The 230,686-nt window shown below is 72.1% G+C and carries 180 protein-coding genes, 2 tRNA genes and 3 pseudogenes (2 of these 185 only partly in view); 78 read left to right on the top strand and 107 right to left on the bottom strand.

Annotation, left to right across the window (positions count from 1 at the left end):
- Positions 1–275: the end of an AI-2E family transporter gene (locus NOSIN_RS05265; RefSeq protein WP_236743306.1), read on the top strand. The gene continues 889 nt to the left of window position 1, outside the view; 275 of the gene's 1,164 nt are visible here — the last part of the coding sequence; its start codon lies off the left edge, out of view; it ends in the stop codon at positions 273–275.
- Positions 276–289: 14 nt separating this feature from the next.
- Here NOSIN_RS05265 and NOSIN_RS05260 read toward each other — a convergent pair whose 3' ends face one another.
- Entirely contained in the window at positions 290–1,252 is a 963-nt protein-coding gene (locus tag NOSIN_RS05260) for a helix-turn-helix transcriptional regulator (RefSeq protein WP_077689649.1), read from the bottom strand.
- A 63-nt stretch (positions 1,253–1,315) separates the two neighbouring features.
- Here NOSIN_RS05260 and NOSIN_RS05255 point away from each other — a divergent pair, with 63 nt between their 5' ends.
- The gene (locus NOSIN_RS05255; RefSeq protein WP_077689648.1) at positions 1,316–2,458 is read left to right on the top strand and encodes an epoxide hydrolase family protein; all 1,143 of its coding nucleotides are present in this window, start codon (positions 1,316–1,318) and stop codon (positions 2,456–2,458) included.
- Positions 2,459–2,833: 375 nt separating this feature from the next.
- On the opposite strand, the gene NOSIN_RS05250 is transcribed toward NOSIN_RS05255, so the two are convergent.
- Both NOSIN_RS05250 and NOSIN_RS05245 read right to left on the bottom strand, forming a co-directional pair.
- On the bottom strand, positions 2,834–4,132 hold the full coding sequence (locus NOSIN_RS05250; RefSeq protein WP_077693423.1) for a PP2C family protein-serine/threonine phosphatase: 1,299 nt from the start codon (positions 4,130–4,132) through the stop codon (positions 2,834–2,836).
- The gene (locus NOSIN_RS05245) at positions 4,129–4,941 is read right to left on the bottom strand and encodes an alpha/beta fold hydrolase (protein ID WP_077693422.1); all 813 of its coding nucleotides are present in this window, start codon (positions 4,939–4,941) and stop codon (positions 4,129–4,131) included. Before NOSIN_RS05245 ends, NOSIN_RS05250 begins: the two co-directional genes overlap by 4 nt.
- 211 nt (positions 4,942–5,152) lie before the next feature.
- On the opposite strand from NOSIN_RS05245, the gene NOSIN_RS27640 reads away from it, so the two are divergent.
- On the top strand, positions 5,153–5,620 hold the full coding sequence (locus NOSIN_RS27640; protein WP_077689647.1) for a hemerythrin domain-containing protein: 468 nt from the start codon (positions 5,153–5,155) through the stop codon (positions 5,618–5,620).
- 125 nt (positions 5,621–5,745) lie between these two features.
- Here NOSIN_RS27640 and NOSIN_RS05235 read toward each other — a convergent pair whose 3' ends face one another.
- Both NOSIN_RS05235 and NOSIN_RS05230 read right to left on the bottom strand, forming a co-directional pair.
- Positions 5,746–6,771: an arabinan endo-1,5-alpha-L-arabinosidase gene (locus NOSIN_RS05235; protein ID WP_236743305.1), complete on the bottom strand. Its 1,026-nt coding sequence runs from the start codon at positions 6,769–6,771 to the stop codon at positions 5,746–5,748.
- A 491-nt stretch (positions 6,772–7,262) separates the two neighbouring features.
- The gene (locus NOSIN_RS05230; protein WP_077689646.1) at positions 7,263–7,952 is read right to left on the bottom strand and encodes a TetR/AcrR family transcriptional regulator; all 690 of its coding nucleotides are present in this window, start codon (positions 7,950–7,952) and stop codon (positions 7,263–7,265) included.
- Positions 7,953–8,279: 327 nt separating this feature from the next.
- Here NOSIN_RS05230 and NOSIN_RS05225 point away from each other — a divergent pair, with 327 nt between their 5' ends.
- Positions 8,280–9,704: an MFS transporter gene (locus tag NOSIN_RS05225; protein WP_143833017.1), complete on the top strand. Its 1,425-nt coding sequence runs from the start codon at positions 8,280–8,282 to the stop codon at positions 9,702–9,704.
- 175 nt (positions 9,705–9,879) lie between these two features.
- Here the strand turns inward: NOSIN_RS05225 and NOSIN_RS05220 are convergent.
- The 6 genes from NOSIN_RS05220 to NOSIN_RS05195 all read right to left on the bottom strand — a co-directional run bounded on the left by NOSIN_RS05220 (position 9,880) and on the right by NOSIN_RS05195 (position 15,393).
- Positions 9,880–9,953: transfer RNA gene (locus tag NOSIN_RS05220), tRNA-Pro, on the bottom strand.
- Positions 9,954–10,065: 112 nt separating this feature from the next.
- Positions 10,066–11,946, bottom strand: coding sequence for a hypothetical protein (locus NOSIN_RS05215; RefSeq protein ID WP_143832854.1), 1,881 nt, complete (start codon positions 11,944–11,946; stop codon positions 10,066–10,068).
- Positions 11,947–12,096: 150 nt separating this feature from the next.
- Positions 12,097–13,401: an erythromycin esterase family protein gene (locus NOSIN_RS05210; protein WP_077689643.1), complete on the bottom strand. Its 1,305-nt coding sequence runs from the start codon at positions 13,399–13,401 to the stop codon at positions 12,097–12,099.
- A 108-nt stretch (positions 13,402–13,509) separates the two neighbouring features.
- The gene (locus NOSIN_RS05205) at positions 13,510–14,169 is read right to left on the bottom strand and encodes a dienelactone hydrolase family protein (RefSeq protein ID WP_077689642.1); all 660 of its coding nucleotides are present in this window, start codon (positions 14,167–14,169) and stop codon (positions 13,510–13,512) included.
- Positions 14,166–14,774: a phosphoribosyltransferase gene (locus NOSIN_RS05200; protein ID WP_236743304.1), complete on the bottom strand. Its 609-nt coding sequence runs from the start codon at positions 14,772–14,774 to the stop codon at positions 14,166–14,168. The genes NOSIN_RS05205 and NOSIN_RS05200 overlap by 4 nt, the downstream gene beginning before the upstream one ends.
- Positions 14,775–15,027: 253 nt before the next feature.
- Positions 15,028–15,393 (bottom strand): VOC family protein, encoded by a 366-nt coding sequence (locus NOSIN_RS05195; protein WP_077693419.1) that lies wholly within the window; start codon positions 15,391–15,393, stop codon positions 15,028–15,030.
- Between the two features lie 725 nt (positions 15,394–16,118).
- Here NOSIN_RS05195 and NOSIN_RS05190 point away from each other — a divergent pair.
- The 3 genes from NOSIN_RS05190 to NOSIN_RS05180 all read left to right on the top strand — a co-directional run bounded on the left by NOSIN_RS05190 (position 16,119) and on the right by NOSIN_RS05180 (position 17,507).
- The gene (locus NOSIN_RS05190) at positions 16,119–16,517 is read left to right on the top strand and encodes a DUF2267 domain-containing protein (protein ID WP_077693418.1); all 399 of its coding nucleotides are present in this window, start codon (positions 16,119–16,121) and stop codon (positions 16,515–16,517) included.
- A gap of 184 nt (positions 16,518–16,701) precedes the next feature.
- Complete coding sequence (locus NOSIN_RS05185; protein WP_077689641.1) at positions 16,702–17,031, top strand: ArsR/SmtB family transcription factor; 330 nt, start codon at positions 16,702–16,704, stop codon at positions 17,029–17,031.
- Complete coding sequence (locus tag NOSIN_RS05180; RefSeq protein ID WP_077689640.1) at positions 17,028–17,507, top strand: SRPBCC family protein; 480 nt, start codon at positions 17,028–17,030, stop codon at positions 17,505–17,507. The genes NOSIN_RS05185 and NOSIN_RS05180 overlap by 4 nt, the downstream gene beginning before the upstream one ends.
- An 87-nt stretch (positions 17,508–17,594) precedes the next feature.
- Here the strand turns inward: NOSIN_RS05180 and NOSIN_RS05175 are convergent, their stop codons facing one another.
- The 14 genes from NOSIN_RS05175 to NOSIN_RS05115 all read right to left on the bottom strand — a co-directional run bounded on the left by NOSIN_RS05175 (position 17,595) and on the right by NOSIN_RS05115 (position 30,363).
- Positions 17,595–19,271 (bottom strand): DEAD/DEAH box helicase, encoded by a 1,677-nt coding sequence (locus tag NOSIN_RS05175; RefSeq protein WP_077689639.1) that lies wholly within the window; start codon positions 19,269–19,271, stop codon positions 17,595–17,597.
- Positions 19,272–19,455: 184 nt separating this feature from the next.
- Positions 19,456–21,849, bottom strand: coding sequence for an OmpA family protein (locus NOSIN_RS05170; protein WP_077689638.1), 2,394 nt, complete (start codon positions 21,847–21,849; stop codon positions 19,456–19,458).
- 16 nt (positions 21,850–21,865) lie between these two features.
- Positions 21,866–22,267, bottom strand: a complete 402-nt coding sequence (locus NOSIN_RS05165; RefSeq protein ID WP_077689637.1) for a TadE/TadG family type IV pilus assembly protein — start codon at positions 22,265–22,267, stop codon at positions 21,866–21,868.
- Complete coding sequence (locus tag NOSIN_RS05160; RefSeq protein ID WP_171986647.1) at positions 22,264–22,680, bottom strand: TadE/TadG family type IV pilus assembly protein; 417 nt, start codon at positions 22,678–22,680, stop codon at positions 22,264–22,266. The genes NOSIN_RS05165 and NOSIN_RS05160 overlap by 4 nt, the downstream gene beginning before the upstream one ends.
- Before the next feature lie 14 nt (positions 22,681–22,694).
- On the bottom strand, positions 22,695–23,057 hold the full coding sequence (locus NOSIN_RS05155) for a TadE/TadG family type IV pilus assembly protein (RefSeq protein ID WP_236743303.1): 363 nt from the start codon (positions 23,055–23,057) through the stop codon (positions 22,695–22,697).
- Between the two features lie 2 nt (positions 23,058–23,059).
- The gene (locus NOSIN_RS27120) at positions 23,060–23,230 is read right to left on the bottom strand and encodes a hypothetical protein (protein ID WP_170293675.1); all 171 of its coding nucleotides are present in this window, start codon (positions 23,228–23,230) and stop codon (positions 23,060–23,062) included.
- 27 nt (positions 23,231–23,257) lie between these two features.
- Positions 23,258–24,151 carry a type II secretion system F family protein gene (locus tag NOSIN_RS05150; RefSeq protein WP_227014541.1) on the bottom strand — a complete coding sequence of 298 codons (894 nt, stop codon included), beginning with the start codon at positions 24,149–24,151 and terminating at the stop codon, positions 23,258–23,260.
- A complete protein-coding gene (locus NOSIN_RS05145; protein WP_077689635.1) occupies positions 24,148–25,032 on the bottom strand; it encodes a type II secretion system F family protein in 885 nt (294 codons plus the stop codon). The genes NOSIN_RS05150 and NOSIN_RS05145 overlap by 4 nt, the downstream gene beginning before the upstream one ends.
- Complete coding sequence (locus NOSIN_RS05140; protein ID WP_077689634.1) at positions 25,020–26,378, bottom strand: CpaF family protein; 1,359 nt, start codon at positions 26,376–26,378, stop codon at positions 25,020–25,022. Before NOSIN_RS05140 ends, NOSIN_RS05145 begins: the two co-directional genes overlap by 13 nt.
- Positions 26,375–27,145 carry a P-loop NTPase family protein gene (locus NOSIN_RS05135; RefSeq protein WP_077689633.1) on the bottom strand — a complete coding sequence of 257 codons (771 nt, stop codon included), beginning with the start codon at positions 27,143–27,145 and terminating at the stop codon, positions 26,375–26,377. The genes NOSIN_RS05140 and NOSIN_RS05135 overlap by 4 nt, the downstream gene beginning before the upstream one ends.
- The gene (locus NOSIN_RS05130) at positions 27,145–27,816 is read right to left on the bottom strand and encodes an SAF domain-containing protein (protein WP_077689632.1); all 672 of its coding nucleotides are present in this window, start codon (positions 27,814–27,816) and stop codon (positions 27,145–27,147) included. Before NOSIN_RS05130 ends, NOSIN_RS05135 begins: the two co-directional genes overlap by 1 nt.
- A 32-nt stretch (positions 27,817–27,848) precedes the next feature.
- Complete coding sequence (locus tag NOSIN_RS05125; RefSeq protein WP_077689631.1) at positions 27,849–28,691, bottom strand: hypothetical protein; 843 nt, start codon at positions 28,689–28,691, stop codon at positions 27,849–27,851.
- On the bottom strand, positions 28,685–29,218 hold the full coding sequence (locus NOSIN_RS05120; RefSeq protein ID WP_077689630.1) for a hypothetical protein: 534 nt from the start codon (positions 29,216–29,218) through the stop codon (positions 28,685–28,687). The genes NOSIN_RS05125 and NOSIN_RS05120 overlap by 7 nt, the downstream gene beginning before the upstream one ends.
- 443 nt (positions 29,219–29,661) lie before the next feature.
- Positions 29,662–30,363: a DeoR/GlpR family DNA-binding transcription regulator gene (locus NOSIN_RS05115; RefSeq protein ID WP_077689629.1), complete on the bottom strand. Its 702-nt coding sequence runs from the start codon at positions 30,361–30,363 to the stop codon at positions 29,662–29,664.
- 298 nt (positions 30,364–30,661) lie between these two features.
- On the opposite strand from NOSIN_RS05115, the gene NOSIN_RS05110 reads away from it, so the two are divergent.
- The 3 genes from NOSIN_RS05110 to NOSIN_RS05100 all read left to right on the top strand — a co-directional run bounded on the left by NOSIN_RS05110 (position 30,662) and on the right by NOSIN_RS05100 (position 55,977).
- On the top strand, positions 30,662–42,373 hold the full coding sequence (locus NOSIN_RS05110; RefSeq protein WP_077689628.1) for a hypothetical protein: 11,712 nt from the start codon (positions 30,662–30,664) through the stop codon (positions 42,371–42,373).
- Positions 42,374–43,190: 817 nt separating this feature from the next.
- Positions 43,191–55,121, top strand: a complete 11,931-nt coding sequence (locus NOSIN_RS05105; protein WP_077689627.1) for a hypothetical protein — start codon at positions 43,191–43,193, stop codon at positions 55,119–55,121.
- Positions 55,108–55,977: a toxin-antitoxin system YwqK family antitoxin gene (locus NOSIN_RS05100; protein WP_227015416.1), complete on the top strand. Its 870-nt coding sequence runs from the start codon at positions 55,108–55,110 to the stop codon at positions 55,975–55,977. The genes NOSIN_RS05105 and NOSIN_RS05100 overlap by 14 nt, the downstream gene beginning before the upstream one ends.
- A 290-nt stretch (positions 55,978–56,267) precedes the next feature.
- On the opposite strand, the gene NOSIN_RS05095 is transcribed toward NOSIN_RS05100, so the two are convergent.
- The gene (locus NOSIN_RS05095; protein ID WP_077689626.1) at positions 56,268–57,440 is read right to left on the bottom strand and encodes an epoxide hydrolase family protein; all 1,173 of its coding nucleotides are present in this window, start codon (positions 57,438–57,440) and stop codon (positions 56,268–56,270) included.
- A gap of 103 nt (positions 57,441–57,543) precedes the next feature.
- Between NOSIN_RS05095 and NOSIN_RS05090 the strand changes: the two genes are divergently transcribed.
- Together NOSIN_RS05090 and NOSIN_RS05085 are read left to right on the top strand one after the other, a co-directional pair.
- Complete coding sequence (locus tag NOSIN_RS05090) at positions 57,544–58,119, top strand: CGNR zinc finger domain-containing protein (RefSeq protein WP_077689625.1); 576 nt, start codon at positions 57,544–57,546, stop codon at positions 58,117–58,119.
- Between the two features lie 414 nt (positions 58,120–58,533).
- Complete coding sequence (locus NOSIN_RS05085; protein ID WP_077689624.1) at positions 58,534–59,769, top strand: S8 family serine peptidase; 1,236 nt, start codon at positions 58,534–58,536, stop codon at positions 59,767–59,769.
- Positions 59,770–59,837: 68 nt separating this feature from the next.
- On the opposite strand, the gene eccCa is transcribed toward NOSIN_RS05085, so the two are convergent.
- Entirely contained in the window at positions 59,838–63,806 is a 3,969-nt protein-coding gene (gene eccCa, locus NOSIN_RS05080; protein ID WP_077689623.1) for a type VII secretion protein EccCa, read from the bottom strand.
- Between the two features lie 217 nt (positions 63,807–64,023).
- Here eccCa and eccD point away from each other — a divergent pair, with 217 nt between their 5' ends.
- The 16 genes from eccD (at position 64,024) to NOSIN_RS05000 (ending at position 86,473) form a co-directional block, all read left to right on the top strand.
- Positions 64,024–65,424, top strand: a complete 1,401-nt coding sequence (gene eccD / locus NOSIN_RS05075; RefSeq protein WP_077689622.1) for a type VII secretion integral membrane protein EccD — start codon at positions 64,024–64,026, stop codon at positions 65,422–65,424.
- 1 nt (position 65,425) lies between these two features.
- Positions 65,426–66,871, top strand: coding sequence for a type VII secretion protein EccB (gene eccB / locus NOSIN_RS05070; protein ID WP_077689621.1), 1,446 nt, complete (start codon positions 65,426–65,428; stop codon positions 66,869–66,871).
- 22 nt (positions 66,872–66,893) lie between these two features.
- Positions 66,894–67,220, top strand: a complete 327-nt coding sequence (locus NOSIN_RS05065; RefSeq protein WP_236743302.1) for a WXG100 family type VII secretion target — start codon at positions 66,894–66,896, stop codon at positions 67,218–67,220.
- A gap of 50 nt (positions 67,221–67,270) precedes the next feature.
- The gene (locus NOSIN_RS05060) at positions 67,271–67,573 is read left to right on the top strand and encodes a WXG100 family type VII secretion target (RefSeq protein WP_077689620.1); all 303 of its coding nucleotides are present in this window, start codon (positions 67,271–67,273) and stop codon (positions 67,571–67,573) included.
- A gap of 109 nt (positions 67,574–67,682) precedes the next feature.
- A complete protein-coding gene (locus NOSIN_RS05055) occupies positions 67,683–70,337 on the top strand; it encodes an ICP22 family protein (RefSeq protein WP_077689619.1) in 2,655 nt (884 codons plus the stop codon).
- A gap of 26 nt (positions 70,338–70,363) precedes the next feature.
- A complete protein-coding gene (locus NOSIN_RS27970; RefSeq protein ID WP_143832853.1) occupies positions 70,364–73,156 on the top strand; it encodes a hypothetical protein in 2,793 nt (930 codons plus the stop codon).
- The gene (locus tag NOSIN_RS05045; RefSeq protein ID WP_077689617.1) at positions 73,047–73,385 is read left to right on the top strand and encodes a YbaB/EbfC family nucleoid-associated protein; all 339 of its coding nucleotides are present in this window, start codon (positions 73,047–73,049) and stop codon (positions 73,383–73,385) included. Before NOSIN_RS27970 ends, NOSIN_RS05045 begins: the two co-directional genes overlap by 110 nt.
- 41 nt (positions 73,386–73,426) lie before the next feature.
- On the top strand, positions 73,427–73,789 hold the full coding sequence (locus tag NOSIN_RS05040; RefSeq protein WP_077689616.1) for a hypothetical protein: 363 nt from the start codon (positions 73,427–73,429) through the stop codon (positions 73,787–73,789).
- Positions 73,790–73,855: 66 nt separating this feature from the next.
- On the top strand, positions 73,856–75,526 hold the full coding sequence (locus NOSIN_RS05035) for a serine/threonine-protein kinase (RefSeq protein WP_077689615.1): 1,671 nt from the start codon (positions 73,856–73,858) through the stop codon (positions 75,524–75,526).
- A gap of 66 nt (positions 75,527–75,592) precedes the next feature.
- A complete protein-coding gene (locus NOSIN_RS05030; RefSeq protein ID WP_077689614.1) occupies positions 75,593–78,898 on the top strand; it encodes a right-handed parallel beta-helix repeat-containing protein in 3,306 nt (1,101 codons plus the stop codon).
- Between the two features lie 133 nt (positions 78,899–79,031).
- Positions 79,032–80,237 carry a low temperature requirement protein A gene (locus NOSIN_RS05025; RefSeq protein WP_077689613.1) on the top strand — a complete coding sequence of 402 codons (1,206 nt, stop codon included), beginning with the start codon at positions 79,032–79,034 and terminating at the stop codon, positions 80,235–80,237.
- A 293-nt stretch (positions 80,238–80,530) separates the two neighbouring features.
- Positions 80,531–81,778 carry a sugar ABC transporter substrate-binding protein gene (locus NOSIN_RS05020; RefSeq protein ID WP_077689612.1) on the top strand — a complete coding sequence of 416 codons (1,248 nt, stop codon included), beginning with the start codon at positions 80,531–80,533 and terminating at the stop codon, positions 81,776–81,778.
- Positions 81,775–82,677, top strand: coding sequence for a carbohydrate ABC transporter permease (locus tag NOSIN_RS05015; protein WP_077689611.1), 903 nt, complete (start codon positions 81,775–81,777; stop codon positions 82,675–82,677). The genes NOSIN_RS05020 and NOSIN_RS05015 overlap by 4 nt, the downstream gene beginning before the upstream one ends.
- Entirely contained in the window at positions 82,674–83,594 is a 921-nt protein-coding gene (locus NOSIN_RS05010; RefSeq protein WP_077689610.1) for a carbohydrate ABC transporter permease, read from the top strand. Before NOSIN_RS05015 ends, NOSIN_RS05010 begins: the two co-directional genes overlap by 4 nt.
- Before the next feature lie 55 nt (positions 83,595–83,649).
- The gene (yicI, locus tag NOSIN_RS05005; protein ID WP_077689609.1) at positions 83,650–86,001 is read left to right on the top strand and encodes an alpha-xylosidase; all 2,352 of its coding nucleotides are present in this window, start codon (positions 83,650–83,652) and stop codon (positions 85,999–86,001) included.
- Between the two features lie 268 nt (positions 86,002–86,269).
- A complete protein-coding gene (locus tag NOSIN_RS05000) occupies positions 86,270–86,473 on the top strand; it encodes a cold-shock protein (RefSeq protein WP_077689608.1) in 204 nt (67 codons plus the stop codon).
- 162 nt (positions 86,474–86,635) lie between these two features.
- Here NOSIN_RS05000 and NOSIN_RS04995 read toward each other — a convergent pair whose 3' ends face one another.
- Entirely contained in the window at positions 86,636–87,124 is a 489-nt protein-coding gene (locus tag NOSIN_RS04995) for a hypothetical protein (RefSeq protein ID WP_077689607.1), read from the bottom strand.
- 143 nt (positions 87,125–87,267) lie between these two features.
- Between NOSIN_RS04995 and NOSIN_RS04990 the strand changes: the two genes are divergently transcribed.
- Positions 87,268–87,552, top strand: coding sequence for a hypothetical protein (locus NOSIN_RS04990; RefSeq protein ID WP_143832852.1), 285 nt, complete (start codon positions 87,268–87,270; stop codon positions 87,550–87,552).
- Between the two features lie 295 nt (positions 87,553–87,847).
- Here the strand turns inward: NOSIN_RS04990 and NOSIN_RS04985 are convergent, their stop codons facing one another.
- A complete protein-coding gene (locus NOSIN_RS04985) occupies positions 87,848–88,576 on the bottom strand; it encodes a ZIP family metal transporter (protein WP_077689605.1) in 729 nt (242 codons plus the stop codon).
- A 240-nt stretch (positions 88,577–88,816) separates the two neighbouring features.
- The gene (locus NOSIN_RS04980; RefSeq protein ID WP_077689604.1) at positions 88,817–89,707 is read right to left on the bottom strand and encodes a manganese catalase family protein; all 891 of its coding nucleotides are present in this window, start codon (positions 89,705–89,707) and stop codon (positions 88,817–88,819) included.
- 533 nt (positions 89,708–90,240) lie between these two features.
- Between NOSIN_RS04980 and NOSIN_RS04975 the strand changes: the two genes are divergently transcribed.
- The 5 genes from NOSIN_RS04975 to NOSIN_RS04955 all read left to right on the top strand — a co-directional run bounded on the left by NOSIN_RS04975 (position 90,241) and on the right by NOSIN_RS04955 (position 98,322).
- Positions 90,241–93,891 (top strand): nitrate reductase subunit alpha, encoded by a 3,651-nt coding sequence (locus NOSIN_RS04975; RefSeq protein WP_269087584.1) that lies wholly within the window; start codon positions 90,241–90,243, stop codon positions 93,889–93,891.
- Complete coding sequence (gene narH / locus NOSIN_RS04970) at positions 93,891–95,609, top strand: nitrate reductase subunit beta (protein ID WP_077689603.1); 1,719 nt, start codon at positions 93,891–93,893, stop codon at positions 95,607–95,609. Before NOSIN_RS04975 ends, narH begins: the two co-directional genes overlap by 1 nt.
- Positions 95,606–96,265, top strand: a complete 660-nt coding sequence (gene narJ / locus NOSIN_RS04965) for a nitrate reductase molybdenum cofactor assembly chaperone (RefSeq protein WP_077689602.1) — start codon at positions 95,606–95,608, stop codon at positions 96,263–96,265. Before narH ends, narJ begins: the two co-directional genes overlap by 4 nt.
- A complete protein-coding gene (gene narI / locus NOSIN_RS04960; RefSeq protein WP_077689601.1) occupies positions 96,262–97,005 on the top strand; it encodes a respiratory nitrate reductase subunit gamma in 744 nt (247 codons plus the stop codon). The genes narJ and narI overlap by 4 nt, the downstream gene beginning before the upstream one ends.
- A 117-nt stretch (positions 97,006–97,122) precedes the next feature.
- Positions 97,123–98,322 (top strand): nitrate/nitrite transporter, encoded by a 1,200-nt coding sequence (locus NOSIN_RS04955; RefSeq protein WP_077689600.1) that lies wholly within the window; start codon positions 97,123–97,125, stop codon positions 98,320–98,322.
- Positions 98,323–98,407: 85 nt separating this feature from the next.
- On the opposite strand, the gene NOSIN_RS04950 is transcribed toward NOSIN_RS04955, so the two are convergent.
- The gene (locus NOSIN_RS04950; RefSeq protein WP_077689599.1) at positions 98,408–99,073 is read right to left on the bottom strand and encodes a helix-turn-helix domain-containing protein; all 666 of its coding nucleotides are present in this window, start codon (positions 99,071–99,073) and stop codon (positions 98,408–98,410) included.
- 269 nt (positions 99,074–99,342) lie between these two features.
- Here NOSIN_RS04950 and NOSIN_RS04945 point away from each other — a divergent pair, with 269 nt between their 5' ends.
- Positions 99,343–100,329, top strand: a complete 987-nt coding sequence (locus tag NOSIN_RS04945) for a universal stress protein (protein WP_077689598.1) — start codon at positions 99,343–99,345, stop codon at positions 100,327–100,329.
- Between the two features lie 21 nt (positions 100,330–100,350).
- Here NOSIN_RS04945 and NOSIN_RS04940 read toward each other — a convergent pair whose 3' ends face one another.
- From NOSIN_RS04940 to NOSIN_RS04930, 3 genes are all read right to left on the bottom strand, one after another.
- Positions 100,351–102,045, bottom strand: coding sequence for a GAF domain-containing sensor histidine kinase (locus NOSIN_RS04940; RefSeq protein ID WP_077693412.1), 1,695 nt, complete (start codon positions 102,043–102,045; stop codon positions 100,351–100,353).
- A 140-nt stretch (positions 102,046–102,185) separates the two neighbouring features.
- Complete coding sequence (locus NOSIN_RS04935) at positions 102,186–102,857, bottom strand: response regulator (protein WP_077689597.1); 672 nt, start codon at positions 102,855–102,857, stop codon at positions 102,186–102,188.
- Between the two features lie 244 nt (positions 102,858–103,101).
- Positions 103,102–103,175: transfer RNA gene (locus NOSIN_RS04930), tRNA-Pro, on the bottom strand.
- Between the two features lie 192 nt (positions 103,176–103,367).
- Here NOSIN_RS04930 and NOSIN_RS04925 point away from each other — a divergent pair.
- From NOSIN_RS04925 to NOSIN_RS04910, 5 genes and pseudogenes are all read left to right on the top strand, one after another.
- Positions 103,368–103,964 carry a TetR/AcrR family transcriptional regulator gene (locus NOSIN_RS04925; RefSeq protein ID WP_077689596.1) on the top strand — a complete coding sequence of 199 codons (597 nt, stop codon included), beginning with the start codon at positions 103,368–103,370 and terminating at the stop codon, positions 103,962–103,964.
- Between the two features lie 137 nt (positions 103,965–104,101).
- Complete coding sequence (locus NOSIN_RS04920; RefSeq protein WP_227015309.1) at positions 104,102–105,391, top strand: MFS transporter; 1,290 nt, start codon at positions 104,102–104,104, stop codon at positions 105,389–105,391.
- Positions 105,388–105,498, top strand: a pseudogene (locus NOSIN_RS28090) (hypothetical protein); the annotation flags it as partial. The gene NOSIN_RS04920 and the pseudogene NOSIN_RS28090, both read left to right, overlap by 4 nt.
- Positions 105,499–105,669: 171 nt before the next feature.
- Entirely contained in the window at positions 105,670–106,602 is a 933-nt protein-coding gene (locus tag NOSIN_RS04915) for a helix-turn-helix domain-containing protein (protein WP_077693411.1), read from the top strand.
- Entirely contained in the window at positions 106,599–107,138 is a 540-nt protein-coding gene (locus NOSIN_RS04910) for a dihydrofolate reductase family protein (RefSeq protein WP_077689595.1), read from the top strand. The genes NOSIN_RS04915 and NOSIN_RS04910 overlap by 4 nt, the downstream gene beginning before the upstream one ends.
- Before the next feature lie 95 nt (positions 107,139–107,233).
- Here NOSIN_RS04910 and NOSIN_RS04905 read toward each other — a convergent pair whose 3' ends face one another.
- The 17 genes and pseudogenes from NOSIN_RS04905 to uvrB all read right to left on the bottom strand — a co-directional run bounded on the left by NOSIN_RS04905 (position 107,234) and on the right by uvrB (position 126,009).
- Positions 107,234–107,731 carry a DUF523 domain-containing protein gene (locus NOSIN_RS04905; protein WP_077689594.1) on the bottom strand — a complete coding sequence of 166 codons (498 nt, stop codon included), beginning with the start codon at positions 107,729–107,731 and terminating at the stop codon, positions 107,234–107,236.
- 245 nt (positions 107,732–107,976) lie between these two features.
- Positions 107,977–109,422: pseudogene (gene der / locus NOSIN_RS04900) on the bottom strand (ribosome biogenesis GTPase Der); the annotation flags it as partial.
- A gap of 193 nt (positions 109,423–109,615) precedes the next feature.
- A complete protein-coding gene (gene cmk / locus NOSIN_RS04895) occupies positions 109,616–110,311 on the bottom strand; it encodes a (d)CMP kinase (protein WP_077689592.1) in 696 nt (231 codons plus the stop codon).
- A gap of 95 nt (positions 110,312–110,406) precedes the next feature.
- Positions 110,407–111,567, bottom strand: coding sequence for a prephenate dehydrogenase (locus NOSIN_RS04890; protein WP_077689591.1), 1,161 nt, complete (start codon positions 111,565–111,567; stop codon positions 110,407–110,409).
- 66 nt (positions 111,568–111,633) lie between these two features.
- Positions 111,634–111,996 (bottom strand): chorismate mutase, encoded by a 363-nt coding sequence (gene aroH, locus NOSIN_RS04885; protein ID WP_077693410.1) that lies wholly within the window; start codon positions 111,994–111,996, stop codon positions 111,634–111,636.
- Positions 111,997–112,089: 93 nt separating this feature from the next.
- Positions 112,090–113,943, bottom strand: a complete 1,854-nt coding sequence (locus NOSIN_RS04880; protein WP_077689590.1) for a pseudouridine synthase — start codon at positions 113,941–113,943, stop codon at positions 112,090–112,092.
- A complete protein-coding gene (scpB, locus tag NOSIN_RS04875) occupies positions 113,930–114,577 on the bottom strand; it encodes an SMC-Scp complex subunit ScpB (RefSeq protein ID WP_227015308.1) in 648 nt (215 codons plus the stop codon). Before scpB ends, NOSIN_RS04880 begins: the two co-directional genes overlap by 14 nt.
- Entirely contained in the window at positions 114,574–115,455 is an 882-nt protein-coding gene (locus NOSIN_RS04870) for a segregation and condensation protein A (protein WP_077689589.1), read from the bottom strand. The genes scpB and NOSIN_RS04870 overlap by 4 nt, the downstream gene beginning before the upstream one ends.
- A gap of 120 nt (positions 115,456–115,575) precedes the next feature.
- Positions 115,576–115,971, bottom strand: coding sequence for a hypothetical protein (locus NOSIN_RS04865; RefSeq protein ID WP_077693408.1), 396 nt, complete (start codon positions 115,969–115,971; stop codon positions 115,576–115,578).
- Complete coding sequence (locus NOSIN_RS04860) at positions 115,968–116,924, bottom strand: ParA family protein (RefSeq protein ID WP_077689588.1); 957 nt, start codon at positions 116,922–116,924, stop codon at positions 115,968–115,970. Before NOSIN_RS04860 ends, NOSIN_RS04865 begins: the two co-directional genes overlap by 4 nt.
- Positions 116,925–117,177: 253 nt before the next feature.
- On the bottom strand, positions 117,178–118,179 hold the full coding sequence (locus tag NOSIN_RS04855) for a site-specific tyrosine recombinase XerD (protein ID WP_077689587.1): 1,002 nt from the start codon (positions 118,177–118,179) through the stop codon (positions 117,178–117,180).
- A 2-nt stretch (positions 118,180–118,181) separates the two neighbouring features.
- Positions 118,182–118,844: an NUDIX domain-containing protein gene (locus tag NOSIN_RS04850; RefSeq protein WP_077689586.1), complete on the bottom strand. Its 663-nt coding sequence runs from the start codon at positions 118,842–118,844 to the stop codon at positions 118,182–118,184.
- 45 nt (positions 118,845–118,889) lie between these two features.
- On the bottom strand, positions 118,890–120,530 hold the full coding sequence (locus tag NOSIN_RS04845) for a CTP synthase (RefSeq protein ID WP_077689585.1): 1,641 nt from the start codon (positions 120,528–120,530) through the stop codon (positions 118,890–118,892).
- Between the two features lie 413 nt (positions 120,531–120,943).
- Positions 120,944–121,867 (bottom strand): hydroxymethylglutaryl-CoA lyase, encoded by a 924-nt coding sequence (locus tag NOSIN_RS04840; RefSeq protein ID WP_077689584.1) that lies wholly within the window; start codon positions 121,865–121,867, stop codon positions 120,944–120,946.
- 79 nt (positions 121,868–121,946) lie between these two features.
- Positions 121,947–122,942, bottom strand: coding sequence for a GNAT family N-acetyltransferase (locus NOSIN_RS04835; protein ID WP_077689583.1), 996 nt, complete (start codon positions 122,940–122,942; stop codon positions 121,947–121,949).
- Positions 122,943–123,285: 343 nt separating this feature from the next.
- Positions 123,286–123,732, bottom strand: coding sequence for a DUF3060 domain-containing protein (locus NOSIN_RS04830; protein WP_077689582.1), 447 nt, complete (start codon positions 123,730–123,732; stop codon positions 123,286–123,288).
- 180 nt (positions 123,733–123,912) lie between these two features.
- Positions 123,913–126,009, bottom strand: coding sequence for an excinuclease ABC subunit UvrB (gene uvrB, locus NOSIN_RS04825; RefSeq protein ID WP_077689581.1), 2,097 nt, complete (start codon positions 126,007–126,009; stop codon positions 123,913–123,915).
- 152 nt (positions 126,010–126,161) lie between these two features.
- On the opposite strand from uvrB, the gene NOSIN_RS04820 reads away from it, so the two are divergent.
- Positions 126,162–127,280, top strand: coding sequence for a hypothetical protein (locus NOSIN_RS04820; RefSeq protein ID WP_236743301.1), 1,119 nt, complete (start codon positions 126,162–126,164; stop codon positions 127,278–127,280).
- Here NOSIN_RS04820 and NOSIN_RS04815 read toward each other — a convergent pair.
- Positions 127,277–128,467: an epoxide hydrolase family protein gene (locus NOSIN_RS04815; RefSeq protein WP_077689580.1), complete on the bottom strand. Its 1,191-nt coding sequence runs from the start codon at positions 128,465–128,467 to the stop codon at positions 127,277–127,279. The two genes, NOSIN_RS04820 and NOSIN_RS04815, sit on opposite strands and share 4 nt — an antisense overlap.
- Positions 128,468–128,530: 63 nt before the next feature.
- Here NOSIN_RS04815 and NOSIN_RS04810 point away from each other — a divergent pair, with 63 nt between their 5' ends.
- Positions 128,531–129,493 carry a helix-turn-helix transcriptional regulator gene (locus tag NOSIN_RS04810; protein ID WP_077689579.1) on the top strand — a complete coding sequence of 321 codons (963 nt, stop codon included), beginning with the start codon at positions 128,531–128,533 and terminating at the stop codon, positions 129,491–129,493.
- Between the two features lie 94 nt (positions 129,494–129,587).
- Here NOSIN_RS04810 and coaE read toward each other — a convergent pair whose 3' ends face one another.
- The 5 genes from coaE to polA all read right to left on the bottom strand — a co-directional run bounded on the left by coaE (position 129,588) and on the right by polA (position 136,124).
- Entirely contained in the window at positions 129,588–130,187 is a 600-nt protein-coding gene (gene coaE / locus NOSIN_RS04805) for a dephospho-CoA kinase (RefSeq protein WP_077689578.1), read from the bottom strand.
- A gap of 10 nt (positions 130,188–130,197) precedes the next feature.
- A complete protein-coding gene (locus NOSIN_RS04800; RefSeq protein WP_077689577.1) occupies positions 130,198–130,722 on the bottom strand; it encodes a GNAT family N-acetyltransferase in 525 nt (174 codons plus the stop codon).
- A gap of 153 nt (positions 130,723–130,875) precedes the next feature.
- Positions 130,876–132,378 carry a 30S ribosomal protein S1 gene (gene rpsA / locus NOSIN_RS04795; protein ID WP_077689576.1) on the bottom strand — a complete coding sequence of 501 codons (1,503 nt, stop codon included), beginning with the start codon at positions 132,376–132,378 and terminating at the stop codon, positions 130,876–130,878.
- A gap of 442 nt (positions 132,379–132,820) precedes the next feature.
- Positions 132,821–133,264, bottom strand: a complete 444-nt coding sequence (arfB, locus tag NOSIN_RS04790) for an alternative ribosome rescue aminoacyl-tRNA hydrolase ArfB (protein ID WP_236743300.1) — start codon at positions 133,262–133,264, stop codon at positions 132,821–132,823.
- A gap of 46 nt (positions 133,265–133,310) precedes the next feature.
- On the bottom strand, positions 133,311–136,124 hold the full coding sequence (polA, locus tag NOSIN_RS04785; protein WP_077689574.1) for a DNA polymerase I: 2,814 nt from the start codon (positions 136,122–136,124) through the stop codon (positions 133,311–133,313).
- A 132-nt stretch (positions 136,125–136,256) separates the two neighbouring features.
- Here polA and NOSIN_RS04780 point away from each other — a divergent pair, with 132 nt between their 5' ends.
- Both NOSIN_RS04780 and NOSIN_RS04775 read left to right on the top strand, forming a co-directional pair.
- Positions 136,257–136,685, top strand: coding sequence for a PaaI family thioesterase (locus NOSIN_RS04780; protein ID WP_077689573.1), 429 nt, complete (start codon positions 136,257–136,259; stop codon positions 136,683–136,685).
- Positions 136,686–137,144: 459 nt separating this feature from the next.
- The gene (locus NOSIN_RS04775) at positions 137,145–138,392 is read left to right on the top strand and encodes an ABC transporter substrate-binding protein (RefSeq protein ID WP_077693406.1); all 1,248 of its coding nucleotides are present in this window, start codon (positions 137,145–137,147) and stop codon (positions 138,390–138,392) included.
- 160 nt (positions 138,393–138,552) lie between these two features.
- Here the strand turns inward: NOSIN_RS04775 and NOSIN_RS04770 are convergent, their stop codons facing one another.
- The 5 genes from NOSIN_RS04770 to NOSIN_RS04750 form a co-directional block, all read right to left on the bottom strand.
- Positions 138,553–139,656: a glycerate kinase family protein gene (locus tag NOSIN_RS04770; protein WP_077689572.1), complete on the bottom strand. Its 1,104-nt coding sequence runs from the start codon at positions 139,654–139,656 to the stop codon at positions 138,553–138,555.
- Between the two features lie 70 nt (positions 139,657–139,726).
- Positions 139,727–140,332 carry a PspA-associated protein PspAB gene (pspAB, locus tag NOSIN_RS04765; protein WP_077689571.1) on the bottom strand — a complete coding sequence of 202 codons (606 nt, stop codon included), beginning with the start codon at positions 140,330–140,332 and terminating at the stop codon, positions 139,727–139,729.
- 88 nt (positions 140,333–140,420) lie between these two features.
- Positions 140,421–141,344, bottom strand: a complete 924-nt coding sequence (htpX, locus tag NOSIN_RS04760) for a zinc metalloprotease HtpX (RefSeq protein WP_077689570.1) — start codon at positions 141,342–141,344, stop codon at positions 140,421–140,423.
- A 270-nt stretch (positions 141,345–141,614) separates the two neighbouring features.
- Complete coding sequence (gene pspAA / locus NOSIN_RS04755) at positions 141,615–141,893, bottom strand: PspA-associated protein PspAA (RefSeq protein WP_077689569.1); 279 nt, start codon at positions 141,891–141,893, stop codon at positions 141,615–141,617.
- Positions 141,890–142,663, bottom strand: a complete 774-nt coding sequence (locus NOSIN_RS04750; RefSeq protein WP_077689568.1) for a PspA/IM30 family protein — start codon at positions 142,661–142,663, stop codon at positions 141,890–141,892. The genes pspAA and NOSIN_RS04750 overlap by 4 nt, the downstream gene beginning before the upstream one ends.
- Before the next feature lie 117 nt (positions 142,664–142,780).
- Between NOSIN_RS04750 and NOSIN_RS04745 the strand changes: the two genes are divergently transcribed.
- The 3 genes from NOSIN_RS04745 to NOSIN_RS04735 all read left to right on the top strand — a co-directional run bounded on the left by NOSIN_RS04745 (position 142,781) and on the right by NOSIN_RS04735 (position 145,600).
- Positions 142,781–143,434, top strand: a complete 654-nt coding sequence (locus NOSIN_RS04745) for a DUF3043 domain-containing protein (RefSeq protein WP_077693405.1) — start codon at positions 142,781–142,783, stop codon at positions 143,432–143,434.
- Between the two features lie 341 nt (positions 143,435–143,775).
- Entirely contained in the window at positions 143,776–144,780 is a 1,005-nt protein-coding gene (locus tag NOSIN_RS04740) for an aldo/keto reductase family protein (protein ID WP_171986557.1), read from the top strand.
- A gap of 454 nt (positions 144,781–145,234) precedes the next feature.
- Entirely contained in the window at positions 145,235–145,600 is a 366-nt protein-coding gene (locus NOSIN_RS04735) for a DUF1622 domain-containing protein (protein ID WP_077689566.1), read from the top strand.
- 29 nt (positions 145,601–145,629) lie between these two features.
- Here NOSIN_RS04735 and NOSIN_RS04730 read toward each other — a convergent pair whose 3' ends face one another.
- A complete protein-coding gene (locus NOSIN_RS04730) occupies positions 145,630–146,094 on the bottom strand; it encodes a hypothetical protein (protein WP_236743298.1) in 465 nt (154 codons plus the stop codon).
- 254 nt (positions 146,095–146,348) lie between these two features.
- On the bottom strand, positions 146,349–146,555 hold the full coding sequence (locus NOSIN_RS04725) for a hypothetical protein (RefSeq protein WP_077689565.1): 207 nt from the start codon (positions 146,553–146,555) through the stop codon (positions 146,349–146,351).
- 273 nt (positions 146,556–146,828) lie between these two features.
- Between NOSIN_RS04725 and NOSIN_RS04720 the strand changes: the two genes are divergently transcribed.
- From NOSIN_RS04720 to NOSIN_RS04675, 10 genes are all read left to right on the top strand, one after another.
- Complete coding sequence (locus tag NOSIN_RS04720) at positions 146,829–147,824, top strand: bifunctional adenosylcobinamide kinase/adenosylcobinamide-phosphate guanylyltransferase (protein WP_077689564.1); 996 nt, start codon at positions 146,829–146,831, stop codon at positions 147,822–147,824.
- 86 nt (positions 147,825–147,910) lie between these two features.
- The gene (locus NOSIN_RS04715; RefSeq protein ID WP_077693403.1) at positions 147,911–148,669 is read left to right on the top strand and encodes an adenosylcobinamide-GDP ribazoletransferase; all 759 of its coding nucleotides are present in this window, start codon (positions 147,911–147,913) and stop codon (positions 148,667–148,669) included.
- Between the two features lie 354 nt (positions 148,670–149,023).
- Positions 149,024–150,520, top strand: coding sequence for a leucyl aminopeptidase (locus tag NOSIN_RS04710; protein WP_077689563.1), 1,497 nt, complete (start codon positions 149,024–149,026; stop codon positions 150,518–150,520).
- A gap of 145 nt (positions 150,521–150,665) precedes the next feature.
- The gene (lpdA, locus tag NOSIN_RS04705; protein WP_077689562.1) at positions 150,666–152,042 is read left to right on the top strand and encodes a dihydrolipoyl dehydrogenase; all 1,377 of its coding nucleotides are present in this window, start codon (positions 150,666–150,668) and stop codon (positions 152,040–152,042) included.
- 122 nt (positions 152,043–152,164) lie between these two features.
- Positions 152,165–153,970: a 2-oxoglutarate dehydrogenase, E2 component, dihydrolipoamide succinyltransferase gene (sucB, locus tag NOSIN_RS04700; RefSeq protein WP_236743452.1), complete on the top strand. Its 1,806-nt coding sequence runs from the start codon at positions 152,165–152,167 to the stop codon at positions 153,968–153,970.
- A 291-nt stretch (positions 153,971–154,261) separates the two neighbouring features.
- On the top strand, positions 154,262–154,828 hold the full coding sequence (locus NOSIN_RS04695; protein ID WP_077689560.1) for an NADPH-dependent FMN reductase: 567 nt from the start codon (positions 154,262–154,264) through the stop codon (positions 154,826–154,828).
- 430 nt (positions 154,829–155,258) lie between these two features.
- Positions 155,259–156,191 (top strand): TIGR01777 family oxidoreductase, encoded by a 933-nt coding sequence (locus NOSIN_RS04690; protein WP_171986556.1) that lies wholly within the window; start codon positions 155,259–155,261, stop codon positions 156,189–156,191.
- A gap of 9 nt (positions 156,192–156,200) precedes the next feature.
- Positions 156,201–156,905: a lipoyl(octanoyl) transferase LipB gene (gene lipB, locus NOSIN_RS04685; RefSeq protein ID WP_077689558.1), complete on the top strand. Its 705-nt coding sequence runs from the start codon at positions 156,201–156,203 to the stop codon at positions 156,903–156,905.
- Positions 156,906–157,001: 96 nt separating this feature from the next.
- The gene (lipA, locus tag NOSIN_RS04680; RefSeq protein WP_077689557.1) at positions 157,002–157,955 is read left to right on the top strand and encodes a lipoyl synthase; all 954 of its coding nucleotides are present in this window, start codon (positions 157,002–157,004) and stop codon (positions 157,953–157,955) included.
- A gap of 216 nt (positions 157,956–158,171) precedes the next feature.
- A complete protein-coding gene (locus NOSIN_RS04675; protein ID WP_077689556.1) occupies positions 158,172–158,891 on the top strand; it encodes a DUF4191 domain-containing protein in 720 nt (239 codons plus the stop codon).
- A 275-nt stretch (positions 158,892–159,166) separates the two neighbouring features.
- Here the strand turns inward: NOSIN_RS04675 and NOSIN_RS04670 are convergent, their stop codons facing one another.
- From NOSIN_RS04670 to NOSIN_RS04650, 5 genes are all read right to left on the bottom strand, one after another.
- Entirely contained in the window at positions 159,167–159,421 is a 255-nt protein-coding gene (locus tag NOSIN_RS04670) for a helix-turn-helix domain-containing protein (protein ID WP_077689555.1), read from the bottom strand.
- Complete coding sequence (locus tag NOSIN_RS04665; protein WP_077689554.1) at positions 159,421–160,065, bottom strand: DUF2975 domain-containing protein; 645 nt, start codon at positions 160,063–160,065, stop codon at positions 159,421–159,423. Before NOSIN_RS04665 ends, NOSIN_RS04670 begins: the two co-directional genes overlap by 1 nt.
- Positions 160,066–160,234: 169 nt before the next feature.
- On the bottom strand, positions 160,235–161,593 hold the full coding sequence (locus NOSIN_RS04660; RefSeq protein ID WP_077689553.1) for an LCP family protein: 1,359 nt from the start codon (positions 161,591–161,593) through the stop codon (positions 160,235–160,237).
- 186 nt (positions 161,594–161,779) lie between these two features.
- Positions 161,780–163,222 carry an LCP family protein gene (locus tag NOSIN_RS04655; RefSeq protein ID WP_077689552.1) on the bottom strand — a complete coding sequence of 481 codons (1,443 nt, stop codon included), beginning with the start codon at positions 163,220–163,222 and terminating at the stop codon, positions 161,780–161,782.
- Positions 163,223–163,499: 277 nt separating this feature from the next.
- The gene (locus NOSIN_RS04650) at positions 163,500–163,979 is read right to left on the bottom strand and encodes an RDD family protein (RefSeq protein WP_077689551.1); all 480 of its coding nucleotides are present in this window, start codon (positions 163,977–163,979) and stop codon (positions 163,500–163,502) included.
- Positions 163,980–164,305: 326 nt separating this feature from the next.
- Here NOSIN_RS04650 and glnA point away from each other — a divergent pair, with 326 nt between their 5' ends.
- The gene (gene glnA / locus NOSIN_RS04645; RefSeq protein WP_077689550.1) at positions 164,306–165,730 is read left to right on the top strand and encodes a type I glutamate--ammonia ligase; all 1,425 of its coding nucleotides are present in this window, start codon (positions 164,306–164,308) and stop codon (positions 165,728–165,730) included.
- Positions 165,731–165,916: 186 nt separating this feature from the next.
- Positions 165,917–168,967, top strand: coding sequence for a bifunctional [glutamine synthetase] adenylyltransferase/[glutamine synthetase]-adenylyl-L-tyrosine phosphorylase (locus NOSIN_RS04640; protein WP_077689549.1), 3,051 nt, complete (start codon positions 165,917–165,919; stop codon positions 168,965–168,967).
- 484 nt (positions 168,968–169,451) lie between these two features.
- On the opposite strand, the gene NOSIN_RS04635 is transcribed toward NOSIN_RS04640, so the two are convergent.
- The 3 genes from NOSIN_RS04635 to NOSIN_RS04625 all read right to left on the bottom strand — a co-directional run bounded on the left by NOSIN_RS04635 (position 169,452) and on the right by NOSIN_RS04625 (position 172,764).
- Positions 169,452–171,278 carry a carbohydrate-binding module family 20 domain-containing protein gene (locus NOSIN_RS04635; RefSeq protein WP_077689548.1) on the bottom strand — a complete coding sequence of 609 codons (1,827 nt, stop codon included), beginning with the start codon at positions 171,276–171,278 and terminating at the stop codon, positions 169,452–169,454.
- A 410-nt stretch (positions 171,279–171,688) separates the two neighbouring features.
- Positions 171,689–172,027: a hypothetical protein gene (locus tag NOSIN_RS04630; RefSeq protein WP_077689547.1), complete on the bottom strand. Its 339-nt coding sequence runs from the start codon at positions 172,025–172,027 to the stop codon at positions 171,689–171,691.
- 122 nt (positions 172,028–172,149) lie between these two features.
- Positions 172,150–172,764, bottom strand: a complete 615-nt coding sequence (locus tag NOSIN_RS04625; RefSeq protein ID WP_143832850.1) for a hypothetical protein — start codon at positions 172,762–172,764, stop codon at positions 172,150–172,152.
- A gap of 252 nt (positions 172,765–173,016) precedes the next feature.
- Here NOSIN_RS04625 and NOSIN_RS04620 point away from each other — a divergent pair, with 252 nt between their 5' ends.
- From NOSIN_RS04620 to NOSIN_RS04610, 5 genes are all read left to right on the top strand, one after another.
- Positions 173,017–173,220 carry a hypothetical protein gene (locus NOSIN_RS04620; protein ID WP_077689545.1) on the top strand — a complete coding sequence of 68 codons (204 nt, stop codon included), beginning with the start codon at positions 173,017–173,019 and terminating at the stop codon, positions 173,218–173,220.
- A gap of 202 nt (positions 173,221–173,422) precedes the next feature.
- Complete coding sequence (locus tag NOSIN_RS27630; RefSeq protein WP_236743297.1) at positions 173,423–174,115, top strand: hypothetical protein; 693 nt, start codon at positions 173,423–173,425, stop codon at positions 174,113–174,115.
- On the top strand, positions 174,052–174,198 hold the full coding sequence (locus tag NOSIN_RS27625; RefSeq protein WP_236743296.1) for a LuxR C-terminal-related transcriptional regulator: 147 nt from the start codon (positions 174,052–174,054) through the stop codon (positions 174,196–174,198). The genes NOSIN_RS27630 and NOSIN_RS27625 overlap by 64 nt, the downstream gene beginning before the upstream one ends.
- Before the next feature lie 344 nt (positions 174,199–174,542).
- Positions 174,543–174,698 carry a hypothetical protein gene (locus NOSIN_RS27110; protein ID WP_170293614.1) on the top strand — a complete coding sequence of 52 codons (156 nt, stop codon included), beginning with the start codon at positions 174,543–174,545 and terminating at the stop codon, positions 174,696–174,698.
- 62 nt (positions 174,699–174,760) lie between these two features.
- On the top strand, positions 174,761–177,760 hold the full coding sequence (locus NOSIN_RS04610; protein WP_077689543.1) for an ATP-binding protein: 3,000 nt from the start codon (positions 174,761–174,763) through the stop codon (positions 177,758–177,760).
- Positions 177,761–177,835: 75 nt separating this feature from the next.
- Here the strand turns inward: NOSIN_RS04610 and NOSIN_RS04605 are convergent, their stop codons facing one another.
- Positions 177,836–178,480 carry a VOC family protein gene (locus NOSIN_RS04605; RefSeq protein WP_077689542.1) on the bottom strand — a complete coding sequence of 215 codons (645 nt, stop codon included), beginning with the start codon at positions 178,478–178,480 and terminating at the stop codon, positions 177,836–177,838.
- A gap of 197 nt (positions 178,481–178,677) precedes the next feature.
- Here NOSIN_RS04605 and NOSIN_RS04600 point away from each other — a divergent pair, with 197 nt between their 5' ends.
- Positions 178,678–179,313 carry a maleylpyruvate isomerase family mycothiol-dependent enzyme gene (locus NOSIN_RS04600; protein ID WP_077689541.1) on the top strand — a complete coding sequence of 212 codons (636 nt, stop codon included), beginning with the start codon at positions 178,678–178,680 and terminating at the stop codon, positions 179,311–179,313.
- 148 nt (positions 179,314–179,461) lie between these two features.
- Here the strand turns inward: NOSIN_RS04600 and NOSIN_RS04595 are convergent, their stop codons facing one another.
- Both NOSIN_RS04595 and NOSIN_RS04590 read right to left on the bottom strand, forming a co-directional pair.
- On the bottom strand, positions 179,462–180,502 hold the full coding sequence (locus NOSIN_RS04595) for a hypothetical protein (protein ID WP_077689540.1): 1,041 nt from the start codon (positions 180,500–180,502) through the stop codon (positions 179,462–179,464).
- Entirely contained in the window at positions 180,499–181,107 is a 609-nt protein-coding gene (locus NOSIN_RS04590) for an RNA polymerase sigma factor (protein ID WP_227015000.1), read from the bottom strand. The genes NOSIN_RS04595 and NOSIN_RS04590 overlap by 4 nt, the downstream gene beginning before the upstream one ends.
- Positions 181,108–181,580: 473 nt before the next feature.
- On the opposite strand from NOSIN_RS04590, the gene NOSIN_RS04585 reads away from it, so the two are divergent.
- A complete protein-coding gene (locus NOSIN_RS04585; RefSeq protein WP_171986555.1) occupies positions 181,581–182,942 on the top strand; it encodes a glutamine synthetase family protein in 1,362 nt (453 codons plus the stop codon).
- A 93-nt stretch (positions 182,943–183,035) separates the two neighbouring features.
- Here NOSIN_RS04585 and NOSIN_RS04580 read toward each other — a convergent pair whose 3' ends face one another.
- The 3 genes from NOSIN_RS04580 to NOSIN_RS04570 are packed head-to-tail and all read right to left on the bottom strand — an operon-like array spanning position 183,036 to position 184,232.
- On the bottom strand, positions 183,036–183,227 hold the full coding sequence (locus tag NOSIN_RS04580; protein WP_143833015.1) for a DUF397 domain-containing protein: 192 nt from the start codon (positions 183,225–183,227) through the stop codon (positions 183,036–183,038).
- A 2-nt stretch (positions 183,228–183,229) separates the two neighbouring features.
- On the bottom strand, positions 183,230–183,424 hold the full coding sequence (locus NOSIN_RS04575) for a DUF397 domain-containing protein (RefSeq protein ID WP_375539669.1): 195 nt from the start codon (positions 183,422–183,424) through the stop codon (positions 183,230–183,232).
- Complete coding sequence (locus NOSIN_RS04570; RefSeq protein WP_077689535.1) at positions 183,399–184,232, bottom strand: helix-turn-helix domain-containing protein; 834 nt, start codon at positions 184,230–184,232, stop codon at positions 183,399–183,401. The genes NOSIN_RS04575 and NOSIN_RS04570 overlap by 26 nt, the downstream gene beginning before the upstream one ends.
- Positions 184,233–184,408: 176 nt before the next feature.
- Here NOSIN_RS04570 and NOSIN_RS04565 point away from each other — a divergent pair, with 176 nt between their 5' ends.
- Both NOSIN_RS04565 and NOSIN_RS04560 read left to right on the top strand, forming a co-directional pair.
- On the top strand, positions 184,409–184,726 hold the full coding sequence (locus NOSIN_RS04565) for a hypothetical protein (RefSeq protein WP_077689534.1): 318 nt from the start codon (positions 184,409–184,411) through the stop codon (positions 184,724–184,726).
- Positions 184,723–184,977 carry a hypothetical protein gene (locus NOSIN_RS04560; protein WP_077689533.1) on the top strand — a complete coding sequence of 85 codons (255 nt, stop codon included), beginning with the start codon at positions 184,723–184,725 and terminating at the stop codon, positions 184,975–184,977. The genes NOSIN_RS04565 and NOSIN_RS04560 overlap by 4 nt, the downstream gene beginning before the upstream one ends.
- A 169-nt stretch (positions 184,978–185,146) precedes the next feature.
- On the opposite strand, the gene NOSIN_RS04555 is transcribed toward NOSIN_RS04560, so the two are convergent.
- Positions 185,147–187,387 carry a rhamnogalacturonan lyase family protein gene (locus NOSIN_RS04555; RefSeq protein WP_077689532.1) on the bottom strand — a complete coding sequence of 747 codons (2,241 nt, stop codon included), beginning with the start codon at positions 187,385–187,387 and terminating at the stop codon, positions 185,147–185,149.
- 467 nt (positions 187,388–187,854) lie between these two features.
- On the opposite strand from NOSIN_RS04555, the gene NOSIN_RS04550 reads away from it, so the two are divergent.
- Entirely contained in the window at positions 187,855–189,129 is a 1,275-nt protein-coding gene (locus NOSIN_RS04550) for an endonuclease/exonuclease/phosphatase family protein (protein WP_077689531.1), read from the top strand.
- 66 nt (positions 189,130–189,195) lie between these two features.
- Here the strand turns inward: NOSIN_RS04550 and NOSIN_RS04545 are convergent, their stop codons facing one another.
- The 3 genes from NOSIN_RS04545 to NOSIN_RS04535 form a co-directional block, all read right to left on the bottom strand.
- Positions 189,196–189,525, bottom strand: coding sequence for a chorismate mutase (locus tag NOSIN_RS04545; RefSeq protein WP_077689530.1), 330 nt, complete (start codon positions 189,523–189,525; stop codon positions 189,196–189,198).
- A 339-nt stretch (positions 189,526–189,864) separates the two neighbouring features.
- A complete protein-coding gene (locus NOSIN_RS04540; protein ID WP_077689529.1) occupies positions 189,865–190,536 on the bottom strand; it encodes a PaaI family thioesterase in 672 nt (223 codons plus the stop codon).
- Positions 190,537–190,682: 146 nt separating this feature from the next.
- On the bottom strand, positions 190,683–191,120 hold the full coding sequence (locus tag NOSIN_RS04535; RefSeq protein WP_077689528.1) for a GNAT family N-acetyltransferase: 438 nt from the start codon (positions 191,118–191,120) through the stop codon (positions 190,683–190,685).
- 327 nt (positions 191,121–191,447) lie between these two features.
- On the opposite strand from NOSIN_RS04535, the gene NOSIN_RS04530 reads away from it, so the two are divergent.
- The 4 genes from NOSIN_RS04530 (at position 191,448) to NOSIN_RS04515 (ending at position 195,573) form a co-directional block, all read left to right on the top strand.
- Entirely contained in the window at positions 191,448–192,305 is an 858-nt protein-coding gene (locus tag NOSIN_RS04530; RefSeq protein WP_171986554.1) for an AraC family transcriptional regulator, read from the top strand.
- A gap of 191 nt (positions 192,306–192,496) precedes the next feature.
- Entirely contained in the window at positions 192,497–193,222 is a 726-nt protein-coding gene (locus tag NOSIN_RS04525; protein ID WP_236743295.1) for an AzlC family ABC transporter permease, read from the top strand.
- Positions 193,219–193,536: an AzlD domain-containing protein gene (locus NOSIN_RS04520; protein ID WP_077689526.1), complete on the top strand. Its 318-nt coding sequence runs from the start codon at positions 193,219–193,221 to the stop codon at positions 193,534–193,536. The genes NOSIN_RS04525 and NOSIN_RS04520 overlap by 4 nt, the downstream gene beginning before the upstream one ends.
- A 357-nt stretch (positions 193,537–193,893) precedes the next feature.
- Complete coding sequence (locus NOSIN_RS04515) at positions 193,894–195,573, top strand: thiamine pyrophosphate-dependent enzyme (RefSeq protein ID WP_077689525.1); 1,680 nt, start codon at positions 193,894–193,896, stop codon at positions 195,571–195,573.
- Between the two features lie 120 nt (positions 195,574–195,693).
- Here NOSIN_RS04515 and NOSIN_RS04510 read toward each other — a convergent pair whose 3' ends face one another.
- Positions 195,694–196,599 carry a LysR family transcriptional regulator gene (locus NOSIN_RS04510; protein WP_077689524.1) on the bottom strand — a complete coding sequence of 302 codons (906 nt, stop codon included), beginning with the start codon at positions 196,597–196,599 and terminating at the stop codon, positions 195,694–195,696.
- Positions 196,600–196,672: 73 nt separating this feature from the next.
- Between NOSIN_RS04510 and NOSIN_RS04505 the strand changes: the two genes are divergently transcribed.
- Entirely contained in the window at positions 196,673–197,647 is a 975-nt protein-coding gene (locus NOSIN_RS04505) for a DMT family transporter (protein WP_077689523.1), read from the top strand.
- Positions 197,648–197,933: 286 nt separating this feature from the next.
- Here NOSIN_RS04505 and NOSIN_RS04500 read toward each other — a convergent pair whose 3' ends face one another.
- The 5 genes and pseudogenes from NOSIN_RS04500 to NOSIN_RS04480 all read right to left on the bottom strand — a co-directional run bounded on the left by NOSIN_RS04500 (position 197,934) and on the right by NOSIN_RS04480 (position 200,720).
- Positions 197,934–198,860, bottom strand: a complete 927-nt coding sequence (locus NOSIN_RS04500; RefSeq protein WP_077689522.1) for an RluA family pseudouridine synthase — start codon at positions 198,858–198,860, stop codon at positions 197,934–197,936.
- On the bottom strand, positions 198,857–199,519 hold the full coding sequence (lspA, locus tag NOSIN_RS04495) for a signal peptidase II (protein WP_227015005.1): 663 nt from the start codon (positions 199,517–199,519) through the stop codon (positions 198,857–198,859). The genes NOSIN_RS04500 and lspA overlap by 4 nt, the downstream gene beginning before the upstream one ends.
- Positions 199,516–199,720: pseudogene (locus NOSIN_RS27620) on the bottom strand (TraR/DksA family transcriptional regulator); the annotation flags it as partial. The gene lspA and the pseudogene NOSIN_RS27620, both read right to left, overlap by 4 nt.
- Before the next feature lie 114 nt (positions 199,721–199,834).
- On the bottom strand, positions 199,835–200,365 hold the full coding sequence (locus NOSIN_RS04485) for a GNAT family N-acetyltransferase (RefSeq protein ID WP_077689520.1): 531 nt from the start codon (positions 200,363–200,365) through the stop codon (positions 199,835–199,837).
- A gap of 94 nt (positions 200,366–200,459) precedes the next feature.
- Positions 200,460–200,720 (bottom strand): divalent-cation tolerance protein CutA, encoded by a 261-nt coding sequence (locus NOSIN_RS04480; protein ID WP_077693401.1) that lies wholly within the window; start codon positions 200,718–200,720, stop codon positions 200,460–200,462.
- Positions 200,721–201,082: 362 nt separating this feature from the next.
- On the opposite strand from NOSIN_RS04480, the gene ileS reads away from it, so the two are divergent.
- Positions 201,083–204,283, top strand: coding sequence for an isoleucine--tRNA ligase (gene ileS, locus NOSIN_RS04475; RefSeq protein WP_077689519.1), 3,201 nt, complete (start codon positions 201,083–201,085; stop codon positions 204,281–204,283).
- A 64-nt stretch (positions 204,284–204,347) separates the two neighbouring features.
- Here the strand turns inward: ileS and NOSIN_RS04470 are convergent, their stop codons facing one another.
- The 15 genes from NOSIN_RS04470 to NOSIN_RS04400 form a co-directional block, all read right to left on the bottom strand.
- The gene (locus NOSIN_RS04470; protein ID WP_143832849.1) at positions 204,348–205,643 is read right to left on the bottom strand and encodes a hypothetical protein; all 1,296 of its coding nucleotides are present in this window, start codon (positions 205,641–205,643) and stop codon (positions 204,348–204,350) included.
- 70 nt (positions 205,644–205,713) lie between these two features.
- On the bottom strand, positions 205,714–206,586 hold the full coding sequence (locus NOSIN_RS04465) for a DivIVA domain-containing protein (RefSeq protein WP_077689517.1): 873 nt from the start codon (positions 206,584–206,586) through the stop codon (positions 205,714–205,716).
- Between the two features lie 130 nt (positions 206,587–206,716).
- Positions 206,717–207,007, bottom strand: a complete 291-nt coding sequence (locus tag NOSIN_RS04460) for a YggT family protein (RefSeq protein WP_077689516.1) — start codon at positions 207,005–207,007, stop codon at positions 206,717–206,719.
- A 39-nt stretch (positions 207,008–207,046) separates the two neighbouring features.
- Positions 207,047–207,574, bottom strand: a complete 528-nt coding sequence (locus tag NOSIN_RS04455; RefSeq protein WP_077689515.1) for a cell division protein SepF — start codon at positions 207,572–207,574, stop codon at positions 207,047–207,049.
- 134 nt (positions 207,575–207,708) lie between these two features.
- Positions 207,709–208,437, bottom strand: a complete 729-nt coding sequence (locus tag NOSIN_RS04450) for a YggS family pyridoxal phosphate-dependent enzyme (protein WP_077689514.1) — start codon at positions 208,435–208,437, stop codon at positions 207,709–207,711.
- A 236-nt stretch (positions 208,438–208,673) separates the two neighbouring features.
- The gene (gene pgeF / locus NOSIN_RS04445; protein WP_077689513.1) at positions 208,674–209,393 is read right to left on the bottom strand and encodes a peptidoglycan editing factor PgeF; all 720 of its coding nucleotides are present in this window, start codon (positions 209,391–209,393) and stop codon (positions 208,674–208,676) included.
- Between the two features lie 370 nt (positions 209,394–209,763).
- Complete coding sequence (gene ftsZ, locus NOSIN_RS04440; protein ID WP_077689512.1) at positions 209,764–211,326, bottom strand: cell division protein FtsZ; 1,563 nt, start codon at positions 211,324–211,326, stop codon at positions 209,764–209,766.
- Positions 211,327–211,828: 502 nt separating this feature from the next.
- Entirely contained in the window at positions 211,829–212,557 is a 729-nt protein-coding gene (locus NOSIN_RS04435; RefSeq protein ID WP_077689511.1) for a cell division protein FtsQ/DivIB, read from the bottom strand.
- A 126-nt stretch (positions 212,558–212,683) separates the two neighbouring features.
- The gene (murC, locus tag NOSIN_RS04430) at positions 212,684–214,153 is read right to left on the bottom strand and encodes a UDP-N-acetylmuramate--L-alanine ligase (RefSeq protein WP_077689510.1); all 1,470 of its coding nucleotides are present in this window, start codon (positions 214,151–214,153) and stop codon (positions 212,684–212,686) included.
- Complete coding sequence (murG, locus tag NOSIN_RS04425; protein WP_077689509.1) at positions 214,150–215,310, bottom strand: undecaprenyldiphospho-muramoylpentapeptide beta-N-acetylglucosaminyltransferase; 1,161 nt, start codon at positions 215,308–215,310, stop codon at positions 214,150–214,152. The genes murC and murG overlap by 4 nt, the downstream gene beginning before the upstream one ends.
- Positions 215,307–216,749 carry a putative lipid II flippase FtsW gene (gene ftsW / locus NOSIN_RS04420; RefSeq protein ID WP_077693400.1) on the bottom strand — a complete coding sequence of 481 codons (1,443 nt, stop codon included), beginning with the start codon at positions 216,747–216,749 and terminating at the stop codon, positions 215,307–215,309. Before ftsW ends, murG begins: the two co-directional genes overlap by 4 nt.
- A gap of 164 nt (positions 216,750–216,913) precedes the next feature.
- The gene (gene murD / locus NOSIN_RS04415) at positions 216,914–218,374 is read right to left on the bottom strand and encodes a UDP-N-acetylmuramoyl-L-alanine--D-glutamate ligase (protein ID WP_077689508.1); all 1,461 of its coding nucleotides are present in this window, start codon (positions 218,372–218,374) and stop codon (positions 216,914–216,916) included.
- Positions 218,375–218,376: 2 nt separating this feature from the next.
- Positions 218,377–219,405, bottom strand: a complete 1,029-nt coding sequence (mraY, locus tag NOSIN_RS04410) for a phospho-N-acetylmuramoyl-pentapeptide-transferase (protein WP_218909564.1) — start codon at positions 219,403–219,405, stop codon at positions 218,377–218,379.
- 41 nt (positions 219,406–219,446) lie between these two features.
- Positions 219,447–220,895 carry a UDP-N-acetylmuramoyl-tripeptide--D-alanyl-D-alanine ligase gene (locus NOSIN_RS04405; protein ID WP_077689506.1) on the bottom strand — a complete coding sequence of 483 codons (1,449 nt, stop codon included), beginning with the start codon at positions 220,893–220,895 and terminating at the stop codon, positions 219,447–219,449.
- A 373-nt stretch (positions 220,896–221,268) separates the two neighbouring features.
- Complete coding sequence (locus NOSIN_RS04400) at positions 221,269–222,936, bottom strand: UDP-N-acetylmuramoyl-L-alanyl-D-glutamate--2,6-diaminopimelate ligase (RefSeq protein WP_077689505.1); 1,668 nt, start codon at positions 222,934–222,936, stop codon at positions 221,269–221,271.
- A 293-nt stretch (positions 222,937–223,229) separates the two neighbouring features.
- On the opposite strand from NOSIN_RS04400, the gene mmuM reads away from it, so the two are divergent.
- Entirely contained in the window at positions 223,230–224,141 is a 912-nt protein-coding gene (gene mmuM, locus NOSIN_RS04395) for a homocysteine S-methyltransferase (protein ID WP_077689504.1), read from the top strand.
- 351 nt (positions 224,142–224,492) lie between these two features.
- Here mmuM and NOSIN_RS04390 read toward each other — a convergent pair whose 3' ends face one another.
- The 4 genes from NOSIN_RS04390 to mraZ form a co-directional block, all read right to left on the bottom strand.
- Complete coding sequence (locus NOSIN_RS04390) at positions 224,493–226,466, bottom strand: peptidoglycan D,D-transpeptidase FtsI family protein (protein WP_077689503.1); 1,974 nt, start codon at positions 226,464–226,466, stop codon at positions 224,493–224,495.
- Positions 226,463–226,912 (bottom strand): hypothetical protein, encoded by a 450-nt coding sequence (locus tag NOSIN_RS04385; protein WP_077689502.1) that lies wholly within the window; start codon positions 226,910–226,912, stop codon positions 226,463–226,465. Before NOSIN_RS04385 ends, NOSIN_RS04390 begins: the two co-directional genes overlap by 4 nt.
- Positions 226,913–226,921: 9 nt before the next feature.
- Positions 226,922–227,980: a 16S rRNA (cytosine(1402)-N(4))-methyltransferase RsmH gene (rsmH, locus tag NOSIN_RS04380; protein WP_077689501.1), complete on the bottom strand. Its 1,059-nt coding sequence runs from the start codon at positions 227,978–227,980 to the stop codon at positions 226,922–226,924.
- A gap of 276 nt (positions 227,981–228,256) precedes the next feature.
- Entirely contained in the window at positions 228,257–228,688 is a 432-nt protein-coding gene (gene mraZ, locus NOSIN_RS04375; protein ID WP_077689500.1) for a division/cell wall cluster transcriptional repressor MraZ, read from the bottom strand.
- 480 nt (positions 228,689–229,168) lie between these two features.
- On the opposite strand from mraZ, the gene NOSIN_RS04370 reads away from it, so the two are divergent.
- Together NOSIN_RS04370 and NOSIN_RS04365 are read left to right on the top strand one after the other, a co-directional pair.
- Positions 229,169–230,161, top strand: a complete 993-nt coding sequence (locus NOSIN_RS04370; protein ID WP_077689499.1) for an AAA family ATPase — start codon at positions 229,169–229,171, stop codon at positions 230,159–230,161.
- Positions 230,162–230,228: 67 nt separating this feature from the next.
- Positions 230,229–230,686, top strand: the 5' end (the start) of a protein-coding gene (locus NOSIN_RS04365) for a DUF58 domain-containing protein (protein ID WP_077689498.1). The gene runs 805 nt beyond the window's last position; the window shows 458 of its 1,263 coding nt (coding positions 1–458); it begins with the start codon at positions 230,229–230,231; the stop codon falls past the right edge of the window.

The raw sequence follows: 230,686 nt of genomic DNA, 5'->3' as shown, positions 1-230,686 counted from the left end.
ACATGCACCCGGCGGTGGCGTTCGGGTCGGTCATCGCGGGCATGGCGATCATGGGCGCTCCGGGCGCGCTGCTCGCCCTCCCCATCAGCGCGAGCCTGCAGACCTTCCTCGGTATCTACATCAGGCGCTACGAGGTCGAGGAGCACCCCCTGCTGGACGGCGGCGGCAGCGGCGAGCGGGCCAGGGACGGATCCGGGGAGGAGGACGGCCCCGTACCGAACGGAGACGACGACGTGGACGGGGCCGACCCCGATGACGACGACATCATCGGGTGACCGACGGCCGAGGTTCACGTCGTGCATGCGTCACCCGCCGCGCGGCGGAACCTCGCCGCGAGGCGATCGAACGCCGCCGCGAGCTCGTCTCCGTCGACCACCTCGATGTCGACGTCGAGCCGTGTCATCCACAGCGCGAGCCGGTCCGGGTCGTCGGCACCCAGCTCGACATGGCACGTGGACTCGTCGACCGCCTCGATATCGACCGGGACGGGGATCTTCGCGGCGACCTTGGCGGCGGAAGCATGCACGAGTACCCGGGCGCGGTACTTCCAGGCCGCCTTGCTGACGCGTCCGACGACGTACTCGACGGCGTCGTCCTCCGAGATCACGTGCGGCTGGAACCGCACACCCGTCGGTGCGTGCGGTTCCATGCGGTCGACACGGAAGATCCGCCAGTCGTCACGGTCGAGATCCCACGCGAGCAGGTACCAGAGCGGTCCCCAGCTCACCAGCCGTTGCGGTTCGGTGTGGCGGGCCCCTTCGCCGCCCCCGGGCTTCGTGTATCCGAACCGGAGCCGTTCGTGGCCGCGGATCGCGGCAGCGACCGCGCCGAGGACCGAGAGGTCGAGCGGCGGTTCAGCCCCTGGAACGACGCTCGTCGCCTCGCGTACCGCCTCGACGCGCCGACGCAGGCGCGAGGGCAGCACTTGCTCCAGTTTCGCGAGCGCGGTGAGCGATGTCTCTTCGACGCCGAGCTTTTGTGTCGCGACCGCACCCAGTCCGACCGCGACGGCGACGGCCTCGTCGTCGTCGAGCAGCAGTGGGGGCATCGCCGTCCCGGCGGCCAGCCGGTACCCGCCCGCGACGCCGGGGCGCGCGTCCACGGGATAGCCGAGCGACCGCAGCCTGCCGATGTCGGCGCGCACAGTCCTCGTGCTCACGTCGAGCCGGCCGGCGAGCTCGGAGCTCGTCCAGTCGCGCTTGAGCTGGAGCAGTGACAGCAGTTCGAGCAGGCGGGCCGAGGTCTCCAACATATTCTCCATCGTTTCAGCGATCGCGGAAGCCAACCTTCCGCATTGCCTGGAAACGTCGGTGTCATGAACGAGGACAACGCACTCACACCGTTTCGCATCGACATCCCGCAGGCCGACATCGACGACCTGCGTGACCGTCTGGCACGCACGCGCTGGCCGGTCCCCGTGCCGGGCCGAGACGATCGCACCGACTTCGGCCGCGGCATCCCGCTGGTGTACCTGAAGGAGCTCGCCGAGTACTGGCGCGACGGGTTCGACTGGCGTGCGCAGGAGGAGAAGCTCAACGAGTACGGACAGCTCACGACGGTCGTCAACGGCCAGACGTTCCACGTCGTCCACGCGCGATCGACGAACCCGGAGGCCACCCCGCTGATCCTGAACCACGGCTGGCCGGGTTCGTTCGTCGAGTACCAGCGGCTCATCCCCTTGCTGACCGACGAGTTCCACGTGGTCATCCCGTCGCTGCCCGGCTTCGGGTTCTCCACCCCGCTCTCAGGGACCGGCTGGGAGCTGGCGCGGACGACGGAGGCCTACGCCGAGATCATGACGCGTCTCGGCTACGAGAGGTTCGCGGCCCACGGCACCGACATCGGTGCGGGCACCACCGGCCGCCTCGCGGCCCTCCACCCGGAGCGCGTCATCGGCACGCACATCGGCGGCGACCCCCGGTGGCTCGGGTTGGTCGGCGACAAGTTCCCCTACCCCGACGGCCTGTCCGAGGACGAGACCGCCCAGATCGAGGCGGTGCGCTCCGAGGACGCGGCCGAGCGCGGGTATCTGGAGATGCAGAACCACCGTCCCGACACGATCGGCGCGGCGCTCACCGACTCGCCGGCCGGTCAGCTCGCGTGGATCGCCGAGAAGTTCAAGACCGGGACCAGCGGCGCCTACCGGACGCCGGACGAGTCGGTCGACCGCGACCAGCTCCTCACGAACATCAGCCTGTACTGGTTCACCCGCAGCGGCGCGTCGAGCGCGCAGTTCTACTACGAGTCCGAGCACTCCGGAATCGACTTGGTCATGGCCTCCGACGTGCCGTCCGGATGGGCCGTGTTCGACACCCACCCGCTCATACGCCGCGCGATGGACCCGTGGAAGGCGATCGGCCACTGGAGCGAGTTCACCGAGGGCGGCCACTTCCCCGCGATGGAGGAGACGGAGCTGCTCGCGAACGACATCCACACCTTCTTCCGCGGCATTTCCTGACTCCGCGTCAGGGCCCGCGGGCCGCGAAGACCCATTCGAGGTCCGGCCGGCCCTCGGGGCTCGAACAGGAACGAGCCGCCGGGCCGGAGCGCTCCGCCTGACCGCCGCGAGCGCCTCCGCCCATTCGGCGTCGGCGCGGAACACCTGCGCGACTCCGCCACCGGCGTCCTGAACCGGACCACACAGCGCTGACCGCTTCCGAAACACTCCCCAGCCCCTCGGCCCACGCCCGGAGAGGCACCGGCGGCGCACGCCTGTTGCGGCTCCGCTACGCGCCGAGGACCTGGGAGACCGGCGGGCCGCCCGGCTGCGCGAAACCGTGAACGCCTTCGGGCGGCCGGGCTCCGGGAGAGCCGCCACCCGGCGGGTGGGGCCTCAGCGCCTCCCCGGCGGGGTGTCCGTCGCCGGACGGGATGCGGGGACGCCGAACGCGAGGAGGGCGGTGTCGTCGCCGAGGCCGTCGCCGAATCCCCGCAGCAGTTCTGTCAGGGCGTCGACCATGCCGCGGGGTGTGGAGGGGGCGTGGTCGGCGGCGAAGGAGAGCAGGGCGTCCTCGCCGTACAGGGAGTCGCTCCCGGGCCCCGTGCGGGCCTCGGTCAGGCCGTCGGTGTAGAGCACGAGGGTGTCGCCGGGGGCGAGGGTGGTCCCGGTGGTGGCGAAGTGGGCGTCGGGCAGTACGCCGACGAGCATCCCTCCGGGTGTGGGCAGGAAGTCGGCCCGTCCGTCGGCGCGCATGACCAGGGCCGGGGGGTGGCCGCCGGAGGCGAGGCGGACACGGGCGCGGCCGGTGTCGCCGTCGGGTTCGAGGACGCCGAAGACGGCGGTGCAGTAGCGGGGGTCGCCGTTGTCGGCGTAGCGGTCCAGGAGGACGGTGTTCAGCGTGGCCAGGGCGTCGGCGGGCTCGGGCGAGTGGAGTGCGGCGGCGCGCAGGGCGTAGCGGCTCTGGGAGGTCAGGGTCGCGGCCTCGGGGCCCTTGCCGGACACGTCGCCGAGGAAGAACACCCAGCGCGTGTCACCGAGGGGAAGGAGGTCGTAGAAGTCGCCGCCCAACTGGTCGGGAGAGGCGGTGTGGTAGTAGGCGGCCGTCTCCATGCCCGGTACGTCGGGCAGGGTGTCGGGCAGGAAGGACTTCCGCAGGATGGTGAGCGCCTCCGTCAGGCGGGCCCGGTCGGCCTCGGCCCGCAGGCGCTCACGTTCCGCCTCGGCGCGGGCCTGGTCGGCCTCCCTGCGGCGGCGCAGCAGCTCCTCCTCGTAGGAGCGGCGGTCGGTGGCGTCGAAGACGGTGGCGCGGACCAGCGAGGGCCTACCCTCCGCGCCCTGCCTGACGACGGAGGAGACCAGTACCGGAAGGCGGCCGCCGGCGGTGGTGCGCATCTCCAGGGCGACACCGCTGACCTCCCCCCGCATGTGCAGCAGGGGCGCGAAGTGCGTCTCGTGGTAGAGCCTGCCGCCCACGGTGAGCAGGTCGGCGAAACGCATGCGTCCCACCACGGTTTCGCGTTCCAGGCCGAGCCACTCCAGCAGCGTGCCGTTGATCCTGACGATCGTGCCGTCCATGAGAGTCGACAGGTAACCGCAGGGGGCCGACTCGTAGAGTTCCTCGGCGCTGTCCTCCGACAGCGCGGCGAGGGCCGCCGTCGTGCCGGCCCCGAGCGGCTCGGGTCCCTCGCTCACCCGACGGGCCACAGGTCCTCCAGGAAGTCCAGCACCGCCGCCGCGGTGGCCCGCGGCGCGCTCAGGTGCGGGCAGTGGCCGGTGGCGTCCAGGGTGACCAGCCGGGAGGAGGGGATCGCGCTGTGGACGAAGGCGCCGACCTCGCGCGGGGCGATGAGGTCCCGGGCGGACTCAAGGACCAGCGTCGGGACCTCCACGTCCCCCAGGTCCGCGCGGTTGTCGGACAGGAAGGTGGTGCGGGCGAAGACCCGGGCCATGTCGGGGTCGGTGGCGCAGAAGCTGTCGGTCAGTTCCTGTTCCAGCTCCGGCCGCTCGGGAGTGCCCATGATCATGGGTGCCACGGCCGATGACCAGCCCAGGTAGTTCGACTCCAGCGAGTCCAGCAGTTCGTCGATGTCCCCCGCGGTGAAGCCGCCGCGGTAGCCCTCGTCGTCGATGTAGCGGGGCGAGGGGGCCACCATCACCAGCGCCCGGATCCGCTCGGGCACCGCACGCGCGGCCAGAACGCCGACCATGGCGCTGACCGAGTGCCCCACGAACACCACCCGGTCCAGGTCCAGTTCCCGGCAGACCTCCACCACGTCCTGGGCGTAGCCCTCCAGGGTGGAGTACCTCTCCTCGCTCCAGGAGGACGGGTCCGACCCTCCGGAACCGACGTAGTCGAACAGCACCACCCGGTACCGCTCGGCCAGGGCCGGTACGACGAGGCGCCACATGTTCTGGTCGCAGCCGAATCCGTGGGCCAGCACGACCACCGGCCCGTCGGCGACACCGGTGACCGTGACGTTGTTCCTGCGCAGGACGTCCATACCGATCATTCTTTCCCCTACCCAGCCCGTCCGAAAAGGGGTATCAGGTCACATACCACCACGTTCGGGAGTCAGGCCCGGTGCGTCCGGCATCCGCCGGCCGACGCGGGTCCGCGCGGCCTCCTCGTACTACGGTGACGGTGCCGGGGGGCGGGCGGCGCCGCGAACGCCGCGGACCGAGGCCGTCCCGACCGCCGAGGGGAGAGCAGACGTGACCGAGCAGAGGATCCGTGCTTGGGGAGGCGAACTGCGGGCCGTGCACCACCGCCTGCGCCAGGCGCTGGAGCTGGCGCGCGAGTCGGTCGAGAGCGGCGCCCGGGCCGAGGCCGTGTCCCGGGACCTCCGGCTCTTCTGCCTCGGCTTCTGCACCGCTCTGGCGGGCCACCACACGAGCGAGGACGCCTCCCTCTTCCCCCTCGTCGTGGAGCGCCGTCCCGATCTCGCACCCGTCGTCGCCAAGCTCAAGCAGGACCACAGCATGATCGAGTACCTGATCGGCGGGCTGGAGAGGGCCCTGGACGCCGGGGAGAGCGACGAGGAGAAGCTGCGCCACCTCGACGGCATCGGGGCGGTCATGGAGAGCCACTTCCGGTACGAGGAGAGTCAGTTGGTCGGCGTCCTCGACGCCCTGGACGGCGAGGACCTCGACAGGACCGCCCTGTTCGGCCCCATCGCCTGACGGAGCCGGCCGGCCATGTCCCGGCGTTGCACACGGACCTTCGCCGACAGGCCGGGAAGGCACCCGCGAAGCTCCTCTCCGGCACGGGACCGGGCGGACGGGCCCGTGCCGGATCGGGACCGGTGTCAGTGCACGTAGGGCCAGCCGGAGGAGTCCCAGCCGAGCCAGTTCACGCCCAGCAGCGCCGTGCCGTCGTCGGCGTAGTAGTGGTAGGCGAGGATGTCGCTGTCGGTGTCGGCGAAGACGTCCTGGTGTCCGGGACCGTGGACGCCGCCGTGGCCGGCCAGGACCTCGGTACCGCCGCCCGAGGTCATGGCGGTGCCGGCACGGTCGTGGTAGGGGCCGGTGATGCTCCTGGACCGGCCGACCATGACGCGGTAGGTGCTGTCGGCCCCGCGGCAGCACAGGTCGAAGGAGACGAACAGGTAGTACCAGCCGCCGCGGTGGAAGAGGGTCGGAGCCTCGATGGCGCCGCCGCCTCGGCCGGCGATCGCGTGCAGGGCGCCGTCGTAGCGCTTACCGGTCGCCGGGTCGATGCGCACCATCTTGATCCCCGACCAGAACGAGCCGAACGCCAGCCACCAGCGGCCCTGGCCGTCCACCTGCAGGTGGGGGTCGATGGCGTTGAAGTCGTCGGAGGTGAACGACTCGACGACCAGGCCCTCGTCACGCCAGGTTCCGGAGTCTCCACTGGTGCTGGTCGCCAGGAAGATCGCCGAACGGTTGGATCCGAAGGTGGAGGCGGAGTAGTAGAGGTGGTACCGCCCGTTGTGGTGGGACAGGTGCGGCGCCCACAGGTTGCGCGCACCGCCGGTGTAGGGACTGGTCCACGGGGCGCCGCCGGGAAAGGCCACGCCGGCGTTGCTGAAGGCGGTCCGGTCGGCCGAGGTCTTCAGGGCCAGGTCGTTGCCGGTGTGGGCGACCAGGTAGCCGCCGTCGGGCCGTTTGACGAAGGACGGGTCGTGCATCCGGACGTCCCCGGTCACGTGGCCGGGACCGGGGTAGGCGGCGGCCGCGGCGTGCCGGGGCGCGGCCGCGTCGGCGGCGGCCGGGGTCGCGGCCAGCGCTCCCGTCGCCAGGGCGGCGCCCAGCAGCCTGCGGCGCGAGAGGGGGGCGGGGGGCACGGAGGGGGTGCTCGGGTCTTCGGTCACGGGAAAGCCTCCTCGGGCTCGGTCGGGGGGTGTGAGGAGTGTCGGGGGAACGGGTCGGGGAATCGGGCCGGTGGACCACGGGGGCGGAATCGGTACCGGGAAGGCGTCCGAAAGCGCCGGGGCCACGGGGCCGGACGCGGTGGAACCATCGGAAAACGTGGATTGTTAGCGCTAACATTCCGCCACGCAAGAGACCGTCGGCGCCAACGGTCAGCGCCTCGGGAAACACGTGCACGAGGACTGCGCAAGGGGGGTGCGGACACCGGCCGCACAGGGCGCCGGCGGTCGTCGTTGAATAGTATGAACACGCTTAGTAAATGTTCATGCATCGTAAAGTAGCGGTTTTCCGGCGTCAACCCTCCTATGCGCACCTTTCGGATCCGATCCGTCACTCCGGGTTCACGCCAGGGCGCCCAGGAGAGCCGAAGGGGCCGGGAGGCACGGTCACGCCGTCGGGCGACAGGGCGCCACGGACGCGACCACCCGGGAACCTAGGAGTTCCCGGAGTGCGCGGCTCCCCGCCCGGCCCGCGCCGGGAGTTCGGTTACCGGGGCGAGCCAGAGGCCGGTGAGGGCGTCGGTCAGTCCGGCGGCGGCCCGATGCCAGGAGTCCCGGGGAGTACGGCCCCCCTCGGCCAGGGCGCGCTCCCGCTCGGCGATCACGTACACGATGAGCCGGCTGGCCATGTCCTGGCGCTCCGCGCGGACCTCCGCCGGCAGGTCGGGAAGGCACCGACGAAGCTCCTCTCCGGCGCGGGCCAGGGAGGGGGAGCCGAGGGACTCCTCGACCACGATCTCCCGATAGGCGGAGTCGCTCATGACCTGCGCGCTGAACCTCCCGAACCAACTGGGTATGCCCAGGTCGGCGAGGTGCTGGGCGAAGGGCTCCACCGTGCAGGCGACCCAGTCCCGCACCTCGGTGGAACCGTCGGCGCGCAGCACCATGTGCAGGCGTATCCCCTCGATCTGCTCGGTGTGCCTGCGCACGATCGCGCGGACCAGGTTGGCCTTGGACCCGAAGTGGTAGCTGACCGCCGTGTTGTTGCCCTGACCCGCCTCCTGACTGATCTGGCGGTTGGAGACCCCGGCCACTCCGTGCTCGGCGAAGAGCCTCTCCGCCGCGGACAGGATCGTCTCCCGCGTCGCGGCGACCTGGTCCGACCTCGTCACCCTGCCACTCATGGGGACCACCGTACCGATCCCCGCCCGCCTCGGCCCGTCGGCGCCGCCCGGCCCGGGGCCCGCTCCCGGCTCCGGCGTCGTGCGCGGCCCACGCGGCCTCGTCCGACGGGAGCGCGGACACCGTCGGCCGGCGGCCCTCCCGACACTGTGACCTCTCCCTCCCACCCGGCCCGGACCTGGAACCGGCCGGGCGCGTCCTGTTAATGTAAGTCAAGCGCCTGACTTAAAAGTAGGGCGCTTTCGCACGTATGGAGACGGGGGCCACTCTCAATGACTCATGCCCGCACCAGAGCGGCCGGCGACGCGCGACCACCCGTGAGGCCGAACGTGGTCGTCTCCGTCCTGGCCTTCGGCGGCATCATCGTCTCGCTCATGCAGACCCTGGTCATCCCGCTCGTTCCCGTGCTGCCCGGCCTGCTGGGAGCCACCCCCGGGGACACCGCCTGGGCGATCACCGCCACCCTGTTGACCGCCGCGGTCGCCACGCCGACGGTCGGCCGCCTGGGTGACATGTACGGCAAGCGCCGCATGCTGCTGTTCAGCCTCGCCGTCCTCGTCGTCGGCTCGGTCTTCTGCGCCCTGGCCACCAGCCTGGTACCGATGGTCATCGGCCGGGCCCTCCAGGGCCTGGCGGCCGGGGTCATCCCCCTGGGCATCAGCATCATGCGCGACGTCCTGCCTCCCGAGCGGCTCGGCGGGGCGACCGCGCTGATGAGCGCCTCACTCGGGGTGGGCGGCGCGCTCGGCCTGCCCTCCTCCGCGTTCATCGCGCAGAAGGCGGACTGGCACACCCTCTTCTGGGTCGCCGCCGCGCTGGCGGCCACGGCCGCCGTGCTGGTCCGCACCCTGATCCCGGACTCCGGGTTCCGTACCGGCGGCAGGTTCGACCTGCTGGGATCGGTGGGCCTGTCCATCGCCCTGTTCCTGCTGCTGCTGGCGATCTCCAAGGGCTCCGAATGGGGATGGGGCAGCGGTGTTCCCGGCGCCATGCTCGCCGCCGCGGCGGTGGTGCTCCTGGTGTGGGGCTGGTGGGAGCTGCGGACACCGCGGCCCCTGGTCGACCTGCGCGTCAGCGCACGGCGCCAGGTCCTGCTCACCAACGCCGCGTCCCTGGCGTTCGGCTTCTCCATGTTCGCCATGTCCCTGGTCATCCCGCAGCTGCTCCAGATGCCGGAGGCCACCGGTTACGGCTTCGGGCGGACGATCCTGGTCGCGGGTCTGGTGATGGCGCCGAACGGGCTGGTGATGATGGCGATGTCACCGGTCTCGGCACGCCTCTCCCGCGCCATGGGCCCCAAGACGACCATGATGGTCGGCGCCCTGCTGGTCGCGCTCGGCTACGGCCTGAGCCTGCTGCTCATGTCGGCCGTCTGGCAGCTCATGATCGCCTCCACCGTGATCGGCGCGGGTGTGGGCCTGGCCTACGGCGCCATGCCCTCCCTGGTCATGGCCGCCGTTCCCCGGTCGGAGACCGCGGCGGCCAACAGCCTCAACACCCTGATGCGCTCCATCGGCACCTCCACCGCCAGCGCGGTCGCGGGCATGTTCCTCGCCGGCATGACCATGTCCGTGGGCGGAGAGGTCCTCCCCGCACGGAGTGCCTTCACCCTGGTCCTGGGCATGGGCGGACTCGCCGCGCTCGCCGCCTTCGCCATCGCCGCCTTCCTCCCCACGCGCCGGGTGGCCCCGACCGACCCGGCCGGGGGCGAGCGGGCCGCGCCCACCGGTGCCGCGACCGCCCGCAGCACCTGACCGCCCGAGCACCCGCACGGGAGGGAGGTCCGAGAGCTGCGGGCACGGGCCCCTCGGCCCGCTCCGGCGGGCCGGGGACCGAGGCCATCACGCGTGCCGCGTCCTGACACCCCACCGAAGACGCAGAAAGGGGCCCGCCACACGGCGGACCCCTCCACGACCTGCTGCTTCTCTGTCGGGACGGCGGGATTTGAACCCACGACCCCTTGACCCCCAGTCAAGTGCGCTACCAAACTGCGCTACGTCCCGTCCGTCGCGCGAACGCCGTCTCCGGCGCCGCCAACAGGTGAAACTGTATCGCATTCGGCGGCGCCCTCGAACCGCCCGCCCTCCGGCGGCGGGCTCCGGCGCACGGCCGCGGTCAGGGCACCAGGCCCTCCACGAGGGGCCCCTCACCGCTGCGGTAGTCCCCGTAGTCACCGTCCGTGTGCAGGACGACCGCACCGGGGACCGCGAGCATGTCGGTCAGGAGCCTCCCGCCGGGATCGATCCACCGCGCCGTCTCCCAGGTCACCGACCCACCGAAGGGCGCGACCGCCAGTTCGACCTGTTGGTCGTCCCTGTTGAGGGGGCCCCGCATGCGCGGGACGAGCGCCATGTCCTCCAGCGCGACGACGTCGTCCACCGCGGTCCCCACGTTGATGTCACCCAGGTCCGCCGTAGCGGTGATCTCGCCGGAGGCGTCGGCACGGTGGATCAGCGCACCGCCCCTGGGGGCCTCGTGCACCACGCTGCCCTCGGTGTCGATCCGGACCACGCCCCCGTAGGTCTCGGATCCGGTCCCGTCCCCGTCCAGCACGAAGCCGGGCAGGTGGTCGAGCCGCTCCCCGGTGGCGGCGTCGAGCAGGAGCAGTTCCGGGTCGCCCCCGGGCCGTTCCAGCACGATCACCGGGGTGCCGTCCCCCGCCGGGGAACGGCCCTCGACCAGGTCGGGCGACCTCTCGTCCGGCTCGGTCTCCCATCCGTACCGCCAGGCCTCCTCCCCGGTGGCGACGTCCACGGCGGTGACCGTGACCTCCACGCGGACTTCCCGGGACATGAAGAGGTTCTGGAAGTCCTCGTATCCCGCCCCGTCCGGTGGCTCGGTCGCGCACCCGTACAGGACGACCAGGAGGTCCGCGTACCGCCGGAGGGCGCCGTGCCGGCACATCCGTCCCTCGCCGGGTGCGGCCAAGGTGCGCGACCACAGCTCCTCTTCGCCCTCCAGGGAGGTCGCCCCCAGCACGAACTCACCGTTGGAGTCCGCCCGGAACCGCTCGATCCGGGCCTCGGGCGTCATCGCGACGAGCTTCCCCTCCCCCGGTTCGAGGGCGGTGGACTCACCGACGACCTCCCCGGTCGCGATGTCGAGCACCACCGTCGTGCGCTCGACGGGCTCCCCCGACACGTCGGCCGGGGTCTCCTCCTCCGGCGGGGCGCCGTGGGCGTAGCGCACGTACACGTGCTCGTCGTCGGCCCACGCGCTCCCGCCCCAGTCGCGCGGGCGACGGAAGGACCACAGCTCCTCACCGGTGGTCCCGTCCAGGGAGACGGCCCCGTCGTCGAGCAGGACGAGGGGCCCGTGGGTACCGGCGCGGACCTCCTCGATCCTCACTCCCATCGGGGGCGCCCAGCTCCAGCCCACACGGCCGACCGCTTCCGGTACCGGCGCCGGATCGCCGTTCCCCTCGGCGACGGTGTGCGGTTCGCGGGGGAACACGACCGCCTCCACGAGGCCGCCGGCCAGCACGACCGCGAAGACGCCCGCCGCGGCGAAGGGAAGGGAGCGCCGCAGGGGAAGGAGCCTCGGCGGGCGCGCGGACGAGAGCATGAGCAGGCACCCCAGGGCGACCATGCACACGACGAGCCACATGCCGGCCGCCGCGGGAGAGGGGTCGTACTGCCAGGCTCCCTCCGCCGTCGCCTGGAAGGCGTCCGCGGGAAAGCCCGCGAAGGCCAGGTATCCGACGCCCAGCGCGCACAGGGAGAGCCAGAACACGCGGCCCCGGCCCCGGGGATCGTCGTCGAGGACCCGGGGATGCCTCACCTGCCACCGGACCCCGAAGGACAGGACCACCAGGGCGACCACGGCCGAGACGAGCCACCAGCCGCCGGTCTCCTCCAGCAGGCCGTCCTCGTACCTCCCCCGGTTCAGCGCCGCCGTGACGGCCGCCAGGGCGAGGGCGCCGACGAGCAGTCCCACACCGGTCCACGCCAGGGCCTTCCGTGCCTGTCGGCGCCACGGCCGCGCTGCTCCGTCCACTTCCGTCCCGCCTCCGGTCCGCGCTCCGGACACGGCCGTGTCGCGTCCACACGGCCGCATCGCCCGTTATGTCCGCGGACAACCTAGCAGCGGGCGAGACCACGCTCACACGGGACGTCCGGACCGGCTTCCGGGGCGGGCGGCACGGCCTCACAGCCCGGTGGGCCAGGTCTCCTCCTCGCCCGAGTCCGCCTCGACCGAGTGCAGCGGGGTGAGCGCCCGGGTGTGGTCGACGAACACGAAGGCGTCGTAGCGCTCCCCCAGGACGGTCGGGACGTAGTTCCCGTACCGGTCGCGTCCGGGGTGGTAGACGACCCCGATGGCGCGGTGCGGGAGTATCTCGTCGGCGAACGGATCGTTGGCCTCCTCACCGGTGAGGACCAGCAGACCCGCGTCCCCGTCGAGCGAGCCGTGCAACAGGGCCTCGACGCTGCCGTCGCGCGCCGCGGGAACCGGCATCGGCTCCGGGGTCGCACCCCACGACCTGCCCGCGACCACCCGGCCCTCGTAGGTACCGAAGCCGATGAGGACGACCCCGTCGTCACCGTGGCGTTCGCGCACCAGCTGGCCGACGTTGACCATGCCCGCGGCGGACATGTCGGTCGCCCGTGCGTCGCCGACGTGGGTGTTGTGCTCCCACACGACCGCTCTGGCCCCCGGGCCGTGGTGCTCCATGAGCCGGTCGAGCGTGTCGGTCATGTGGTGGTCGCGGACGTTCCACGACTCGGGGCCTCCGCGCACCATCGACCGGTAGTACTGCTCGGCACCCGCGAGCACCTCGGCGTTCTGGCGCGCGGCGAAGTCGGCCAGGCCCTCGTCGGTGGGTCCCCCCACCTGGCGGCGCAGCCCGGCCAGCAGGTCGACGACCTCCCGCTCGCAGCTCTCCGGGACCAGCCGCGTCGCCTGGGCGTAGGACCGGGGATCCTCTCCGTAGGGCTCGAAGCAGCGGTAGGCCCTCAGCGCCGGCTCCACCTGTTCGGGCATGTTCTCGCGCAGCCACCCCAGCACCGCGTACAGCGACTCCCACAGGCTGTAGACGTCCAGGCCGAAGAACCCCGCGCGCTGCTGCTCCGGGAGCCGGAGGTTGCGCTCCCTCAGCCACCGCGCGAACTCCAGCACATCGGTGTTGGCCCACATCCACCGCGGCCACCTGCGGAAGCCCTCCAGTGCCTCCCGCGGGTCCTCGGGTGCTCCCGGGGCGCCCACGACGGAGCAGTGCAGCGCCTGGCAGTCCGGCCAGTCGCCCTCCACCGCGACGAAGGAGAAGCCCTCCTCGTCGATCAGGCGCCGGGTCAGCTCCGCCCTCCAGCGGTAGAACTCGGATGTGCCGTGCGATGCCTCGCCCAGCAGCACGTACCGCGCGTCGCCGATCCGCTCGACGAGCGGGTCCAGCGACCTCGGCCCGGTCAGCGGCAGAACCGCGTCCCGGTCGACTGACCGTCCGTCCGTCACCATCTCAGTCCTCCCAGTGCGGGAACAATCCGGTCGGGTGCCCCTCCGGAACCCGGCGCGGGCCCCGGAGGGGCCCCGGAACGGCGGATCCCGGAGCGGGATCGGCGCGGTTCACCTCTCCCGCTCGCCGAGGACGCCCGCGAACCAGCCGGAGGCGGCGTCGGCCACCTCCTCCAGCGCGCCCTCCTCCTCGAACAGGTGGGTGGCGCGGGGAACGACGTGGATCCGGCTCGGACCGCCGAGCCAGTCGGCCGCGTCCTCGTTGAGCCGGAGGACGTCGGTGTCCGCCCCGCCGACGATGAGCAGCGTCGGGGCCCGCACCAGTTGTAGCGCCTCCGTGCCCGCGAGGTCGGGACGGCCGCCGCGCGAGACGACCGTCGCGACCAGGTCCGGGCGCTCGGCGGCGGTCCGCAGCGCCGCGGCGGCACCGGTGCTGGCGCCGAACAGGCCGATGGGCACCCCCTTGGTGCTCTCCTGGGCGGCCAGCCAGTCCACCGCCCCGGTCAGGCGCCGGGTGAGCAGGTCGATGTCGAAGCGCTGCTCCCTGGTCACGTTGTCGGTGCACTCCTCCTCCGGGGTCAGCAGGTCGAACAGGAGCGTGGCCACGCCCGTCCGGCGGAGCTCCTCGGCCACGGCCTGGTTGCGCGGGCTGTGCCGTGAGCTTCCGCTGCCGTGTGCGAAGGCCACGACCGCGGTCGCCCCGGGGAACATGTCCAGCTGCCCGTCGAGCCGCGCGTCCGGGGTCCGTACCGTCACGTCCACGGCGGTCATGGTGCTCTCCCTTCGTCGGGACCGGCGCGGCCCAGCAGGGCCAGCACCTCCTCATCGCTGACCTGGGGGAACTCCTCGTACCACAGGCTGACCGCGCCGAAGTCCGACGGCGTCTCCAGACAGACGACCTGGTCGCACACGTCGGCGAGCGCCCGTACCGCGCTCGGCGCTCCCACGGGGACGGCCAGCACGAGGGACGCGGGGTCCTGTTCGCGCAGCGCGGTCAGTGCCGCCCGCGCGCTCATGCCGGTCGCCAGTCCGTCGTCGACCACGAAGACGTCGCGTTCGGCGACGTCCAGTTGGGGTGCGCCTCCGCGGTAGGCCCGGACCCGTCGCCGCGCCTCCGCCTGCTCCGCCTCGACCGTGTCGGCCAGGCGCTCCTCGGAGAGCCCCAGCAGGTTCAGCGCCCTCCCGTCGAACAGCGGAGGCCCCTCGGCCGTGGTCGCCCCGATCGCCGTCTCCGGGCTTCCGGGCACGGGGATCTTGCGCACGACCACGATGTCCAGCGGTACCCCGAGGACCCCGGCGACGCGCTCCGCCACGGGGACACCGCCGCGCGGCAGCGCCAGCACGAGCGGATGCGGCTTGTTCTGCCCTTCCAGCACGCGGGCCAGTCGCTCACCCGCGTCTCGCCGGTCTCGGAACACGTTCCTCACCCCAGTCGCGTCGTCGCGGTGCACGGCGCCCACGCCGCGGACCGCGTACCGCGGGCCGCACACGTTTGCGCAGTTCACCGGCATGCACGAACCTTGTGGTGAGCGCTACCCCCGTGCCCTGTACGCACACATGGCGAGGCGGCGCGTGCCGGGCCCCGGCGCCGGGAGCGCCGCGGCCCGAAGCGGTCCGCCCCGGCTTGGGCTACTCCCCCGGGGTTCCGTCGAGCCGCTGGACCACGCAGAACTCGTTGCCCTCGGGGTCGGCCATGACCGCCAGCAGGTGCCCGTCCTCCTCGACGGTCGGGCGCAGCACCTCGGCGCCCAGTCCGCGCACCCGGTCGATCTCCGCCGCCACGTCGGGAACGACCACGTCCAGGTGCATCCGGTTCTTGCCCGCCTTGGCCTCGGGCACCTTCTGGAGCAGCAGGTCGGGCCAGCGCCCGCCCGGGTCCCTGAGCGCGAGATAGGTCTGGTGCTCCCCCTCCTCGCGCTCGAAGCCGAGCACCGCACACCAGAAGTCGGCCTCCGCTCGAAGGTCGTTCGTGTCGAGGACGTAGACCAGGCGCACGTGAATCCCCTCGGATCGCCGGGCGGGGCCGCGGCGGAGTTCCGCGGCCATGCGGCACACCCTACGCGGATGTGCCGCCCGTCACACCGTGTACCGGAAACCGCCTCTCGGTACGCGGTGTCCGAAGAGCGCCCGGGTCCTACGACGCCCCGGCCACGGCGGCTTCCCTCCGCACGGCGGGGTCGGTGCCCCCGGCCTCGGACAGGCCCTGCCGGTACTCCACGGCCTCAGGGACCTCCTCGATCTGCTCCTGGAGCCGCTGTCCCCGTCCTCGTCACCCTTGGAACGCAACGCGGCCAGGGCGTTCTCGTAGGGGTACCGTTCCTCGTCCAGGCGTGCCCTCTCCCGGTCCGGCTCCGCCTGGGCCCGGCGCCCCCTCGTGCAGGCGGGCCCTCCCAAGGCCGTGGTGGCCCGGACGGCGCCCCGTCCTCGCGGTTCGTCGCCCGGGCCCTGCCCCTGACGCCGACCAGGGCGGTCTTGTAGGCCACCGATTCACCCGGCGGGTGGGAGCGGGAGTGGACGCCGGCCTCCTGGGGGCGAGGAGGTCCTCGGTGACGACGACGTGTGTGCACAGTCCGGACAGGCGTGCCTCCAGCACGGTCCTCCCCCGGGCTCACCGGCCCCTGACCTGGCCGAACCCCGGCCGGGCCCTGGAGGTTCGCTTTCCCGAGGAGCGGGCAGGGGATCTGGACAGTGACCAGCCGACACGCGGTGAGGAGGTCGACATGAGCACGAGCTACGACGAGTTCCTGAACGAGGTCCGCGAGCTGGGTGAGTACGCCGACCGCGAGGAAGCCGACCAGGTGAGCCGGGCGGTGCTCGGCGTACTGGCGCCCCGGCTTCCGGCCAACGGGGCCGAGCACCTGGTCGCGCAGCTCCCCGACGAGCTCAGCGACGCGGTGCGGCAGGGAGAGCTCCTCGACGCGGAGTCCTTCGGGGTCGAGGAGTTCCTGACCCGGGTGGCGGCGGCCACCGGCGCGCGTCCCAAGACCGCGGAGTGGGACGCCAGCGCGGTACTCACCACCGTCGCCCGCAGGATCACCGGGGGCCAGTTCAACCACATCCTGAGCCAGCTCCCCTCCGGCTTCGCCGTGCTGTTCGGCAAACCGGAACTGAGCGACTGACCGGCCGCGTGCCCCACCGGAGGAGCGCCGGAGCGTGCCCGGTGGGGCACCCGTGCCCTTCCCCTGGAATCCGCCGCGCCGGGACGCCCGACCAGGCGCCCATGGGCGGCGCAAGGCATCCGGACTCGCCTCACATCCTCTTTATGCCTTGACGGTTATATAACCATCGAGGCATACTGAATGTATGCCCGATCTGTTCACCGTCCTCGCCGACCCCAGCAGGCGCCGCATCCTGGACACGCTGCGCGGGAGCGAGGGACTGCTCGTCAAGGAGCTGGTCGCCGCACTGGGACTGACCCAGCCGAACGTGTCCAAGCACCTGCGCGTGCTGCGCACCGCCGGACTGGTCGCCGAGACCGCCGAGAGGCAGGGGCGGCGCTACCGGCTGCGGCCCGAGGCACTGCGCGAGATGGACGACTGGCTGCGCCCCTACCGGGTGTTCTGGACGAGCAGGCTGGACGATCTGGGCGACTACCTCGACTCGACCCGCCCACATGAGAGGCCGCAGCCATGACCACCCGAGTCCGCGTCGACACGAGCACTCCCGGCACGCCCGTCCTGCACTTCACCCGCCGCTACGAGCACCCGCGGTCAGCGGTCTGGGCGGCCCTGACCACCGGGGAGGCGCTGAGCAGGTGGTTCCCCTGCCAGGTGGAGATCGACGCCCGCCGGGGCGGCGCCCTCACGCTGACCTTCCCCGACGAGGCCCCGGAGACCGCGCCCATCACCGAGTTCGACCCTCCGCGCACGCTGGCGTTCCGGTGGGCCGGGGAGGATCTGCGCTGGACCCTGGAGGAGGACGGCGAAGGGTGTGTGCTCAGGCTCTCCAACACCGTCGTCGACCCTGCGTGGACGGCGAACACGGCGGCCGGGTGGGACGTGTGCCTGGACGCGCTCGCCGCGGCCCTCGACGGGCGCCCCCGGCGGGCCGGGGCCGGCCCGGACGAGGAGCTCATCGCCCGCTACCGGACCGTGCTCGGCACCGAGTGACCCGGGAGGCCTCCCGGGCACACGGATGCCGGCCGAGGGTCGCCGAGGTACCACGCGGTCGGCGCCCGCACCGCTCGCGCCGACCGGTTACCGCGCGTCCCGGCGGACGACCGCCTTCTTCCCCTTGATGGTGCTGCCCTTCAGAGCGGCGATGACCTCGTCGGCCGCGGACTCGGGGACCTCCACCAGCGAGAAGCGGTCGGCGATCTCGATCGCACCGATATCGCGCCCCCGCAGGGCCGACTCACCGGCGATCGCGCCGACCAGGTCCTGCGGCCGGATCCTGGCGCTGCGCCCGGCGCCGACGAAGAGGCGCGTCATCCCGCCCGACGACGGGCGGCCGCGCCCTCCCGAGCGTCCGGGCGCCTCGCGGCGGCCGCGCTGCTCCCGCTCGGGCCTGACCGTGATCTCGGGGATCTCCTCCTCGTCGGCCGCGGGCCCGCCGGCCTCGTGCGCCAGCTTGACCGCGGCGAGCGCCACGTCCATGACGTCGAACTCGTCGGCGAGCGTCTCGACCACGACGCGGACGTGCTCCAGGGAGCCCTCGTCCTCCAGGAGGCTCTCGTGCAGCGCGGCGCGTGTCAGCTCCAGGCGCCGGCTCTGCATGTCGGCGATGGTCGGTACCTTCTCGATCGGGATCCGACTCTTGGTCGCCCGGGCGATGGTCTTGAGCATCCGGTGCTCACGCGGCTCCACCAGGGTGATGGCCACGCCCTCGCGGCCGGCCCGGCCGATCCGGCCGATCCGGTGCACGTAGGTGTCGGAGGCGGAGGGCACGTTGTAGTTGACCACGTGGGTGAGCTGTTCGACGTCGAGTCCGCGCGCGGCCACGTCGGTCGCGATGAGCAGCTCCGCCGTCCCGCTCCGCAGGCGTCCCATCACGCGGTCGCGCTGCTCCTGGCTCATGCCGCCGTGCAGTGCCTCGGCCCGGTAGCCCCGCCCGTTCATCGTCTCCGTGAGGACGTCGACCTCCTCACGCGTACGGCAGAAGACGATCGCGGCCTTGGGCGCCTCCACGTCCAGTACACGCCCCAGCGCCGCCGGCTTGTGCGCCCGCGGAACCATGTAGGCGCTCTGCCGCACCAGCGGAGCCTCGCCCGGGGCGGTCGTCTCCTCCTTGACCTGGGTCCGGACCGGGTCGGTCAGGTGGCGCTGGGCGATCGTGTTGATGCGCCTGGGCAGGGTCGCGGAGAAGAGCACCGTCTGGCGGTCCTCCGGCGTCTCCTGGAGGATCGCCTCGATGTCCTCGGCGAATCCCATGTCGAGCATCTCGTCCGCCTCGTCGAGGACGACCATCTGCAGGGATCCCAGGGAGATCGTGCCCCGGCTCATGTGGTCAAGCGCACGTCCGGGTGTGGCGACCACGACGTCGACCCCGCGCTCCAGGGCGCGGATCTGCCGTCCGATCGGCTGCCCGCCGTAGATCGGCAGGACGCGCGCGCCCAGGACCCGGCCGTAGCGGTGGACCGCCTCCGACACCTGGATGGCCAGCTCGCGCGTCGGCGCGAGGACCAGTGCCGTCGGTTCCGGTCCCCTGTTGCCCTGGGGCAGCCGCTGGAGGATGGGAAGCGCGAAGGCGGCGGTCTTTCCCGTCCCTGTCGCGGCCTGTCCGAGCAGGTCGTACCCCTCCAGCAGCGGCGGGATGGCCTCGCGCTGGATGGGGGTGGGCTCCTCGTAGCCGAGGGCGGCGAGCGCGTCCAAAAGCTCGGTCCGTAGTGCCAGACCGGAGAAACCCGTCGGGTCATCGGTTGGGGTCGGGGTCATGGGTTGAGCTCCTTGTACCAAGATTCCACACGGGTCCACGCTGGTGCCTCGTCCCACCTGCGGGACGTCAACACTCTGCGGCTACCCAGGGTCCCACTCCTACCGACTCCGACGCCAACGGAGCGGGCGCCGCCGGTGCTCGTGTCGGCCCGTACGGCACGGCCACATGGACCGGCCGGGTCCCTCACCCGCTCTCCCTGGGCCTCCAGCTCCTGCCCCGGCCCGCCTTCTTGGGCTTGCGGACCAGGGGCCGGGAGGGCTCCCCGTCCTTCTCGGTGGCGACGGGGAGCCCGGCGCCGCCCTCCTCCCGGAGGGGCTGCCGTTTCCTTCCCTCCAGCCTCTCCAGACGCTCCATCCGTCCGGTGAGCGCGGGTCGGCCCGGCTCGGCGGGTTCGGCGGACCCGGCGGAGGTGCCGTGGGCATCCAGGTCGCCGACCCGGGCGGCACGGTCGGGACGTGCGGGCTCACGGGCAGGCCGTGCGGGCTCACGGGCGGGTCCGCCGGTCGCGGCCCTGCCCGGTTTCCCCGAGCGGGGACGGCTTCGCTGGGCGCGCGCGGGAGCCTCGGCGGGCTCCGGAGGTGCCACGGGCTCCACGGGCTCCACGGGTTTCACGGGCTTCGCGAGTTCCGTGGGTTTCACGGGCTTCGCGGGTTCCGTGGGTTTCACGGGCTTCGCGGGTTCCGTGGGTTTCACGGGCTTCGCGGGTTCCGTGGGTTCCGCCCGTTCCACGGGCGCCGCGGGAGCCTCGGCGGCCTTCGCCCGTTCCACGGACTCCGCGGGCGCCATGGGAGACACGGACGCCACGGGCTCCGGAGCCGTCGCGGGTTCCGAGGGCTCTGCTTGTTCCACGGGCTCCGCGGACGCCACAGGAGACGCGGACGCCACGGTGGAGACAGGGATCACGGGCGCCGGCGCGGCCTGCGCTCGCGGTGCCGCGCCCGGGGCCTCCACCGGTTCCGCCTCCGCGGGCGAGGAGTGCCGGTAGGCGCGGACCGCGTTCATGACCTGGTCAGCGGTGGAACCGGGCCAGGAGTGGTGGAAGACGAGGTTGAGCGGAGGACTGGTCTCGGTGATGAGGCCGTCCTCCTCGATGACGCAACTGCCGCCGAGCGGCCAGCGTCCCAGGACCACGGCCGTGATGCCGCGGTGCTGCCCGTGCAGCAGCAGGCCGGAGAGCGCGGTCTCGTGCCGGGGGCTGGGCGCGGCCACCAGGGCCAGGGGCGGGCGCGGTTCCTCGGTGCCCCGGTGCAGTTCGCGCTGGAGGACCGTGAGCGCCTCCTCCATGGTGCCGACCATCCGCACGGGCTCGCAGGGATGCGCGCGCAGCAGGTCGCGCCCCCGCTCTCCCAGCAGGCGGGCGGCGTCGGCCTCGGTGAGCAGTACGCGCACGGCGTCGCGGTCGAGGCGGTCGAGCGCGTTGGCGATCAGGCGCCGGGCGGCTCCGGCGGCCCCCGGGCCGGTGATCCCGAGCCCGGGCACGTGGTCGAGCTCCACCGTCACCCGCTCGTCGATGTCCTCCCCCGGGACGGGCCGGGGCGGCGGGGCCGGAAGGGCGAGGCGCCGCTGCCGGGGCACCGTGGGCACACGCGGAAGGCTCAGGCGGACGCGTGGCACGCGGACGCCGCCCCGTCCCAGGACGTATCCCCCGGCCAGGCCGGCGAAGGCCATCGCGCCGGTGAGCGCGCCGCCGGGGACCTCCACGACCAGCACTCCTTCGCCGCCCGGGTCCGCTGCGGTGTCGGCCGCGGCCTCCACGGGGCCGGTGTCGGCGTCCGCGTTCCGGGGCTGGGCGGGCGCCGGCTGCTGGGGGACGACGGTGTAGGCGACCTCCGCCCTGCGCTGGGCGGCGGCTCCCCCGTCGCGGGGTTCGCCGGACCCCGCGCCCTCCACCGTGATCTCGGGTGCGTCCTCGCCCAGGAACCCGCCGAGGTGGTCGGCGACCGCCTGGGCCCGGCGCTCGGACAACTCCATGTTGGCCGACGCGCTTCCGGTGGGGTCGGTGTGGCCGGTGACCCGTACGACCGTGCCGGAGTCCCCGTAGGAGGCGATCATCTCCGCCACCGGCGCCAGGTCCTCGCGCATCTGCTCGGTGAGGTCGGCCGACCCCACAGCGAAACCGGCGACGGTGCGCACCCGTTCGGTGGGCTGCGCGGTGAGGGACTCCTCGGGCGTGAAGGACTCCGCGTCGTCCTCCGCGCCGCCCTCCTCCTGCCGGTCCTCGGAGACGACCGTGTCGGCGAACGCGGAGGCGGGTGCGAGGGCCACCGTGCCCACCGCGGCCGCCGCGACGGCCTGGAGGGGCCCAAGGGGGCGCAGCCGCCGGGGGACACCGCGCAGGCGGGCGAGGGCCTCCACGGCCAGACCGGCCGCGTACAGTCCCCACAGCGCCCACAGCACGGTGATGAGCAGGGCGGTGGGCACACCCGGCGGCAGCCGCCATCCCCGCAGGTGGGCGGCGGCCAGGGCCCACGAATCCGGCGGCTCCGGCCAGGGCAGGTGCCACAGGAGCAGGTAGGGAACACCGGTCAGGACCGCTGCGGCGAGCAGGACCGCGCTCAGCCGTCGGATGTGGGACATGTCCGCCTCACGGGAGCTAGGGGGTCGGCTGGGTGTGGGGACGTGCGGTGGCCGTGGCGTCGACGGTGGTCGAGCCCATCGGCAGGAGGGTGAAGGAGTAGGGGACCGAGCAGGTCACGGTCACGGTGTCGCCGCTGACCGCGACCGTCCCGGTGGCACCGGCGGCGCCGAGGAAGGAGTGCGCGGCGGCGGAGGCCGCCGAGGGGTCGAGGGCGACCTCGTCCGTGCCCTCGCGGTAGGCGGCCCAGTCGAGCTGCTGGGCGCCCGCGCGGGCCGCCTCCTGGGCCAGGGTGGCGGCCTCGTTGCGGGCGCGCAGCACGCCTCCGCCGTCGGTGACCAGGCCCAGGCACAGCAGGAGGGCCGACGCCATGACGGCGACGAACGCCGTGGTCTGGCCCTTGTCGTCAGGTCTTGTCACGGCCGCCCCCTGAAGGTGTCCACGACGACCGTCGCGTCCCCGGTGACCGTGTAGGTCCCCGGAACGCCCAGGCCGGTCAGGTCGCCCAGTCCGACGCGGCACTCGACCACGGCGGTGACCGCCCCTCCGGGGGCCAGTCCGCCGTGGTCGAGGGCGACGGTGTGGTCGCCGCACGCCAGGCCGTTCTCGGCCAGGGAACTCGCCGCGGTGCCCGACGCTGCCGTCTCCGCGGCGGCCACCGTGCGCTCCAGCGAGGCCGCGCGCGCGGCGGCGTGCGCCACCTCCTCGGCGGTGGCGCGGGCGTCCACCACCCTCCCCGCGAGCACCATGAGCAGTGCGAACGCCAGGAGGGCGGGGGTGAGGAGCACCAGCTCCACCGAGGCCGACCCGCGGTCGCCGCGCCCGGGGTCCATGGAGTGCGCGGGACTCACGGGGCGGCCTCCGCGGGGACGAAGCGCTCCACGGGCGCGGTGATCTCGTGGCCCACCGGCCAGCTGAAGCCGGGAACGATGCTGGGCACCTCGGCGTCCACCACCACGCGCACCTCCTCAGCGCCTCGGTCGACGGACACGTCGAGCCCGGAGAGGAAGGAGCCTCCGCCTCCCTCGGCCACCGACGCGGCGCCGCCCGCGGTGCGCGACTGCTCGGCGGTCCTGCGCGCGATGTCGGCGGCGACGTGGTCACCGTGCATCCACAGGGCGGTCTGGACGACCAGCAGCACCAGGAGCAGCAGCACGGGCGCGGCCACGGCCAGCTCGGCACTGCCGCGATCGTCCCGGGGAGCGGGCACGCTCAGCCCACGGAGATTTCGTCGACCTTGGCCTCCACAACTGCCTTGATGGCCGCGGCAACCCCAGCGGCGGCGGCCACCAGGATCGCGGTGATGATGACCGTCTCGGTCGAGTAGCCGTCGTCCCTCCGGGTGAACAGCAGGGAGCTGAGGTAGGCGGTGATGCGCTGCATCGGGGGTCTCCAGGAGGTGTCGGGGATTCATGAGCTGAACAGGATGTGGCTCATCGCCGGATAGCCCAGTAGGGCCAGGAAGCCGGCGAAGAGCAGGACCACCGGGAGGCTCATCCGCTCGGTGGCGGACTGTGCCTCGGCGTCCATCTCGGACAGGAACTGGGTGCGCAGTGTCTTGGCCTTGGAGGCCAGGGAACTGCGGATACGGGCGCCGTCGGCACCGGCGAGCTGGAGGCTCGCCGCGAGTTCGGCGAATTCGAGGGTGTCGTAGCGCTCACCGAGGTCGCGCAGCGCGGTCCAGGGCGGCTGGCGCATGAGCGCCGCTTCGCGCAGGCCCTCCCGGATACGGGCCATGGCCCATCCGTTGCCCGCCGCCCCGGCGTCGGCCAAAGCGCCGTTGACACCCGCTCCCCCGGCCAGGGACACCACGACCAGGTCGGCGAAGCCGGCCAGAGTGCGACGCATGCGCTCCCGACGCTTGTCCGCCTCGTCACGCAAGGAGAGGTCAGGAGCGAACCAAGCGACCACGGCGAAAGCCACCCACATGCCCCCGGCGACCGCGCCAGAAGGCAGGACACCGGCGAGGGAGAGCATGCCGCCCAACAGCGGGGGGAAGGCCAGTCCCAGCACCAAGGCGGTGAACTTCTCAGCGAGGTAGGAGGCCGGTTCGCGCTCGCACACCCGCAGGTTGCGCCGTGTACGGGGCCCCGGCATGCCGAAGCCCTCCAAGGCCGGAACGCCGACCTTTCCCAGACGCGTCAGTACCCCGGTCTTCGGGCCCGAGACCATCACCGGTCGGGGAGGAGGCGGAGCGGCCAGGCGCTCAGCGAGCGTGGGCCGAGCCCAGCGTGCGGCGAAGAGCGCCCACAGCGCCAGTCCGACGGCGGCTCCGGCCGCGGCGGCGGCCAGGACGGGGGTCATCGTGCGGCCTCCGGAGTACGGGCGGGTTCGGGCGCGAGTACCCGCGGCCCCAGGTCGAAGCGAGACATGCGGGACAGCCAGACGAGCGCGGCCGCCCACAGGCCGCCGATACCGGCGAGCACCACCTGGCCCAGGAAGCCGTCGAAGGGCTCCATGTACTCGCCGTTGAACACCAGCAGGAACGCGGCCATGCCCACGGTCGTGCCGACGATGATCCGGGTGGAGGTCCGCAGCCGTGCGCGGCTCGCCGCCACCCTCACTAGCATCGCGGCCTGTTCGCGGGTGGCCTCGGACAAGGTCCCCAGTAGCGTGCCCAGGTCGGTGGCGTGCCGGGTGGCCGCGGTGGCCAGAGCGGCGGCCACCAGGTCGGCGGTGGGATTGTCCACCTCGTCGGCGAAGGAGCGCAGCGCTTCCTGCGTGGGCCGGCCCGCGCGCAGCCTCTCCGTCAGACGGGCGACGGCGTCCCGCACGGGCTCGGGCGCGATGGGCGCCGTGGCCGCGACGGCCTGGTGCAGTCCGGAGGCGCCGGCCATGAGGTCGCGCAGCATCTCGGTCCAGGCCGCGACGGCCTCGACCCCGGCCACCTGTCGCTCATGGCGGCGGTCGGGTCCCAACACGGCGGGGCCCCACCAGCAGCCCGCGGCGGCGAGCACGCCGGCCACCGGCCAGCCGGTGAGGAACCAGACGAGCAGGCCGCCGGCGACCGCCGCGACCAGCCGGAGCGGTCGCCGGCGGCCGAGCAGGGCCGCGCGCCACCGGGGGATCCGTGACGGGCCCGAACCGCCGGACGCGGCCAGCGAGGCCAGGGCCAGCCACAGCCCCGCGCCGAGCAGGGCGCCGGCGGCGGCGACGAGCAGGACAGGGGTCGTCACCGTGCCCACCCCACCGTCTCCGGGCTGAGCATCGCGGGGTCGAACCCGGCCTCGGCCAGGGCGTCGAGCGTGTTGGGGCTGGGTGGCGCCGAGGGCAGGAACCCGTCGCGGTCGCGCCGATAGATCTCGTTGGACACCACGCTCTGCCCCTCCGCGCCCACCACCTCGCGCACGCTGGTGACCATGCGCCCGCCCGTGGGCAGGGCCGACACGTGGATGACCAGGTGCACGGCGGCGGCCACCAGGGAGGCGGTGGCCTCCAGGGGCAGGCGCTCCGCGGACTGGGCGGCGTAGGCGCCCAGCTTGGTGAAGGCGCCCGCGGAGTCCGCGGCGTGCAGGGTGGTGAGGCTGCCGTCGTTGCCCTGGCTCATGGCGTTGAGCAGCGGGACGGTCTCGTGGCCGCGCGTCTCGCCGACGATGACCCGGTCGGGGGACATGCGCAGGGCCGTGCGCACCAGGTCGGCGATGGTGATCTCGCCGACGCCCTCGACGTTGGCCGGCCGGGCTTGGAGGGCGACGCAGTCGGGATGGGCCGCGCGGTCCCGGTCCAGTCCGAGTTCGAAGACGTCCTCGATGGTGACGAGGCGCTCGTCGACGGGGATCTCGGCGGCCAGGGCGCGCAGCAGGGTGGTCTTGCCCGCGCCGGTGCCGCCGGTGATGACCATGTTGCGGCGGGAGCGCACCCCCGCGCGCAGCAGGGCGACCAGGGTGTCGTCGACCGTGCCCAGTTCGCGGAGCTGGTCGAGGGTGGTGCGGCTGTGGCGGTGGCGGCGGATGGAGACCGAGGGCTGCCGGGAGACCTCCATGACCGCGTTGAGGCGCTCGCCGCCGGGGAGCTGCATGTCGAGGATGGGCGCGCCCGGGTCGAAGCGGCGCTCCCCCGTCTCGGACTCGGAGGCCAGGCGCCGGACCAGGGCGACGACCTCCTCGGGGTCGTCGAAGAGCGAGTCGTGCCGCTCGCGGCTGCCGTCGGCACGGCGCACCCACACGTGCACGCCGTTGATGTTGATGTTCTCGATCCCGGTGTCGTCCAGGAAGGGCTGGAGGGGGCCGAGCCCGCACACCCGGGCCAGGGCGCCCGCGGCGACGGAGGCCTCCGTCGCGGCGTCGAGCACCTGCCTGCCCTCGGCCAGGGCGCGTCCCGCGTCCTCGTCGAGGATCTGGGCGATGACGCGTTCGGCGCGGGCGCGGTACTCCTCGGGCGTGTCCTCGGGGGCTCCGCGGGTCTCCTCGCTCAGCCGCCGGGTGGCCTCGGTGACGGTCCGCTCGACCCGGTCCGCCACGGTGCGGGCGTGGTCGGTGTCCAGGAAGTAGCTGTCGGCGATGTCGTATCCGGCGTCGTGTCCGCTGCTCACGTGTGGACCCCCGTCGGCTCCGGCGCGGGAGGCGGGGTTCCCGGAACGGGTGCGGGAGCACGGTCGGCGCCGTCGGCGAGGTCGCCCGCCAGACGCGCCGCCGCCTTCAGCAGCGGCCTGTGGTGCGGTTTGCGCGGGTTGGTCTCCCCGCGCAGGAAGGCCGCGGAGCGCTCGTCGGCGGGGAGCCGTCCCCACACGCCCGGGCCCAGCGCGCCCTCGATCTCGCGGACGCTCCCGCTGCCGCCGACGACGACGGTGCGCAGGCTCGGCAGGCTCCGGACCAGGGCCTCGGAGGCCTCCTTGGCGCGGCGCAGCTGGGCCAGGGAGTCGGAGACGAGCAGAAGGGCCTCGTCGGCCCGGGCGGCCAGCGCGGAGGCGGGCGCGCCGGGGGTCAGGCGGCCCAGGTCCAGGACGACCGCGGCCCCATCGGCGGAGGCGAGCACGCCGGGGTTCTGGGCGACCAGGCGCACCGCGCCCTCGGCGCGGTCGGCGGTGACGGGCGCGTGGCACACCGCCAGCCCTCCGGGGAGGGTCTGAGTGTGCGCGGCCAGGTCGGCGGAGGCTCCACCGTGCCGGGCGGCGGCGGCCAGGCCGGTCAGGCCGGGGGCGGGCTGGAGGCGTCGCCACGTGGCGACGTCGCCGCCGGAGGCGTCGGCCTCCACGAGGACGGCCCCGGCCCCGCCGGGCCAGACCGCGGCCAGCGCCATGGCCGCGCAGGTGACGCCGGGTGCTCCGCCCAGGGAGAAGAGCGCCACGGTCCTGTGCATCACGCGCCTCCCCTGGGGTTGACCTGGACGACGCTGACCCGCTCGGCGGCGGCCGCCGAGGCGACGGCGGCGGCGTCGGTGGAGGCCGCGACGAGTTCGAGTTCGACCGAGCCGTCGTCGACGGCGGAGGGCTGGACGCTGCGCACGAGGGCGCGGTAGGCCTCCACGCCGGTCGTGGCGCCCTCCTCGGGGTGGACCACCACGGAGACCGCGGTGCCCGGAACCAGGGAGGAGGGGAAGCGGCCGGGGCGCAGGGCCACGCCGAGCACGGCGCGGTCGGGCTCGGGGAAGGCCGCCTCGGTGCCCAGAGCGGCCTCGGGCAGGACGCCGCCCTCGGTGACGGGCACGGTGAGGGTCTGGCCGACCGTCTCCTCCAGGTGCTCGGAGCCGACGAAGGAGACCCCGTCGGCGACGGCGATCCGCGCGACCCGAAGGTCCTCCGCGGTCACCACGTGGCCCGCGGGCAGGTCGGTGTCGGCGACGAGCACCCCCTGCCGGTCATCCATCCGTTCGAGGGCCAAGGCGCCGCTCAGACCGCCCGCGGTCATCATGCCCAGGGCCAGGACCAGCCACCGCCATCGGCGGGGACCGGTGCCCAGGAGCCGCACCGGCGGGGCCTCCCGCTGCCGCGGGGAGGCCGCGGGCGCCGGTGCCGTCTTCGTGTCCACCACGTCTGTCGTCTTCTTTCGCTGTCAGCGGTTGTCTAGTCGGTGACCAGGCCGTGGGACTCGGCCACCCGGAGTTCGACCTGCGAGGTCGTGGTGACGGGGTCGAACGCGCCCGCCTCACCGTCGGAGAACTCCCAGCCCACGTCCCAGCCGACCTGGACGGAGACGGGGTAGACGCCGCCCTCCTGGGAGTCGGAGGGCAGGGTGTAGACGTGCCCGCAGTCGGGAGAGGCCGAGGCGGGGTCGTGCACGGCCGGGTCGAAGGGAGTTCCGGGGCCCTCACAGCGGACCTGCGTGCCGTCACCCAGGTTCCAGACGGTGGAGGTGGGGTCGGCGGTGACCGTGAGGGACCAGTCCTGCACCTCGGCGGAGGTCTCGGCGGTGTCCCAGTCCTGGGAGTCCACCCACAGCCACACGGGGGTGTTGACCAGGACCAGGGAGTCACTGCCCGGGGAGGTCCCGATCCTGGGCGGAGGCAGCTCGAAGGCCGCCATGGCCTCCTGGATGAGGGTGACCGGGTCGGTGGGGGCCTCCCCCTCGCCCTCTCCCCCGTAGTCGATGGACTCCCAGTCGATGGCGTCCCAGTCCACCTGGGACCAGTCGATCGCGTCCCAGTCCACCTGGGACCAGTCGACGCCGTCGCCGGAACCGGCCGGGACGCCCGGGACGCCGGAACCGCCGCCCGAGCCGCCGGAGCCCTGCTGGCCCGCGTGGGTCTTCCACCAGCGCAGCAGGATCGAACAGCCGACGCCGCCGGAGCTGCCGCACTCGACCTGGCCGAGAAAGGAGCCGTCGTCGGCGTGCGCCGGAGTGGCCGCTCCCGCCGCCAGCAGGGTCAGTACCGCGGCCGCGGCCGCGGGTCGTACGGGTCTCAGCATGATCCCGCCTCCCAGATCCGCAGGTCGGACACGCGCCAGGCGAGTCCGTCGTGAATGAGTGTGGCCTCGACGAGTCGCGGGCCCCGCCCGGAGGAGGAGCCCACGCCGAGGTTCCAGCCGGAGTCGTCGAGGCAGTCGTCGACCGTCGCGAGGTCGGGTCCCTCGACCGCCACGCTGGGGTCGAGGACGGGTTCACCGGTGACCTGGGCCCCGGCCGTACGGGCGCCCTCCAGGGCGGTGCTCATGAGTGCGAGCGCGCCGCCCACGGCGTGGTCCTCCAGCTCGGAGGGGACCCCGCCGCCCTCGTGGGAGGCGGCCACGACCACGTCCCACATGCCGGTGTAGGCGGCGAGCGCGGCGGCCTCCTCATCGCTTGGCGAGGGACTCGAAGGCAGCGCCGTCGCCGCCTCCTCGGAGGTTCCCTCTCCGGGAGCGGCGCAGCCCGCCGACAGGGCGAGGGCCGCACAGCACCCCGCGGCCGCGGCCCGGTGCCGGGCGGAGCCTGCTCTTCTCGCGACGGTCGTCATTCGTGTGTTCTCCACTGCCGTGGAAGGAGAGGACGGTGCATGGCGGAGCCGGCCCGGACGCGCGGGCCCTCTCCCTTCCGACGAGGGGGCGGGGCGGCCCCCGCCCGGGAGGTCACGGGACCGGGCGGGGAAACCGGTGAACGAACGGACGGGGGACCGCTTCTCCCGTCCGGGTTCCGGTCGGCCGGGATCCGACGCGACCGGGAGTCGCGCGGGCCGGAGCTCTCGGCCTGACCGAAACCATGTGGCATTAGGTGTGTTTTTACCTGTCTTTGCGTGAGCTTATAGAGGATTTGCCTGTCATAACAACCCCCCAGGCCCCCTCTTCGACTGTGATCCGGTTGACTTTCCGGCCATCAGCCCCAAAAGGGACACGCACTCGGAGCGATCCGACGAACACATGTGAAACCACACATGAACGGACACCGCCGACAGGGCCAGGGTCAGACCGCGAGCACACGCGGGCCGCGCCCGCGCAGCCTCCGGAGGTCGTCGGGTTCCGTCCCGGTGTCGGTGATGAGGCAGTCAGTCTCGTTCAGCCGCGCGAACCGGGAGATGCGGTCGTTGCCGATCCTGGTGTGGTCGGCCAGCAGCACGATCCGGTCCGAGGCGCGCACCATGGCGCGCCTGGCCATCACCTGAGCGGGATCCGCACAGGTCAGACCGCGCCCGGGGGACACACCGTCGGCGACAATGAAGGCCACGTCGACACGAACCTGGTCCAGCAGGTGCACGAAGGTGGGGGTGGTCCCGGCCTCCTCGCTCACGCGCCCTCCCAGCAGGTGCACGGAGAGGTCTCGGCGCGAGGCCAGCCCCAGCGCGGCGGGGATCGAGTTGGTCAGGACGTTCAGCCCGCACCCGGCGGGCATCAGCCACGCGATCCGCTCCGCCATCGGCCCGGCGTCGAGCAGGACCGACCCGTCACGCGGCAGTTCCGCCAGAGCGGCCCTGGCGATCCTGTCCTCGGCGGACGAAAGCCGCCCCGGTCGGAGCGGGCTCGTCACGGCGGCTCCCGCTCCGCGCCTGGCGGCGGCGTCACCGCTGAGACCGCCCGCGAGGTCCTCCGGTACGTCCACGTGCACGTCCACGTCCCCTGGTGCGAGGGCCGTACGCCCCGTCCCACCACGTGGATTCGATCGGTTCATCTGCTTCTTCACAAGGAGAACATCTCGCGTGCAGGGGAACGGCATGCGAATGCCTCCACCTCGAAGGGAGAACCGTTGCGAAATGACAGCGCCGACGGTCCGCCCGCGGCTCCTCAGGGAAGCTGTGCGAGGCGCCGGGGAGGAGATGCGCGCCCGTGCGGTCCTACCGCAAGCGAGAGACACGCAAGGCAATACACAAGGACGAGAACACAAACATAAGCACAACTACTTCCACATCCGGACCTGCCGGTGCTACCTTCATGCCTTTCGCGCTACGGCCGGGGAGGTGGAATCGCGTATGCCGTTGGACCACAACATGCCCGACTCCTCACGCACCGCGATCAAAGCCCTCACCGGCATCGACGTCCCCCGCGCCAACCCCGCCAAGCTCTTCCACGCCGCCGAGGTCTACACCACCCTCATCCACCGCCTCAACACCCTCGACGAACTCATCCAACTCAGCCGCACCCACGTACGCCGCAACTTCAACGGCCGCACCGCCCGCTACTACGAACACTCCCTGAACCAGTTCACCCAAGGCGAGAACAACTACGTCGGCTCAGCCAAGGACAACTCGGCCACCATGACCACCGAGCTGCGCAAAGCCGGCGCCAACGTCGAGTACATGCACATGATGGTCATCGGCCAGTTCATCCAACTCCTCGCCGAGATCGCCTGGGCCATCGCCACCGCCAAGTTCACCTTCGGCGCCACCCTGAAGTTCATCCCCGTCTTCAAAGCCATCCGCAGCCTGGCCATGCGCCGCATCCTGGCCTGGCTCGTGATCACCGTGCCCAGCCACCAGATCATCAGCCAGATCTTCGCCAGCATGGACAGCATCATCCAACGCATCCAAATCGGACGCGGCACCCGCACCCACACCGACAGCACACTCACCAAAAGCGCCCACATCGGCGGCGCCATCGAAGGAGCACTCTCCGCCGTCCTCTCCGCCGGCATGGACGGCCTCTTCAGCAAAAACCTCCACCACCTCCTCAAGAACAGCCTCAACGACCTCGACCAACTCCCCGACCCACCACCCCTGACCCGCACTCCTCCACCCGGACCTGATGGCCCACCCCTTCGCGACACCCCGAACGGCCCCCCACCCGGAGGCGGACCCGACGGACCCCCACCACCGGCCAGGGAGACCCCGCCGCCGAGCAGCGGACCCGACACCGACACACCGCCCCCGGGAAGCGGGCCCGACCGCGGCACCGACACGCCACCGCCCGGAGGCGGGCCCGACCGCGGCACCCCTCCTCCGAGAGAGGATCCCGATCAGAGCCCGGGTACGTCCTCGCCCAAGGACGAACCCCCCTCCGACCTGCCGGCCCCGTCCCTGAACAAGGACCTGGCCTCCCTGTTCGGGCGCCACACCGACGAACTCCTCACCCCCTACAACCCCGCCAGCCCCATCGGCGCAGGCGCCTTCGACAACGCCGCCAAAGCCAACGCAGCACACAACGACTTCGCCGACCTCTTCGCCCGCCACTTCGGCCACCACCTCGGCGAAACCACAGCACGCGACCTCGGACGCGACTACGCCCACACCCTCACCCGCAACTGGAACAACCCCCACCTCGAACAACACCTACGCGACACCATCGGCGACCGACTGCCCCCGCACCTGCGCGACCACCTCGCCAACGTGCCCGCCACCCTCCAAAAACCCCTCACCGACTACTTCTCCACCGCCGGCGCCTACGCCCAACAAACCAGCGGCAGCATCGGCAGCGGAGCCACCGAGGGCTACCTCGGCGAAGGCCTGGGCAGCCTCGCCGACGGACGCGGCTGGGACGCCTCCGCCTGGTCCGCCACCGCAGGCGCCACCCAAGCAGGCATCCAACAAAGCACCACCGACACCACCCTGGCCGCCACCGACCTGTTCCAAGACAAGGACAAACCCCACCTCACCCCACCCCCACCACCACAAACCGAGAGCAACGGCACCGACAACCGCGTCGGCCCCGACAGCACCAGCCCGTGGGGGCACGGAAACGACGACCCCGGCCAGGGTGGTGATCGGGCCCCCGAGCGCGACGGCGACAGCTCCCCGGCCGCCGCGTCCGGCGGCCGAGCCCCCGAACGCGGCGGAGACGGACCCCAGCGGGGAGACGACCGCGACGACGGCCCCGCCCCGTACCGTCAGGACGACGGGTCGTCCCTGTACGGCCGTGACGGTGTTCCCGACGTCGACGACGTTCCCGACCTGGTCAGCGACACCGGGAGCGACAACGGCTCCGAGTTCGGCGACCCCGACGACCCCGACCGGCCCTCGGACGACACCGTGCGCGTGCACGACGACGAGGACACGCGTACCCCGTTCTCCGACCCCCTCAAGACCCCCGAAAACGGCAAGGCCCCCTTCTGGGCAGGGGGCACCACATACCCCGGCCTCAACGACGGCCTCCTCCCCCCGGGGACGAACGACGACCCTCTCATCGTCAACTTCCTCAACGCGATCGTCCCCGACGGTCCGGAGACGAACGCACTCCCCGGCGCCGAGCAGACCACACCCACTCCGGGGAACGACGGAGGCAACGGCGACCCGAACCCGGCCGACCGCTCCGTTCCCCAACCGGAACAGCACACCCCCGCGCCCGTCGCCGTGGCGCCTCCGGTCGGCCAGGCCGCTCCGCCGCCCGCGACCGCTCCGCAGAACCCGGCCTCCGACAGCGGCCAGCGCTCCGCGTCCTCGGAGCGGGACGGCGGTGGGCGTCCTCCCCAGCGCACCGGCGACACCCGCGCACCGGCCTCCTCCACCGACCGGCCGGTCGGCGACGATGTGCGCACCGCCACCGGGAGCGCACCTCCCGCTCCGGAGACCGCGACCACCGGCGACACCACCGGACGGGACGAACCGGGCGGTTCGACGGACGAACAGCAGACGGACCCCGGCACCGTACGCACCTCCGAGCAGCGGACGGAGTCGGAGGACGCTCCTCCGTCCCCGCCGCCCGCCGCCGCCAGCGGGCAGGGGGACCCCGTCCCCCGGGCCGCGTCGAACAGGATCACCACCGCCATCCGGCTCGGGGAGCTGGCCTCAGCCAGCATCAAGGACGCGATCAGCGGCTACCAGCGCGCCCAGGACCTGGTCGACCAGACCAGGGAGGCCGAGAGCCGGGGCCGCCCCGACGCCGCCGACCTGCGCGCCCGCGCCCACGAGGCGCAGCGCGAGGCCAACGAGGCCTACCGGAGCTACGACGACCTCGCCCGGATGCAGGCCGACCTGCTGCGCCCCGACGGCCCGACCACCGTCATGGCCGTCACGGAGACCCCCGCGGGCCCGGGCGGCGACACCGGCCCCGTCCCCCTCGGCGGGACCGGCAGGGACGTCCCGCTCGGCCCCCTCAGCACCGACTCCCCCGCTCCCCAGGGCGAGAGCCTGACCGGAAACACCCCCGACCCCGCCGGCCGCGGACCGGACGACGACCGGAACGACACCGGTACCGAGAGCGGCGGGGACCCGGACCGGAGCACCCAGGAGGGAGCCCCGCCGGAGGGCTCATCGCCCCGGCCGCTCCCGGCCCTCACCTACGACGGCGGCCTCGTGCCGGACCGGAGCGGTCAGGGCTACGACCTGGGCTACCTGGCCACGTCCAACCTCCTCGGGCCGCACATGCTCTTCGCAGAGCACCTGCCCGGGTTCGTCGACGACGTCCTGACCAGCACTCCGGGCATGCCCGGCCCCGCACGGCGGGGAATCGTGGACGGCGTGGTCGACGTCCTCACGAGGGAGGGGCCGCGGCCCTTCCTGCGCGAGGGCGGACACCCCGTCAGCACCACACACGACGGGCAGACGTGGAGCGTCGGCATCGATCTGCGCCCCAGCGACGGCGACTTCTACCACGTCGAGGCCAAGGTCCTGAGCGGCGGCGGGGACTCCAGGTTCCTGAAGCTCCACGACACCGGCCCCGGGGTGGACTCCGGCGACGGCGGGTCACGCGGCGCGGGCAAGACCCTCGGCGCCAAGTTCACGATGAGCCCCTTCTACATGACCGGCGTCAACGGCAACGACGCCGGGCCGATCGCCGCTGTGGGCGGACGCGGCGGCGCGAAGGTCCGGGGCACCTCCGGGTCGGCCTCGACCAGCGCCAACTCCGCCAGCGGCCTCGAACTGCTCGGCGCCCCGAACCTCTACGTCGGCGACCTGCGCATGGGGGCGTCCGTCACCGGCCCCGGCCTCACCGCACCGCGCGTCCAGGAGGGGACCGCGTACAACGGCATCGTCATGAACCTGCCGGGCGAAGTGCTCTCCTCCTCGGACGCCCCTTTGCGCATCGTTCCCGACAACGGACCGGCGGACGCGAACGGGCACCACCTGCCGGTGAACCGGCCGTTCATGGGTACCAGCCACCCGATCGAGATCACCCGTCTCTCCCCGGTCCCCCCGCCTCCCGCCACGGCTTCGGGCGCTGGGAACACCCCGGGGAGCACGATTGGCGACACCACCGGCGACACGGGCGGGAACACCACGTCCGGCGACGGTGGGCCCGGCCGCAGCGGCGGCGGCCGACCGGGAAGGAGCACCCTCGGCACCTGGCTCGCCGACCACTTCCTGGGCCCCCGCCCCGAGGGGGGCCGGGGCAGCGGCCGCACCCCCTCCAGGCGGCAGCGGCGCGACGACGAGTACCGCGAGCGGATCGAGACCACCTTCGACAACGACCGGGTGCAGCAGTACCTGCCGCAGATGGCCAACGGTTCCGCGCACATCCGGATCGAGATGCCCGACAGCCGCCCCCGCATCATGCGGATGTGGTCGGTGTCGACCGAGTACGGCCGCAAGGACTTCGTCCCCGGCCTGGCCGACTTCGTGCACAGCAACACCGCGGTCAAGAGCGACTCCTCCAGCGTGAAGCACTCCACCGTGGCGTCCGGTTCGGTCGGCGGCGGCTTCGGCATCTGGCTCGACCTGCCCAACGGCAAGAGCGTCCGGCTCGACGTGCCCTTCGTGGAGTACTCGGCGACGTTCGAGAAGAGTGCAGGGGTCGCCCTGAACAGCTCGGGGACGAACAGCCATGTCGTGCACGCCCCCTCCGGCCACGCGGCCTACGACGTGAAGCGCGACTACTACGTCCACATCCAGGGCGAGCCGGAAGCGCACCGCTTCGAGGGGAACTCCGTCGAGCTGCTCACGATCGAGGACGCCCGCCGGCTCAACGGTGAACCGTCCAAGGCGCCGGACCCGACCGGCGAACCGACCGCACCGCCCCGGCCCCCGTTCCCGAACCTCGCGGTGGACCGCCCCACGGACCTGAGCGGGGCCACCGTACGCGGATTCGGCCACGCTCCCCCGGCCGCTCCCGCGGACAACGGCGGGACGGCGGGAACCACGGGCAACAGCAACACGGGGACCACGAACACGACGGGCACCACCGGGAACAGCAGTGCCGACGGCGATACCCAGCCGCCTCCCCCACCACAGCGCCCGTTCTACGACGACCTGGCGTACCGCGTGCTCAGCGGCATCTCCGAGAAGCGCCCCGGACTGGTCATCCCGGACCTGGCACGGACCGGCAAGGACTACGCCGTCCGCCCCAGCCACATGGACCCGGACGGACCGATGCGCAGCTTCCGCGAGCGCTGGGGCCTGCGCCGCAACGTGGACGTGGCGCGGGAGAACACCCTGAAGGTCATCAACGCGCTCTCCGAGTCCGGGCTCAAGAGCGGTGCGTCCGACCTGACCGGCAACGGCGTTCCGGTCCGCCTCAAGGAACCCGCCCTGATCGACCCGACGATGATCCGCGAGGACGGGGGCGGCCGTCCCGAGACCGTGACCGTGCGCGTCTACGGCGACTTCGATCGCCTGGTGCACCAGTTCGACACGACCGCCAGCGGCGGCGGCCGGTTCGCGGGCTCGGCCGGCATCACCACCACGAAGGGGTGGAGCGTCAACCACGCGCTCAGCCTCACCACGGGCGCCAGCGTGCGCACCGACGCCGGCGCCGACGCACGCGGCGTCCCCCGGGTCCTGGGAAACCCCTCGATCTCGTTGAGCGCGTCCCTGAACAAGGGCAAGGGATCCAGCCAGGGCCTCTCCCACAGCTCCGAGGAGACGGTGCTGTTCAGCGGGGACTCCGACGTGTGGACGTCCCGCACCCGCTTCACCGCACGGCTGTTCGAGCACGACGACATCGGGATGGCGCGCGACGACCGTCCCCAGCGCGAACACGGCGTCCCGCTCCTGGCGGACGGGATGGACGCACAGACCGTCCTCCTCACGCCCAAGATGCCGCCGATGGCCTCCGACTCCCCGAACACCGTGTCCGACCCGACGGGCACGGCCCGCGACGGCGAGACCGCCACCTCCTCCGACGGGCGGGAGACGCGGAACGCCCCCGAGGCCACCGTCACCACCGGCACACGGGGAGGAGACTCCACTCGGACGAACACCCCTGGGAACACGGCGCCCGCCACGCCCGGCGGCCGGCAACCGCTCACGCCCGAGCAGGCACGGGACATGATCGTCCGGAACTTCGTCCCGCGGACCACCCCCGGCGGCACGGCGGTCGATGGCCGGGGAGGCCGGTGGACCGTCGTCCGGGACGGGGTCGTGCACACCTGGGGACGCCTGTTCGGCGGGGGCGCCGAGATCGTCACCCCTCCCCAGAACACCACCGCGGACACCGCCACCGGCACCGACGGCGACCAGGCCGTCGTCCCCACCCCGCCGCCTCCTCCCGGCGGCACCGCGGACACCACCACCGGGACGGCGCCGGAGGCCGCTGCGCCGGTAGGCGACCGGAGCGCCGACGGCGCACCGGACAACCGGCCCCCACAGGGCCCGCCGGCCCTGAACCAGGCCCGCGCCCAGGCGATCCGCCGCATCGGCGGCACCTTCGAGCGCGTGAACACCCACTTCGACACCGGGAGCCGGGGCATGCGCGGGCTGCTGGAGGAGACGTACCGAACCTTCTCCGAGCCGCGCAGCGGCCTCCACGACGGATACCGGCGCAAGCTCGAGTCGTTCCTCTCCCAGTCGTCCGGGGGCGGTCGGCAGTTCGAGAACCACCTGTCGGCGGAGGAGCTCGCCACGAGCAAGAGCGTGACCACGCCGTCGGGCTCGCGCGTCCGCCAGGAGATGAGCGGCGGTCTCTGGTCACCGCACGACGTCCGCGCCACCGTCGCCACCAAGGTCGAGATCGACACCGTCACCGACTTCCGCCCCGTCGACGCCCAGATGCGGTGGAACGGCGGCAGCGAGGTGACCCTGTCCACCAGCTCCTCCCTGACCGGCGGCCTCGGCCTCAAGCTCGGAGGGAGCGGGGGCCGCAACCCGAACCCGCACCCCTCCGACGGCTCCCTGCCCTCCGAGGCCGTCAGACCGATCCCGCTGCTCGGGCCCTCCATCTCCCGCACGTTCTTCTCCCGCGGCACGTCGCACACCCAGTCGACCTCGTTCACATCGTCGGTGCTGTTCATCCCGGACAACACCAAGGTGTACGCCTTCCGCGCCTCCGGCCACCTCACCCAGGCGGTCGAGTTCCTGAAGAACTGGAGCATCGGTCCGCCGCTGAACTGGAAAACCCTGTTCCACGGGTGGACCGCTCCCGTCCAGAACCTGCTCACGGGCTACGTGCACTCCCGCGACGCCCAGCAGGAGGGGCTGGTGATGGACCGGGCGATCCGCGACGAGAGCGGGACGGGGGTGAACCTGAGCCCGCAGCCCAACCCGAAGACGCCCGACACCGCGCACGTGCGACCCGGGTTCGAGGACAACGGCAGGCAGATCCAGCCCGCCGACCCCGAGGCCGCCATCCAGGAGTTGGTGAACGACCTCGCCGGGAACGGACTGGAGCTGACGAGCGGCGGCCGGGAGCTCCTGTTGCAGAAGCTGACCACGCACCTGGGACAGAACCCGGACTCCACCGTCCCGGTGCCGGTCAAGGTCCGCGCGCTGGGGCCGGAGCCCACCCCGGACTCGCGTCCGCACCCCATGCGCTCGGCCTCCCCGGGGAAGGTCTACGTGAACCTGACCAGGGACCCGGGCCGCACCGACGTCTCGTACGTCGGCCGGTCCGGCTACTACATCGAGTCGCACACGTGGAAGGCGACCGACGCGGACTCGCGGAACAGGGGGACCGGGACGACGGTGGGCGCGGACGGCGTGCTGCTGCAACCCCTCCCCTACGCCCAGGACGACCAGGGGCCGGACGGACAGCCGGAGCACCGCCCGCTGTTCGCCTCCCCCGCCGGGGCGGTGTCCTCCTCCACCGGCGACGGGCGCTCCTTCGGGGAGTCCCAGGACGACGCCCGCACCGTCGAGCTGCACCTGAACACCCCGTACGCGAAGGTCGGCGCGGACACGACGCTGACCCTCACCCTCGAACTCGGCGAACCCAGGAGCGGGGAGAACGGTGGCCCGCCGCGATCGACGTACACGGGCACCGCCGGCAGCGGGCGGATCGAGACGATGTACCCGTTCGCGTACATGACCTTCGATCCCCCGGCGGCGACCACCACGGGAGACGGCGCACAGAGCACCGGCAACGAACCGCCGGCGCCTCCCCCCGCCATCGCCACGTCCACGGACGGCACCGGCTCCACGGGGACCGCTCCCGCCGACCAGAACACCCCTTCGGCCCCGGAGGGCGGCAACACCACCGGCGACCGGACGGGAACCGACACGGCCGGGGACGAACGCGCCCCCGCCCCACCGGAGGACGGCGGCACGGCGCAGCGCCCCGGAGCCCTCGTCTACGCGTCCGTGTCCGACGCGTTGCGCACCTGGACGGGCGACGCCGGCCCCCGGCCCGGCAACGACACCGCCATCACCAAGCCGGCCATGGTGCAGGACGGCGGACAGGCGCTGCGCGACAAGGCCAACGTCGTCATCGCGCAGTCCCTCGGCTGGCGGCCGCCCGCCGACACCCCCGAAGGGGGGCAGCCCACCCGCGCCACGGCGGACGCGGCGCGTGCCTACCTCGCCGACGCCTACGGCCAGGACCCGGTGTACAACGAGATCGACCACAGCCTCAGCGACAAGGCCGTCAAGGCCGTGTACCCGTCGGCCTCACGCGACTCCGCTGGGGTGCGGTTCACGGACGTCAACCGCACCGAGTGGGGCGCCAAGGCCGTGCCGAGCAGCCGCGGAGCGAAGATCCTGGACGCACTGCCGGGCAGCCAGCTCAGCGACTCCCGTGCCCGGCCACGGACGAACAGCGCCGGCGACTCCCACGGCGGGGGCCGGGGCCGCGGTGGGGACCTCCGCCCCGCCGGGCTGACCACCGGCGGCATCTCCTACGACGGACACGAGGGCATCCACACCGGCGCGCCGGGTGTGAACACCAGCTCGTCCCATGGGGCCGAAAGGGGCTCCAACCAGGCCGTCAAGGGCTACCAGGAGTCCGACCAGCTCCGCCAGGGGCCCGTCTACCTCGTGGAGTACGACGCCACCTGGGCGTTCGCCGCGGGCAGCAAGCTCAAGGCGCCCGCCGCCTTCCACCCGAACGACCCGAGCCTTGCGCCGACCCCCTTCTACTCCCGGCCCACCCGCTGGGGCGTGGACGACGTCACGGTCAGGATGGCCGGCTGGTTCTCGGAGTCCGACGCGGTCGCGATGGGCTTCCTCACGCCGGACCAGGCCAAGGACCTGGCCCCCGTCATGGACCGGGTCGACCAGGCGCGGGAGGAGTTCGGCCGGGCGGAGGCCGAGTACGCCGACACCCGGGCCCCGCTGGAGGGCCTGGCCGAGCGGTACGCCGCCGACCCGGGCGACCGGAGCGCCGAGAGCGCCTACAACGCGCAGGAGGAGAAGTACACCAAGGCTCTGTCCGACTTCGACGACCAGATCGACGCCCTGATCGAGACCGTGAACAGCACGCGCACCACGCTGGGGAGCGCCGGGCAGGGGACGGACGGCGGCACCGCTCCCCCCGTGCGCACGGTGAGCGGCGACGGAAGCGGAGGGACGACCCGCGCACCGGCCACCGCGAACACCGGGGGCGCCGGGAACACCAGCAACACGACCACCACGAGCACGGGGAACACGAGTGCGCCCCCCGCCCCCGGTGGAGCGCCCCCGGTCGGCACCACGACCACCGGCGACACCGGTGGCGCCACCACGGCCACCGGAGACACGGCCGCCGGCGGGCCCCAGCAGGCCGCCACCGTGGCCCCGCCGGACCCGGCGCCCGCGCCCACGGGACCGCGCCAGGAGCTGGTCGACCGCTTCCGGGCGGAGCTGAACCTCCGTCCGCCGGAGGCCGACGTCCCCGACCGGGATCCCGGCGCGCTGGACTCGGGCGGCTCCGGGAACCCCCGGGGCGGCCAGGAGCAGGACACGGACGCCGTGGACGCGCGGGTCGAGCGCGCCTCCGACGCCGCCGGCACCGCTGCCCGGAAGGCCCGTGACGCACGCGATGACGCGAACGGCCTCTCCACCCTCCTGGACCGAGGCAGGGCCGACCTTCGAAACGGCATCCGCGTCCTCACGGGTTCCGGCGGCGGAGCACCCGCCGCCGGGGCCGGAGGACCCGCGCCCGGGACCGACGGCGCCCCCTCGCCGGGGGCGGTACGGCAGGCACGTGACGCGCGGGAGGCGGCGGACACCGCGCACGACGGTGCCACCGCCGTCCGCGACGGCTTCGACACCGCCCGCGACGAAGCACTCACGAGGATGCCCGAACCCGATCGCGGCGCCTTCAACGAACGGGGCGAGGCGGCCGCCACGGCGTCCGAGAGCGCGGCCACCGCCGCGGCCGACGCCTGGAACACCGCGGACAGGCACGAGGACACCGTCGCGGAGCTCGGGAACGACCTCGACGAGACCCCGCCGCGGTACGGGGAACTCAGCACCGCCGTGGACGGCCTGACCGGGCAGGACCGGCCCGTCGGCGGGGACCGGGCCGCGCAGGACGCACGCGACCAGGCCAACAGCCTGATCTTCGACCTGGAGGGGATCGCCGAGCGCGCCGACACCGCGCGGGAGGCGGCGGAGACGGCCGCGACGCAGGCCGGGACGGCGAAGACGGACGCCGACACCGCGCGGGAGGCGGCCGACCGGACGGCCGCGGACGCCGAGACCTTGCGGACATGGGCCGAGGAGCTCAGCACCAGCGCGTCCGGCCACCGGGACGGCGCGGACCGGGCCGCCCAGAACGCGCGGGACGCCGGTGAGGCGGCCCAGCGGGCCGCCGACGCGGCCGAGGACGCCCGCACCGCCGCGGACGCGGCGGCGGACAGGGCCGCCGAGGTGCGCATCGGCGCCGCGGACGCCACCAGGGACGCCGCGCGGGCCGAGGCCGACGCCCGCGCGGCCCGCACCGCCGCGGACCTCGCGGCCCAGGCGGCGGCGAACGCCTCCCGGCCCTCCCCCGGCGGGCGGGCGGAGTGGGACGGCACCGGACCCCGGGGGACGGCGAACCCGCCGGACAGGACCCCCGGCGACACGGGGGCGCGGACCGCGCCGGACACGGCCGACGGCCGCGGGAGGACGACGGACACCCGGGGGGACGCCGCGCGCCGGGACGCGGAGGACGCGCGGGCGAGGGCCCAGGAGGCCCGGCAGATCGCCCGCGAGGCGGCGGAGCGCGCGGCCCGGGCCGCCGAGGACGCGAGGCAGCTGGCCGAGCGGGCCCGGAACCTGCGCACCAGGGCGGACACCACCGCGCGGGAGGCCGAGAGGGCCGCCGCTCGCGCGGACGAGGCACGAAAGATCGCCGAGGAGGCCCGGAGTGCCGCCGACATGACCGTGCAGGCCGCCGACGAAGCCGCCGCCGTCGCCCGTCGCGCACATGAGTCGGCGCAGCGGGCCGCACAGAGGGCGGCGGCCGCGGCCGAGCGTGCCGCGGAGGCCGTGGAAACCGCTCAGGAGGCCCGCGACGACGCCGAGAGAATCGCCGACAGAGCACGGAAGCGCGCCGAAAGCGTACGGAAGCTGCTGGAGAGGATCATGGCGGCCATGAGGCCGGGAAGGAGGTCGTCCGAGGGCGGCCCTCCACCCGGGCAGAACCCCCCGGGGCGGCCGTCCGGCGGATCGGGTTCCACGGTTCCCGGCCGGAGCTGAGCCCGGGGGCGGGAGGGCGCGGCACCGGTTCCGAGAGGGGCTCTCCAGTCCGCCGCCCGCCTCGCCCGTGACCCGGAGACCCGCGGGGAGCGCCCCGCCCCCTGGCTCCGGGGAGCGGGAATGCGCGCCGTGCCGCGCGGTGCCGGGCCGGGCCGCACACGCGGCACCGGGCGCACGGGATTCTCCCCGTTCCCTCACTCGGCGGAGGAAGGGAACGGGGAATGCGCTTCTCCTGACGAACGCGCATCTCCTGTTTACCCGCGAGCCGTTCGACCTTTGCCATCCAGCAACACAGAGTCATACCACCTGAAACACGGAAATGGATTTCCGTGGAACAGGAAATGAACGACCTCCTTGCTACGAACCGCCCCGACAAGGGCGCCGCCGCGAAAGCAGACCCGCCGACGACCGCCTCCCCCGGAACCGGGGTCGACTCCCCCCACGGACGCGGCGACCGGTGTCGGCTGACACGGGTTCATCCGCGCCCCCGCCCGGCTTCCGACCCGCCGCCACCAGGCTCCCGCCCGGACTCCGGACCAGTCCTCCTCCGCGAGCGCGACCCGCCGCAAGGGGAACAGGAAGAGAATAACCGGTCGGCTCCAGGAGAACCGTTATCGAAATACGCGGCACGCCGATCGGGTGAAACGCGTTCCAAAAATTCCCCGCCGCTCCCGGAGCACGCCCATGAGCTTTGGGAACTGACCGCGAGGACGCCACCGAGGGTTCCGGTCCGGCGAATGGGCCACCGATCATCGCGACTTCCCCGGTGCTACTTTCGTGCCCGCGTAGCGGCCCGGCCGGGGAGGTGGAATCGCGTATGCCGTTGGACCACAACATGCCCGACTCCTCACGCACCGCGATCAAAGCCCTCACCGGCATCGACGTCCCCCGCGCCAACCCCGCCAAGCTCTTCCACGCCGCCGAGGTCTACACCACCCTCATCCACCGCCTCAACACCCTCGACGAACTCATCCAACTCAGCCGCACCCACGTACGCCGCAACTTCAACGGCCGCACCGCCCGCTACTACGAACACTCCCTGAACCAGTTCACCCAAGGCGAGAACAACTACGTCGGCTCAGCCAAGGACAACTCGGCCACCATGACCACCGAGCTGCGCAAAGCCGGCGCCAACGTCGAGTACATGCACATGATGGTCATCGGCCAGTTCATCCAACTCCTCGCCGAGATCGCCTGGGCCATCGCCACCGCCAAGTTCACCTTCGGCGCCACCCTGAAGTTCATCCCCGTCTTCAAAGCCATCCGCAGCCTGGCCATGCGCCGCATCCTGGCCTGGCTCGTGATCACCGTGCCCAGCCACCAGATCATCAGCCAGATCTTCGCCAGCATGGACAGCATCATCCAACGCATCCAAATCGGACGCGGCACCCGCACCCACACCGACAGCACACTCACCAAAAGCGCCCACATCGGCGGCGCCATCGAAGGAGCACTCTCCGCCGTCCTCTCCGCCGGCATGGACGGCCTGCTCAACACCAACCTCCACCACCTCCTCAAGAACAGCCTCAACGACCTCGACCAACTCCCCGACCCACCACCCCTGACCAGGCCCGGGCCCGACGGCGGACCACCGCCCGCGGGACCGCTCAACGACGCCCCGAACAGCCCCCCGCCCGGACCGCACAGCGGGCCCCCGCCCGACCCCAAAGGGCCCCTCAAGCAAGACCCGCCCCCGGGAAGCGGACCCGACCGCGGCACCGACACGCCACCGCCCGGAGGCGGGCCCGACCGCGGCACGGACACACCACCGCCGGGCGGCAAACCCGACGACACACCACCGGCAGCACACCCTGACCGGGACCCGGGTACGTCCTCGCCCAAGGACGAACCCCCCTCCGACCTGCCGGCCCCGTCCCTGAACAAGGACCTGGCCTCCCTGTTCGGGCGCCACACCGACGAACTCCTCACCCCCTACAACCCCGCCAGCCCCATCGGCGCAGGCGCCTTCGACAACGCCGCCAAAGCCAACGCAGCACACAACGACTTCGCCGACCTCTTCGCCCGCCACTTCGGCCACCACCTCGGCGAAACCACAGCACGCGACCTCGGACGCGACTACGCCCACACCCTCACCCACAACTGGAACAACCCCCACCTCGAACAACACCTACGCGACACCATCGGCGACCGACTGCCCCCGCACCTGCGCGACCACCTCGCCAACGTGCCCGCCACCCTCCAAAAACCCCTCACCGACTACTTCTCCACCGCCGGCGCCTACGCCCAACAAACCAGCGGCAGCATCGGCAGCGGAGCCACCGAGGGCTACCTCGGCGAAGGCCTGGGCAGCCTCGCCGACGGACGCGGCTGGGACGCCTCCGCCTGGTCCGCCACCGCAGGCGCCACCCAAGCAGGCATCCAACAAGGCGCCACCGACAGCGCCCTGGCCGCCACCGACCTGTTCCAAGACAAGGACAAACCCCACCTCACCCCACCCCCACCACCACAAACCGAGAGCAACGGCACCGACAACCGCGTCGGCCCCGACAGCACCAGCCCGTGGGGGCACGGAAACGACGACCCCGGCCAGGGTGGTGATCGGGCCCCCGAGCGCGACGGCGACAGCTCCCCGGCCGCCGCGTCCGGCGGCCGAGCCCCCGAACGCGGCGGAGACGGACCCCAGCGGGGAGACGACCGCGACGACGGCCCCGCCCCGTACCGTCAGGACGACGGGTCGTCCCTGTACGGCCGTGACGGTGTTCCCGACGTCGACGACGTTCCCGACCTGGTCAGCGACACCGGGAGCGACAACGGCTCCGAGTTCGGCGACCCCGACGACCCCGACCGGCCCTCGGACGACACCGTGCGCGTGCACGACGACGAGGACACGCGTACCCCGTTCTCCGACCCCCTCAAGACCCCCGGAGCCGACAAGGACCCGTTCGCCCCGTACGGTTCCCCGGACCCGAAGTCCTCTCCGCACGGTTTGGGATCCAACCCCTTCCTTCCGGGCCCGCTCCCGCCCGGCCTGGCGAACGACCCGCTGACGGTCTACTTCCTCAACGAGATCGTTCCCGCGAACCCCGAGGCGGGACAGTTCCCCCCGGCCCAGGGAGCACCTCTCCCGGGCACGGAGACCACCGCGCCACCAACCGCGCAGACGGGGCCCGCACAACCGGAAACCGCTCAGCCGGGGACCGCGCCCGCCTCCCCCGGGAACGGGCAGGAGCAGGAGGACCGGTCCGCCCCCTCCACCCCGGCCGGTACCGACAACCCCCAGGGGCAGCCCCCGGGTTCCGGCGACGGTGACACGCCGACCGTGGAGCGGCCCTCGTCCGCCGAGAGCGCGCAGACCCACGTGTCCCCGGACGACGCCAACCGTTCGCAGCAGGAAGGCGACGACCGGAACGGTCCCACGGCCGACACGGAGCAGGTCGACACGGAGCAGACCGCCCAGGACACGGCGGTGAACGACACGGACCAGGAGACGCCCGCACCGCTCCCTCCGCACGGCGCCGAACAACAGGACTCCCCGGAGCACCAGTCCTCACCCGAACCCTCACCCCAGCGGCAACCGGAGAGCGCCACCTCCTCCGACCGGGGAAACCCGGAACAGGAACAGCAGGAGGACCCGGGCCCCGAGCCGGTCTACGCCCCTCCGCCCCCCGGATCCCTATGGACACCCGGTCAGCAGAACCCCCTCCCCGCCCCGGCACCGGTGGCCTCGACCGGAGGCACCCAGAACCCGGCCCCCGCTCCGGCACCGGAGAGGGAGGGAAGCGGACGACCGCACCAGAACAGCTCCGACACCCGCGGCACGAACAGCGGCACCTCCGGGAAGCGCCCCGCCCCGGGCACGGACGACGTCTCGCGGGACCAGGAGACGCCGCTGCTCCCACCGCCCGCCGCGCCCGTTCCGACCGACACCGACAGCGCGGTACCGGAGCCGCCGGTACCGTCGGCCGACACCGGTGACACAGGCACGGACACGCAGCAGGCGCCCCCGCCACCCCCGCAGCGCACACCCCCACCACCTCCACCGCCTCCGCAGAGCAACACCGAAAACACCACCGGCAACAGCGACGCGGACACGCAGCAGGCGCCCCCGCCACCTCCCCAGCGCACGCCCCCGCCTCCGCAGAACGACACCGAAGACACCACCGCCCACAACGGCGACGACGACACCGGCGACGCGCACACGCAGCAACAACAGGAGGAGGAGACCCCGGACCGGAACTACCCGGGCTCCGTGACGCCGGACCGGACGGGCGTCCCCTACGACATCGGCTACCTGCTGACGTCCAGCCTGGTGAACTCCAGCATGATCCACGCCGAACACCTGCGTTCGTTCGTGGACGACACCCTCTCCGGTAGCGCCGGACGCATCGACGCCGAGGCGCGCGACGCCGTCAGGGAGCAGGTCGACGCGCAGGCGCGCAGGCAGATGAGCGCGTTCTTCCGGCCGGAGGGGTTCTCCACGACGGTCACCGGGGCGGACGGCTCCACATGGCGGGCGGACCTGCGGCTCAACCCCTCCCGCGAGGGCTTCCACCACGCGCCCACACAGCCGGAACAGGGATCGGCCTCCACCGAGCTGAAGCTGGTGGACGAGGCCGGGGAGGCCAACCCGGCCGAGGGCGGCGGCGGCCACGGCGGCAGCAAGCTCGTCGGGCTGGGGTTCCAGGTCTCCCCCCTGCTCCTCGGCACGGTGGGCGGAAGCGACATCGGTCCCCGTTTCACCGTCAGCTTCTCGGGCGGAACGCGCCAGCGCCAGACCGGGGAGACGACGGCCAGCATCCACGACGGCTACACCAGCTACGAGATCAAGGGCAAGCCCGAGGTCTACGCCGCCGACCTGAGCATGTCCTTCGACCTGACCCCCGTTCCCGCCCCGGGGAACGGACCGGCCCGCGACGACGCCCCGGCGAACCAGGGCGTGAACGCCCGGGCCGAGTCCCCCAACGGGGTGCTCCTGGTCCTTCCGGGCAAGGTCGTGGCCAACTCCGGTCCGGAGTCGATCCGCCTGCGCGACCCCTTCGCGACCGAGGACCACCAGCGCGGCCGGGACGACGACGCCGGGCCCGCGGGCCCCCACACGGACAAGGGACACCCCGTGTGGGTGGGCGACATCCGCCTGAGCGACGGGTCCTCCGACAAGCCCTTCTCCGACTGGGTCGCCGACCACATCTGGCCCCCCGAACAGGACCGCGGGTGGTGGCGGCCCATGGTGGACAAGGTGACGCCCGCGTCCGTCGAGAAGCGCAGGCGGCAGAAGCTGGACGCCTTCCGCGACCAGGTCGGGGAGACCTTCTCGGAGAGGTCCGTCCGCAACAACCTGCCGAAGATGACCTCGGGGCCGGCGGTCTTCACCGTCACCGACCCCTCGGGCACGCCCCGTCTGGTGAGCGTCCAGTCGGTGCCCACCTCCTACGACGCCAAGCCCCACACCATCCAGCCCGCGAAGTACATCAAGGGCAACAAGTCCGAACGCGAGAGCGGGACCACGCTCCGCCACCACGACGTCCTCGGCGGGAGCCTGGGCGCGGGCGTGAGCGTCGACGCCGGGGTACCGGGCGGCTCCCGCAAGGCCCGCGTCGACGCGATAGCCCTGGAGGGCGGTGTGCGGGGCCGGGCGACCGAGGAGGGCTCACGGTCGTCGTCGGGATCGGCCAACCGCATCAACTACGGCAAGACCCCGTCGTCCGCCTACGACGTCCAGCGCAACTACTACGTGCACTTCGACGGCGAGCCCACCGTGTACCGCTTCCAGGGCGACACCGTCGAGATCCTCACCGTCCAGGAGGCCCGCATCCTGAACGGGGACGAGCCCTCGGACAAGGTGCCCGCGCCTCCCGCCCCCGTCCAGACGGAAGGGGACGGCACGGCGCCGGCGCCTCCGGCGGTGGACGCCCCCGAGGCCGCTCCCGACACCGACGGCGACCAGCGGTCCGGGGACCATCGGCCCGCGGGCGGCCAGGACGGGAGCGGGCAACCCGCGGGTGAACAGCCCGGGAACGGGCAGGACGGGAGCCAGGGCAGCGGGGACACCCGGGCCGGGGAACAGCGTCAGCGGCGGGGGGAGGGGCAGGACGGGGAGCAGCGCCCCCGGGAGGAGCGGTCCGAGGTCCCGCGGCCCCCTCGTCCGAACCTGGCCGAGGACCGGCCGCTCACCTTCCACGGAGCAGTGCCCCGCGACTTCACCTGGCCCGACGGCAGCCAGTACCGCGACGTCGACGGGCAGCAGCGCAGCATCTACCAGCAGATCGCGTACGAGGTGCTGACCGGACTGGCCGCCAAGCGCCCGGGCCTGGTCCTGCCCGAGCTGGCGCGCGACCCGAAGGACTTCGCGCGGCGGCCCGGCCACGAGACCGCGGGACCCTTCACCGGTTCCACGCGCGAGCACCGCCCCTTCCGGCGCGACCACGACGCCGCCGTCTTCAACACCCACAGGGTCATGGACGCGATCTCCGCGTCCGCGTTCAAGAGCGGCACGGACGACCTGACGCTGCACGGCCAGCCCGTCCACCTGGTCGACACGGGGAGGTTCGACCCCAGCGCGCTGTTCAAGCCGGGCAAGGACGTGCTGCGCCCCCCGTTCGTCGCGGTACGCGTCACCGCGGACTTCTCCTCCCTCAGGCACGCGGGGGAGACCAAGAGGGGCACCGGAGGCGAGTACGCGGGCGCCTCCGAGCGCACCACCGGAGACGGCTCGCAGACGCGCAAGATGGCCCGGCTCACCAGCGGCGCCTACATCCGCCGGATCGACGCCGTCGACGCGGCCGGGAACCCGGGCGACGGAGGCGTGTTCTCGGTCTCCGGCCAGCTCAGCAGCACCAAGGGGAGCGGCCGGGGCCTGGGCGTCAAGGCCCAGAGCGAGGAGGTCGTCCAGTACGCGGAGGACTCCAGCGTCTGGAACTCCACGGCACGGTTCTCCGCGAAGCTCTACGAGAACGACGACCTCGGCATGGTCCTGGGCGGCGACAGGCCGCTGGCCGACCGCGGGCACGACCTGCTCGACGCCCCGGTCGAGGCGCTGGCCACGATGGACACGGCCAAGGCCGTCACGGGCGGAGAGCGCGGCGGCCGGAACGGCACCGCCCCGCAGGCCACGCGGATCCGGCCGATACCCGTCGAGCGGGCCAAGGAGCTGATCGACGGCCACACGGCGCCGGCGCCGGACAGCGTCCGCAAGCGGCGCGACGTGACCGGGACGGTCAGGAGGTGGTTCGGCGGAGGACGGGACCAGCAGCCTCCGGGCGGACGGCGGGGCGACGGCGCACCGCCCGTCAACCCCGCCCCGCGGCCGGAGAACACCGCGGGGAGCGGTACCGGGCAGCGGGACACGGCGGGAAGCAGCACGGGGCAGCAGAACACCGGCACCCGGACCGGCGAGGCCCCGGCCCCGCCGACGACGGAGACCACGGGCACCGACGGCAACACCACCGGCACCACCAGCGACAACACCGACACAACCGACACGGGCGACGACACCACCGGCCGGCAGGACACGGAGGCCGCCCCGGCGCCGGACACGGACACCACCGGGCAGGACCGGGAGCGGTCGAGAAGCGACCACGACGGCGTCCCCGACATCCGCACCCCCCAACAGCGCCGGGCCGAGCTGATCCGCGACCTGGGGCCCACCGTCGAACACGTCAACACCCGGTTCACCACCGGCGACGGCAACCGGGTGGGCAGCCTGCTCGACGCCTCCTACGAGAACTTCTCCTCCGTCCCGCCGTGGGAGAGGGGCGACGGCGTCCAGCGCACCCCCGGAAGGTTCGGTTTCGAGCGCAAGCTGCGGCACTTCCTGGTCCGGGGCCAGGGCAGCAGGCAGTTCTACGCCAACGCCCTCTCCCCGGAGAACCTCGCCGGGAATCCGGCGTTGCAGTCCTCCGGCGGCACCCGCACGCGCACGGAGATGAGCGGAGGCCTGCTCTCCCCGCACCACGTCCGCGCGACGACGGCCACCCGGTTCGACATCGACTCGGTCGACCGCTTCGAGCAGTCCGACGGCGCGATCGTCTGGAAGGACAGGAACACCCTGGAGGTGTTCACCAGGACGGGGAAGAGGACCGACCTGTCCGTCCTGGCCACCGGCGGGGGCCGGTTCAACACCAACCCCGTCCAGCCGTCCGGGCAGCCCGCCGACGGCACCGCCCCCGCGCCCGACTCCGCGAGCGCTCCCCTGATCCAGCTCGGCCCCTCAGCGGGAAAGAGCCTGTTCGACCGCTACACCAACACCAAGCCCACCTCGAAGTTCTCCGAGACGGTCGAGTTCCACCCCAAGATCCCGATGTCGTACGCGTTCTCCGCCTCGGGGCGCGTGACCCAGGCGATGGAGTTCGTCAAGAACTGGAGCATCGGGCCGACGATCCCCCGCGCCGCGCGCTACCGGGGCTGGCAGGCCGACGTCCGCGACCTGGTCACCGGGCTGGTCCACATCCGCGACGCCCACCAGGCGGGCCTGGTCGAGGACCGGGTCGAGGAGACCGACAGCGGGCCGGTCCGCGTCCCCCAGCCCGAGCCCGACCGGCCCGCGTCCGTGCGGCCGCGCCCGGGCTTCGAGGACTCCGGCAGGATGATCCGGCCGGCCGACCCGGACGAGGCCCTCCAGAGCCTCGCCGACGACCTGGCCTCGCAGGGATGGGAGCTGACCGGGGACAGCCGGGAGACCATCCTGCACACCCTCAACTCCCACACGGGGCTCAACCCCAACACCGGAACGCCGGTATCGGTGAAGGTCCGCCCCATCGACCACTCGATCGGCGACCTCAACGCCCCGACGACCGCGCCGCTCTCCCTGGACGCCACCGTGAACCTGCGGCTCGACAGGGGCGACACGGAGGTCAAGTACCTGGGCGGCAAGACGGAGTACCGGCAGCGGCAGGGCTGGGAGAGCGGGGACAGGCTCCAGCAGGGCGAGGAGGGCTCCGCGTCGGCGGGAGCACAGGGCTCTCTCCTGACACCGCTGCCCCGGTCGGGGGGCGACCAGCCCGGGGGCGCCAGCCCGCCGAGCCGCCCCTACCTGATGGGCCTGTACGGCGACGCCTCCGCGGCGAACGCGCACGGCAACGGCGGAATCGCCCGGAACACGGACAAGCGCTCCATCGGCCTGACCATGGAGACGCCCTACGCGCGGGTGTCCTCGGACACGCGGCTGACGATCGACCTGCACATATCCGACAAGCAGGGGTTCGCCAACTCCCTGACGCGGGAGACGCCGGGCTCGGGCGGACGGCGCGACTTCACCGGTACGGGCGACTCGGGACGGGTGGAGGCGCTCTACCCGACCCCCTATCTCGACCTTCCGCGAGAAGGGGACACCGCCGGCGGGAACGACACCACCAGGCCGGACGGCGACCGCAGGCGGGCGGGGAACCGGACCTCGCCGGAGAACCCCTCCAACGACCACCACGCCTCACTGGCCGACATGATGCGCAACTGGTCGCGGACCAGTGACCCGGACTCCCGGGGCGACTTCAAGGACGCCGTGGTCCTGCCCACGGCCGTCGAGGACAACGGCAGGGACGTCCGCGACCTCGCGCACGTCGTCGTGGCCAGGTCGCTGGGCTGGACCCCTCCCGAGGGCTCCGTCCGCGACGGGCGCTACACCCCGGACTCCGTCAGGCAGGCGGCCGAGTACGCGGCGGACAAACTGGAGCTGAACTCCCGCAACAACGCCATCGACCAGTCCCTCAACGGGATCGCCCTCAAGGCCCTCTTCCCCGAGGCCAACGCCGAGGCGGGCACCGAGCTGATCGAGATGGGCCGGACCACGTGGGGTGTGCGCGCCGTGCCCCGGCCGGAGACGGCGCGCGTCATCGACTACAACCCGAGCGTGCGCCTGACCGACTCCTCGGAGTCGGGCAGGACGTTCTCCCCCTTCCACAACGACTCGTCCACGACGACCACGGGGTTCGACGCGCGCCCCTCGGGACGCACCGGGACGGGGCCGCCGACGACGGCCACCCACTACGGCTCGGCCGGCGCCACGGGATCGTCCACGTCCGGGGGCGACACCGCGCGGGGGAGCAAGCCGAAGGAGCCTCCCCACTCCGACCGCGTCCGCACCGGCCCCGCCTACCTGGTGGAGATCGACACCGACTGGGCCGTCGGCGCCAGGTCCGAGCTGCGCGGTCCCTGGTACAAGCGCTCGGCGCGCTACGTCGGGGACAAGGCCGCGTCCGCGGGCAAGTACACCGCGGCCAAGGTGCGCGGCGTGTTCGGCGACCGGAGCGCCCCCGCCCCCGGGCCGTCCCGCCCCGCCCGGTGGCAGCGGGGTGAGACCTCCGCCAAGGTGACCGTCTGGCTCTCCCACGGCGACGCGGTGAAGCTGGGCGTCCTCACCCCCGGCGACACCGCCCGGACCGCCCCCCTGACCGAGCGGTTCAACGCTGCTCAGAAGGCGCTCGGCGACGCCGAGAAGGCCTACCTCGAAGCCCGTCTGCCGCTGGACGGAGCGGCCGCCGACCGGATCGCCTCCCCCGACGACCCGCGGGTCCGGCAGCGCTACGACGACCTGGAGACCGCCTACCGGGACCGGTTGGAGGAGTTCAACACGGCGGAGCGCGACTGGGAGACGGCGCTCAGGCAGCTGCGCGAGGGGCTGGCCGCCCCCACCGCCCTCCCCCGCCCGCGCACGCAGAGCGCGCCCTCCCTCGACACCGTCCAGGAGGAGCCGCCGCCCCCGCCGCAGGGGAACACCCAGGACCCCGCCGCCGATCCCGAGGCCATCGAGCTGCCCGAGCGGAACGACCGGCGAACCGAGCGGGGCGACCGACAGCCCGAGCAGGGCGACCAGCGGCCCGAGCAGGGCACCGGGCGGCGAAGCGCCGAACCCGGCCTTCTCGACCAGTTCGGCTCGGACCTCAACCTCCGGCCGAAGGAGGCCGAGCGAAACGGCGCACCGCCCGCGCCCGGGCCCCAGGCGGGGAGCGCCCCCGCGCCCGAGCCGGGGACCGGTGGCCTGTCCGAGGCCGGCCCGTCCACGAGGTCGCCGGAGGAGCGGGACCGGTTCTTCGAGAACCCGGACCTCGGGCGCCCGCCGACCCCGCCGCGGTGGACGGAAGGGGACTCGCTCCCCGACCACGGAGGACAGAGCTCCGCCACCCCGCCGGAAACGCACCACACCCCCGGGAACCAGCCCACTCCCCGATCGGAGACCGGTCCCGCACAGGAAGCACGGCGCTCCCCCGCCCCGGCCGAGGCGGCCCCCGATCCCGACGGACGGCCGCGGGGCGGGGCAACCGCGCAACCGCCCCTGCCGGTCCCCCAGGAGACCTCCGGCACGGAACCCCGCCCGCGTTCCCGGGCCGAGGGCGACGGGGACTCCCACGTCCTGCCCCGGGAGCACGGGGACACTTCCCAGCAGAAGGAGCCCCCGCTCCCGGAGGAACCCTCCGACCCGGCGTCCGACCTGTTCGCGTTCTTCGACCAGGCGCTGAACGGCCCCGCGGACAACGCAGACGGCGGCTCCGCGCAGGACACCACGCGCACCTCCTCCGGGGAGGAGGCGGCGGCCGGGCCCGCTCTGACCGTCGACGGCGACCAGGTACGGGAGACCGCGGGTCCCCGGACAGCGCCCGAGGCGACCGAGTCCGGCCCGCCCCGGAAGCAGCCCGAGGACGGGGACGGGCGGACGGCGAGGGACGGGGACGGTTCCGAGGACACCCCCGACGGGAACGGCCGGAAGAAGGACGACGACAAGGACGGCACCGGAGGCGGCGAGGGTTCCGGCGGCGACCGGTCCGGCGGCAGCGGAGGCCCCGCCCCGGAGGGGGACGGCGGTCACTCCTCCGCACAGCCGCAATCCGACTCCGCGTCCCAGGAGGGCGTTCCCGGCACCACCGGGCAGGACCGGCACACGGACGTCTCCGCCGGAGCCGAGAACACCGAGAACACCGACCAAGACGACACCCGGGAAACCCAGGAAGAAGACAACAGACCAGCCACCGAGATCCTCGGACTGGAAGGCGAACCCGAAGGAGACCCCTGGTTCCCGAGTGACCTCACCGACGGAAGAATCCTCGGCACCATCCCCGACAACCGCACAGGAAAGGACGACAACGGAAGGATAATCACGGTCGACGGAAAGCCGCTACAAGAATTCCAGAACGACCTGCTCACCATGCGCGTAGCGGAGATCAAGAACATCTTCAAAGAAAAGATCCCCGTCAGGGTTGATTCGAGGACCTTCCACAGACCCGACGTCAATCCCCCCTCGGACCCGGACGCGAACCCCCTCACCGAGGTCATCCTCGCCAGGAACGACCTGGGGGCGGTCAACGGCGCGGTGAACGCGATCGTCGTGGACCGCGTCACCGGAACCGTAGCGGAAGGGCTCAACGGAAGAGCCAGGTTCTCCGTCATCCCCGAAGACCGACTACACCCCAGACTGAAAGAGCGCATCGACGCCATGTACAGCGAGAGGGGATACCACATGTACGATCCCCTCACCGGCGAACCCATGATGGTGACCGGCAGAGACGGCCGAACCACCCAAAGAACCAGCTCCTATCCCCACAACGACCTCCCCACCCGGCACGCGGAGATCAAGGCGATCAACACACTCCTCTGGGAACGCGACGACGCGGAGATCAGCGATTTCCAACTCGACACCTGGTTCACCCTCAAGAACGACGGTTCGATCTGCCCGTGCTGCGCGAACTGCACCCGGATCACCAGGGGGGCACGCGCGCCCCGCTCCGGAAAGAACTCACACCCCCCGGGCCACCCGGAATGGTCCAGGAAATACAACGACGGATTCCCCGATGCGCAGAGTTGACGACGAGGAGCTCGACCACCTGGAGGAGACCACAGCCGTACTCCACGGCGAAGGCTTCACCGGACAGGTGGTGGAGGCGGACGAGACCGAGGTGACGGCCCGCACCTTCGTCAACGGCGTCGCGAGCGGCCCCGACCTCTCCTGGAACGGCCGCGGCCAGCTCGTCTCCCTGGGCAATCTCGCCACCGGAGGACTGCCCGTCGGCCCCTCCCACCACTGGGACGCCCAGGGCCGCCTGGTGTTCGAGTACGTCAACGACGTCTCCGGCAACCACCGCCTCTCCCGGCGGTGGGACGCCTCGGGCCGCCTCGTCAGCGAAGAACGCCACGAGGCCCAGTTCGGCGGGTTCGACCCCGCCACCGGGGAGAGGGTGTTCCTGCCCTGGCAAAGGATCAGGCTGGCCCCGGACATGCGGCCCCCCGAACACGGGGGCTTCCTGCCCGCGGTCGGCCTCGACGCCCTCACCGTCTCGGACGTGGAGGGGCTCGGCCGCCGGGTTCTGCTGAAGGGCACGCCCTACACCGGGGAGGCCGTCACCCGCGACCGCCGGGGCCGGGCCCAGATGCACACCTTCGTCGAGGGCGTCGAGGACGGCCCCACCCTGACCTGGGCGCCCAGCGGCAAACTCGTCATCCAGGGCATCACCCAGCACCCCCACGGCCCCGTCGGCCCCTGGCACCAGTGGGACGAGCAAGGACGGCTCCTGCGTGAGATCGTCCACGACGCCCTGGGCAACCGCGTCATCGTCCGCGAACTCGACCGGTCCGGAAACATCACCCGCGAGGAACGCAGGCCCCCCACACGCCTGGCCCGCGACCCCGAAACCGGCGCGGAGCACCCCGCCCCCTGGCTCTGAAGGCCACCACACCCGCCGCGGCGGCCCGCGGAGCCCCCGCCCCACCTTCCGTGGAGCCCCCGCTCCGAGGGAAGCGGGCCCTTCCGCGGTTGAGGATGCGGTCGGGGGCGGGTGTCGGCGGGTGGGCGTCGGGGTCCACCGTCCGGAAGACCCCGACATGCTCCACGCCGTCTTCGCCGCGCCCTGTCCGACCACGTTCCGCCGTCTCGGCGAACTCGGTCCGGAAGCCGTCGGGCAACGCCCTGGGCCGGACCAGCCGGTGGTCCGGAGCCGGGGTCGCCGGGCCGCGTTCACCGATGGGCGGCCAGCACCGCCGCGAGGCCCTCTTGCAGGTCCTTGACGAAATACTCGGGAACCTCCAGCGACGGGAAGTGCCCCCCGGTTTCGGGCGCCCTCCACCGGACGATGTGCCGGTACCGCTCCCGCGCCCAGGGGCGCGGGTACTTCTCGATGTCGCGGGGATAGGTACTGATCGCCGACGGGACGTCGACCCGGAGTCCGGGGTCCAGCGAGTTGTGGCTTTCGTAGTAGATGCGGGCCGACGACGCGCCGGTCCGCGTCAGCCAGTACAGGGTGACGTTGTCGAGAACGCGGTCTCTGGAAATCGTCTCGAACGGGCTGTCCTCGGTGTCCGACCACTCGGCGAACTTGTCGAGGATCCAGGCAAGGAGCCCGACCGGTGAGTCGACGAGCGAGTAGCCGATGGTCTGCGGCCGGGTCGCCTGCTGTTTCGCGTACGCCGCGCGGTTGTGCCAGAAATCGCGGGTTTCCTCGGCCCACTCGCGCTCGACCGCCGTCAGCCCGTCCGTCGTCAGTCCGGGCGAGGCATGCGCGACCGTTGTGTGGATGCCGAGAACGTGTGCCGGGAACCTGCCGCCGAGGACCGTGGTGGTATTACTTCCCCAGTCGCCGCCGTGGGCTAGGAACTTGCTGTATCCGAGCCTTCCCATGAGTTCGACCCATGCGGCCGCGATCTTTTCGATTCCCCACCCGGTGGTGGCCGGCTTGTCGCTGAAACCGAAGCCTGGAAGCGACGGGACCACCACGTGGAACGCCGGCGCATCCGCGTCTTTCGGATCCGCCAGCTCGTCCACCACATCGACGAACTCGGCGATGCTGCCCGGCCAGCCGTGCGTCAAGATCAGCGGAGTGGCGTCGGCGCGCGGGGATCGGCGGTGCAGGAAGTGGATTCCCAGGTCGTCGATGGTCGTGCGGAACTGGCCGATCCGGTTGAGGCGCTCTTCGAACGACCGCCAGTCGTACCCGGTGCGCCAGTAGTCCACGACATCGGCGAGGTCGGCGAGGGGAACGCCCTGTTCCCATCGGCGGGAATCGGGCGCGGGGCGATAGACCGTCTCGGCCTCGGGCAGCCGTGCCGCGGCCAGTCGCGCGCGCAGATCGTCGAGGTCGGCGTCGGTTGCGTGGGCTTCGAACGCTTGCACGTCGCTGGTTGGACCGGACATGGGACCTCCTGGCCGTCGTGGAACCGGTCACGATCTACCGAGAACCTTCTTAGACGGTTCTAGCAGGCCTCCGCTCCAAAGTGCAACCTGCTAAGGTGGTTCCATGCCTGCCGAGTTCCCTGACTTCCGCCTCGGCAACGTGCTCGCGACCAGCTTCACGGCGACCCTGACGGAGCGGCGCGGCAACGCCGTGGAGCGCATCCCCACGCCGCACCGACTCGTCGACTGGCTGGCGGTGAACGGCCTCGCCGTGGACTCCTGCACCACCGCCCAGCTCGACCTCGCCCGGGAGCTGAGGGAGTCGATCCACGCCGCCGCGACAGCGGCCGCGTCGCAGCAGGCTCTCCCCGCCCCCGCCGTCCACGTCATCAACGACCGCAGCGCCCAGGGCCGGGCCGCGGCGGTCCTGACGCCCGGGGGTGAGCGGCGATGGCGGCTCAGCTCGGCTTCCCGCGTGGAGGACGCCCTCAGCGTGATCGCCGCCGACGCGATCAGCGTCATCGCGGGCGAACGAGACGGAAGACTGGCCTTGTGCGCGTCACCGACCTGCCAGGCCGCGTTCTTCGACACCAGCCAGAGCCGCACCCGCAGATGGTGTGACATGAACACGTGCGGGAATCGGCAGAAGAAAGCGCGCCTCAAGGCCAACCAGCACAAAAAACCCAGATCAGCGGAGTGATCGTTACCCGGGCAAGCACGTGGTGCGGGCCGTGACCGACGCGGTCACCAGCGGCGTCCCGACGGCGATGAACCGGGAAACGACGCGAACCGGTCACCGGACGCTCATGGAACGTACACGGGAAACCGAGTACGCTACCGCAGTCGGCCCTCCTACCCGAGGCCCCGCCCGCACAGACAGCGGCTCCTCCCACGGCGACGGCCGCGGTCCCGTCCAGCGCGGAAGGGATCCGACGGGACGGCTGTGAGCGGGCCCCGGAAACGGCGCGCCGCGGTGAGGCCGGCGCAGGAACGGGGCTTTCCCCGTGCCCCTCCCCCACACGACCTCCGCGCGGGAGGACGTATCCCCGCCCGGGTCGCCCCACCGGACGCGAAGCACCCCGAGGACCCCCGGACAGTCTGGAGCACACAGCAGGTGACCGCACACACCGATCCGGGGACGGCCCGGTCCCGGCGCCGCCGCACCGCCGCCGCGGCGCTGGCCCTGGGACTCCTCGCACCCCTCCCGGCGGCTCCGGCGGCGGCCGAGACGCCCCGGGACCCCGTCTCACTCACGCAGGTCCACCCCTTCAAGGGCGACAGCCAGCCGTGTGCGGCCGCCGGCGGGGACGTCGTGGAGCAGACCCCCTGGACCCACCACTTCCTCGGCCTGTCGCGGGCCCACGAGCTGAGCACCGGCGAGGGGGCGGGCGTGGCGCTGCTGGTCCCGGAGGTGGACGGCGGCGTCCCCGCGCTGGCCGGCGCCGTGGAGGGCGGGCGGTCCACCGACTGCCTCGGGTTCGGCACGTCGCTGGCCGGCGTGGTCGCCGCCCGCCGGGTGGAGGGCAGCGGCCTGCTCGGGGTGGCGCCGGGCGCGTCGGTGACGGCCGTGGCGACGGGGGATCCCCGGACCGGCATGGCCACCTCGCAGGAGGTCGCCGCCGGGATCGAGAGCGCGGTGGACTCCGGGGCCCGCGTGGTCCTGGTGGGCACGGGCTCGTGGGAGGGGTCCGCGGCCCTGGAGTCCGCGGTGGCCGCCGCCGAGGAGGCCGACGCGCTGGTCGTGGCCCCGGCGACGGTCCCCACGTCGCGGGGGCCGATGCCGGGCCACCCCGCCCAGCACGCGGCGGTGCTGAGCGTGGCCGCGCACGACGTGGAGGGCGTGCCCGTGGCCCGGGGACCGCTGGTCCTGCCCAGCGGCGACCTGGCCCGCGTGGACCTGACCGCGCCGGGAGACCGGGTGGTGGGGACCGGCCCGGGCGGCGGCCACGTGGCCACCGCGGGCGACGGCGTGGCCGCGGCGTTCGTGGCGGGGGCCGCGGCCCTGCTCATGGCGCGGGAGCCGGACCTGGGCGCCGAGCAGGTGCGCGAGCGGCTGGCCACCACGGCCTACGCCTCCCCGAGGGGGGACGCGGACCCGCTGTCGGGGCACGGCCGGGTCGACCCGCTGGCGGCGTTGGCCGTCACCCCGGGCGGCGCCCCCGCCGGGGTGGCGGGCGAGGGGTTCGTCCCCGGCCCCTCCCCCGAGGGTTCGGTGGACGCGCCGCCCACGGCGGCCGTCGTGTCCGCCGCGCTCCTGCTCATCGTGCTGTGCGGCCTGGGCGGGGCGGTGATCAAGCGCGGACGCGCACGCGGCTGGCGTCCGGCCGCCCCCGGCGAACCGGTGCGCTGACGCGCGGAAGGGGCCCGGTGCGCACCACACGGTGTGCCCCGGGCCCCTTTCCGCGTCCCGCGCGGGGCTCAGTCCTCGGCGCCCTCGGCGATGGCCAGCTGCACCTCCACCGGATCGCGGCGTGAGATCCACAGGGCGCGGCCCGGAGGCATCGTCCGCGCCCGGATGTTGCCGAACAGCATGCCCTCGGAGGGCGGGGCGGACAGCATGATGCTGGGCGTGTTGGAGTCGATGAGCGACCGGATGACGGGGTCGGAGGAGGCCCGGCTGAAACCGCCCGCGGCGTGCACGAGCACCACGTGCATGCCGATCTCCGCGCCCTGGCTGAGCATCGGCAGGAGCGGGGCCAGCGGGTTGGGCCCGCTGCCGGAGACCATCTCGAAGTCGTCGATGACGATGAACAGCTCGGGGCCGGTCCACCAGTCGCGTTTGCGGATGCGGTCGGGGGTGATGTCGGGTCCGGGCAGGCGCGCCTTCATGGCCTGCGCGGCCGCGGCCATCATCTCCTTGACGTTCTCGCCCGACACCGCGTAGCCCAGTTGCATCTCCTTGGGCACGGCGTCGTAGAGCTGGCGGCGCTGGTCGGCGAGGACGACCCGGCCGGTGGTCGGACCGTAGTGGCTGCGGATCGCGTTGGTGATGTGGCGCAGCAGGGTCGTCTTGCCGGTCTCGGTGTCGCCGACCACGAGCAGGTGCGGTGTGACGCCGAAGTCGTGCCAGAACGGCTGCATCCGACGGCTCTCCAGACCCAGGGGCACCTTCAGGCCGCCCGCCTTGGTGAGCTTGGAGCCGGGCAGCTCGTTGGCGCGCAGCAGCGGGGGCAGGGTGCGCACCGGCGGGGCGGGCGGTCCGGTCCAGGCCGCGCGCACGCGGTCGACGAGCTCGGTCATGCCCGCGGACAGCGAGACCGAGTCGGCGTTGCCGTCGGCGCGGGGCAGGCCGGTGAGGAGGTGGTGCTTGGTGTCGGTGATGCCGCGTCCGGGCACGCGGGGCACGGTCTGCGCCGCGCGCATGTGGACCATGGAGTCGACGGGGTCGCCCATCCTCAGTTCGAAGCGGGTGCCCATCAGGTCTCGGATACCGGTGTGGAAATCGGCCCAGCGCGGGGAGGCGACCACGATGTGCAGCCCGTAGTTGAGGCCGCGCTGCACGAGTTGGACGATGGGCCCGACCAGGTCCGCGTAGTCCTGGCGGATGGTGCCCCAGCCGTCGATGACGAAGAAGACGTCGCCGTAGGGCTCGTCGGCGAACTCCCCGGCGGCGCGGCGCCTGCGGTAGGTGCCCATGGAGTCGATGCCGTGCTCGGCGAAGAACGTCTCGCGCCGGGTGAGCAGCTCGTTCATCTCCATGACGGTGCGGGTGATGCGCCGCTCGTCGGTGCGCGTGACGACGCTGCCCACGTGCGGCAGGTCCTTGAGCGAGGTCAGCACGCCGCCGCCGCAGTCGATCCCGTAGAACTGGACCTGTGCGGGGGTGTTGCACACCGCCAGGGTGAGGATGAGCGTGGCCAGCATGGTGCTCTTGCCGCTCTGGGGACCGCCGGCGACGCCGACGTGCCCGCCGGCCCCGGCCAGGTCGGCGACCAGCGGCAGGCGCCTGTGCTCGAAGGGACGGTCGATGATCCCCAGCGGCACGCGCAGGGTGGTCCCCTTGCCCTGCCAGGCCAGACCGCCCGCGGGCAGGCGGGTGCCGACCATGGCGAGCAGCCCGTCCACGAGCGGCGGCACCTCCAGCGGGGGCAGCCACACCTCGCGGGCCGCCGGGCCGAGGCCGTCCATCCGCGCCAGCGCCGTCGCGAGGAGGGACTCGCCGCTCTCCTCCTCCTGGGCCTCGGGCTGCTCGGGTTCGGGGGCGTTCGCGGCCACGGGGGTGTCGGTGAAGAGCACCACCTCGCCGCCGACCGTGTTCCTGCGGGCGGCACGGCGCTTGACGCGGTAGGGACCGGAGACGTAGGCGGCCTTGAAGCGGGTGAGGGTCTCGGTGTCGGTCTTGAGGTAGCCGTTGCCCGGGGAGGAGGGGAGCTGGTGGGCGTCGGGGACGCCGAGCACGCCGCGGCTCTCGATGGCGGAGAAGGTGCGCAGCGCGATCCGGTAGGACAGGTGGCCCTCCAGCTGGTGCATGCGGCCCTCGTCCAGGCGCTGGGAGGCCAGCAGGAGGTGGACGCCGAGGCTGCGGCCCAGACGCCCGATCATCACGAACAGGTCCATGAAGTCGCGGTGGGCGGCGAGCAGCTCGCTGAACTCGTCGACGACCACGAACAGCGTGGGCATCGGCTCCATGTCCGGGTTGGTCTCGCGGGCCCTCTCGTACTCCAGGGCCGAACTGAAGTTGCCCGCGGCCCGCAACTGTTCCTGGCGGCGGACCAGCTCGCCGTGCAGGGCGTCCTGCATGCGGTCCACCAGGATGGCCTCGTCCGCCAGGTTGGTGATGAGAGCGGAGGTGTGCCGCAGCTTGTCGAGGCCGATGAAGGTGGCGCCGCCCTTGAAGTCGACGAGCACGAAGTTGAGGGTCTCGGAGGAGTGGGTCAGGGCCAGGCCGAGCACCAGGGTGCGCAGCAGTTCGCTCTTGCCCGAGCCGGTGGCGCCGATGAGCATGCCGTGCGGGCCCATGCCGCCCAGCGCCGATTCCTTGAGGTCCAGCTCCAGCGGCGCTCCGTCAGCGTTCATGCCGATGGGCACGCGCAACCGGTCCTTCTCGTGCAGCTCGCTCCACATGCGCTCGGAGTCGTGCCGGTGCAGGTCGGGGATGCCCAGGAGCGTGGTCAGCTCGAAGTCGGTGGTGAGCGGCTCGGTGACCTCGGCGACCATGCCGATCCGGTAGGGCGAGAGCAGGCGGGCCAGGGAGGTGGCGCGGGGCAGGCTCAGGGAGTCGGGCCGGCCCAGCACCTCCTCGGTGTCGCGGCCGCTGTGGTCGCGCGAGAGCATCACCAGGCGCTCGGACTCCACCCGCAGGGCCAGGGTGTAGGGGTCGTCCTCGGGGGGCATCGGGTCGGCGACGTCGATGACGACGGCGTTGCGGTAGCCCCCGCCCAGCATGCGCGACCCGGGGGGGACGCGCCCGCCGTCCACGACGATGACGGTGAAGGGCTCCTCGCGGCTGGGGGCGGCGGCGGGGTCGAAGCGGGGGCGGTCGGCCAGGTCCGCGACGAGCTGTTCGAGCTCCATCGCGTCCGTGCACAGCAGCCGTGCCTGGCCCGCGCCGTCGCGTGCGGTGGGGTGCTGGCTGTGGGGCAGCCACTTGGCCCACGACCACAGGGGCAGGGACTCGGCGGAGGCGCACACGGCGACGCGCAGCTCGTCGTGGGCGTGGAAGACGGTGAGCTGGCCGAGGAGGGCGCGGACGAGGCCGCGGCCGGCGTCCAGGTCGCCGCGCATGGTGATGCGGGAGTATCCGCGCAGGTAGATCTGGACCGGCTGGTCCTCGACGGTTCCGTAGGCGCGGATGAAGCGGCGCAGCGCGTGGGCGCTGAGGGGTTCGAGGTCCTCCACCGGCTTGGAGGAGACCGGGGAGATGGCCATGGACAGTGCCTGCTCGCCCACGGCCATGCGCGCCTCGGCGAAGTCGTCGTCCGTGCCCCGCCGCTCCCACAGCCGGGAGGTGCGCACGATCGACCACAGGGCGTCCGGGTGGGGCGCCCGCCACAGCATCGCGTCGCGCTGCTCGGTGACCACTCCCCGCAGGCGGGTGCGCATCTGCTTGAGGTAGCGCAGGTAGTCGCGGCGGTCGTCGTTGAGCTGGCGGCGGCGTTCCAGCATGGTGCGCAGGTACTGGCCGCCGAGCATGACCACGGCGCCCACGAGCATCATCCCGCCCGCCAGGTAGGGCATGACGGAGCTGCCGCCCCCTCCCGTCGCTCCGGGACGGATGAACAGCAGGACCATCGCCATCGAGGTCATGGCCATCGGCAGGTAGGTGAACACCGCCGAAACGTTGGCCTGCGCCTCGGGCAGCTCCGGGGGCTCCTGGAGGCTGACCTCGCCTGAGGGCAGGTCCGGCCCGGGACGCCGTGGAGGACGGCGGACGAGGATCGTACTCACGGGGCGGGGTCCTCCCTTGCAGGTAACAACGGGGAGCGGTCCGGAACCGGGACCGTAACCGGTATCCAGACCCGGACGCCGGAAGCAGAACACTACTATTGCCAATCAAAGTGACAGACATCAAAATTTAAAACAACACACCTCCAAAATGGGCCGTCGGAGTGTTACCGTCACTTCCGCTCCTGTCACGACCCCGCCTCATGATGGGCCCCACCGGATGAACGATGTCGCCTCCCCGGACCTGTGCCGACTGCTGATCCGCGCCCCCGGGCGCTCCTTCGAGATCGCGGCGCCCACCGAGGTCCCCCTCTCCGAGATCCTTCCCACCCTCGTGCTCTACGCCGAGGGCGACAACGGCGAGGACCTGGACGAGAGCGGCCTGGAGCACGACGGATGGGTCCTCCAGCAACTGGGCGACGAACCCCTGGAGGAGGACGAGACCCTCCGCTCCCTGGGGCTCTGCCACGGCGAGACCCTCTACCTGCGCCCCCGCCGCGACCAGCTGCCGCCGGTGCACTTCGACGACCTGACCGACGGCGTCGCGACCGGCATGGGCGAGCGCTCCGACAGGTGGCGCCCCGAGTCCACGCGCGTCCTGCTCCAGGCGCTGGGCCTGGTCGTGCTGTTCACTGGTCTGGCCGTCCTGGTCAGCGGCGGCACCGGACTCCTGACCGCGGTGTCCGCCGCGTGCTCGGCGATCCTCATGCTGCTGTCGGCCTGGGCGGCCTCGCGCGCCATGGGCGACCTGACCGCCGCCACCGGCCTGGCCGCGGCGGCCACCCTGTACATGGCGGTGGCCGGGGCGTCCGTGCCCTCCGGCGACCCCGGAACCGTCCTGACCGGAGCGCGCGTGCTCACGGGCGCCGTGACCGCGGCGGGGGCCAGCGTGCTCGGACTCGCGGTGGTGGCGGGCTCCGTGCCCTTCTTCGTCGGGCTGTTCACCGCCGAGGTGCTGTGCGCGCTGGGCGCGCTGGCCCTGATGTTCGTCCCCGGCGCCGTGGCCCCGGCCGTGGCGGGGATGGTGGCTCTCATCGCGCTGCTCCTGGGCACGTTCGCCCCCCAGCTCGCCTTCCGCCTCTCCGGCCTGAAACTGCCGCCGCTGCCCTCCAACCCCGATCAGCTCCAGGAGGGCATCGAGCCCTATCCGGCGCGCGGGGTCCTGGACCGCGCCGCGCTGGCCGACCGGTTCCAGACCGCCCTGTACGCGTCCACCGGCGCCGTCCTGGCGGCCTGCCTGGTCGTGCTCGCCGCCTCCTCCGGGTGGGTGCCGGCCACGCTGTGCGTGGTGGTGTCGCTGGTGATGCTGCTCCAGTCACGCGGGCTGGCCGGGGCCTGGCAGCGGTCGTTCGTGGTCGCACCGCCCTGGATCGGACTGACGGCGCTGGTGCTGACCCTGGTGTGGACGGCCGAGCCCATGCCCCGAACGCTGGCGATGGTGGGCCTGTTCGCCGCCTCCGCGATCCTGGCGGTGGTGTCGTGGAACCTGCCGGGAACACGCCCCCTGCCCCACTGGGGCCGGGCCGCCGAGATCATCCAGTCGCTGCTGACGGTGGCCGTCGTGCCCCTGGTCCTGGCCGGTTTCGGCGTGTTCTCGCTCCTGCGCGGAATCGGCGGCTGACATGCAGTCACGTCGCGACAGGGTGATGGCCCACAACTTCACCGTGGGCCGACTGGGCACGGCCATGCTGGAGGGCGACCCCGACGCGGTCGACGCCCCCATGCGCCGCACCCGCACCGGCACCTACATCGGCATCGCGATCGCCGCGGTGCTGTGCGTCGGCTTCCTCGTGTTCGGCCTCATCTTCCCCGGGGGCGCGACCAGTTGGCGCCAGGAGGGGCGGCTGATCGTGGACCGCGACACCGGGGCCTCCTACCTCTACTCCTCCGGGGTGCTGCGCCCCGTGGACAACAGCGCCTCGGCCCGCCTGGTCCAGGGCGCCGACGCCGCCGTGAGCCTGGTCTCGGCCAGGTCCCTGGAGGGCGTTCCCGTGGGCGGTCCCGTGGGCATCGCCGGCGCGCCCGACGCCCTGCCCACGGAAGCGGGACTGGAGGAGTCGGTCTGGCGGGTGTGCGCGCTGCTGCCCGAGGACGAGGAGGGGGAGCGCGGCCGCACGGCCCTGGTGGTCGGCGACGCCCCCGCGCCCGTCTCACCCTCCGCGGAGCAGGCGGTCCTGGTCTCCGGGCCGGACGGCGCCCCGCACCTGCTGTGGAACGGCACCCGCCTGCGCCTGGACGAGGAGGGCGGCGCGGTCCAGGCCCTCGGCTACGGGACCAGCGACGCCCTGCCCGTCACCTCCGCGTTCCTCAACACCGTGCCCACGGGCCCGGACCTGACCGCGCCGGAGGTCCCGGGCGCCGGTGAGGACGCGGGCGCGTCGGCGGGCGAGCCCCGGCGCGTGGGACAGGTGTTCGCGGTGTCCGCCGCCGAGCAGGACGTCCAGCACTACCTGCTCACCAGGGACGGCCTGGTGCCGCTCACCACGACGCAGGCGCTGCTGCTGCTGGCCGACCCCGACGTCTCCGGCGCCGCCTACCCCGACAGCCCCGCCGAGGCGCTGCCGATCCCCGCGGGCGAGGCGCACGCCCGGCTGGCCGAGGGCTCCGGCCCGCGGGAGGACCGGCACCCGGCGTCCCCTCCGACCCTGGTCGGAGCCGGTTCGAGCGTTCCGTGCCTGCGACTGGCCCCCGACGGCTCGCTGTCGCTGACCATGGACGACCCCGCCGGGGTGGAGGCGTGGCCGGTGCAGGAGCAGCCCGGAATCGCTCCGGGATGCCCGACCCCCGACCTGGTCGGCATCGCCTCCGGCCGGGGAGCCCTCGCCGCGGCCCGGCCCGTGGGCGGTGGAGGAGCCTCCACCACCCGCTACCTCGTCACCGACAGCCCGGCCAAGTACCCGGTGCTCGACGACGCCGCCCTGACCGCTCTCGGCTACCAGACCGGCCAGGCCGTTCCGGTCCCGACCTCCCTCCTGCGGCTGCTGCCCTCCGGGCCGGTGCTCGACCCGGAGGCGGCCGCCCTCCCCCTGGCGCCCCCGAACACCGCCGAGGACGCCGGCTGCCCCTGATGGAACGAACCGAGGAGACCCCGTGAACCAGAGGACAAGGACCACAGACGAGGCCGAGCGCATCGCCCAGGACGCGATGACCGAGGCCCACGGCAACTGCGACACCATCTACACCAACGTGGACAGCACGCGCGACAGGCTGCGCATGTCCTGGCAGGGCGCGGCCTCCAACAAGTACAGCGAGGCGGTCGTCGGCTGGCTGGACGAGCTGCGGCTCATCACCAACGACATGAACCGGATGATCGGCACCTTCGGCGGCACCGTCCACGCCATGCACGCCACCGAGGACGCGGCCGTCATCACCGGTTCGCGGTGGATGAGCGAGCTGAACCCGAACCAGCCCGGCTGAGGCCGGACAGCCGCCCCCACCAGCACAAGCCCCCTCCGGAAGGCGAGAACATGACCATCAACGGTTTCGACGTCAGCTACGCCTACGTCGACGAGGCCACCGACGAGCTGCGCACCCAGACGAAGGCCGTGCAGGACCAGATCGAGTCGCTCGACTCCCAGATGCAGGTGGTCAAGGCAGACCTCGACGGTGCCATGGCCGCGGAGTACGACCGCAAGGTCGCGTCCTGGCGGGCCAACGTCGTCGACATGCAGCTCCTGCTGGGCAAGGCCGAGGCGGCTCTGAACGAGATCCGCAACAACTACGCCTCCACCGACGGTCGCGAGGCCATGAACTGGCAGGCCCTGCTGTAGTCCGCCTCCCCCAGGGGCGGGCGCGACCCACCGCTCCCCTCGGCGCGCCCGCCCCGCCCCCGACAATCCAGACGAACGACCGCCCTGCGGGCGGTGAGGAGGTCCTGACGTGGAGCCCCCCCTCTTCGACTTCCGTGCTGCCCTCTCCGGAGAGGAGCCCGACCCGACCGCCCCCGAGGAGGGCACCGCCCTCCAGGGGCAGGGCGCCAACACGAACCGGTCGGAGTCCGCGCCGGTCAGTGTGGACCTGACCAGCGGACTGCTCCTTCTCCGGAACGGAGCCTCCTCGGTCGAGGTGGACACCGCCACCCAGGAGGCGGTACTCGACCCGGGCGGCTCCGAGGTGACCGTCGGCGACGACGGTGTCATGCTCCTCGGCGCGCAGCGGGACGGGGACAGCGCCTCCTCGCTCCTGTTCGACGGCGAGGCACGGCACACCGTCGCGGTGGCCTCCCCCGAGTTCGGGGACATCTCCGGCCAGGAGGTCCACCGGGGCGAAACACCCGACCCGGCGGTCCAGGGGGAGCCGACCACGCTCCTCGAACCACAGATGCTGGGGGAGCCGGCCATGCTCCTCGAACAGCAGAACGTCCCAGCCGGGGCGGCCTTCGAGGAGACGGCCCTCCTCGAAGGCGAGACGAGGCTCCCCGAGACCGTGCCGGCGGAGCCCGCCGTGCTCGCGGAGCCGTTGGAGACCACGGCGGTCGAGCCCGGGGAGCTGTTGGAGCCGCTGACCCCCCAGCTCACCGAGGCCATGGAACCGGTCTCCGGTATGGAGCTCATCTCCGCCGACGCCGACGACCCCGCCTTCGGCGAGACCGCCTCCGAGATCGACGGGGCACCGGTCGTGACCCTCGACCCCGACACGGGCGTCACCACCGTCGAGGCGGGTGGGCTCAGGTTCGTCCTGGACGCGGACACCGGCACGATCAGCATCGAACCCGGTGACAGGGACGTGCCCCTCGACCCCGAGGCGGCGCCGGTCACGGTCGAGGCCGGGCACCTGAGCCTGACCATCGATCCGGCCGAGGGCACCGTCGGAATCGAGACGACCGGCCCGGGCGACGGCGACGAGGTCCTCCCCACCACGATCGAGATCGGCGACCTGCGGCTCACCCTGGACCCCGAGACCGGCGAGGTCTCCCTCGACCCCGGCGACGGGAACGTGGAGGTCGATCCCGAGACCGGCCTGATCACCGTCTCCGAGAAGGACGAGGGCGACGAGGACGGCGACGAGGAGAAGCCGGGCCAGGACGGCCAGGACGGCGGCGAGGAGCAGGTCGGAGGCGACAGGCCCGGCGGCGGTGACGCCGAGGGCGGGAGCACACCCGGTGGTGAGGACTCCCCCGACCACGAAGAGGAGTACCGGCCCGGCAAGCCCGACCACGAGCACACCGGCCACGGTGACGACAGGTCCGAGCATCCGGGCGAAACGAGCGGGGAGGACTCCTCCGACCACGGGGAGAACCAGCACCCCGACCGCCCCGGCGCACCCGATCCGATCGGTGGCGGGACACCCGGCCCGGTCGGTGGCGGGACACCCGGCGTTCCTGTGGGCACCACCCCGCCTCCGGTGGGGGGAGGCGCTCCTCAGGAGGAGCAGGGCACCTCCGACGAGGAGCAGAACGCCCCCGACGATGAGCAGGTGTCTGGGGAACCGGGCCAGGTGACCGAGCCTCCCGTCCAGGAACCGGGCGACGCCCCCGGCGAGCCCACCGAAACGCCCTCGGACGAAACCCACACCGGCTCCACCCCCGACACCAACGAAGAACCAGGCGACGCCCCGGGCGGAGAAACGCCAACCCCCGAACCGACCGAACTCGTAGAACCGGGCGTCGAGCAACCGGGTGACACCCCCGGCGAACGCATCGAAGCGGGATCGGACGGGCTCAGCACCGAACCGACCGGCGACAACGTCGAGGAACCGGGCGACATCCCGGGCGGAGAGACGCCGGATCTCGAAGCGACCGAAGCGAACACCCGGCCCGCGGTGGCCTTCTCCGGCGCTCCCGACGACGGTTCCGAAACGGATACCTCAGAGGGCGAGGGACCGAGCAGAGGCCGGACCGAGGCTCAAGGCAACAGCGAGGACGAAGAGGAAGAGGAGGAAACCGAGGAGGACGGAGACGAGGAGGAAGAGGAAGAAGAAACCGAGGAGGACGAGGAAGAAGGCGAGGAAGAGGAGGAAGGCGAGGAGGAGGAAGAGGAGAACGAAGAGGAGAACGAAGAAGACGGAGGCAACGGCGACGGTCAGGGCGAGGACAGCGGGAACGGCAACGGGCAGGACGGGGACGGCAAAGGTGGTGAGGGCACCAAGATCGATCTCGACAGGATCAGGGATTTCCGCGAGAAGATCGTGACGCCCCTGCGCGAGGCGGTCGACACCCAACTCACAGCGTTCTCCGTGTACGAGGGAATCGGCGGCGGCGAGGGGGGCGGGTACCACCGGCTCGGCAATCCCGAGGGGCTTCCGATAGCCGGAAGGCTCGCGGGGAAGATCGACACCTCGATGGGCAACATCCACCAGTTCCTCAGTGACCTGCAACTGGAGCTGACCGAGATCGAGGACAGGCTCTCGGAGAACCTCATCACCTTCGTCGACCTCGAGGACGAGCAAAGCCTCACGGCCCAGGAGATCCACAACCTGATCGGCTCGGGCACGGGCGGCACGTCCAGCTCGGGCGGTTATGGCAACGGTTACGGCAACGGCGACAACGAGGACGAGGACGAGGAAAGCAGCGAGTCCAGCGATTCCCAAGCCTGAAGCTCGATACACCGGAGGAGGTCAGTATGCCCGAAGAAGTTCCTGAAAAACAGCTACATGAGATCATGAACATCTTCGCCAACAACGGCGGAGAAGACTACGGCCCCATGGAACCCGTCAGCAAGGTGACCGAACCTCGGTGGGTCGACGGCGGCCGTTACCATTTCCACGAGGACACCAAGCCCTTCGTCGGCTTCGAGTGGGGCGACACGGATCGCTGGTGGAGTTACAAGGACTACTACACCGCATACATGTCCGGCTATGGGGGTTATTCCTACTCCTACCAGACCTACGGCATCGACTACGCCGGCTACGACATGCAGGACCAGTTGTGGACCGACGAGAACAGTCAGCAGAACAAGTTCCGCCAGCAGTTGCTCAACCTGGCGACCATGGCCGACTACGAGACGAACAGGTTGGTGTCCGATCACTGGAACCTCACACGGCTCCAGGAGACCGTCGACAACCTGGACAACCTCCACAAGGCACTGACCCCCTACATCGGAGGGGATGAGGGCGGCAGCCTGAACAAACTGTGGAAGGAGATCGACACCCCGGACGGGCCCATGACGGGTTCGGCCGCGTCTGCGTACCAGTACCGCCTCAAGGACCTCGCGTACCGTCTGACCCAGATCCACGACAAGATCCCCGACTTCAAAAAGGAGTTGGAAAAGATCAGGCCGGATCTGAAGACCAACACGTATAAACTCTCCCAAAGCGTCAATAATGCCATCAACACGTACGGTGGCACCATCAAGGACGTACTCGACAAGTGGTATTTCAACACCGCCGCGGGGTCGGAGAGGTTCGTCGAAGAACGCGATCAGTTCGACATCCGGATCGTTGCAGCCGGAACCGGTGAAGACGGGAACTCCCAGGGGGAAGTGCGCGGCATCGTCGGCGACGACATCACCGACAGCAACGTCAACAACACCCTCTACAAGATGTTCCGGGACCACTACAAGGCCGTCTACGAGGCGGCGAACACGCTGCACACGCAGATGGCCAAGGATTACTCCGATATCCACACGGCGCTCCAGTCCATCCGCCCTCCCCGGCCGCTTCCGACGGAGACCCCCGGCAGCGTGGGGAACAACGGCCCCAGCAACAACCCCTTCGGCGACTTCGAGATCGACAACCCCTTCGACGACATCGAATTCGACAATCCCTTCGACGACTTCCAGTTCGACAACCCCTTCGAGAACTTCGAATTCCCCCCGCCGCCACCACCGCCGCCACCACCGCCGCCGCACCTGGGATACAACGGCCCCGGAACCGGTGACGGCCTCGGCGACGGAGGGCCCGACCTCAACGAGGTCCTGACGCCCCCGCCTCCCCCACCGAACCTCGGTCTCAACGGACCCACGGGCAACGAAGACCCCGAGGGGCTCGGCGGACCACCACCTACGCCGGATCTGGGTCTCAACGGGCCCACGGGCAACGGAGGCCCCGAAGTCGTCGGCGGCCCCGGCCCCGGCATGAACGACCCCCTCACGCCTCCCCCGGCCCCGCCCAACCTCGGCCTCAACGGACCCGGCTTCGACCAGGGCACCAACAGCGGCCCCGGCCCCGGCATGAACAGCCCCCTCATGCCACCGCCGCCCCCGCCCAACCTCGGCCTCAACGGACCCGGCTTCGACCAGGGCACCAACAGCGGCCCCGGCCCCGGCATGAACGGCCCCCTCATGCCACCGCCGCCCCCGCCCAACCTCGGCCTCAACGGACCGGGAAGCGGTCGTGGCGGCCCGGGAGGCTACAACGGTTCACTGGAGCGCGACCCGGCGACGGGCCTCCCCATCAACCCCGAAACCGGTCAGCCCTTCCCCACCGACCCCGAAACCGGACTGCCCTTCAACCCCGAAACCGGGCTGCCGATCAACTACGACCCCACCACCGGCCAGGTCCTGCCCATCGACCCCGTCACCGGACAACCGGTCGGCATAGACCCGCAGACCGGGCTGCCGACCGACTACGGACACGGGTCGCAGCCACCACTGCCACCACCGGACCTGGGCCTCAACGGCCCCGGCTTCGGACCGGACACCGAGGTCCCGATCAACCCGGTCACCGGTGAGCCCTACGTCATCGACCCGATCACCGGCCAGCCCTACCCGATCGACCCCGAGACCGGCGCACCGGTGACGGGCGACTTCGACGTCCCGGACGGGCCGATCCCCGACACGCTGCCGCCGTTGCAGTCACCCGAGGACGTGGGACTCAACTACGGCGGCCTCAGTCCCGGTCCCGGTCCCCACTCCAGCGACGGCCTCGGCGGCGCTCCGGGCAGTTCCGACCGCTCCTCGCTCTTCACCGCCCCTGACGGCACCCAGTACCAGGCGGGCGACCCCAACGGCGCCCCCGCCGGACAGGGCGCCCCGGGCGGCGCCAGCGGGCTCGGCGGTGTGGGGAACCTGGGCGGCCAACCCGGAACAGGCTCCGGGGCGGGCGGCATGGGCGGCATGCCGATGATGCCGCCCATGATGGGCGGTATGGGGGGCGGTACGGGCGGCGGCGCGGGGGACAACAACCGCGACCGGCAGCGCTCCACCTGGCTCTCCGAGGACGAGAAGGTCTGGGGCACCGCGGCCGACGGGCAAAGATCCGCGCTGGGACGTCCCGTGCCCGGTCAGAACAAGAAGGGAACACCCCGGCATGAGTTCGCCGATGCAGCGTCAGATGGAAGAGGAACTGGCACAGCTTCACAGGACGATGGGCCGGCTGGCGGACGCAAGCGCAAGCCTGGAGTCGGCAACCGAAGAGGTCGTGGCCAAGAACAGGCTGGTGGGCGCGAAGGTGGACGCGACGGGGGAACTGGTTGAGCTGAAGTTCCACACCCAGGCCTACCGGGACATGGCCCCCACCGAGCTGGCCGCCGCCATCACGGAGGTGGTCAACAAGGCACGGAGCCGGATGGCCGAGCGCGTCGCGGAGGCCTACGGCCCCTTCCTCCCCGAGGTGGCCGGCGCGGAGGAGGTCATGAACGGCGACCTCGACCCGCTCAAGCTGCTCGACCGGTTGGGCATCCCCTCCGACGACCCGGGGCAGTAGGCACCCCCACGACACCCACGGCCGAGGAGCAGGAGACGACCATGACGGACGGCGACGGCGGCCTCTTCGCCGACCCCGAGGGCCTGGCCAGGGACGGCTGGAAGATCCACGACACCGCCGAGTACACCTACGAACTCCGGCAGTGGCTGGACAACGAGCTGGCCTCCCTGGGCGACATCTGGGGCAGCGGCGACGAGTTCGCCAACGACATGGACAAGTCCCTGGGGGTCCTCAGGACCTCCATCAGCGAGTACATCGACTTCCTGGTCACCGCCCAGAAGGACCTGGCGGACCACACCGTGCAGATGGGCGGGAACTACGGACGCGCGGAGGGCGTGAACGAGGACATCGCCTCGGGCATCGACCCGGCGAACGGGTCCCGTCCCGGCGGAGGACGCCGGTGATCCCCGCCCCCACCTCTTCGGACGGCCGCTCCCGCGGCCGTCCGGCCCTCCCGAGAAGGAGTCCCGATGTCTGAGAACGCGCAGGCGCGCGGCACGGCCGACGACCGCCCCGCACCGGCGGCCGAGTTCCGGTCGGTGCTCTCCGGCGGAGTGGGCGGCGCCGCCTCCGGCGAACCCGCGGGCTCTCCGGTACACGACCCGCCCGCTCCCCCTGCCGGGACCGCCGAGGGAGCACAGGAGGCCACGGCCGTTCCCCGGATCACGGGTGCCCTGAGCGAGCCCTCCGCGACGCGGGGCCGGGAGGAGGCCCTGGACCGCCCGGGCAGGCCCGTCCTGGCGGGCGCCGCCATCGCGGGCCTGCTGATGGTCGCCGCACCCTTCGCCATGACGGCGGGGGTGCCCGGGGTGACCCTGGAGTCGACCCCGCTCGCCTCGGGTGCGGGCGGTGCCGGCGGCCAGGCTCCCGGCACCGCCGAGGCGGACGGCTCTGGCGGCGGTGGGTCCGGGGGCGCCGCGGCACAGGCGGACGCGGGCACCGCGCCCCAGCAGGGCTCCGCGCCCCAGGAGACCGGCTACATCCCCGAGGTGGTCGGGGACGGGTCCACGGCCCCGACGATGCCCGACCCGGGCACCGGCGTCACGGGCGGTACGGGCGGGGAGGACCCGGTGGAGGCCGCCCCCGCCGTGCGGGAGGGGTCCGAGGAGGCGTCGGCGCCCGCGGGCGAGTCCACAGCCGAGGAGTCCGGTGCCGAGGCCGCGGTGTCCGGAGAGGGCATCGGGGAGGGAACCCCCGCCGACGGCGCCGAGGACGGGGCCGCTGCCGGGGACGGAGGCGGTGAAGCCGACGTGCCCTCCGGCGGGGACGGAACCGCCGCCGAGGCGTCGGCGGACGGGAACGGCGCGAACGCGCCCGCCGCGGACGCCGAGGCCGCCGGATCGGGGGGCGGCGGCGAGGAGGGGACCGGAGCGAACCGGGAGGGCGGCGACACGGCGGCCCAGGAGCAGGACACCGCTCCGGCCGACACCGCGGGGGACGGCTCCGGCGGTGCGGCCGACACGGGCGCCGAGGGCGTCCCGGGCACCTCCTCCGAAGGACAGGCCGCCGAGCCCCGGATGGCCGAGGGCCAGCACGGGGCGGACCCGCAGCCCCCCTCCGAGGGAGGCGGCTCCGTCCTGGAGGACGCGGTCGCGACGACGGGGGCCTCCGAGGCCGAGCCCTTCCTCGCCGTCGCGGGACCCGGTTGCCAGGCCTCCCCCGGCGCCTCCTACACGAACGCGGGGCGCTGGGACAGCGCGGAGGGCACCTCCAGCTGGGCCACCCGGCCCGGCGGATACGCGCAGGAGGGCTGCGACGGCGGTTACGAGGCCCTTCCCGTCTCGGGCGACCCGGAGCGGGGCGACGGCCAGTACGCCGCGTGGACGTTCACCCCAGGGGAGGCGGGAGTCGTGTGCGAGCTCTACGTCCACGTGCCCGACGACGAGAGCCCGCTGTGGGTCTCCCCCGGCGAGGCCCGCTACCAGCTCTTCTCCGGCCCCGCGGCCGAGGGGTCGGCCGTGGCGGTCTTCGGGTTCGACCAGGCACGGATCCGGGGCGGCTGGGTCCAGGTGACCGGGTTCACCTCCCCCACGGAGGAGTTCACCGTCCAACTCACCAACGCGGGGGCCGACGCCCTCGCGGACCGGGAGCACACCAGCGCGCACGTGGCCGCCTCGGCCGTGCGCGCGTCCTGTTCCTGACCACCACCGGCGGGGCGGTCCCGCGCCGCCCCGCCGCCGCTCCTCCCCCGACTTAGGAAGACACCGATGACCAGGCAGCTCCTCACCGTCGACGCCGACGCGCAGGACGGGCACGCGACGATCACCGAGGCGGTCGAGGCCGCCGGCAGCGGCGCCCTCATCACCATCGCCCCCGGCCGCTACGAGGAGAGCCTCGTACTGCGCGACGTGGTCACCCTGATGGCCCGCGACGGCCTCGGCAGCGTGGAGATCACCACCGGCACCGGCAGCGCCGTGGTCTCGGCCGCCGAGGCGGTCAAGCTCTCCGGCCTGGTCCTGCGTGGACGCCACGCCGACTACCCGGCCGTGGACATCCCCGTCGGGCAGTTGGAGATGGCCGACTGCGAGGTGGAGGGGGCGTCCTGGACCGCGGTGTCGGTGCGGGGCGGCGGCGCGCTCGCCATGCGCGACAGCCGCGTCACCTGCTCCGCGGGGGCGGGCGTGGTGATCACCTCCTCGGGGCCGAGCGTCATCGAGGACTGCGTGGTCGAGGAGGTCGAGACCAGCGCCGTGGTGATCGGCGAACAGGCGCGTCCCACGCTCCGCTCCTGCGTCCTGCGGGACGCCGGGGGCAACGGCGTGTTCGCCAGCGGACAGGCCGGGGGCACGGTCCGGGACTGCGAGATCTCGGGGACCAGGAAGCCCGCGGTGGCCCTGGAGGAGGGTGCGGCCACCTCGCTGTCGGGCGTGCGCGTACACGGCACCGAGGGCGACGGGCTGTCGGTGTCCAGCCGTTCCCGTCCGGTCGTGGAGGACTGCGTGTTCGAGGACGTGGGCGGGCGCGGTGTCGTCGTGCACAACGGGTCCGACCCGCAGGTGGCGCGGGTGCGCGTGGTGCGTTCCAAGGACGTGGCCGTCCACCTGACGGGACGTGCGCGCGGCACCTTCACCGACTGCGAGGTTGCGGAGTCGGGCGGCGACGCCGTGTACGCCGGGGAACGCGCCTCCACCGCCTTCCTCGGCCTGGTCGTGCGCGGCGGCCAGGGACTGAACCTGGGCGGCGACAGCGCCGTGGAGTTCGACCGCGGACTGATCAGCGACACCGCCGGTCCCGGTGTGGTGGTCGAGGAGTGCGCCCCCTTCCTGCGCGGGACGGCGATCAACGACACCCGGGGGCAGGGCGTGGTGTTCGGCAGGGGCGGACGCGGACGCCTGGAGGACGTGACGCTGAACCGCAGCGGCAAGAGCGCCGTGTCCGTGGACGAGGGGGCGCGTCCGCTGCTGACCGGCGTGCGGATCGCCGGGAGCCGCGACGCCGGCATCGCGGTCGGCTCGGGCGGGTCCGCGGACGTGCGTGACTGCGACGTCTCGGAGTGCACGGGCGACGGTATCGCCGTGCGGGCCGGGGGCTGGGCGACGGTGCTGCGCACACGCGTGTACAACGGCCGCCGCAACGGCGTGCTGGTGGCGGCGAGGGCGAGCGCCACGCTGCGGCGGTGCGAGGTGTTCGGCAACGGGGCCGACGGCATCCTGGTGCACTCCGCCGAGGACGTGGCGGTGGAGGACTGCTCGGTGCGCTCCAACGGCCGATCCGGACTGCGCCAGACCGTGGCCAGTGAGAGGGTGCGCACCGACGAGCTGCTCAGCCACGGCAACGGGGCCCCCGACGCGTTCGGCGCCGAGGCGGGTGCTCCCGTCCCGATGCCGGAGGTCCCCGTCTCCGAGGAGGGGGGCGAGGACGTCGAAAAGGTCGGCCCGCTGCTGGAGCTGGACGCGCTGGTGGGCCTGGCCGGGGTCAAGCACGAGGTCAGGACGCTCGTCACCCGCAACCAGATGGCCCAGCGCAGGGCGGAGATGGGCCTGCCCACACCGCCCATGAGCCGCCACCTGGTCTTCGGCGGCGCGCCCGGCACCGGCAAGACCACCGTGGCACGGCTGTACGGGCAGATCCTCGCCGAACTGGACGTGCTGCGCTACGGGCACGTGGTGGAGGTGGCCCGCGCCGACCTGGTCTCGCAGTACGTGGGCGGCACGGCGATCAAGACCACCGAGGTGTTCGAGCGCGCCAAGGGCGGTGTGCTGTTCATCGACGAGGCCTACACGCTGGCGGGCGGCGGCGAGGGCGGCAGCGGCCCCGACTTCGGCCGGGAGGCCGTCGACACCCTGGTCAAGCTCATGGAGGACCACCGCGACGAGGTCGTGGTGATCGTCGCCGGCTACACCGACGAGATGCAGCGCTTCCTGGACACCAACCCCGGACTCGCCTCCCGGTTCAGCCGGACCATCGAGTTCGCCAACTACGCGCCGGAGGAGCTGGCGGAGATCGTGCGCAGGATGTGCGGCTCGCACAGCTACCGGATGGCGGACGAGACCGAGGAGGCGCTGCTCTCCTACTTCGAGCGGGTGCCCAAGGGCCCGGCGTTCGGCAACGGCCGTGAGGCCCGCAAGGTGTTCGAGGAGATGATCGACCGCCAGGCGTTCCGGCTGGGCGGGACGATCCCCGACAGCCCGGACTCGCTCACCCTCCTGCTGCCCGAGGACCTCGGGCAGGCGGCCGGGGAGGAGGAGCCCGGCGGCACGGCGGAGGGGATCGCGGCCCTGCGCGGGGAGCTGGACGCCATGGTGGGCCTGGCGAGCGTCAAGGAGACCGTCAACGACCTGGCCAACCTGCTGCTGATGTCGCAGCAGCGGCGCGCCATGGGGCTCCCGGTGGCGCCGATGAGCCACCACCTGGTGTTCGCCGGTCCCCCCGGCACCGGCAAGACGACCGTGGCCCGCCTGTACGGCAAGCTCCTGCACGCGCTCGGGGTGCTGCGCGGCGACCACGTGGTGGAGGCGGCCCGATCGGACCTGGTGGGGCGCTACGTCGGGCACACCGCCCAACTGACCGCCGAGGTGTTCGAGCGCGCCAGGGGCGGCGTGCTGTTCGTCGACGAGGCCTACACGCTCGCGCCGCGCGGGTCGGGCAACGACTTCGGCCAGGAGGCCATCGACACCCTGGTCAAGCTCATGGAGGACCACCGCGACGAGGTCGTGGTGATCGTCGCCGGCTACACCCACGAGATGCGGCGCTTCCTCGACTCCAACCCGGGCCTGGCCTCGCGGTTCAACCACCAGGTGGAGTTCCCGGACTACGGCGACGACGAGCTGGTCACCATCGTCGGGCGGATGGCGGCGGGCTCGGGGTACACCTGCGGCGAGCCGACGACGGCGGCCCTGCGGGAGCACTTCGCGGGAGTGCCGCGCGAGGCGGGCTTCGGCAACGCCCGCTACGCGCGCCAGGTGCTGGAGCGGATGATCACCCGCCAGGCGGGCCGTCTGGTCAACGACGTCCGAAGCGCCACACGGGAGGACTTCACCGCGCTGCTCCCCGAGGACGTCCCGCCCCACTGACCCGGGCGACCGGACGGACACCGTTCCCCGGCCGCGGCCACCCACGTGCTGACCTGCGCGTCCTCCCACGGTATGCCGCGGCGCCCGGCAAGGATGGGGAGCACGCACTACGACCTCACTGCGGGAGGGTGGGATGGGCGCGGGCGAGGCCGCCGCGGACCGGGCCGGGACGCTGTGGCGTGCGATGCGGGGGCGGGATCCGGGCGAGGAGCACCGGGCGGCGACGCCGTTGGAGCTGTTCTTCGACCTGACGTTCGTGGTGGCGGTCGCCCAGGCCTCGGTCCAGCTCCACCACGCCCTGGCCGAGGGCCACTCCGGCACCGGGCTGGCGGGGTACGCGGCGGTGTTCTTCGCGATCTGGTGGGCGTGGATGAACTTCACCTGGTTCGCCTCCGCCTACGACACCGACGACGTGCCCTACCGCCTGCTGACCCTGGTGCAGATGGCCGGCGTCCTCGTGCTGGCCGCCGGAGTGCCCGCCGCGTTCCAGCAGGGTGACTTCTCCGTCGTCGTGGTCGGCTACGTCGTCATGCGCGTCGCGATGGTCACCCAGTGGCTCCGGGCCGCCGCGGAACACCCCGAGGGCCGCGTGAGCGCACTGTGGTACGCCGCGGGCATCACCGTGGTGCAGGTCGGGTGGATCGCCCGCCTCTGGGCCCCGGGTGTGTGGGCCCCGGTCACCTTCGTGGCGCTGGTGGCGGCGGAACTCGCCGTCCCGGCGTGGGCCGAGTACCGCGGGGGCTCCACCCACTGGCATCCCGGGCACATCGCCGAGCGCTACGGACTGTTCACGATCATCGTGCTCGGCGAGGTGGTCCTCGCCACGCTCGCGGCCTTCCGGTCCGCGATGGCCGACCACGGCCTGTCCGCGACCGTGCTGATGATCGCCCTCGGCGGCCTGCTGCTGGTCTTCGGCCTGTGGTGGACGTACTTCACCGGCGACGACGCCGGCCTGCCCACCCTGCGCACCGCCCTGGCGTGGGGATACGGCCACTACGCCGTCTTCGCCTCCCTGGCCGCGCTCGGCGCCGGCCTGGGAGCGGTCCTGGACACCGTCGAGCACCACGCGCACCTGTCCGGCCAGGCGGCCGGACTGGTCGTGGCCGTACCCGTGGCGGTCGTGCTGCTCCTCCTGGGCCTCCTGCACCGGATGACCGGCACCGGCGCCGTGGGGCACGGGCTCCTGGTGGCGGCCGGTGCGCTCGTGGTCCTGGCCCTGGGCCTCTCCTCGCCCGTACTGGGCGTGGGAGGCGCCGTACTGGGCATGGGCCTGGCCGTCGCCGCGACCCTGGCCGCCAACGTCGTGGTCCTTCGCCGCCGCACGGGCGGAGCGGGCTGAGCCGGCGCCGCGCCCCGAACGGGCCGCGGCGCCTGGTGCGAGGACCCGGCCCGGCCGAACTCCGGAGCGTGGGGGTTGTCACAGGGGCGAGTGTTTCCTAGCATGGCGGGCATCCGTCGAATCGATTCGACGGATGTGCGCGCCGGTTTGTCGAAGCGCTTCGACACCGCAGAGGGAGGACGCGCACCGTCCACCGAACCGACCGACCGCGTCCCCCACGGCGACAGCTCCCCACGGCCCGCACCGCATCGCGACGCGGCCGCCGCGCCCACCTCCCCGCCGAAGAGGCCCCGATGCACGAACACCCCCACCGTCCGCCCCGACCGGTGTCCGCGGCCGCCTGCGCCCTGGCGCTCGCCCTGACGGGCGTCGGCTGCGCGGCCGAACGCGACCCGGACGTGTACACGATCATGAACTCCAGCACCGACGAGCCGTACCACACCTGGGACCAGGAGGCCATGGACTCCTGCGGAGCCCGGGTGGGCGTGGAGGTACGCCAGATCAGCGTGCCCGCCGACCAGCTCGTTCCCAAGGCCCTGAGGATGGCCTCCTCGAACTCCCTGCCCGACGTCCTCTCCGTCGACGGCTCGGACCTGCCGCAGTTCGCGGCCGCCGGCGGCCTGGTCCCGCTGGAGGAGGTCGGCCTGCCCACGGAGGACCTCTCCGAGGGCGCGCTCTCCATCGGCAGCTACGAGGGCGTGTACTACGGCGCGGCCCGGTCGGTGAACTCCCTCGGCCTCTTCTACGACACGGACGTCCTCGCCGAGGCGGGCGTCGAGCCGCCGCGGACCTGGGAGGAGCTGCGGACCGCCGCGGCCGAGCTGACCGGAGGAGAGCGCTACGGCCTCGCCGTCAGCGCCCTGGCCACCGAGGACGGCGTCTACCAGTTCCTGCCGTGGCTGTGGTCCAACGGCGGTGACGAGAGGGAGCTCGCCTCGCCCGAGTCGGTGGAGGCGCTGGAGTACGTCACCTCCCTGGTCGAGTCGGGGTCGGTCTCGCCCTCGGTCGTCAACTGGACTCAGGCCGACGTCAACGACCAGTTCATCGCGGGCAACGCGGCCATGATGGTGAACGGCCCCTGGCAGCTTCCGGTCCTGAAGGAGCATCCCGAGCTCGACTGGGCCGTGACGGAGATCCCCGTCCCCGAGGCCGGGGACACCTCGGTCGCACCGATCGGCGGGACGACCTTCACCGTGCCGGTCAACGCCGGCCACCCCGGCCGCGAGCGCGTCGCCGCCGAACTCGTGGCCTGCATGACCACGGCGGAGGCGCAACTGGACTGGTCGACCAAGGGCAGCAACGTGCCCGTCGCCCCCGAGGCGGCCGAGCGGTACCGCGAGGAGGTCCCGGAACTGGCGCCCTTCGTGGACCAGGTCCGCACGGCGCGCAGCAGGACCGAGCACGCCGGCACCGAGTGGAACACCTATTCCCAGGCCATCGGCACCGCGCTCCAGGCGGCGCTCACCGGCGAGGCGAGCCCCCGGGACGCGATGGAGGGGGCGCAGGCCCGGGTCGAGGCGGAGCTGGAGGACCGGTCATGAAGACGGCGACGACCGCGCCGCTGCGGCGGGCCCCCACCCCATGGCTGTTCATCGTCCCCGCACTGCTGTACATGCTGCTGTTCTTCGGGTATCCGCTGGTCCGCAACGTGGTGATGAGCTTCCAGGACTACACGTTCTCCACGTACTTCACGGGAGAGGCTCCGTTCAACGGCCTGGAGAACTGGCGGGCCGTCTTCGCCGACGACCTGTTCGGCGCGTCCCTGTGGCACACCCTCGTGTTCACACTGGGATCTCTGGCGGGCCAGTTCGGCATCGGCATGGCGCTCGCGGTCTTCTTCAGCCGCAGGTTCCCGCTGTCGGGGATCATGCGGTCCCTGCTCCTGCTGCCGTGGCTGATCCCCATGGTGGTGGCCGGCACCGTCTGGCGCCGGGTCCTGGACCAGGAGACCGGCGTGCTGAACGAGTCGCTCCAGGCGCTGCACCTCACGTCGTCGGCCGTTCCCTGGCTGAGCAGCCCCGACCACGCGCTGCTGTCGGTCGTGCTGGTCAACATCTGGATCGGCATCCCCTTCAACATGGTGATCCTCTACGGCGGACTCCAGGAGATCCCCGCGGAACTGCGCGAGGCGGCCGTCCTGGACGGCGCGGGCCCGCTGCGCGGCTTCTTCAGCGTGACCCTGCCCATGCTGCGGCCCGTGGTGACCGTGGTGCTGGTGCTGGGCTTCATGTCGACCGTGAAGATCCTGGACCTGATCCTGGCCCTCACCAACGGCGGACCGGCGCACTCCACGGAGACGCTGGGCACCCTCACCTACCAGTTGTCGTTCCTCCAGCTCGACTTCGGCCAGGGCGCCGTCGTCGGCAACGTCCTGATCGTCATCAGCATGGTCTTCGCGGTGATCTACCTGCGTGCCAACCGAGGAGGTGTGGCCCGATGAGCGCCGTGCCGAGCAGTGCCGCGTCCAAGGCCTCCGCCCCGGCGGGACCGGCCCCGCGGGGCGGGGCGCCCGACGCCGCGCCGCGGCCCCGGCGGCCGCGCGTGACGCGCAAGGCGCGGGGCGACGCCGCGAGCACCGTGTTCGGGGTCCTCGTCCTGGCCGTCCTACTGTTCCCGCTGTACTGGATGGTCAACACCGCGCTGCAACCGGGCGCCGCGATGGCCGAGCTCCGGTGGTTCCCGCGCACACTCGACCTCGGCAACTTCCAGCGGGCCTGGGAGTCGCAGGCGGGCAACCTGCTCACCTCGATCCTGGTGGCGCTCGGCGCGGTCGCGGTCTGCCTCGCCGTCGCCGCCCCGGCCGCCTACGCGCTGGCGCGGTTCCGGCTGCGCGGCGCGGACACGGTCGTGTTCGCCACACTGATCACCCAGATGGTCCCGGGCGTCGTCGTGGCGAACGCGCTGTACAACGCCTACGTCGAACTGGAACTGGTCAACTCCTACCTCGGGCTGATCCTGGCCGACGCGTCCCTGGGCATCCCCTTCACGATCGTCCTGCTGCGCGCGTTCATGGTGTCCATCCCCGAGGAGGTACTGGAGGCGGGGATGCTCGACGGCGCCGGCCGGCTGCGCGTCCTGGTCTCGGTCGTGCTGCCGATGAGCCGCAACGCGCTGATCACCGGAGGCCTGTTCACCTTCCTGTTCGCGTGGTCGGACTTCCTCTTCGCGCTGACACTGAACACGACCGACGCGGTGAAACCGGTGACGCTCGGCATCTACGAGTACATCGGCGCGCACGTCGGCGACTGGGGCGCCGTCATGGCCGTGGCCGTCCTCTCCTCGATCCCCGCGGCGGTACTCCTGGTCGTCGCGCAGAAGTACGTGGCGGCCGGGATCTCCGGCGGATCGATCAAGTGACCCACCGCCCGCACCACCGGCGGACCGAGACGAAGACGAGAGGGAAGAGCCACCCATGAAGTTCACCGACGGCTTCTGGCAGATGAGGGAGGGCGTCCGCGCGCACCACGCGCGTGAGGCGCGCGACGTCCAGGTACACGACGACCGGTTCACCCTCTACGCCCCCGTGCGCCCGATCCGGCACCGCGGGGACACGCTCAACACACCGCTGGTCACGGTCGACTGCTGGTCGCCCGCTCCCGACGTGATCGGCGTCCGGACCACGCACCTGGCGGGTTCGGTCCGGCGTGCGCCGGTGTTCGACGTGCGCAACGACCCCGGCGCCGCTCCCCGGGTGAGGCGGGACGGCTCCGCCGTCGAGCTGACCAGCGGGGCGCTGTCGCTGCGTGCGAGCACCGACGGCCCCTGGCGGATGGAGTTCCGCGCCGGCGACACCACGCTGACCAGCGTCGACGCGAGGGGAACCGGCTTCGTCGAGGACGCGGACGGCGCCCACCACATGCTCGGACAGTTGTCGCTGGGGGTCCGCGAGCTCGTGTACGGCATGGGCGAGCGCTTCACCCCGTTCGTGCGCAACGGCCAGACCGTGGACATCTGGCAGGCCGACGGCGGCACGAGCAGTGAGCAGGCCTACAAGAACGTGCCGTTCTACCTGACCAACCGGGGCTACGGGGTGTTCGTGGCGCACTCCGGCCCGGTGTCGTTCGAGGTCGGCTCGGAGTCGGTGGGCCACGTGCAGTTCAGCGTCGAGGACCACGCCCTGACGTACTACGTCGTCCACGGGTCGAGTCCCAAGGAGATCCTGTCCAGGTACACCGCGCTCACCGGGCGTCCCGCGCTGCCTCCGCAGTGGTCGTTCGGGCTGTGGCTGTCCACGTCGTTCACCACCTCCTACGACGAGGACACGGTGAACCGGTTCATCGACGGCATGGTGAGCCGGGACGTGCCGCTCAGCGTGTTCCACTTCGACTGCTTCTGGATGCGCGAGTTCCACTGGTGCGACTTCGAGTGGGACCCGGAGGTCTTCCCCGACCCCGTCGGCATGCTCTCCCGGCTCAAGGCCCGCGGGCTGCGCACCTGTGTCTGGATCAATCCCTACATCGCCCAGCGGTCGGCGCTGTTCGAGGAGGGCGCCCGGCTGGGGCACCTGGTCCGGCGGCCGGACGGAACCGTGTGGCAGTGGGACATGTGGCAGGCGGGGATGGCGCTGGTCGACTTCACGTCCCCGAAGGCGCGCGCGTGGTACGCCGACAAGCTCAAGCCGCTCCTGGACATGGGCGTGGACTGCTTCAAGACCGACTTCGGCGAGCGGGTTCCGACCGATGTCGTGTGGTCGGACGGCTCCGACCCGCACGGCATGCACAACTACTACACACAGCTCTACAACGCGACGGTGTTCGACCTGCTGCTCCGTGAGCGGGGGGAGGGGGAGGCCGTCCTCTTCGCCCGCTCGGCCACGGCCGGCGGCCAGAGCTTCCCGGTGCACTGGGGCGGCGACTGCGCCTCGACGTTCGAGGCCATGGCGGAGAGCCTGCGCGGCGGGCTGTCCCTGGGACTGTCGGGGTTCGGCTTCTGGAGCCACGACATCGGCGGCTTCGAGGGCACCCCCGACCCCGCGCTGTTCAAGCGGTGGCTCGCCTTCGGCCTGCTCTCCTCGCACAGCAGGCTGCACGGCAGCCGCTCCTACCGGGTTCCGTGGGACTTCGACGACGAGGCGACCGACGTGGCCCGCACGTTCACCCGGCTGAAGTGCGAGCTCATGCCCTATCTGTTCGGAGCGGCCGTGCAGGCCCACCAGCGGGGTGTGCCCATGATGCGCGCGATGCTGCTGGAGTTCCCCGACGATCCGACCTGCCACCACCTCGACACGCAGTACATGCTGGGTGAGGACCTCCTGGTCGCTCCCGTGCTGAGCCCGGACGGCTCCGTGGAGTACTACGTCCCCGAGGGCGTGTGGACCCACCTGCTCACGGGCGAGACCGTACGGGGCCCGGCCTGGCGCCGCGAGGTCCACGGCTTCGACTCCCTGCCCCTGCTGGTCCGGCCCCGCGCGGTCCTGCCCGTCGGAGCGGTACGCGACCGCCCCGACTACGACTACACGGACGGACTGACCCTGCGCGTGTACGGCGCGGGGGACCCGGCCCCGCCGCCCGGCTCCCCCGCCGGCTCCCCCACCGTCGTACCGGCCGCCGACGGCTCCGCCGCCGCGGTCTTCCGTACCGTGCGCTCCGGGGACGGGATCACCGTGGCGGCCGACACCGCTCCCGTCCACGGATGGAGGGTCCTGCTGGTCGGCGTGCGCGGCGCCGAGGCCGCCGATCCCTCCACGGAGGTCGCCCTGACGGCCGAGGGGACCCTCGCCTCGGCCTCGGCCGGAACTTCTTTCATCCGCCTGCACATGCCCTGACCTGGGGTTTCGTCGCCGCGGGTCACGACGGCACAGGTCCCGGCAAAATTTGTTCCAACTGGTGCGGCTGGGGCGGAATACATCGAGGGTGGTGTTGTTGTATTGGGTGATCGTAGTTTTCTGTGTATGTGTTTGACCTAGTGTTTGACGCTCGCGGGAGTCGACGCGGGTGGTAGTCCGGCCAGGGATGGTGGGGCGCGCCGCTACTCGAGTGCGATCACGAGTCCGCACCGTGGATTCGTACCCATCTGCCTGTCAGGAGACAGTTATGGCTCAGGGAACAGTGAAGTGGTTCAACGGCGACAAGGGCTTCGGCTTCATCAGCCAGGATGAGGGTGGCCCGGACGTCTTCGTCCACTACAGCAACATCGAGGGCAGCGGCTTCCGCAACCTCGAGGAGAACCAGCGCGTGGAGTTCGACGTCACGCAGGGCCCCAAGGGCCCGCAGGCCGAGCAGGTCCGCCCGGCCTAGTCTTCGGACACGTGCCGCGGCGAGGCTGATACGCCTCTCGTAACACCGAAGCCGCCCTCCGCCCTTCCAGGCGGGGGGCGGCTTTTCCGTGTCCTGGTGCTCCGTGCACGGGCGGCGTGGCCCCGGGCACGGTCGTCGGCGGCCCCCGGAACCCGTTCCTCCTCAGGACGCGTCGGCCTCGCCGCCCGCTTCGGACAGCTCGTAGGCCAGCGCGGTGACCACGCCGAAGGCCAGGTGCGGCACGAGGTCGGAGATCCACGACGTGGCCGACCACTCGCGGGGATCGGTGACCCCGAGCGCGGTCATGGGCGCGGTACTGCCCAGGTTCGCCGCCGCACCGGCTCCGACCGCGAGCAGGGCGACCGGCAGCCGCGGCCAGCGGGAGCGGACGGCGCCGTAGAGCGTTCCCGCCGCCACTCCCGTGGCGATCCCGAGCAGGGGTCCGAGCCCTGAGCGCCGGTTGGCCTCCTCCCCGGAGTCGCGCCCGGCCCGGGACAGCCGTGCCCCGGCCACCTCCTCCATTCTTTTGACGGTCTCCTCCGGAGTCGTGCTGGCGGGCCTGGCCCGCAGCGCCATGTCCAGGTAGGTGACCGTGTTGAGTGCCGTGGTCCCGGCGGCCCCGGCCACCGCACCGCGCAGCAGATGGGTCATGGCCTTCTCCCGTACGTCGGCTTCGTGCGCCTTGTGGCGGAACCCCCCTATCCCTGGTGAGGGCCCGCAAACCCGGGGTGACGGCGGCGCCGCGGCAGGTCCCGGTGGGATCCGCGCATCCGGGACACGGGAAGATGAACGACATGACCTTCCGAGACGACGCACAAGAACTCCTCCGGACCGCACAGCACGTCAAGGCCGACAAGGGCGGTCTTCCGATCAACGTGGGCGACCTCGCCCGGGAGACCGGCTGGTCCATGAGCGCGGTGCAGACGGTCCTGAGCCACGTGGACGGCAAGGGCTACCTCGCCGGCGTCTCGTACTCCGACGGGGACGGGGCGGTGGAGAACATCGGCAGGGACACGATCGTGTACTTCGACGACCTGACCGAGGCCGGCCACGCGGCGGTCGAGGTCGGCGTCGATTAGGCCGTGTTTCCCTGAGGCTGCGCCGCGCTTCGCCTCGTGCCCGGACGCCGGGGTCACGGGAACCCCGGCCCCCGCGGATGCGCCCGCGCCTACCTCACGGGCGCACCCGCGGGACCTCCGACGGCCCCGTCGGCGCCCCCGCCACCCCCAGCGGCACAGGACCCGGTCCACCGAACAGAACCCGGGTGTGAGGGGCCGCCCGCGTGGACGGCGCGACCGCTGACCGAGGTGCCGGTGCTGGTGGGAACGGGGCCGACCGCCCGCGTGGACGGCGGGGGCCGGTGCGTGCTGGCGGTCAGCCCAGCCAGAGGGCCACGACGGCGAAGACCACGAAGCCGACGGTGAGGTAGAAGCTGTCCAGGCGGCTCTGCCTGGCCTCGTGGGCCTTGGGAATCATCTCCTCGATCACCACGCTGAGCAGCGCGCCGCCGGTGAAGGACAGTACCGACAGGGTCACCACCTCCGGTGCGTCGCGTAGTACGAGATAGCCCAGGACCGCGCCGAACAGGATCGGCACCGTGAAACCGGCGCCCGCCAGCACCCGCCACCTCCGTGCCACACCGGCGCGGCGAAAGGCCGCCTGGGCCGCGAAGCCCTCGAGCAGGTCGGCGGGCGCCTGCCCCACGGCCAACAGCAGGCCCAGGGCGGGGTTGATGACGCTTCCGGTGCCGATCATGACCCCGTCGCTGAACAGGTCCAGCGCGACACCGGAGTAGACGCCCAGGGAACCGCCCCCGCCGCGTCCCGGGACACGGGCCTGGACGAAGCCGGACAGGGCGTCCACCCCGAGGAACAGCCCCCCGCCGACGGTGAAGGCGACCAGCGGGGCCCAGGCCGGCTCGGCCGCCAGCGCGCGGGGCATCAGCTCCAGGCCGATGACCGCGATGACGATGCCGACGGCCAGGTGGAGCGCGGCGCTGAAGACCCTCTCCGACAGGGAGACGACCTCGGCGACGAGTCCGCCCAGTATGTTGGCCGCCGCGGGCACGAGCGCCAGCAGCATCACGAGCAGCAGGTCCTCCACGAGGGTCCCTTCCCTCCCCTTGCGGACAGGGGTGAGCGGAGGGCGTGGAGGGCCGCCGGGGCGCAACCGGGACGGCCCGGCGACGCGGCCTGGGCGGTCGGCGCCGACCGGACACCAGGGCGAGCGGTCTGGCGGCCGGGTCCGGCGCCCCCGCACACCGCCTTCGGGAACCGGGGACCGCGGAATCCGCCCGCGCCCGTCGGAGTCCGCCCCCGTCACGCACCCGTCCGTCGACGCGGACTAACCTCGCGGGACGTGGTCCTGGTGGACGAAGGGCTTGTGCCCGCGGACCGCGGGCTGTCCCTCGGGCGCCGTCTCCTCCCCCTTGTTCGTACGTGCGTCAGAGGAGAGCCACTGCTCGGCGGGCTTGTCGACGTAACGCCACTCGGTGCCGTCGGGCCACGGCCCCTGGCCCTCGTTCCAGGGGCCACGCGACGTCTGGCCGTCGGACATGTTGAAGGCGAGGTTCTGGAAGCGGTCGTCGCCGGTGAGCTTCCCGGGCGGGAAGTTCTCCTCCAGCCCGTTGAGCGCGGCGGTGAACTGCTGGAAGTGGGCGACCTCGCGCGTCATCAGGAACGTCAGCGTGTCCTGCACTCCGGGGTCGTCGGTGAACTGCTTCAGGTACTCGTACACGATCTTGGCCCGGGACTCCGCCGCGATGTTGCTCCGCAGGTCGATGGAGGGTTCTCCGTTGGAGTTGACGTAGGAGCCGCTCCACGGCGTGCCGGCCGAGTTGACGACGTCGGGCCCGCCACCGCTGAGGGCGTAGTACAGCGGTGTGGCCGCCACCTGGTGGATCACCTCCTCCTTGCCGTCACGGCTGGCGACGTAGGGCATCCAGTCGCAGTGCTCGGTGGCCTCCTTCAGGTCGTCGTTCAGGCCGTCGAGCAGCATGGTGATCGTCGTCCCGACGATCTCCAGATGGGTCAGCTCCTCGGTGGCGATGTCCATGAACAGGTCGTACATCTCGGGGTTCCTCCCCCGCAGCACGAACGCCTGGGTGAAGTACTGCATCGCGGCCTTCAGCTCGCCGTTCGCACCGCCGAACTGCTCCTGCAGCATGGTCGCGAAACGCGGGTCGGGGCGTTCGACGCGGACTTCGAACTGGAGGTCTTTGACATGAGTGAACATGGAGGTTCCCTTCGAGATGAGACTCGAAGTTACCATGTGTGACATATATATAACTGTCAGTGCAATCGCCGTGTCGGCCCCTCGGACGCACCGCCCGGTGAAGGCATGGAGCGCCCGGGGGCCGACTGGCCCCGGCCGAGCCCCCACGTGCGAACGAACCCCGGGCGCCGGCGACGCCGTGGATCGCGGCCGCGCCAGGACCTCGGCCCCCGGACGCACGGACCTTGGTCCCGTGAGCGCGGACGATCAGCCCCTGGGGGCGCGCACCGGGAACTGCTGAGATCGGGGAAGGCGACGCGCCGCGGCTCCGCGGCCGCCGCGGACCACCGCCAAGGCATCATTGCCAACAGTGTTCGTGCTACTACCCTCCGCGTTCTCTGTCCCGCGCGGTTCGACCTCCGACCGGCTCCGGCGGGCGGCGCGCCGCCACGGGGCGGTCCAGACAGGGCAGGCAGAAAGGTGCTTCCGCCGTGAAACAGGCAGATCCGCGTGACAGAGGTGGGAAGCGACCCGGCGCGGGACTGGACGGTCCGGTGACCGAGGCGCTCCTGAGGACCCGGAGGTTTCTGCGCCCCCGTGAGGTGTCCCAGGACCTGCGCACCGTGCACCGGACCGGGGGCCGCGACGCGGACACCTTCTACAGGGACCGCTGGAACCACGACAAGGTGGTGCGCTCCACACACGGCGTCAACTGCACCGGCTCGTGCTCGTGGAAGGTCTACGTCAAGGACGGGATCATCACCTGGGAGGGCCAGCAGACCGACTACCCGTCGGTGGGGCCCGACCGCCCCGAGTACGAGCCGCGCGGCTGCCCGCGGGGCGCGGCGTTCTCCTGGTACACCTACTCCCCCACCCGGGTGCGCTACCCCTACGTGCGCGGCGTGCTCCTGGACATGTACCGCGAGGCCAGGCAGCGCACCGGCGACCCCGTCCTGGCCTGGGCCGACATCGTCTCCGACCCGGAGAGGTCCCGCCGCTACAAGGCCGCGCGGGGCAAGGGCGGCCTCGTGCGGGCCTCCTGGGACGAGGCCGTGGAGATGGCCGCCGCCGCCCACGTGCACACGGTCAAGGAGTTCGGTCCCGACCGGATCGCCGGCTTCTCCCCCATCCCGGCCATGTCGATGGTCTCGCAGGCGGCCGGATCGCGGTTCTACTCGCTGATCGGCGGGACGATGCTGTCCTTCTACGACTGGTACGCCGACCTGCCGGTGGCCTCGCCCCAGGTGTTCGGCGACCAGACCGACGTCCCCGAGTCCGGGGACTGGTGGGACGCCGGATACCTGATCATGTGGGGGTCGAACGTCCCGGTCACCCGTACGCCCGACGCCCACTGGATGGCGGAGGCCCGCTACCGGGGGCAGAAGGTCGTCGTCGTCTCACCCGACTACGCCGACAGCACGAAGTTCGCCGACGAGTGGCTGGCCGCCCAGCCCGGCACCGACGGCGCCCTGGCCATGGCGATGGGCCACGTCCTGCTCAAGGAGTTCTTCGTCGACCGGACGACCCCCTACTTCGACGACTACGTCAAGCGCTACACCGACCTGCCGTTCCTCGTCCGCCTCGACCGGGACGGGGACTCCCACCGGCCCGGCAAGTTCCTCACCGCCGCCGACCTCGGCGACACCGGCGAGAACGCGGCGTTCAAGACCGTGCTGCTGGACGAGCACACCGGAGAGGCGACCGTGCCCAACGGCTCCCTCGGCTTCCGCTACGGCGACGGGGGCAAGGGCCGGTGGAACCTCGAACTCGGCGACACCGCGCCGCTGCTGACCCTGTACGCCGAGGGGGGCGAGACGGCCGCCGTCGACCTGCCCCGCTTCGACGGCGCCGACGGCACCGCGGGGTCCCTGCGCCGCGGCGTGCCCGTGCGCGAGGTCGGCGGTCACCTGGTCACCACCGTCTTCGACCTGCTGCTGGCCCAGTACGGCGTCTCCCGTGACGGACTCCCGGGTTCCTGGCCGACCGGGTACGACGACGCCACCCAGCCCTGCACCCCGGCGTGGCAGGAGGCCGCCACCGGCGTCCCGGCCCACAAGGCCGAACGCATCGGCCGCGAGTTCGCGGCCAACGCCGAGGAGTCCCGCGGCCGGTCGATGATCATCATGGGAGCCGGGACCAACCACTGGTTCCACTCCGACACGATCTACCGGGCGTTCCTCGCCCTGACGACGCTGACCGGCTGCCAGGGCGTCAACGGCGGAGGCTGGGCGCACTACGTCGGGCAGGAGAAGGTGCGGCCCATCACCGGGTACGGCCAGCTCGCCTCGGCGCTGGACTGGTCGCGCCCGCCCCGGCAGATGATCCAGACCGCCTACTGGTACCTGCACACCGACCAGTTCCGCTACGACGCCTTCGGCGCCGACACCCTGGCCGCGGCGAACAGCGACGGAGCGTTCTCCGGCAGGTCCACCGCGGACGTGATCGCCCAGTCCGCGCGCATGGGGTGGATGCCCTCCTACCCCACCTTCGACCGCAACCCGCTCCAGCTCGCCGACGACGCCGAGCAGGCCGGCCTGCCGGTGTCGGAGTACGTGCCGCGGGAGCTGAGGGCCGGGCGGCTGCGGTTCGCCTGCGAGGACCCCGACGCCCCGGAGAACTTCCCCCGTGTCCTGACCGTGTGGCGCGCCAACCTGTTCGGCAGCTCCGCCAAGGGCAACGAGTACTTCCTCAAGCACCTGCTGGGCACCGACTCCTCCGTGCGGGCCGCCGAGGCCCCTCCGGAGGCGAGGCCCGAAGACGTCGTCTGGCACGAGGAGGCTCCGGCCGGAAAACTCGACCTGCTGCTGTCGCTGGACTTTCGGATGACCAGCACCACCGTCTTCTCCGACATCGTGTTCCCCGCCGCCACCTGGTACGAGAAGCACGACCTGAACACCACCGACATGCACCCCTTCGTGCACCCGTTCAACCCGGCCATCGCACCTCCCTGGCAGGCACGCACCGACTTCGACGCCTTCGCCACGCTCGGCCGTGCCTTCAGCCGGCTCGCCGTCGACCACCTGGGCGTGCGCAAGGACGTCGTCGCGGTCCCCCTCACCCACGACACCCCCGACGCGATGGCCAACCCGCACGGACGCGTCCGGGACTGGAAGGCCGGGGAGTGCGAACCAGTACCCGGGTCCACGATGCCCAAGCTGGTGGAGATCGAGCGCGACTACACCGCGATCGCGGACAGGATGGGCGCCCTCGGCCCGCTGGCCGAAAGCCTCGGCGCGACGACCAAGGGGGTGACGTTCGACGTCAGGCGGGAGGTGGACTACCTCGCGCACAAGAACGGTTCCGTCCGCGGCGGGGCCGCGAGCGGACGGCCGGCCCTGAGCCGGGACGTCCACATGTGCGAGGCGATCCTGGCGCTGTCGGGGACGACCAACGGGCACCTGGCCACACAGGGGTTCCGCACCCTGGAGGAGCGCACGGGAACCCGGCTGGCCGATCTCGCCGCCGAGCACGAGGGCAAGCAGATCACCTTCGCCGACGTCCAGGTCGCACCCGTTCCCGTGATCACCTCCCCCGAGTGGTCGGGCAGTGAGAGCGGCGGACGCCGCTACTCGCCGTTCACCATCAACGTGGAACGGAAGAAGCCGTGGCACACCCTCAGCGGGCGCCAGCACTTCTTCCTCGACCACGACTGGATGACCGAGATCGGCGAGAACCTGCCGGTGTACCGGCCGCCGCTGAACATGCACGCCCTCTTCGACGAGCCCGAGATCGGCGACACCGGCGAACTCGGGGTCACCGTGCGCTACCTGACCCCGCACAACAAGTGGTCGATCCACTCGGAGTACCAGGACAACCTGCTCATGCTGAGCCTGTCACGGGGCGGGCCGACGATCTGGATGAGCGTGCGGGACGCCGCCAAGGTCGGGGTGTCCGACAACGAGTGGATCGAGGCGGTCAACCGCAACGGGGTCGTGGTGGCCCGCGCCGTCGTCTCCCACCGGATGCCGGAGGGGACCGTGTACATGTACCACGCCCAGGACCGGCTCATCGACGTCCCCAGGTCGCAGACCTCGGGCAAGCGCGGGGGTATCCACAACTCCGCCACCCGCCTGCTCATCAAGCCCAGCCACCTCATCGGCGGCTACGCCCAGCTCAGCTACGCGTTCAACTATCTCGGCCCGACCGGTAACCAGCGCGACGAGGTGACCGTGATCCGCCGGCGTTCCCAGGAGGTGCGGTACTGATGCGCGTCATGGCCCAGATGGCGATGGTGATGAACCTCGACAAGTGCATCGGGTGCCACACCTGTTCGGTCACCTGCAAACAGACGTGGACCAACCGCACCGGCATGGAGTACGTGTGGTTCAACAACGTCGAGACCCGCCCCGGCCAGGGCTACCCCCGCACCTACGAGGACCAGGACCGCTGGCAGGGCGGCTGGGAGCTCAACAAGCGGGGACGGCTCACCCTCAGGGCCGGCAACCGGCTGAAGAACCTCCTGACCATCTTCTCCAGCCCCAAGATGCCCTCCATCCAGGACTACTACGAGCCCTGGACCTACGACTACGAGACCCTGACCGACGCGCCCCTCCAGGAGCACACACCCGTCGCCCGCCCCAAGTCCCTGATCAGCGGCAAGGACATGGACATCTCCTGGAGCGCCAACTGGGACGACGACCTCGCCGGCGCCCCCGAACTGGCCAAGGACGACCCGGTGCTGCAGAAGGTCTCGGACAAGGTCAGGTTCGAGTTCGAGCAGACCTTCATGTTCTACCTGCCCCGCATCTGCGAGCACTGCCTCAACCCCTCCTGTGCCGCCTCCTGCCCGTCGGGAGCCATCTACAAGCGCAGCGAGGACGGCATCGTCCTGGTCGACCAGGACAAGTGCCGCGGCTGGCGCAAGTGCGTCACCGGGTGCCCCTACAAGAAGGTCTACTTCAACCACCGCACCGGCAAGGCCGAGAAGTGCACCTTCTGCTTCCCCCGGATCGAGGTCGGCCTGCCCACCGTGTGCGCCGAGACCTGCGTCGGACGGCTGCGCTACATCGGCCTGGTGCTCTACGACGCCGACGCGGTCCTGGAGGCCGCCTCGGTCGAGGACGACCGGGAACTGCTCGCCGCCCAGCGGCAGGTCCTCCTCGACCCCGACGACCCACGGGTCGTCCGCGAGGCCGAGCGCTCCGGGATCCCCCGCGACTGGATCGAGGCCGCACAGCGCTCACCCGTCTGGTCGCTGATCAACCGCTACGAGGTGGCGCTGCCGCTGCACCCGGAGTACCGCACCATGCCCATGGTCTGGTACATCCCGCCGCTGTCACCCGTGGTCGACGTGGTCTCCGACACCGGTGAGGACGCCGAGGACCGGGGCAACCTCTTCGCGGCGATCGAGTCCCTGCGCATCCCCGTGGAGTACCTCGCCGAACTGTTCACCGCCGGCGACACCGCACCGGTCACCGCCGTGCTCAAGCGCCTCGCCGCGATGCGCTCCTACATGCGCGACATCAACCTGGGGCGCGAACCCGACGAGTCCATCCCCGAGGCGGTCGGTATGGACGGCGAGTCCCTCTACGACATGTACCGGCTCCTGGCCATCGCCAAGTACGACGAGCGCTACGTCATCCCGCCCGCCCACGCCGAACAGGCGCACGGCCTGGAGGAGCTGGCCACAGAGTGCAGCCTCGACTACGAGGGCGGTCCGGGCATGGGCGGCTGGGGGCCGTTCGGCGAGGGCTCCGGCGGCACCACGCCCATCGCGGTGGAGAACTTCCAGGCCCTCAAACAGCGCCAGACCACCAACACCCTCGGCGACCCCGAGGACAAGGAGAGCCGCGTCAACCTGCTCAACTGGGACGGCAAGGGCAAGCCCGAGGGACTCTTCCCGCCCAGGCCCGGCCAGGACCGCGGCGCTCCCGAGCTCATGGACGGAACCGACCCCGACGCGGAGACGGACCCCAAGCCGTGAGCCGGATCCTGAGCGCCCTGCGCCGCCACCCGGTCACCGAGCGCCACCGCGCACTGACCCACCGGGTCGCCGCCCTCCTGCTGGACTACCCCGACGAGCGGCTCACCGCTCTGCTCCCGGTGCTGCGCACCGCCGTGGACGAGCTGCCCGATCCCATGCGCGGACAGCTCGGCGGGGTCCTGGACCACGTGGAGCGGACCCCGACGCGGAGCCTGGCCGAGCACTACGTGAAGACGTTCGACCTGCGCCGGCGCTCCTGCCTGCACCTGACCTACTACGCCTACGGTGACACCCGCGAACGCGGCACCGCGCTGCTCGGGTTCACCCACGCCTACCGCCTGTCCGGCTTCGACCCGGACACCGAGGAACTCCCCGACCACCTGTGCGTCGTGCTGGAGTTCGCCGCCACCGTCGACCCCGGCGCCGGCGCGCGGCTGCTCGTCCAGCACCGGGCCGGACTGGAGCTGCTGCACCTCGCCCTCCAGGACGACGGCTCGCCCTACACGGGCGCCGTGTCTGCCGTGAGCGCCACCCTGCCTCCGCTGACCGGGCGGCTGCGCGACGCCGTGGCCCGCCTCGCGGCCGAGGGGCCGCCGGACGAGGAGGTCGGCCTCGAACCCTTCGCACCGACGGACCACACGAAAGCGCGCCCATGACCACCACACCCGACCTCGTGCTGTGGGTCGTCCTCCCCTACGCCTGCCTCGCCGTCTTCGTCGTCGGCCACTACTGGCGCTACCGCTACGACAAGTTCGGCTGGACCACGCTGTCCTCCCAGCTCTACGAGAGCCGGCTGCTGCGCTGGGGCAGCCCGCTGTTCCACTTCGGCATCCTCGCGGTCCTCCTCGGCCACGTCATGGGCCTGGGCATCCCCAAGAGCTGGACCGAGGCCGTGGGGATCTCCGAGGGGGTGTACCACGTGCTGGCGGTCGGCGTCGGCGCCGTCGCCGGGTTCTGCACGCTGGTCGGCATGGCGATCCTGATCTACCGGCGGCGCACCGTCGGCCCGGTGTTCAGCGCCACCACGCGCATGGACAAGGTCATGTACCTGGCCCTGGCCGTGGTGATCCTGCTGGGGATCGCCAACACCGTGGGCGGCAACATCATCGACCACTACGACTACCGCGAGGGCCTGTCGGTCTGGTTCCGCGGCATCTTCCGCCTCGACCCGCACCCCGAGATCATGGCCGGGGCCCCGTTCACCTTCCAGGCCCACGCGGTGACCGCCTTCCTGCTGTTCGCGCTGTGGCCCTTCACCCGTCTGGTGCACGTCTTCAGTGCGCCCATCGGCTACCTGTGGCGCCCCTACGTGCCGTACCGGAGCAGGGAGGACCGCCTGGGACAGCGCCGGGGAGGCCGCGGCTGGGAGCGCGTCGGCGAGAACAGGCGGAGATGAACACCCGTACGGGCCGGGGGACGGTTCACTCCATCCCTTCGGCCCCCGAAAGGCGACGGCCCGGTCCCCGGGCCGCGCCGGACCCGAGCGACCTGGACGACCTGGAGATGGACCGCGATGAGTGCCGAGGCGGAAACGACCGCTTCCCAAGGACGCGCCGGCGTGAACCTCGCCCTGGCGACGACCGCGTTCGCACTGCTGTTCTGGGCGTGGAACCTGGTCGGGCCGCTGGCGCCGGCCTACAGCGAGCGCCTTGGCCTGACCCCCACCCAGACGTCGGTGCTGATCGCCTTCCCCGTGCTGATCGGCTCCCTGGGGCGCATTCCGGTGGGCGCCCTGACCGACCGCTACGGGGGGCGGCTGATGATGGCCGCCGTCTGCTTCGCCTCGATCGTCCCCGTGCTGCTCCTCGGGTTCCTCGGAAGCTCGTTCGCGGCGCTGCTGGTACTCGGCTTCTTCCTCGGGGTCGCGGGGACGTCGTTCGCCGTGGGAGTCCCCTTCGTCAGCGCGTGGCACCGGCCCGAGCGGCGGGGTTTCGCCACCGGCGTCTTCGGCGCCGGCATGGGCGGCACCGCGCTGTCGGCGTTCCTCACCCCCTATCTCGCCGAGATGCTCGGGATCACGGCGACGCACGTCCTCATGGCCGTGGCCTTGGTGGCCATGGGGGTCGCCATGCTCGTCCTCAGCCGTGACGCGCCCGGTTGGCGGCCCAGCACCGCGCCGGTGCTCCCCCGGATGAGGGAGGCGCTCGGCATCAAGGCGACCTGGCAGAACATGCTGCTGTACGCGATCGCCTTCGGCGGTTTCGTGGCGTTCTCCACCTATCTGCCGACGCTGCTCACCACGGCCTACGGGTTCGCCCAGACGGAGGCGGGGCTGCGCGCGGCGGGCTTCTCCCTCACGGCGGTCGTCGCACGTCCCGTGGGGGGCGTGCTGTCGGACCGGATCGGCCCCGTACGGGTCTGCCAGATCTCCTTCTCCGGTACGACGCTCATGGCCCTCGCCCTGGTCTTCCACCCTCCGGCGGAGCTGGTGGCCGGCACCGTCTTCGTGCTCATGGCGGCCTTTCTCGGGCTCGGCACCGGCGGTGTCTTCGCCCTCGTCGCCCAGCTCGTCGAACCGGCGCGCGTCGGCACGGTCACGGGCATGGTGGGAGCCGCCGGCGGCCTCGGCGGCTACTTCCCTCCCCTGGTCATGGGGATCGTGCTGGAGGTCACCGGCGCCTACACCGTCGGCTTCGTCCTGCTGGCGTGCGCCGCCCTTGGAGTGATGGTGTACACCTCGCGCGCCTTCCGCGGCGTGTCGAAACCGGCGTAGGCCGGTGCCCGCGGCGCGCGGACGTTCGGGGCCGCCTCGGCGTGCTCCTCCCCACCGCGCACGTGCCGCCTTCGGTGGAGCGGAGTCACACGGCGCCGACACGACGGCCGGTGACGCGCTCGGGCTCGACACGGACCCAGGCCTCGCGCTCACCGCCCGCCCACGGGCGCGGGGAGTGGTGTTCGCGCAGGGCGGCCAGCTCGGCCCCTCCGTCGACACGGCGGGCGTGCCCGGCCACGAGCACACTCCAGCCCTCGCTCATGGCGCTGTCGAGCCGGTCGACCTCGAAGCCCATCGGACCGGGTACGTGCCGGGCGATGACGCCGTCGGCCGCTGTGCGAAAGACCACCGTGTCCTCGCTCAGGACGTAGTTGACCGGCAGTACGAGGGGTGCGGTGTCGGCGGTGTCGGCGAAGGCGACGCGTCCCACCCCTCCGGGGTCGATGAGCGCCAGGCACTCTTCGGTCGTCAGTGTCCGTATCCCCGGTTCGGGCACGGCGGTGGAGGAGCTGCCGGGCGGTGTGTCGGTGTCGGCTCCCAGCAGGTGGTCCGGAGAGGTGTGCAGCGCGTGCGCCAGGTGGTACAGCGCCTCCTGGCTGAGGCGTGCCGGCTGCTCCTCCATATACGCCACGTAGCCGGGATCCATCCCGGCGCGCTCGGCCAGTTCGGCTCGGCTCATCCCCAGTTCGGACCGGCGCTGGGTCACACGGCGCCCGACGTCGCTGGCGTTCGCGTTGCGTTCGAACCCCATCACGCCTCCCCTGCCTCTTTGCCGTTCACTCAGGTCATCGTGCCCCTCTTCCCGCGTCGCCACGCACGGGAGGTGAGCGGACCGTGGGACGTTGGCGCCCTCGGGCCGGGACGTAGGTCCCCTTTCGGACGCCGGCGGCCGGGACGAAGGTCGTATCGCCACGGGAACAACGGTGCTGGCACGCCGCGGGCGCTCCGAACAGACTGGGAGAGCCACCGGACCGCCACCACGGCGTCCGGCGCCACCGCAGCGGATGAGAGGGCCACACCGTGAACCACACCGACAGCACCGACGACGCCCGCGACGTCGGGAACGCGCGGGCGCACCGCGACACGACGGGCATCGTCGTGGGCGTGGACGGCTCGCCGGCGAGCCGTGCGGCCCTGGAGTGGGCGGCCCGGGAGGCCGCCGGCCGCGGCCTGGAACTGCTGCTCCTGCACGCGCTGAGCATGCCCGTGATCGGCGCGCCGCTGGGACACACGCTGCGGATGCCGCCGTCGCAGGAGCTCACCGACTGGTCCGCGCACCTGCTCCAAGAGGCCGTCGACCACGTCACCCGGACCCGCCCCGACCTGGAGGTGCGCACCAGGAGCTCCATGGTCGATCCCGCCCACGCCCTGCTCAACGCCTCGCGCGCGGCCTCGATGGTCGTCGTGGGCTCGCGCGGCCTGGGCGGTGCCGCCTCGGCGTTCCTGGGGTCGGTGAGCATCCGCGTCAGCGCGCACGCACCCTGCTCCGTCGTGGTGGTACCGGCCCCCGGAGAGGCCCCGGACGGCGAGGAGCGACGGGCGCACGAGGGCCGCGGACGCGTGGTGGTGGGCCTGGACGGGTCCCGCGACGCCGAGGCCGCGCTGCGCTTCGCCCTGGAGGAGGCCGCCCGTACCGGTGCGGAACTCGTCGCGGTGCACGCCTGGACGGTGTCGGTGCCCCTTGACCTCACGGCGTTCGCGGCCGACGCCTACGCCGCCGAACGCGAGGACCTCGCCGTACACGCCGACAAGTACGTCCGCGCCGTGGTGGAGGAGGTGCGCGACGAGCACACCGGGGACGTGCCCGTGAGCTTCGCGGTGGTGGAGGACCAGGCGGCCCACGCCCTGCTGTCCAGGGGCGGGGACGCCGACCTCCTCGTCGTGGGCTCGCGGGGGCGCGGCGGCTTCGCCGGGCTGCTGCTGGGCTCGGTCAGCCAGTCGGTGCTGCACCACGCCCGGGTACCGGTGGCCGTGGTGCGCCCCCGTCCGGAGGAGGCCGGCGGCTGACCTGCGGTCCGCTGCGCGGTCTCAGCCGAGGTCGTCCTCGTCGAGGGGAGCGCTCCAGCTCAGCCGGGTGCCGCCGCCGGGCCGTCGGCCCGCCTCGAACGCGCCGCCGCACCGGGCGGCGCGTTCGGCGAGGTTGCGCAGCCCGCTACGGCGTCCTCCCCCGGGCAGGCCCACACCGTCGTCCTCGACCTCCACGCCGACCCCGCCCTCGACCACGACACGGATCTCCACACGTGAGGCGCCGGCGTGGCGGGCGACGTTGGACAGCGCCTCGCCCAGCACCGCCAGCACGTGCTCGCCCACGTCGTCGGGGACCCGGCTGTCGATGGGCCCCTCCAGCCGCAGGTCGGCCGAGAAGCCCAGGGGCTCGGTGGCGGCGTTGACCACGTCCAGGATCCGGTTGCGCAGCCATCGGTTCTCCTCGCCCACGTGCTGAAGCGCGAAGATGGTCGAACGGGTCTGCCGGATGGTGTCGTCCAGGTCGTCCACCGCCTGCTGCACCCGCTGGGCGGGTTCGGGGTCGTCGATGCGGCGGATGGAGCTCATCAGCGACATCGCGATGGCGAACATCCGCTGGATGATGACGTCGTGCAGATCCTTGGCGATGCGGTCGCGGTCCTCCAGGATGCTCAGCCGCTCGGCGTCGCTGCGCGTCTCGGCCAGCTCCAGGGCCACCGCCGCGTGGCCGACGAAGGTGTGCAGCATGCGTACCGTGGTGCGCGCGAACGGCGCGGCGCCCTCACCGCGCCCCAGCACCAGTACACCGCGGGTGTTCTCACCCGCGCCCAGGGGCACCAGCAGCACCGGCCCCAGCCCCAGCCCCTCCAGCAGGGGCGTGGACTCGGAGTGGGGGCGGCTGATGTCGGTGATGACGGGTGCCTCGCCGCGGAAGGCCCGCCCGGCCAGGGTGCCCCGCGTCGCCGCGGAGCGCCCGCGGATGCGCACGGCGTCGGGCCCGTCGGCCACACGGACGGTCAGCCGCTCGTCCCCCTGCCCGGGTGTGGCGATGGCCACCAGGCCGGCGCCGGACATGCTGCGCGACCGCCGGGCGATCAGGTGCAGCACCTCGTCGGTGTCGGCGCCGGTCAGCAGACGGGTGGTGATCTCGTCGGAGGCCTCCAGCCACATCTCGCGGCGGCGGGTCTCGTCGTAGAGGCGGGCGTTCTCGATGGCCACGCCGGCCGCGGTGGCCAGGGCCACCACGACGGCCTCGTCATCCTCGCCGAAGTCGGCGCCGTCGGCCTTCTCGGTGAGGTAGAGGTTGCCGAAGACCTCGTCGCGTACCCGCACGGGCACGCCGAGGAAACCGCGCATGGGCGGGTGGCCCTGCGGAAAGCCGCGGGACTCGGGGTGGTCGGCGAGCTCGCGCAGCCGCAGCGGTCGCGGATCCTTGATCAGCAGGCCGAGGATGCCGCGGCCCTCGGGCCAGTGCTCGATGGCGGCGATCCGCTCCCCGTCCAGGCCCACCGGGATGAACCGCTCCAGCTCTCCGTCGTCGCCGATGACCCCCAGAGCGCCGTAGCGCGCGTCGACCAGGTCCATGGCGGCCTCGACGATGCGGCGCAGCAGCGTCTCCAGATCGAGGCCGGTACCGATCATGACGACCGCGTTGAGCAGGGAGTGCACCCGGTCGCGGGTGAGGATGGCCGCGCTGAGCCGGTTCTGCAGTTCCGCGAGCAGCTGGTCGAGCTGCATCTGCGGAATCAGCACCCGCATCCGATCGGTCTCGGAACCGTCGCCGGACACTTTCACCTCCGAGACGCCGATGCGGTCCGCGCACTGGCCAAGGACCGTACCCTACGCACGGATTCTAGGCCGGTGCTCCCACCACCCCGGCGGCGGCCGGGTCGGAGCCGTCAGTCGAAGCCGCGTCCGGGCGTCCGCGACTTCAGCTTGGCGGCGTAGGCGGCCACCTGGGTACGGCGCTGCATCTCCAGTTTCGACAGCACGCTGGAGACGTAGTTCTTCACGGTCTTCTCGGCCAGGAAGACGCGCTCGCCGATCTGGCGGTTGGTCAGTCCCTCGCCGATCAGCTCGAAGACGCGGCGCTCCTGGTCCGAGAGGGCGGCCAGCGGGTCCTCGTGCGCGGCGCCCTCGCGTATGCGGCGCATGATCCGGGCCGTGCTCCGCGGGTCGAGCAGGGACCCGCCCGCGGCGACGGTGCGGATGGCGCCCACCAGGTCCGAGCCGTGGATCTGCTTGAGCACGTAGCCCGAGGCCCCGGCCATCACCGCGTCGTAGAGCGCGTCGTCGTCGGCGTAGGAGGTGAGCATCAGACAGGCCAGCTCGGGCATGCGCGAGCGCACCTCGCGGCAGACCTCCACGCCGCTGCCGTCGGGGAGGCGGACGTCCAGCAGCGCCACGTCGGGCCCGACCGCCGGTATGCGCGCGATCGCCTCGGCCGCGCCGGCGGCCTCGCCCACCACCTCGATGTCGGGCTCGTCGCTGATCAGCGCACCGACGCCGCGCCGCACCACGTCGTGGTCGTCGACCAGGAACACCCGGATGGAGCCGTCGTCCTCGGCCACAGAAGGTCACCTCACTTCCACCGCGGCACCGCCGCCAGGGCACCGCGCGGGCCAGGATCCGCCGCGCCGGTGACCACACAAGTCTGCCATGTCCCGACTTTTCGGCCCCACCGCCGTCGTCGTGCGCACCTCGCGCACGAACGCGCCCGCGGGGCCGGTGGCCACGCCCGAGAACGGCTCCCGCCGGGAACGCGAAGAGGGGCCCGCCACACGGCGGACCCCTCCACGACCTGCTACTGCCCTGTCGGGACGGCGGGATTTGAACCCACGACCCCTTGACCCCCAGTCAAGTGCGCTACCAAACTGCGCTACGTCCCGTTCGCCGCGCGAACGCCGTCTCCGGCGCCGCCGACGGGAAGACTCTACCGCATTCGCGGGGCCGCCCGTACCGCGGTTCCGGCTCGCCGCCCCTCCCCGACGGGCCCGGTTCCGCGCCGCAGAAGCAGGCGTCGCCCCCGGTGCTCGGAAGAGTTTTGTTCTGATCCATCCACAAAATGATATCGTCTCCCCATGGGGAGACCACGCCAGTTCGACGAGGAGCGGGTGATCCAGAGGGCCTGTCGTGAGTTCTGGGCCAAGGGGTTCGACGGGACCTCCACGGCCGACCTGTGCCAGGCGACCGGACTGACCCGCAGTAGCCTCTACAACACCTTCCACTCCAAGGAGCACCTGTTCCGACGGGCGCTCTCGCACTACGTCAACACCATGACCGCACGCCAGGGGACGGTCCTCGACGCCTCGGGAAGCAGTGGGCTGGAGCGCATCCGGTCACTGCTCACCGTGATCGTCGACGACGAGACGGCCAACCAGGAGAGCGGCCACGGATCAGGATGCTTCACCGTCAACACCATCACCACGATCGCCTCGCGCAACCCCGACATCGCCCGGGTGGTCGAGGCTGATCTGCACAGACGTCTGTCATCGCTACGCCTGGCCATCATGGACGGCCAGCTCGACGGCTCCATCGCCGCCGACCGCGACCCCGGAGACCTGGCCTGGTATGTGACCTCCCTCGTCTACGGGATGAGGGTCGCGGCCCAGTCCGGCGCCGGACGAACTGCGCTGGAGGGCATCGCGTCGACCGGGATCGAGGCCCTCACACCCTGACCCGCTGACCACGGCCCCGACCGCGGCCGCAGGGCGTCCGCCCACACCCTGCCCCGTGTCGGCACGTCGTCCTCCGACACTCCCCATGCGCGCTCTTTTTTTGTTCTGATCTGTACAAAACCGAGAAGGAAGAGTCGATGCCAAAGTCCGTCTACCTCATGGCGCTCGGCATCTTCGCCATGGTCACCAGCGAGCTCCTCGTCGGTGGGCTCATGCCGCAGATGTCCGAGGACCTGGGGGCCACCATCCCGCAGATCGGCTACCTCATCACCGCGTTCGCGCTGGCGATGGCGCTCGGCGGCCCGCCGGCCACCCTGGCTGTGCTGCGGCTGCGTACCGACCACGCGCTCCTGGTGCTGTTCGTCGTCTTCTTCCTGGGCAACGCCCTGGCCGCGCTGTCCACGACCTACTGGCCCATGCTCATCGCCCGCGTCATCACCGGAGCCGCCTCCGGCGCGTTCTTCGGCGTCGCCCTGTCCGCCGTCGCCCAGGTCACCGAGCCGCACCTGCGCGGACGCGCCACCGGGGTGGCGTTGCAGGGCCTCATGGTCGGAACGCTGCTCGGCCTTCCCCTGTCCGCGCTCATCGGCGGTCAGTTCGGGTGGCGGGTCGCCTTCGCCGCCGTCGGCGTACTGACCGTGATCGTCGCCGTGGCCACCATGGTGGCCCTGCCCCGGCTTGAGAAGTCCGACGAGGCCGGAGAGCTCCGCACCGAGATGGCGGTGTTCCGCAGGCCCCGGCTCTGGTTCGTCATGGCCACCTCCACGCTCATCATCGGCGCCACCTTCGCGGCCTTCTCCTACTTCACGCCGATCCTCACCGAGGTCACCGGCTTCTCCCGGGACATCGTGCCGCTGCTGCTCCTCGGCTACGGCGGAGCGACGGTGATCGGCAACATCGTGGTCGGACGCCTGGCCATGTCCCACACCATCACGGTCATCGTCACCGGCCTGGGGCTCAACACGCTCTTCCTGGTCACCTTCGCCCTGTTCGCCGACCTGCCGGTCCCCGCGCTGCTGGCCATGGTGGGCATCGGCCTGGTCGGCATCACCCTGAACCCGGCGATGATCACCCGCGTCCAGAGCGCCGGGAACGCCCGAGCCCTGGTCAACACCGTGCACTCCTCGTTCATCACCATGGGTGTGGTGCTGGGCTCGTGGATCGGCGGCATGGGCATCGACGCCTTCGGCCTGCGCGCACCGCTGTGGGTCGGCGTCGGCCTGGCCCTGCTCGCGCTGCTGGCGATGGTGCCCGCGGCCCTCACCGCGCGCCGGGTCGGCCACGAGGCCACCGACACCCCGAGGGCACCCGCCCACCGCGAGCGGCCGGTGGAGCAGGACCGCGCCGCCCGTACCGCGGGCGCCTGGCCTCCTGCCGGCGCCACGAGGGCGTGGCCGGGGAGACCGTCAACGCGCCGGCGTTCATGAGGGCGTGCGGGACCCACCCGCGCCGAGGAGCACAGGACCCGGCGGTTCGACGGCTCCCGAACGAGGTGCGCGGCTTCTTCGAGGTCCACGAGGCTCCGGGCACCCACGCGGGCGGCATCCACGTGGAGCTGACCGGGGACGACGCGACCGATCGCGTGGGCGGCGACGGGATCGCCCTGCTCGCTCCGTCGGAGGGCGTCCTCCGACGGAGCGGCGGCTCTCCAGGGTGGGCAAGATCGGTCAGGCGCCCGCGCCCTCCCGGCGAACATACTGGTCGCATGACCGAGTCCACCCCGGGCCGGGACCGCCTGCGCGAGCTGCTCGACGCGGTCCTGGACGAGGAGAACACCCGCCTCACCGACATGGCGGACCACGCCTTCGCCTCGCCGTTCCACTTCACCCGCAGACTGACCCGCGACACCGGGGAGTCCCCGGTCGCGCTGCGACGCCGGGTGCTCCTGGAGCGCGCTGCCTGGCAGATCGGCCAGGGCAGCAGCGTGACCGACGCCGCCTTCGCCGCCGGATACGGGTCGGTCGAGGGGTTCATACGCGCCTTCGGACGCGCCTTCGGGCGTCCGCCCGGCTCCACCACACCGGGCAGCGGCACCTGGCTGTCCGCGCCCAACGGCATCCACTTCCACCCGCCGATCCACCTGTGGGTCCAGGAGAGAACCGAGGACCGACCCGGAATGGACCTGATCGCCCTCCAGATCCACCACGACGTGGACGACACCGCGCACCTGATCCGCCTGGCCGAGGGGCTCTCCGAGGAGGCCTACCGGCGGGTGCGGGCACCCGGGCTGACCGTCCTGGAGTGGGACGGGCCCGAGGAGTCGGTCGCCGCCGTCCTCGACCACCTCGTCCGGGCCAAGGAGGTGTGGCTCGCCTCGATCGAGGGGGCCGACCTCCCCGAACCGGGCGCGGACGACACCGGGGGCCTGCTCGAACGGCACACCCGTGTCAGCGCGCGCTGGATCGCCACGGTCGACGACATCGGACGCCGCGGCGCCTGGGGCGACCGGCTGATCGACGCCCTGTGCGACCCGCCCGAGAGCTTCGTCCTCGGCAGCGTCGTCGCACACGTACTGACCTACTCCGCGCACCGCAGGCAGCTCGTCCGCCACATGCTGCGCGCGGAGGGCCTGGAGGTGGGTCACGGCGATCCCATCGAATGGCTACAGGACCGACACCACGACGGAGGTACACAGTGAGCAGGACGGTCTACAACACCGCGACGAGCCTGGACGGCTTCATCGCCACCGAGGACCACTCCCTGGAGTGGCTCTTCTCCGCCGACGGGGACGACGCCCTGGGGGAGGTCGAGGACTTCATCCGGAACGCGGGCGCGATCCTGTGCGGCGCGAGCACCTACGAGTGGATCCTGCGCCACGAGGGTGACAAGCCCTGGCCCTACGGCACTCCCACGTGGGTACTCACCCACCGGGACCTGCCCAGGGTCGAGGGCGACGTCCGCTTCGCCGGCGCGGACACCGACCAGGAACTGCGCGACCTGCACGCGGAGATGGTCGAGACGGCCGACGGGCGCGACGTGTGGCTGGTCGGCGGTGGCGGGATCGCCGCGGACCTGGCCCGGCTCGGGCTGCTCGACGAGGTGGTCGTGTCGATCGCCCCGGCCACCCTGGGCTCGGGGGCGCCGCTGCTGGCCGGACGTGTGGACCTGAGGGTGCTGGACGTGCACCGCGCCGGGGACTTCGCCTGCGCACGGTACGAGGTCGTCCGCCGCTGACGGGGACGGGGGACGCCACGGGACGGCCGGAGCCGGGGCCCGCCGGAAGGACCGGGCGGGTCCGCCACCAGGACGCCTCGGACCCGGGGCGTCCCTCAGACGTGTTCCAGCGCGCGCAGGCGCTCGGCGGCCCGCGCGATCTCGTTCTCGGTGAACACGGCGACGCCGTGCTCCTGGAGCAGCCGCGCGGTGACCCCCTCGCCGGGCGCCTTGCGCCCGGTGAAGGACCCGTCGTAGACCTCGTGCAGTCCGCAGGACGGGCTCGACTCCTTGAGCACGGCCACGCCCACGCCGTGCGCCCGGGCGGTGGCCAGCGCCGCGCGGGCGCCGTCCACGAAGTGGCCGGTCACGTCCCGCCCGTCGGGGGTGAGGATGCGCGCACGCCCCGCGAGCACCTCGGCGGCGGTGGCGCCGGGCTCGATCTCGGCGGGCGGTCGGGGCACCGGCAGGCCGCCCGCGACCTCCGGGCAGTGCACCACGAGGCGCCCCTCCTCGCGCCAGCGGGCGACCACGTCGTCCTCGACCGTCTTGGCGCGTCCGTCGTAGCGCACCCTGCGTCCCATGAGGCAGGCGCTGACCAGCACCTTGCGCATGACTCCCCCTCTCGCCCGGTCACCACGCTACCGGGCCGCGGCACGGGCGGACCGTTCCCGGCCGCGGTGCGAGAAACCCACGGTGCACGCTCGCCCGTACCGGCTGCGGGGGCGTTGGCCGGATGCCGCAGCGGTTCGGGCGCCCCCAGGCTCCCACCGGCGATGATCTTGCTCCCAGTGGCACTGCCGGCGGCCGAGAGTGCCGCCAAGAGCAAGATCATCCGGTGCGGGTCCCGGTCAGCGCGTCAGCGGCGGCGGTGCTTGCGGTCGGGACGCACGCTGCCCCTGGAGGCGCGTCCCGGAGCACCGGCCCTCTTCTCGCGGATCCGCATGCTGATGTGCACCGGGGAGCCCTCGAAACCGAAGTCCTCCCGCAGGCGCCTCTCGATGAAGCGGCGGTAGTTGTCCTCCAGGAACCCGGTGGTGAACAGGACGAAGTGCGGCGGACGCGCACCCGCCTGCGTCGCGAACAGGATCTTGGGCTGCTTGCCGCCGCGCACCGGCGGCGGGGTCGCGGCCACCAGGTCCTTGAGCCAGTTGTTGAGCTGCCCGGTCGGGATGCGCTGGTTCCACCCGCTCAGGCTGGTCTCGATCGCCGGGACCAGCTTCTCCATGTGGCGCCCGGTCTTGGCCGAGACGTTCACACGCGGGGCCCAGGCGACCCTCGACAGTTGGCGGTCGATCTCCTTCTCCAGGTAGATCCGGCGCTCGTCGTCCAGGACGTCCCACTTGTTGAAGGCCAGGACCAGGCCGCGGCCGGCCTCCAGCACCTGCTCGACGATCCGGATGTCCTGCTCGGCGAGGGGCTCGCTGACGTCCATCAGCACCACGGCGATCTCGGCCCGCTCCAACGCGGTCCCGGTGCGCATGGTGGCGTAGTAGTCGGCTCCCTGCAGGTTGCGGAACCGGCGGCGGATACCGGCGGTGTCGATGAACTTCCAGGTCCGGCCGCCCAGTTCGACCAGTTCGTCCACCGCGTCGCGGGTCGTGCCCGCCACCGAGTCCACGACCACGCGGTCCTCGTCGGCCAGCCGGTTGAGCAGGCTGGACTTGCCCACGTTGGGGCGGCCCAGCAGCGCGATGCGGGGCGGGCCGTCCTCGCCCTCGTCGTCGTCCTCCCCGATGGGCTGCTCGGGGAACTCCGCGACGAGCGCGTCCAGCAGGTCGCCGGTGCCCCGGCCGTGCAGGGCGCTGATCGGGTAAGGCTCGCCCACGCCGAGCTGCCACAGGTCGAGCGCGTCGGCCTCCTGCTTGCTGCCGTCGACCTTGTTGGCGGCCAGCACCACGGGGCGCTTGGTCGAGCGCAGCACACGGGTGACGGCGGCGTCGGCGTCGGTCACGCCGACCGTCGCGTCCACCACGAACAGGATGACGTCGGCGGTCTGTGCGGCGTACTCGGCCTGCTGGGCGACCATGGCGGCCAGACCGCTGAGGTTGCTCTCCCAGCCGCCGGTGTCCACCAGGGTGAACTTGGTGTTCTGCCACTGGGCGTCGTAGGCGACCCGGTCACGGGTCACACCCGGCACGTCCTCCACCACGGCCTCGCGGCGGCCGATGATGCGGTTGACCAGGCTGGATTTGCCCACGTTGGGGCGGCCGACCACGGCCACCACGGGGAGGGCCGCGGGCTCGGCGGCGTCGGCGCCCTCATGGCCGACGTCAAGGTTGTCGAAGTCACTCATGTACTGCTCCCGGTTCTTCGTCCTCGCGCGCCCAGGATGCGTGCCGCGAGGATGCGTAGGATCGACCCCGCCCCGGTGTCCCGGAGGGCGCGGATCGGCGAACGGGCGCTGTCGGCGCCCGTGTACTGGCCACGGGGAAAGAACCCCCGCGGATGTTCGTGTGTTCCCCGAAAGTGGTTGTTGTCGGCCGGTGTGGCCGGTGTTACCGGTCGCGGGCCTCGTCGGCCAGCTTGGAGACCAGGGCGACGACCTCGTCCAGGGTCAGCCCGGTGGTGTCGAGCTCGGTGGCGTCGGCGGTCTGCCTGAGCGGCGAGTGCGCCCGGTTGGAGTCCAGCTCGTCGCGCCGGGCCAGGTCGGCCTGGGTGGCGGCGACGTCGCTGGTGCGGACTTCCTTGCTGCGCCGCTGGGCACGCGCCTCGGCGCTGGCGGTCAGGAACAGCTTGACCGTGGCGTCGGGGGCGACGACGGTGGTGATGTCGCGGCCCTCCACCACGATGCCCGCGCTCTCGGCCCTGGCCTTGGCGATGATCTCGCGCTGGGAGCGGACCATGCGCTCACGCGTCTCGGGCACGGCCGACACCGCGCTGACGTTGGTGGTGACGTCCCTCTCGCGGATCTCGGCGGCCACGTCGCGGCCGTCCACGGTCACCGTGGGGGCGTTCGGGTCGGTGCCCATGACGATGACGGGGCGCTCGACGAGGGAGGCCACGGCCTCGGCGTCGTTGACGTTCACGTCGTTGGACAGCATCCACCAGGTGATCGCCCGGTACATGGCCCCGGTGTCGAGGTAACGCAGGTTCCGCACCCTGGCCACACCCCGGGAGGTGCTCGACTTGCCCGACCCGGAGGGACCGTCGATCGCGATGACGATGCCCTCGGTGCTGTCCTGCGCGCTCACTGCCGTTGACTCCCGCTTGCTGCCACTGTTGCCGACGCCCAACCCTACCGGTGACCCGTGTGTGCGGCGGACCGTACGGCCCCGCGCCCGAGCGGTCACACCCCGGGGTGGACCGACCAGCCGTCGGCGGCCAGTGCCCGCGCGAGCGTGTCCACGGCGTCGGGCAGCACGTACAGCTGCGCCACACCCAGCGGCAGACCGGGGGTGTGCTCGATGCGCACGTCCTCGATGTTGACCCCGGCCTCCGCCGCGGCGGCGAACAGCCGGCCCAGCGAACCGGGCTCGTCGGGGATGACCACCGGGATCACCGTGTACTCGGGCCTGTGGACGGTGCCGTGCTTGCCGGGGATGCGGCCGTGCCCGGACCGCCCGCGCTCCAGCAGGTCGCGCACCGGCGCCAGGGTCTGCGAGGACGGGCCGTCGTGCGCCCGTCCCGCCGTCGCGCGCAGGGCGTCGGCGGCCGCCGCCAGGTCGGCGGCCATCGCCTCCAGCACCTCCGCGACCGGGGCGGCGTTGTGCGTGAGGATCTCGGACCACATGGCGGGGTCGCCGCCCGCCACCCGGGTGACGTCGCGCACGCCCTGTCCCGCCAGGGTCAGCGCCGCTCCGTCACCGGAGACCAGCCGGGCCGCCACCGCGGAGGAGGCCACGTGCGGGGCGTGCGAGACCAGCGCCACCGCGCGGTCGTGCGCCCCGGCGTCCAGCACCGTCGGGTCCGCGCCGCACAGGCGGGCGATCTCGGCGACCGCCGCGACGGCCTGCGGGTCGGCCTTGCCGGTGGGGCACAGTGCCCAGGAGCGGCCCAGGAACAGGTCGGCGCGTGCGGCGCCGGGCCCCTGCTTCTCCCGGCCGCCCATCGGGTGCCCGGGGACGAACGTGGCCATGTCGCAGCCCATCCGCTCGGCCTCGGCCAGCACACTCGCCTTCACACTGGCCACGTCCGTGTACACGTGGGCCAGGCCCCGGTCCTGCGCGCGGCGCAGGACGGAGGGGATGGCGGCGGGCGGCGCCGCGATGACCGCGACGTCCGCGGGAGCCGAGGACGGGTCGGCGGACTCCTCCAGAGGATGTCCGGCGCCCAGGTCGCAGGCCAGGCGGAGGGAGGCGCTGTCGGGGTCCGAGAGGACGACGTCGACGCCACGGGAGCGCAGGGCGAGCGCCACCGACGTTCCGATGAGGCCGGTCCCGACCACCGCCACCCGGCGCACCGCGGGCCGCTGATCCTCGATGCCCCGCCCGTCGCTGGTGTTGCCCACTGCTCTCTCCGCCTCCGACGTGTCCTGTGTTCCCAGCCTACGGTCCGGCCGGGAGCCCGTGCCGCTCTACTGAGCGATGTCCAGCCGCAGGGCCTGGGCCCCGCGCAGGTAGACGTGCTGCAGGTCCGAGCGCGGCCGGTCCGTCTCCACGTGCGCCATGAGCCGGACCACACGCGGCAGGGCGTGCGGAACGGCGATCTCGGTCGCGCACATCAGCGGGACGTCGGTGAAGCCGAGCTTGCGCGCGGCCAGCGCGGGAAACTCGCTCTTCAGGTCGGGGGTGGCGGTGAACAGCACGCTGATCACGTCGTCGGTCTCCAGCGCGTTGCGCCGCATCACCTCCGAGACCAGTTCGGCCGTGGCCTCCAGCACCTGATCCCGTTCGTCCGCGTCGATCTGCACCGCACCGCGGATGGCCCGTACCGCCACGTTCGATCCCGCCTTGTCCTCGTTCGCCGTACCGTCCCCGCACAAGGGGACGGCGGCCGCCACCCGGAGGGGGACGGCCGCCGTCAACTGTATCTACAGGCCCGCCGCCTCGTAGAGTTCGCTCACCTCACGGGAGGTCAGCGCCCGCATCGTGCCCAGCTTGAGGGTGTTGAGGTCGATCGGGCCGACCTGTGTACGGGCGAGGTCGGCGACCGGGTGGCCGACGGCCTCCATCAGGCGGCGCACGATGTGCTTGCGCCCCTCGTGCAGCCGGATCTCGACGAGCGCCTTGGGCGGCTCGTTCTCGACCACGCGGAAGGAGTCGACCTCGACCGGGCCGTCCTCCAGCTCGACGCCCTTCTGGACCTCGCGCACGACCCGGTGCGGAACCGGGCCGGGCACCTTGGCGATGTAGGTCTTGACGACCTTGTACCGCGGGTGGGTGAGCCGGTTGGCCAGCTCGCCGTCGTTGGTCAGCAGGATGAGGCCCTCGGTCTCGGTGTCCAGCCGGCCCACGTGGAAGATCCGCTCCGTGGTCTGGCCGGTGTAGTCGGCCAGGGTGGGACGGCCCTCGGGGTCCCACATGGTGCTGACGACGCCGCGCGGCTTGTTGAGGGCGAAGTACAGCTTGTCCGGGGCGGTGACCACGCGCATGTCGTCGACGCGGATCTCGGAGGTCTCCGGGTTGACCCGGGCGCCGAAGCGGCGCACGACCTGGCCGTCCACACTGACGCGTCCGGCCGCGATCATCTCCTCGCTGGCGCGGCGGCTGGCGACACCGGCCGCCGCGAGCGCCTTCTGGAGGCGGATCCCGTCCTTGACGTCGGTGTAGGTGTCGCGGTCCTCGTCGGGGACGCGGTCCTCGTCGTTGGGGTCGTAGTCGGCGCGCAGTGCCTTGAGCCGCTCGCGGGCGGCCTTGGAGAGCTGGCCCTCCTTCTTGGGACCGCTCGCCGGTGCGCCGCTCTGGGGCGCGGGACGGTTGCCGCGCTCGCCCCCGAGGGCACGGCGCTTGTCGCGGTCGCTGAGCTTCTCGCGGTTGCTGCGCTTGTCCCGACCGCCGCGGGAGTCACCGCGGTCGCGGTCGTCGCGTCCGACACCCGGGCCACGCCCGCTCCGCTCGTAACGGCCGCCACCACGCTGGTCGTCACGACCACGGCCGGTGGAGCGATCACCCGCACCACGGGAGTCACGGCCGTCACGGTCGCCATAGGAACGGCGGTCGTCGCGCCCGCCCCCGGAGGAGCGGCGGTCGTCCCGTCCACGGTCATCACGGCCACGGTCGTCGCGGCCGCCCCGGTAACCACCGCGGTCGCCGCCGAAGGAGCGGCCCTCGCCGCGCTGGCCGTCCCGGCCACCGCGGTTGTCGCGGTCACCGTGGGAACGGCGGTCGTCGCGGTCACGGAAGTCGCGCCCGCCACGGTCGTCCCGGTCCCCCCGGAACCCGCCGCGGTCGCGGTCGTCGCGTCCGACACCCGGGCCACGTCCGCCCCGCTCGTAACGGCCGCCACCACGCTGGTCGTCACGACCACGGCCGGTGGAGCGATCACCCGCACCACGGGAGTCACGGCTGTCACGGTCGCCATAGGAACGGCGGTCGTCGCGGTCACGGAAGTCACGTCCGCCGCGGCTGTCACGGTCGCCGCCACGGAAGTCGCGTCCGCCGCGGTCGCCGCGCTGGTCCCGATCACTCCGGAACCCGCCGCGGTCGCGGTCGTCGCGACCGCCCTGGAAGCCGCCGCGGTCGCGGTCGTCGCGGCCACCGCCCTCGGAGCGGCGGTCGTCACGGCCCTTCCGGCCGTGGTCGTCCCGGTAACCGCCGCGGGGACGGTCGTCCCTGCGGTCCCGGTCCTCACGGCGGCCCTGGCCGCCGCGCTTGTCGTAGTCGCCGCGCTCACCGCGCGGGGCATTGTCCCGCGCACCGCGGGATCTTTCGTTAGGTGTGCTCACCGGTGTCGTCTAGACCTTCGATGTCGTCGGGGAGGAACGGCGCCAGATCAGGCAGCTCGTCGAGGCCTCGCAGGCCCAACCGTTCCAGGAAATAGGAGGTGGTCCGATACAGCAGCGCACCGGACTCGGAGTCGTGCCCGGCCTCTTCGATCAGCCCCCTCAGTACGAGGGTACGCATAACCCCGTCGCAGTTGACACCGCGTACGGCGGAGACCCTGCCCCGCGAGACCGGCTGGCGGTAGGCCACCACCGCCATCGTCTCCAGCGCGGCCTGGGTGAGCCGCACCTCCTGCCCCTCCCGGAGGAAGTGCTCGACGACGTCGGCGCACTCGGGACGCGTGTACACGCGCCATCCGTCGGCCACCGCCCGAAGGTCGAAACCCCTGCCCTGCTCGGTGTATTCCCGGGACAGGGACTCCAGGGTCCGTGAGACCACGGTGACGGGCACGTCCAGGGCCCGGGCCAGGTCGTACTCCGACACCGGCTGGTCCACCACCATCAGCACCGCCTCCAGGTCGCGGCGCAGGGCGGGCGGGGCCTGGGCACCGTCGACCGTGCTCCCGGCGGCCGCCTCCCCGACCACCACGTCCCCGGTGCTTCCGGCGCTTGCGGCCGTCATGTCCTCGGCGGTCATCCTCGCTCCTCCGTCTCCCCTGGTCCGTCCGCGCTCCCGGCGCCGACGGCCCCGGCACCGTCGGAGCCGTCGTACTCGCTGCGCACCTCGACCTCGGCCTCACCACCGGTCCAGGTGACGAGCAGCTCACCCAGCGGCTCGGGCTGGTCGAAGTCCACGCTGGAGGCCCGGTACAGCTCCAGCAGCGCCAGGAAGCGGGCGACGACCTCGAAGGTACCGGTGCAGGCCGCGGTGAGCTCGGCGAAGGTCAGCCGCCCGTGCTCGCGCAGCTCCGCGACCATCAGCTCGCCCTGCTCCCTGACCGAGGTCTTGGTCTGGTGGATGTGGGTGACCGGCACGCTGGGCGGTTCCTTGGGTGTGAACACCATCCCGGCCAGCGCCGCGAACTCCTGGGGACCCAGCTTGAACAGCACCTCCGGCCTGAGGGCGGCGAAGCGCTCCTCCAGCGGGACGGCACGTGCGTAGCGGCGCCCCTGCGAGGCCAGCCGCCCGCGCATGAACGAGGCGACCTCCTTGTAGGCCCGGTACTGCAGCAGCCGGGCGAACAGCAGGTCGCGGGCCTCCAGCAGGGCCAGGTCCGCCTCGTCCTCGACGTCGCCGCGCGGCAGCAGCCGGGCCGCCTTCAGGTCCAGCAGGGTCGCCGCGACCAGCAGGAAGTTGCTGGCCTGGTCCAGGTCCCACTCCTCGCCGTACGCACGGATGTGGGCGATGAACTCGTCGGTGACCCTCGACAGGGACACCTCGGTGATGTCCAGCTTGTGCTTGGAGATCAGCGCCAGGAGCAGGTCGAAGGGCCCCTCGAAGTTGTCGAGGTGCACCTGGAAGGCGTTCTCGTCCACCTCGGCCTCGGCGTCCACCCGGGTCCCCTCAACCACCATGGCACCGACCCCACGTCGTCTCACTCATGCAACAAGGGTGTCACCGGCGTGAACCCGCCGGTGACACCCGCGACCCTTCCGTCGCCGAACCGGTACCCCCTCCGGTACCGGTGCGCGAGCTCAGTCCTCGCTCAGCCTGCGTACCAGCATGCTGGAGGATCCGTGCTCCTCGAAGTCGGCCAGCAGCACCGCGACCGCCTCCCGGACGAGTCGGCCCCTGTCGGCCGCCAGTCCGTGCTCGGCCCGCAGCGACAACCGGGTCTGCTCCAGTGCCAGTAGTTCGGGCGCGGAGACGTAGACGGTGATCTTCTCGTCGTGGCGCTGGCGCCCGCTGGGTTTGGGCGCTCCCCGCACCCTCGTGGCGGACCGGCCCTTGGACCTGCCGTTGGGGCGCGCCGACGTCTCGGTCTTCCTGCTCTGCTGCTCCGGTGCCGTGTACTGGCGTTCGGTCTCTTCCGGCGCCTCCTCGGCGCCGTTGGAGCGGAAGAACATCTCGTCCGCTCCGGGTAGGGTCACGCGCCGTGACCGCTGAGAGGCCACCTCGCCAGCACCTCCTTGGCCAGATCCCGATAGGCGTTGGCCCCGGCCGAGGACGAGTCGAACCTGGTGATGGGTTCGCCCGCCACGGTGGCGTCCGGGAAACGCACGGTACGGTTGATGACCGTGCCGTAGACCTTGTCACCGAACCCGTCGATGATCGTGGACAGCACCTCACGCGCATGGAGCGTGCGCGGGTCGTACATGGTGCCCAGGAAGCCGTCGATGACCAGGTCCTCGTTGAGCCGCTCCTGGACCTTCTGGATGGTGTCCATGAGCAGGGCCACACCGCGCAGCGCGAAGAACTCGCACTCCAGCGGCACGATGACGCCGTCGGCCGCGGTGAGCGCGTTGACGGTGAGCAGGCCCAGCGAGGGCTGGCAGTCGATCAGCACGACGTCGTAGTCGTCGATGATCGGGCGCAGCGCCCGGCCGAGCATCTGTTCGCGCGCGACCTCTCCGACCAGCTGCACCTCGGCCGCGGACAGGTCGATGTTGCTCGGGATCAGGTCCAGGCCGTCGATGTCGGTCTTGAGCAGGACGTCCTCGACCGCCACGTCCCGCTGCATGAGCAGGTTGTAGACGGTCAGGTCCAGCTCGCGCGGATCGAGGCGGCCCAGGCCGACGGAGAGCGCGCCCTGCGGGTCGAAGTCGACCAGCAGCACCCGTCTTCCGTACTCGGCGATGGCGGCACCGAGGTTGATCGTCGTGGTGGTCTTGCCGACCCCACCCTTCTGATTACAGAGTGCTACAATCCGTGCCGGGCCGTGTTCGTCGACGGGCTCGGGCTCCGGATACGTTCGCTCGGGTCTTGTGGTGTGCAGATCAGCCCCCGTGTTGCGTGTCGTCCCCCATGGATTGGTCACCGGGTCGACGATTGCCTCCTCGCCGACGGGTGCGGTGCTCGCAGCCTCGTCGTTCTCCCAGTTCACAACCCTTGACCTCCCCTACGGACTGGCCACGGCTCCGAGGGACACCGTGCTCCTGGGCCTGGCCGCCGTCGGAAACTCAATATGTCGACAGCAACGTACCTCTGTGCGGCGACTCTAGAACGCCGACACGACGCACTTCAACGAAACGTACGGGTAGAATCCCACGCCTTCGCCCCAGGAGGAAATCGAAAGGTCCCGAACCGGGCCGCTTCGCCCCGCCCCGCGGTGGGGGATCCCCGCGTCCGCGGCCGTCTCAGCGCCGTGCCCTGGGATGACTCGACGCGTACACCTCGCGCAGGTGTTCGACTGTAACGAGTGTGTAGACCTGGGTGGTGGTGACCGAACTGTGCCCTAGGAGCTCCTGCACGACTCGGATGTCCGCCCCGCCGTCGAGGAGGTGGGTGGCGAAGGAGTGGCGCAGCGTGTGCGGCGACACCCCCTCGACTCCGGCGCGTTCGGCGACGGCCGTCAGGACGCCCCAGCCCCCCTGGCGGGTGAGCCTGCCGCCGCGGGCGTTGAGGAACAGCGCCGGACCGCCGCGGCCGGAGGCGGCCAGGCTCGGCCGGGTCCTTACCAGGTAGCCCGAGAGCGCCCGGCGGGCGTAGGAGCCCAGCGGGACCACCCGCTCCCTGCCGCCCTTGCCCCGGAAGCGCACCAGGCCCACCGATTCGCCGTCCTCCACGGCGTCGGCGACGTCGTCCACGTCCAGCCCCACCGCCTCGGAGATGCGCGCGCCCGTGCCGTAGAGCACCTCCAGCAGGGCGCGGTCGCGCAGGGCCAGCAGCGCGGCGCGGTCGCCGGAGGCCGGGGCGCCGGCCGGTCCGGCGGCGTCCAGGAGGCGCTCCACCGAGTCCAGCGACACCGCCTTGGGCAGCCGCATCGGCGGGGCCGGCGGGGAGACGTCGGTGGCCGGGTCGGTCCGCGACCACCCCTCGCGCGCCGCGAAGCGGTGCAGGCCGCGCACAGCGGCCAGGGCGCGCCCGGCCGAGGCGGCGCCGAGCGGCGGGTGGTCCTCGTCCCCCTCTCGCAGTACCCGCAGGAAGTCGCCCACGTCGCCCGGTCCCACCGCGTCGGGGGAGGTGACTCCCCGCGCCGCCAGGTGGGCGCGGTAGCGGCGCAGGTCGCGCCGGTAGGCCATGAGGGTGTTGGCGGCCAGGGCGCGCTCGGCGCTGAGGTGGTCCAGGAAGGCGGAGCACACCCTCGCCAGCGGCCCCGGCTCCTCCTGCGGTCCGGCGGGGTCCGGTCGCTCGGACACGGTCAGTCCGCGCCGGGCTCGCGCAGCGACGCAAAGCCGTCCGCGGCGGCGGCGTGGGCCGCCAGGATGCCGATCTGGGTCGCGCCGTTGTGCAGCCGGCCCGTCATGACCAGGCCGACCGCCTCCTCCAGGGACACCCACTCGGCGACCAGGCCGACCTCCTCGTGCTCGCGTTCGAAGTCGACCTCCTCGTCGGGCACCACCGACAGGTCACGGGCCAGGAACACGTGGATGCGCTCGTTGGAGAATCCCGGACTGGGGAAGAAGTCGGCCAGTTCGTGCCAGCGCCCGGCGCGCAGGCCCGCCTCCTCGACCAGCTCGCGCTGGGCGGTGGGCAGCGGCCCCTCGCCCTCCACGTCGATCAGCCCCGCGGGCAGCTCCCAGAGGGTGTGCCGGGTGGCGTGGCGGTACTGGCGCTGCAGGAGCACCCTGCCGTCACCGTCCAGGGCCAGGGCCGCCGCGGCGCCGGGGTGGTCCATGTAGTCGCGGGAGGCCACGGTCGTGCCCTCGCCGCCCGCCCCGGGCATGCGCACCCAGTCCGTACGAACTCCGCACTTGACGCCGCGGAAGCGTTCCTCGGACCGTTCCACCGGCCACGACTCGGGGGCGTCCGCGAGCTTCGCGTCCGCCCCCGTGGTCTGGTCCGGATGGGCGTCACTGGGCATGGATCCCGCCTCTCAGGACTCGTGCCCCGCCCGGCCCGGCCTCCGTCAGGAGTTGTGGTACTCCAGGGCCGCCGAGACCAGTCCGCGGAAGAGCGGGTTGGCCTTGGTCGGACGGGATCGCAGCTCCGGGTGCGCCTGTGTCGCGACGAAGAACGGGTGGGCGTCCCGGGGCAGTTCGATGTACTCCACCAGCTTGCCATCAGGGGAGAGCCCGGAGAACACCAGGCCCGCCTCCTCCAACTGGGAACGGTAGGCGTTGTTGACCTCGAAGCGGTGGCGGTGGCGCTCGGAGGCCTCGCCCCGCCCGCCGTAGAGCTCGCGCACCACGGTGCCCTCGCCCAGCTCGGCCGGGTACATGCCCAGGCGCATGGTGCCGCCCATGTCGCGCTCACCGGCGACGACGTCGGTCTGGTCGGCCATGGTGGCGATGACCGGGTTCTGGGCCTTGTCGTCGAACTCGGTGCTGTTGGCGCCCTCCAGGCCGAGCACGTCGCGGGCGTACTCGATGACCATGGCCTGAAGCCCCAGGCAGATGCCCAGCAGCGGAATCCGGTGCTCGCGGGCGTAGCGGATGGCGCCGAGCTTGCCCTCGATACCGCGCACACCGAAGCCGCCGGGGACGAGGACGCCGTCCGCGCCGTCCAGCTCGGCCGCTGCGCCCGAGGGGCTGGCGCAGTTGTCGCTGGCCACCCAGCGGATGTTCACGCGGGTGTCGGTGGCGAAGCCGCCCGCGCGCAGCGCCTCGCTGACCGACAGGTAGGCGTCGGGCAGGTCGATGTACTTGCCGACCAGGGCGATGGTGACCTCGTGGTCGGGCTGGTGCACTCGGCGCAGCAGCTCGTCCCACTCGGTCCAGTCCACGTCGCGGAAGGGCATGCCGAGGCGGCGGACGACGTAGGCGTCCAGGCCCTCGCGGTGCAGGACCTTGGGGATGTCGTAGATGGAGGGGGCGTCGGGGGTGGAGACCACACCGGCCTCGTCCACGTCGCACATGAGGCTGATCTTGGACTTCAGGCTCTGCGTGATGGGGCGGTCCGAGCGGCACACGATCGCGTCGGGCTGGATACCGATGCTGCGCAGGGCGGCCACGGAGTGCTGGGTGGGCTTGGTCTTCATCTCCCCGGCCGGGCCGAGGAACGGGATGAGGGACACGTGCAGGAAGAAGCAGTTGTCCCGGCCGATCTCGTGGCGGATCTGGCGGACCGCCTCCAGGAAGGGCTGCGACTCGATGTCGCCGACCGTGCCGCCGATCTCGGTGATGACGATGTCGACGTCGGGGGCGTCCATCGCGTAGATGCGCGCCTTGATCTCGTTGGTGATGTGCGGAATGACCTGCACGGTGTCACCGAGGTAGGCGCCCTGGCGCTCCTTGGCGATGACGCTGGAGTAGATCTGGCCGGTGGTGACGTTGGCCGTCGCGGACAGCTCGGTGTCCAGGAAGCGCTCGTAGTGGCCCACGTCCAGGTCGGTCTCGGCGCCGTCGTCGGTGACGAACACCTCGCCGTGCTGGAAGGGGTTCATCGTCCCCGGGTCGACGTTGAGGTAGGGGTCGAGCTTTTGCATGGTGACCCGCAGGCCGCGCGACTTGAGAAGTCGTCCCAGGCTGGAGGCCGTCAGGCCCTTGCCAAGACTGGAGGCGACGCCGCCAGTAACGAAAAGGTGCTTGGTACTCGCGGCGGATGCCAAAGTGATGCTCCCGTGGGTTGAGTGGCTACGGCTGGCTCGGGGCGAACTGAGCGGCCGTGCGGCGGTCCGGTTGCGGGCGGTTGCTCATCGCTCCGGCCGCCGGACTCCACGGGGCACCAGGATAACAGGCCCCCCGTACATACACACCGAGAACACCTCCGTGTACCTCGCTGTTCCCCTCCCCCAGCCGTCACGGCCGGGCCGCGGGGCCTGTGGCGGCACCGTGGCCGGAAGGCCCGTGCCCGACCCGTTCCCGGCCGCGCGGGGCGCCTTCTCCGACGGGCGCGGAACGCCTTCGCGGCGGGTGCGGCGCCGGGGCCCGGTCCGGGGAGGGGCGGTCCCGGGCGACGAACGCCACACGGCCGTGTCCGGACCGGGCGCCCGCGGACCGCCGGTACCCGGGCGACGGTGTGTCAGGCGGGGAAGGCGCCCGCGCGTCCCAGGTAGGCGGGCGGCTGCTTGTCCAGGCGCTCTCCCATCCACTCGCCCAGGGCGGCGGCCTCCGACAGGCTCACACCCGTGTGCAGGCCGCTGCGGTGCAGCATGTACAGCAGGTCCTCGGTGGCGATGTTGCCGGTCGCTGCGGGTGCGAACGGACAGCCGCCGAAGCCGCCCAGGCTGGAGTCGAGCACCCGCACTCCCCCGTCCACGGCCGCCAGCGCGTTCGCGTAACCGGTGTTGCGGGTGTTGTGGAAGTGACAGCGCAGCCCGCGGCCGTCGGCGACCTTCCCGACCCTGGCCAGGAGGTCGCCCACCTGCCGGGGCACACCCACGCCGATGGTGTCGGCCAGGGCGATCTCCACGGCACCGGTGTCGGCGATACGGCGGACCACCTCGACGACCTGCTCGGGCGGTACCTCACCGTCGAAGGGGCAGCCGAACGCGGTGGAGACGGTGACGCTCAGCGGGATGCCCGTACCGGCGAGGGCGGCGTCGATGTCGGCGAGGACGCCGAGCATCTCCTCGACGGTGCACCCCTGGTTGCGGACGCAGAACCCGTCGGTGGCGGGCACCGCCACGTTGACCTCGGAGACCCCGGCCGCCACCGCGCGGTCCAGGCCGCGCCGGTTGAGCACCAGGCCGATGTGGGAGACCCCCGGCGCGCGCGTGACACCCGCCATGACCTCCTCGGCCCCGGCCATCTGCGGCACCCGCTTGGGGTTGACGAAGCTGACCGCCTCGATCCTGCGCGCACCGGCGGCCGCGGCGCGGTCGATCAGTTCGACGCGGTCGTCGACCGAGAGCGTCCTGTCCTCGTTCTGGAGGCCGTCGCGCGGCCCCACCTCGACGATCTCCACGTGTTCCGCGCCCTGGGGCCCACGGTCGTTCGCGGTCATCCTGCCTCACCCTCCACGCACCGTCGCGCTTTCGCGCACAGGTTAGTGGACCTTCCCGCGCGGGGTCCGCACCGGGTCGTCAGCGCAGGGCCAGGGCGGGGCGGACCTCCCAGGTCGTCCACACCGGGCGGTAGCCCATGCGGTGCCAGAACGGGCCCGACAGCGGGTTCATCGCGGCGTAGTTGAGCACCGAGACGCCCACGCCGTGGCTGTCCAGGGCCTGGTGCGCCTGGCCCACCAGTGCGGTGCCGATCCCGTTGCCGCGCTCCTGCGCGACCACCACGCCGTAGCCGATGTGCGCGATCGGGCGGGCGTTGACCAGGGACTTGGCCCACCGGGACCGCTCGGGCGGGGACACCCACAGCAGCCCCACGGCGCGACCGCGCCGCTCGGCCAGCCAGATCCAGGAGCGGGAGCGGTTGAGCGCCCGCGCGGCGACCTTGCGGGTCTGCTCGGCGGTGTCCTCCTGCAGGAACACCCCGCCGAAGTGCTGCTCGTAGCGGTGCTCCTCCATCAGGAGCCCGACCACCTGGGTCAGGTCGCTGCGGTCGGCCAGCCTGATGGTCACGTCGCGCGGCGGCAGCGACGGAGGCACTCCGCGGCGGCGCTGGCGGGCGGCCAGCACCGTGTAGGGCTGTAGGCCGTGGCGCTGTAGCGGGATGATGCCGCACACGTCGCGGGCGGGCCAGCTCACCAGGGCCGCCGACTCCGAGCCCGTGCCGGTCGGCAGGTCCTCCAACTGGTCGCGCCAGCTGGTCAGGAGGGAGTCCAGGGCGCGGCTGGGATCGGGACCGCCGACGATGGGGGTCAGCCAGTGCTGGTCCGGCACGCCCCAGATCCGGCCGACCTCGCCGGGCTGGTACCACGTGTAGTGCATGGTGCCGGCGGCGACGGCGCGACCGTCCTCGTCGCTGACGGTCAGGAGGGGGTAGGAGCCCGGAGCGAAGTTGACGGGCTCGGGCAGCAGGGGATCCGTGTCGGCCCAGCGCTGGGCGGCCGACCGCACCAACGGGTCCAGGCCGACATCGCCCCCGGGCGACTCATCATGTCGCACCCGCGCGACATAACCGCTCATCCACCCCTCCCCTAGCGGGTCCTCACGTCGAACACGCCGTCCCTGACCGGTGACCGGAAGGGCGCGTGCGACGCCGCTGACCGTCGTGCCGCCCCGACGGAACCGGTTGTACCGCGGGCGGGACGAATCGACCGTACCGCCTCGGAACCGGCCGAGAGGACGAAATCTCCGATTGCAACCGAGAATTCACTCCGCGTCGCCGTGCCCACCCGACCTCGGTGTCCGCGCGCCCCTGCGCGGGCCGGGCGGACTCGCACCACGGTAACGGATCGAAGGTCACTCCGGGATGCCGGGGCGGTCAACTCACCGACACGAAACCGCCCTGCCCACCGGCCTTCCCGGATCACTTCCCGGCGACGCCGCCCTCGGTCACCGTGGTGTTGCGGCCGTGGTTGACCACCTCGGGCCTGCCCGAGGCGAAGGAGACGACGTTGTCCACCCCGATCAGCACGATCTTGTCCGCCGAGCCCACGTCGACGGTGGACCCGCGTCCGGTGGCCCGCACCAGCCCGCAGTCGCCGTGCAGTACCACGACGGCGTCGTCCGCGGTGACCATGACCTCGCGGCCGTCGCAGTCCTCGTTGATCTCGGCGCCGTCGTCGACGACGATCAGCGTGTCGCCGTTGCTGACGTTGTGGTCGGGTATGACCACGTCGTCCGCGGCGTCCTCGGTGCCCGGTGCGCCGTTGGGCACCTCGACTTCCTCATGCCCGAAGGCGAGACCGCAGCCCGGAAGCAGGGAGGTGAGCAGCAGGCCACCGCCTGCGGCCGCCAGGAGCCGAACCCTCATGTTTCCCCCACAACCGAACAACCGGCAATTGCGACATACAGCTTGCGCGAAGCCAAGAGTATGTCACGCGGAGGTAACCACGCGACCTCGCTGTTCCCCAAACGTTCTTGTTCCGATACCCCTGGGCCGCTCCGGTCCCGGCCTCCCCGGGCCGGAACCGCTGTCCCGTGGGGATCGGCGTCACCTCACCCCGGCCGCGTCCATGCCGCGAAGCTCACGCTTGAGCTCGCCGATCTCGTCGCGCAACCTGGCCGCCAGCTCGAACTGGAGGTCGGTCGCCGCCTGGTGCATCTGCTCGCTCAACTGCTCGATGAGGTCGGCCAGCTCCGCGCGCGGCATGGAGGAGACGTCGGCCGAGCGCTCGCCCAGCGCGGGCACCGGGGCACGGCCGCCCTTGGCGGAGCTGCGGTAACCGGTGGCCATGAGCTCCTCGGTGTCCACGTCCTCCCTGTTGAGCGTGTCCAGGATGTCGGCGATCTGCTTGCGCAGCGGCGTGGGGTCGATCCCGTGCTCGGCGTTGTAGGCCAGTTGCTTGTCCCGGCGCCGGGTGGTCTCGTCGATCGCCGACCGCATCGAGTCCGTGACGTTGTCGGCGTACATGTGCACCTGGCCCGCGACGTTGCGCGCCGCGCGGCCGATCGTCTGGATCAGCGAGGTCTCCGAGCGCAGGAAGCCCTCCTTGTCCGCGTCCAGGATCGCCACCAGCGACACCTCGGGCAGGTCCAGGCCCTCGCGCAGCAGGTTGATGCCCACCAGCACGTCGAACTCGCCCACCCGCAGCTCCCGCAGCAGCTCCACCCGGCGCAGCGTGTCCACCTCGCTGTGCAGGTAGCGCACCCGGATGCCCATCTCGGCGAAGTAGTCGGTGAGGTCCTCGGCCATCTTCTTGGTCAGCGTGGTGACCAGGACCCGCTCCTGGCGCTCGGCGCGCACCCGGATCTCGTGCACCAGGTCGTCGATCTGCCCGTCGGTCGGCTTGACCAGCACCTCCGGGTCGACCAGGCCGGTGGGACGGATGACCTGCTCCACCACGTCGCCGCCGCTCTGGCGCAGCTCGTAGCGGCCCGGCGTCGCCGACAGGTAGATGGCCTGCCCGATCCGCTCGGTGAACTCCTCCCACCTCAGCGGCCGGTTGTCCATCGCCGACGGCAGCCGGAACCCGTGGTCGACCAGGGTGCGCTTGCGCGCGGCGTCGCCCTCGTACATCGCGCCGATCTGCGGGACGGTCACGTGCGACTCGTCCAGCACCAGCAGGAAGTCCTCGGGGAAGTAGTCCAGCAGCGTGTTGGGCGGGCTGCCCGGCGCACGGTCGTCGAAGTGCCGCGAGTAGTTCTCGATGCCCGAACAGGTACCCAGCTGGCGCATCATCTCCAGGTCGTGGGTGGTGCGCATGCGCAGGCGCTGTGCCTCCAGCAGCCTGCCCTGCGCCTCCAGCTCGGCCAGCCGCTCGCCCAGCTCCGCCTCGATCAAGCCGATGGCGCGCTCGGTGCGCTCCTCGCCGGCCACGTAGTGCGAGGCGGGGAAGATGAACATCTCCTGGCTCTCCCCCAGCACCTCGCCGGTGAGCGGGTGCAGGGTGAGCAGGCGCTCGACCTCGTCACCGAACATCTCGATGCGGATCGCCAGCTCCTCGTAGACCGGGATGATCTCGATGGTGTCGCCGCGTACGCGGAACGTGCCGCGCGTGAACGCGGTGTCGTTGCGGGAGTACTGCATCTCCACCAGGCGGCGCAGCAGCTGGTCGCGGTCGACCTCCATGCCCACCGCCAACTGCGCCATCCGGTCCACGTACTCCTGCGGGGTGCCCAGGCCGTAGATGCACGAGACCGACGCGACCACGATGGTGTCCCGGCGGGTGAGCAGCGAGTTGGTCGCCGAGTGGCGCAGCCGCTCCACCTCGTCGTTGATCGAGGAGTCCTTCTCGATGAAGGTGTCGCTCTGCGGGACGTAGGCCTCGGGCTGGTAGTAGTCGTAGTACGACACGAAGTACTCGACCGCGTTGCCCGGCAGCATCTGCCGCAACTCGTTGGCGAACTGCGCCGCCAGGGTCTTGTTGGGCTGCATCACCAGGGTCGGCCGCTGGAGCTGCTCCACCGTCCACGCCACGGTCGCCGTCTTACCGGTACCGGTGGCGCCGAGCAGCACCGTGTGCGGGTCTCCCGCCCGCACCCGCTTGCTGATCTCGGCGATCGCACCTGGCTGGTCCCCCGCCGGGGTCATCTCCGAGACCACCTCGAAGGGCGCCTCGCTGCGCTTGATGTCGCTGACCGGTCGCACGTCGCCTCTTCTCCCATCGAACGGCGGGCCGCCCCCGCGTCCGCGTGTCCCTCACACCCAACGCTACAGACCACCTGTGACATCCCTGGCCGGTCGTGGGTAGGGAGTCAGCATGGACCCGGCGCCCCGTGTCCGGAATGGAGGTGTCAGCCGTGTCCCGTCCTCGCCGACCCACCTTCGACCCGGCCCTGCCGCCCCGGGCGGTCGCGCGCATGCGGGCCCGTCCCGAGAAGCTGCTCCCGGCCTCGGCCAAGTCCTCCCGCCGCCTCACGTGGAGGCGGGGGGCCGCGCTCACCGCCGTGGGAGGTACCTCGCTCGCCGCCGTCGCCCTGCTCTCACCGGCCGCCGGTGCCGTCCTCATGCTCCTGCTGTGCCTGGGGACGACCATGGTCGTTCTCGGACTGGTCTCCCTGAAGGACTCCTTCACCGACGACTGGGCCGACCTGGCCATGCACGCCTTCTGGGCGCTGCCCGTGTCCGTGGCCGGGGTCGCGGGCGCCCGGCTGCTGCTCGAACAGGTCGTCGGACCGCTCGGATCGGTCGTCCCCGGCGACCCCACGACCGCGGCCCTCTACCTGACCGCCGCCGCGGGCGGGACCGGAGCCATCATGCGCCCGGGCATGGTCACCCGCCTGGCCTCGGAGAACGCCGACCACTACGTGCTGCCCGAGGACTTCGGCCGCCCCTACAGCTACGCCAGCCGCCGTGAGGAACCCGAGGCACACCTGTTCGCCCGGCTCCAGCAGGCCACCGACCGGGTGGAGGAGGGTATCCGGGTGCTGGGCGGGTCCTTCGACGCCGACCACACCCTGTCCCTGCTGCGCGAGGAGGAGTGGCGGATGGCCCACGAGCTGCTGCGGCTGCGCTCCCTGCGCGAGGAACTGCTGCGGCGCGGGCGCGAGGCGGTGTCCGACCAGGTCACCCGGGCGCTCGAACCGCAGAAGGAGGCCGTGGACCGCGCCCACGCGGCGCTCTCCGAGCGGGTCGGGGTGCTGGCCGGCTACGGCGAGCGCGTGCACGCGGCGGTGACCGCCCACCGCGAGTGGGAGCAGTGCCAGGAGATCGCCGACCGCGCCGCGGAGTACGCCGACCTGGCGCTGTCCTCGTCCCAGGAGTCCGTGCACGCCGAGGAGCTCGACGACGGCCTGCTCAGCGTGGAGGCCGCGCACTCGGTCCGGGAGGAGCTGGTACGCGAGGCCGTGGACGCCGGCGCGTCCCTGTCCGCGGCCCTGCGCCGGGGACAGGACCGGGACGGGAAGGAGGACGGCTAAGCCAGGCCGGCGAAGAACGCGCGGACGTCCTCGACCAACAGTTCCGGCTCCTCCATCGACAGGAAGTGGCCGCCCCGGTCCAGTTCGGTCCACCGCACGACGTTGTGGTCGCGCTCGGCCCACCGGCGCACCGTCACGTCGTGAGTGGAGACCAGCACCCCCGTCGGCACCGTCCCTCGGCCCGGGGTCCAGTCGCCCGCGGCCCCGCCGTGGCCGGTGTCCTCCTCGGAGCCGCCCCACGCGTTCGCTGAGATCTCCTCGTAGTAGATCTGCGCCGACGACCCGGCGGTTCCGGTCAGCCAGTACAGCGACACGCACGTCAGCATGCGGTCACGGTCCAGAGCCTCCTCCGGCAGTCCCTCCTCGGGCTCGGTGAGCTCCTTGAACTTCTCCACGATCCACGCGAGCTGACCGACCGGGGAGTCGTGCAGCGCGTAGGCCACCGTCTGCGGCCGTTTGGAGTTGCACTGCAAGTAGCCGTCGTTGAAGTCCTGCATCGACTGCCAGCGGCGCTGCTCGACCACGGTCAGCCCCTCGGTGTCCCCGTCGGTGAGCGGGAAGGTGATCATGGCGTTCACGTGAACCCCGATGACGCTCTCGGGCCTCAGCCCTCCCATCTCCGGCGCGACCCACGAGCCGGTGTCGTAGCCGTGGACGCCGTAGCGCCCATAGCCCAGGCGCGACATCAACTCCGTGAGGACCCCGGCCATCCGGGCCGCGCCCATCCCCGGACCGGCCAGCGGCGTGGACATGCCGAACCCCGGCAGGGAGGGGACGACCAGGTGGAACGCCTGGGACGGATCACCGCCGTGGGAGCGGGGGTCGGAGAGCGGCCCGACAACGTCGAGGAAGTCCGTGACCGTCCCCGGCCAGCCGTGCAGCAGGACCAGCGGGGTGGCGTCGGGCTCCGGCGAGCGCACGTGCAGGAAGTGCACGTTCTGCCCGTCGACGGTGGTCGTGAACTGGGGGTGGCTGTTGAGCTCCGCCTCGTGCCTCCTCCAGTCGTAGGAGGTACGCCAGTACTCGGCGAGCTCCCTCAGGTACCCCACCGGGACTCCCCTGCTCCAACCGACGCCCGGCAGCTCGCACGGCCAGCGGGTGTCGGCCAGGCGCGCCCCGAGGTCGTCGAGCCGCTCCTGCGGGATGTCGATGCGGAATGTGTGGACGTCGCGGTCCGTGTTCGTCATGGGCACTACGCTAGGGAGGAGTTAGGACAGGTTCCTTCCCAACCGGATGACAGAGTCGGATCCATGGCTGAGACCTCCGCACGGCTGCTCGCCTTGTTGTCGTTGCTCCAGACACACGGGAACCGGTCCGGTGCCGACCTGGCGGACCGCCTCGGCGTCACGGGCCGCACCGTCCGCAGGGACGTGGACCGTCTGCGCGAACTCGGATATCCGGTACACGCCACCCGGGGCACGGCCGGGTACAGCCTGGGCGCCGGCGCACGCATGCCGCCGCTTCTGCTGGACGACGAGGAGGCCGTGGCCGTGGTGGTGGGGCTGCGCACCGGCGCCGACGGTTCGGTCAGCGGCATGGAGGACGTCTCGCTGCGCGCGCTCGCCAAGCTGGAGCAGATCCTGCCGGCCCGGCTGCGCCAACGCGTGAACACCCTGCACGGCTCCACCGTGCGCGCCGGAGCCGAGCCCGGTCCCAGGGTCTGCCCCAAGGTCCTCATGGCGGTCGCCGAGGCCTGCCGCCGCGGGGAGGTCCTGCGCTTCGACTACACCGGCCCCCGCGGGGGCACCGCGGTCCGGTCGGCCGAGCCGCACAGTCTGGTCAGCTTCGGCCGCCGCTGGTACCTGGTCGCCTTCGACCACCACCGTGACGGCTGGCGCACGTTCCGCCTGGACCGCCTCACCCCGCGCACCCCCACCGGTCCGCGCTTCACACGGCGCGAGATCCCGCACGGTGACGCCGCCGTCTACGTGTCCCATCAGCTGTCCTCGAACGCGTGGCCCTTCCGCGCCGTCGTCGAACTCCACGAGTCGGCGGAGTCCGTCGCCGACCGGGTGTGGCCCGGCATGGGTGTGCTGGAGGCCGCCGGCCCGGACCGCTGTCTGCTCCACCTGGGCGCGGAGACGCCCGATGACCTGGTCTGGATGATCACCTCGGTCAGGACGGACTTCACCCTGGTGAGCGGCCCGCCCGAACTGAACGACGCCCTCCGCGCCCAGGCCGAACGCTGTGCCGCGGCCCTGGGCCCCCGGTGACGCCGGTGCGGCTCCCCCCGTGGCGCGGCACCGCTCCGCGTTCCGCCGGGAGCCCGAAGGCCGCCGGCGGACACCTGGTGCCGGGTCGGAGCCGCTAGGCGCGTTCGAGGAGTTCGCGCCAGAGCTCGGCGACCCGCTCCCGCAGCTCCTCGCGGGTACCGGAGTTGTCCACCACCAGGTCGGCGGCGGCCAGGCGGGTCTCCCGGTCGGCCTGTGCCCGGATGCGGGCACGCACCTGCTCGCGCGGCATGTCCCGGTTGACGGCCACCCGCTCCACCCGGACCTCGTCGGGGGCGTCGACCACGACCACCACGTCGTAGAGCGGTCCCAGGTCGTTCTCCACCAGCAGCGGGACGTCGTAGACCACCACGCGCGTCCCGGAGGCCACCGCCTCCTCCATCAACCGGGCGCTGCGCTCGCCCACAAGGGGGTGCACGATGGCGTTGAGCCGGGCCAGGCGCTCCTCGTCGGCGAAGACGATCTCGCCCAGCCCGGGCCGGTCCAGCCGCCCCTCGGGAGTGAGCACCTCCTCCCCGAACTCGGCGACGACCGCGGCCAGGCCGGGCGTGCCCGGCTCGACCACCTCCCGGGCGATGGCGTCGGCGTCGATGACGACGGCTCCGTAGGCCGCCAGTTCGGCCGAGACCGCGCTCTTGCCGGAGCCGATCCCGCCGGTGAGTCCCACTTTCAGCATGCTGGGCAGCCTAGACCGCCGCTCCCCGCTCGGAGAGGCCGCCCCCGCCGGACCGGCCCGGGACGAGTTCCTTGCGCATGTGCACCATGACCAGGTGTTCGGCCACCCGCTCCCGGGAGGTCTCGGTGTATCCGAGCCCGCGGTAGAGCCGCTGCTGTCCGGTCTCCTGGGCACCGGTGGACAGGTCGAGCGCGCTCAGGTGCGGGTGGCGTTCGCGCAGGTGTCCCTCGACGTCGGCGAGCAGCGCCCGCGCGATCCCCCGGCGGCGCAGGTCGGGGACCACCGCCAGGCGGCCGATCACGGCGCTGGTGCCCATCACCCGCGCCCGGACCGTTCCGACCAGGCGTGCCCCGGAGACCGCCTTGAGCGCGAGGGTCTCTTCCTGTCCCAGCAGCCTCTCCACTCTCTCCAGGCTCTCTGTGAGCGGCAGCACGAACGGGTCTCCGAAGGCCTGGGCCTCGTCGACGAACGCGGCCCGCTGGAGGGTGAAGATCTCACCCGCGTCGGCGGGGGTGGCCGGGTGGATGTCGAACACGTCGCCTCCTCAACACGCCCCCGCCCTCGGGGACACGCCACGACACTATTCCCCGAGCCCCGGGAGCGGCCCCGGACACGGCGAAGGGCCGCCCCCTCCGTGAGGAGGGGACGGCCCTTCGGGGCTGTCAGCGAGTCCTGTCGGACCTACTGGCTAGGCGTCGCCGCCCGCGAGCTTCTCGCGGAGGGCGGCCAGGGCCTCGTCCGAGGCCAGGGCGCCGCTGGAGGAGGCCTCCGAAGCGGGCTGGTTGGCGCTCTGGCCACCGTTGCCGCCGGTGTACTCCTCTTCCTCCTCCGGGGCGGCGGGCGCGTTCGCAGCGTCGGCCTCGGCCGCGAGGGCCTCCTCGACCTGCTTGCGGTGCGCCTCGAAGCGGGCCTGCGCCTCGGCGTAGCTGCGCTCCCACTCGTCGCGCTGGGCCTCGAAGCCCTCGAGCCACTCGCCGCTCTCGGCGTCGAAGCCCTCGGGGTACTTGTAGTTGCCCTGCTCGTCGTAGTCGGCCGCCATGCCGTACAGCGTGGGGTCGAAGTCGACCTGGTCCGGCGAGACGCTCTCGTTGGCCTGCTTCAGCGAGAGGCTGATGCGGCGGCGGTCGAGGTCGATGTCGATGATCTTGACGAAGATCTCGGTGCCGACCTGGACGACCTGCTCGGGCACCTCGACGTGGCGCTCGGCCAGCTCGGAGATGTGGACCAGGCCCTCGATGCCCTCCTCGACGCGGACGAACGCACCGAACGGAACCAGCTTGGTGACCTTGCCGGGAACGACCTGGCCGATCTGGTGGGTCCGGGCGAACTGCTGCCACGGGTCTTCCTGCGTCGCCTTGAGCGACAGGGAGACGCGCTCGCGCTCCATGTCCACGTCGAGAACCTCGACGGTGACCTCCTGGCCGACCTCGACGACCTCGCTCGGGTGGTCGATGTGCTTCCAGGACAGCTCCGAGACGTGCACCAGTCCGTCGACGCCACCCAGGTCCACGAAGGCACCGAAGTTGACGATCGAGGAGACGACGCCCTTGCGGATCTGCCCCTTCTGGAGGGTGTTGAGGAAGGTCTGGCGGACCTCGGACTGGGTCTGCTCCAGCCAGGCGCGACGGGACAGGACCACGTTGTTGCGGTTCTTGTCCAGCTCGATGATCTTGGCTTCGAGCTCACGGCCGACGTAGGGCTGCAGGTCGCGCACACGGCGCATCTCGACCAGGGAGGCGGGCAGGAAGCCGCGCAGGCCGATGTCGAGGATGAGACCACCCTTGACGACCTCGATGACGGTGCCGGTGACGACGCCGTCCTCCTCCTTGATCTTCTCGATCGTGCCCCAGGCGCGCTCGTACTGGGCGCGCTTCTTGGACAGGATCAGACGACCCTCCTTGTCCTCCTTCTGGAGGACGAGGGCCTCGACCTGGTCTCCGACGGCAACAACCTCGCCGGGGTCGACGTCGTGCTTGATCGAGAGTTCCCTCGAAGGGATCACACCCTCGGTCTTGTAGCCGATGTCGAGCAAGACCTCGTCTCGATCGACCTTCACGATGGTGCCCTCGACAATGTCACCGTCGTTGAAGTACTTGATGGTCTCGTCGATCGCCGCGAGGAAGGCTTCCTCGGACCCGATGTCGTTGACCGCTACCTGGGGTGCCGAGGTGGCTTCGGTGCTGCTCGTCATTTGTGGGTGGACTCCGGATACGGACAGATTCAGGAAGATGGGCACGCCGTAGGTTCGAGCCCGTCGATCCGTCGTCCAGAGGTGAGAAGCAGGGTCACGGCGACATTGAGCCGCCTGACCACCAGCCGCCGGGTCCAGAGTGTTGACCGAATCGGCGCCATCCCGTTGTCCCTCATCGGAGACAGAGGACGCCCGCACGAACCCACAACGCTGCCCCCAGAATATGAGACAAGGGCGTCCTGGTCAATCGGAACCCCGGCCCGCCAACCCGACTTAGGTCACAATGGCGGCAATTTACCCGAGTATGGCAGTCAAGATCAACTAGCGGTAGCCCCACGTCCGCAGGGGCGTACCGCCTCGGGGTGAACGCCGGGCGCACACCGGCGGGACACCTGTGGGGCGCCGAAAAAAATTGTGGGGAACGTGCGGGGCCGGGTCCCGGTCAGTCCATGGGAGGCCGGGAGCGTGACCGCTTGACCTCGCTCCGTTGCCGTTTGGCGTCCATGCGGCGCTGTCTGGCCCTCCGGCTGGGGCGGGTCGCACGGCGCTCGCGGGCGGGCGGGGCCATGGCCTCCGCCAACAGGGCCGCCATCCGCTCCCTGGCCTCGACCCGGTTGCGCGCCTGCGACCGGTGCGTCTGCACCGTCACCGTCAGCACACCGCCGACCAGGCGCCCCTGGAGCCGCTCCAGCGCGCGCTGGCGCCGCGTGTGCCCCAGGCCGGCGCAGGAGGCCACGTCGAGCGACAGCGACACCCGGGTGTCGGAGGTGTTGACGTGCTGGCCGCCCGGCCCCGAGGAGCGGGAGAACCGCCACGTGAGCGCGTCGGCGGGAACGGTGACCGAGCCCACGGTCAGTCCTTCGGGGGCTCCGCCGTGTGTCGCCACCGTTCCCGCCTCCTCGCCTCGTTCCACGGTTCTCCCGCGCCGCGGCTCAGTGCGCGGCGTCGTGCCAGTTGTGTCCGCTGCCGACCGAGACGGCCAGCGGGACACGCAGATCATAGGCGGAGCCCATGTGCCGCGTCACGAGGTTTTCGACCTCCTCGCGTTCGCCCGGAGCGATCTCCACCACGAGTTCGTCGTGCACCTGGAGCAGGACCCGCGAGGAGAAGCCGCCCTCGGTGAGCGCCGCGTCCACCCGGAGCATGGCCACCTTGATGATGTCGGCCGCCGACCCCTGGATGGGTGCGTTGAGCGCCATCCGCTCGGCCATCTCCCGGCGCTGGCGGTTGTCGCTCGTCAGGTCGGGCAGGTAGCGGCGGCGTCCCAGGATCGTCTCGGTGTAGCCGACCCTGCGGGCCTCCTCCACCACCGAGTCGAGGTAGTCGCGCACTCCGCCGAACTCGGCGAAGTAGTTCTCCATGAGGCGCTTGGCCTCCTCCGGCGCGATGCCCAGCTGCTGGGACAGGCCGTAGACGCTCAGCCCGTAGGCCAGGCCGTAGCTCATCGCCTTGATCTTGGAGCGCGCCTCTCCGTCGACCTGCTCGACCTCGACGTCGAAGACCTGCGCGGCCATCTGCGCGTGGAAGTCGTAGCCGCTGTCGAAGGCCTCGATCAGCGCCTGCTCGCCCGACAGGTGCGCCATGATGCGCAGCTCGATCTGGCTGTAGTCGGCGGTGAGCAGCTCGTCGAAGCCCTCCCCCACCACGAACGCCCGCCGGATGCGCCGTCCCACGTCGGTGCGCACCGGGATGTTCTGCAGGTTGGGCTCGGTGGAGCTGAGGCGACCGGTCGCGGCCACCGTCTGGTTGAAGGTGGTGTGGATGCGGCCGTCGTCGGCGACCGTCTTGATCAGCCCCTCGACCGTGGTGCGCAGCTTGGTCTGGTCGCGGTGGTGCAGCAGTACCGCGGGCAGCTCGTTGTCGGTCTGTGCCGCCAGCCACGCCAGCGCGTCCGCGTCGGTGGTGTAGCCCGTCTTGATCCTCTTGGTCCTGGGCAGGCCCAGCTCCTCGAACAGCACCTGCTGGAGCTGCTTGGGCGAGCCGAGGTTGAACTCGTGCCCCACCACCTCGTGCGCCCGCTCCACCGCGCTGCGGGCCGCGGAGGCGAACTCGCCCTGCAGGCCCTCCAGGTACTCGGTGTCGGCGGCGATCCCCGCCCGCTCCAGGCGCGCCAGCACGTCCACCAGCGGCAGTTCGACCTCGTGCAGCAGGTGGGTGCCGCCCCGCTTGTCCAGCTCCGCGGACAGCACCCCGAACAGGTCGCGGGTGGCGCTCGCGCGCACCGCCAGCAGGTGCTGGTGGCCCGAGCCCGCGTCGCCGCCGTCGCCCAGGTCCAGGGTCAGCTGGTCGCCGGAGGAGGCCTCCTCCAGCTCCCGGCCCAGGTACCTGCGGCACAGGTCGGCGAGGTCGAAGCGGCGCTGCCCCGGCTGCACCAGGTAGGCGGCCAGCGCGGTGTCGCTGACCACGCCGCCCAGCGTCCACCCGTGCGCGCCCAGGGCGAGCAGGGCCCCCTTGTACTCGTGGACGACCTTGGGGCGGCCGGGGTCGGCCAGGAAGGCGGCCAGGGCCTCGGTGTCGGCCGGGTCCAGCACGGTGGGGTCGACGAACACCGCCTCCCCCGTGGGCACGCTGATGGCCAGCGCGTCCACCCTGCCGGTGCCCCGGCCCCAGGTGCCGTCCACGGCCACTCCGGCGGGCGCCGTGGGGGTGAGGGTGTCGCTGCCGGCGGTGTCGGGGGCTGCGTGCTCGGTGATCCAGGAGGCCAGCTCCCCGGTCCCGGCCACGGTCAGGTCGACCCGGAAGCCCTCGGAGGGCGCGGCCTCGGCCGTCTCCGCGCCGTCCTCCAGCCGGATCACGGAGTACAGGCGCTCGCGCAGGTTGGAGGCGAACTCCAGGTTGTCGAAGAGCGCGTCGATCCCGGTCCGGTCGGCCTCGCCCAGGCCCAGCGCCCTGACGTCCACGTCCAGGGCCACGTCCGTGGCCAGCCGGTTCAGGCGCTGGTTGCGCAGCACGTCGTCCAGGTGGTCGCGGAAGTTCTGCCCCGCCTTGCCGGGGATCTCGTCGGCGTGGGCGACCAGCTCGTCCAGGGACCCGTACTTGGTGATCCACTTGGCGGCGGTCTTGGGTCCCACTCCGGGCACGCCGGGCAGGTTGTCGGCCTTCTCGCCCACCAGGGCGGCCAGGTCGCGGTAGCGCTCCGGGGGGACCCCGTACTTGTCCTCGACCGCCGCGGGATCCATGCGCCGCAGGTCCGACAGGCTCTTGCCCGGGTACAGGACCGTGCAGGAGTCGGTGATCAGCTGGAAGGCGTCGCGGTCTCCGGAGGCGATGAGCACCTCCATCCCGGCCTCTCCGCCCTGGTGGGCCAGGGTGGCGATGACGTCGTCGGCCTCGAAGCCCGGCGCGGACAGGTTGGCGACGCCGACCAGCCGCATGAGGTCCTGGGTGAGCGGCACCTGGGAGGGGAGCTCCGGCGGTGTGTCGGAGCGTCCGTCCTTGTACTCGGCGTACTCCTCGTGCCGGAAGGTGGGGCCGGACAGGTCCCATGCCACCGCTATGTGGGTGGGCTCCTCGTCCCGCAACAGCTTGACCAGCATCGACGCGAAGCCGTAGACGGCGTTGGTCGACTGCCCGGTACTCGTGCCGAACTTCTCCACCGGGAGCGCGAAGAACGCGCGGAAGGCCATCGAGTGGCCGTCCAGGAGGAGGAGGCGGGGGCGCCGGCCACCGCTGCCGGCGGGGGCCGCGCCGCCCGCCCCGGTGCCGGCCTGGGATGTCTGGTCGGGGGTCTCTCGCTTGGTCACCACAGACGAATCCTAGGATGCGACGCGGACACTTCGCGGCCACACCGCGAGAACACCGGAGGCCACCGCCCCGGACCGGAGACCTCTCCGCCGTCCGGAGCCGGGTGGCACCCGGCCGATCGGAAGGCACACATCATGACGACGGACTCCGAGGCGATGCGCCGGATGCTCGACACGGGCGCCCTGACCAGCGGTCTGGGCGAGCGCATGGGCATCGAGGTCACCGAGGTCTCCGCCGAGCGCGTGGTGGGACGGATGCCGGTGAAGGACAACCTGCAGCCGTTCGGGCTGCTGCACGGGGGCGCGTCGTGCGTGCTGGCCGAGTCCCTGGGCTCGATCGGCTCCACCGCGCACGCCGCCCAGTTCGGCAGGGTCGCGGTCGGCATCGAGATCAACGCCACCCACCACCGGTCGGCCACCGACGGGTACGTGACCGGAGTGGCCACACCGGTGCACCTGGGCCGGACGCTGGCCACCTGGGACATCACCATCACCGACGACGGGGGCCGGAAGGTGTGCACCTCCCGGCTCACGTGCATGCTGCGCGAGATGCCCGCCAAGTAGGGCGGGCGCGCGCGGCCGGGGAGGGACACGTGGCCGGCGACGGCCGGAGGGACGGCGGCGTATATAGGTCAAGGGTTTTTCTGCTTACGGAAGGACCACTTCACACACGCGTGCAGCGCTCCTGTAGTTTTCCTACAGCCCGACCGTAGCTCTTGACGGTCGGGCTTCGTCATGCCTGGTCGTCGCGACAGTTTGCTGCCCCCTGCACACGGATAGCTGCGAACTGTAAAAACATCGGGCGTGGAAGACCAATGATGACTACAGAGGCATAACAGCATGACGGCGAGTCGGCACCAACGGTCTTCCTGCGCTTTCCGATCCGGAACTTTCGTGATTAAGCTCCGCTAATGCTCCTGATTAAGTCATGCCACACACCGCGGACATCAGGACGCACATGCACATCGGCACGGCTGCGTCACGCAGTGCGTGTTTCGCCGGTTGAACGGAGTGACCACGATCATGGCAAGCAAGAAGGCCCTAGGCCTCACTGCCGCAACCGCGGCCCTTGTACTCGGCCTGACCGCGTGTGGCAGCGGGGGCGGCGAAGGAGACGGCGGTGACGGAGGGGGCGAGGAGTTCACCTACGGCATCCTCTACCCGCAGACCGGCAACCTCGCCTTCCTCGGCCCGCCCCAGATCAGCGCGGCGAAGTACGCGATCGCCGAGATCAACGAGGCCGGCGGCATCCTCGGCACCGAGGTCCCCGCGATCGTCGAGGGCGACGAGGCCGGCGACAACGCCCAGGCCAACGAGGCCGCCAACAGCCTCGTCTCGGACCAGGTGAACGCCGTCATCGGCGCCGCCGCGTCCGGTATGACCCAGGCGACCTACGACACCGTCACCGGCGCCGAGATCGTCCAGTGCTCGGGCTCCAACACCTCCGCCGCACTGAGCGACATCGAGGACGACGGCTACTACTTCCGTACCGCGCCCAGCGACAAGCTCTCCGCCGTGGTGATGGCCCGCAAGATCGCCGAGGAGGGCCACGCGAACGTCGCCATCGTCGCCCGCGCCGACGACTACGGCGGCGGCTACGCCCAGGCCCTCCAGACCGAGCTGGAGAACCTCGGCGCCCAGGTCGTGGTCAACGAGACCTACGACCCCATGGCCACCACCTTCGACTCGGTCGTCAACAGCGTTGCCAACGAGGAGCCGGACGCCGTCGCGCTCATCGCCTTCGAGGAGGGCGCACAGGTCATCGCCCAGTTCCTGGAGAGCGACGTCACGGGTGACCAGATCTACGTCACCGACGGGCTCAACGACCCGCAGCTGGGTGAGACCGTCAACCAGGAGGACCCGAACAGCGTCAAGGGCATCACCGGTGTCGCCCCGAGTGCGGAGAACCCCGAGTTCACGGAGGGTCTGACCAGCTTCAACGAGGAGCTGGAGGTCTTCCAGTTCGCTCCGCAGGTCTACGACTGCGTCACCGTGATCGCTCTGGCCGCCGAGGCCGCCGGCAGCGTGGACCCGTCCGAGTACGTGGCCGAACTGCCCAACGTCAGCCGCCCCGAGGGCACCGAGTGCTCCTCCTTCGCCGAGTGCAGCGACCTGCTGGCCGACGGTGAGGAGATCAACTACCAGGGCGCCAGCGGCAACATCGACTTCGACGACAACGGCGACCCGACCGCCGCCACCTTCGAGATCTTCCACTACGGAGACGACGGTCACGAGGTCCTCGCCTACGAGGAGCACTCCCTGCTGGACTAGGGGGAGGGCCGGCTCCGGCCACCCGACACCGATTCACGGGAAGCGCCCCGGGAGAAGGATCTCCCGGGGCGCTTCCCGTCGTCCGCGGCCGCTGCCCGTGTCGGAGGGGGAGGAGGCGCGGGGCCGGCGGCCCGCCCCTACCGCTCCTCCCCCTCCCCGGTCACCGGGACCAGCGGCGGGCGATGTCGGCGGCCAGGGCGCGCAGTTCCTCTGCGGAGCGGTTCATGGCCGCCTCCACCGAACCGGAGGACTCGACGAGGGAGTAGGTCTCGGTGATCCCGGCCTCGGCGGCCTCGGCCCGGCCGACCTTCACGGCCCCGGCGGTGACGATGCAGGGGACGCCGTGCCCGCTGGCGACCTGGGCGACGCCGTGCGGGAGCTTGCCGCGCAGGGACTGGGAGTCGAAGGAGCCCTCGCCGGTGATGACGAGGTCGGCGCCGTCGAGGCGCTCGGCCAGGCGGACGGAGTCGAGGACACGGCTGATGCCGGACTCGACGGTGCCTCCGAGGAGGAGCAGGGCGAAGCCCAGGCCGCCCGCGGCACCGGCGCCCGGGACGTCACGGGTGCCCTTGTCGGGGTCGACCCGGTCGGCGAAGGCGGCGAGGGCCGCGTCGAGGCGCTGGACCTGGTCGGGGTCGGCGCCCTTCTGGGGGCCGAAGACGGCGCTGGCGCCGTGGATGCCGAGGAGGGGGTTGTCGACGTCGGTGGCGGCGACGAGGCGGACCCCCGCCACGGCCTGGCGGGCGGCTTCGAGGTCGACGGCGTCGACGTGCTCGGCCAGGGTGCCGCCGCCGTGGCCGAGGTGGTCGGAGGGGGTGGCGCCGAGGGCGGCGAGGAGCCCGGCTCCGGCGTCGTTGGTGGAGCTGCCGCCGAGTCCGACGACGACGGTACGCGCACCCGCACGGACCGCGTGGGCGACCAGTTCGCCCACGCCGTGGGTGGTGGTGCGGCCGGGGTCGCGGTCCTCCGCGGGCACCAGGTGGAGGCCGCAGGCCTGGGCGCTCTCCACGTAGGCGGTGTCGCCGTCGAGGAGGTACTCCGCGGTCACGGGTGCACCGAGGGGGCCGGTCACCTCGGCCCGGTGCACCTCGCCGCCGAGGGCGGTGTGCAGCACCTCGACGAACCCCGGACCGCCGTCGGAGAGCGGAAGCAGCTCCGTTCGGGCGGAGGGGTCGGTCCGGTGCCAGCCGTCGGCGACGGCCTGGGCGGCTTCGAGCGCGGAGAGGGTACCGGCGAACTTGTCAGGAGCGATGAGGATACGCACGGGACCAAGTGTGCCAGGCCACATCGCCGGGGGTTCGGGGCACCCCTGGTCAGAGGCCGCGCTTCCCTGCTCAGAGCCCGGGGGCGCCGTAGACCGGGAACCAGCGGGATCGGTCCTTCTCCAGGGGCAGGTCCGTGCCGATGGCCGCCTCGGCCTGGAGTTCGAGGGCGTTGTCCCTGCGCTGGCCGCCGACGGGCGCGAAGGGGTAGAAGGTGCCGCGCTTGTAGAGGTAGACCAGCCCCAGGGAGCGGCTGCCGTCGGTGAAACCGACCAGGGAGCACAGCAGGGAGGGCCCGTACCCGTTGGCCTCCAGGGTGGAGTTGACGGCGTGCAGGTCGGTCACCAGGCCGGTGAGGTCCGGACCGCTGCCCTCGCTTTGGAAGTCCGGAGGGGCCGGATCGCTCCGTGAGCGGACCACCAGCCAGGTGTAGCCGTAGTCGTCGGTGACCTGCTCGACGGGCGGGCCCTCGTCGGCGTCGAGCAGGTCGGTGATGTCGCGCGCCAGGTCGGCGAAGGCGGCGCCCTCGGTGGCGCGGAAGGCGACGGAGCCGGTACCGGTGGGCCGAAAACCCGCGGCGGCCCGCAGGGTGACGGACGCCGAGGGCAGGCCGAACAGGGCGTCGAGGTCGGGCTCGGCCGGTTCGGAGCGCCCGAACAGGGCTCGCCAGAAACTCATCGTGTCCCCCTCGTCCTTTCGGGTCTGGGATCGGCCGGGTCCGGCCAGTCGGTCGGAGGCCGGCGGAACCGGCCGGGACCGGCCGCGGTCAACCGCCCTGGCCGAGTTGCCGGGAGATGTCGGACAGCTGGGCCAGGCGCTGCTGCACGGGCGGGTGGGTCGCGATCAGTTGGCTGAAGCTGAACCCCTTGCGGGAGAGGGCCGGCGCGAAGAAGAAGGCGTTGAACGGCTCCACCTGGCGCAGGTCGCGGGTGGGGATCCGGACCATGTCGCCGGTGATCTTGGTCAGGGCGCTGCCCAGCATGGACGGGCGCCCGGTGAGGTAGGCGGCGGCGCGGTCGGCGGACAGCTCCCGGTAGCGCGACAGCGCCCGGGTGAGCAGGAAGCTGAGCGCCCAGGCGACCGCGCTGACCAGCACGACGAGCAGGGCGATGACGGCCGGGGCCGGCCCGTTGTTGTTGTTGCCGCGCATCCCCCCGGTGAACAGGGCGAAGCGCAGCCCGGCCTGGGTGAGGAACCCGGCGACGATGCCGAGGAACCCCGCGATGGTCATCACCATGACGTCGCGGTGGGCGACGTGGGACAGCTCGTGGGCCAGGACCGCCTCCAGTTCGGGGCCCTCCAGGCGGCGCATGAGGCCGGTCGTCACGCAGATGACCGCGGACTTCTCGTTGTGCCCGGTGGCGAACGCGTTGGGGACGTCGGTGTCGGCGATCCCCACGCGGGGCTTGGGCATGTCCGCCATGGCGCACAACCGGTCGATCACGGCGTGCAGGTCGGGCGCCTGCTGTGGGGTGACCTCCTTGGCCCCCATGGAGAACATGGCGATCCTGTCGGAGGCGAAGTAGCTGAACAGCGCGAACCCGGCGACGATGAGCAGGACCAGCCACACGCTGAGGCCCGCCAGGACCAGCCCGGCGATGAAGGCCGCGTAGACCAGGGCCAGAAGGCCCATGGTCATCACCATGCGGGTGGTCAGCCCCCGGTCAGGTCTGAACTTGGAACCGGCCATGCCGTTCCCCTCCCCGACACGTCGACTGTCTCGGAGTGTAGTTCGCCCAGGTGGGAAAGGGTCCGAGGCGGCCCGCCGTGTTCCCGCCACGGCCGCCCCCGCACACGGCGGGGCCGCCGTGCCCCGGGGGTCACGGCGGCCTGGAAACGCGCGCGCAGGCACCGAGCTGGACTCCGACCGGCCGTGGCCTGGCCCGTCGGACCCGCTCACCCTGTCCGGAGGCACCTGGACGGAAACGGTGCGTCCGGACGGAAACGGCCCTCACCGGTCCTAGCCGGGGATGAGCCCGTCGTCCTGCAGCATCTCCCGCACCTCTTCCATGGTGGCGTCGGCGGGCGGGAGGATGAACTGCGAGGGCTCCAGCGCGTCGGCCGGCAGTGGCTTGCCGTCCTCGCGCACCTTCTCCAGCAGGTCGTGCAGCGCCTGGCGGAAGGTGGCCTCGTCGCCCGACTCGATGGCCGACTCCAACTGGGAGTCGAAGGAGTTGAGCAGTTCCAGGTCGGCGTCGGTGAGGTCGAGCTGCCCCTCACCCATGATGCGGACGATCACGCGCCCTCCCGGTTGCCGGTGTTGCCAGCGCCGTTGCCGCGCTCGATCTGCGGAGCGGACTCGCCGCCGCCCTGCCCGAGCTCCATCTTCATGCGCTCCAGGTCGGACTCGACGCTGGTGGTGCTGGCCATGCGGTCGAGCTCGCTCTGGATGTCGTCCCGGGCGGTGCCCGTGACGTCGTCGAGCGCGCCCGAGGCGAGCAGCTCGTCGACGGCGCCCGCGCGGGCCTGCATGTCGGCGGTCTTGTCCTCGGCGCGCTGAACGGCCATGCCGACGTCGCCCATCTCCTCGGAGATGCCCGAGAAGGCCTCGCTGATCTGCGTCTGGGCCTGTGCGGCGGTGTAGTTGGCCTTGATGGTCTCCTTGCGCGTGCGGAAGGCGTCCACCTTGGTCTGCAGGCGCTGCGCCGCCATCGTGAGCTTCTGTTCCTCGCCCTGGAGGTTGGCGTGCTGCTCGCGCAGGCCCTCGATCTGCTGGGCGAGGCCGGAGCGGCGGGTCAGGGCCTCGCGGGCGAGGTCCTCCCGGCCCTGGGTCAGCGCCGCACGGCTCTGCGTCTCCAGCTTGCCGGACTGCTGTTCCAACTGCTGGATCTGGAGCTCGACGCGCTTGCGGGAGGTCGCGACGTCGGCCACACCACGACGCACCTTCTGCAAGAGTTCGAGCTGTTTCTGGTACGAGTAGTCGAGTGTTTCCCTTGGGTCCTCGACCGAGTCCAAGGCTCTGTTGGCCTTGGACCTGAAGATCATCGAAAGTCGCTGAAACACGCTCATCGGCGTGGCCGTCCCCTTCTCGGTGCGTACATCGGCTGTTCCCAGCGGGCGCTTTGCCCAACCCTACGCGCTCTGGCCTGCGGTCGCCATAATGCGACGAGCGGCTACCCTGTGGGTGTGTTCCGACGTCGCTCCGCTTCCACAGCCCCGGACTCGGCCACCGCCGAATCCGCCAGCCCTGAGGCCACTGAGGCCACCCAACCTAAGGGATATACCCCCAAGAAAGGGGTCCCCACCCCAAAACGCAGGGAATCCGAGGTGGCCCCGCGCAAGCCGCTGAAGGCGCCAGAGACCCGCAAGGAGGCCTACCGGGCCTACCGGGAACGTCTCGAACGTCAACGCGGCTCCGGCGCCAGGGGTTCCAGCGCGCCCAAGGGCGTGCCCAAGGACGAGGCCCGCCACTACCGCCAGCAGGACATGGGCGAGGCCCGGGCCTTCGCCCGCGACTTCGTCGACTCCCGCCGCAGCGCCAGCGAGTTCTTCCTCCCGTTCTCGGTCCTGATCGTCGCCCTGCTGTTCGTCAACAACCCGGTCTTCCAGGTCGGCGTGGCCTACGTGGCGTGGCCGCTGATGATGGTGACGATCATCGCCGAGGGCGTCCTGGTGGGCCGCACGGTCAAGAAGCGCGCCACCGAGTACTTCCCCGGCGACCCGACCGTCAAGGGCATCGGGATGTACGCGGCCATGCGCCAGTTGCAGTTCCGCCGCCTGCGCCTGCCCAAGCCGCGGCTGAAGGTCCGCGAGGACCCCACCCCGCGCGGTGCGCGCTAGGCCGTGTTCCCTTGAGGCCCCGCCGCGCCTCGCCCCGTGCCCGGACGCCGAAGGTACGGAAGCCCCCGGCCCCCGCGGTGCGCCCGCGCCTGCCTCACGGGCGCACCCGCGAGACCTCCGGCGGCCCCGGCGGCGCCCTCGCCACCCCGGCGGCACAAGGCCGAGTCCACCGAACAGAACCCGGCCCCATTCCCCCTCCCCGCCCAGGTGGAGCAGCGTGAGCAGGGCCGGTGTCCGCACCGGCCCTTCACCGGCCCCCTCATGGGAGCGTTCCCATTCCTTTCCGTGCATCCGGTCGGAAACCTCGCGAAGGGCCACAACCGCCTACTAGAGTGCTCGGCATGGACTTTCGGCATCTAGGCAACAGCGGTCTCATGGTCAGCGAGATCGCCTACGGGAACTGGCTCACGCACGGATCCCAGGTGGAGGAGGACACGGCCAAGGCCTGTGTCCGCGCGGCGCTGGACGCGGGTATCACCACGTTCGACACCGCCGACGTCTACGCCCAGGGACGGGCGGAGGAGGTGCTCGGCCGCGCCCTGAAGGGCGAGCGCCGGGACGGGCTGGAGATCTTCTCCAAGGTCTTCTGGCCCATGGGAGAGGGCAAGAACGACAAGGGCCTGTCCCGCAAGCACGTCATCCGCGGCGCGGAGGACTCCCTGCGCCGCCTCGGGACCGACTACCTGGACCTGTACCAGGCGCACCGGTTCGACTACTCCACGCCGCTGGAGGAGACCATGCGGGCCTTCGAGGACCTGGTCCGCCAGGGCAAGGTCCTCTACGTCGGGGTGTCGGAGTGGCGTGCCGAGGAGATCGAGCGGGCGCTCAAGATCGCCGACGAGATGGGTTTCGACCGGATCGTCTCCAGCCAGCCGCAGTACAACATGCTGTGGCGGGTCATCGAGCCCGAGGTCGTCCCGCTCTCCGAGCGCGAGGGCATCGGCCAGATCGTGTGGTCGCCGATCGCCGGAGGCGTCCTGACCGGCAAGTACAAGCCCGGCCAGGAGCTGCCCGAGGGCTCGCGCGCCGCCGACCCCAACAGCGGGAAGTTCCTGCGCGGACCGCTTGAGGACCAGGTCCTGCTGGAGCGGGTGCAGCGGCTGGAGCCGCTGGCCGCCGAGGCGGGCCTGTCCCTGGCCCAGTTGGCCGTGGCCTGGGTGCTGCAGAACCAGAACGTGTCGTCCGCGATCATCGGCGCCTCCCGCCCCGCGCAGGTGGAGGACAACGTCAAGGCCGCCGGGGTCAGGCTCGACGAGGGGCTGCTCACCAGGATCGACGAGATCCTCGGCGACAGCGTCAAGCGCGACCCGGCGCTGACCAAGAGCCCGGAGAACATCCGCGGCTAGGCGGTGCCTCCTTGAGGCTCCGCCGCGCCTCGCCCCGTGCCCGGACGCCGAAGGTACGGAAGCCCCCGGCCCCCGCGGTGCGCCCGCGCCTGCCTCACGGGCGCACCCGCGAGACCTCCGGCGGCCCCGGCGGCGCCCTCGCCACCCCGGCGGCACAGCACCGAGTACACCGGACAGAACCCGGGTGTGCTGTTCGGGGGCTCCGCCCCATCCCGCGTTCGGGCGCCTTGGAGGCGGAGGCCTCCGGCGCCCGAACCACCCCCGGGGCCTCGGTCACCGCCCGCCCGTCGCCCTCGGCGGACGCCTGCGGCGCGGAGCCCTCCTCGTCCGCGCGCACCGGTCCCGACCCCCCGGGTGGCCGGGGCCCCTCGCGTCCGCCCTCCACGAGGGCCCTGGTGTCGAACCGCCCACTCTGGGTAGCTGCTGCCCGACACACGCCGGGGAGGAGGGGCCCATGGACATCGCAGAGGTCATCGAGGCGGTGGGGACCGCCGTGGACGTCGCCGGGGTCGGCGTCATCGTCATCGGAGCGGTGGGCGCGACGGCGCTGTTCGCCTACCGGGTGGTGAGCGGCGGAGCGTTCATGGAGGCCTACCGGCCCTATCGGCAGGGGCTGGGCCGGGCGATCCTGCTCGGTCTGGAGTTCCTCGTCGCGGGGGACATCATCCGCACGGTCGCGGTCTCCCCCACCTTCGCCACCGTCGGGGTGCTCGCGGGGATCGTCCTCATCCGGACCTTCCTCAGCTTCTCCCTGGAGGTGGAGCTGGAGAACCGCTGGCCGTGGCAGTCACGCCGCTCCCCCTCCCCCGGTGCGGGCTGACCCGCACCGCCCGGCTCGGACGCGGGCTGTCAGCGCGCCATGTCGCGGGACAGGTGGGAGCGGTGCAGGCGCCGGGTCCGCAACAGCCGGGACAGGTCGGCACGCGTCTGGTGGGACAGCTGGACGTGGAAGTAGTTGACGTGCTCCAGGACCGCGAACAGCCACAGGCCCAGACCCGGCCACACCCGGGTCCAGGGGACGCCCTCGGCGAGGGCCGCCGCCACAACCGCGCCGCCCGCGAGGAGCAGCGGCGGGTTCACCCGCCTCAGGACACGGAAGACCGGCATGCCCTCCGGGGCCCGGGCCCGCGTGCGCAGTTGGCGCACCTTGATCCACCAGTAGGCGCCGCCCTGGACCAGCAGCAGGGCGAACAGGGCGAACCCGGTCAGGTTGGCCGGGGAGGCGGGCACGCCCAGGAGCGGGAAGAGCACCACGGCGAACAGGGGGATGTTGGCCAGTTCCATGACGGCCATGTTGCGCAGAGGAGAGATCACGTCCCGATTGTCCTCGCATGTGCTCCGGTACCGTCCGCGAGGAGGGACCGTGCCCCGGCGGGGCACGGCGGAGGCGTCCGGGGCCTGCTCGGTGGAGCTCCTGCGCCACCGGGGGCGGCGGAGGCGCCGGCGGGGCCCCGGAAGGTCCCGCGGGTACGCCCGTCCGTACCTCACGGGCGCACCGTGGGGGCCGGGGGTTCCCGTACCCCCGGCGTCCGGGCACGGAGCGCAGCGCGGCCTCGAGGAGACACGCCCTAGTCGACGGGTTCCAGGGACATCGCGTAGACCTCCTTGTCGTCCTCCAGCAGGGCGACCCGGTCCACGCCGCCCTCGGAGAGTTCCTGCCAGTTCTCGCCCAGCCAGCTCTCCGCGTCGCCCCGCGAGGTGAACGACTCGGAGGGCAGGTCCTGTCCCGCCGAGCCGGAACCCTCGGCCCCGTAGTAACGCCAGGTCCACGCCATGTCCAACCACCCCTTCGTCGAGGAGGCCACGGCATCCGGTCACCGCGGCCCTGCGCCGAGACTAACCACTGGGCGGCCGGGCCGGGGCTCCACCCGCGGACCGGATCCGCCCCGAAACCGGGAAGCTGACCGGGACTTGGTGGACCATGCGGTTTACTCGTTCGGGTGCGTATCCGTTTTCTCGGGACAGCCGGCCATGCGGGATGGCCCGCCCCGCAGTGCACCTGTGCCTCCTGCAACAAGGCCCTCGCCGAACGGCGCCTGCCCCTACGCGTGACCGTGGACGACCGCTTCCGTATCCGTGAGTCGGGTGCGGTGGGCCCGGTGCCCCCGGGGTACTCGGTGTTCCCCACACCCGACGGCGTCCTGCTGGAGGGCCCCGACGGCGGCAAGCTGCTGTACGCCCGCACGGGGCCCGGCCCCCTGCCCGGCGTCCCGCCGGTGGAGGCACGGGCGGAGGGCTCCTCCGGCTACTCCTCGACCCGGCCCGACCAGCAGGTGGACATGGTCGTCGTGGACGCCGCGCAGCGCCCCGAGGTCATCGGCGAGCTGCGCCGCTCGGGGGTGGTCGGGGTGACCACGGCCGTCGTCGCGGTCGGCGGCGACCACCGCGTCCGCTCCCCGGCGGAGTTCGCCCGACGGGCACGGCTGTGGGGCGCCCTGATGCCGGGCGACGGGCAGGTCCTGTCGTGTCCGCCCGCCGTGTGGCCGGAGCCTCGGCCGCACGGTCCGCACCGGACCCTGGTGACCGGCGGCGCCCGGTCCGGCAAGTCCACCGAGGCCGAGCTGCGCCTGATGGCCGAGCCGAAGGTGCTGTACGCGGCGCCCGGCCCGGTACCGGACCCCGCCGAGGACCCCGACTGGGCCGACCGCGTGGCCCGGCACGTGCGGCGCCGCCCGTGGTGGTGGCGCACCGAGCAGACCACCGACCTGGCGGCGGTGCTCAAGCGGTCCCGGGGCGCGGTCCTGGTGGACTGCCTGGGCACGTGGCTGACCTGGGTGATGGGCGAGGCCGGCCTGTGGGAGGAGGCCCCTCCCCCCGACGCCGAGGACCAGGTGGAGGCCGCGGTGCACGGACTGCTGGAGGCCTGGCGCGAGACCCAGGCCTACGTCGTGGCGGTCACCAACGAGGTGGGGTCGGGCGTGGTGCCCGCGACCCGCGCCGGAAGGCTGTTCCGCGACCACCTGGGCCGGTTGAACCAGTGGGTGGGCGCCGAGTCCGAGGAGGTCGTACTGGTGACCGCGGGCCGCGTCATGGAGTTCCCGTGACCGGTGCGGCCCGCGGCGGCTCCCCGGGCCCCGGCCGCGGCCCGGCCCCCTCCGGAGCGGTCTCCGACGCGGTCGCCGGTGCGCGGATGGCGCTGGGGACGTTCACCGTGTTCCCCGTGCGCGTGGAGCGGGTGGACCGCTCCGTCGCCGGCTGGGCGATGGTGTGGGCGCCCGTGCTGGGCGCGTTCCTGGGCGCACTGACCGGCGCGGTGGCCGTACTGGGCACGGTGGCGGGGCTGTCCGCTCCGCTGGCGGCGGTGCTCGCAGTGGGCCTGGCCGCGCTGCTGACCCGGGGGCTGCATCTGGACGGCCTGGCGGACCTGGCCGACGGGCTGGGCAGCGGCCGTCCGGCCGGAGGCGCCCTGGAGGTGATGAGGCGTTCGGACATCGGCCCGTTCGGCGTGGTCACCCTCGTGGTCGTGCTGGGCGCACAGGTGCTGGCGCTGGGCCAACTGGCGGCGGCCTCACCGTGGGCCGCGCTGACGGGCGCGGCGGCGGCCGGGACGGTGGGACGGCTCGCGGTGGCGCTGGCGTGCACACCGCGCGTGCCGCCGGCGCGGCCGGAGGGTTTGGGCGCGCTCGTGGCGGGGACCGTGCGCTGGCCCGGAGCGCTGGCGGCCGGCGCGTTCACGGTCGCGGTGTGCCTGACGGGCTGGGCACATGCTCCGGTGTTCGCCCCGGCGTGCGTGCTCGCGGCGGCCGCGGGCCTGCTCGCGGCGGGCGGTGTACTGCGCCGGGCGGTGCGGCGGCTGGGCGGTGTCACCGGCGACGTGCTGGGCGCTCTGGCGGAGTCCGCCACGACGGCGGTACTCGTGGTGGCCGCGGCGGCCTCCGCATGGGGGTGAGGGCCGCCGGACCGGGACGCGCGGGATCCGCCGTGCACACGGGAGGCGGTTCCCACCAGTCCCACCAGGCGGTTTCCCGACGACGGGCCGCCTCCGGGGCCTCCCGATGTCGGGATCATCACATTTTTTCACACGGGGTTTCACGGATTCCGCACACGGGGAACCGGCGACCCCCCGGCGACGGCGCACGACGCCCTCCACCGGCAGTCAGAGCCCTCCTGGCCGCCCGAGCGGGCCGGAGCCGCCCCGGGGAACCCCCGCTCCCCGGGATCGTCCGCAGCGCCGTGTCAGCCCCCCTCCCACGCCGGGGCGCCGCGTCGCCGCCGAGCGCGCGAGGCGACTAGCATCGGGAACGTGAGCACGTCGTTGTCAGTAAATACGGAGTCCCCCAGTTCGCTCGACGCCGACGCGGTTGTCGTCGGTTACCACTCCGGAGGCGATGCTCCGGAGCCCGCGTCGGGCGCCCAAGACGTCGATGCCGCCTTCTCCGGCGGCCTCGCCCATACCCTGTCGCTCATGGGAGCGAGCGGCGCCCCCGAGGAGGTGCACACCCTTGCCTCCCTCGGAGCCGTCAAGGCCCCGGTCGTCGTCGCGGTCGGTCTCGGCCCGGCGCCCGCCGAGGGCCCCGTCGACTCCGACGTCCTGTCCCGTGCGGCCGGTGCCGCGCTGCGTTCCCTGACCTCGCGTCCGGAGGGCGCCGGCCGGGTCGTCCTGGCCCTGCCCGCACAGACCTCCGCCGAGGCCGAGGCCGTCGCCCTCGGCGCACGGCTGGGCGCCTACGGCTTCGACCGGTACCGCACCGGGAAGACCGAGAAGACCACCGAGCTGGTCCTGGCCTCCTCCGCCTCCGACGCCGGTGACGCCGCCGGGCGCGCCGCCGTCCTGGCCGAGGCCGTCAACCTCACGCGCGACCTGGTCAACACCGCCCCGGCCGACCTGGTCCCCGAGGACCTGGCCGACACCGCCCAGGAGATCGCCCGGCAGACCGGCCTCCAGATCGAGGTCCTGGACGAGCGCGCCCTGTCCGAGGGCGGCTACGGCGGCCTGACCGGGGTCGGCCAGGGCTCGGCCAACCCGCCCCGCCTGGTCCGGCTCTCCCACACCCACCCGGAGGCCACCCGCACCGTCGCCTTCGTCGGCAAGGGCATCACGTTCGACTCCGGCGGCCTGTCCCTCAAGCCCGCGGGCTCGATGGACTGGATGAAGTCCGACATGGCCGGCGCCGCCTCCGTGCTCGCCGCCATGCGCGCCATCGCCGCACTGGGCCTGAAGGTCAACGTCGTCGGCTACCTGGCCGTGGCCGAGAACATGCCCAGCGGCACCGCCCAGCGCCCCTCCGACGTGCTGACCATCTACGGCGGCAAGACCGTGGAGGTGCTCAACACCGACGCCGAGGGCCGCCTGGTCATGGCCGACGCCCTGGTCCGCGCGCAGGAGGACGGGCCCGACCTGGTCGTGGACATCGCCACCCTGACCGGCGCCCAGCTGGTCGCGCTCGGCACCCGCGTGTTCGCGGTCATGTCCAACGACGACGACGTGCGCGCCGACGTCGTCTCCGCCGCGGGCGCCGCGGGCGAGACCTCCTGGCCGATGCCCCTTCCCGAGGAGCTTCGCTCGGGACTGGACTCCTCGGTCGCCGACATCGCCAACGTGGCGGGCGAGCGCTGGGGCGGGATGCTCTCCGCGGGCGTCTTCCTCAAGGAGTTCATCGAGGACGGCGTCAAGTGGGCGCACCTCGACATCGCGGGCCCGTCCTTCAACCAGGGCGGTCCGCACGGCTACACCCCCAAGGGCGGCACCGGCGCGGGCACGCGCACACTGGTCCGCATCGCGGAGGAGTACGCCAGATAGTCCCCGTGGACGGGGCGGGGCTCTGTGAGCCGGAGCGCCCGCCCCTCCCCGGCACCGCGGACGCGGACGCCGCCCCCCTCGCTTCCCCAGCCCCGTCCGCGGCCCCACCACCCATCACCAGCCACACAACAAGGAGTTCGTTCCCGTGAGTGAGAGCGGCGGCACCTTCGACCTCGTCGTCCTTGGCGGCGGCAGCGGCGGCTACGCGGCGGCACTGCGCGCCGCGGAGCTGGACATGAGCGTCGTCCTGATCGAGAAAGACAAGCTGGGCGGCACCTGCCTGCACCGCGGCTGCATCCCCACCAAGGCCCTGCTGCACTCGGCCGAGGTCGCCGACTCCGCCAAGGAGAGCGAGAGCTTCGGCGTCAGGGCCACCTTCGACGGCATCGACATCGAGGCCGTGCACAAGTACAAGGACAAGGTGATCGGCGGCCTGTTCAAGGGCCTGACCGGCCTGGTCAAGTCCCGCGGCATCACCGTCGTGGAGGGTGAGGGCAAGCTCACCGGCAAGGACGAGGTCACCGTCGGCGGCACCGTGTACAAGGGCCGCAACATCCTGCTGGCCACCGGTTCCAAGCCCAAGACCCTGGGCCTGGACATCGACGGCGAGAAGGTCATGACCAGTGACCAGGCCATGGACATGAACCGTGTCCCCGAGTCGGTCATCGTCCTGGGCGGCGGTGTGATCGGCGTGGAGTTCGCCAGCGTGTGGCGCTCCTACGGCGCCGACGTCACCATCGTCGAGGCCCTGCCCCACCTGGTGCCCGCGGAGGAGGAGTCGAGCTCCAAGCTGCTGGAGCGCGCCTTCCGCAAGCGCAAGATCAAGTACGAGCTGGGCACCCCGTTCGAGTCGGTCAAGACCACCGACTCCGGAGTGACCGTCACCCTCAAGGGCGGCAAGACCCTGGAGGCCGAGATCCTGCTGGTCGCCATCGGCCGCGGACCCGTCTCCGAGGGCCTGGGCTACGAGGAGCAGGGCATCACCCTGGACCGCGGCTTCGTCCAGGTGGACGAGAACCTGCACACCGGAGTGGGCAGCGTCTACGCCGTGGGCGACCTCGTCCCCACCCTCCAGCTCGCCCATGTGGGTTTCGCCGAGGGCATCTTCGTCGCCGAGCACATCGCGGGGCAGAACCCGCCCGCGATCGACTACGACGGTGTTCCCCGCGTCACCTACTGTGAGCCCGAGGTCGCCTCGGTGGGCCTGACCTCCGAGGTCGCCAAGGAACGCGGCCACGACGTCGTGGAGATGAACTACAGCCTCGCGGGCAACGGCAAGAGCCAGATCCTGCAGACGCAGGGCGCGGTGAAGGTCATCGCCGAGAAGGACGGCCGGGTACTGGGCGTCCACATGGTCGGCAGCCGCGTCGGCGAGCTGGTCGCCGAGAGCCAGCTGATCTACAACTGGGAGGCGCTGCCCTCCGAGGTGGCGCAACTGGTCCACCCGCACCCGAGCCAGTCCGAGGCGCTCGGTGAGGCGCACCTGGCGCTGGCGGGCAAGCCGCTCCACGTCCACGACTGACCGCACCATCCGGGGGCGGGCCGCCAAGGCCCGCCCCCGCACACATCCGCGCTGCCCAGTCAAGGGGTTGGGCAGAGACCGCGCCCAGATCCAACGAGGAACCCATGCCGACTTCCGTTTCCATGCCAGCCCTGGGTGAGAGCGTCACCGAGGGCACCGTCACACAGTGGCTGAAGAACGTGGGCGACACCGTCGAGGCAGACGAGCCGCTCCTTGAGGTCTCCACCGACAAGGTGGACACCGAGATTCCGTCACCGGTCTCGGGCGTACTCACCAAGATCCTCGTCGACGAGGACGAGACCGTGGAGATCGGCGCGGAGATCGCCGTCATCGGCGACGAGGGCGAGAGCGCCGACGAGGGCGGCGGCGAACCCGCCGCCGAGGCCTCCCGGCCCGAGCCGGAGGAGGAGCCCGAGCCGGAGCCCGCCCCCGAGCCCGCGGCGGCCGAGGAGCCGGAGCCCGCGCGCGAGCCCGAGCCCGCCCCGTCCGCGCCGTCGGAGGCCTCCTCCGAAGGTCCGAAGACGTCGGTGACCATGCCGGCCCTGGGTGAGAGCGTCACCGAGGGCACCGTCACGCAGTGGCTGAAGAACGTCGGCGACACCGTCGAGGTGGACGAGCCGCTCCTCGAGGTCTCCACCGACAAGGTGGACACCGAGATCCCGTCACCGGCCGCCGGTGTGCTCACCAAGATCGTCGTCGGTGAGGACGAGACCGTGGAGATCGGCGATGAGATCGCCGTCATCGGCGGTACCGGCGACGAGCCCCCGGCCTCCTCCGAGGCGCCCGCTCCGCCCGAGGCCGCGCCGAAGCCCGAGCCGGCACCCGAGCAGCCCGAGCCCGCCGCGAAGCCCGAGCCCGAGCCCGCACCGGAGAAGCCGAAGCCCGCTCCCGCTCCCGAGCGCGAGCCCGCCGCGGACAGGGAACAGGCCCAGGAGGGGCCGTCCGTGGACATCGAGACCCTCAGCGGCACCGGCCGCGCCTCGGGCACCGACTCCGGGACCGAGGCCTACGTGACGCCGCTGGTGCGCAAGCTCGCCGCCGAGCACGGCGTGGATCTGGGCCGCGTCAAGGGCACCGGCGTGGGCGGACGCGTCCGCAAGCAGGACGTGCTCAAGGCCGCCGAGGAGCAGGGCGAGGCCGCGCGCGCCGCCGCACCGGCCCCGTCCTCGGCGCCGAGCAAGGTGGCGGACGACGCCTCGCTGCGCGGCCGCACCGAGAAGCTCAGCCGCCTGCGCCTGTCCATCGCGGACCGGATGGTGGAGTCGCTGCACGTCTCGGCCACGACCACCCAGGTCATCGAGGTGGACGTCACCAAGATCGCCCGTCTGCGCGAGCAGGCCGCCGACCGCTTCGCCGACCGCGAGGGCATCCCGCTGGACTTCTTCCCCTTCTTCGCGCTGGCCGCGGTGGAGGCCCTGCGGTCCCACCCCAAGCTCAACGCGGTGGTCGACAGCGACAAGCGGGAGGTGACCTACCACGACGTGGAGAACCTCGGCGTCTCGGTGGACACCGCGCGCGGTCTGCTCGCCCCGGTGGTCAAGGAGGCGGGCAAGCTGAACCTGAGCGCCCTGGCGCGCAAGATCACGGACCTGACCGAGCGCGCCCACACCGGCAAGCTCGGTCCGGACGAGCTGGGCGGCGGCACGTTCACCATCGCCGAGACCGGCTGCACCGGCGCGCTGTTCGGCACGCCGATCATCAACCAGCCGCAGGTGGCGATCCTGGGCACCGGCGCGGTCGTCAAGCGCCCCGTCGTGGTCGAGGACCTGTCCATGGGCGACGAGGTGATCGCGGTGCGCTCGATGGTGTACCTGTCGCTGGCCCACGACCACCGCCTGATCGACAGCGCCGACGCCGGCCGCTTCCTCCAGGCGGTGAAGGAACGCCTGGAGCAGGGCGCCTTCGAGGGCGACCTGGACCTGTCCTAGGCGGGTCGGGCCCGGCCCGACCGCATCGCACGACCCCGCCGGGTCGGGTGCCGTTCCCGCGGTTCCCGGCCCGGCGCCGTCTTCCGGGTCGGCCTCCTCCCGGTGGCGGACCTCCGGGGCCCGGTCGATTTGACCTCAAGCGCTGTTGAGGTTCTAGCGTTGGCCCGTCCCGAAGAACCGACGGTGCGCCGCGCGGCTCCTTTCCCGGCAGGGCAGAGCCGATCCGCGCGTGCCCGCCCGACGTGCCCGCTCTCCCGTGGGCCGAGACGGCACCAAGAAGCAAGGACCCACATGAACAACCTTCGGATCGCGGTCATCCTCGGCGGTAACCGCAGGGGCCGCACCGGCCCCGCCGTCTCGCGCTGGTTCGTGGACCGCGCCGCCAAGTACCCCGACCCGGACGTGGAGTTCGGCTTCCTGGACGTGGACGACATCAGTCCGGCGGACGGCCACGGCGGGCCGATGGCCCCGGACTCGGCGCGGACCGTGGACGCCGCCGACGGGTTCGTGGTGGTGACTCCGGAGTACAACCACGGCTACCCCGGTGAGCTCAAGAGCGCCATCGACGCCGCGCGCAGGGAGTGGTTCGGCAAGGCCGTCGGGTTCGTCTCCTACGGCGGGATGTCCGGGGGCCTGCGCGCGATCGAGCAGCTGCGGTCGGTCTTCTCGGAGCTGCACACCGCCACGATCCGCGACACGGTCAGCCTGCACAACGCGCAGACGATGTTCGGCGCCGACGGAGAGCCGGTGGTGGACATGTCGGAGGCGGAGGCGGCCGTGGAGAGGATGCTGCACCAGCTCGCGTGGTGGGCGCTGGCCCTGCGCGAGGCCCGGGAGCGCCGCCCCTACCCCGGTTAGCGGAGCCCCGGGGAGGTGTCGTTCGGGCGTCGGCGGGGTTCTGGAGGATCCGCTGGCGGGACGGCAGGTACCGCGGCCGCAGGCCGTCCGTTGGGGGTGGTGACGGACGGGCTCCGGGGCGAACACGGTGGACGGGGCGGTGCCTCACGGCACCGCCCCGCCTTTCTACCCCACCAATCACCATCCCCTGATGATCCCCATCATCAAAGGTCTGTGTCGGGCGCGCGGCAGCCAGCCCGACAGCGCGTCGCCCACAGTATCTCCGCGGTGACGCGGAGTTCCTGTCCCACCTTCAAGGTAGAAGAGCGGGGAGCCCTTCCGCAGCTCTTTCGCGGAAAAAGCCGAGGAAAAAACCGGTGGGCGCCCCGGGACGCACCTTTGACGGCCTCCGTCACGGGAGTTCGGAGGCCCTGAGGGTAGACCCTGGACCATGAGAGTGGCGATCACGGGGGCATCAGGACTCATCGGCAGGGCGCTGGAGGCGTCCCTCCTCGACGACGGGCACACGGTGGTGCGCATGGTGCGGCACCTGCCGCGGGGGCAGCATCCACCGCACGTGGAGGAGGCGGAGTGGCGCCCCGAGCAGGGGCGGGTGGACACCGTGGCCCTGCACGGGGCGGACGCCGTGGTGCACCTGGCCGGCGCGCCGGTCGGCCCGGCCCTGTGGACACGGCACCGGCGCACCGTCATCCGGCGCAGCCGTGTGCGCGGCACCCGGACGCTGTGCCAGGCGCTGGCGGGCATGGCCGACCCGCCCCCGCGGCTGCTGACCGCCTCGGGGACGCACTACTACGGGGACACCGGCGGGCACGCGGCCACCGAGGACAGCCCGCCGGGCACCGGGTTCCTGGCCGGGGTCTGCCAGGACTGGGAGGAGGCCGCCGCCCCCGCAGCCGAGGCGGGCCTGTCGGTGGCCCACATGCGCACCTCGGTGGTGCTCGACCGCTCGGGCGGCATGCTGCGCACGCTGCTGCCGCTGTACCGGGCCGGGCTGGGCGGCCGCCTGGGGTCGGGTGCGCAGTACATGAGCTGGATCGCCATGCGCGACCACATCGGGGCCGTACGGTTCCTGCTGGAGCACCCCGAGATCACCGGACCGGTGAACATGTGCGCGCCCGAGCCGGTGAGCAACGCGGACTTCTCCCGGGCCCTGGGACGGGCCCTGGGACGCCCGGTGTTCCTTCCGGTCCCGGCGGCGGCGCTGCGCGCGGTCCTGGGGGACTTCGCCGAGGAGACCGCGCTGACCGATCTGAGAGTCCTGCCCGAACGCCTGGCCAAGGCCGGATATTCCTTCGCGCTGCCCACCCTCGACCGTGCGCTATCCGACATCCTGGCCAGACCGGGGCCCTCCACCGGGGCGTAAGGTGGGTGTGTGAGTGATCTCGTTTACGCATGGCTGGGCGACGCTCCCGTCCCGTACCACCAGGGATGGGACCTGCAGAAGCGGCTCCACGAGCGCCGCGTCGCCGATGAGGTGGCCGACACGGTCCTGTTCCTGGAGCACGAGCCCGTCTACACCGCCGGAAAACGCACCGGGAGGTGGGATCGTCCCATCACCGACCCCGGGGCGCCCGTCGTGGACATCGACCGGGGCGGCAAGATCACCTGGCACGGCCCCGGACAGCTGACGGTGTACCCCATCGTCAGGATGCCGGACCCCGTGGACGTGATCGCCTACGTACGGATGCTGGAGGAGGCCATCATCCGCACCATCGCGGAGTACGGTCTGACCGGCAGGCGGGTGGAGGGACGCACCGGGGTGTGGCTGGACGCCGACCCCGGGCGCGGCCTGGTCGAGCGCAAGGTGGCCGCCATCGGCTGCCGAATCGCGCGGGGGGTCGGTATGCACGGACTCGCGTTGAACTGCGACAATGACTTGTCGTGGTACGACCGGATCATCCCGTGCGGAATCACCGACGCCGGGACCACCTCGCTCTCCGTCGAACTGGGGCGCGACGTGACCGTGGCCGACGTACGGCCGCGGATGGAGCGCCACCTGGCGGACGTCCTCGGCGCGGAGGGGTACAGCCACACCGACGGCGCCGAACTCCTCTCCGGCGCCACCGCCCGTGGATGACACACCACACCATGAGCCAGTCCCCGCAGGGACGAAGCGCCCCCACAAGGGGCGGAAGGGTCCCCGTCACGGGGCACAGAAGGGAACGGGTTCACGTTGACCATCGCTCCTGAGGGCCGCAAGCTGCTGCGCGTGGAGGCGCGCAACAGCGAGACCCCCATCGAGAAGAAGCCGCCGTGGATCAAGATCAAGGCGCACATGGGGCCCGAGTACACCGAGCTCCAGTCCCTGGTCAAGAGCGAGGGCCTGCACACGGTGTGCCAGGAGGCCGGCTGCCCCAACATCTACGAGTGCTGGGAGGACCGGGAGGCGACGTTCCTCATCGGCGGCGACCAGTGCACGCGGCGCTGCGACTTCTGCCAGATCGCCACCGGCAAGCCCACCGCCCTGGACCGCATGGAGCCGACCAAGGTCGCCACCTCCGTCCAGAAGATGGAGCTGCGCTACGCCACCGTCACCGGTGTGGCCCGTGACGACCTGGAGGACGGCGGCGCCTGGCTGTACGCGGAGACCGTCCGCAAGATCCACGAGCTCAACCCGGACACGGGCGTGGAGCTGCTCATCCCCGACTTCAACGCCGAACCGGACCAGCTGGCCGAGGTGTTCGGCTCGCGTCCGGAGGTGCTCGCGCACAACATCGAGACGGTGCCGCGGATCTTCAAACGCATCCGTCCGGGCTTTCGCTACGAGCGCTCCCTCCGGGTGATCACCGAGGCCCGCGAGGACGGCCTGGTCACCAAGTCGAACCTGATCCTGGGCATGGGCGAGACCCGTGAGGAGATCAGCGAGGCGATGCGCGACCTGCACGAGGCCGGGTGCGACCTGCTCACCATCACCCAGTACCTGCGCCCCTCCAAGCTGCACCACCCGATCGACCGGTGGGTGCGGCCCGAGGAGTTCGTGGAGCTGGGCCGGGAGGCCGAGGAGATCGGTTTCGCCGGTGTCATGTCGGGTCCGCTCGTGCGCTCCTCCTACCGCGCCGGCCGTCTGTACAAGCAGGCGCGGGAGAAGCGGGACGCCGAGAACGCCGCCCTGGCGAACAACGCGTAACGGGCTTTCCGCCCGAGTCGTGACCAACCTGGAACGGTGGCCCGCGGGCCACCGTTCCTCACATAGGAGCACGTCCACATATCCTGGTGAGGAAGAGGCGCCCCGTCGGTGGCGCCGAAAGGCGCCGCACCCAGGTCGACCGCGAAGAGGAGGCAAGGCAGCCCGGGGATCTCCTTCCCCGCCGACCGGTGTCGGCGCACGCTGCCTGAGAGCACGATGGCGAAAAAGGGTTCCCAGAACACGGCCCAGGGCAAGGACGGGGCCGAGAAGCAGCCGGGCCGGCTCAAGCAGATCGGCATGGTCGCCAAGGTCGTCCACCAGCAGAGCCCGCGCAGTATCCCGCTGGCGGTCGCCGCGGCGGTGGTCATCCTCGCGGTCTTCATCGGTATCGGTCTCTGGACCGGCTCGTGGATCCTGTGGCCGCTGACCGGTCTGCCGGTCGCCTTCCTGGTCGGCTTCATCATCTTCACCCGCTCCGCGCAGCGCGTCCAGTACAAGATGCTGGACGGACGCCTGGGCGCGGGGATGGCGATCCTGGAGAACATGCGCGGCAACTGGTCGGTCGAGCCGGGCGTGGCCGCCAACAAGCAGATGGACGTCGTGCACCGGGTGGTGGGCCGCCCCGGCGTGGTCCTGGTCGGCGAGGGCGACCCCAACCGGCTCAAGCCGCTGATCGCCGGTGAGAAGAAGCGCGTCTCCCGTGTCGCCAACGACACCCCCATCTACGACTTCAAGGTGGGCAACGGCGAGGACCAGGTGCCGGTCTCCAAGCTCCAGCGCACGCTGGTCAAGCTGCCCCGCAACCTGGACAAGGCCGGGACCGCCGAGCTGAACTACCGGCTCAAGGCGCTGCCCGCCAAGATGCAGATGCCCAAGGGCCCCATGCCCAAGGGCGCGAAGATGCCCAGGGGCATGCGCGGCCAGATGGGCGGCTAGGTTCTGCTTGGTGGACTCGGGCCTGTGCCGCCGGGGGGTGGCGAGGGCGCCGACGGGGTTCTGGAGGCCCCGCAGGTGCGCCCGTGAGGCACGAGCGGGCACACCGCAGGGGCCGAAGGTTCCCGTACCCACGGCGCACGAGCACGAGGCGAAGCGCAGCGCAGCCTCAAGGAAACACGTCCTAGACGGCCCTGCCGGGCCCGAACACGTGGAGGGGGCCGCCGCACCCCTCGGTGCGGCGGCCCCCTCCACGTGTTCGGCGTCGGCCTGCGGGCTCAGCCGGACCGGTCCGGTTCCCCGGGGTCCGTCTCGGGGTCGTAGCCGATCAGGTCGCCGGGCTGGCAGCGGAGCTCCCGGCACAGCGCGGCCAGGGTGGAGAAGCGGATCGCCCTGGCGCGGTCGTTCTTGAGCACCGACAGGTTGACGACGGTGACGCCGACCCGCTCGGCGAGCTGGGTGAGGGTCATCCCGCGCTCGGCCAGGAGCCTGTCCAGGTGGACCCGGATCCCTGTGGCGTCCTCCGGTGGCATCAGACGAGCCCCCTGACGTCCTCGCGCGGCCGCGTGCCCCGGCGGAAGACCTCGGCGAGCGCGGCCAGGACGAGCCCGGCGAAGACGTGGGTGAGGGAGACGCCGTCGGGGCCGCCCACCGTGAAGGTGAAATCCTCCGTGCCGAGGGCCCGGGACCGCAGGACCCCGTCGCAGGCCATCCTGGCGAGGGGGACGAGCACGGAGGCCGCCAGGACCGTGAAGGCGATGGCGGAGACACGGCGCACGTTGGCGGGGACGAAGGGGTCTCCCTGGCCCAGGCTCCGGATGACGCGCGACACCATGGCCATCACCACGAGGGCGGCGAGGCCCAGCAGGGCCGGGAACACCAGCAGGAAGCGCTCCAAGGTGGTGGGGTCGTGGAACGTGAGCCGCACGAGTCCGACCGGTCCGGCCTCGTAGGCGGCGCCGGTGGTCGCCACGTCGACCCGGGGCTCGGGAGCGTCCTGCGGGAGCCGGGACGTGACGGTGTTGACGGGCATACCTTCGCCGGCGGGGAGCAGCGGAGTGATCCACACGAGGGCGTAGAGGCCCGTGAGGCCCGTGACCGTGATCCCGAGAACGAGTGCGCCGTGGACGATGAGGTTGTCGACCCTGCTCCAGCGGAGCCGGTACCACCTGGACATGACACACCCTCCATATCGTTTATCGATAATAACGATAAACGTTATGCCATGGCCTGTCACGTCCGGACCGTGTTCCGGCCCCGGCGGCCCCACCGGCTCCCCGGACACGAGGAGGGCCCGTGGGCACCTCGGGGTGCTCACGGGCCCTCGCCCCTCGCGGCCGTCGGTACTACTCGCAGGAGACCGTGTCCTCGGCGGCGGAGGTGGCGCCGAGCTCGGCCAGCGCGCCCTCGCCTCCGCCGCCGGTCGGGGCGGAGCCGTCGCCGGCCAGACCCTTCCAGTCGGCCGCCATCACCAGCTCCAGCTCCTCGCCGAAGTCGGGGACCTCCTCGGTCCGCACGGTGTCGAGAGCGGCGGCGAGGGTCTGTGCCGCGGCCTCCTGGCCGGGTCCGTGGTAGATGGTGCTCTGCTCCGGGTTGCGCGGTCCGGGGTTGCCTACACCGGCGACCGTGAAGCCCTGGTTCTCCAGGAGCCCCTGAAACGTGTCGGCCAGGCCGGTCCTGCCGGTGCCGTTGAGCACCCGCACGGACACGTCGCCGGGTTCGACGGCGGGCTCCGCGGACTCCTCGTCCTCGCCCTTGTCCCCGCTCTCCTCCTCGGGCAGCACGTCACCGGAGGCGACCGCGGCGAACAGCTCGTCAGCGGCGGGCTGCTTGGGATCCACCTTGTACTGGTGGGTCTGTGAGTTCACGACCGGCACCATCACCATGTTGATCCGGCTCAGGTCCACCTCACGCATGGCGATGGCCAGCTCCGCCATCTTGTCCACGGTGAATCCGTCGTCGGTCACCATGCTGTCGGTGACCGACCCCAGGAAGTCGTAGAGCGTCGTGGGACTGGATAGGGTCTCACCGCTGGTGACCTTGCGCAGGATAGCGCCGATCAGCCGCTGCTGGCTCTTGATCCGCCCCATGTCGTTCTTGTGCTCGGTGCTCTGGCGGGAACGGGCCAGGGCGAGTGCTTCTTCGCCGTTGAGGGTCTGTGTCCCCGGGTCCAGCGACAGATGAGCCTTGGGATCGTCGAGCGGCTTGGAGATGCACAGTTCGACGCCGCCGATGGTGTCCACGATGTTCTCGAACCCGGCGAAGTCCACCATCACCATGTGGTCCAGGTGGATGTCGGTGGTCGTCTCCACCGTGTTGCCCAAACAGTCCAGACCGCCGTAGGTCGCGGCGTGGTTGATCTGCTGTAGTCCGCCGGGCCATCCGGGGAACTCGCCGACCGGATCACACTGGGGGATGTCCACGATCAGGTCGCGGGGCAGGTTGACCATGGTCGCGGTGCCGTTGTCCACGTTGATGTTGACGATGACCAGCACATCGGGGCGTTTGCCCTCCGACTCGTTGTCCCCACCCAGCAGCAGGATGTTGTGAATGCCCTCCACCTGTGCGGGGCGGTCGCCCCAGGCGTCGGTGTCGATCTCCTCGGTCGCGATGCTGAGGGCGTCGCGGTATCCCGCGTAGACGGTCAGGCTCGCCGCGATGAGCAGGCCGGTCATCCCGCACGCCACCCACTGGCCGGGACTCATCTTCCTGGCCGGGGCCGAGGACACGTTTCTGGGAGCCACGAGGCACCTGCGATTCGGTATGGGACAGGGGCTGGTCCGGTCGCGGTGGGGGCCGGGGCACGCGGTGCGCGCGGCGACACGGACGTAACGGGCGGATGCTACCGGAAGGTACGTACCGTGTCAGGTCGCACCCGCCCGCCGGACGCCTCAGCAGGCGCTCTCCTCCGCCTTCTCCGCGGTGGTACCGCCCAGGTCCTCGGTGACGGAGAGCTCCGGTTCGGAGGAGCCGCCGCCGTCGGTGAAACCGCCCCAGTCCTGGCCGATGACCAGCTCCAGGGTCTGGGGGAGGCCGGCGACCTCCTCGGTGACCGCGCTCTCCAGCGAACCCGCCAGCAGGTCGGCCGCCGCCTCCTGGCCGGGCGCGTAGTAGACCGTGGTATCCAGCGGAGCCCGGTTCACGGGGTTGCCGACACCGGTGACGCTGTAGCCCCGGTCGAGCAGGACGCCCTCGACCTCGCCCGCCAGGCCGTCGATACCGGCGTTGTTGATGACCTGCACGGAGATCTCGGAGGGGGCGGGCCCGGACTCGGCGCCACCGGACTCCTCGGGCTTCCCGGACTCTTCCTTCTTGTCGCCGCCCGAGAGGTCGGTGCCGGAGCTGATCGCATCGAACAGCTCGGAGGCGGCGGGCTGGCTCATGGCCAGCCGGTTCGGGTCGGCGGGGTGCTGGCCGTTGGGCACGGTGACGAACTGGACCCGTTCGAGGTCGACCTCGCGCATGGAGATGGCGATGTCGGTCATGATGTCGACGGTCAGCTCCTCGTCGGTGGTCACCGAGTCGGTGATCGCGCCGAGGAAGTTGGTGATGGTCACCGGGCTGGTCATGACCTCGCTGCTGAGCACCTGGCGCAGCATCGCGCCCATGAACTCCTGCTGGCGGTCGATCCGGGACAGGTCGCTGCCGTCGCCCTGGCCGTAGCGGGAGCGCACGTAGCCCAGCGACTCCTCACCGTTGAGCTTCTGCGTCCCCGCGTCCAGCGACAGGTGGGCCTTGGGGTCCTCGATCGGCTGGGGAATGCACATCTCCACGCCGCCGATGGCGTCCACCATGTCCTTGAACCCGGCGAAGTCCATCATGACGAAGTGGTCCAGGTGCACGCCGGTGATCTGCTCGATGGTCTGCCACTGGCAGCCCACGCCGCCGAAGGTCATCGCCGAGTTGATCATGCCGCTGTGCGCGTTCATCCCCGGGTAGTCCTCCGTCGCCTCACAGGCGGGCAGGTCCACCATCAGGTCGCGGGGCAGGTTGACCAGGGTGGCCGCGCCGTTGTCGACGTTGATGCTGGCGATGAGCATGGTGTCGGGACGCGCGCCCTCGGCCTCGCCGTACTCGGCGTTCTCCCCCGAGCGGATGTCGGAGCCCATGATGAGCAGGTTCATCACGCCCTCGACGCTGCTGGGCCGGTCCCACGTGTCGGTGTCCACCTGCGCGGTGGTGATGTTGCCGACGATGCCCTGGTACCAGCCGTAGCCGCCGAGGCTGACGGCGATGGCCAGGGCGGTGGCGACACAGGCGACCCACTGCCCTGCGGACATCCGCATAGCGTTGAGTACGCCCGAGGGGCGGGGAGCGGAGCGTTTGCCAGCCATGCGAACCTTCGGACGGATGCGATGTGCGTGGGAGGGGTGGGGGCTGAGCACCGTGCGGGGTCCTCGGTCCGCCCGAGCCTCACAGGTGCTCCGCGGACACACGTCCGCCCGTCGTCCTCCGACCGCCCTCGGCCGGTGCCTGGGGCACGGTGGTCTTCGGGCGACGCGCGGGGCCCGCGTGACACGCCCTGCGATGAACGGATGCTAACAGCAGCTCGGAGGGGGCGCGCACACGCGTGCGGGCCCGCCGGCCGCCCCGGGGACGAGGCGTGAGGGGTCAGTAGCGGGTGGCGACCGTTCCGGCCGCCCTGTCGTGCAGCCCGCGGGTGTCGCGGTCGTAGACGACGGCGGGGACGACCAGGCACAACAGCAGGGTGCGCACCGTCATGGAGACGAACCAGGGCCAGGAGCGCTCGCCGGTGGCGCGGATTCCCACACCGGCGACGCGGCGGCCGACGGTCGTGCCGAAAAGGGTGAGCAGGAGGATGCTCATGACCGCGAAGACGACGAGGGCGGTGTTGCTGACCATCGGCGCGACCTCCTCCGCGGCGGTCGGCCCCGAGCCGACCAGGCCCAGGCCGTAGGCCGCCCAGGCCAGCATGAGGGCCAGCGCCCAGTCCAGGGCGAGGCCGACCAGGCGGCGGGAGATCCCGGGCACCGAGCCCGTACCGCTCTCGGGCAGGCCGAGCCGGTTGCCCCGGTACCGGAAGTCGTCTCCGGGGGCGGTGGTGGTGGCGCCCCGAGTCTCGTCGCTCATGCCCCAACGGTATCCGCGTCCCCGGCGCACCCGCGTCCGGGCCGGTCGCGACGGCGTGACGTGCGCTCGGCGGCCCGGTGACGGAGGACACAACCGGTGTTGCGAAGCGTCCCGTTTCGGCCCCGTACGGGTAAAATAACCGGGTCAGACGCGTTGGACTGCGAAAACGGTCGGCTCCGTAACACGCAGGAAACAATCGAGACATGGCACGGAAACGGCCCCCTCCTAGCTTCGGTAGCGAAGCCGGGAGACGGCGCGCGATCCGACGTGTCCTCGATGGAGCGGACCCCGGTCCACCGTCTCAGCCACCTGCACGGAGGTTCGTTTTGTTCAGCAGCGTCGACGAGGTGCTCGCCTATATCCGAGAAGAGGACGTCAGATTCCTCGACGTCCGTTTCACGGACCTGTTCGGAGGCGTGAACCACGTTACCCTCCCGACCGAGAACGTTGACGAGTCCACGTTCACCGACGGCCAGATGTTCGACGGCTCCTCGATCCGCGGCTTCCAGGCCATCCACGAGTCCGACATGCTGCTGCTCCCGGACCTGAGCACCGGTGTGCTGGACCCGTTCCGCAAGCACAAGACGCTGAACATGACGTTCTTCGTCCACGACCCGCTGACCCTGGAGTCCTACAGCCGCGACCCGCGCAACGTCGCCCGCAAGGCCGAGGCCTACCTGCGCGGATCCGGTGTCGCCGACACCGCCTTCTTCGGTGCCGAGGCCGAGTTCTACATCTTCGACGACGTCAAGTTCGAGACCCGGGCCAACACCGGTTACTACGAGATCGACTCCATCGAGGGCGCCTGGAACACCGGTTCCACCCTCGAGGGCGGCAACCGCGGCTACCGTCCCCGCTACAAGGGCGGCTACTTCCCCGTCGAGCCGGTCGACCACTACAGCGACCTGCGCTCGGACATGGTGCAGCACCTGATCAAGTCGGGCATCGACGTCGAGCTCCAGCACCACGAGGTCGGCACCGCGGGCCAGGCCGAGATCGGCATCAGGTTCGGCACCCTGCTCCAGCACGCGGACCGCGTTCAGCTGTACAAGTACATCGTCAAGAACGTCGCCAACGCCGCGGGCAAGACGGCCACCTTCATGCCCAAGCCGCTGTTCGGCGACAACGGCTCGGGCATGCACTGCCACCAGAGCCTGTGGAAGGACGGCGAGCCGCTGTTCTTCGACGAGTCCGGCTACGGCCAGCTCTCCGACACGGCCCGCTACTACATCGGCGGCCTGCTCAAGCACGCCTCGGCGCTGCTGGCCTTCACCAACCCGACGGTCAACTCCTTCCACCGCCTGGTGCCCGGCTACGAGGCCCCGATCAACCTGGTCTACAGCCAGCGCAACCGCTCGGCCTGCATCCGCCTGCCGCTGACCGGCTCGAACCCGAAGGCCAAGCGCATCGAGTTCCGCGTGCCGGACCCGTCGGCCAACCCGTACCTGGCCTTCTCCGCCATGCTGATGGCCGGTGTCGACGGCATCAAGAACAAGATCGAGCCGCCGGAGCCGATCGACAAGGACCTGTACGAGCTGCCCCCGGCGGAGGCCCAGTCCATCAAGACCGTCCCCGCGTCTTTGGACGAGGCCCTGGAGGCCCTGGAGGCCGACCACGAGTTCCTGCTCGAGGGCGGCGTGTTCACCAAGGACCTCATCGAGACCTACGTGGACTTCAAGCGCACCGAGGAGATCGACTCCCTGCGCCTGCGCCCGCACCCGCGTGAGTTCGAGCTCTACTACGACGTCTAGGCGGCGGCCGGGTCCGCCCGGCAGCTCCCCATCGGGGCCGGTATCCGTTCGCTCGGGTACCGGCCCCGACCCGGTTCCGGGCCCCGGTGCCGACCACCGGGCACGGGAGCGGCGGGGCGGCCGGGAACGCCCGGACGCCGACCGCACGGTTACCGTTGACGCGTGGCAAGGGACGGAAGAACAGACATGACGGCAGGCGCACTCGCCAGACGCGGTTTCAGCGACAGCATCCGGGCCCTGCGGCTGGTGGCGGAGGCCGGTCTGGACGCCCAGGCCGACACCGACGTCATCGACGCCCTCGCGGCGGCTCCCGACCCCGACCAGGCCCTGCTCGGGCTGATCCGGGTCCTGGAGTCCGACGCCGATCCGGACGAGGTCCTGGACGCGCTGCGCGAGGACCGCGAACTGCGTGCACGACTGTGCCGGGTGCTGGGCACCAGCCCCGCCCTGGCCGACCACCTGGTGCGCCATCCGGGCGACTGGCGGGAGCTGCGGGGCGCCGACGCCGCCCGCTCCCCCGAGCAGGAGGAGGTGCGCCGGGGGCTGATGCACACCGTGGGCGCCGACCCCAACGGTCCCGCGCCGGTGGCCGACCCCGCCGTGTCCGAGGACGGGTCCGCCACCGCCCTCCGCCACCTCCTGCGCGTGGCCTACCGCAGGCGGGTGCTGCGCCTGGCGGGGCGGGACCTGACCGGCATGTGCACGGTGGACGAGGTCGCCGCGGAGCTGGCCGACCTGGCCGCGTCGGTGCTGGACGCGTCCCTGGCGGTGGCCCGCGCCGAGCACCCCGAGGACGCGGCGCTGTGCCGCCTGGCGGTCATAGGCATGGGCAAGTGCGGCGGACGGGAGCTGAACTACGTCAGCGACGTGGACGTGGTGTTCGTGGCCGAGCCGGTCGAGGAACCCGGCTCCGACGAACCGGTGGACGAGCAGGCCGCGATGCGCGCGGCGACCCGGCTGGCCACCGCGATGATGCGCGTCCCGTCGGAGACCGACGCCGAGGGCACCCTGTGGGAGGTGGACCCGGCGCTGCGGCCGGAGGGGCGCAACGGGCCGCTGGTGCGCCCGCTGTCGGGACACCGCGCCTACTACGAGCGCTGGGCCAAGACCTGGGAGTTCCAGGCGCTGCTCAAGGCCCGCCCGATCGCCGGCGACGCGGAGCTGGGCCGGGCCTACATGGACGTGATCTCCCCGATGGTGTGGGGTGCCGCGAACCGCACGGACTTCGTGGAGGACGTGCAGGCGATGCGCCGCCGGGTGGTGGCGCACATCCCGGCCGGTGAGGCCGAGCGGGAGCTCAAGCTGGGGCCGGGCGGGCTGCGCGACATCGAGTTCTCGGTGCAGTTGCTCCAGTTGGTGCACGGGCGCACCGACGAGCGGCTGCGGTCGGGCAACACCCTGGAGGCCCTGCGGGTGCTGTCCGAGCACGGGTACGTGGGGCGCGGGGACGCGTCCGGGCTGGCCGACTCCTACCGGTTCCTGCGGCGGTTGGAGCACCTGCTGCAACTGGAGCGGCTGAGGCGCACGCACGTGATGCCCGACTCCGCCGGCCCGGAGGGCTCCGAGCACCTGCGCCGCCTGGGGCGGGCCCTCGGTTTCACCGCGGACCCGGTCAGGGAGCTGACCGGTGCGCGCCGCCGGGTGTCCTCGGAGGTGCGGCGCCTGCACGAGAAGCTGTTCTACCGGCCGCTGCTCAACGCGGTGGCCAGACTGCCGGACGAGGAGGCCCGGCTGTCGCCGGAGCAGGCCAGGGACCGCCTGGAGGCCCTGGGGTTCGTGGATCCGGGCGGTGCTCTGCGCCACCTGGAGTCGCTGACGTCGGGGGTCTCGCGCCGGGCCTCGATCCAGCGGACGCTGCTGCCGGTGATGCTGGGCTGGTTCTCCGACTCGCCCGACCCCGACTCGGCCCTGCTGGGGTTCCGGCAGGTGAGCGAGGCCCTGGGCACCACCCCGTGGTACCTGCGGCTGCTGCGCGACGACGTGCGGGTGGCCGAGCGCATGGCGTGGCTGCTGGGCACGAGCCGCTATGCGACGGAGCTGCTGCTGCGCGCCCCGGAGGCGGTGGCGATGCTGGCCGACGACGCCAACCTGGCGCGCCACAGCCCGAGGGTGCTGGCGGCCGAGGCCGAGGCGGCGCAGCGCCGGTACGACACGGCCGAGGAGTCGGTGGCGGCGGTGCGCGCGCTGCGCCGCCGCGAGCTGCTGCGCACGGCCGCCGCCGACCTGCTGGAGGTGTCCTCGATCCAGGAGGTGGGCTCGGCGCTGACCGACATCGCGGCGGTGACCATCGAGGCCGCGCTGCGCCTGGCGCAGAACCGGGTGGTGGCCGCGTCGCGGGACGAGCCGCTCACGCGGGTGTGCGTGGTGGCGATGGGCCGGTTCGGCGGCGGGGAGCTGACCTACGCCAGCGACGCGGACGTGATGTACGTGCACGATCCCCTGCCCGGGGTGGACAAGGGCGCGGCCACCAAACAGGCGATGGCGATCGTGCGGGAGCTGGCGCGGCTGCTGGAGATGCCCGCCGCGGAACCGCCGCTGAAGGTGGACACCGACCTGCGCCCGGAGGGGCGCAGCGGCCCGGTGGTGCGCACGCTGGAGTCCTACGCCGTGTACTACGGGCGCTGGTCGCAGGTGTGGGAGAGCCAGGCGCTGCTGCGGGCCAAGCCGGTCGCGGGCGATCCGGGGCTGCGTCAGGCGTTCACGGAGCTGATCGACCCCATCCGGTATCCGAAGGGCGGGATCGACTCCTCCGCGGTGCTGGAGATCCGCAAGCTCAAGGCGCGGATGGAGTCCGAGCGGCTGCCGCGCGGGGCCGACCCGACGCTGCACACCAAGCTGGGCCGGGGCGGGCTGTCGGACGTGGAGTGGGTGGCCCAGCTGACTCAGTTGCGCCACGCCCGCGAGTACCCGGACCTGCGGACCACGGGCACGCTGGAGGCGCTGGAGGCGGCCGTGGCGCACGGGCTCCTGGACGAGGAGGACGGCGAGGTCCTGGCACAGGCATGGAAGCTGGCGTCGCGGGTGCGCGGGATGGTGATGCTGGTGCGCGGCCGGGGCGGCGACTCGCTGCCCACGGACCTGCGGGTGCGCGCCGCGGTGGCGGGTGCGATGGGCTGTGGCGGCGACGACGAGGACGAGGAGGTGTGGGAGGGCCCGTCCGACCGGCTGACCGAGTCCTACCTGCGTACCACCCGTCGGGCGCGCGCGGTCATGGAGCGGGTCTTCTACGACGACTAGACCGTGTCTCCCCGGGGCTCCGCCGCGCTTCGCTGTGCGCTCGGACGCCGGGGGTACGGGAACCCCGCCGGCGCCCACGGTGCGGCCGCTCCTGCCTCACGGGCGTACCCGCGGATCCTCCGGCGGCCCCGCCGCCCCCGGTGGCGCGGGACCGAGTCCACCGGACAGGTCCGGTGCGCCGGCCGCGAGGGCCCGGCCCGCGTTGGCCCTGTGCCTGTGGACGCCCTCGGCACTCGAAGTGCGCCGTGAGTACGGGATCACGGTGTACGGGGCCCTCTCCGGTCACAGCACCGTGGTCCCCGGGAGGGGCGCCCCCGTGTCGAGGGAGTGGGGCACGGGGGCGCCGGGGCCGGGAGTGGTTCGGCCCGGGGTGGTGGTCGGCGGATTCCTCGAAGGTCCTCGCCCGCCGGTCCCTCCGGACGGGCGGGTGGACGGGCGGCGCCCCGAAGCGGGGCGGCGGGGCGCCGCGACGGGGCCGGCGGGGTCAGTCGCGCCAGGTGACGGTGGAGGCGGGGCCGACGCGGTTGGCGCCGGACTCCCACTCGGCGTTGCCCGCGCCGTCGACCTTGACCAGCTTCCACTCGGTGTCGGCGCCGAAGGGGACGGTGCCCGACCACACCGGGTAGGTGGACTCGTCGGTGGACAGCCTCACCCCGTCCAGCGGGTTCCAGGAGCCCAGCTCGGGGGTGGAGCCGACCACGTACACCTCCTGGCCGTACCAGGTCTCCACGGTGGCGGAGACGCTGCTCCCGGCGGGGTCGTCCGGGTCACCGGGGTCGGTGCCGCCTCCGCACTCGGCGGAGTCGTCGCAGGTGCCGCCCACGTGCAGGGCGACGGCCCCGTTGGCCGGAACCCGGGCGCTGACCCGGCCGTCGGCGACGGTGAGGGTCCCGCTTCCGGCCGCGTTCTCGTAGCTGCCGTCGGGCAGGGCGGTGTCGGCGGTCAGGTTCCAGGTGCCGCCGCTCGCGTTGAAGGCGGCGAAGCCGCGGTCGCCCCGGTCGAAGGCGAGCCGGGAGGCGCCGTCGGTGGCGCGCTGGACCACCGGGGTGTCACCGGTGGCGTTGCGGAAGGCGGCCATCCCGGCGACGGCGGGGTGCCTGTGCTCGCAGACCCACTCGGAGTCGGAGCAGTCGGCGTCCTCGGTGATCCAGCCCGCCGGGTTGCCGGGCTCGGATCCGGTGCTGGGCGGCCCCTCGGTCACGTTGTCGCCGAAGTCGTAGCTCGACATCACCACCGGGGTGCCGTAGGGGTGGGCGAGCATGAACGCCGTGGCGAGGTAGTACCGGTCGCCGTCCTTGAAGGTCAGGGTCGGGTGGTAGCGCTGGCTGTCGTGGTTGTCGATGAAGACGGTGGCCTGCTCGTCGCTGAGCCCGCCGTAGTCCGGCAGGTGCGCCAGGCCGGAGATGTCGCCGTTGGCGAACCTGCCCGAGATGTCGCGCTGGTAGTCGAAGGCGGTCACGTCCCCGTAGGGCGTGTAGGCGGTGTAGGGGATCGTCTGGTCGCCGATCACCTCCTGGTAGATCTCCGGCCGGCCGCCGAAGACCGGCACCTCGTGCAGGTCGGAGAGGATGGCCCCGATGTGCTCCTCGGGGACGTGCTTGGCCGCGTCCACGCGGAAGCCCGCCACGCCCATGTCCACCAGGTCGTTGAGGTAGCGGCGGATCTGCGCGCGCACCCGGGGGTCGGCGGTGTCGAGGTCGGCCAGGCCCACGAGCTGGCAGTTCTGCACCTCCCACTTGTCGTTCCAGTCGGCGATCTCCTCGTAGCAGGGGCCGAAGTCGGCGCGGTCGTAGCCGGCGCCGCCGTCGCCGAACAGGTCGGGGTGGTCGTACTTGGCCCATTCGGTGCCCGCGCTGCCGGTACCGGAGCCGTCGCCGGTCATGTGGTTGATGACGGCGTCGACGTAGACCTTCACACCGCTGTCGGCGCAGGTGGAGACCATCGCCTCGAACTCCTCGGCGGTGCCGCGCCGGGTGTTGTCGATGCGGTAGGAGACGGGCTGGTAGTCCTGCCACCAGGGGTGGTTCCCGCCTTCGGCGTAGGGGATGACCACGTGCTCCTGGGGCGGTGAGACCTTGACCGCGCCGAAGCCGCGGGGGCCGAGGAAGTCGGTGCACTCGTTCGCCACCGCGTCCCAGGTCCACTGGAAGAGGTGGACGACGGCCTCCCCGTTGCCGGTGGCCGCGGCGGTGGCGTCGGTGGAGGCGGTCTCGATCTGTCGGGGGGCGGGGCCGGGCAGGAGGGGAACCGCTAGCAGGCCGGCTCCCACCAGAACCGACCCGGCCGCGGCGCCGAGTCCGGATAGCTTCATGTGCGCTCCTCGGGGGAAGGTGCGCGGTGGGGCGGCACTGCCCCGACCGCTGTCCTCTTGCAGTTATTGCAAGAGTTTGCGTGAGCGTGATGAAGGTAACAGAAGGGTTCGCCCTTGTGAACAGCCCGTGTCACCGGGGTGTCGCCTTTCACGCAGCGCGACGAATGCCGACCCCACCTGGGCGGACACCGGGTACAGCGGCGCCTTCGCGGCGAAGGCGGACCGGGGGCGCCGCCGCCGTGAACTGCGGGGACGGCGATGCGGGACCTTCGGCTTGAAGCACGAAAAACCTTGCAAGATTACTGAAAGGCACAGAAAAAGCCGGTGGTGGTACGGACCCCGGGGTCCGTACCACCACCGGCGGGGGCGGCCTGCGGGGACCGCGCCGGGGGACGCGGGAGGGCGGGGAACTACCAGAAGACGGCCACGCCGATGTTGACGACGGCGAGCACGCCCGCGATGACGGCGAGCTTGTCGGCGGGCTTGCGCAGGTTCAGCACGCCCACCACCACGACGGCCAGCGCGACCACCAGCTTGACCGCGATCTTGACGTGGTTCATCTCCGTGAGGTCGGCCATCTCGGCGACCCCGACCAGCAGCAGTCCGGTGACGAGCTGGAGCAGGGAGCTGTGCAGCAGGACCTTGGTCGACTTGGCGTTGCCGGTCATGACCTGCATGAGGAAGCCCGCGAGGACGCCCGCGAGACCGAGCATGTGCAGGAAGACGAGCGCGGAGTAGAAGATGTCCATACCGGAACATTACTACGCCTTGTAGTTGCCAGTGCGCCCCGGCCGCCCACCGGGGCGGTACGCCAGACGGGGCCGGGCGGGACCGTACGCCGGGGCGGCGCGGCGCACGTCCCCGCCCCGGCTCACCCGCGCGCCGAAGCGCTCCTGCGCCGCCACAGCACCCAGGCCAGACCGGCCAGCAGGGCCACCCCCGCCGCCCTCACCAGGCCGTCGCGGTCCATGTACTCCGACGCACGTCCCGCCACGGTCGTCTCGGCCACGACCACCGTGTCGCTCGCGCACATGGCCGGGTCGGAGTCGCGGTCCAGCAGCAGGCAGGCGGTGCTCGTCAGGCGCTCCCGGCCCTCGGCGTCCTCCGGCACCCGCACACGTACCGTGTACGCCGTCTCCTCCCCCGCGGGTACGGCGACCCGCCAGTTCACGATGCCGTCCTTGACCACCCCGTCACCGCCGACCTCCACGATCTCCAGCGACTCGGGGACGTGCTGGGCGAGCAGGGCGCCCTCCACGGCGCCACCGCCGCCGTTGGCCAGGGTGGCGCGCAGCGTGAGTTCCTGCCCCGGCCCCGGCGGCTGCGCGCCCGCGTCCAGGGTGAGGCCCATCCCGGCCGCCGGACCGGCCCCGTCGTCGGCGAGGGCCGGCGCGGCGAGCACTCCCGTCGCCATCGCCACCAGGCCGGCCGCGGCCGCCCGCCCGTACGCCGTGTTCCGACAGCCCTTCCGGACCATTCCCGTCATCCCGCGCCTCCCGCGTGTTCACGATCCGACACCCCTAGGAAACTATGCGTGATCAGGTGAGTGCATGCGGTGACACGCCTTCCGGCCGTGGGACTCGGGCCGGCGGCTCCGCCCGGGGCCTTAGGGCCATACGTGCCCCGTCCCGCCCCAGGACGGGGATTCCTCCCCATGTGCGCCCCGGGGTCTTAGGGCGATCGTGGACACCAGACGGCGGGGACACCGGGTCCGCGCCCCGAGGACGGGGAGAACACCGTGTTCCACACCGAGCTGATGAACGCCAACGCCCGGGAGATGACCGAGCAGCGCGTCCGCGAGGCGCAGAACGTCCAGGCGGCCCGCCGGGCCCACGCCAGGGAGCGCGCGCAGCGAAGGCACGAGCGCGCGCAGCGCAGACAGGAGCGCCGCGAGCACCGCCTCCTGTCGCGGAAGCGGGAGGACTACGGCCGCGCCGTCTGACTCCGCCGGACGGCCGTACGCCGCCGCTGCCGCACCGAGGCCTCCGGCACTTCCCGGACCTGCTGGCGCTCTGTACCGACTGGACCCGGACGCCACGGCGGTACTGCGCGCGGCCTCGGTCGGCGCGGTCGGCCGCGCCGTCTGACTCCGCCGGGCGTCGGAACTGGCCGAGGACATACCGGGGTCGTCCCCGCACACGCCGGTGGACGCCCGCCTGTTGCGGGTGATCGGGGACGGGTACCGGTTCCGGCACGCCCTGCTGCGCGAGGCCGTCCACGGCTCCCTGCCGCCCGGAACGCGTTCCCGGCTGCACCTGCGCTTCGCCCAGCTCATCGACGAGCACCCCGACTACGTGCCCGCCGAGCGGTGCACCGCCGAGCAGGCCCACCACTACCACTCCGCCCAGGACCCGCCCGAGCGATGCAGGCGGCGTGGGTGGCGGCGTGGCGGTCCGGGGGCCGGGGAGTCGCTGGCCCACAGTGAGCGGCTCGTCATGCCGGAGCGCGTCCCGGCCCTGTGGAACCGGGTGCCCGACGCCCGTGCGCGCGGGGGCCGGGAGGAGGCGGTGCGGCGCTGGGAGCGAACGCCCCTGGTGCTGCACCTGGCCGAGGCCCGGCTGCGTGCGGCGCACGCGGCGCTGGCCGGACACGACCAGGCCGCGGCCCGCGCATGGCTGGGACAGGCCCAAGGCGCGGCGCACGGGTGCGGGGCGGTGCCGCTGGAGCGGTCCGCCGCCGGGCCGGCCCGGCGTGCGGGTCTGCGGCTCGGCGGAGCCTCGGAGCCCCCGCGGGACCGACTCCGCGCGAGACGGAGGTGCTGCGGCTGCCGGCGGTGGGCAGCACCGACGCCCAGATCGCCGGGGAGCTGTTCATCTCCGCCAAGACGGCCAGCGTGAACGTGTCCAACATCCTGGCCAAGCTCGACGTGCCCAACCGGGCGACGGCCGGGGCGCGTGCCCGCGACCTCGGCGCGGTCTGAGGGCGCGGTAACGCGCGCGGGGAGCGGCGGGAGGAAGGTGTCCGGGCCTTCCCTTCGCGTGCCGTGCCGCGTGGCGGAGGAGCACCTCGGTGACGGGACGCCCTCTCGGGCGGGGCGCCCGCCCGGACGGCCGACGAAACGGGCCCGGTCCGGTTCGAGCCCGCGGCGTCTCAGGCGGGGCGGCCGTCTTAGACCGGGCGGCCTCCCAGAGCGGGCGGTGTCCTACGGCCAAGGCGTGCGCGGGGCCGGGAACGGGGTGTTCTCCCCATGTGGGGACGGGGGTCTTAGAAGCATCGTGGGTGGTGCCGGTGAGGGACACCGGACCAGCACCACCAGGAGAGACCGTGATCCACCCCGAACTTCTCGCCGCCGTCACCAAGGAGACGACCGAGGCACGCCTGCGTCGTACCGAGGCCGTACTCGAGGCCCGCCGCAAGCGCGCCGAGGAGCGTGAGCGCCGCCGCGAGGAGCGTCGTTCCCGCTTCGGCCGGGCCGTCTGAGATCCGGCGTGCGATTCCCGACGACACCCACGGTGTCCGACCTTGTAGGCATAATGAGCGTCATGCCCGTTCTTGTCGAGAGCAACACCGTGTTCGTGGGCCGTGAGCCCGAGCTCCGGCTCCTCCGGGACCATGCCCGGCGATCGCACACCGAGGCGCCTGGAGCGGTCCTGGTCGGCGGGGACGCGGGAGTGGGCAAGAGCCGCCTGGTCGGCGAGTTCGTCTCGGCCCTGCCCCAGGGATCGGTCTTCGTCGGCGGCTGCCTCCAGCTCGGCGTGGACGGACTGTCCTACGCACCCTTCACCGCCGTCCTGCGCCAGCTCCTGCGCGAACGCGGACGGGAGGCCTTCGAGACCGCCGCACCCGGCGGGGTCGGCGAGTTCTCCCGGCTCCTGCCCGAACTGGGCGAGGTACCCGCCCAGCGACCCGAGAACCGGGGCATCCTCTTCGAACAGGTCCTGCGCCTGCTCAACCAGGCCGCCGAGGACGGCGGTGTCACCGTGGTCCTGGAGGACCTGCACTGGGCCGACGGCGCCACCCGCGACCTGCTCGTCTTCCTCGTTCGCAACCTCGACCTGCCGGGCGTGCAGATCGTCGCCACCTACCGCAGCGACGACCTGCACCGCACCCACCCGCTGCGCCGCCTGCTCCCCGAACTGCGGCGCGCACCCGGCGTCGAGGCGCTCGAACTGGCGCCGCTGAGCCGCGACGAGGCCGGCGCCCAGGCCGCGGCGATCCGGGGCACGGCGCTCACCCACCACGAGATGGACGAGCTCTACCGGCGCACCGAGGGCGTCCCCCTGTTCGTGGAGTCCTTCGCCGAGTCGGTCGGCGATCCCGCCGGCGACGACCACGGCGTGCCCGACCAGTTCCGCGACCTGCTCCTGGAGCCCCTGCACCGGTTCGACGACACCGCCATGTCGGTACTGCGCGTGGCGTCGGTCGGCGCGGTCTCGGGCAGCATCGAGCACGAGATGCTCTACCACGCGGCCGGCCTGGCCGAGCGCGAACTGGAGCCCGCCCTGCGCACCCTGGTGGACGCCAACGTGCTGCGCGCCGACCGCACCGGGTACCGCTTCCGGCACGCCCTGCTGCGCGACGCCGTGCACGGCGAGCTGCTGCCCGGTCCCCACGCCCGGCTGCACATGCGCTTCGCCCAGCTCATCGACGAGTACCCCGACTCCGTCCCCCTCGACCGGCGGGCCGCCGAGCAGGCCCACCACTACAACGCCGCGCAGGAACTGCCCAGCGCCCTCCAGGCCGCCTGGTGGGCCGCGGTGCGCGCGAGCGACACCCTCGCCTACGGGGAGGAACTCGACATGCTGGAGCGGGTCCTGGCCCTGTGGGACCGGGTACCCGACGCACGGGAGCGGGTGCAGGGCCTGTCCTGGGCCGAGGTGGTCAGCCGCGCGGCGGGGGCCGCCGTGGAGGCGGGCCGCCCCCGGCGCGCCCTCGACCTCGCCGACGAGGCCCTGGCCACCCTGTCCGAGGACGACCGGGACGACCACACGCTGATGGTGCGGGCGTGCCTGCTGCGCCGTCGCGGGCTGGCACGCGCCGAGGAGGCCTGCGGCAGCGGGATCATCGACCTGATCACGGCCCTGGAGCTGCACCCGCCGCACATGCCGGGGTACGTCATCCTGCTGGCCATCCTGGCCAGGGAGACCATGGTCCACCGCGGCGACCGGCGCGGGACCCCCGGACAGGAGCGCCTGAAGGAGCTGGAGAAGGCCGGAAGGTCCACGCGCGCGCTCGCGGAGGAGGCCATCGCACTCGCCGGGTCCGCCGGCCAGGAGGACATGTGCGCGGCCGCCGACGCCCGCATCACCCTGGGCGGGCTCCACATGGACTCGGGGGACCTGGAGAGGGGCCGTCCGCTGATCGAGGAGGCCATCGGCTACGCCGCCGAGATCTCCGACCCCTCCCTGGAGGCGCGCGGAGCGGGCAACCTGGGCCACTTCCTGCGGGAGCTGGGCCACCACGAGGAGGGACTGGCGGTGCTGGAGGAGTCCCTGGCCCGGCACGAGGCGATGGGCTGGGCGTCCGTCCACAAGACCTTCAACCACCAGAACCGCGCGGAGATCTACTTCGAGCTGGGCGACCTGGCCGGGGCGCGGCGGATCGTCGAGGCGGTCCTGCGCACCCACCCGCTCAACAAGCACCGCTACTACGTCGACGCGGTGCTGGTCCGGGCGGCCGCCGCCCAGGGGGACCTGGCCGCCGCGCGCCGGGCCATGCAGGTGCCGGGGCGGTCGGACGCGCTGACCTCGCAGCGGATGAACATCGTGCAGCTGTCCCTGCTGGCGCTCCTGGAGACGGACCTGGCCGCGGGCGCGGTCGACGACGCGCTCGCGTTGTCCGAGCGGACCCTGGAACGGCTGGTCCTGGAGTCCGCGCACGGTTACACGTGGCCGATGGCGGACGTGATGGCCGAGGCCGCGCGGCTGGGCACGGTCTCGGGACGTCCCCACGAGACGGTGGACCTGGCGCGCCGGGTGCGGGACCTGGTGGCCGACCTGGTGACGCTGATGCCGGCCCACGGAACGGCGCAGCAGGCCTACCGGGCGTCCGTGGCGGCCCGGCTGGCCGCGGTGGACGGTGCGGAGCCCGCCCCGCTGCTGGAGCGGTGGACGGCGGCGGTGGAGGCATGGGAGGCCACGCCGATGCGGCTGCACCTGGCGGGAGCCCGGCTGCGGGCGGCCGAGGCGGCGATGGCCGCCGGGGACCGGGGCCGCGCCCTGGAGTGGGTGCGCCGGGCGCACGCGGCGGCCGAGGAGTGCGGAGCGGTACCGCTGGCCGACGCCGCCGCGGACCTGGCGCGCAGGATGGGGGCGGGCCTGGTGGAGGACGCCGCCCCGCCCACGGCACCGGCCGGGCTGACCGCGCGCGAGGCGGAGGTGGCGCGGCTGCTGGCGGTGGGCAGCACCAACGCCCAGATCGCCGGGGAGCTGTTCATCACGCCCAAGACCGCGAGCGTGCACGTGTCCAACATCCTGGCCAAGCTCGACGTGCCCAACCGGGCGACGGCCGGGGCCCGGCTGCGCGAACTCGGCCTGGCCTAGGGCTCGTTGCCCGCGCCCTCACGGGCGCCGCCGGGAGAGACCGGGTCGGTGACGTGCCGATGGGGCGGGCGGGGTTCAGCCCCGCCCCAACTCGGTGCAGACACAGGCTTTGTCGCCGTCCGGGTCGGCCAGCACGACGAAGGCCGGGGCATGGCCGTCGTCGACGACGCGTCCGCCTGCGGCGACCGCCGCGGCGATCCGCCGGTCGGCGGCTTCCGGGGGAACCGTGACGTCGAGGTGGAAGCGCTGTCGGTCGGGTGCGGTCGAGTCGGTCGCCTGGAACCACAGCGGCGGGAGCTCCCCCGCCGGGTCGACGACGTCGCCGCCCGCCTCACCACCGCCGAGAACGGCCGCCCAGAACGGCAGCACCGTTTCCGACACGGGCGCGTCCAGGGCCAGCTCCAGCACCTGTACCCGCTCCGGGCACGGGGTCAGCCCCTGGTCGGACGCGAGCGCGCTGATCCTCTCGGCCAGTCGGACGTCCCTTTCGGTCACCCCTCCGACGTCGTGGCTGCGCAGCACGAGCTGGACATGCTCCGCACGCAGGTCGACGTCGGGATGATGGCCGACCGTGTCGGTGAGCCGCCCCATGGCGGCGACGAACGCGGCTCCCGCTCCGAACGAGCCGGTCCCGAACCGAGCACGCAGCGCTCCCAACAACCACCGCCAGTCAGCCAGATCGACCTGCCGGACCCCGAGACGAGTGGTCTGTCGCACCATGCCCCGACGATAGGCCACGGCTCCGCGGCCACGCCCCCGCGGCCCCCTTCCGCGACACCGGCGACGAGCCCGGGAATGTCGTAGGCCGGAGTGATGATTCCGGTGTCCGCCCACGACCACAGGCACGGGACGAAAACCCGTTCCCAGGAGTATCCGATGACACCACCAGCACACTGCCCGTGCCGCGGAGTCCGCCGGTGAGCGGCCGCGCGGACCTGTGGCCGCTGATCCACCAGGAGCGGGCGGCGCTGGCCGACGACCTGTCCGAGCTGACCGAGGAACAGTGGGCGACACCGTCGCTGTGCGAGGGCCTGACCGTGCGCGAGGTACTCGCGCACCTGACCTCGGCGGCGACCCTCAACGGCCTTCGATGGCTGGCCGGGGTCGTCCGCTGCCGGTTCGACTTCGACGCCCAGGTCGCGATGCGCCTGGCGGAGCAGATGGGCACCTCCGGCGCCGAGACCCTCGCACGCTTCCGGGGGGTCACGAGGAGCACGACGTCACCGCCCCTGCCCAAGCCCGCCATCCTGGGGGAGGCGATCGTGCACGGAGAGGACATCAGGCGGCCCCTGGGCATCGTCGGCGCCCGTCCGATCGCCACGCTGACCCTCGTGGCGGACTACTACCGGGGCTCGGACCAGGTCGTCGTCGCCAAGAGCCGGGTGCGGGGGCTGAGGCTCCAGGCCACCGACGGTCCGTTCGCCTCCGGCACCGGACCGCTCGTCTCCGGGAGCACGCTCGCCCTGGTCATGGCGATGACCGGTCGCTCCGCGCACCTGGACGAGCTCACCGGCAGCGGTGTGGACATCCTGCGCGAACGTGTGAACGGCTGACCCGCACCGGCCGTGGCGCGGGAGGACGCCCGGCCGGTGACCCCGGAGAACGGGACTTCTCCTTCCGTGGACAACGCCGAAGGGGCGGGCGCGTGGCCACGCGCCCGCCCCTCACGGCTCGTCCCGGAAGCGGTCCGGAAGCGGCCGGTCAGAACAGCCCGGTCTCGCCCTCCACGATCACGCTCACCTCGCCGGGCGCGTGCAGCGACACGTCGGCGACCACCATGTCGTCACCGACCTCGTCCCCGGTGAGCTCCCGCATCTCCCCGCAGAGCCCGTCCTCGGGAGCCTGCGGGGGGTCGTTCGGCCCGGGGGCCGGCCGCGAGCCCTCCCCCGCGGCCGACCCGTTCTCGGCGTCGGTGTCGGTGGAGGCTGGCTCCCCGTCGGCGTCGAGGTCGTCCGTGTCGTTCTCGGACCCGCCACAGGGCTCCTGGACCGGCTTCCTGAAGCCGGCGATCTCCTGGTCGACCCCGGCGAGGGCGTCGCGCAGCTCACCGACGGTCATCCCCGCGGGTTCCATGCCCTCCAGGGCCTCCCCCGGGGCGGTCGCGGCGTTCGTGCTCTCGTAGTGCTCCCCGGCCTCGGGTTCCCGGCCGAAGACCACCTCGACCGGGTTGTCGTAGTCCTCGGGGATGCGCACACCCACGGGGCAGCCCCCGCCCTGAGGAGTGCACTCCCCGGGCGAGGTCACGACCTCCACGTCGCGTTCGTCGGTGCCCTCGCCCGTCATGTTGTCGTCCAGGTAGACGAGGTTGCCCACGACGGTGGGAGACGCCGGGACGAAACGCAGCGTGACGTCGAGGCCGTGCTCGGCGAACTCGGCCGCGTACGCCTCGGCGTCGGCGGTGGGGTCGAGCACCTCGGCCACCACCACGCCCTCCTCGACACTGACGTCCAGTACGGCGGCGGCCGCGGGCTCGGGGCCGAGCGGAAGGGAGGAGCCCTCATCGGCGGAGGGGTCGAACAGCACGGTGGCCGCGACGCCTCCCACGGCGAGGGCCGCGGCGATCGGAGCCGCGACGAGCAGGCGCTTCCTGCGGGGGGACATGGACATGGTGGTCTCCTGGTTCCGGGTGGGGATCAGCGAACGCAGCTCACGCGCGGCGGGGGCCGCGGGGTCGAGCCGGTGGGACGCGTCCACCTCGGGGCGGAGTCCGGCCACCATGCGGTCGATCGGGTCATGGTTCATCGCGCCGCTCCTTTCAGGGACGTGGCACGCCGTGGGCGTGGGGTGGTGACCGAGGAGGGGGCTCCGGTCCCGGTGTCCAGGCCGGCCCTGCGCAGGGCCCTGGCGAACCGGTTGCGTGCCCGGTGCAGGCGCACGCGGGCGGTTCCCCGTGCGCACCCCAGGGCGACCGCGATCTGCCCGGTGTCGAGCTGTTCCCAGCCCGCCAGGGAGAGGATCTCCCGGTCCCGTTCGGGCAGGGCGCGAAACACCCTGCCGACCTCGCCCAGGCCGGGATCACGTGCCTCGGGCAGGGTGACGGCGACCTCGCGCAGGTCGGCACGCAGGCGCGCGGCCAGGGCGTTGCGGCGCTGGTCGCCGCGCCGGTGGTTGGCGAGCACCTTGCGTGCCACGCCGAACACCCACGGCCGGGCCTGGTCCTCCGGCGGGACGTCGTCGATCCGGGACCAGACCACCGTGAACACGTCGGCGACGAGGTCGGCGGAATGGTCCGGGTCCTGTGTGCGGCGCAGCAGGTAGCCGAGCACGTCACGGAACGTGGACTCGTAGAGTTCCTCGAACCGTGCGACGGACTCCTCCCGCGACCGCACCGGGTGTTTTCGGGGCAACGTGCACCCTTTCCCCTCGGTGGTGGTGCGTCCTACACCCCCACACATGTCCGGACCCCGCTCAGCGTTACGGGTTCGGGAGGAAGAACCGGAAAAGTACGCGGAAGTCCCCGGACCGACCGGCGGACCCCGGCCGTGCGCCTGTGCGGATGGTGTGCCCCGGGCAGGGCACTCTACGTCGGCCTTCGGGTCGGGCCGCCGCCGGACCCCCGGCGGGGACCCGCGCGTACCGCCTCGGACCGAGGAGTTCCGTCACACTCGGGGAACCGCGGGCGAGGCGAGGTGGCGGAGCGAAAGCCCCGGCCACAGGTCATAATGCGTGTGCGGGGAACGGACCGGGCAGGCTTGTCGGCGTGTGCGGAAATACCCCGGAAATATCCGCACGGCAGACTGGTCCCGGGACACTGTGTCCGGCTCGGCTCCGCGCACGGCGGAACAGTATCCGGACCGACCGGCATCAAGGAAGGTTGACCGTGAATCGACAGCAGGAATTCGTGCTCCGCACGTTGGAGGAGCGCGACATCCGGTTCGTGAGGCTGTGGTTCACCGACGTGCTCGGGTACCTCAAGTCCGTGGCGGTCGCCCCCGCCGAACTGGAGGCGGCCTTCTCCGAGGGCATCGGTTTCGACGGCTCGGCGATCGAGGGGTTCGCACGCGTCTACGAGGCCGACATGCTGGCCCAGCCCGATCCCTCCACCTTCCAGGTGCTGCCCTGGCGCAACGAGCCGCACGGCACGGCGCGCATGTACTGCGACATCCTCATGCCGGACGGTTCGCCGTCCTCGGCGGACCCGCGCCACGTGCTCAAGCGCCAGCTCGGCAAGGCCTCCGACCTGGGGTTCACGTTCTACACCCACCCCGAGATCGAGTTCTACCTGCTCAAGAAGATGCCCGAGCAGGGCGAGTTCCCCGAGCCCAACGACTCGGGCGGCTACTTCGACCACACGCCCCACAACAGCGCGCACGACTTCCGGCGCAACGCCATCAACATGCTGGAGGCCATGGGCATCTCCGTGGAGTTCAGCCACCACGAGGGCGGCCCGGGACAGCAGGAGATCGACCTGCGCTACGCCGACGCGCTGACCACCGCCGACAACATCATGACCTTCCGGCTCGTGATGAAGGAGGTGGCGATGGAGCAGGGCGTGTACGCGACGTTCATGCCCAAGCCGTTCACCGAGTACCCGGGCTCGGGCATGCACACGCACCTGTCGCTGTTCGAGGGCGACCGGAACGCCTTCTACGAGCCGGGCGCGGACTTCCAGCTCTCCAAGGTGGGACGCGGATTCATAGCGGGCCTGCTGCGGCACGCCGACGAGATCACGGCCGTGACCAACCAGTGGGTCAACTCCTACAAGCGCCTGTGGGACGACCCGGCGGCCTCCGCCGGCATGGGCGGTGAAGCCCCCGCCTACATCTGCTGGGGCCACAACAACCGCTCGGCGCTGGTGCGCGTGCCGATGTACAAGCCCGGCAAGTCCAACTCCAGCCGGATCGAGATCCGCTCGCTGGACACCGCCTGCAACCCCTACCTGGCCTACGCCGTCATCCTGGCCGCCGGGCTCAAGGGCATCGAGGAGGGCTACGAGCTGCCCCCCGGCGCGGAGGACGACGTGTGGGCCCTGACCGACTCCGAGCGCCGCGCGCTGGGTATACGCCCGCTGCCGCAGAGCCTGGACGAGGCCCTGCGGATCATGGAGAACAGCGAGCTGGTCGCCGAGACCCTGGGCGAGCACGTCTTCGACTTCTTCCTGCGCAACAAGAAGGCGGAGTGGAACTCCTACCGCCGCCAGGTCACCCCGTACGAGCTGGCGCGGTACCTGCCGACGCTCTAGGCCGCGGGTCCTCCGCCTGCGGCGACACGTGCGTGAGCCCTCTTCCCGGGCGTCCGGGAAGGGGGCTCGGTGCGTCTGGGGGCTCCAGAAGGTTCAGGGTGTGGAGCCCTTCACCGCCTCCAGGAGGGCGGTCCACTCGGCTCCGGTGGCCTCCAGGCAGCCCAGGTGCCGGTTCTGGGTGTCACGCACGGCGGCGCCCGTCGTGGTTCTCCGAGCTTCGACGCAGTTTCCACCGTTGCCATGGCTGAAGGTGGACTTCTTCCACTTAGGTGAGAGCTTCGTCATCGTCATCCCTTAACCGCTCCCAGGAGGGCGGTCCACTCAGTGTTGTTGGCTTCCAGATGGCCGAGGTGGCGGTTCTGGGTGTCACGCACGGCGACGGCGGCGCGCGCAGCGTTCTGCCTGGCCTCTACGCAGTCACCGCCGTTGCCACCGCTGTAGCTGGACTTCTTCCACTCAGGTGAGAGCTTCGACTTCGTCATCATGCTTCCTTCGATGCTGGTGGAGAACCTTCAGCGACTTCTCAGGCGACAGCGCGACCCCCAGGAGGTCGCTGAAAAGCGTATCCATCCGGGCCACGTCGTCCTGCTCGGTCACCATCCGGCCCGATAGCGCGTCCTCCAGGTACAGCGTGTCCGACTGGTCCTCGAAGCTCAGGAGGGTGAAGGGCATGACCGCCGGGGGACCCGACGTGTCCAGAGGAACGACATGAATCCTGATCCGTTTGGTTTCCACCATATCGATCAGCTTGGTGATCTGCTCGGACAGGACCTGCGGTCCGCCGATAGAGGCCAGGAGGACCGCTTCGTTCAGAACGACCACCATGCGGGGAGGGTCAGGGAGGTCCCAGAGCCTTTGCCTTTCCATCCGACCTGATACCAGCTCCTCGATATCGCGAAACGGTGCGAGGCCGTTGTTCGCCACGACCAGGGAACGCGCGTAGTCCTCCGTCTGGAGGAGGCCGGGAATGACCGTGGCCTCGAACTTGCGCATGACCGTTGCCATGGGTTCGGCCTTCACCAGGTCACCCGCCCAGGCGGGGTAGGCCTGCTTGGAGTTCAACCGGTCCCAGAGCCTGACGAGGGTCCCCTCCCCCGCGACCAGGACGTCCAGTTCCACCGCCATCTCGCGTGAGGGCCAGTGCGTGCCGGACTCGAATCCGGAGATGAGCGTGTCAGAGCAGTTCAGCGGAGCGGCCAGGCTCTTCTGGGTCCTGCCCGCCCTGGCCCGCAGAACCTTCAGTTCAGTTCCCCACTCCCGGGCGTTCGGCCTGATCTTGTGTTTCGCCATTACTCCACCCTTCTCCACCATCCTCGCACCACCGAGAACAGCACTCCTCAAATTCTCCCATAAGCTCATGCACTCTATGGTTCCGAGCTCCTCTCTCGGATGATCGAATTCGAGGCCGACGGCGATTCATGGCAGCGGCCTCGAGAGCATTCCACCATTCCACAGAGAAAAGGGACATGTCAGAATCGAACAGCCCGGCAACGGTGACCAGGGAGGCGGCCAAGCGGCTCGCCCTGGAACTGGACGCGCTGAACCTCAAGCCGCTCCCCCAGCCGGGGATGGTGCTGGTGGCGAAGCGGGGTTCCCAGGAACAGCCGGTGCGCCTGATGCGGACGGACTCGGGACAGTGGCACTGGTTCTGGATGTGGGAGCCGTTCCGCACGGAAGGCACGTGGGAGTACGAACAGGGCCTTCCCCTGGGCCGGGAGCGGGACATGGCCCGCCGTCTCCTGGGTGTCCTGGAGATCGCGGAGGCCGGGGAGAAGGTCACGTGAGCGCGCACGAACTCCCCCGGTTCCTCGCCGAGGTCGGCCCCGAGGCGGCCGACTCCCTCGCCGCGACGGCGGGGGTGGAGAAGGTGGCACCGCGGCGGATCCTGTGCTCGGCCGTCGGCCTCCTCAACCTGCGCAGGCCCGGGGGAACCGTCTTCTTCGCACGCGGCGGAGCCGTGCTCACCCGCCCCGGGCAGAGGGTGGTGACCTTCTCCGAGCTCCGTGCGGGCGACCTTCCCGGGGAGTGCCTGTGAGATCCGGAGGCCCCGCACCGAAGCGCACGGGCCCCTCTCCCGGGCAGGGCTCCGGGAGAGGGGCCCGTGCGCTGGGGGGTTCGGCCGTCCGCGACCGCCCGCACACGGTTGCCGAGCGCGGGGCGGCCGTGCGAGCGCACCCGCACGACCGCCCCGACCCGCCCGGTGGTCAGGGTGTGTACACCTCCGGCCAGGGAGCGGGCTCCATGCCGTCCCCGATGAAGAAGCTCGGGTGCGGCGGCTGGTTGTAGGCGGTGTTCTGCCAGGCGACGGCCACCCGGTACTGGGTGTCGTGCATCAGGGTGGGCATCCGCAGTTCGGTGGGGACGGGCGTGGAGTAGATCCGCAGCGCCCGGTTGTCCTCGGTGCGCCAGACGACCTCCTCACGCCAGTCACCGAGGATGTCGCCGCTCAGCGCCGGTGTGGACTTGGTGCCGTTGTTGGAGGCCACCCCGGAGCCGGTCAGCAGCCGGGTGTCGCCACCGGTCCCGTACTCGTCGATGCGGGTGCCGTCCAGCAGTTCCCGCAGCGGATCGCCGTCCCACCAGCTCACGAAGTTCACGGAGGAGGGAGCACGAACACCCAGGCGGTCGCCCTCGGCGTCGTACACGCCGCTGACGCCGCCCCCCGCGACCCAGAACTCCGAGCCCGGGTTGCCCGGCCACACGTCCGCGGCCACGCCCCGGCCGGGCCCCTCCTCACCGCTGGCGGTGGGCCTGCGCCAGACCACGTCGCCGGTGGCGGCCTCGGCCACGTATGCGCCCGCCGCGCCTCCCGTGCGCTCGGTGATGGTGAAGACCTCCAGGCCGGAGCGGTCGGGCAGCAGGTCGCCCACGTGCATGGCGTCCCCGTGACCGTGGCCGGTGCTCCACATCCCGCCGCCGTCGTCGTCGACGGCCATCGAGCCGTACATGACCTCGTCGCGGCCGTCGCCGTCGGCGTCGGCGATGCTCAACTGGTGGTTGCCCTGTCCGGCCCACTCCGACCCGGCGTCGTCGCTGTCGAAGGTCCAGCGGCGGGTGAAGCGCCCGTCGCGCCAGTCCCAGGCCGCGATGACCGAGCGCGTGTAGTAGCCGCGCGCCATGATCAGGCTGGGCCGTTGGCCGTCCAGGTAGGCGACGCCCGCCAGGAACCGGTCCGCACGGTTGCCGTAGCAGTCGCCCCAGTCGCAGACGTCGCCGCGTCCGGGCACGTAGTCCACCGAGTCCAGTTCGGCCCCGCTGCGGCCGTCGAACATGGTGAGGAACTCCGGCCCGCTCAGGATGTAGCCGTCGCCGTTGCGGTGGTCGGCCCCGGCGTCACCGATGACCCCGCCGGTGCCGTCGACGGTGCCGTCGGCCGTCTTCGCGGCGACCTCGGACCGCCCGTCGCCGTCGAAGTCATAGACCTGGAACTGGGTGTAGTGCGCACCGGCGCGGATGTTGCGCCCCAGGTCGATGCGCCAGAGCCGCTCACCGCCGAGCTCGTAGGCGTCGAGCAGCACGGGGCCGGTACGACCCGCCTGGGAGTTGTCCTTGGCGTTGGTGGGCTCCCACTTCAGGACGATCTCGTACTCACCGTCGCCGTCGAGGTCGCCCACGCTGGCGTCGTTGGCGTCGTAGGTGTAGCCGCTGCCGCCGGACGGGACGTCCAGGGGGACGTCCAGGTAGCCGTCGCGCAGCGCCAGGGAGGTTTCCGAGGCCTCCGCCTCCTGACCGCCGACCACGGGTCGGACCGTGTAGCGGGCGTCGGCGGAGGCGCCGCCGTCCAGGTAGGAGGTGGCTTCGGTGAGGGGCTGCGGGTTGAGGAGCGTGGAGCCGCGGTAGACGTTGAAGGCGACGTCCTCGGGGTCGGTGGCCAGCAGGCGCCAGCTCACCAGGTTGCCCCGCGAACCGTGCACGCTCACCAGGCCGCGGTCCAACTCCTCGACCTGGCGCCCCTCGCCGGTGGTGGGCGGCTCCTCTTCGTCGGGCGGCTCCTCACCGGGGGGCTCCCCGGTGTCGCCGGTGCAGGCGGTGCCGTTGAGCGTGAAGGACTCGGGGAGCTCCGGGGCGCCGCCGTGGGAGGCGTTGAAGCCGAAGCCGACCGAGGCTCCGGTGGCGATGGCCGCGTTCCACCCGGCGTCGCCCACGCTGACGTGGTCCCCGGAACCGGCGAACTCGCCGTTCCAGCCGTTGGTGACGCGCTCGCCCGCGGTGAAGTCCCACTCCAGGGTCCAGCCGTCGACGGGATCACCGAGGTTGGTGACGGACACGGCCGCGGTGAAGCCGTTGTTCCACTGGTTCTGAACGGTGTAGTCGACCTCGCAGCCGGCGGCGGCGGAAGCGGGGCCGGTCGCCACGGCGGCGAACGCGGCGCCCGTGACGAGGGAGACCGCGAGGGATGTGACGCGCCGTGTCCGATGACGGGCGGCGGGGGGTATGGGGGGCATGGGAAGGACACTCCTTACCGCATCCGGTGCCGACGTACCACGGCGGCCCGGATGCATCGATGGAGTGGGAGCGCTCCCGAAAACAACGAGAATGTAACACGGACGGTAGCGGCTTGGGAACAGCTCTTTCTAAACCGATTTATACCTGCCGGAAGCACCCGCGTCCCAGTTGGCACAGGACCTCCGCCCGCCATGCATCCAGGGTGAGTGGGAACGGGGTAGTTGAAGATAAAACGTTTCAAGCCCGGGTCGCCACCCCGTTGGCACGGACGGCCCCGTGGGCCTTCCGGCCGGACACGCCCGCCGGGACCGGACCGGCCCGGAGCCCGAGGACGGATGAGGCGGTGGTCTCGGGCCGCCGGTTTCCCGCGGGTCCCCGGCCCCCATGCCCGTGGAGCGACAGGGGCGGTCGCCCCGGCCGCTCCCGGCGGGGGCGCCGGAGAGCGCTCCGCTGGGAGAATGCCCTCATGCACCCGCCTTCCCGCCCGGTGGCCTCCACCTCCACCCTGGTCCTCGCCTCGTCCGCCCTGCCGGCGGTCCCCGCCTCCGCCGGGGCCTCGCCGTCGGTCCCCGGCCCGCCGGGCCCGCACGAGGTGAGGTTCGCGACGTTCAACGCCGCGCTGGAGCGCCCGGAGCGGGGAACGCTCGCCGAGGAACTGGCCGCTCCCGGCAGCGAGCAGGCGCGCAACGTCGCCGAGATCATCCAGCGCGTGCGCCCCGACGTCCTCCTGGTCAACGAGTTCGACCACGACGAGGAGGGCGCCGGTCCCCGCCTGTTCCAGGACAACTACCTGTCCGTCGGCCACAACGGCGCCGAGGCCGTCGAGTACCCGTACGTGTACACCGCGCCCGTCAACACCGGTGTGGCCTCGGGAGTGGACCTCAACGGCGACGGGGAGGCGGTGACCGAGCCCGGCGGTCCCGCCTACGCCGAGGACGCCTTCGGCTACGGGCTCTTCCCCGGCCAGTACGGGATGGTCGTGTACTCGATGTACCCGATCATCACCGGGCTGGTGCGAACCTTCCGCACCTTCCGGTGGGCGGACATGCCCGGCGCGCTCCTGCCCACCCTCCCCGGGACCGGCGAGCCCTACTACTCCCCCGAGGCCCTCGAAGTCCTGCGGCTGTCCTCCAAGAGCCACTGGGACCTGCCCGTCGACACCGGCGGGGGGCGCCTGGTCCACTTGCTGGCCAGCCATCCCACGCCGCCCGCCTTCGACGGACCGGAGAGGCGCAACGTCGCGCGCAACCACGACGAGATCCGCTTCTGGGCCGACTACGTCACCCCGGGCGCGGACTCCTACGTCTACGACGACCGGGGACGGCGCGGCGGCCTGCCCGCCGGTGTGCCGTTCGTCATCGCCGGTGACCTGAACGCCGACCCCGACGACGGCGACGCCCACCCGAGGGCCGTCGCCCGGCTCCTGGAACACCCCCGGGTCAACGACGTGCGCCCGTCCAGCCAGGGGGGCCGGGGCGCGGCCCGGCGCCAGGGCGGCGCCAACGACGGGCACGCGGGCGACCCGGACCTGGACAGCGCCGACTTCACGGACGAGCCCGGCCCGGGCAACCTGCGCGTGGACTACGTGCTGCCCTCGCGGACCCTCACGGCCCGCTCCTGCGGGGTGTTCTGGCCGACCGTGGACGACCCCCTGTTCCGCCTGACCGGCGACCGCCCCTTCCCCAGCTCCGACCACCGCCTGGTGTGGGTGGACGTGGTCCGCCCCGGGGCGGGGCCTTAGGGCGTGTCCGGCGGGTGCTGCCCGTCGCGCGGCGGGGTACGTGCCCGCCGGACACGCCCTGAGGGCTCACGCGGTGTGCGCGGCCTCCTCCTCGGCCGCGGCCAGTCCGGCGCTGATGACCTCGCCCATGATGGAGGCCAGCCGCTCCGGACCCAGGCGCGGGGCGCGCTCGGCCATGCGCTCGACCAGTTCCCGCTCACGCCGCATGTCGCGCCCGGCGAAGTAGCCGACCGGCTTGAGCCGCTGCACCCGGGCGGCCACGAGGGCGCGGCGTTCGAGGAGTTCGGCGAGCTCGTCGTCCATCTGGTCGATACGCCCGCGCAGCCGGCGGATCTCCTCGTCCGTGGAGGCGTCTCGGGGCGCCGGGGACGCGGAGGCGGAGTGGTTCTGGGACACGGTGTCTCCCTCGGTGTGGGAACGGGCCTTCAGGGCCCGGTACGGACGCTGTGCGGCCGTACGTCCCCCGCGGAGCGGTGCGTGGAGAGCGTGTCGTGGGGCGTCGGCCGCCTGGAGAAACGAAAGAGCACCGGGGCCCTGGCCCGGGTGCTCTGTTGCCGACGATCCCTGCTGCCGCCTACGTGCGAGCGGCCGACGGGAGCGTCGGCTGGCTAAACACGTGATAACGGCGGATCATGCCGGTGATGTTACCGGAACCGCCGCGGGAAGTGCCACGGCGCGTCCGAGAACGTCCTCTCGGTCCGTACGTCGGAGGGGGTGTCCGCTGGTCGGCCGCGGTCAGCCCTCCTGGGTCCCGGGCACGCTGACCTGGATCATGAGGGCGGTCGCCTCGGCGGTGACCTCGCCGTGGGCGCGGATCCGTCCGGCCACGAAGACCTTGCGGCCCTCCACCCGCTCCACCCACGAGGTGACCTCCAGCGGGGTGAACAGCGGCGTGGGCCTGCGGTAGTCCACGTTCAGGTTGGCGGTGAGCCCGGGCGCGGTCTCGACGGCGGAGACGCTGCCGACGGCCTGGTCGAGCAGGGCCGCGATCCAGCCGCCGTGCACGAGTCCGGGCGGGCCCTGGTAGACGGTGTTGAGGGTGACCTCGCCGCGCAGGCCCTCGGGAGTGCGCTCCAGCAGGAGCGGCGGGGCTGCGGGGTTGGTGTCACCGGCGACGATGTTGGTGATGGTGCCGAACTCGGTGTCGCCGGACTGGAGGTCGCGCTGGACCATGGTGCCGATCTGGCGCCGGGCGACGTTCAGCCCGTCGGTGAGGCCCTCGACGGTGGAGGCGGCCTCGGCGAGGGTGTCGGCGTCGGCCTCGGTGTTGGCGACGGCGTCGATGAGGTCGTGGACGCGGGCCACGAGGGAGCGGAGCTCAGCGGGGATCTGGGCCTGCTCGACCACCGGGAGACCGAAGGCGCGGGGGTCGGGGCGCTCGGCTACCGATTGCGTGTTGACCGTCATGTGTTCCTCGTCGATTCGGCGTGTGCACGGGCGGCTGGGGGCACCACCAACGAACCGAATCCTACTCGGTGGTATTCCGTCTCGCCCGGGCTCGGCGGTGCGCTCCCCGTCACAGGACTCGGAGACGGGGAGCACCGACGACGCCGTCAGCCCAGCTCACGCACCATGTGCAGGTGCGGGATCCCGGCGTCCAGGAACTCCTCGCCGTGAGCCGTGTAGCCCAGTTGTGCGTAGAAGCCCAGCGCGTGTGTCTGCGCGTGCAGTTCCACCGCCCCCAGTCCGCGCTCGCGGGCCCGCTCCTCCGCCGCGCGGACCAGCGCGGCGCCGGTACCGTTGCCGCGCCCCTTGGGCAGGACCGCCAGGCGGCCGAGGAGGCCGGTTCCGCCGCCCAGGTCCACCAGGCGCACCGTTCCCACGGGGACGCCGCCGTCCAGGGCGAGAAGGTGGTCGGCGGTGGCGTCGCGCTCGTCCCACTCCTCCTCGATGGGCACCTCCTGCTCGGCGACGAACACGGCTCCCCGGATGACGAACACTGCGGCACGGTCGCGCTCGTCGCGCGCCATGCGGATCTCGGTCGTAGTCATGCCCGCAGGTTAGCCCCGCCGCCCGACCGCTCTCCCCGCGGGTGGCCCCGGGCATCTCCGCCGCACGGGGAGGGGTGCGCCGCACGGTGGAGGGCGCGATGCGGTGGAGGACGTGCGCGGGGGACCCGGCGGGGAGGCACGCCCGAGGCGGGCTGGCAGGCGGCGGGGCGGCGGGTACGGCAGGCACGTGCGGGGTGGACTGGCGGCGAGTGCGGTGAGCGAAGACGTCGGGGCCGTGGGCGAAGGACACGGCGAAGGCGGGCGAGGCGGGAGGGAGGCGCCGGGGCGGCGGCCGCCTCCGCCGGCGGCACTCCCTAACCTGGGGGTATGGGCATGCCCAGCGACATCCACCCGAAGGTCGAGGACCCCCGTGCGGAGCACGCACGCTACTGGCGCTTCTCCGGGCTGCCCGAGACCGAACTCCTCACCGCGCACTTCGTCACCACCACGTTCACCCGGCACACCCACCCCACCTACACCATCGGGGTGATCACCAACGGCATCGAGGAGTACTCGCACGCCCGGGGCCGGGTGCGGGTGGGGCCCGGCGGGCTGGCGGTGGTCGGTCCCGGGGAGGTGCACACCGGTCACGCCGGGGTCCCCGAGGGCTGGGGCTACCGCGTCTTCTATCCCTCTCCCGACGTGGTGGTCGGCATCGCCCGCGAACTGGGGATGCGGGGCACCCCCGGGTTCACCGAGTCCGGTATCGACGCGCCCGAGGCCGCCCGGGTGCTGGCCGCCGCGCACGTGGCCGCCGAGCGGGGAGACCGGCTGGCCTCCTCCTCCCTGGCACGGCAGGGGCTGGGGATGCTGCTGCGCTCCCACGGAAGCGAGCGGGCGTCCGATCCGGTCCGGCGCACCGCCCGCCCCGAGGTGGAGCGGGCACGACGGATCCTCGCCGAACACCTGGTGGACCCGCCGACCCTGGAGGAACTCGCCTCCCGGCTGGGCATCGGGCCGTTCGCCCTGTCCCGGGCCTTCCGCGCCGTCCACGGGCTGCCCCCGCACGCCTACCTCAACCAGTTGCGGGTGGACCGGGCCCGGTCACTGCTCGCCTCCGGGCGCCGGGCGGGCGAGGTCGCCGTGGAGGTCGGTTTCGCCGACCAGCCGCACCTGACCCGCCACTTCAAACGCCACCTGGGAGTGCCGCCCGGCGCCTACCAGCGTGCCCTGCTGGCCTCCTGAGGCCTCCTTACGCTCCTCGCTCCCGGAAGGGGAGGAAGGGGCGGGCGGGCGGGACGTGGTCGTGCGCGGTGCCGCCGGAGGCGGGGCCGCAGGGGCAGGGGCAGGGCCGCCGGAGCCAGGATCGGGGACGGGGACGCGGGCGGCAAGAACGTTCAAGACACCGAACGGCCCCTCCCCCTAGCGTCGGACGCGTGAAACCCTTCTCTCTCCTCCGTTCGCCGGTGGTGCGCGACAGCATGGGCATCGGCGTCGCCGTGGGCGCCGCCGGCCTGGCGTTCGGCACCGCGGCCGTGACCGCCGGGCTGTCCCCGGCGCAGTCCGTCTTCCTGAGCCTGTTCATGTTCACCGGGGCCTCCCAGTTCGCCCTGGTCGGGGTGATCGCCGGAGGCGGCAGCCTGGTCGCGGGAGCGCTGGGGGCGCTGCTCCTGGGCGCCCGCAACACCCTGTACGGACTGCGCCTGGCGGACGTGCTGGGCTGGAGGGGCGCGCGGCGGGCACTGGCCGCGCACGGTGTGATCGACGAGACCACGGCGGTGACCCTGGTCCAGCCGGACCGGGAGTCGGCGCGCACCGCGTTCGTGACGACCTACATGGTGCTGGGCGGCTTCTGGGTGTCCACGACCCTGCTCGGCGCGCTGGCCACGGAACGGGTGAGCGACATCAGCGCGTTCGGGCTGGACGCGGTGGGCCCCGCGATCTTCCTGGGGCTGCTGTGGCCCCGCCTGCGCGAGGGCGACGGCCGCACCCGGCTGACGGCGCTCCTCGGCGCGGGGCTCGCCCTGGCCGCGACGCCGTTCCTTCCCTCCGGTGCCCCGGTGCTGCTGGCCGCCTCGGCCGCGCTGGTCGCGCTCCTGGGCCCCGACACCGAGGCGGGTACCCCCGCCGAGGCGAACCGGCCAGAGGAGGTCCGGCCGTGACCCTGTGGATCGCGCTCATCGCCACCGCCGCGGGCTGCTACCTGCTCAAGTACGCGGGACTGGCCGCGCCCCGACGGCTCCTGGACAACCCGTGGCTGCGCCGGTTCGCCACCGCCGTGCCCGTCGCGCTGCTGGCCGCGCTGATCGCGGTGGAGGCCCTGCGCGGCGAGGGACAGGCGCTGGCCTGGGACACCGCCCGGATGGGCGGCCTGGGCGCCGCCGTCCTCGCCCTGGTCCTGCGCGCGCCCTTCCTCGTCGTGATCGTCGCCGCCGCGGCCACGACGGCGGGCCTGCGCGCCCTCGGCGTCGGCTGAGCCCCGGCGGGGCCGTCCACAGCCCCTACCGAAGACCGCCGCGCTGCGGTTTCCTGGACAAAGGGGGGCCCACCCCACGGCGGCCTCGTGCTGCCCCCAACCGATGTCCTGCGACCGCGGCGGTCCTTCCCGTCACCCTCCACCACCGCCGACCGGCGGCCCACAACCGCAACAACCCTCCCGCTACCCCCCACCACCCCGACCGGCGTCCTGCGGCCGCAGCGGCCATCCCCGTCCTTGACCGGCCCGGGGCGGGCTGTCAAAGTCGGCCGCATACGCCCGGACACGCCGCGTCATCACGCGCCGTGTCCGGACACACCGCGTGGACCTTGCGACGATGGAAGGAAATCCACCCCCATGGACACAGCCGCCGACCGCCCCCGACCGCCCACCGACACCGCCGCGCACGCGGTGGCGGAGGTCCTGTCCGCGGCCGGGATCAGACGGTGCTACACCGTCCCCGGCGAGAGCTTCCTGGAACTCACCGACGCGATCGACCAGCATCCCCGGATGCGGTTGGTCTCCACACGGCACGAGAACGGCGCCGGGTTCATGGCCGAGGCCGAGGCCAAGCTCACCGGCGTCCCGGCCGTGGCCGCGGCCACCCGGGGCCCCGGAGCGTCCAACCTGGCGGTGGGCGTGCACACCGCCATGCAGGACTCCACCCCCATGATCGTGTTCCTGGGCCAGGCCGAGACCGAGCGGTTGGGCAGGGAGGCCTTCCAGGAGGTGGACCTCACCGCGTTCTACGCCCCCATCACCAAGTGGTCCACCACCGTGCACCGGGCCGACCGGCTCGCGGAGACCACCGCCAGGGCGATCCGCGTGGCCACCACCGGGCGGCCCGGGCCGGTCTCCATCGCGGTACCCGGCGACCTGTTCGGCCAGTGTGTGGGAGCGCAGGACCCGCCTGAGCCGCACGTGGTCCCGCGTCCCGTCCTGGGCGAGGCGGCCCGGGACCGGCTGGCGACCTGGCTGGCCAGGGCCGTGCGCCCGGTGATCATCGCGGGGGGCGGCGCACGCGCGGCCCGCGAGGACCTCGTCCGGGTCGCCGAGCGCTTCAACACCGGCGTGTACGCGGCCTGGCGGCGCCAGGACGTGTTCCCCAACGACCACCCGCTCTACCTCGGCCACCTGGGGCTGGGGTGCCCTCCCCCGGTGCTGAACGCGCTGTCGGAGGCCGACGCGGTCCTGGTCGTCGGATGCCGGCTGAGCGAGACCACCACACAGGGGTACCGGCTGCCCGAGCCGGGCGGACGCGTACGGGTCGCGCAGATCGACATCGACCCCGGCCAGGTGGGGGCCACCGCCAGCCTGTGGTTCGGCGCGGTCGCCGACGCGCGCGAGGCGCTGCGCGAGCTGGCCGAAACCCCGGTGCAGGCGCCCTACCGGGACTGGAGCTCGGCGCGCCGGATATGGGTGGACACCGCCACCGTGCCGCCCGAGGCGGTCGAGGGCACCGGTTCGCGGATGCACCCGTGGGCGGTGGTCGCGGGGATGCGCGCGGCGCTGCCCGAGGACGCGCTGATCACCAACGACGCGGGGAACTTCGCCTCCTTCCTGCACCGGGGCTGGTGGTTCCGGCACCCCGGCACCCAACTGGCGCCGACCAGCGGGGCCATGGGCTACGCCGTGCCCGCCGCCGTGGCGGCCAAGATCACCGCCCCGGACCGGACGGTGGTGGCGGTGGCCGGTGACGGCGGCGCCCTGATGACCGGGCAGGAGCTGGAGACCGCGGTGCGGATGGGCGCGCCGATCACCGTGGTGGTGTTCCAGAACGGCCTGTACGGCACGATCGCCATGCACCAGGCCCGTGAGCTGGGCCGGATCGCGGGAACCCGGATCAGCGGACCGCTGGACCTGGCCGGGTTCGCCCGGTCGCTGGGGGCGCGGGGCGCGACCGTGCACACCCGGGAGGAGTTGGAGAAGGCGCTGGCGGAGTCGGTGGAGGCGGATCTGCCCACCCTGGTCGACGTACGGACGGATCCGGAGGTGATCAGCCCGTCCGCCACCCTGTCCGGCCTGCTGGACGGCTGAGGAGGCGCGGTCCGCCGCCGCTCCCGGTAGCGGCCCCGTCCCTCTCCAAGGTTCCGGCAGGCCCGTCACCGGCCTCAACGCCCACCGGCCCCGGCCCGCGCCGGGGCCGGTGACGGTGGATCAGCCCCCGTAGGCGGCGGCCGCCTCGCGCAGGGCGCGGACGGTGGCGCGGATCCCCGGTCGGCGGGAGGCGTCGGTGCGCCAGAACACGTACACCTGGCGTACCAGCGCGGGCTGCACGGGCACCACCCGTACGCCCTCCGGCAGGGGTCCGCGCCCCAGGCGGGGCATGACGGCGGCGCCGATCCCGGCGGCGATGAGCGCCAGCTTGGTCTGGTGCTCCTCCACGTTGTGGATGATGGTGGGCTCGCCTCCGCGCGCCCGGATCATGCCGTGCAGCCAGTCGTCGCAGACCGATCCGCGGGACCAGCTGATCCAGGGCAGGTCGAGGATCTCCTCCGGTGCGAGGATCTCGCGGTGGGCGAGGGGGTGGTCGGCGGGCAGGGCGATGTCGCCGACGTCCTCCATGAGCGGGGTCCGGCTCATGCCGCTGGGCAGGCTCAGCGGGGCGCCGACCCAGTCGATGACCATGGCCAGGTCGGCGTCTCCCCGGGCCATGGCGGGCACGCTCTCGTGCGGTTCCTCCTCGTGCAGCTCCACGTGGAGGCCGGGGTGGGCCTCGCGCAGGGAGGCGAGCGTGTGCGGGAGGAGGCCGCGGACCGCGGTGGGGGCGGCGGACAGGCGCAGGTGCCCCGTGACGTCGTCGCGGTGCGCCTCCAGGTCGGCCTCGGCGCGCTGGACCATGGACAGGATCCTGGCGGTGTGCTCGACCAGGAGCTCGGCGGCGTCGGTGAGGCGGACGCCGCGGCCGTTGCGTTCGACGAGGGGCTGTCCGACCTCGCGTTCGAGTTTGGTGAGCTGCTGGGAGACCGCGGAGTTGGTGACGTGGAGGGCTTCGGCGGCGGCGCTGAGGGAGCCGTGCGCCGCGATGGTGTGGAGGACCCGGAGCCGGTCGACGCTGAGCATGTAAGCGACTCTAACGCCTGGCTTAAGAAATACGAAGTAGACCTAAGACCTTGGCCGACGCTACAAACATCCCATGCCCGTTGTCTTCCCCGCGTCCGCTCCGTCCACCACTCCCCGCCGCCGCCTGCTGTCCGACTGGCGCGCCAAGTTCGTCCTCCTCGCCCTGATCTGGGGCATGAGCTTCCTGTTCATGAAGGTCGCGGCCGAGGCCCTCTCCCCCATGCAGATCGCCCTCGGACGCATGGTCACCGGGGCCGTCCCCCTGCTGGCGGTCCTGCTGCTGCGGGGCGGCCGCCTGCCGACCTCTCCGCGCCTGTGGGGCCACCTGTTCGTGTCGGCCCTGCTGCTCAACACGATCCCCTTCACCCTGTTCGGGTACGCGGCGCACCTGATCCCCTCCGCCCTCATGGGGATCGTGAACGCCTCGACGCCGCTCTTCGGCGTGGTGTTCTCGATGCTCCTGCTCTCCGACGAACGCCCCGACCGCGACCGGGTCCTCGGCCTGGGCATCGGGTTCCTTGGCGTGCTCACCGTGTTCGGGGTGTGGAACTCCCTCGGCGAGGTGGCCGTCGACGACCGCGAAGCCGTGCTCGGCATGCTGTTCGTCGTGGGAGCCACCGCCTGCTACGGGATCGGGACCCCCTACCTGCGCCGCTTCGTGGCGGGCAGCTCGCACGGCGCCCTGGAGCTGAGCGCCCTGCAACTGCTGCTGGGCTCCGTACCGCTGGTGCTGCTGGTCCCGGTGCTCACCGAGGCACCCACGGGCCTGACGTGGCAGGTGGTGGTGTCGGTGAGCGTCCTGGGCGCCCTCGGAACCGGCCTCGCCTATGTCCTGCAATACGCGATCGTGCGGGAGGCCGGAGCGACCGTGGCGACCACGGTCACCTACGTGGCCCCGGTCGTGGCGATCACCGCAGGCATCGTGCTGATGGGCGAGACCCTGAGCTGGAACCAGCCGCTGGGCGCGGCGGTCATCATCCTGGGCGCGGCCCTGTGCCAGGGCGTGGTCCGCACCCGGTACGTGATCCCGCGCTCACGGAGAGGCTGACGTCCTCCCCGGGGGTTCCCACGGCCTCGCGGCCGAGGGCGCTGCACACCTCACGGTGTCCGCCGGTTCCCGGGCGGCGGTGCCGTCCACAGGCCTCGGAACGGTCTGGCGGTGGGCACCGGCCGGAGCCGCGCTCCTCGGCGGGGGCACCTCGCACCGCCTTCGGGCGACCGCGTCGCCCCCGGCCCCGACCATCCCCCGGAGGGCGCGGTCCCCGCCCGCACACCTGTGGGCGGCGCCACCGGGAGGCGGGGAGGCCGGGTGCCGGCCACCCGCTCCGGCCGGGTCAGTCCTCGCGCAGGACGTCGATCGCGGCGGCGAGGTCGTCCGGGTAGGGACTGGAGAACTCCACCGGGCGGTGCTCGCCGGGGTGCTCGAAGCCCAGCCGTACCGCGTGCAGCCACTGGCGGCGCACGCCCAGCCTCTCGGCCAGCGTCGGGTCGGCCCCGTAGAGCGTGTCGCCCACGCACGGGTGCCGCAGCGCGGCCATGTGCACCCGGATCTGGTGGGTGCGGCCCGTCTCCAGCTTGATCTCCAGCAGGCTGGCGGCCCGGAAGGCCTCCTGCGTGTCGTAGTGCGTCACCGACGGGCGCCCGCCCGCGACCACGGCCCAGCGCCCGTCACCGGACGGATGCCGGTCGATCGGCGCGTCCACGGTCCCCCGGAACGGGTCGGGGTGTCCCTGGACGAGCGTGTGGTAGCGCTTGTCCACGGTGCGCTCCTTGAACGCCCGCTTGAGCGCGCTGTAGGCGATCTCGCTCTTGGCGACCACCATCAGACCGGTGGTGTTGGCGTCCAGCCGGTGCACGATGCCCTGGCGCTCGGCGGCGCCTCCGGTGGCCACCTGCACCCCGGAGGCCAGGAGGCCCTCCAGGACGGTGGGCCCGGTCCAGCCGACCGTGGGGTGGGCGACCACGCCGACCGGCTTGTCCACCACGATGATGTCGGCGTCCTCGTGCACGATCCGCATGCCCGGAACGGGCTCGGGGCGCGGGACGGGGGCGGTGGGCGGCGGCGGGAGGGTGATCTCCAGCCAGGCCCCCGCCTGGACGCGGTCGGACTTGCCCGCCTCGGAGCCGTCGACCAGTACCTCGCCCTCGCCGATGAGTTCGGCGGCCCGGGTACGGGACAGGCCGAACATGCGGGCGATGGCCGAGTCGAGCCGGTCGCCCTCCAGGCCGTCGGGCACGGGCAGGCTGCGGGTGTCGCTCACTGGCCTCTCCCCCCTCTCATGTCGTCCTCACCGGTGCCGGAGTTCACGTCACCGCCGCCGTCCTGCTCTCCGGGGCCGTCGGCGCCGGCGGCGCCTCCGCCGTCCTCCTCGCGCTCGTCCACGACGACGCTTCCGTCCAGGTTGAGCCCCCTGAAGGTCAGCACCACCACCAGGACCGCGCCCACGACCACGCACGAGTCGGCGATGTTGAAGACCGGGAAGTTCCCCACGCTGATGAAGTCGACCACCGCGCCGTGGAAGGGTGCGGGGTCGCGGAAGAGGCGGTCCAGCAGGTTTCCTGCGGCGCCGCCCATCATCAGGCCGAGCGTCACCGCCCACCAGCCGTTGCGCACGCGCAGGCCTATGTAGCCGATGGTGAGGACCACGAGGCTGGCGATGCAGGTGAACACCCACGTGAAATCGGTGCCCATGGAGAAGGCGGCACCGGTGTTGAACACCAGGGTGAACTGGAGGATGCTGCCGATGACGTCGAGTCTCTCGCCCTCGGAGAAGGCCGACAGGACCCACTCCTTGGTGAGGAGGTCGACGCCGATCGCGGCGAACGCGACGAGCAGCAGGAGAAGGTACCTGCGCGGACGGACGCCGGTGTTGTCGGTCGTGGTCGTGTTGCTGTCCCCGGAGGGCTCTACCTCAGTCAGCGACGCTCCTCGCGCTGTGTGCGGGTGACGCACGGGGCCGTGCGCGGAGAGGCCCGAAGGCGTGCCCTCCCGGTGGCCCGACCGCATGTGTCACAGACCCCCGTGGGTTCCCGCGTCCATCCGTTCGATCGCCCGCTCGCGTTCGGCGAACAGGTCACGAGTATTGTAGGCCAACGCCGGATCGCGTTCGTGCTGGAAGGCGCCGGGCCGGAGCCCGCCGGACCGCGCGTTCCCTCCCCGCACGCCCTCCCGGGCAGTGCCCCGGACGGTTCCGGGAAAGCCCGGGTGCCCCACCCGTACAAGGCGCCACGGCCCTCAGAACTTCCGGCGGTACCGCACCCGGGGCAGGACCACGCCGTTGATGGGCCCCTCCTCGGTGACGGTTCCGTCGGCCTCCCAGCCGTGGGCGGCGTAGAAGCGCCGGGCGCGCGGGTTGTCCCGGAGCACCCACAGGACGGCCTCGGCGCACCCCGCCGCGGCGAGGGCCTCGTGCACACCTGTGATCAGCCGCTGGTTGACCCCGCTCCCCCACACCTCGGGGAGGGAGTAGAAGGCCTCCAGTTCGAGCGGTTCCCCCGCGCCCCTCCCGGCCTGCCCGCCGCCCTCCTCGGCGGGGGCGAAGCAGGCGAAGGCCGCCACTTCGCCGTCCCCCTCGGCGACCAGCATCCCGGCGCCCGGCCAGGCGGCCCCGTCGATCCGGTCCGTCCACCGGGCGCCCCGCCGGACGGTGTCCATGGCGTCCAGGTAGTCCTGTGGGACGAGGCCCCGGTAGGCGGTCCGCCAGGCGCGGACCTGCACCTCGGCGACGGCCGGACCGTCCTCGGGCACGGCTCTGCGAATCATCATGCCCGCATTCTCACGGTCCCGGCCGCGCGCACCAAGTCCTTTCCGCCCGTCCGGCGTACGGCCGCACGCGGTCCCGGCCGGCCCACGGAAGCGGTCACTCCGCGACCGCGAAACCGCCGTAGTCCTGCGCCAGGGCCGACAGGTGGGGTTCGTCGAACACCGCCGGACCGCCGTGCGGCCCCGTGTGCACCTCGATCACCCAGTCCACGTCCTCGGCGTCGTCCTCGCCCGCGAGCATGTCGCGGTGCACCAGGCACGGCTCGTAGTTCTGCTCCAGGAGCTGCTCGGCCAGCTCCTCGGCGTCCTCACGGTCGGGCAGTGTCACCAGGACCGCACCTTGCACGCCCTTCACCAGACGGCCCCCTTCCACGAACTGCGCGGCGGGCCTCACCCGCTGCGTTATCCTGACTCCAGGTGTCGATGGGGACGAGTAGTGCTGGCCCCGACCGGACGGACACAGCCTAGGAGGGCTGGTCCGGCCAAGCGACCCGGGGGTGGTGGGAGCCCGGGGGCACGACCAGCGCGAAGATCACCCCGGAGCCGCCGGAAGAACGGGCGCCAGCGCGGCGAGCGCCCCAGTAGAACCGGCACAGCGCAACGAAGAGGGATCCGTGACCTCGCCGTCCTGCGGCGTGGCCGTGGTCCAAGGAGGGTGGTACCGCGGGGCCGTGCGCCTCGTCCCTCCGTCAGGAACACCCCTGATGGAAAGGTACGACGGTGGCCAACGACCCCCGGCCCGAATCCCGCGCGCTGCCCCAGCTGCCCGCGCAGATCGACCTGCCCGCCATGGAGCGCGAGATCCTCGGCCGCTGGTCGAAGGAGAACGTCTTCCAGCGCTCGCTCGACCAGACCCGCGGCGGCCCCAACTGGGTCTTCTACGAGGGCCCGCCCACCGCGAACGGCCAGCCCGGCGTGCACCACGTCGAGGCCCGCGCGTTCAAGGACGTCTTCCCGCGCTTTCGCACCATGCGCGGCTACCACGTGGACCGCAAGGCGGGCTGGGACTGCCACGGCCTGCCCGTCGAGGTCGCCGTGGAGAAGGAGTTGGGCCTGTCCGGCAAGAAGGACATCGAGTCCTTCGGCATCGCCGAGTTCAACGACCGCTGCCGCGAGTCGGTCCTGCGCAACGTGGACGCGTTCACCGCCATGACCGAGCGCATGGGCTACTGGGTGAACATGGACGAGGCCTACCGCACCATGGACCCGCAGTACGTGGAGTCGGTGTGGTGGGCGCTCAAGCAGATCTGGGACAAGGAGCTGCTGGTCCGCGACTACCGGATCAGCCCCTACTGCCCGCGCTGCGGCACCACCCTGTCCGACCACGAGCTGGCCCAGGGCTACGAGACCGTCACCGACCCGTCGGTGTACGTGCGCTTCCCGGTGACCTCCGGCCCGCTGGCCTCGCCCGAGCACCCCACCTCGCTGCTGGTGTGGACGACCACTCCGTGGACGCTGGTGTCCAACACCGCCGTGGCCGTGCACCCCGAGGTGGAGTACGTGGTGGCCACCGACGGGAACGAGCGCCTGCTCGTGGCCCGTCCGCTCTTCGAGAAGGTGCTCGGCGAGGGCTGGGAGCTCACCGGTGAGAGCTTCGAGGGCGACGAGATGGAGCGCTGGACCTACCAGCGCCCCTTCGACCTGGTGGCCTTCGACGAGCCCGCCCACTACATCGTGCTCGCCGACTACGTCACGGTGGAGGACGGTACCGGCCTGGTCCACCAGTCGCCCGCCTTCGGTGCCGACGACATGCTGGTGTGCCGCGCCTACGGCCTGCCCGTGGTCAACCCGGTCCGCCCGGACGGCACCTTCGAGGCCGAACTGCCCCTGGTGGGCGGGGTGTTCTTCAAGGAGGCCGACAAGACCCTGGTCCGCGACCTCAAGGACCGCGGCCTGCTCTTTCGCCACGTGGCCTACGAGCACTCCTACCCGCACTGCTGGCGCTGCCACACCGCGCTGCTGTACTACGCGCTCCCGTCCTGGTACATCCGCACCACCGCGGTCAAGGACGAGCTCATCAGGCAGAACCAGGCCACCAACTGGGTGCCGGAGAACGTCAAGGAGGGCCGCTTCGGCGAGTGGCTGCGCGGCAACGTCGACTGGGCGCTGTCCCGCAACCGCTACTGGGGCACCCCCCTGCCGATCTGGGAGTTCCCCGACGGCCGCCAGATCTGCGTGGGCTCCCTGGAGGAGCTGGGCCGCCTCAGCGGGCGGGACCTGTCCTCCCTGGACCCGCACCGGCCCTACGTCGACGACATCGTCATCCCCGACCCGGACGCCGACCCCTCCCTGCCCGAGGAGGAGCGGGTGGCCCGCCGCGTCCCCGAGGTCATCGACGCCTGGTTCGACTCCGGATCCATGCCCTTCGCCCAGTGGGGCGCCCCGCAGCGCCAGGAGGAGACCTTCCGGGCCAACTTCCCGGCGCAGTACATCTCCGAGGCCATCGACCAGACCCGGGGCTGGTTCTACTCGCTGCTGGCGGTGAGCACCCTGGTGTTCGGCCGCAACTCCTTCGAGAACGTGGTCGTGCTCGGCCACATCCTCGCCGAGGACGGCCGCAAGATGAGCAAGCACCTGGGCAACGTCATGGAGCCGATCCCGGTGATGGACCGGCACGGCGCCGACGCGCTGCGCTGGTTCATGCTGGCCAGCGGCTCGCCGTGGACCGCCCGCCGGGTGGGCCACGCCGCCCTGGAGGAGATCGTCCGCAAGGTGCTGCTGACCTACTACAGCACCGTCTCCTTCCTCACCCTGTACGCGAACGCCGGTGAGGGCTGGGACCACTCCAGGCTGGCCTCGGCCCCCGAGCCGCAGGACCGGCCGCTGCTGGACCGGTGGCTGCTCTCGGAGCTGAACGAGGTCGTCCGGGACGTCACCGAGGCGATGGACTCCTTCGACACCACCACGGCCGGTCGCCGCCTGACCGCCTTCGTGGACGACGTGTCCAACTGGTACGTGCGCCGCTCCCGCCGCCGCTTCTGGGGCGGGGCCGGCACTCCCGAGGGCGCGGCGGCCTTCGCGACGCTGTTCGAGGCGCTGGAGACCGTCACGCTGCTGATGGCGCCGATCGTGCCGTTCCTGACCGACCACGTGTGGTCGGCGCTGCGACGCCCGGACGCACCGGACTCGGTACACCTGGCCCCGTGGCCGAAGGTGCGCGAGGACCTCATCGACCCGGGGCTGTCCGCCGACATGGCGCTGACCCGCCGCCTGGTGGAGCTGGGCCGCTCGGCCCGGGTGGACTCGGCGGTGCGCACCCGTCAGCCGCTGGCCCGCGCCCTGGTGGGCGCCTCGGGCTTCGCGGACCTGCCGGAGCAGCTGCGCGGCCAGATCGCGGACGAGCTGAACGTGGCCTCGCTGGACTCGCTGTCCTCGGTGGGCGGCGACCTGGTGGACTACGTCGTGAAGCCGAACTTCCGCGCACTGGGCAAGCGGTTCGCCAAGCGCACGCCGCTGGTGGCCAAGGCCGTCCAGGCCGCCGACCCGGCCGCCCTGGTGCGGCAGGTGCGCGACACCGGCTGGGCCCGGGTCCACGTCGAGGACGAGCCGGTGGAGGTCAGCTCCGACGAGCTGCTGGTGACCGAGCAGCCCCGCGAGGGCTGGACGGTGGCGTCCGAGTCCGGCGAGACCGTCGCCCTGGACCTGGAGCTCACGCCTGAGCTGCGCCGCTCCGGGCTGGCCCGCGAGATGGTCCGGATGCTCCAGGACGCCCGCAAGAGGAGCGGGCTGGACGTGTCGGACCGTATCGAGGTGTGGTGGTCGGCCACGGACGAGGCCACCGAGCTGGCGCTCGACGAGCACGGCCGGGCGATCGCCGCCGAGGTCCTGGCCGACACGTTCGCGCCCGGCGACCCGGGCGGGGAGCTGTACACCGTCTCCTCCGACGAGTTCGGTGTGGCGTTCGGGCTCCGCAAGGCCTGACCGGGGCCGTCAACGCGGACGGGCGCCGCTCCTGCCGGAGCGGCGCCCGTCTTCGTGTGCGGGTTCAGCGGCCGTCGTCGGAGCCGCTGCCCGGGTCACCCTCCGAGGCGGCGGCGTGGACCACGGCGGAGTCGTCCTCCCCGTCCTCCCCGAGGTCCTCGGAGTCCTCGGGGGCTTCGGAGCCCTCGTCCTCCTCGGCCGTCCCGTCCGAGGGGCCCACGGGAACGCGGTAGCTGAAGGGCTCCGAGGGCTCGGAGTCCTCGTCGGCCACCGCTCCGGGCCCCTCCCCGCCGTCCTCGTCCGCCTCGGTGCCGTCCTCCCCCTCGAAGACGTCCTCCTCGGGCTCCCCCTCGGGGGAACGGCCGGGAATGCTGTAGGAGAAGGAGGAGGCGCCCGGGGAGTCGGCGGCCGTGTCAGCCGCCTCCTCCTCTTCCTCTGTCCGGTCCTCTCCCTCTGTCCGGTCCTCGGCGCCGTCGGCGGAGGCCTCCTCCTCGGGCTCCTCCGACCAGTCCCCGGAACCGCCGGCGGAGAGGCCCTCGGCGGCGTCCGCCTCGACCTCTTCCCCCGTCCCCCAGTCCTCTTCCTCCGACCAGTCCCCGGTGCCTCCAGCGGAGGCCTCCTCGAAGACGTCCTCCTCGGGCTCCTCCGACCAGTCCCCGGAACCGCCGGCGGAGGCCTCCTCGAAGACGTCCTCCTCGGGCTCCCCCTCGGAGGGACGGCCGGGAATGCTGTAGGAGAAGGGGGAGGCGTCCGGGGTGTGCTCACCGGACTCGTCCCCGGCCCCGGGCTTGGGACCGGGATCCGGTTCGGGGGCCGTGTCGGCCACCCGCTCCTCGGATGCCTGGGCGGGGATCCGCCAGCCGCCCTCGGCGGGGGTCTCCCGGCGGAGGGGCTCCTCCTCGACCGGAGCGGGGCCGGCGGCCACCGTGTCCGGTTCCGGCCAGTCGTGGGCCGTGGGAGTCTGCCAGCGGGGAACGTCGTACTCCGGCTCCTCGTGGCCGGAGTCGTCCGACGCCGGAGCCGGCCAGGAGTGCCGCTCCTGGAGAGGGAGTTCCCGCACCGGTCCGGAGACCGGCGCGGGTACGCGCCCGGAGTGCTCCGGTTCCACGTGTGTGCCCTGTGCCGCCGCGTAGGCGGGCTCGGTGTGGACGGACGCCTTCCCCAAACCGTCCGTCCCGAAGCGATCCGGGTCGTCCCCGCCGGACCTTCCCTGGACGAGCGCCCCCAGCAGCAGGAGGACGCTGATGCCTGCCAGTCCCAGTGCGACGTACACCAGGACGGTTTCGGCGAGAACCAGGGCAGCCGCGATGACGGCGATGGCCGCCAGCACCGCCACGGTTGCGAGGATGCTAAGGATCACGGATCGACCAGGGCCTTTACACGTGTTGTGCCGGAGTCTTCAGTTGTTCGGAGCAGATGCCGCCTGATCGTCAGCGACGCTCGTGCGGAGCCTCGCCCGGGTGGAACCCACCGTGCTGGGCGGGCTCGGGCTGCCCGAACGGGTTGCCCGCTGCGGGGCCGTGCTGCTGGAGGGCGGGCGCGCCGCCGGTCTGCGGAGCCATCGTCTGGAAGCCGCCCGTGGTGTTCGGGTTGGGCTCCGCGGGCTTGTTCTCCTCGTTGAGCTCGCGCAGCTGGCGCTCGAAGTAGTCCTTCAGGCGGCTGCGGTACTCGCGCTCGAAGCCCTTGAGGACGTTGACCTTGTGCTCCAGCTCCTCGCGCTGCTGCACGAGGCTGCCCATGACCTGGCGGTGGCGCTCCTGGGCGTCCCGGTCCAGGTTCTCCGAGCGGGCGCGGGCCTCACCGATGATCTGGTCGGCCTGCTGGCGGGCCTTGCCGAGGATGTCCTCGGACTCGTGGCGGGCCCGGCCGAGGGTCTCGTCGGCCTCGCGGCGCGCGTCGGAGATCGCCTGGTCGGCGGTCTGCTGGGCGAGGGCCAGGACGCGGGCGGCCGTGTCCATGTTCTCCTCGCCGCCCATGGCCAGGTTCGCGCCGGTCATCGGCATCTGCTGCTGGGCCTGGGGCTGCGGCTCGACGGCCTGGGGTGCCTGGACCGGCTCCGGGCGCATCTGCTCGTGCTGCTGCTCCGGGGCCTGCTCCTGGAAGTCCTGCATACCGGCGTTGGGTACCTTGCCCCGCAGGCACTCGGCCAGCTTGCCGCGCAGTTCCTCGTTCTCCTGGATCAGGCGGTCGAGTTCGGACTCGACCTCGTCGAGGAAGGCGTCGACCTCTTCCTCGTCGTATCCCGGTCGAAGCCGGGTCGTACTGAACTGCTTGTTCCGCACATCGGCGGGTGTTAGCGGCATCTTCGTCTCCTTGGCGCGCTTGGAGTCTGTCCGTAGGGACGCTACCCGATCGTGACCTTACGGCAATCCGGATCATGACCAAGACCACATAGCGGAATCCGGGGCGGACCTTCCGCCCTCCGCCTCTTCCCTACCGGGCAAAAGGGGTGAGCAGGGCAATCAAGATGTACACACCGATGAAGAGGACCAAGACGCTCAGGTCGAGGGAGATGCTCCCCAGGCGTACGGGCTTGATGAACCTACGCAGGAACCTCAGTGGCGGGTCGGTGATCGTGTACACGATCTCGGCGATCACGAGCACGAACCCCGTGGGGCGCCACGTTCTGGAGAAGGACTGCACCATCTCCAGGATCACCCTCGCCAACAGCACGAAAATGAAGAGCTGCAGGAGGAAGATCAGCACGGACAGGACGATACTCACGGTCGTTCCTCGACCCAATCTCTGGACAAAAGTGATGTTCTAGCTCTGATTGAAGAACCCTCGCTCGGCGATCCGCGCCTTGTCCTCGGCGGTCACCTCGACGTTGGCCGGGGACAGCAGGAACACCTTGTTGGTGACGCGTTCGATACTGCCATGCAAACCGAAGATCAGGCCAGCCGCGAAGTCGACCAGACGCTTGGCGTCGCTGTCGACCATCTCGGTCAGGTTCATGATCACCGGCGTGCCCTCCCGGAAGTGCTCTCCGATGGTACGCGCCTCGTTGTAGGTGCGGGGGTGGAGCGTGGTGATTCGCGCGAGGTCGGCGGTGGAAGCGGTCGCGGTCGAGCCACCGCGTCGTTCACCTGTACCCAGGTATCCGCCGGTGTCCATCACTGCGTCGCCTCGTGCTTCCTCGCCGGGTGGGCTGTCAGCGTCGCGGGCGCGCTGCTCGTCCACTCCCTCGTCGAAATCGTCGAACTCATCATATTCGTCCGCATAGCGGTGGTCGTAACGGTCGTCCTCCACGAGGCCGAGGTAGACCGCCATCTTGCGCATCGCGCCGGCCATCTCATGCCCTCCGTCGTCCCCGCGGCCTTCACCGCGCCGACTCCTCCGTACTGACCCGTCCAGCCCCGTGTTCTGGGGGTGGGCGCCCATTGGGGCGAATTCCACAGACGGGCTCCAAGGTCTATGTGGGGACATTACCCCACGATCGGTTCCCGGTTGCCGAGCAACGCCGTACCGAGCCGCAGGTGTGTCGCGCCTCGCTCGACCGCCGCTTCGAGGTCCGCGCTCATACCCGCGGAGATCACCGTCGCCAGAGGGTGGCGATCGCGGATCCGGTCGGCGACCGTGCGAAGCCGTGCGAACGCGGCTCCGGGGTCGCCCCCGCGGGGAGCGACCGCCATCACACCGCCGAGGGTGAGCGCCTCGTGCTCGTCGATCCGCGCGGCGATTTCGAGGGCGTCATTGGGATCGACGCCACCGCGCGGCCCGATCACCCCGGCCCGCGAGTCCTCGTCGAGGTTGACCTGGACCAGGCAGGTGAGGCGGCGGTCGGCCGCGGCGGCGCGGTCGCCCAGGACGCGGGCCAGTCTGGCGCGGTCGACCGAGTGCACGACGTCGGCGTAGGAGGCCACCGACCGGGCCTTGTTGGTCTGCAACTGGCCGACGAAGTGCCAGGTCAGACCGAGGTCGGCGGTCTCGGCGGCCTTGGGGGCCGCCTCCTGGTCGCGGTTCTCCCCCACGTCGGTGACTCCGAGGGAGGCGAGGATCCGTACGTCGGAGGCCGGATAGGTCTTGGTGACGGCGACCAGCGACACCTCCTCGGGGCTTCGTCCGGCCGCGGCGCAGGCCGCCTCGATCCTGCCCCGTACGGCGGCGAGGTTGGCGCGGACCCGCTCGACGCGAGCGGGGTCGGCGTGTGTCACGGTCTTCCTTCCCTGGGACGGATCCCACTGCTGTTACTTCCCGCACTCTCGTGCGTACTACACGGTCCCGGTGGCCGCCACCCCGGTCGGCGGGGACGGGGCGCGTCCACCACCCCTCCCGCCGGGAAAGCGGTGGGGCCTACGGGGCGGCTGGTCACCGGGAAGCAGGAAGTACCTGTGTGACCCCGGTGGCCCCTGTGATCTCTGGAACACATCCTGGCGGCCCGGTACGACAGTCAGGTCCGCCAGAGGAAGGACGCGAACCTTCCGGTCGGCGCGTTCCGGCGGTGGGAGAACAGCTCGGGGCTCTCCAGGGTGCAGCGACCGTCGGCGCGGATGTCGGTGACGCCCGCACGGCGCAGTTGGGCGGTGACGGCGGCGCGCATGTCCACTCCGGCGGTGCCCCTCCTGGTGGTGCAGGCCGCCTCGGGGGTGTCGCGGGCGGTCTCGTCCCGTACCCGCGGCGGTACCTCGTAGCACCCGCCGCAGATGGACGGGCCGAGGAAGACGGTGATCCGGTCGGCGCGGGCGCCCTGGCCGGCCATGGCCTCGACCAGGTTGGCGGCCACCCCGTGGGCGGTGCCGAGGCGTCCGGAGTGGGCGGCGCCCAGCACGCCCGCCTCGGCGTCGGCGGCCAGGACGGGCAGGCAGTCGGCGGCCAGCGAGGCCAGGACCAGGTCCGGACGGGTGGTGACCACACCGTCGCAGGTGCCCACACCGCCGGGTTCGGTCGCCACGAGGACGTCGGCGCTGTGCACCTGGTTCATCCACACGATCCGGCCGGTGTCCAGTCCCAGGTCCCGGGCGGCGGTCTCGCGGTTGGCGAGTACCGTCCCGCGGTCGTCGCCCGAACCCAGTCCCAGGTTGAGCGAGTCGTAGGGCGGGGCGCTCACCCCGCCGTGCCGCTCGGTGACGGAGGCGCGTACCCCGTGCCCAAGGTCGATGACGTTGCCCATCCGTTCGCGTCCTCCCGCTCCTCGGGAGGGGACCGGTGCGCACCGCGGACCATGGATCCGGCGCGGGCACCGGCGTCCCGGTCGGGCCCGGGCGAAGGGTTTTTCCGAGGAAAGAAGAAAGGTGGCCGTTACCGGCCTGGCCGTTACCGACCCCGCCGTCCCCCCGGTCCAGGACCCTACCACCGCCGTTTCGGGCTCACGGGGCCCGGCCGTCCCGGTGGTGGGCCTCCGGCGGCGCCGGCGGAGGCGGTCGCGCCGAGGTACCGGGCGGCGTCCCCACCACCGAGGGCCCGGCCGCGCGCCGCCTCCTTCGAGGAGGAACCGCGCACGGCCGCCCCCGGTCCCGGGACGAAGGTCCCGGGTGGGGCGGCTACTTCAGGAACTCCGGCACGTCCAGGTCGTCGGGGTCGTCGAAGATGACCCGGCGGCGGGGCGTGGGTGCCTCTCCCCGCCGCTCGGCGGTGGAGTCCGCGACGGCGTGGATGCGGCTGGACTGGCCCTCCCCGTACGCGGACGGCTCCTCCTGGGCGGCCTGCGGCTCCTCGGCGGCGGGCTCGGCCGCCGGAGCCGCGGGCGGAGCCTGCTCGGTGAAGGCGGACGTGCCGTGGGCCGGGGTCTGCGCCCCGGTGTCCTGCTCGACCGGTGCGGGCCGCTCCCGCGGAGCGGGCTCGGCCTCGACCGGCTGCTGGGCCTGCCGCTGCACGGGCTGTGGCTGGACCGGCTGCTGCACGGGCTGCTGGGCCTGCTGCGGCTGGGCCTGCTGCTGGACCGGCGGTGTCTGCGGACGGGCCGCCTCCGGGGCGGACTCGGCCGAACGGTTCTGCGTGATCCACGGCATGCTGGTGGCCGACGTCCCGCTCGCGCCCGCCTCGGCGGGCGCCGCCGGAGCGGACGACTCCTCCTTGGCGAACGTGATGCCTGCCTTGGGGACGACGGCCTCAGGAGGGTCCACCGGACGGCGCTCCCTCACCACCGGTCCCGTGATCTCCGGCTCGTCGAAACCGGCCGCTATGACGGTGACCCGGACCTCGTCGCCCAGGGCGTCGTCGATGACGGCGCCGAAGATGATGTTGGCCTCGGGGGCCGCCGAGTTCGCGACGAGCTGTGCCGCCTCGTTGATCTCGAACAGTCCCAGGTCGGAGCCGCCCTGGATGGACAGCAGCACACCGTGGGCACCGTCGATACTCGCTTCCAGGAGTGGTGAGGAGATCGCCATCTCCGCCGCCGCGACCGCCCGGTCGTCCCCGCGTGCGGAACCGATGCCCATGAGTGCCGACCCCGCCCCCGACATGACCGACTTGACGTCGGCGAAGTCCAGGTTGATCAGTCCCGGTGTGGTGATCAGGTCGGTGATGCCCTGCACACCGGAGAGCAGGACCTGGTCGGCGGCCTTGAAGGCGTCCAACACGCTGACCTGGCGGTCGGAGATGGACAGCAGCCGGTCGTTGGGAATCACGATGAGCGTGTCGACCTCCTCGCGGAGCATCGCTATCCCCGACTCGGCCTGGGTCGCGCGCCGCTTGCCCTCGAAGCCGAAGGGGCGGGTGACCACACCGATGGTGAGGGCGCCCAGGGAACGGGCGATGTTGGCCACGACCGGGGCGCCGCCGGTGCCCGTGCCACCGCCCTCACCGGCGGTCACGAAGACCATGTCGGCCCCCTTGAGGACCTCCTCGATCTCCTCCCGGTGGTCCTCGGCGGCCCTGCGGCCGACGTCGGGGTTGGCTCCGGCTCCCAGGCCGCGGGTGAGTTCACGGCCGACGTCGAGTTTGACGTCGGCGTCGCTCATCAACAGCGCCTGGGCGTCGGTATTGATGGCGATGAACTCGACGCCTTTGAGCCCCTCTTCGATCATTCGGTTGACGGCGTTGACACCGCCGCCGCCGATGCCGACGACTTTGATGACCGCGAGGTAGTTCTGCGGTGCTGCCACGACGAGGGGCCTTTCCGCTCGCATACGCCGCTCCGCCTCCGCAACCGGTGGCTGTGTGCCACCGGGTACGCCGCCGGACCGGCATCCGGTTCTACAGTGTGCGTTTCGGGTTCTCCGACGGGGCGTGTGCAACGCCGTGGTCGGGAGACCCCGGGCCGCCGGTTCCGTCTTCCGTCTTCCGTCTGCCCGGCGGGACCGGTGTGGTCCGCCGTGAAACGGGATGGAACGGTTCCTGCGTACCCGAAAAGCGTGTTTTGCTGCTTTGTTGACGTTGGTTGTGCTTCCCGACAGTAAGCGGACCGCCGACCACGGGCAACCGGTGACGGGTTCAGCCTAACGTCGCACGACACGGGGAAGCGATGTGCTGCCTCGGCGCGTCGCGTCTGGAATGTCCGCGCGTACCGTCCCGGACCTGGCCACACGTGTCCCGGAGGCACCCGTGCCGGACGGTGAACGGTTCCGCCCGCGGCGTCCTCTCCTTTTCCAGGTCCTGAAGACCGCTTCACCTGACGATGGCCAGATCGGGGGTCGCCACGTCGTACACACGCCCCTCCTGGGGCGGGTGCTCTCTCATGAGCACCTTCAGGATGGCACTCTTGTCGGCCGTGCCCTCCGACGAGCCCCACTCGACGAGGGAGCCGTCGGTGAGCTCGACGGCGATCGCGTCGGACTCGGTGGCGTCGATGAGCCGGATCCGGGTGATGAGGGAGTCCGGAGCCTGTTCGACGATGTCCGCGGCCGCGCGGACGCCCCCGTTGCCCTCGATCTCCCCGGTGACCCGGACCAGCGGGTAGGCGTCGGGACGGTTCCCGGAGTCCTCGATGCGCACACCGTCACCGTCCACGAGCCGGTACTCCTCCCCCACCTGGACGGCCAGCAGGGGCCGGCGCTCGACCACCTCGACCTCCAGGGTGGCGGGCCAGCCGCGTTCGACCGTGGCCGACTCCACCAGGAGCAGGGACTCGGCGCGCTCGCCGCTCCGGTCGAGGTCGACCCGGAGCAGGGGTGTGCCGGTGGCCACGTCCAAGGCCGCGACCACCTCCTCCTTCGGGACCCGTTCCACTCCGGTGACCGTGATGTCGCGGACCACGAGCAGCCGGGAGCCGAGCAGGATCCAGGTGACCACGCAGACCAGGGCGACCACCAGCAGCGCCACGAAGGTGACCTTCCACGGGTCGGACCTCCCGCGCGGCCCGGCCTCCACGGCGGTCTCGTCCCGCTCGGCGTCCACCTGTGCCTCCCCACTGTGTGCTCGTCCCGGTCCGTGCCCGCCCCGTACCGGCCGGGGACGGCCCGACGTGCGGACGGGGCCTCGGTCCCCGGTCCCCGTGCGCAGGCGGGCGGCACGGCCCCGCGGTCAGCCCCGGGCGTCGTCGGCCGCCCCGGCGACGGCGTCCACGATGCGCGGACCCAGCTCGGTGACGTCGCCCGCGCCCATGGTGAGCACGATGTCGCCGGGTCGGACCAGTTCGGCCACCCTGCGCACGACCTCGTCCCTGCCGGGCACGTACCACACGCGGTCGTGGTCCACACGCGAGGTGATCAGCTCGCCGGTGACCCCGGGTTCGGGGTCCTCCCTCGCGGCGTAGACCTCCATGACCACGACCTCGTCGGCCAGGCTCAGCGCCGCGGCGAACTCCTCGGCGAAGATGCGGGTGCGGCTGTACAGGTGCGGCTGGAACAGGGCGACGATCCGTCCCCCGGGGCGCTCCTCACCGATCTCACCGGCCGCCTCGGCCTCCTCGGCGAAGGACGCCAGCACGGCCCTGGTGGCGTGCAGGTCGGCCTCGATCTCGGTGGGGTGGTGGGCGTAGCTGTCGTAGACGACCACGCCCCCCGCCTCGCCCTTGAGCTCGAAGCGTCGGGCGGCGCCGGCGAAGTCGGCGATGCCCTCCACCGCCACGTCCAGGTCGTGGCCCATCTCGTCGGCGACGGCGACGGCCGCGGCCGCGTTGAGCACGTTGTGGCGGCCCGGCACGGCGATGTGGCCGTCCACGGGGTCGCCGTCCGCGGTCTGGACGGTGAACTCGGTGGTGAAGCCGCGTGCGAGCACCCGGGTGATCCGGTAGTCGGCGTCCTCGGCCTCGCCGTAGGTGAGCACCTTCTTCCCGCGCTCACGGGCCAGCTCGGCCACCTGCCGGGCGCCCGGGTCGTCGACCCCCACGATCAGGGTGCGCTCGACGCGGTCGACGAACGAGGCGAAGTTGGCGTGGATCTCCTCGATGCCGCTGTAGTTGTCCAGGTGGTCGGCCTCGACGTTGGTGACCACGGCGATCTTCGGGGAGAGCATGAGGAAGGAGCCGTCGCTCTCGTCGGCCTCCACCGCGATGACCTCGCCCATGCCGGCGTCGGCGCCCAGGCCGGTGGTGACCAGCTTGCCGCCGATCACGTAGCCGGGGTCGACCCCCAGGTGCTGGAGCACGACCGTGACCATGGAGGTGGTGGTGGTCTTGCCGTGGGTGCCGGAGACGGCGATGCCCTCGCGGCCCAGCAGCAGCGCGCCCAGGGCGGCGGCCCGGGGCAGCACACGCAGGCCCCGGCGGTGCGCCTCGGCCAGCTCGGGGTTGTCCTCGCGGATGGCGGAGGAGACCACGAGGGTCTCGGCCGTGCCGAGGTTCTCGGCGGCGTGTCCCACGTGGACGTCGGCGCCCATCTCCTCCAGCTCGCGCAGGGTGTCGCTGTCGCGGGCGTCGCTGCCGGAGACCTCAACCCCGGACTGCAGCAGTACACGGGCGATGCCGGACATACCCGCACCGCCCAGCCCGATGAAGTGGGTACGCCCCAGCTTGTCCACGGGAATCGGCTCGGTCGGCCGCACCAGGCTCATCGGGTGTCCTTCCCGTCGTCGTAGAGGACCTCTTCGCCGTCGTCGTCGGGCAGCGGCAGGTCGGGGGTGGGCTTGTCGCCGCGAGCGATGGCCATGACCTCGCGGGCCAGTTCCATGTCGGCGTCGCGGCGGCCCATCCGGGCGGCCGCCTCGGACATGGCCACGACCCGGTCGGTGTCGGTGAGCACCGGGATGAGCTGCCGCGTGATCCACTCGACGGAGACGTCGGCGTTGTCGACCATCAGGCCGCCGCCCGCCTGGACGATGGGCTCGGCGTTCAGGGCCTGCTCGCCGTTGCCGATGGCCAGGGGCACGAAGGCGCCGGGCAGGCCGACGGCGGTCAGCTCCGAACAGGTCATCGCGCCGGAGCGGCACATGGCCATGTCGGCGGCGGCGTAGGCCATGTCCATGCGGTCCACGTAGGGCACGGCGACGTAGGGGATGCCCTCCTGGGTGAGGTCCTGGGGTTCCTCGGCGTTCTTGGGGCCGACGACGTGCAGGACCTGCACACCGCTGTCGCGGAAGGCGTCGCGGGCGGCGAACGCGGTCTCGTTGATGCGCTGGGCACCCTGGGACCCGCCGAAGATCAGCAGGGTGGGCAGGTCGTGGCGCAGGCCGAAGTAGGCGCGCGCCTTGTCCCCCATGGCCAGGCGGTCGAGCGTGGTGATCTGCTGGCGCAGGGGGATGCCGACGAAGCGGCCGTTGCGGATCTGGGTGTGGGGGTGCCCGGTGTACACGTGCGGGGTCAGGCGCGCGCCCAGCCGGTTGGCCAGCCCCGGCAGGGGGTTGGCCTCGTGCACGACGATGGGGATGCGCCTGCGCCGCGCGGCCAGGTAGCCGGGGGTGGCCACGTAGCCGCCGAAGCCGACGATGACGTCGGCCTGCAACCGGTCCAGCTGCTCGCCCGCCGCGCTGAGCGCGCCCGCGAGCTTGCCCGGAACGGTGAGCAGCTTGGGGGTGAGTCTGCGCGGCAGGGGAACGGCCGGGATCAGGCCCAGCTCGTAGCCGCGCATGGGCACCAGGCGGGTCTCCAGGCCCCGCTCGGTGCCCAGGCAGAGGATCTCCGTACTGGGGTCGATGCGCCGCAGCGCGTCCGCAAGGGAGAGTGCGGGCTCGATATGCCCGGCCGTGCCGCCTCCGGCGAGGGCTACCCTCATCGTCGCCGATTCCTCCTTGGCCGGTCACCAGCAGGGACCGGTCCGCTCCTGTGCTTGGCCGTTGTCCCGCCACCGCGGGGCTCCGCCGTGCGCGGGCCGCGTGTCGTGGTGGCGCGCCCGGAGGGCGCGGCGCCGCGGTTGTTCACCGAGGCAGCGGCATTCTCCAGGCCCAGCCAGCTTAGAGCCCTTTGTACCCGGCTGGGACCTCGGGCCTCCAGGGTCTTCCTCGCCTGGGGCTCGGTCTTGGCCAGCGCCAGGAGCACGCCGAGGGCCACCATGGTGGAGACCAGCGACGAGCCCCCGTAGGAGACCAGGGGCAGCGGGACGCCGGTGACGGGCAGCACCCCGATGACGGCGCCCACGTTGATCATGGCCTGGCCCAGGATCCACGTGACGATGGCGAAGGCGGCGAGCCGCGGGAAGGGCTCCTTGACGCGGAAGGCCACGCGCAGTCCGGCGTAGCACAGCATGCCGAACAGGGTGAGCACGAGCAGGGTGCCGATCAGGCCGAACTCCTCACCGATGATGGCGAAGACGAAGTCGGACTCGGCGAAGGGCAGGAAGCCCCACTTCTCGCGGCTGGCGCCGATGCCCAGCCCGAAGATCCCGCCGGTGCCGAGCGCGTAGAGCCCGTGCAGGGCCTGCATCCCCGAGTCCATGGGGTCGGCGCCCGGGTCCAGGAAGCTGGTGACGCGTGCCATGCGGTAGGGCTCGATGGCGATGGCGATGACGGCCAGGCCCAGGACCAGGCCGAACATGGCCACGAAGAGCCTGCCCGGAGCGCCGACCACCCACAGCAGCCCCAGGAAGGTGACCAGGAACACCAGGGCCGTGGACAGGTTGGAACCCAGCATCACCAGCAGGACCAGCATGCCGCAGCCGGGCAGCAGTGGAATGAGCAGGTGCCGCCACTCGGTGAGCTCGCGCAGCTCGTCCTTGCGGGCCAGGATGTTGGCGCCCCACAGGGCGAAGGCCAGCTTGGCGGGTTCGGAGGGCTGCACGATCAGGCCGCCGATGTTCAGCCAGCGGGTGGCGCCGTTGACCTCCACGCCCTGGATGATGGTGAGCAGCAGCAGCGCCGCCGCCACGATCATCGCCGGGTGGCCGACCTTCCGGAAGAGCCGCTGGGGCATGTGGGAGGCCAGGAACATCAGGGGCAGGCCAATGGCGGCCGAGACCATCTGCTTCTGGAACATGGAGAAGGCCGAGCCGGTCTCGGCGATGGAGTTGACCATCGTGGACGAGAGCACCATGACCAGGCCCAGGGCGATGAGCAGCACCCCGGTGCCCAGGATCAGGTAGTAGGAGGTGAGCGGCCGGTCCAGGGACCGCGCCCACTCACGCCACAGGGCGCGCTCGCGCCCGTTCGTCGCCACACGTCCCGTTGTCGCCGCGCGCCTCTTGGGCCGGGCCGCCCGGGGAACCGCCGTCGTCGCCATCCACACCCTCCGCACCACTAGCGCCTCAATACTGGCGTACGGGCGGGTAGGGAACCGTGGACATTCTCCGCGTGTTGGCCATCTTTGGCCGCCGGGAGGGTGTTGGAGGGCACGGCGCGGCCCGCCCGCGCGTGTTCTGTCACGCACGGGCGGGCCTTCGCCACTCAGAGCAGTCGGCTGACGGCCTCGGCGAAGAGGCGCCCCCGCTCGGGATAGTTGGTGAACATGTCCATGGAGGCGGCCGCCGGTGCCAGCAGCACGGTGTCCCCCTCCTTCGCCAGGGAGGCGGCGGCGGCGACCACCGCGTCCATGACGGTGTGGCCCTCGGGGGCGTCGGCGGCGGGTCCCTCGACCTCAGTCACGGGCACCTCGGGCGCGTGTTCGGCCAGGGCCTCGCGCAGACGGGCGCGGTCGGCGCCGATGAGCACGGCCCCGCGCAGCCGGTCGGCGGCCGCCGCCACCAGCTCGTCGACCTCGGCCCCCTTGAGCAGGCCGCCCGCGATCCAGACCACGGAGGGGTAGGCGCCCAGCGACGCGGCGGCGGCGTGCGGGTTGGTGGCCTTGGAGTCGTCGACGTAGTCGACTCCCCCCGCCGTCGCCACGAACGCGATGCGGTGCGGCTCCGGTTCGAAGGCGGCCAGCCCCGCCCGGACCGACGCGGGCGCCACGCCCACCGACCGGGCCAGCGCGGCGGCGGCCAGGGCGTTGGCGACGTTGTGCGGAGCGGCCGGGCGCACGTCGGCGAGCGTGGCCAGCTCCTCGGCGCCGCTGTGCGGCTCGTCGACGAAGGCGCGGTCCACCAACAGGTCCTCGACCACACCGACCTCGCCCGCGCGGGGGGTGTCCAGGCGAAAGCCCACCAGGGGCGTGTGCGGGTCGCCCTCCTCCTCGGCCAGGCGCGTGGACCAGGCGTCGGCGGTGTTGGCCACCCGGATGGTGCCGGGCGCGAACACCCGTCCCTTGGCCCGGGCGTAGGGGTCGATCCCACCGTGCCAGTCCAGGTGGTCGGAGGCGATGTTGAGCACGGTGGCGGCGTGCGGGCGCACGCTGGAGGACCAGTGCAGCTGGAAGCTGGACAGTTCCACGGCCAGGACGTCGTGGACGCGGCCGTCGGCGCCGGGCAGCACGGCGTCGATGACGGGGGTGCCGACGTTGCCGACGGCCAGGGCGTCGCGGCCGTCGGCGCGGAGCATGGCCTCCAGCATCCGCACGGTGGTGGTCTTGCCGTTGGTGCCGGTGACGGCCAGCCACACCTGGTCGGCGGGCTTGAGCCGCCAGGCGAGCTCGACGTCCCCGATGACCTCGATCCCGGCCTCGGCGGCCCGGACCAGCAGCGGGGAGTCCGGGCGCCAGCCCGGCGAGGTGACGACCAGGTCGCAGCCCTCGGGCAGCGGGGTCCCGCCCAGGACCACCTCGGCGCCGGCCTCCCTCAGCGCGTCCGCGACGGGGCGGACGGTGTCGTCGTCGCGGCCGTCGACGACGGTCACGCGGGCCCCCCGGGCCAGGAGCGCCCTGGCCACCGGGGGTCCGGACACCCCCAGACCGGCGACGCAGACCAGCCGCCCCTCCAGCTCGTCCGAGCCGGGGGCCGGGTCGTTCGGTGTGTCGGCAGCGTGGTTCGACATGCCTACCTCGGCATCCATTCCAGGTAGAAGAGCCCGATGGCGATCGCCACGAACAGGCCCTGGATGATCCAGAACCGGATCACGATGGTGGGTTCGGCCCAGCCCCTGAGCTCGAAGTGGTGCTGCAGCGGCGCCATGCGGAACACGCGCTTGCCGGTGAGGCGGAAGGAGGTGATCTGGATCATCACCGACATGGTGATGATGACGAACAGTCCGCCGATGAGCAGCAGCAGGAGCTGGGTGCGGGTGGTGATGGCCAGGCCCACGATCAGGCCGCCCAGCGCCAGGGAGCCGGTGTCGCCCATGAAGATCTTGGCGGGCGGGGCGTTGAACCACAGGAAGGCGATGCAGGCGCCGAGCACGGCGGCGGCCACCACGGCCAGGTCCAGGGGGTCTCGGACCGTGTAGCAACTGTCCGACAGGTAGGACACGCAGGACTGGCGCAGCTGCCAGTTGCCGATGATGACGTAGGCGCACAGGGAGAGGATGGTCGCGCCGGTGGCCAGTCCGTCGAGGCCGTCGGTGAGGTTGACCGCGTTGGAGAAGCCGACGATGAGGAACAGCGCCCAGAGGATGAACAGGCCGATCATCATCGGGGGGCCGAAGTCGCGGAGGAAGGAGAGGCTGGGGGCCGCGGGGGTGTAACCGTACCCGTTGGGGAACTGGGTGACGCCGTAGGCGAAGCCCACGCCGACGACGGCCTGGCCGACCATCTTGGCGCCGCTGCGCAGGCCCAGGCTGCGGCGCTTGTAGATCTTGATGAAGTCGTCGAGGAAGCCGACACAGCCCATGCCGACGAACAGGAACATCACCAGCAGGCCGGAGGCGGTGGGCCCCGTGGAGGAGGGCTGCACCAGCCACAGCACCAGGTGGGAGCCGAAGTAGCCCACCACAGCGCCGAGGATGACGACGACGCCGCCCATCGTGGGCGTGCCCTGCTTGGTCTTGTGTCCCTCGGGTCCGTCGTCGCGTACCTCCTGGCCGAACTTGAACCTGTACAGAAGCTTGATCAGTGGCGGCATCAGCGCCATGGAGACGATCAGCGCCAGCGCTGACGCGATGGAGATGCCGATCACTGGACATCACCTTCGGTGATGATGTCGATGACCTTTTCGAGAGCTGCCACGCGCGATCCCTTCACAATGACGACGTCTCCTGTGCGCAACCGTTCGCGCAGCGCCGCTGCGGCCTCCGGAGCGTCCGCCACGCGAACGCTCTCTCCCTGCCACAGCCCCTGCCGGGCGGCGCTCTCGGCACCGGAGGCGATGCCCTCGGCCGCCTCCCCGACCACGATCAGGTGGGCCACGCCCGTGCGGGCGGCCAGCTCACCGATCCTCTCGTGCTCGACGTGCCCGTCCTCGCCGAGCTCGGCCATGTGGGCGAGGACGGCGATCGAGCGGCGGTCCCGGGCGAGCGCTCCCAGAGTCGCCAGCGCCGCGCGCATGGACTCGGGGTTGGCGTTGTAGGCGTCGTTGACGAGTGTGGCGCCCTCGTGCTCGGTGACCTCCATGCGCCACCGGCTGGCCGGGGTGGCCGCGGCGAGCGCCTCGGCCACATCGGCGACGTCCATACCGAGTTCGTCGGCGACCGCCGCGGCGGCCAGCGCGTTGGAGACCTGGTGGGCGCCCACGAGCGACAGGTCCACCCGGGCCTGCCTCCCGCCCAGGTGGAGGGTGAAGGAGGGGGCGCCGGAGTCTCCCAGGACCACGTCGGTGGCGCGTACGTGCGCTTCCTCCGCCAGGCCGTAGGTGACCACGCGCGCCCGGGTCCGCGAGGCCATCGCGTTCACCCTCGGGTCGTCGGCGTTGAGGACGGCGACTCCTCCGGAGCCCCTGCCGTCGGAGCCGGGGGGAAGCGACTCGACCAGTTCGCCCTTGGCCTTGGCGATGGTGTCCCGGTCGCCGAACTCGCCCATGTGGGCACTGCCGACGTTGAGGACCACACCGATCCGGGGCGGGGCCACGCGGCACAGGTGGGCGATGTGCCCGATGCCCCGTGCGGCGACCTCCAGGACCAGGTGCCGGGTGCCGGTGTCGGCGCGGAGCACGGTGAGGGGGTGGCCGATCTCGTTGTTGAACGAGCCGGCCGGGGCGATGGTCGGACCCGCGCGGCCCACGACCTGCGCGATGAGGTCCTTGGTGGTGGTCTTGCCGGAGGAGCCTGTGACCGCGACGATCTCGGTCCGCTCCGCTCCGCGCCGGGGATCGCTGAGTTCCAGGGCCGTGTACCGGGCGAGCCGGGCCAGTGCCTCGACCACCCCGTCGTCTCCTCCCTGAGCCAGGAGGTGCGGTGCGTCGACGGGGCGGGAGACCAGTGCGGCCACCGCTCCGGCCTCGACCGCGGAGGCGGCGAAGTCGTGCCCGTCGACGTGCTCACCGCCCAGGGCGGCGAAGAGCGCGCGGGGCGCTGCCTGCCGCGAATCGATGACGACGGGGCCGTCGACGACGGCGTCGGGGCGCGCTGATCCGCCTATGGCGGTTTGGGTGATCTCAGCGATCCGATCGAGCGTGAGCGCGATCAAATCCACTCCTCATGTCAGGCCCGGTCCACGGCGCCACAGGGGCGGCTGGCCACCCGGCCGGAGTCAGGTCAGGGGATGGCACCGCGGAAGCCGTGCGCTGCCGCGCCGGGCCTCACCACGGTGTCGGCATAGGCCGCGTCATGGGCGCCACCGTGGGCGGCACGTGTCGGGCTGCGATTGCCGGACCTACCTTAGAACATATTGGGGAGTCCGGGGTCCCTCCAGGGCCTGTGTGCAGCAATATGCTCCGCTTCGTAACCGTTCGGTTCCCCGGCGCCGTGTCGCGAACGCCCGGGGACCGGCGCGAGGAGGGGGCGCGGGCCGTGCCCGCGCCCCCTCCTCCCGGCTGCTCCGACCAGTGGCCTCTGGCGTGTTATCCCTCGTCAGGCACCCGGTGGACGTCCTGGAGGGCTACTCCCAACCGCTCGCGGGCGCTCATCCCGAGGTGCTCCTCGATCATCGAGCGCAGCACCTCGCGGTCGTCGAAGGGCAGGATCTCGCCCTTGACGTACTGGCCGGTCTCGTGGCCCTTGCCCGCGACGACCACCACGTCGCCCGGCTGGGTGCGCTCGACGGCCAGGCGGATGGCCTCGGTGCGGTCGAACTCCACCGTGACGCGGGCCCGCTGGTCCTCGGGGACCTTGGCGACCCCCTCCAGCATCGACGTGGCGATGGTGAGGGGGTCCTCGGTGCGCGGGTTGTCGTTGGTGATGATGAGCTGGTCGGCCAGGCGCGCGGCGGCCTCGCCCATGAGCGGGCGTTTGGCGCGGTCGCGGTCACCGCCGCAGCCGACCACCATGGTCACGGCGCCCTCGGTGGTGGCGCGCAGGGCGGTCAGGACCGCCTCGATGGCCCCGGGCTTGTGGGAGTAGTCGACGAGCGCGGTGAAGTCCTGGAAGGCGTGGGAGACGTCGCGCGCCACGACCGGCTCCATTCGGCCGGGTACGCCCGGCGCGTCGGCCACCCCGGCGATCGCGGTCTCCAGCGGCAGTCCGGCCTCGACCAGTCCGACGATGGCGGCCATCGCGTTGGACACGTTGAAGGGGCCGGGCAGGGAGACGGAGGCGTCCGCCTCCATGCCGCCGGGGCCGACGATGCGGAAGGCGCTGCCGGTGGCGCCCAGACGCACGTCCACGGCCTGCCAGTCGGCCTCCATGGCGGTGGCGGGGTCGGCGTCGGTGTGGCCCTCCACGGAGAAGGTGGTGACGGGGACGCTGCCGTCGGCCTCCACCATGTCCACGAGGGCCCGGCCGAACCGGTCGTCGGCGTTGACCACCGCGATGTCGCAGTACTCGGGGGTGAACAGGCGGGCCTTGGCGTCGAAGTAGTCGCGCAGGTCGGAGTGGAAGTCCAGGTGGTCCTGCGACAGGTTGGTGAAGACCGCGACGTCGTAGCGCGTACCGCCGACCCGGCCCAGCGCCAGGGCGTGGCTGGAGACCTCCATGGCCGCGGCGGTGACGCCCCGTTCGCGCATGAGGGCGAACAGGCCGTGCAGGTCGGTGGCCTCGGGGGTGGTGAGCGAGGACACGACGCGCTCGTCGCCCACGCGCATCTCCACGGTGCCGACCAGGCCGGTGTGCATCCCGGCGCGGCGCAGACCGGACTCGACCAGGTAGGTGACGGTGGTCTTGCCGCTGGTACCGGTGGTGCCGATCAGCAGCAGGTCCTGGGCGGGGTCCTTGAAGATCCAGGAGGCCGCCCGGCCCAGTGCGGCGCGTGCGTCGGGGACCACGATCACGGGCAGCCCGGTGGCGGCGGCCCTCTCCGCCCCGGCCGGGTCGGTGAGGATCGCGGAGGCGCCCGCCCCGGCCGCGTGCGCGGCGAAGTCGGCGCCGTGGGCGCGGGTCCCGGGCAGCGCGGCGTACAGGTCGCCGGGGCCCACCTTCCGGGAGTCGTGGGTGATGCCCCTTACGTGTACCTCCCTGTCGGGCACCTCGGGGGGTCGGTCCGCGCCGAGGTCCGGGCGCAGGAGGGTGGAGTCCGGCCCGAGCAGCGCTGCGAGGGCGGACAGGGGACGAAGTGGCGTGTGTTCAGGTCGCATTACCGGTGGCACGTGTGGAGGTTAACCGCTGCGGACGACCGGTCGGTAATTTCCACGCTGCGTCAGCCGGAGTTTCCCGAACCGGGTGTTCGGCCCAGGTTACGTGTGCCGCGCCGAACGCGTCGATGGCCGTCCGGTGTCCTGTGGACGGACCGCTCCCCTCGCGCACCTGCTTCCCCGGCCGGGGCCCTGGCGCGGGGGTGCCTCGGAAGGCCCGCGGGCACGGGACCGCCGGGGCCGCGGAGCGCACGCCCGGCCTAAGCTGGAGGGATCCTCGTGCGTGGAGGTTCGACATGCCCGGAACCGCTTCCGGCGGGCGTCCGCTGGTGCTCGACGGCGGGCTGGCGACCCGCCTGGAGTCCTACGGCTGCGACCTGGGCGGCGGGCTCTGGTCGGCGCGGCTGCTGGCCGAGGCGCCCGAGCTGGTCCGCCGGGCGCACCGCGACTACTTCGAGGCGGGCGCGGACGTGGCGATCGCCGCCGGGTACCAGGCGAGCGTTCCGGCGTTCACCGCCCGGGGCGTCGGCGAGGCGGAGGCCCGCGCGCTGGTCGCCCGGTCGGTGGAGCTGGCGCGGGCCGAGCGCGACGCCTTCGGCCGCGGCCTGGTCGCAGCCGGGGTGGGCCCCTACGGCGCGGCGCTGGCGGACGGTTCGGAGTACACCGGCGACTACGACCTGGACGAGGACGGCCTGTACTCCTGGCACCGGGAGCGGTGGCGGGTGCTCGCCGACGCCGGGGCGGACCTGATCGCCTGCGAGACCGTCCCCTCGGTGCCCGAGGCACGGGCCCTGGCCCGGCTGCTGGAGGAGTCCCCCGGCGCCCGCGCGTGGATCAGCTTCTCCTGCCGGGACGGCGAGCGCGTCAACGACGGCACCCCCCTGCGCGAGGCCGTCGCCGAGCTCGCCCCGCTGCACGCCGCCGGGCGCCTGGTGGCGGTGGGTGTCAACTGCACCGCTCCCCGGCACGTCCCGTCGCTGGTGCGCGCCGTCGCCGGGGCCGGCGTCCCCGCGGTGGCCTACCCCAACTCGGGCGAGGTCTGGGACGCGGCGCACCGGCGCTGGACGGGTACGAGCGAGCCCGAGGAGTTCGGCAGGGCCGCCGTGGACTGGTACGCGGCCGGGGCCGTGCTCGTGGGCGGGTGCTGCCGCACCGGCCCCGAGCACATCCGCTCCGTGCGCGACCACCTGGACCGCGCCGTCGGCTAGGGCCGTGTTTCCCTGAGGCTCCGCCGCGCCTCGCCCCGTGCTCGGACACCGCAGGCACGGAAACCTTCAGCCCCTACGGTGCACCCGCTCGTACCTCACGGACGCACCTGCGGAACCTCCGGCAGCCCCGTCGGCGCCCCCGCTGTGTCGTCCTTGAGGCTCCGCTGCGCTTCACCTCGTGCTCGGACGCCGCGGGTACGGGAACCCTCGGCCCCTGCGGTGCCCTCGCTGTGCGGTGGCACAGCACCGAGTCCACCGAGCAGCACACCCGGGGCCGTGAACGCCGCGGGGGTGACGCGGGAGGTTCCGCTCCGGGCGGGGCGGCGTCCCGGCGTCCCGGCGTCCGCCACGCTAGGGCGCGTTCTCGAACAGGCGGATGGCGGGCGGGTCCGTCTCCGTCGGGGGGACCTTCAGCGACTTCAGGGCGAAGGACATGATGTCGTTGAACACCGGCCCGGCGGCCTGGCCGCCGTAGTAGGTCTCCTTCGGGTTGTGCAGGACCACCTGGACCACGACCTGCGGGTCGTCGGCGGGCGCGAAACCGGCGAAGGTGGCCGTGTAGCCGCCGCCCTCGTAACTCCCCGTCTCCGGGTTGATCCGGTTGGCGGTACCGGTCTTCCCCGCGACCCGGTACCCGTCGATGCGGGCCTCCGGCGCGGTGCCCTCGTCGCTGGTGACCGCCTCCAGCATCAGCGCGAGCTGCTCGGCGGTCTCCTCGCTGACCACGCGCCGCCGGTCGGGCTCCTTCGCCGGGGCGAACTCCCCGTCGGGGTCCACGGTCCCCGCGACCACCCGGGGGTCCACCCGCACGCCGCCGTTGGCGATGGTGGAGTACACCGACGCCAGCTGCGCGGCGTTCACCGACAGGCCGTGGCCGATGGAGACCGACGGCAGCTGGGTGCCCCACCAGTCCTCGGGGTCGGTGAGTATGCCCTCGTTCTCCCCGGGCAGCTGCAGTCCGGTCGGCTGGCCGAGGCCGAAGTCCTCCATGTAGGAGTGCAGGACCTCGGCGCCCACCTGGTCGGCGATCTTGATGGTGCCGACGTTGCTGGACTGGGCCATGATGCCGTTGACCGTGAGTCGCTGGGTGCCGTGGTTGGTGGAGTTGCGGAAGGTCTGATCCTGGTACTTGATGCTGTAGGGCACGGTGTACACCGTCTCGGGGGTGGTGATCCCCTCCTCCAGCGCGGCGCCCAGGGTGATGACCTTGTTGGTGCTGCCCGGCTCGAAGGTCTCCGACACCGCGCCGTTGAGCCACTCCTCCGCGCCGCTGGTGGAGATGTCGTTCGGGGAGTAGGTCGGGTAGTCGGCCATGGCGAGGACCTCGCCGGTGCCGACCCGTTCCACGATGACGCTGCCCCCTTCGGCGTCCAGTTCCTCCACCCTGTCGGCGAGGGTCTGCGCGGCGTACCACTGGATCTCCTGGTCCAGGGTCAGCCGCACGTCCTGGCCGGGCTCGGGCTCCTGGACCAGGCCGCCCGCCATGGGGATCTGTGTGCCGTTCAGGCTCACCTCGACCCGGCGCTTGCCCGACTCCCCTGCCAGGGTGTCGTCGAGGTAGCCCTCCAGCCCCTCCAGGCCGTGGCCGTCGTCACCGACGAAGCCGACCAGGTCGGCGGCGCCGGTCTCCTCGGGGTAGACGCGGTTGTAGGAGACCTTCGAACCCACCCCGGCCAGGCCCAGTTCCTCTAGTTCCTCCCAGTCCTCGGGCAGGACGTCGCGGGCGATCACCTCGTAGCGGCTGGGATCGGCGTCCACCTTCTCGGCGACCTCGCCCCTCTCCAGGTCGAAGCGGGTGGCGAGCTCGTCGATGAGCTGGGCGCGCTGGTCCCCGTCGACCACCCCGGGGTCGACGAAGACCGTGCGCACCTCCAGCGACAGCGCGAACGGGTTGCCGTCCGCGTCGGTGATCTGGCCGCGCAGGGTGGGGATGTCGATGGTCCGCAGGCGCGTGTTGGAGGCCGCCTCGGCGTAGTGCTCGGCGTCCACGACCTGGATCTGCACCAGGCGGCCCGCGAAGAGCAGCAGGATCACCAGGACCAGTACCCCGCCGACCTTGATGCGCCCGAGCGGCTCGCCCCGGCGGAAGGTGCGGCGCAGCAGCGGCGGGGGCGGAGGCGGGGACGCCGGCCGGCGGCGGGCGCGCTCGCCTCCGCGCGCCTCGCGCGGCGCCCGTCCCCGGGAGCCCGCAGAGGGGCTGGGGCGCACACCGCCGTCGGGGCGCCGCGGCTCGCGCTGGGGCCGCTTACTGGGCCGGGAGCCCGAGCGGCTGGTCGCTCCGGGTCTGCGGGGGTCTCGGGGGCGTCGGTCCCTGGGCGCGCTCACTCACCGCTCCCGGCACTCCCGGCGATCTCACCGCGCTCGGGGTCGAGGAAGAGCGGGGCATCGCCCTGCTCCATGCCCATGGCCTCGGCCTCCTCGGAGATGCGCTCGGAGGTCTCCATGTGGGCGACGGTGCTGCGCAGTTGCTGCTCCTCGTAGGAGAGCTGCTGGTTCTGGTCCTGGAGGTTGGCGATGGTGAAGGCCCCCTCGGCCACGACGCTGCGCAGTACGAGCAGGCTGACCAGGGCACCGCCGAGCAGGCAGAGGATGAGCAGGACGAAGGGAATGCGCGGCGCCCGTACCTGGGCGCCCGCCCTCGCCCGTGCGCGCTCCGCGGTCGGGCGCGCGGTGGTGCGCCTGGTGGGCGCGGGGGATGCGGGTGCGGTGGTCCCCGCGGTGGTCCCCCTGCCGCGGGCGGGTGCGCGGCGCGTGTCCGTCCTCGTGCTCATCTGTTCTCCCTACTGCCGCGGCGGCCGCACCCGCTCGGCCGCCCGGAGGCGGGCCGACTGGGCGCGTGGATTGCGTTCTTTCTCTTCGTCCGGGGGGAGTTCGGCCCCCCTGGTGAGGAGCCGGAGTTCGGGCTGTCGGTCGGGGAGGGGGACGGGCAGGTCGGCGGGGGTGGTGTCGGTGGACAGCGCGGCCAGGGCCCTCTTGGTCATCCTGTCCTCCAGGGAGTGGTACGACAGCACCGCGACGCGCCCGCCCATGCCCAGGCGCGCTACGGCGGCGGGCAGGGCGCGTTCGAGGATGGACAGTTCGGCGTTGACCTCGATGCGCAGGCCCTGGAAGGCGCGCTTGGCGGGGTGGCCCCCGGTGCGGCGTGTGGCCGCGGGGATGGCCTCGCGCACCAGTTCGGCGAGTTCGCGGGTGGAGTCGATGGGCGCCTGGGCGCGCCGGCGTTCGATGGCCCTGGCCACACGCGAGGCGAAGCGCTCCTCGCCGTAGGAGCGCAGGACGTGGGTGAGCCGGGCGAACGAGTAGGTGTTGACCACCTCGGCCGCGGTGAGGGACTGGGTGCGGTCCATGCGCATGTCCAGGGGCGCGTCGTGGGCGTAGGCGAAACCGCGGTCGGTCTCGTCCAGTTGCGGCGAGGACACCCCGAGGTCGAGCAGGACCGCGTCGGCCTCGGCGGCGCCCGCCTCGTCCAGGGCGCGTGGGATGTCGGAGTAGACCGCGTGCACGAAGTGGGTGCGGTCGGCGTAGGGGGCCAGGCGTTCGGCGCTGCGCTCCAGGGCGGTGGTGTCGCGGTCGACGCCGACCAGGCGCATCTCGGGGCACGCCTTGAGCAGGGCCTCGGAGTGGCCGCCCAGGCCCAGGGTGCCGTCGACGAACACGGCGCCGGGCCTGCTGAGGACGGGGGCGAGCAGCTCGACGATCCGGTCGAGCATCACGGGCACGTGCAGGGGGTCGAGTCCGGCGCGGGCCGCCGCGACGCGCGCCTCGATGCCCTGTTCGCCCTGTTCCCCGTCGGGGCGGGCGCCGCCCCCTGGCTGGCCGTGCTGCCGGATGTCCCCCATGCGCTGCTGTTCCTCCACGCTGTCACCGTCTTCCCCGAGTCGCCGCGGCCGCACCGTGGTCGGTGCGCTCCGCGGTGTCCCTGCGTGGCCCGGCGGACTCCGGCGGGCCCCCGGACACGGCCGCTATTGTCCACCTTCCGGTGGACCCGCGTTCACGACCTGGCACCGGGGAAGTCGCGCCAGCTCGTGGGGACCGCGTCCGGAGGCCGTTGCCGGACTCCGGCTTGGGAGGGTGTGGACTGTGTGCTGGTCGGACCGGCGGTGGATCCGCCGGGGTCACAGCACCCCGGGCAGCACCTCCTCCGACAGTTGCGCGAAAGCGGGCTCCTGTTCGGCCTCGTACTGCGACCACGCCTCGGCGTCCCAGATCTCCAGGCGTGTGTTGGCACCGATCACGACGCACTCGCGGTCCAGGCCCGCGTAGTCGCGCAGCTTGGCCGGAATGGTGACCCTGCCCTGCCTGTCGCAGCTTTCGTCCGAGGCGCTGGCGAAGAGGACCCTGCTGTAGTCGCGCACCGCCTTGGCGGTGACCGGGGTGCTGGCGAGCGCGTCGGTGATGCGCCGGAACTCCTCCGTCGGAAAGACGTAGAGGCAGCGTTCCTGGCCCTTGGTGATCACCAGACCCCCCGACAGCTCGTCGCGGTACTTCGCGGGGAGAAAGAGCCGCCCCTTCTGGTCGAGGCGGGGCGTGTGGGTGCCGAGAAACACACTTCCACCTCCCTCTCCCTCGAAGCGGAGAATTCACCCTCTCCACGTTGCCCCACCTTACTCCACACTTCCCCACCGTCAACAGCTTCTATGGGGATTCGGACCCCGAAGAATTGATAAATACGCAGGTCACAGCATTGAATGCTGGGGTGGGGGAGAGTGGAGCGCAAGGTGGGGCCGTGGAGTGTCGCCTCGCGGCGGAACCACCCGTCACTCCCCGCCCGGGAACGCGTTGAGTCCCACGGACTCGTGAGGCCCCGCGACCCGGCGGTGCGCTGACCAGCACCTCGACTCCCATATACGGGGAGGAGTGCCTCCGATTGGCTCATACTGTGCTCTCGCGGGCACCTGGTGCGTATCCTGGTGGTTCCCCTTGGGTCACCCGGCCAGGGTCGGGAAAGACCAGGGAAAACTGAGGAAACTGTCAAACCTCGGTTCCGAAGACCGGCACATGAAGCCATAGGAAGCGGGAGGGGTCTGGTGTCACTCGGCACACACCACGGCGGTCACGGGGGCGGCGTCCAGGAGGACGTCGGTGAGATCGTCGCCGTGGCCGACCGCGTCCGCGGCGCCATCGAGACCGTCATCGAGGGCAAGCCGGAGGTGCTGCGCCTGGCGCTGACGGTCCTGCTCGCCGAGGGGCACCTGCTCATCGAGGACGTCCCCGGCGTCGGCAAGACCATGCTGGCCAAGGCCCTGGGCCGGGCCGTGGACTGCTCCGTGCAGCGCGTCCAGTTCACCCCCGACCTGCTGCCCAGCGACATCACCGGCGTCAGCGTCTACCACCAGGACCGGCGCGAGTTCGAGTTCAACCCCGGACCGGTGTTCGCCAACATCGTGCTGGGCGACGAGATCAACCGGGCCTCGCCCAAGACCCAGGCCGCCCTGCTGGAGTGCATGGCCGAGCGGCAGGTCAGCGTCGACGGCCAGACCCGCGCCCTGGAACGGCCGTTCATGGTGGTGGCCACCCAGAACCCCGCCGACATGGAGGGCACCTACGCCCTGCCCGAGGCCCAGCGCGACCGGTTCATGGCCCGCGTCTCGGTCGGCTACCCGGCGCCCCAGGCCGAGCTCGACATGATCGACTCGCACAGTTCCCGCTCACCGCTGGACGACCTGGCCCCCGTCACCAGCGCCGCCCAGATCCGCGACCTCGCCGACCGGGTGCACTCGGTGCACGTGGCCCCGGGCATGCGCCGCTACGTGGTGGACCTGGTCAACGCCACCCGGACCAGCCCGGAGCTGCGCCTGGGCGCCTCTCCCCGCGCGACGCTGCACCTGGTCCGGGCGGCCCGCGCCTACGCCGCCCTGGACGGGCGTCACTACGTCGTCCCCGACGACGTGCAGGCCCTGGCCGTGCCGGTCCTCGCGCACCGCCTCCTGCCCGGGCCCGAGGCGCAGATGGAGCGCCTCTCCCCCGAGCAGATCGTGGCCAAACTGGTCGCGCGCCTGCCGGTCCCCGGCCCCCAGTAAGCCCCCGCTCCCCCGCCGCCGTCCGCCCCCTCGTCCCCTGTTCGCATCCGCCCCCAAGAGAGGGTCCATGCGCCCGCACCGAACCCTCACCGCACGAGGCGTCTGCATGCTCGTCCTCGGCCTGGTCGCCCTGGTGTCCGGACTCGCCGTGGGACAGCGCGAGATCGTGGGCGTGGGCGTACTGCTGGTCTCCGTCCCGCCGCTGTCGGCCCTGACGGTCCTGGGCGGCGCCTCGCGCCTCGTACACAGCCGTACCATGACCCCCACCCGGGTCCGGGCCGGGCACGACGCCCGGGTCCAGGTGCGCGTGGGCAACTCCTCGCCGGCCTGGCCGGTGACCTCGGTGTCGCTGTCGGACACGCTGCCCGTTCCGCTGGGCGCCGAGCCCCGCTACACGGTGGGCTACCTGGGCCCGCGCGCCGTACGCGACGTCAGCTACCTGGTACGTCCCGCCGTACGCGGCAGCTACCCCGTGGGCCCGTTGCAGGTCGGGGTGACCGATCCGCTGGGGTGCGTGCAGGTCAG

It is taken from the genome of Nocardiopsis sinuspersici (assembly GCF_001998325.1).
GTDB classification, from domain to species: Bacteria; Actinomycetota; Actinomycetes; order Streptosporangiales; family Streptosporangiaceae; genus Nocardiopsis; species Nocardiopsis sinuspersici.
Note: the sequence above shows the minus strand (reverse complement) of the source record. Positions and strands in the feature narration are given on the sequence as shown.

Excerpts from the sequence above, each read along its gene's own strand:
- NOSIN_RS04665 (WP_077689554.1), bottom strand. The coding sequence starts at position 160,065 with ATGTCCAGGTGGTACCGGCTCCGCTGGAGCAGGGTCGACAACCTCATC.
- NOSIN_RS04515 (WP_077689525.1), top strand. The coding sequence starts at position 193,894 with ATGGACACAGCCGCCGACCGCCCCCGACCGCCCACCGACACCGCCGCG.
- NOSIN_RS04775 (WP_077693406.1), top strand. The coding sequence starts at position 137,145 with ATGGCAAGCAAGAAGGCCCTAGGCCTCACTGCCGCAACCGCGGCCCTT.
- ftsW (WP_077693400.1), bottom strand. The coding sequence starts at position 216,749 with ATGGCGACGACGGCGGTTCCCCGGGCGGCCCGGCCCAAGAGGCGCGCG.
- NOSIN_RS05015 (WP_077689611.1), top strand. The coding sequence starts at position 81,775 with ATGAAGACGGCGACGACCGCGCCGCTGCGGCGGGCCCCCACCCCATGG.
- narH (WP_077689603.1), top strand. The coding sequence starts at position 93,891 with ATGCGCGTCATGGCCCAGATGGCGATGGTGATGAACCTCGACAAGTGC.
- htpX (WP_077689570.1), bottom strand. The coding sequence starts at position 141,344 with ATGGCCGGTTCCAAGTTCAGACCTGACCGGGGGCTGACCACCCGCATG.
- coaE (WP_077689578.1), bottom strand. The coding sequence starts at position 130,187 with ATGCTGAAAGTGGGACTCACCGGCGGGATCGGCTCCGGCAAGAGCGCG.
- pspAB (WP_077689571.1), bottom strand. The coding sequence starts at position 140,332 with ATGAGTTTCTGGCGAGCCCTGTTCGGGCGCTCCGAACCGGCCGAGCCC.
- NOSIN_RS04780 (WP_077689573.1), top strand. The coding sequence starts at position 136,257 with ATGACGACGGACTCCGAGGCGATGCGCCGGATGCTCGACACGGGCGCC.
- NOSIN_RS05135 (WP_077689633.1), bottom strand. The coding sequence starts at position 27,145 with ATGCACAGGACCGTGGCGCTCTTCTCCCTGGGCGGAGCACCCGGCGTC.
- NOSIN_RS04555 (WP_077689532.1), bottom strand. The coding sequence starts at position 187,387 with ATGCCCCCCATACCCCCCGCCGCCCGTCATCGGACACGGCGCGTCACA.
- NOSIN_RS04740 (WP_171986557.1), top strand. The coding sequence starts at position 143,776 with ATGGACTTTCGGCATCTAGGCAACAGCGGTCTCATGGTCAGCGAGATC.
- mmuM (WP_077689504.1), top strand. The coding sequence starts at position 223,230 with ATGCCCGGAACCGCTTCCGGCGGGCGTCCGCTGGTGCTCGACGGCGGG.
- murD (WP_077689508.1), bottom strand. The coding sequence starts at position 218,374 with ATGTCGAACCACGCTGCCGACACACCGAACGACCCGGCCCCCGGCTCG.
- NOSIN_RS05255 (WP_077689648.1), top strand. The coding sequence starts at position 1,316 with ATGAACGAGGACAACGCACTCACACCGTTTCGCATCGACATCCCGCAG.
- NOSIN_RS04655 (WP_077689552.1), bottom strand. The coding sequence starts at position 163,222 with ATGGCTGGCAAACGCTCCGCTCCCCGCCCCTCGGGCGTACTCAACGCT.
- NOSIN_RS04540 (WP_077689529.1), bottom strand. The coding sequence starts at position 190,536 with ATGACGGTCAACACGCAATCGGTAGCCGAGCGCCCCGACCCCCGCGCC.
- NOSIN_RS04455 (WP_077689515.1), bottom strand. The coding sequence starts at position 207,574 with ATGGCCGGCGCGATGCGCAAGATGGCGGTCTACCTCGGCCTCGTGGAG.
- NOSIN_RS04835 (WP_077689583.1), bottom strand. The coding sequence starts at position 122,942 with ATGAGCGGTTATGTCGCGCGGGTGCGACATGATGAGTCGCCCGGGGGC.
- NOSIN_RS04640 (WP_077689549.1), top strand. The coding sequence starts at position 165,917 with ATGACGGCAGGCGCACTCGCCAGACGCGGTTTCAGCGACAGCATCCGG.
- NOSIN_RS04990 (WP_143832852.1), top strand. The coding sequence starts at position 87,268 with ATGACCTTCCGAGACGACGCACAAGAACTCCTCCGGACCGCACAGCAC.
- NOSIN_RS05180 (WP_077689640.1), top strand. The coding sequence starts at position 17,028 with ATGACCACCCGAGTCCGCGTCGACACGAGCACTCCCGGCACGCCCGTC.
- rpsA (WP_077689576.1), bottom strand. The coding sequence starts at position 132,378 with ATGACGAGCAGCACCGAAGCCACCTCGGCACCCCAGGTAGCGGTCAAC.
- NOSIN_RS04675 (WP_077689556.1), top strand. The coding sequence starts at position 158,172 with ATGGCGAAAAAGGGTTCCCAGAACACGGCCCAGGGCAAGGACGGGGCC.
- NOSIN_RS04995 (WP_077689607.1), bottom strand. The coding sequence starts at position 87,124 with ATGACCCATCTGCTGCGCGGTGCGGTGGCCGGGGCCGCCGGGACCACG.
- NOSIN_RS04915 (WP_077693411.1), top strand. The coding sequence starts at position 105,670 with ATGACCGAGTCCACCCCGGGCCGGGACCGCCTGCGCGAGCTGCTCGAC.
- NOSIN_RS05260 (WP_077689649.1), bottom strand. The coding sequence starts at position 1,252 with ATGTTGGAGACCTCGGCCCGCCTGCTCGAACTGCTGTCACTGCTCCAG.
- NOSIN_RS27120 (WP_170293675.1), bottom strand. The coding sequence starts at position 23,230 with ATGCAGCGCATCACCGCCTACCTCAGCTCCCTGCTGTTCACCCGGAGG.
- NOSIN_RS05175 (WP_077689639.1), bottom strand. The coding sequence starts at position 19,271 with ATGACCCCGACCCCAACCGATGACCCGACGGGTTTCTCCGGTCTGGCA.
- NOSIN_RS05095 (WP_077689626.1), bottom strand. The coding sequence starts at position 57,440 with ATGTCCGGTCCAACCAGCGACGTGCAAGCGTTCGAAGCCCACGCAACC.
- NOSIN_RS05105 (WP_077689627.1), top strand. The coding sequence starts at position 43,191 with ATGCCGTTGGACCACAACATGCCCGACTCCTCACGCACCGCGATCAAA.
- pgeF (WP_077689513.1), bottom strand. The coding sequence starts at position 209,393 with ATGGGCAACGTCATCGACCTTGGGCACGGGGTACGCGCCTCCGTCACC.
- NOSIN_RS04505 (WP_077689523.1), top strand. The coding sequence starts at position 196,673 with ATGCCCGTTGTCTTCCCCGCGTCCGCTCCGTCCACCACTCCCCGCCGC.
- NOSIN_RS05035 (WP_077689615.1), top strand. The coding sequence starts at position 73,856 with ATGTCTGAGAACGCGCAGGCGCGCGGCACGGCCGACGACCGCCCCGCA.
- NOSIN_RS05245 (WP_077693422.1), bottom strand. The coding sequence starts at position 4,941 with ATGGACGTCCTGCGCAGGAACAACGTCACGGTCACCGGTGTCGCCGAC.
- NOSIN_RS04530 (WP_171986554.1), top strand. The coding sequence starts at position 191,448 with ATGGGCATGCCCAGCGACATCCACCCGAAGGTCGAGGACCCCCGTGCG.
- NOSIN_RS04920 (WP_227015309.1), top strand. The coding sequence starts at position 104,102 with ATGCCAAAGTCCGTCTACCTCATGGCGCTCGGCATCTTCGCCATGGTC.
- NOSIN_RS04940 (WP_077693412.1), bottom strand. The coding sequence starts at position 102,045 with ATGCGGGTGCTGATTCCGCAGATGCAGCTCGACCAGCTGCTCGCGGAA.
- NOSIN_RS05120 (WP_077689630.1), bottom strand. The coding sequence starts at position 29,218 with ATGACGACCGTCGCGAGAAGAGCAGGCTCCGCCCGGCACCGGGCCGCG.
- NOSIN_RS05040 (WP_077689616.1), top strand. The coding sequence starts at position 73,427 with ATGACGGACGGCGACGGCGGCCTCTTCGCCGACCCCGAGGGCCTGGCC.
- NOSIN_RS04650 (WP_077689551.1), bottom strand. The coding sequence starts at position 163,979 with ATGAGCGACGAGACTCGGGGCGCCACCACCACCGCCCCCGGAGACGAC.
- NOSIN_RS05090 (WP_077689625.1), top strand. The coding sequence starts at position 57,544 with ATGCCTGCCGAGTTCCCTGACTTCCGCCTCGGCAACGTGCTCGCGACC.
- sucB (WP_236743452.1), top strand. The coding sequence starts at position 152,165 with ATGCCAGCCCTGGGTGAGAGCGTCACCGAGGGCACCGTCACACAGTGG.
- NOSIN_RS04565 (WP_077689534.1), top strand. The coding sequence starts at position 184,409 with ATGTCAGAATCGAACAGCCCGGCAACGGTGACCAGGGAGGCGGCCAAG.
- NOSIN_RS04980 (WP_077689604.1), bottom strand. The coding sequence starts at position 89,707 with ATGTTCACTCATGTCAAAGACCTCCAGTTCGAAGTCCGCGTCGAACGC.
- NOSIN_RS04955 (WP_077689600.1), top strand. The coding sequence starts at position 97,123 with ATGAGTGCCGAGGCGGAAACGACCGCTTCCCAAGGACGCGCCGGCGTG.
- NOSIN_RS05230 (WP_077689646.1), bottom strand. The coding sequence starts at position 7,952 with ATGAGTGGCAGGGTGACGAGGTCGGACCAGGTCGCCGCGACGCGGGAG.
- NOSIN_RS27970 (WP_143832853.1), top strand. The coding sequence starts at position 70,364 with ATGCCCGAAGAAGTTCCTGAAAAACAGCTACATGAGATCATGAACATC.
- NOSIN_RS04550 (WP_077689531.1), top strand. The coding sequence starts at position 187,855 with ATGCACCCGCCTTCCCGCCCGGTGGCCTCCACCTCCACCCTGGTCCTC.
- NOSIN_RS04465 (WP_077689517.1), bottom strand. The coding sequence starts at position 206,586 with ATGCCGCTAACACCCGCCGATGTGCGGAACAAGCAGTTCAGTACGACC.
- NOSIN_RS04610 (WP_077689543.1), top strand. The coding sequence starts at position 174,761 with ATGCCCGTTCTTGTCGAGAGCAACACCGTGTTCGTGGGCCGTGAGCCC.
- NOSIN_RS05020 (WP_077689612.1), top strand. The coding sequence starts at position 80,531 with ATGCACGAACACCCCCACCGTCCGCCCCGACCGGTGTCCGCGGCCGCC.
- NOSIN_RS05160 (WP_171986647.1), bottom strand. The coding sequence starts at position 22,680 with ATGGACCCCGGGCGCGGCGACCGCGGGTCGGCCTCGGTGGAGCTGGTG.
- NOSIN_RS05115 (WP_077689629.1), bottom strand. The coding sequence starts at position 30,363 with ATGAACCGATCGAATCCACGTGGTGGGACGGGGCGTACGGCCCTCGCA.
- NOSIN_RS04690 (WP_171986556.1), top strand. The coding sequence starts at position 155,259 with ATGAGAGTGGCGATCACGGGGGCATCAGGACTCATCGGCAGGGCGCTG.
- rsmH (WP_077689501.1), bottom strand. The coding sequence starts at position 227,980 with ATGGGGGACATCCGGCAGCACGGCCAGCCAGGGGGCGGCGCCCGCCCC.
- NOSIN_RS04905 (WP_077689594.1), bottom strand. The coding sequence starts at position 107,731 with ATGCGCAAGGTGCTGGTCAGCGCCTGCCTCATGGGACGCAGGGTGCGC.
- NOSIN_RS05190 (WP_077693418.1), top strand. The coding sequence starts at position 16,119 with ATGAGCACGAGCTACGACGAGTTCCTGAACGAGGTCCGCGAGCTGGGT.
- NOSIN_RS05185 (WP_077689641.1), top strand. The coding sequence starts at position 16,702 with ATGCCCGATCTGTTCACCGTCCTCGCCGACCCCAGCAGGCGCCGCATC.
- NOSIN_RS05030 (WP_077689614.1), top strand. The coding sequence starts at position 75,593 with ATGACCAGGCAGCTCCTCACCGTCGACGCCGACGCGCAGGACGGGCAC.
- eccD (WP_077689622.1), top strand. The coding sequence starts at position 64,024 with ATGAACGATGTCGCCTCCCCGGACCTGTGCCGACTGCTGATCCGCGCC.
- NOSIN_RS05100 (WP_227015416.1), top strand. The coding sequence starts at position 55,108 with ATGCGCAGAGTTGACGACGAGGAGCTCGACCACCTGGAGGAGACCACA.
- NOSIN_RS04815 (WP_077689580.1), bottom strand. The coding sequence starts at position 128,467 with ATGACGAACACGGACCGCGACGTCCACACATTCCGCATCGACATCCCG.
- NOSIN_RS04925 (WP_077689596.1), top strand. The coding sequence starts at position 103,368 with ATGGGGAGACCACGCCAGTTCGACGAGGAGCGGGTGATCCAGAGGGCC.
- NOSIN_RS04510 (WP_077689524.1), bottom strand. The coding sequence starts at position 196,599 with ATGCTCAGCGTCGACCGGCTCCGGGTCCTCCACACCATCGCGGCGCAC.
- yicI (WP_077689609.1), top strand. The coding sequence starts at position 83,650 with ATGAAGTTCACCGACGGCTTCTGGCAGATGAGGGAGGGCGTCCGCGCG.
- NOSIN_RS05010 (WP_077689610.1), top strand. The coding sequence starts at position 82,674 with ATGAGCGCCGTGCCGAGCAGTGCCGCGTCCAAGGCCTCCGCCCCGGCG.
- NOSIN_RS05110 (WP_077689628.1), top strand. The coding sequence starts at position 30,662 with ATGCCGTTGGACCACAACATGCCCGACTCCTCACGCACCGCGATCAAA.
- narI (WP_077689601.1), top strand. The coding sequence starts at position 96,262 with ATGACCACCACACCCGACCTCGTGCTGTGGGTCGTCCTCCCCTACGCC.
- NOSIN_RS04750 (WP_077689568.1), bottom strand. The coding sequence starts at position 142,663 with ATGAGCGTGTTTCAGCGACTTTCGATGATCTTCAGGTCCAAGGCCAAC.
- NOSIN_RS04810 (WP_077689579.1), top strand. The coding sequence starts at position 128,531 with ATGGCTGAGACCTCCGCACGGCTGCTCGCCTTGTTGTCGTTGCTCCAG.
- NOSIN_RS04575 (WP_375539669.1), bottom strand. The coding sequence starts at position 183,424 with ATGACGAAGTCGAAGCTCTCACCTGAGTGGAAGAAGTCCAGCTACAGC.
- NOSIN_RS04870 (WP_077689589.1), bottom strand. The coding sequence starts at position 115,455 with ATGGTGGTTGAGGGGACCCGGGTGGACGCCGAGGCCGAGGTGGACGAG.
- NOSIN_RS04725 (WP_077689565.1), bottom strand. The coding sequence starts at position 146,555 with ATGGCGTGGACCTGGCGTTACTACGGGGCCGAGGGTTCCGGCTCGGCG.
- NOSIN_RS04735 (WP_077689566.1), top strand. The coding sequence starts at position 145,235 with ATGGACATCGCAGAGGTCATCGAGGCGGTGGGGACCGCCGTGGACGTC.
- NOSIN_RS04605 (WP_077689542.1), bottom strand. The coding sequence starts at position 178,480 with ATGGTGCGACAGACCACTCGTCTCGGGGTCCGGCAGGTCGATCTGGCT.
- NOSIN_RS04830 (WP_077689582.1), bottom strand. The coding sequence starts at position 123,732 with ATGAGGGTTCGGCTCCTGGCGGCCGCAGGCGGTGGCCTGCTGCTCACC.
- NOSIN_RS04635 (WP_077689548.1), bottom strand. The coding sequence starts at position 171,278 with ATGAAGCTATCCGGACTCGGCGCCGCGGCCGGGTCGGTTCTGGTGGGA.
- NOSIN_RS05150 (WP_227014541.1), bottom strand. The coding sequence starts at position 24,151 with ATGACCCCCGTCCTGGCCGCCGCCGCGGCCGGAGCCGCCGTCGGACTG.
- NOSIN_RS04630 (WP_077689547.1), bottom strand. The coding sequence starts at position 172,027 with ATGGACATCTTCTACTCCGCGCTCGTCTTCCTGCACATGCTCGGTCTC.
- NOSIN_RS04840 (WP_077689584.1), bottom strand. The coding sequence starts at position 121,867 with ATGACCGCGAACGACCGTGGGCCCCAGGGCGCGGAACACGTGGAGATC.
- NOSIN_RS05060 (WP_077689620.1), top strand. The coding sequence starts at position 67,271 with ATGACCATCAACGGTTTCGACGTCAGCTACGCCTACGTCGACGAGGCC.
- NOSIN_RS04950 (WP_077689599.1), bottom strand. The coding sequence starts at position 99,073 with ATGGGGTTCGAACGCAACGCGAACGCCAGCGACGTCGGGCGCCGTGTG.
- NOSIN_RS05125 (WP_077689631.1), bottom strand. The coding sequence starts at position 28,691 with ATGCTGAGACCCGTACGACCCGCGGCCGCGGCCGCGGTACTGACCCTG.
- NOSIN_RS05025 (WP_077689613.1), top strand. The coding sequence starts at position 79,032 with ATGGGCGCGGGCGAGGCCGCCGCGGACCGGGCCGGGACGCTGTGGCGT.
- NOSIN_RS04660 (WP_077689553.1), bottom strand. The coding sequence starts at position 161,593 with ATGAGTCCCGGCCAGTGGGTGGCGTGCGGGATGACCGGCCTGCTCATC.
- NOSIN_RS04570 (WP_077689535.1), bottom strand. The coding sequence starts at position 184,232 with ATGGCGAAACACAAGATCAGGCCGAACGCCCGGGAGTGGGGAACTGAA.
- NOSIN_RS04695 (WP_077689560.1), top strand. The coding sequence starts at position 154,262 with ATGAACAACCTTCGGATCGCGGTCATCCTCGGCGGTAACCGCAGGGGC.
- NOSIN_RS04400 (WP_077689505.1), bottom strand. The coding sequence starts at position 222,936 with ATGCGACCTGAACACACGCCACTTCGTCCCCTGTCCGCCCTCGCAGCG.
- NOSIN_RS04595 (WP_077689540.1), bottom strand. The coding sequence starts at position 180,502 with ATGAACCATGACCCGATCGACCGCATGGTGGCCGGACTCCGCCCCGAG.
- scpB (WP_227015308.1), bottom strand. The coding sequence starts at position 114,577 with ATGACCGCCGAGGACATGACGGCCGCAAGCGCCGGAAGCACCGGGGAC.
- eccB (WP_077689621.1), top strand. The coding sequence starts at position 65,426 with ATGCAGTCACGTCGCGACAGGGTGATGGCCCACAACTTCACCGTGGGC.
- NOSIN_RS04715 (WP_077693403.1), top strand. The coding sequence starts at position 147,911 with ATGGCGCTGGGGACGTTCACCGTGTTCCCCGTGCGCGTGGAGCGGGTG.
- NOSIN_RS04850 (WP_077689586.1), bottom strand. The coding sequence starts at position 118,844 with ATGCCCAGTGACGCCCATCCGGACCAGACCACGGGGGCGGACGCGAAG.
- murG (WP_077689509.1), bottom strand. The coding sequence starts at position 215,310 with ATGAGGGTAGCCCTCGCCGGAGGCGGCACGGCCGGGCATATCGAGCCC.
- NOSIN_RS04580 (WP_143833015.1), bottom strand. The coding sequence starts at position 183,227 with ATGACGAAGCTCTCACCTAAGTGGAAGAAGTCCACCTTCAGCCATGGC.
- NOSIN_RS05170 (WP_077689638.1), bottom strand. The coding sequence starts at position 21,849 with ATGTCCCACATCCGACGGCTGAGCGCGGTCCTGCTCGCCGCAGCGGTC.
- NOSIN_RS04485 (WP_077689520.1), bottom strand. The coding sequence starts at position 200,365 with ATGATGATTCGCAGAGCCGTGCCCGAGGACGGTCCGGCCGTCGCCGAG.
- NOSIN_RS05045 (WP_077689617.1), top strand. The coding sequence starts at position 73,047 with ATGGGCCGGCTGGCGGACGCAAGCGCAAGCCTGGAGTCGGCAACCGAA.
- NOSIN_RS04535 (WP_077689528.1), bottom strand. The coding sequence starts at position 191,120 with ATGACTACGACCGAGATCCGCATGGCGCGCGACGAGCGCGACCGTGCC.
- mraY (WP_218909564.1), bottom strand. The coding sequence starts at position 219,405 with ATGGCGCTGATGCCGCCACTGATCAAGCTTCTGTACAGGTTCAAGTTC.
- NOSIN_RS04670 (WP_077689555.1), bottom strand. The coding sequence starts at position 159,421 with ATGCCACCGGAGGACGCCACAGGGATCCGGGTCCACCTGGACAGGCTC.
- NOSIN_RS04625 (WP_143832850.1), bottom strand. The coding sequence starts at position 172,764 with ATGACGGGAATGGTCCGGAAGGGCTGTCGGAACACGGCGTACGGGCGG.
- murC (WP_077689510.1), bottom strand. The coding sequence starts at position 214,153 with ATGAGCCTGGTGCGGCCGACCGAGCCGATTCCCGTGGACAAGCTGGGG.
- NOSIN_RS05000 (WP_077689608.1), top strand. The coding sequence starts at position 86,270 with ATGGCTCAGGGAACAGTGAAGTGGTTCAACGGCGACAAGGGCTTCGGC.
- NOSIN_RS05210 (WP_077689643.1), bottom strand. The coding sequence starts at position 13,401 with ATGGTGACGGACGGACGGTCAGTCGACCGGGACGCGGTTCTGCCGCTG.
- NOSIN_RS04385 (WP_077689502.1), bottom strand. The coding sequence starts at position 226,912 with ATGAGCACGAGGACGGACACGCGCCGCGCACCCGCCCGCGGCAGGGGG.
- NOSIN_RS05205 (WP_077689642.1), bottom strand. The coding sequence starts at position 14,169 with ATGACCGCCGTGGACGTGACGGTACGGACCCCGGACGCGCGGCTCGAC.